Genomic DNA, 227,919 nt, shown 5'->3' on the forward strand with positions numbered 1-227,919 from the left:
CGGCCCCCGCCGCCGGCCACCGCCTTGACGAATACCGGGAACGTCAGCTCGGCCGCCGCCGCTACCAGCTCGTCGGGGTCGGATGACGGCGCCGACCCGGCGAGCACGGCCAGGCCCGCCTCGCGGGCGGCCTGAACCGAGCGCTTCTTGTCGCCGGTGAGGTCGAGCACCGCGGCCGACGGTCCGACGAAGACGAGTCCGTTCTCGTCGCACGCGCGGGCCAGTCCGGCGTTCTCCGAGAGGAAGCCGTAGCCCGGGTACACCGCGTCGGCCCCCGATCTCAGCGCCACACCGATCACCTCGTCGACTGACAGATAGGCCTTGACCGGGTGGCCGGGCGTGCCGATCTGATACGACTCGTCGGCCTTGAATCGGTGGATGCCGCCGCGGTCCTCGTGCGGGAACACGGCCACCGTTCCGAGGCCGAGGTCGCGGGCCGCACGGAAGGCCCGGACCGCGATCTCGCCTCGGTTGGCGACCAGGATCTTCGAGATGCTCACGCCGGAACGGACCTCTGCTGCGGGCCCGAGTACGCGGACAGCGGACGGATCAGGGCGTTCGACTCGGTCTGCTCGATGATGTGGGCCGTCCACCCGGTGATGCGGCTCATCACGAACAGCGGCGTGAACATCGGGATGTCGAAACCCATGAGGAAGTACGCCGGTCCGGTCGGGAAGTCGAGGTTCGGCCGGATCCCGGTCCGCGAGACCATCTCCTCTTCGAGCTCGGCGTAGACGGCGAGCCATCTGGATTGACCGAGGTGTTCGGAGACCTCCCGCAGCGCGCGGTACATGGTGGGCACCCGCGAGTCTCCCCGCTTGTAGACGCGATGGCCGAAACCCATCACCTTCTCTCCGGCGGACAGCTTCGCGTCGAGCCAGGCGCGCGCCCGCTCGGGGCGGTCGATCTCGATCATGTCGTGCATCACGGCCTCGTTGGCGCCGCCGTGCAGCGGTCCCTTCAACGCGCCGATCGCCGCGGTCACCGCGCTGTAGATGTCCGATCCGGTCGAGGTCACGACGCGGGCAGCGAAGGTGGAGGCGTTGAAGCTGTGTTCGGCGTAGAGCACCATCGACTTCTCGAAGGCCCGGACGACCACCGGATCGGGCACCTCTCCGAAGCACATGTTCAGGAAGTTCTCCGCGTAGCCGAGCCCGTGGTGCGGGGCGATCGGGTCCAGTCCCCTCCTGCGTCGCAGGTCGGCGGCGACGATGGTGGGCAGCACCGCGAACATCCGCTGAGCCTTGTCGAGCAGTGACGCGGGCGCGGCGACGTCCTCGTCGGGGTCCTCGGTGCCGAGATAGCTGATCATCGTCCGGACCACGTCCATCGGGTGGCAGGTCTCGGGAGTGCGGGCGAGCACCGCCTGTGCCGATCGGTCCAGACGCCGGGCGGCGCGCTCGCGCTGGGTGAACTGTTGCAGCTGATGATCCCCCGGCAGCTCGCCGTACCAGAGCAGGTACGCGACCTGCTCCATCGAGCACTTCTCCGCGAGTTCCTGCACCGGATAGCCGCGATAGGTGAGCGAGTTGGTCTCCGGGACCACTTTCGAGATCGCGGTGGTGTCCACGACGACACCGGCCAATCCCTTGTATATGGCGTCGGTGTATATGGCGTCAGTCCCGCTCGTCCGTGCGGCCGCGGACTGCGCGGTGGGCGTGTCGGTCATTTCTGAACCCCCGGTCGGGTATAGGTGAACAGCTGGTTGTCGAAGGCGTTGTAGTCGGCGTATCGGAGGAACTCGTAGAGGCGGGCGCGGTGCTGCATGCCGTCGAGGAGCCCCCGCTGCGTGCCGGTCGAGGAGAGTTCGCCGAGACCGGCCTCGACGGCACCCATCGCGATCCGGAGAGTGGTGACCGGATAGATCACCGCGTTGTAGCCGAGATCCCGGAGTTGCTGTGCGGTGAGCAGTTCCGACTTGCCGAACTCGGTCATGTTCGCCAGCAGCGGCGCGTCGACCGCCGCGCGGAAACGCTCGAACTCGGCGGCGGTGGCCAGGGCCTCGGTGAAGATGAGGTCGGCTCCGGCGTCGACGTACGCCTTCGCTCGGTCGATCGCCGCATCGAGGCCCTCGACGCCGCGGGCGTCGGTGCGGGCGCACACGATGAAGTTCTCGTCGCGGCGGGCTCCGACCGCGGCTCCCAGCCTGCGCAGCATGTCGTCGACCGGGACCACCTCCTTGCCGTCGAGGTGTCCGCAGCGTTTGGGGTTCACCTGGTCCTCGAGGTGGCAGCCGGACAGCCCGGCGTCCTCGAGCGTCGCGACGGTCCGGGCCGCACTCATCGGCTCGCCGAACCCGGTGTCGGCGTCGATGAGCGTCGGCAGGTCGGTGGCTCGCGCGATCGCTCCGCCGCGCGCGGCGACCTCGGTGAGGGTGGTGAGGCCGATGTCGGGCAGCCCCAGGTCGGCGGCCAGCGCGGCGCCCGAGACGTACACGCCCTCGAATCCGGCGTCGGCCACCATCTTGGCCACCAACGGTGAGAACGCGCCCGGCCAGCGCTGGAGTTCGCCGGAGTTCAGGGCGTCGCGCAGGCCGCGCCGCTTGTCGGCGTCGCTGCGGCCGGAGGAGAAGACGCTTCCGGAAGTGGCGGTCATCTCAGAGGATTCCCTTCCCCGTCTCCGGCGCGGACGCCAGCACGTCCGGCAGGACGCGGACGTTGAGGGCGTCGAGACCGCCGGCGGGCAGGTCCGCGAGGCCGCTCGCCGCCGCGACAAAGCGTTCCTGCTCGGCGGGGTCGATCACGCCCTCGGCCATGCGCGCGAACTTCGCCAGATACTGGTCGCGGGCGAATGGACGGGCGCCGAGCGGGTGGGCGTCGGCGACGGCCAGTTCGTCCTCGATCACCTCGCCGCTCGCGAGGGTGATGACGGCGCGCGCACCGAAGGCCTTCTCGTTCGGGTCGGTGGAGTGGTAGCGGCGCGTCCACTCCGGGTCCTCGACGGTGGAGATCTTGCGCCACAGTTCCACCGTGTCCGGGCGGGCGGCGCGCTCGGGCGCGTACGAGCGTTCGTGGTCCCATTCACCGTCCTGGAGCGCGACGGCGAAGATGTACATGACCGAGTGATCGAGCGTCTCACGGCTCGCGGTCGGGTCGAACTTCTGCGGGTCGTTCGACCCGGTGCCGATCACGTAATGGGTGTGGTGGCTGGTGTGCAGCACGATCGACGCGATCTGCGAGGGGTCGCCGACCCGGTCGCGCATCCGCCGGGCCAGGTCGATCGGCGCCTGGCTCTGGTACTCGGCCGAGTGCTCCTTGGTGTAGCTGTCGAGGATGGCCCGCTTGGCCTCACCCGGCGCAGGCAGGGGCACCGTGTAGCGCGCCTCGGGCCCACCGAGCATCCAGGCGATCACACCGTCTTCGCCCTCCCAGATCGGCGACGGCGCCCCCTCGCCGCGCATCGCCCGGTCGACTGCCTCGACCGCGATCTTGCCCGCATGGGCCGGGGCGTACGCCTTCCAACTGGAGATGAGTCCCTTGCGGGACTGCCGCGTGGCGGTGGTCAGGTGCAGGGCCTGGCCGACGGCCTGGTAGATCGTCGGCACATCGAGCCGCAGCATGGTGCCGAGACCGGCCGCGACCGACGGACCGAGGTGCGCGACGTGGTCGATCTTGTGCTCGTGCAGGCACATGCCCTTCACGAGATCGATCTGGATCTCGTACGCGGTGGCCAGTCCGCGGATCAGATCGGCGCCGTCGGCGCCCACTCGCTGCCCCACCGCCACCAGGGCGGGGATGTTGTCGCCGGGGTGCGAGTACTCGGCGGCCAGGAAGGTGTCGTGGAAGTCCAGCTCACGCACCGCGACGCCGTTGGCCCAGGCCGCCCACTCCGGTGCGTACGAGCCGTCGACGCCGAAGACCGTGGAGCCGCCGGCGACCGGCCTGGTCTGCGCCTGCCTGCGCGCGCTCACGACCGGTCGCCGCACCACCGACGCGGCGCTCACGGCCGCGTTGTCGATGATGCGGTTGACGATCATCTCGGCGGTCTCGTCGGGCACACCGACGGGGTCGGCGGCCACCTGAGCGATCTTGTACGCGAGATGCTCGCTCAACGGAAACTCTTCGGCGCTGCGGCGGGTGCGGACTTCGTGATTGATCATGTTCGCACCGTACGCAGGCGCTCTCGTCTCGCGAAAGGCCTGGCAAATGCGTATTTCTGCGGATCTTTCAGGACTATGTTGCGAATCTTGCGGATACCGTGCCGGATACAGTTGGCGCATGGCCAAGACCTATGTGGGCGGCCGGCTCCGCCGGCTGCGCGAGGAGCTCGGGCTGTCGCAGGCGGCGCTCGCCCGGCGGCTGGACCTGTCCACCACGTACGTCAATCAGCTCGAGAACGACCAACGCCCGATCACCGTCCCGGTGCTGCTCACCATCACCTCCGCGTTCGACCTCGCGCCGGACTTCTTCTCCGCGTCCGGCGACGCCCGCCTCGCCGCCGACCTGGCCGACGCGATCCTCGAGCAGGGAGAGAAGGTGAGCCGGACCGAGGTGGCTGAGATGGTGGCGCGCATGCCGCAGATCGGCCGCGCCCTGGTCGGCATGCACCGTCGGCTGGCGGCGGCGACCGCCGAGCTGGAGACGCTCCGAGCGCGGACCGGTGACGGCTCCACCGAACCCCACATCACCCCGTTCGAGCAGGTCCGCGACTATTTCTACGACCGCCGCAACTACATCGCCGAGCTCGACCTGGCCGCCGAGCGACTCTTCGCCGACGCCGGCCTGTCCGTCGGCGGGCTGGATCTGCAGCTGGCCGACCTGTTGGAACACCGGTTCGGCGTCCGCGTCACGATCGCGCCCGCCGAGCGCGGCACCGGACCCAAGCGCGTATTCGACGAGGAGTCGGCGACGGTGACGCTCGCGCGGCGACTGTCGGCGGGCCAGCGCGCCTTCCAACTCGCCACGCAGCTCGCACTGCTCTCGCAACGCCCGCAGATCGATCGGCTGGTGGCCTCCGCGGACAGCCTCGACGACGCCTCGATACCCGTGGCGCGCGTGGGCCTCGCGAACTACTTCGCAGGTGCGCTGGTTCTCCCCTACGGCGAATTCGCCGCTGCCGCACGTGAACTCCGCTACGACGTCGACCTCTTGAGTCGGCGGTTCGAGGTCGGCTTCGAGACCGTCTGCCACCGCCTGTCCACCCTGCAACGCCCCGGCGACCGCGGAGTTCCGTTCATCTTCGTCCGTGTCGACAAGGCCGGGAACATCTCCAAGCGTCAGTCGGCGACCGCGTTCCACTTCTCCCGGGTGGGCGGCAGCTGTCCGCTGTGGGTGGTCCACGACGCCTTCGCCACGCCCGGCCGGGTGCGGACCCAGGTGTCGCAGATGCCGGACGGCCGCAGCTACTTCTGGCTGGCGCGGACCATCGACTCGCATTCGGGCGGCCACCTCGCGACGCCGTCCGACTTCGCGATCGGCCTGGGCTGCGATCTCGCGCACGCCGACGAACTGATCTATTCGACCGGAGTCGACCTCACTGAGGACCGCACGATGGTACCGATCGGCGCCGGCTGCAAGGTGTGTCCGCGGCCGGACTGCTCGCAGCGCGCCTTCCCGATGCTGGGCCGCGGCATCCACATCGACGAACGGATCAGCGACTCGATCCCGTACCGCCGGTCGGAGTGAACCGGGGCGGTACGGGACCGCAGCCGTGCGGATCGACCGATGTCGGTGGAGTCGATCAGTCGTGAGCGAAACTCACGGTCGGGAGCACCTTCCGCAGCCAGGCCGGCGTCCACCAGGCCGCCCGTCCGGTCAGCCGCAGCAGCACCGGCAGCAGCACCAGCCGGATCAGGAAGGCGTCCAGCAGCACCGCGACGCCGAGGATCACTCCCATCTCCTTCGGAGGCAGCGGTCCGGACAGGGCGAAGGTGAAGAACACCGCCACCATGACTCCGCCCGCGGCGAAGATCACCCGCCCCGAGTGCGCCACCGCGCCCACCATCGCCGACCTCGCATCGCCGTCACGTTCCCAGTGCTCCTTGGCGGAGGCGAGCAGGAACACCGTGTAGTCCATCGCGATGGCGAAGATCATCGCGAAGAAGAACACCGGCGCCCAGGCGTCCAGGAAGCCCTGCGACTCGAAGCCGAACAGTCCGGCACCGAGTCCGTCCTGGAACACCAACCGCGCCACGCCGAACGCCGCCGCGGTCGAGAGGAGACTGACCAGCGTTCCGAGGAAGGAGATGAGCGGCGCCGCCAGCGCGAACAGCAGTAGCAGGAATCCGAGCGTCAAGACCACCGCGATCACCACCGGAGTGCTCCGGTCGAGTTGCGCCTTCAGGTCCAGATTCTCTACGGCGGCACCGCCCACGAGCACCCCGGCGGGCAGGCCGGCGCGCAACCGGTCGACGGTCTGCGCCAGTTCCGGGTCCGACGGATCGACGGTCGGCACGGCCTGGATCATCCGGTAGTCGACGCCGTCGGACGGTGCGGCCGGCGGGGTCGCGGCCGCGATTCCCGGATCGTCCGCCAGCACCGTGCGCGCCTCGTCGGCGACCGCCGCGGGTGCGATGACGGTCAGCATGCCCGGCGCTCCCGGACCGAAAGCCTCCTGCACGCGGTGGTAGCCGACGCGGGCACTGGCGTCTTCCGGGAGCACCTTGATCGACGGCATGGCGGTGGTCAGGCCCACCAGCGGGATCGCCAGGACCACCAGGATCGCCAGGGCCGCCGCTCCCCACCGCAGCGGGTGCCGCCACAGTCGTTGCGCCCACGCCTCGAACCGCGGCGAACGGTGTTCGCCCGCCTTGACCCACGGCAGCGGCAGTTTGTCGATGCGGTGATCGAGCTTCGAGAGCACCAGTGGCAACAGGGTGAGGGTGGCCGCGAGGATGAACACGACCGAGATCATGATCCCGCCCGCCATCGACCGGAACGACGGTGACGGCACCAGCATCACGGCGGACAGCGACACCAGCACGGTCGCGCCCGAGAGCAGGACCGCCTTGCCCGCCGTATCCATGGTCTGAGCGATCGCGGCCCGCATCGGCAGTCGCTGTCCCATCCGTGCCGCCCGGAACCGGACGACGAGGAACAGCGCGTAGTCGATGCCCAGGGCGAGGGAGAACATCATCGCGAAGTTCATCGCCCAGATCGACACCGGGACAACGGCGTTCACCAGCACCAGAATTCCCGCCGACGCGACGAGACCGGCGATCGTCAGCAGCAGCGGCAGCCCGGCGGCGACGAGCGCACCGAACGCCACCACCAGGATGAAGAGCGTCACCGGGAATGAGATCATCTCGGAGGTCAGCATCGCCTCGAGGTTGGCCTTGTTGAAATCCGACCACATCACCGACGCACCCGTGGGCGCCACCTGAACGCCGTCGCGTGAGAGGGCCTCGAGTGGCGGCGACAGATCGGTCGCCGCGCGCACCATCTCGTTGGTGTCCGCGCCCGCACCGCCGATCACGATCGCCGTCCGGCCGTCGGCGGAGAGGGTGGCCCCCGGCGTCGGCTCGATCACCTGGCTGATCCGTCCGTCGGCGCGCAGGATGTCGCCGACAGCGGCGATCACCTCCGGCCCATCACCCTCGGTGAGGGACCGCTGGCCCGTCACGACCACCTGGATGGCCGACGACGCGTTCCCGCCGAAGTGCGCGACCGCTAGATCGCGGGCCGCGACCGAGTCGGACCCCTGTGCCTGCCAGCCGGCGCCGGAGAGACTCTTCTCCACCGACGGTGCGAAGACGCCGAGCCCGATGACGATCAGGATCCACGCCGCCGCGACCAAGCGGCCGTGGGCACTCACCCAGACGCCGAGCCGACCGAGCGGCCCGGGCCGCGGCTCCACCGCGCCCACGGACGCGGCGGACGCCCGCGTCGGTTCCAGTTCTTCACTTCTCATGTCATTCGTCCTCCTCCATATCCCCCTGGGGGGTTAGTGGGAGACCGTACATCCCCCCAGGGGGTTATGCAATAATCGAGGCGACGAGAGGAGTCGACATGCAACTACCCGACGAGAAGCTCAAACCGGTGCTCACGCGGCTGCGACGCGCCCATGGCCATCTGGCGACCGTGATCCGCATGCTCGAAGAGGGTGCCGAATGCGAGGATGCCCTGACCCAGCTCGCCGCGGTCGACAAGGCGCTGGCGCGCAGCGGCTACGCCCTGGTCTCCACGGGCCTGATCCACTGCATCAGCACCGAGGGCCCGGACAGCGTCGATCAGGCCAAGATGGAGAAGCTGTTCCTGTCGTTCGCCTGAGAGCGGATCAGCGACGGACGGCGGTGCGGAGCAGCGCGAGCTGGATGGTGGTGAGGAGCCGGTCGTCCCGGTCCTCCAGGCGCAGGCCCGAGAGCTGCTGGGCCCGCTCGATCCGATAGCGCAGGGTGTTCGCGTGCACGCCCACCGCGGCGGCCGCATCGCGCACGTTGCCGTGCGCGTCGAGATAGGCCTGGACGGTCGCCACCAGGTCGGCGGAGTGCTTGCGGTCGTAGTCCGCCAGCGCGGCCACCCGCGGGTCCAGGAGGTCCTCGCGCGCGGCGACCACGTCGAGGATCTCGCCGAGCAGAACCGCGGTCCGTGATTCGGCCAGACTCGTCACCCGCGCTGCACCCGGAGCCGATGCGGTGGCCGTGAGCACCCGGTCCACTTCGGCCCGCCCGGCAGGAACGTCGGCCAGCCCGGCGAGCGGGCTGACCACCGCGGCGTGCAGCACCGCGCCCGCCAGGGCCGCGTCCCCGTCGAACTTCGTGACGAGTCCGCCGACCCAACGCATGATCGCGGCCGTGTTGACCGCCGGCAGCAGCAGGTACGCGCGACCGTCGAGCACCGTGGTGACGGCCGCGGCGGCGAAGGCGCTGGCGTGCAGCCGGAGTGCACCGCCGACTGCGGCCATCGCGTCCTCGTAGACGGCCTGGTCGCCGCCGGTGGGCGCGATCCCGATCACCGCGACGGCCTCGTCCACCGGCCACCGCAGGTACGCGCCCGCCGACGAGACGTCGATGCCCCCGTGCGCACCGAACAGACGCTGCACCAACTGGCCCTCCGTGGACGGCGCACGCATCTCCCGGGTCAGGATGCGCGCGGCGATGGCGGCGGCCCCGCGCATCACGTCGGCGGAGTCGTCGGCCAGCGGTCGGGCACCCTCCTGCACCCAGATGGAGCCGAGATGCCTGCCGGATCGGGCGTGGACGCCGACGACGAGGCGGCGGCGCATGGCCTGTTCCGGATGCTCGGGCACGTCGACCACCTCGCCGCCGCGGCGGATCGCGTCGAACACACCCCAGCGACGAAGCAGATCCAAGTACGCGGGCGGCCCGGCCCGACCGAGGATCGTCTGCACCCGCAGGTCGTCGGCCTCGCCCTTCGACGGCGAGTACGCGAGGACCCGCGCACTGGTCGCGTCCTCGATGGACACCAGTCCCCCGGTACCGTTCGCGACCAGCGCCACCAGACCGAAGAGATCGACGTCGACGGGCGGCGTCAGGTCCGCGGGGTCATCGTCCCGGACCCGGTCCAGACATCCCTGCACCGTCGTCAGCACCCGGTCCCACCGCGCCCGGGCATCGACCACCACCACGGCCACCCCCGCCCGCGCGGCGACCTCTGCCAACCCGGACGGATTCGCCTTGGTGAAGACCACACGCGGCCCCTCGACGGGCCTCCCCTCCGTGTGGCGCCCTCGCATCCACTCGAGGACCGCGCCGGTGCCGAGTCCCACCAGAAGCACCGCGTCCGTCGGCGCATCGAGACCGCCGGCCAGATCGTCGGCATCGATCATCGACACCGAGGTGATCCGCCGTTCCGGATCGGCGTCGGCGAGGACGTGTGCCACGGCGGTGTCGAGGGCCGAGACGACGTCTCGGAGGAGCACCGACGGATGCGTCGCCGACACCTCGTCGCTCGTCGCTCCGGAATCCTCGTCACCAGTGGTCATGGCAGTAGAGTCTGTCAGGTCAGCTGGAGAATCGTACAAGAAACCACGTGATCGTTCGTAGTATTGTCCGACGACCGCCGCGGCCCGCCGACGTGTACTGGCATCATGACCACCGCACACGCCGCCGACCCGATTCCGGCGCCCACCGAAGTGTTCACCGAACTGAACGAGCTCGCCGACTCCTCCGAGAAACTCGTCACCGACTGGCTGCGCGCCGCCGCGGCGGCGCAGACCGAGCCGCATGCGTCCGCTCGCCGTCTCGCCTCGGTCCTGTCTGATCCGCGCGGGCTCGACTTCACCGTCGGTTTCGTCGACCGGGTGATCGGCACCGAGGACCAGAAGGCGGCCGCCCAGGCGCTCGCCGAACTCGCGGCGAGCACCCCGGCCACGCTGGGCGCCTGGGACCGCTTGCAGATCAAGGCCGGCGGCGTCCTGGCCGAGAGGCTGCCCGGGGTGGTCATCCCCGCCGCGCGCGCACGGATGCGTTCGATGGTCGGGCACATGATCGTCGACGCCCGTGAGCGGCCCTTCCGCCGGGCGGTCGCCAAGCTCCGCGAGAGCGGCCATCGGCTCAACATCAACCCGCTGGGCGAGGCCGTGCTCGGTGACGCCGAGGCCGACAACCATCTCGCGGACGCGCGGGCATTGCTGCGGCGCGATGACGTCGACTACGTCTCGATCAAGGTCTCCTCCGTCGCCTCCCAGATCTCGATGTGGGCGTTCGAGGAGACGGCGCAGTACATCATCGACCGACTGACGCCGATGTATCTCCAGGCCGCCGCCGCGCCCGCGGGCACCAAGTTCATCAACCTCGACATGGAGGAATACCGCGATCTGGAACTCACCATCGAGGTGTTCACCCGGCTCCTGAGCCTCCCCGAACTCAAGCACTTCGAAGCGGGGATCGTGCTGCAGGCCTACCTGCCGGACGCACTCGGCGCGATGCAGCGCCTGTCGGACTTCGCCGCCGCCCGGGTGGCGGCCGGCGGCGCAGGGATCAAGGTCCGGCTGGTCAAGGGCGCCAACCTCGCCATGGAGTCGGTGCACGCCGAGGTGGCCGGATGGCCCCAGGTGACCTGCTCGTCGAAGACCGCGACCGATGCCAACTACAAACTCGTGCTGCACTGGCTGCTCAACAGGGATCACATGCGGGGCCTGCGCGTCGGTGTGGCCGGGCACAATCTGTTCGACATCGCCTTCGCCCATCTGCTGGCCGATCGCCGCGGTGTGTCCGACCGCGTCGAGTTCGAGATGCTGCAGGGCATGGCGACCGAGCAGGCCGACGTCCTCAGCGCCGACGTCGGCCGGCTGCTGCTGTACGTGCCGACGGTGAAACCGAAGGAATTCGACGTCGCGATCTCGTACCTGGTACGCCGTCTCGAGGAGAACGCCGCGCCCGAGAACTTCATGTCGGGAATCTTCGACCTCGCGCCCGGAAGTGCGATCTATCACCGGGAGTCGGGGCGGTTCCGCGATGCGCTCGCCGAACTCGGCCGCATCCTCACCACCGACGGCTACGCGCCTCCCCTGCCGAACGACCGGCAGGACCGGACACTCGACCAGTCCGCTGAGACGGCCCTCGATCCGGCACTGCCGCTTCCGGCCTTCGCGAACGAACCGGACACCAACGCCGCCCTGCCCGCCAATCAGCGATGGGCGCGCGACGCGCTCGCCACCGCGACACCGCAGTGGCTCGCCTCCCAGCCCGTTCCCGACGCGATCGCCGAGGACGAGGTGGACGCGCTGGTCGAGCGCGCCCGGTCGGCCGCCGCACAGTGGAGCGCACGCCCGGCCGCCGACCGCGCAGCGATCCTCTACCGCACCGCGGACATCCTCTCCCGCCGGCGCGGACACCTCGTCTCACTGGCCGCGGCCGAGGCGGGCAAGACCGTCGCCCAGTCCGATCCCGAGATCTCCGAAGCCATCGACTTCGCCCGCTACTACGCGCATCGAGCACTGGAACTGGACGAGGTCGCCGCGGCCGCCTTCACTCCGGACCGGGTGATCGTGGTGACACCGCCGTGGAACTTCCCGATCGCGATCCCCGCGGGCGGCACCTTCGCCGCCCTGGCCGCCGGCGCAGCGGTGATCCACAAGCCGTCGAAGCCGACACCGCACTGCTCGATGGCCATTCTCGAAGCCCTCTGGGAGGCAGGTGTTCCGCGCGAGGCGTGCCAGGGAGTGTTTCCCGACGAGGGCCCGGCCGGGCGACGATTGATCAGTCATCCCGACGTCGACCGCGTCGTGCTCACCGGTGCCTCCGAGACCGCGGCCCTGTTCGCGTCCTGGCGTCCGGACCTGCGGATCAACGCCGAGACCTCCGGTAAGAACGCGCTGATCATCACCCCGTCCGCCGATCGCGACCTCGCCATCGCCGATCTGGTCCACAGCGCTTTCGGCCACGCGGGCCAGAAGTGCTCGGCGGCGTCGCTGGCGATCCTCGTCGGCAGCACGTACTCCTCGGAGCGGTTCCGCCGTCAGTTGGTGGACGCGGCCGCCTCACTCGTCGTCGACTGGCCCACCAACCTCTCGGCCACCGTCGGACCGCTCACCGAGGATCCGAGCGATAAGCTGCTGCGGGCCCTGACCACCCTCGAGCCGGGCGAACGCTGGCTCCTGAAGCCGCGGCGGATCGACGACCGACTGTGGTCACCGGGAATCAAGGACGGTGTGGCGCCCGGAACGTTCTTCCACCGCACCGAGTGCTTCGGACCGGTTCTCGGACTGATGCGCGCCGAGACGCTCGACGAGGCCATCGAGTTGCAGAATGCCACCGACTTCGGACTCACCGCGGGTCTGCACTCCCTCGAGCCGCGCGAGGTCCGCTCGTGGATCGACCGCGTCGAGGCGGGAAACGTCTACGTCAATCGCGGCATCACCGGCGCGATCGTCCGCAGGCAGCCCTTCGGCGGGTGGAAGCGGTCGTCGGTGGGTCTGGGTTCCAAGGCGGGCGGTCCCAATTACCTGATGCTCATGGGATCGTGGGCCGACCGCGACTGCCTGCCCGACGCCGCACCGGCCGCGCTCGCCGAGGTCGGCGCCTTCATCGACTCGGTCTCGCCGGTGCTCACCGCCGGCGAGACGGCATGGCTGCGAGCGGCGGTGAGCGACGACGACACCGCGTGGGCCGCCGAGTTCGGGACGCCGCGCGACGAGACGGGCCTGGCCGGCGAGGCGAACATCTTCCGCTATCGCCCCGCGGCGGTGGCGCTGCGGGTGACGGCGGAGTCGACGCCCGCCAAGGTGGCACGACTGCTGGCGGCCGCGCACCGGAGCGGTGCGCGCGTGGTGGCGGCACCGGCGCCGGACATCGGCGACGATCTGCGCGCGGTGCTCGACGCCGCGGCGGCGCTGGGCGTGCCGGTCGATCCCGCCCGCGACGACCGGGCCTTCGTCGACCGGATCGGACGGGCCGGCATCGCCCGTGTCCGCCTGGATTCTCCGGCGACACCGGCACTGCGCGATCTCACCCTCGGACGGCCCGAACTCGCGGTGCTCGACGACACCGTCACCGCGTCCGGACGCGTCGAACTGCGGTACTGGCTCGCCGAGCAGTCGGTCTCGATGACCCTGCATCGATTCGGGAACCTCGACCGCGCCTTCGTCGAATTGGCCGAAGACCTCAAGTCTTCATAGATCGCCACAATGTGGGGACGTGCATCTTGTACGTCCCCACATGCTTTGCCGGGCCGGTCACCGGGAAGAATCGTCGTGAGCGGGAGACCTGTGTCACATTTGACGCGTGTGTTGCTTCCGGCTGAACCCACCTCTAGGAGATGACCTATGACCGTCGCGCCCGACGAGAAGACCATCCAGCTGGTCGCGGTCGCGCTGTACTTCGCAGCCATGCTCGGCATCGGCTGGTACGCGTACCGCCGCACGCGGAACAGTCTGGACGATTACATGCTCGCCGGCCGCGGCCTCAAGCCGTGGGTCGCCGCACTCAGCGCGGGTGCGTCGGACATGTCGGGTTGGCTGCTGATGGGCCTGCCGGGCGCGATGTATCTCTCCGGCCTCTCGGCGTCCTGGATCATGATCGGCCTGCTGATCGGCGCGTGGACCAACTGGAAGCTGGTCGCGCCGCGACTGCGCGCATACACGCAGGTGGCAGGTGACTCGATCACGATTCCGAGCTTCTTCGAATCGCGATTGCACGACGACTCGCGCATCCTCCGGATCACCTGCGGCGTCATCATCCTGGTGTTCTTCACGTTCTACGTCTCCAGCGGCATGGTCGCCTCCGGCAAGTTCTTCGACAGCTCCTTCGGGGTCGACTACACCGCGGGCATGCTGATCGTCGCCGGCATCACCATGCTGTACACGCTGTTCGGCGGGTTCCTCGGCGCGTCGCTCACCGACGTGGCGCAGGGGCTGCTGGTGGTGGTCGCGCTTCTGGCGGTTCCGATCATCGGCATCATCGACCTGGGCGGCGTCGGCGCCACCATCGACGGAGTGAACGCCGCCATGGACAACGGTCTGAGCTTCTTCGCCGGGACCACCGTCATCGGCATCATCTCGGCGGCCGCGTGGGGCCTGGGCTACTTCGGGCAGCCGCACATCATCGTGCGTTTCATGGCGCTGCGGTCCCCGTCCGAGGCCGGTGTCGCCCGCCGAATCGGCATCGGCTGGATGCTGCTGTGCGCGCTCGGCGCCGTCGGCACCGCACTGGTCGGCATCGCCTACTTCGCCGAGCACACCGCGCAGGCCCCGAAAGACGCCGAGACCGTGTTCCTGTCGCTGTCGCAGCTGCTGTTCCACCCCTTCATCGCGGGCCTGGTGCTGGCCGCCGTGCTCGCGGCCATCATGTCCACCATCTCGTCCCAGCTCGTCGTCTGCTCGTCGGCTCTGGTGGAGGATCTGTACAAGCTGGTCGCCGAGAAGACCGGCAGGGGCCGTGAACTCACCGACAAGACCTACGTCATGCTCGGCCGTCTCGGCGTTCTGACGATCGCGGTGATCGCCGCGCTGCTGGCGATCTCGCCGTCGAACAGCATCCTGGATCTGGTCGCCTTCGCCTGGGCGGGCTTCGGGTCGGCCTTCGGCCCGGCGGTGATCCTCTGCCTGTACTGGCGCCGGGTCAGCACCGTCGGAGTCCTGTCGGGCATCGTCGCGGGCGCGGTCGTCGCCTACGTGTGGGGTCAGACCTCGCTGAGCGAGGACCTCTACGAGATCATCCCGGGCTTCGCCGCCAGCCTGATCGTCACCGTGGTCGTCAGCCTGCTGACCTTCCGCGCGGACCCGGAGATCGATGCCGAGTTCACCCGCGCGGTGGAGCTGAGCCGGTCCAAGGAGCCGTTCACTCATCAGACGGACGACGTCCTCGCCGACGTCTGACCCGCCGCGCCCCTACTCGCGCCACCGCAGCGCTTCGAGCGCCGCCGCCACGGCGACGGCGTTCGTCTCCAGCGGCCGCGGCAGCAACTCCTGGGCACGCGCCACATGCCGGACCACGGTATTGCGATGCGTGTACAGGCGTGCGGCGGCCGCGCTCGCGTTGCACTGACAGGCGAACCACATCCGAACCGATTCGTGGAGACCGCGGTCGGCGGACGCCAGATCGCCGAGGGTGTGCGCGACGAAGGCGTCCAGCCGTGTCAGATCGCGCGTCATCGCCGCCAGCAACGCGAGATCGTCGTATGCGGCGAACCGCGCCGTCGAGCCGAGCCTGGTCAGCAGTTGCTGTCCTTCGAGTGCTTCGAAGTGGCTGCGGCGGAACCCCTCTCGACCCGCGCCGGGCGAGCCGGCCGTCACCCGTACATGCGGGTGCGCCGCGAGGGCCGCGTCCACCACCAGCCGATCGGTCGGCAGCCACACCCACAGTTCCGAGGCCCCGGCCAGGACGGTGAGACGGCGACCGACGCCGGAGGCGACCATGATCGCCTCGCAGGCGGCCTCCAGATCGTCAGGTGCCAGCCCGGCGTCCCCGGAGATCACCATCGCCGACTGCGGTCCTTCGATCGAATATCGGAGAGCGAGGTCGGCGCGGGCCGGCGCGATCGGCGCACCCTCCAGGATCAGCGCGACCGCAGCACGCCGCTGGGCGTGGTTGTCGCCAGCGAGTTCGGCGCGGGCGACGTCGATCTGGTGCGTCAGTTCGGCCACCGTGTCGTCGATGAAGGTGGCGATCGAGACCGAGGTCACCTCGAGAAGCTCCCGCAGCAGTCTCGCGTCCGAGGTCAGACCGAAGCAGATCTGCATCCAGAGCCGCCAGGCGGTGTTCTGCGCGGTGCGGAACGAGTCGAGCGCACCGGCGTCGAATCCGCGCCTGACCAGATCGCGGACGAAGCCGATCGTCTCCTCGTTGAGGTTGACGCTCACCCGTGCGCCGGGATCGGCCAGGTTGCTTCGAGCCCAGTGGTTGAGATTGCCCTCGTTGATCCGCAGGGCGACCTCTCGCAGATCCGCATCCACGAGGACGCGCTCCATCCCGGCGGGGTGCATCGCGGCGTGGTTCATATCGGCGATCCATTCGGGCGGAGCGTTCAGAACCGTCTCCACCCCGGCCCGGATGAGGTCGGCCACCTCGCGACTGGGCTCGGCCAGTTCTGCCTCGTCAGACGCCATATGGTTGATTATGCACTCCGACTGCGGCCATGCTGGTGCGATTCATCCTTGCTTTTCATCGACGGTTACAACGATCATTGGTATCGAAGGTTCAGCCCTCCTGACGAGAAGGAACACCATGACCACCGAATCGACGGGCACATCGGCCACCGCCGACTCGATTTTGAGCGAGCAGCCGCTCGACGTCGTCGTCCTCGGCGCAGGCATCTCCGGAATCGGCGCCGCGCACTACCTCACCACCGAGCATCCCGGAAAGAGCTTCGTGATCCTCGAATCACGCGACTCCATCGGCGGTACCTGGGATCTGTTCCGGTACCCCGGTATCCGCTCCGACTCCGATCTCAACACATTCGGGTACGAGTTCAAGCCGTGGCGCGATCCCCAGGCCATCGCCGACGCACCCCGCATCCTCGACTACCTGCGTGAGGCCGTCGCCGAGGACCGCCTGGAGTCGAAGATCGCGTTCAACCGCCGCGCGGTGTCGGCCGACTGGTCCGAGGCCGAGCAGTTGTGGACCCTGACCGTCAAGCACAACGACACGGGCGAGACCTCCGAGGTCAAGACCCGCTGGGTGTTCGCGGGCACCGGCTACTACAACTACGACGAGGGCTTCACTCCGGAGTTCGCAGGCAGCGACGACTTCGCGGGGCAGATCGTCCATCCGCAGCACTGGCCCGAGGATCTCGACTACCGGGGCAAGAAGGTCGTCGTCATCGGGTCCGGCGCCACCGCCGTCACCCTGGTCCCCTCGATGGCGGGCGATGCCGCCCACGTCACGATGCTCCAGCGCACGCCGACCTACGTGATCCCGCTTCCCCGCGAGGACGCCATCTCCAACGCGCTCAAGAAGACGCTCGGCGCCGAGCGCGGCTACCGGCTGAGCCGTCAGAAGAACATCTTCCAGCAGAAGCTGGTGTACCAGTTCTGCCAGCGCTACCCGAGCGTCGCGCGCAGGGTCATCCGCGCCTCCAATGCGGCGCTCCTCCCCCGCGACTACGACCTGGACACCCACTTCAACCCGCCGTACAACCCGTGGGACCAGCGGCTGTGCGTGGTCCCGGACGGCGACCTGTTCAAGGCGATCAAGAAGGGCACCGCGTCCATCGAGACCGGCCGGATCAAGCGGTTCGTCGCCGACGGCATCGAACTCGAGTCCGGTCAGGTGCTCGAGGCCGACATCATCGTCACGGCCACCGGTCTCAACCTGCAGTTGTTCGGCGGGATGGAGCTCAGCCGCGACGGCGAGCCGATCGACCTGTCCGAGACCGTCGCCTACCGTGGCGTGATGCTGTCCGGCGTGCCCAACTGGGTGCTGGCGATCGGCTACACGAACTCGTCGTGGACGCTGAAGATCGGCCTGCTGTGCGAGTACTTCTGCCGCATGCTGACCCACATGGACCAGGGCGGCTACAGCTCGGTGCGGCCGGTGGCCGATCCCGGCATGGAGACCCGGCCGCTGCTCGATTTCGGCGCCGGATACGTCAAGCGGGCCCTCGACCGTCTGCCGAAGCAGGGCACACAGAGCCCGTGGACCATGACCATGGCGGTCTCCGCCGACGTCAAGCAGCTTCGCAAGGGCGAGGTCGACGACGCCTTCCTGGACTACCGGAAGGTCGCCGCCACCGTCGACGCCTGAGGCTTCCCCTTCGAGTACGGGTGCCCCGGACCTCATGGTCCGGGGCACTCGTGTCTATCGGTGGTCGGCGTCGCTCAGTTGCTGCTGCCGACCGCGTCGGTGATGCCGCCGAACAGCCCGCCGAGGCTCCCGCCGAACAGGCCACCGAGGCTGCCGCCGCCCAGGCTGCCCGTGCTGCCGCCGTCGCCGCCGGTGCCGGGATCGGGGTCGCCACCGTCACCGGGACCGCCCGGATCGCCTCCGCCGTCACCGGGGTCGCCGCCGCCGGCGGCCTCGACGACCAGGTTCCTTATCGACGACTTCGCGCCCACCACGGCCTTCAACTCCACGGCACCGGCGGTCGTGGGAGTCCACTGACAGGTGGCTTTGCCGTTCGCGAGGACGAGCCCGGAGCAGATCGCGGCACCGTTCGCGGTGAGTGTGACCGCACTGCCCTCGGATGCGTCGGACGTCACCACGACCGGGGTTGCGGTGCCGACCTTGGGCGATCCGTTGACCGCGATCACCGGCGCACCGGGTTCGGGTTCGGGGTCGGCTGCCGCGACGGTGCCCGTGATCGTCGCGTTGGACGCCTCGATGGTCGCGGTTCCCGAATAGACCGCCTTCAGCGAGTAGGCGCCACCCGCGGCGGGCTTCCAGTTCGTCGTCGCGACTCCCGCGGCGACGGTCCCGGTTCCGATCGAGGCGCCGTTGTTGAAGAATTCGACCGTGCCGCCGGTGGCGCCGCTGCCGCCGGCCGTGACCGTCGCCTTCACAGTCGAGGTCTCACCGGCCTTGGGCGCCGGCGTCACCGACACGGCCGTGGCCGACGCGGTCTTGGGGGCGGGTGTTTCCACGGTGATGGTCGGGCCCACGTTCGACTGGTTGTTGTTCTTCTCGAACACGTTGGTGGTGGACCACTGCAGGCCGCCGGTGTTCAGCGTGCCCGGCGCACACTCCACCGTGTAGTCCTGCGTCCAGATCAGCGGCTTGGCCTCCCACGAACCGCCACCGGTCGCATCGATCATCACCCAGCCGTCGCCGGAGGTCACCTCGTTCGGCTTCTTGGTCCCGGGACCGTCCGGATTGTTCGTGTAGGTCCCGCCCGAGACCGTCCACACGGAGGTGTTCGGCACCGCTTTCATGCACGACGGATGATTGTCGCGCACGCTGTACACCAGCCACCCCAACTTGCGGTCGATCCGATTCGTGATGGTGACCGTGTCACCGACCTTCACCTTGCCGTCGACCAAGGCCGCGCTCCCGACCGTCCGCGAGAAGCTGACGGTGTCGTTGCCGCCGGTCACCGGCGTCATCGTCTCCGCGCCCGCGGCCCCGGCCGCCGTGGTCCCTGCGATGATCGCCGCGGACGTCGACAGCAGGGCGACGAGCGCAGGTCTGTTGAGTCTGCTCATCTGATTGCTCCTGATCATCCGAAGAGGTTCGAGAGACTGCCGGACCCGAGGCTTCCGGACCCGGAGCTACCCGACCCCGAACTGCCGCCGGCACCGCCCGTGCCCTCGCCGCCCGAGCCGTCACCGCCGGAACCCGTGCCGCCGCTGCCGGTGTCTCCACCGGAACCGTCCCCGCCACCGGGCGACGACGCCGGGACCACCGTGATGGTCGGACCGACATCGGGCTTGTTGTTGTTCTTCTCGAACGCGTTGGTCGTCGACCATTGCAGACCACCCGTGTTCAGGGTGCCAGGAGCGCAGGTGACCACGTAGTCCTGCGTCCAGATCAGCGGCTTGGCCTCCCACGAACCGCCACCGGTCGCATCGATCATCACCCAGCCGTCGCCGGAGGTCACCTCGTTGGGCTTCTTGGTCCCGGGACCGTCCGGATTGTTCGTGTAGGTCCCGCCCGAGACCGTCCACACGGAGGTGTTCGGCACCGCCTGCAAGCACGACGGATGATTGTCGCGCACGCTGTACACCAGCCACAACATCTTCCGGTCGATCCGATTCGTGATGGTGACCGTGTCACCGACCTTCACCTTGCCGTCGACGAGGGTGGCGCCCTCGACCGATCGTTGGAAACTCACGGTGTCGTTCTCACCGCTGACGGGGCCGACGGTGTCGGCGGCCGCCGCACCGGTGCCGATTCCCGCCAGCGCGGCAGCCGCCGCGCAACTGCCCACGACCGCCACTGTCCGTCTGATTGTCGACATGTTCGTCTGCTTTCTCGAGGTGTTGGTATGCGCGCTCATCCGAGGCTGCCCGTGTAGATGCTTCCGGTGTCCATGCCGGCGCTTCCGCTGCCGAGGCTTCCACCGAGACTGCCGCTCGCCGGGCTGGCCGAGACGTAGACGCTCTCGGTCACGGTGACCGGCTCTGCGCTGGAGATGACGGCGCGCAGCGGGTAGGTCCCGGCCTTCTTCGGCACCCAGGTGCAGCTGACGCGGCGGTCACCGTCGAGCTCGAGGTTGCCGCAACCGTCGAGCGACTTGCCGTCGGCGGTGAGGACCACCTTGTCGCCGGGGCGGCCGTCGGGGTTCTTGACGGTGATCTCGACGTCGTTGTCGGCCATCGCATCCTTCGGGTTCACCGAGATCCCGGGAACGCCGCGCGTCACCTCGATGTTCGGGCCGACGTTCGGATGGTCGCCGTTGTCGCCCACCCAGGTGGTCGAGTACTGCAGTCCGCCGGTGTTCAGCACCCCGACGTCGCACTTGAGCAGGTAGTCCTGCGACCAGGCGATGCTCTCCCAGGAGTTGGCCGCGGGCGCGTCGATCTTCGCCCATCCCGGACCGGAGGAGAACTCGTCGGGCTTCATGGCGCCGGAGACGTTCGGATTGTTCGTGTAGGTCTTGCCGCTCACCTTCCACACCGAGGTGTTGGGCACGGCCTCCATGCACGTCGGGTGCGTGTCCTTGACCCAGTAGATGAGCCATGCGAGTTTGCGGTCGAGCCGGTTGGTGACGGTGATGACCTCTCCGTTGGGCACCTTGCCGTCGACCAGTTTGAGTCCGCTGATCTCGCGGGAGAAGTTCACGGCACTGCTGCTGCCCTTCGCCGGACCGACGGTGTCGGCGTCCGCCGCACCCGATCCGGACATCACGCCGACCGCGCCCAGCGCAGCGATCGCCCCTGCCGCTGCGAGTCGTCGCAGCACGATCTTGGTTTTCAACACAGCCTCCTCGATTCGCGGCGCGGGATCAGGTGGGAGGGCGCCGCGACAGCGTCCGATAAATGTATGGATCCGACGAGGGCGAACGCTTCATCGAGCTGTCGATACGTCCCGAATTGCGTGCTGCCAGCACAAAAACTGCGACATATCGGCCGTTCGTAGGACGGCCGGCACGAAGTGGAGGGCGGCGCACCGCCCGCCGGACACGACGATGCCCGCAGGTTCCCCTGCGGGCATCGGTCGGAGTCGATGTGGTTCGGTCGCGCGCCCTACTGCGCCAGCAGTCCCTTCGCCACGTGGGTCACCTGGATCTCGTTCGACCCGGCGTAGATCATCAGCGACTTCGCATCGCGCGCCAGCTGCTCCACGCGGTACTCGGCCATGTAGCCGTTGCCGCCGAAGAGCTGCACCGCCTCCATCGCGACCTCGGTCGCCGCCCGGGAGGAGTACAGCTTCATCGCGGACGCCTGGGCCAGTGTCGGCGGCTTGCCGGCCTTGGCCGCCTCCATCGCGACGAAGAGCATGTTCTGCACGTTGAGCCGCGCGATCTCCATCTCCGCGAGCTTGAGCTGAATTAGCTGGAACTTTCCGATCTCCTGTCCCCACAGGGTGCGCGTCTTGGCGTAGTCGATGGAGAGCCGCTGGCATTCGTTGATGATGCCCAGGGACAGCGCGGCGATGCCGATCCGCTCGGCGGTGAATCCGGCCTTCGCGCTGTCGCCGCCCCGCTTGTCCGATCCGGTCTCCTCGGTCTCTCCGAGCAAACGATCCCGGCCCACCCGGACGTTGTCGAAGAACAGCTCACCGGTCGGCGAACTCATCATGCCCATCTTCTTGAACGGCTTGCCCTGGGTGAGTCCCTCCATGCCCTTGTCGAGGACGAAGGTGAGCACCTTGCGATCGCGCATCGGCGTGCCGTCGCCCTCGTCGAGCTTGGCGAAGACCACCATGGTGTCGGCGTACGGGCCGTTGGTGATGAAGGTCTTGTTGCCGTTGAGGATGTAGTCGTCGCCGTCGCGGCGCACCGTCGTCTTCATCCCGCCGAGCGCGTCCGAGCCGCTGTCGGGCTCGGTGATGGCCCACGCCCCCACCTTCTCCATCGTCACCAGCTCCGGAAGCCAGCGACGCTTCTGCGCCAGGGTGCCGCGGCTGCGGATCGTCGAGACCGTCAGGCCCAGTGAGACGCCCATCGACGCGATGAGGCCCAGGCTGACCCCCGCCATCTCCATGTTGAGGATCAGGAACATCGAGTTGGCGAGACTGTTCGATCCGCCGCCCGAGGATCGCGGCTCGCCCGCCTCCTCGGCTGCGAGCTCCTTCTCCAGGCTCTCGGCGTTCATCGAGTCCATCCCGAAGGTCGCCAGCATCTTGCGGAGGATGTCGTACGGCGGGAGCGACCCCGACTCCAGACCCTCCAGATTGGGCCGGACCTCCTTGTCGATGAAGCCGCGCACAGCGTCGCGGACCATCACATCTTCCTCAGACCACTCGAACATCAAGCCTCCAAACTGGAACACGTTTCACTTAGGTCTGACGGTAGCGCATCGTGTCACCGACCCGGTAGGTCGACGCCCTCAGTCGACCGGCTCGTCACAGCGCCGATCCGTCCCGTACGGCGGCCTCGGCCAGGCGACTGTGCCACTGCCGATTGAGCCACATCTCGACCAGTTCCGGCGCCACGCCCGCCTGCGCGGCCCAGCGGTAAAGCAGGGAGTTGTACCGCACGTATCTGCGGACGGAGTAGTGCGACACCGACGACGCGACAAGCCAGCCGTTCCACGTGAGACTGCCGGCGCTGGCAGCATCCAGCAGTTGCGGACGGTCGGGTGCCCCGGAGTGGATCGCCCAGCAGTACAGGGACATCAGGACGTGGCCCACACCAGGAGCGACCGGCCATCCCGACCAGTCCCGATACGCCGCGGCGTCGATCAGTGCCGGAGCGCGCCGGCAGGCGACGAGCGCACGCTCGACCGCGGCGAACGGCGTGCCCGCATCCCGCCCGGACCGGACGTCGACGAATCGGCGGACACCGCCGCGCAGCGGGTGCTCGGCCAGCCAGGCGGCACACATGTACAGGCGATCGAGTTCCGGTTCGTCACCGAGGCCCATTCCGTGCACACCCGGCTCGAGATCGCCCCGACGCAGGTACGCGGTGCCCTTCCACACCTGCGTTCCGTCCGCATCGCGCCCGCTGACCTGCGCCGGGATCTCGCACTGAGCCAGGCGCTCGTTCCACCAGTCGAGATCCACTTCGACGACATCCTCGAGAACCGTCTCGGCGTAGGGCTGGTTCCGGCACCAGGCGATGCAGTCCGCCGGAATCACCAGGTGCGCGTCCGCGCCGTCGCCGCTCCAACTCTCGTCCATGCGGCCGATGGTCGCACGGCCCTCTGACATCGACGTCGCACCTGCTCCGCGACGTCAGAGCGTGACCGTGTACAGCCCGCCCGGGCACACGTCGGCCGCAAAGAAGCTCGCGGCGTCCTCGCAGAGCACGGCCTGTGCGACCGGGCCCGCGACCACGAGCGTCGCCGGCCCACCCGCGGCGAGCGCGGCGAGAACGCCGCGAATCCGACCCACGAACGCGCCGACCGACTCACCGCCGTGGCCCGACCACAGGGGATCGCCGAACCAGGCGCCCAACTGCGCCGGGTCGACCGACTCCGGCGCGGTCGACCGCCAGCGGCCGACGTCGAGCGACGCCAGTCGCGGGTCGACGCCGAACAGACCGCACGCCAGGCGTGCGGTCTGCGTCACCGATCTCTCGGGTCCGGCGATCACCCGTCCGGCCCGGGGCAGCCGCGATGCGAGCGCCGCCGCATCCCGGCGGCCACGCGAGTCGAGATCGTCGTGCTCGCCGCCGAACCGGACCGCTCTGTTGGGTGCGGTCCGCGCGGCGACCACCAGATGCACCGACGTCAGGCGCCGACCTCCGCGAGCGTGCGGTCGGAAGTCTTGGACCGGCGCATCATCACGCCGAGCAGCGCGACGAACGCCACGGTCAGGACCGTCCACAGAAGTACCTGGTTCGCGATCGCGTACACCCGGAAGTCGGCCACCACCTGTCCGGGGAATCCGGCGCCGACGATCCGGTCGCCGTCCATCACCGGACCGGGGATCTCCTTGAACTCGGGAAGAAGCGCGGCCGTGATGGTCACACCGACCAGGTACACCACCGCGGAGGTGACACCCGACCACAGTCCGCCGATCCGGTCCGCGAGCCGGCAGCCGAGGATCACCGCGACGACCATCAGCGCCACCGACACCAGCGTCAGCGTCAGGTAGGCGCCCGACCGCGCTCCGATGGTGTCCTCCTCGCCGACCGCGGGCGGGTTGGGCGGGTAGACGAAGTAGGGGACGCCGATCACGGCCACGAAGGCCACGGCACCCAGCCCCGCTGCGACCGCCCGAGGGTCCGCGGCCGGCCACCGACGTCCCACGTAGGCCCACAGAACTGTGAACGCGACGGCGAACAGGGCGCCCATCGCGACGGCGAAGACGACCGTGCCGACTCCCGCACCGATGTTCTCCTGGACGGTTCGGCTGTAGATCTCGTGCTCGTGTGCATGCTCGCCGGACAGCATCGACTCGGCGTGCGACCGCTCCTCCTCGTAGTCGATGGCCAGCCGCACCTGCGGTTCGATGAAGATCCGCGCATAGACGAACGACACCAGTCCGGCGATCAGGCCTGCGAGCACGCCTGCGCCGGTGAATCTGCGCTCCATTGTTCTGTTGTCTCCCCGGCTCAGTGGCAGGGGAAGCCGAGGAAGTGCCGTGCGTCGTGCACGAACTCGTGGACATGGGTGTCGCTGCCGAACACCGACACCGCGCCCTGGTCGTATCCCAGGAAGTAGTAGGCGAGCGCCGCGAGTGCCACGGTGGCGGTGAGCCAGAGGGCCGCGCTCGCGGCGGAGAGGTTCGGCACGGCGAGGGAACGTACGCCCTGCGTTGCGGTGGATGCGGTCATCGTCGACGTCCTGTTCTCCCGGATCACGCGCCCGGGGTCGGCATTGTTCACACCGATGCGACTGTCTGGCTCGCAGTCCGACGGCGTCGTCGGCGGACCGCTCACAGTGGCGCGACCGCCCCGGATTCGCACCGGGTTAACCGCATCGGCCCGCTGAGTGTACCGCCGGCCGCAATCCGCTGAGTGTCACAGGTGTGCGCTTGAATGGGAGTGTGGCATCGGGCAGTCAGATCCTTCGGAGCATGCATCCGGCCACGCAGCGGTGGTTCAGCGACGCGTTCGGCGCGCCGACCCGAGCCCAATCCGGTGCGTGGACGGCGATCGCCCGCGGCGAGAACACCCTCGTCGTGGCTCCGACCGGGTCGGGCAAGACCCTCGCAGCCTTCCTGTGGGCCATCGACTCGCTGTACCGCGAGCGGATCGACGCCGCGACCGGCGGCAGTGCGGGCACCGCTCCGGGTGTCCGGATCCTCTACATCTCACCGCTCAAGGCACTCGCCGTCGACGTGGAGCGGAACCTGTCGGCACCACTGGTGGGCATCGCGCACGCGGCGCAGATCATGGGACTCGACGCACCGTCGATCACGGTCGGAGTCCGGTCCGGGGACACCTCGGCGGCCGACCGCCGACGGCTGCAGACCCATCCGCCCGACATCCTGATCACCACGCCCGAATCGCTCTACCTGATGCTGACCTCCTCGGTGCGCGAGACCCTCGCCACGGTGACGACGGTGATCGTCGACGAGGTGCACGCCGTCGCAGCGACCAAGCGGGGCACGCACCTGGCGCTCTCGCTCGAACGGCTCGATGCGCTGCTCGAGCGGCCCGCGCAGCGCATCGGGCTGTCAGCGACCGTGCGGCCCGAGGAACTCGTCGGCGAGTTCCTGGCGGGCGAGGGCGACTGCACCGTCGTGAAGCCGCCTGCGGCGAAGACCTTCGACCTCTCCGTGGACGTGCCGGTGGAGGACATGACCGCCATCCCGCCGCCGGACACCGGGACGGACGATCTCGACGACGCCTTCTCCCCGACCGCCGGTTCCCTCTGGCCCCACGTGGAGTCGGCGATCGTCGACCGCATCGAGGAGAATCGCTCGACGATCGTCTTCGCGAACTCTCGTCGTCTCGCCGAACGTCTGACCGCCCGGCTGAACGAGATCGCCGCCGAACGCGCGGGCATCGAGTTCGACCCGGACCGACCGAACCCGACAGTGCCCGGCGGGATGCCCGCCTACGTCTCGGCCAGTGGAGACACGGCGGGCGCGCCCGCCGTCCTCGCCCGCGCCCACCACGGCTCGGTGAGCAAAGAGCAGCGTGCACAGATCGAGGACGATCTGAAATCCGGCAGGCTCCGGTGCGTGGTCGCAACGAGCTCACTGGAACTCGGCATCGACATGGGTGCCGTCGACCTCGTGATCCAGGTGGAGGCCCCGCCGTCCGTCGCGGCCGGGCTGCAGCGCATCGGCCGCGCCGGACACCGGGTCGGCGAGGTGAGTCGCGGCGTGCTGTTTCCGAAGCACCGCACCGACCTGATCCACTGCACGGTGGTGGCGCAGCGAATGCTCGCCGGCCGCATCGAGGCGCTCTCGGTACCGGCCAACCCGCTCGACATCCTCGCCCAGCAGACCATCGCGGCGACCGCCGTCGACGATCTCGACGTCGACGACTGGTACGCGACCGTCCGGCGCGCGATGCCGTATCGGACCCTCACCCGCGACGTGTACGACGCCGTCCTCGATCTGATATCCGGCCGGTATCCGTCCGACGAATTCGCCGAACTGCGCCCGAGGGTGGACTACGACCGCGCAGCCGGGCGGCTCACCGCCCGGCGCGGCACCCTGCGTCTGGCGGTCACCTCCGGCGGGACCATCCCCGACCGCGGGCTGTTCGGCGTCTTCCTCGTGGGCGGGACCGACCGCGCAGAAAGCGGCCAACCCCGCCGGGTCGGAGAGCTCGACGAGGAGATGGTCTACGAGTCACGGGTCGGCGACGTGTTCGCCCTCGGCGCGTCGAGCTGGCGAATCGAGGAGATCACACACGATCGGGTGCTGGTCTCGCCCGCGTTCGGCATGCCGGGGAGGCTGCCGTTCTGGATCGGCGACGCCGTCGGTCGTCCGGCCGAGCTCGGTGCGGCGATCGGTGAGTTCATCGGGATCGCGGGCCATGAGGAGAAGCTCGCCGCACTCGCCGCCGAACTCGGGCTCAGTGCCAATGCAGAGCGCAACCTGTCCGCGCTGATCGCCCAGCAGCGCGATGCCACCGGCGTGCTCCCGACCGACCGCACCCTCGTACTGGAACGCTTCCGCGACGAGCTCGGCGACTGGCGGCTGGTGCTGCACTCCCCCTACGGCCTGCGGGTCCACGCACCGTGGGCCGGTGCCGTGGCCGCGCAGCTCTCGGCACGTCTCGGCATCGACGGGGCCACCACTGCCACCGACGACGGCATCATCGTGCGCCTCCCCGACACCGATGACGATCCGCCGGGGGCCGACGTCTTCCTCCTCGACCCCGAGCACATCGAAGCGGACGTCACACGCGCGCTGGCCGATTCGTCACTGTTCGCGTCGCGGTTCCGCGAGTGCGCCGGGCGGGCGCTGCTGCTTCCGCGCCGTGATCCCGGAAAGCGTGCCCCGCTGTGGCAGCAGCGGCAGCGCAGCGCCCAGCTGCTGGCGGTGGCGTCGCGCTTCAGCGATTTCCCGATCATTCTCGAGACGGTCCGCGAATGCCTCTCCGACGTCTACGACCTGCCCTCGCTGGTGGACGTCCTCACCCGCATCATGCAGCGCAAGATCCGGATCACCGAGGTCGAGACGTCCACGCCGTCGCCCTTCGCGGCCTCGATGCTGCTCGGCTACGTCGGCTCGTTCATCTATGACGACGACGCCCCGCTCGCCGAACGCCGGGCGACCGCGCTGTCCCTCGACACCGCGTTGCTCGCCCAGCTCCTCGGCCGCGTCGACCTGCGTGAGTTGCTCGATCCCGCAGTGATCACGGAGGTCGTCGCACGGCTCCAGCGGACGGCTCCGGAACGGCGGGCGCGCGACGATCAAGATGTGGTGGACCTGCTGCGATGGCTGGGACCGTGCACACCCGGACAGATCGCCGAACGCTACCGGGGCGACGACCCACTCGCCGTTCCGCTCGACGAGGTGCTCGAGCGACTCGTCGCCGACGGCCGCCTGATCGAGGTGCCCTTCCGCGGCGCGACCGCTCTGGCCTCGGTCGACGACGCAGCGCGCCTCCGCGACGGCCTCGGCATACCGCTCCCGCTGGGCGTCCCCGCCGCCTACCTCCAGCCTGTCGCCGATCCCCTGGCCGACCTGGTGCACCGTTACGCCCGCACCCACGGACCGTTCACCACCGCCGATGTCGCGGAAGCTCTCGGCATGGCGCCCGCGGTGGTGACCCGGACCCTTGAAGAGCTCGCGGCGCGACGAACGGTGATCGAGGGCGAGTTCATTCCGCTCCCGCCCGAACCGCAGACCGGGCGCACCCCGAGCCAGTGGTGCCATTCCGACGTCCTCACCCAGCTCCGCCGCGGATCGCTGGCGGCCGGGCGCGCCGAAGTGGAGCCGGTCAGCGCCGAGGCGTACAACCGATTCCTGCTCGGCTGGCAGCACGTCACCGGGAAGTCACGGCTGCGCGGCGCCGCCGGCGTCGCGGCCGTCGTCGAGCAACTCGCCGGACAGCCGATACCGGCGTCGGCGTGGGAGACGCTGGTGCTGCCGGCCCGGGTGGAGGACTACCGGCCGTCGATGCTCGATGAGCTGACCGCCTCCGGCGAGGTGATCTGGTCCGGACACGGGGGCATCGGCGGGGCCGACGGCTGGGTGGCCCTGCATCTGGCCGACGCCGCCGCACTCACCCTCCGGCCCGCCGAGGACACCGAACTGACTCCCGCGCAGGACGCGGTCCGGACCGCTCTCGACCGGGGCGGGGCCCTGCGCTTCCGCGAGCTGTCCGACGCGCTGAACAACGCAGAGCACGCGATCCCCGACGGTGAACTGCCGGACCTGCTGTGGGATCTCGTCTGGGCCGGGCTCATCACGAACGACTCGTTCTCGGTGGTCCGCGCCGCGCTGAACCCGCCGCGCAGCGCACGATCGTCGGCCACCTCCGCCCACCGGACTCGCGGTCGGCCGCCGCGTCTGCGCGCCGCGCGGCTGTCGTCGCAGTATCTGGCGGGTGCTGCGGGTGCGGCAGCCACGCCGCCCACGGTCGGGGGGCGGTGGTCGGTGATCCGTCGCATCGCCGTCGATCCGACCACCGCTGCCGCTGCCACCTGCGAGGTGCTTCTCGACCGCTACGGCGTGGTGACGAAGGGAGCCGTGACCGCCGAATCGACCGAGGGCGGGTTCGCGCGAATCTACAAGGCGCTCGGCGTCTTCGAGGACAACGGCCAGGTGCGGCGCGGGTACTACATCGACGGGCTGGGAGGCGCGCAGTTCGCCGCCGGTCACACCGTCGACATCCTGCGCGAGTCGGCTGTCGTCGCACGCCAGGAACGGTGCGCGGCGGTGGTGCTCGCGGCCACCGATCCGGCGAATCCGTACGGTGCGGCCCTCGACTGGCCCGAGCGAGCCGTCGAATCGGGGCATCGGCCCGGCCGGAAGCCGGGAGCGGTCGTGATCCTGGTGGGCGGACGCGCCGCGGTGTTCATCGAGCGCGGCGGAAAGACGGTGCTCACCTTCACCGCCGAGACCGAGATCCTCGAGGCGGCCGCGGCGGCGCTGTCGCACGCGGTCACCACCGGGGCGGTGCCGCGCATCCACATCGATCAGGTCGACGGCGAGCCGGTACGCCGCACACCGCTGGGTGACCGACTGGTCGCCTCCGGCTTCGCGACCACGCCCCGGGGGCTGCGGATGAACTACGACCCGAGGAGCCGGTAGCGGTGCCCGAAGGCGACACCGTGTTCCGTGCGGCGCACCGCCTCCGCACCGCGCTCGTCGGAAAAACCCTGAGCGACAGCGACTTCCGAGTACCTCGCTACGCCACCACCGACCTGTCCGGTGCGCGCGTCGAGTCCGTGCGGTCGGCGGGAAAGCACTTGTTCATCGATCTGCGGCGTCCCTCGGGCACCCCGGTCTCGATCCACTCGCATCTGATGATGGAGGGCCTGTGGGACGTGCACGCCATCGGTGCGAAGTGGCGCAGGCCGTGGCACACCGCACGAGTGGTGCTGCGTGCCGGAGACATCGAGGCCGTCGGCTTCGATCTCGGCGTCCTGGAACTGCTCGCCGATCCCGGCCCCGCGGTCGCCCATCTCGGCCCGGACCTGCTCGGCGACGATTGGGATGCGGCTCGCGCCGTCGAGAATCTGGCCACCGCCCCCGATACCCCGATCGGCATCGCTCTCCTCGACCAGCGCAATCTGGCGGGTGTCGGCAACGTGTATCGCAGCGAACTCTGCTTCATGCGGCGCGTGCACCCGGCCACACCGACGGCCGCGGTCGACCTGCCGCCACTGGTGGACCTCGCGCACCGGTTGTTGACGGCCAACCGGCTGCGCGTCGCCCGCGTCACCACGGGCGCCACCGGCCGCGGCCGGGAACTGTGGGTGTACGGCCGCGACCGCCGCCCGTGCCGCAGATGCGGTACCGCCGTCGAACGCGGGATGCTGGGCGAGCCGCCGGCCGAGCGCAGCATCTATGTGTGTCCGCGATGTCAGACACGGTGACGCGGATGCGCCGAACCCCTAGGGTCGGGCGCAAGACCGGTCGGCCCCAGGCGTCGACCCGCACCGCGACGTCAGGAGGACGAATGGACATCGAACAGCGCGTGGCCGCACTCGAGAAGATCGAAGCGATCAAGGAACTCAAGTACCGCTATTGGCGCGCCTGCGACGCCAAGGATCCCCGCGGATTCCGTGACGCCTTCATCGCCTCCGGCGCCCGGATCGATTACGGCCGCCTCGGCGCGTTCGACGACGTCGAGCCGATGGCGCGGATCTTCACTCAGGTGGCACTGCACAAGGTGGACGGTCGCCACGCCATCCTCGACATGCACCACGGGATGCACCCGGAGATCCGGCTCACCGGTGAGTCGTCTGCGATCGGCCGGTGGACGCTGCGATTCCGACAGCTCAACCTGTCGGACCGTACCGAGACGATCGCCACCGGCGAATACGACGACGAGTACGTCGTCGAGAACGGCGAATGGAAGATGTCGAAGTGCGTCTTCACCGAGACCTGGTCGGTGACACGCCCACTCGACGCCGGGGCGATCATCACCGAGGGCGCCTTCGCCGCAGAGTCGGCCGGGTGAACCGGATCAGCGGATCTCGTGGTCGGGCTCGGGCCCGAAGACGAACCGCCTGCCGGTGATCTCCTCCACGGCGATCTCCACGTACGTCGTCCGCACCGTGGGAATCCAGGGGTTGAGCGGGGTCTGGTCGGCCGCTTCGATCTCCGCGGAGTCTCGGAGGATGCGGGCGCGCCCCTTGGCCACCACGCTCCAGCCGATCCGGCTGGTGAAGGCGTCCACCTCGATCACTGCTCGGTCGTTGACGGCGAGCTCGGCCAGCTTCGTGCCCTCCGCGGTCCGGAACAGGATCTTGCCGTTCGACACGTAGATGTTCACCGGGAAGACGTCCGGCTGCCCGTCGACGCAGACCGCCAGCCTGCCGAGGACGCTGCCCTCCAGCAGTTCCCACGACTGTTCGTTGCTCAGGTTCTCCACCGGCTGCGTACTCATGGCCCCAGTCTGGCCCAGACCGCCCGGGCTGTACAGGGCACTTGGTCTGTGAGCCGGGCGACGTGAGTCGGATTCGCCGCTAGTCCGGAACGGGAACCGGTTCGAGGATCTCGCGGCGCGCCTCCGGTGCCGCGGCGCGCAGCGCATCGGCGGAGGCGTCGTCGGGCTGGCGCTGCGAGGCGATCTCGGCGTCCACCCGCGCCTTGTACGTCGCGACCTCGGTGGCGACCCTCGTCTCGTCCCATCCCAGGACCGGGGCGATCAACTCGGCCACCTCCTGCGCGCAGTCGACCCCGCGGTGGCTGTACTCGATCGCGATCCGCGTGCGACGGGCGAGCACGTCCTCCAGGTGGAGTGCGCCCTCGGCCCACACCGCGTAGACGATCTCGACCCGCAGGTACTGCGGTGCCGCCTGCAGCGGCTGCAGCAGCGACTCGTCGGCGTCGGCGTAGTACAGCACGTCGTCGAGCAGTGAGCCGTAGCGGTTCAGCAGCCGCCGGATCCGGTAGGGATGCAGGCCGAACCGCTGCCCCAGGTGCTCGCACTGGTTGATCAGTGCGAAGTAGCCGTCGGCCCCCACCAGCGGCACCCGCTCGGTGATCGACGGTGCGACACGGGTGGGGATGTAATCGTTGCAGGCGTCCACGGCGTCGGCCCCCATCACCCGGTAGGTGGTGTACTTGCCGCCCGCGATCGACACCAGGCCGGGTGCGACGACGGCCACCGCATGCTCGCGGGAGAGTTTGGAGGTCTCGTCGTCCTCACCGGCGAGCAGCGGCCGCAGCCCGGCGTACACGCCTTCGATGTCGTCGTGCGTCAGCGGGGTCACCAGTTCCTGGTTCACCCGGTCGAGGAGGTAGTCGATGTCTTTACGCGTGGCGGCGGGATGCGCGAGGTCGAGGTTCCAGTCGGTGTCGGTGGTGCCGATGATCCAGTGCGTCTCCCAGGGGATCACGAAGAGCACCGAACTGGCCGTCCGCAGGATGATCGCAGTCTCCGAGACGATCCGGTCGCGCGGGACCACGATGTGCACTCCCTTGGACGCACGCACCTTGAAGTGACCGCGCTGCTTCGAGAGTGCCTGCACCTCGTCGGTCCACACCCCGGCCGCGTTGATGACGCAGTGTCCGCGCACCTCGGTGGTCTCCCCCGTCTCCGAATCGCGGACCTTCACGCCCATCACCCGGTCGGACTCGGTGAGGAAGCCGACGGCCTGCGTCGAGGTCCGGATCACCGCACCGTACTGCGACGCGGTGCGGGCGAGGGTGAGGCTGTGACGGGCGTCGTCGACGACCGTGTCGTAGTACCGGATGCCGCCGATCAGCGAATCGCGCTTGAGGCTCGGCGCCACGCGCAGCGCACCCGACCGCGACACGTGCCGTTGTCCCGGAACCGATTTGGCGCCGCCCATCCGGTCGTAGAGGAACAGTCCGGCGGCCATGTACGGGCGCTCCCAGAAGCGGCGCGTGAGCGGAGCGAGGAAGGGCAGCGGCTTCACCAGGTGCGGAGCGAGCAGACGCAGCGACAGCTCGCGTTCACGCAGCGCCTCCCGCACCAGACCGAACTCGAACTGCTCCAGGTAGCGGAGCCCGCCGTGGAACATCTTCGACGAGCGGCTCGAGGTGCCGGACGCGATGTCGCGGGCCTCCACGAGCGCCACGCGAAGACCGCGAGTGGCCGCGTCGAGCGCCGCGCCGACGCCGACCACTCCGCCGCCGACGACCACGATGTCGAACTGTTCAGAGCCCAGTCTGCGCCAGGCCTCGTCGCGATAGGCGGGGCTGAGGTCGGCGGGCCGATCCGGATTGAACTCGCTCTCCATATTTCGCAAGACTACCCGAGGGTAACCGGCCGTCATGCCAGACTTGACGGCGTGAAATCGGATGCTCAGTACGTCGCCGCAATCGATCAGGGAACCACGTCCACCCGGGCGATGATCTTCGACCGCAAGGGGTCTGTGATGATGAGCGAGCAGGTGGAGCACAGACAGATCTTTCCCCGCGCCGGCTGGGTGGAGCACGACCCGATGGAGATCTGGCGCAACACCCGTCGCGTGGCCGCCGCCGCGCTGGCGGCGGCGCAGCTGCATCCGGGGAACATCGCGGCATGCGGGATCACCAATCAGCGGGAGACCACCGTCGTCTGGGATCGGCACACCGGCACTCCGATCCACAACGCGATCGTCTGGCAGGACACCCGCACCGATGCGCTGTGCGAGGAACTCGCGGGCGAGCACGGCGTCGACCGCTATCGCGAGCGGACCGGGCTGCCGCTGTCGACGTACTTCGCCGGGCCGAAGGTCGCGTGGATCCTCGACAACGTCGAGGGCGCCCGCGATCGCGCCGAGGCCGGCGACCTGCTGTTCGGAACGATGGACAGCTGGCTGGCGTGGAACATGACCGGCGGCGTCGACGGCGGGCTGCACGTCACCGACGTGACGAATGCGTCCCGCACCATGCTGATGGATCTGCATACGCTGCAATGGGATCCGGAGATCTGCGCGGACCTGCGCATCCCGATGTCGATGCTTCCCGAGATCCGGTCGAGCTCCGGTGTGATCGGGAGCCTGCGGACCTCGGGCTCCCTCCCAGATGTGCCGCTGGGCGGCATCCTGGGCGACCAGCAGGCCGCGATGTTCGGCCAGGCCTGCCTGGAACCCGGCGAGGCGAAGAACACCTACGGCACCGGCAACTTCCTGCTGCTCAACACCGGCACCGAGGCAGTGCTCAGCAAACACGGCCTGCTGAGCACCGTCTGCTATCGACTGGGCGATGAGCCGGCACGCTATGCGCTGGAGGGATCGATCGCGGTCACCGGCTCCCTGGTCCAATGGCTGCGCGACAACCTCGGGATCATCGACACGGCCGCCCAGGTGGAGGAGTTGGCCCGCCGAGCCGACGACAACGGGGGCGTCTACTTCGTCCCGGCGTTCTCCGGGCTGTTCGCGCCCCGCTGGCGACCGGATGCGCGCGGCGTGATCGTCGGGCTCACGCGGTTCGCCGACCGCACGCACATCGCACGCGCCGTCCTGGAGGCCTCCGCGTACCAGACGCGCGAGGTGATCGAGGCGATGCAGGCCGACTCGGGCGTGCACCTGCAGACGCTGAAGGTGGACGGCGGCATGGTCGTCAACGAGCTGTTGATGCAGTTCCAGTCGGACATCCTGGATGTCCCCGTGGTGCGGCCGGTGGTGAACGAGACCACCGCGCTGGGCGCCGCATACGCGGCCGGCCTCGCCGTCGGCTATTGGTCGAGCACCGATGAGATCCGCGACAACTGGGCGCGCGGCGGGCGGTGGGAACCGCGGATGTCGGAGTCCGACCGCACACGGCTTTTCGAGGGCTGGAACCGCGCGGTGACGCACAGTTTCGATCTGGCATGAGCCATTGACATACAACCGATTAGTTGTATGTTTGAGAGGTGACCGAGGACGACGAGGACCGCGCTGACGCGCTGTTCCACGCCCTCTCCGACCGCACACGGCGGGACATCCTCCGGCGGGTGCTGGCCGGCGAGCACTCGGTCACCGCGTTGGCGGAGAAGTACGACATGAGCTTCGCCGCGGTACAGAAGCACGTCGCCGTCCTCGAACGGGCCGGTCTGCTGGTGAAACGCCGTGCGGGCCGCCAGCAGATGGCGTCCGGCGACGTGAACGCTGTGCGCTCGGTGTCGGCGATGCTCTCCGACATCGAACAGATCTGGCGGGGCCGCATCGCCCGCGTCGACGACTTGCTCGCCGCATCCCCGGCCCCGACGACCGACACCACCGATCCCTCTGACATCCCACGAGACCATCGACCCTGAGGACCAGCCATGCCTGTCATCGACGTCCAGACCGACACGGACGCTCTCACCCTGACCATCACCGCCGAATTCGCCGCGCCTGTGGAGCGCGTCTGGGAGGTGTACGAGAACCCGCGCCGACTCGAGAAGGTGTGGGGACCGCCCGAGTACCCGGCGACCTTCGTCGAGCACGACTTCACTCCCGGCGGACGCGCCACCTACTACATGACCAGTCCCGAAGGTGAGAAGTTCGGGGGCTGGTGGCGCTTCGAGACAATCGACCCGATGTCGTCGTTCACCTTCGAGGACGGTTTCGCCGATGCCGAACTCAAGCCGCTCGACGGCATGCCGGTGTCGCAGAACCGCTACGTCTTCGAGGCCACCGACAGCGGCACGCGCGCTGTCTTCACCTCCACCTACGAGAGCGCCGAGAACCTCCAGAAGGTCTTGGAGATGGGCATCATCGAGGGAGCCTCGGCGGCGATCAACCAGATCGACGACCTCCTCGCCGCGTAGGCGAATCGGGCTCGCGCATGCGGCGGTCGACGGCGAACTCCCGCAGCGCGACCGCGATGCCGCAGAAGGCCAACGCGGCGAAACCGAAGCTGAGGACCCTGGCCGATCCCACGATGTCGGGGCCGCCCAGAGCCACCAGCAGACCCGCCAGCGCCGAGCCGCAGGCGTTCGCGATCAGCTGGCTGGTGTTCAGTCCCGCCGACGCCTGGGCGGCCTCCGCTTCGTCATCGGTGACCCGCAGACCCGCGGTGAACCAGTGCGCCATCGCCATGCCGATGCCGCAGCCGCCGACGAACAGCACCGCGTACCACGCCACGATCACGCCGGGCGAGGGGTCGCGCATCTGCAGCAGGCCGTACAGGATCAGCCCCGGCCCCAGCAGGAGCGGACCGCAGATCCGGACCGCTCGCCGCCCGCGCTCGCTCTCGATTCCGCTCGCGGAGATCGAGGCGACCGTCCATCCCCAGGACAGTGCCGCTCCGAGGAAACCGGCGGCGAGCGGCCCGAGCCCGCCGATCCGCTGCCCGAACAGCGGCAGGAAGGTCTCCACCGTCGACACCGCGGCGAGAACCAGGATCGCCAGGTAGATCCATCGCAGCGGCGACCGGCCCCGATAGGTCGTCTCCGGCAGCACTCGGGAACTCGCCCGCCGCTCCCAGCCCACGAAGCCCAGGCCCGCCAGCACGGCGAAGGCCAGCAGCGTCCACGTCGCGATCCCGTGCACCAGCGAGGCCACGCTGATCGCTCCGACCGCCGTCGTCAGCAACGCCAGCGACATCCACGGAACCGCGGCGGCCGGTTCACCGGATGTGCGCCGTGCGGGAAGCGCCCGAAGCGTCATCGCGATCAGCGCCAGCGCCAGGAGGGTGAGCAGGCCGAATGCCCCACGCCAGAAGTGGATCTGGGCGAAGAATCCGCCGACCACGGGTCCGACGAAGTTGCCGACTCCCCACATCGCCGACATCAGGGCGATGGACCGCTGCCACAGATGAGGAGCCAGCACCAACCGCACCACCGCGAAGCCCAGGCCGCCGAGGAGACCGGCCCCGAATCCCTGCAGGGCCCGGCCCACCAGCATCACGGTCATGGTCGGCGACGCGCCGGCGACCACCGTGCCCGCAGCGAACAGCGCGAAGGCCCACACGTACGACCGCCTGGCCCCGAGCCCGGCCAGCCAGCGGCTCACCAACATCGACGAGATCACCGAGACCACCAGGAAGACGGTCATCGTCCAGGCGTACAGGTCCTGACCGCCGATGTCGGCGACCGCACTGGGCAGCAGCGAGGTGGTCAGGTAGACGTTGATCGCGAACAGCGCCACGCCGCCCGCCATCACCACCATCGGCGCGCGGTTGTCGCGCCCCAGCAGTTCCCGCCAGGTGCTCAATCCAGATCGTCGTGCCGGACGAGCTGGCGGGCGGCCTCGGTGATCGATCCCGACAGGGACGGGTACACCGAGAACGTCTGTGCGATCTCCGAGACCTGCAACTTGTTCTCCACGGCGATCGCGATCGGCAGAATCAGCTCCGAAGCGTTGGGCGCGACCACCACGCCGCCGATCACCACGCCGGTCGCCGGGCGGCAGAAGATCTTGACGAAGCCGCGGCGCAGACCGCTCATCTTGGCGCGCGGATTGGTCGACAGCGGCAGCATCACGGTGCGCGCCGGGTACTCCCCCGCGTCGATGGCCTTCTGCGAGACACCGACGTTGGCGATCTCGGGCCGGGTGAAGATGGCCGACGCCACCGTCTTGAGCCGGATCGGGCTCACGCCCTCGCCGAGCGCGTGGTACATGGCGATGCGTCCCTGCATGGCGGCCACCGAGGCGAGCGGCAGCACCCCCGTGCAGTCGCCGGCGGCGTACACGCCGGGCGCCGATGTGCGGGAGACCCGGTCGACGGTGATGTACCCGCCCCGATCGGTCACCACGCCCGCCTCCTCCAGGTTCAGCGAACCGGTGTTGGGGACCGAACCGACCGTCATCAGCACGTGGGTGCCCGTCACCTCCTTGCCGTCCGCGAGGTGCACGGTGGCGGAGTCCTCATCGCGCGTCACCCGGTCGGCGCGCGCGTACTTGATGAGGGTCACTCCGCGCTCGGAGAAGGCCTCCTCCAGGACGCGCGCGGCATCCTCGTCCTCGTGCGGAAGCACGCGGTCCCGGCTCGACACCAGCGTCACCTTCACGCCCAGCTCGGTGTACGCGTGAGCGAACTCGGCGCCGGTGACACCCGATCCGACGATCACCAGATGCTCGGGCAGCTCGGCCAGGTCGTAGAGCTGGCGCCAGTTGAGAATCCGCTCCCCGTCCGGCTGCGCCGTCGGCAGGATCCGCGGCGACGCCCCGGTGGCGATGAGCACCACGTCGCTCTCGTAGGTCTCGGTGGTGCCGTCGGCGAGCGTCGCCACCACTTCGTGCGCTCCGATTCCGGTTCCCGTCCGACCGAGCCGTGCGGTTCCATTGACGATCGTCACGCCCTCGCTGATGAGACGCGAACGGATGTCGGCCGACTGCGCGAAGGCCAGATCCTTCACCCGCTGGTGGATCTGCGGCAGGGTCACCATCGCCTGGTCGGTGGCGATGTTGATGCCGAGGTCCACGGCACGGCGCACCTCGGTGCGGATTCCGGTGGACGCGATGAACGTCTTCGACGGAACGCAGTCCCACAGCACGCACGCGCCGCCGATCCCATCCGAATCGATGACCGTGATCTCCGCGCCGTAGGCCGCACCGGTCAGGGCCGCCTCGTAGCCGGCCGGCCCACCACCGATGATCACGATCTTCGCCACTGTGCACACTCCTTAGACACGACTCTGGACTCCGTGAACAAACTTATCCCCTGGCTGCTGCGCGCGCCGCCCGGACCGGCCGGTGTTCCCTCATCGGCCACCGACCGAATAGGCTGGCGACGTGCCGATCTATGCCGCCTACGCGTCGAACATGGACCCTGCCCAGATGCTGGAGCGGGCTCCGCACTCGCCGATGGCCTCGACCGGATGGCTCAACGGCTGGCGGCTGACCTTCGCGGGCGACGACATCGGTTGGGAGGGTTCGCTCGCCACCGTGACCGAGGACCGCGACAATCCCGACGCGCGCGTATTCGTGGTGCTCTACGACGTCACCGCAGAGGACGAGAAGAACCTCGACCGCTGGGAGGGCACCGAACTCGGCGTGCACCGCAAGATCCGCGCGCGAGTCGACACCGCCGACGGACCGGTACTGGCGTGGCTGTACGTCATCGACGGCTACGAGGGCGGTCTGCCGTCCGCGCGGTATCTCGGCGTGATGGCCGATGCGGCCGAGATCGCCGGCGCGCCCGCGGACTACGTCGAGCGGCTGCGCCTGCACGAGGCGCGCAACGTGGGTCCCGGGCCCGCGGAGCCGATGGACAACGAAGGCTGACCGCGGTCGGGAAAAATTTTGGCTCCCGGAGCGGTCTGAGAGGCCGTTGCGGGAGCCAAAATACTTCGGCCGCTCAGTCCAGCTCTCCGGAGAGCACGACTCCCGCGAGCGTCGCGACGCCCACGCCGAGCGCGCGCTCATCGATGTCGAAGTTCGGCTGGTGCAGATCGCACTGCTGGCCGACGCCGGTCCACACTCCGAGCCTGGCCATGGCGCCGGGCACCGACTCCAGGTACCACGCGAAGTCCTCGCCGCCGGGCGACTGCGGCGTGTCGACCGCTGCCGCCGGACCGATGGCCTCCACGCTGCGGCGCAGCATCGCGACACTGTGCGGGTCGTTGACCACCGGCGGAACACCGCGCACATAGGTCAAGTCGTAGGTGACTCCCAGCGGCGACACCAGTTCGCCGATGATGCTCCGCACCAGCGGCTCGAGGTCCTGCCACACGTCGCGGTCGCCGGTCCGGACCGTTCCGCGCAAGCGCCCCTCCTGCGGGATCGCGTTGGGGGCGTCACCGGAATGCGCGGCACCCCATGCCATCACGGTGCCCGAGCGCGGGTCCACCCGGCGCGACAGCAGTCCGGGGAGCCCGGTGATGACGGTGCCCATCGCGTACACGAGGTCGGCGGTCAGATGCGGACGCGAGGTGTGCCCGCCGGGCCCGCGCAGATGCACTTCCACACGATCGGCCGCGGAGGTCAGCGCACCCGCGCGCAGACCGACCGTTCCGGCCGCCAGGTGCGGATCGCAGTGCAGCGCGAAGATCCTGGTGAGCCCGTCGGTGACTCCCGCGTCGATCGCGTCGAGCGCACCGCCGGGCATCACCTCCTCGGCCGCCTGGAACAGGAGCCGGACCCCGAACGGCAGTTCGCCGCCGGTCTCGGCGAACTCGGACAGCAGCAGCCCGGTGCCGAGCAGAATGGCCGCGTGCGCGTCGTGCCCGCAGGAATGCGAGACACCCTCCACCCGCGAGGTGAACGGAAGTCCGGTCTGCTCCGGGATCGGCAGCCCGTCCAGGTCGGCGCGCAGCCCGATGCGCGGCTTGTCGGCCGGCCCCAGATCGCAGACCACCCCGGTGCCCTTCGGCAGGATCTTCGGGGACAGGCCCGCATCGCTCAGGATCTGCACAACCTTCGCCGTGGTCGCGAACTCGGCCATCGACAGCTCGGGTTCGGCGTGGATCTCCCGGCGCCACGCCACCACGCGGCCGAGATTCGATGCGAGCCAGGCGTCGATCACGGGAGAACTCACAGCAGTGTCGCCGGGGTCGGGGCGGTGAGGTCCTCCAACAGCGGCAGTCGCAGCGCGCGCTTGACGGCACCGAGGTTGTCGCCGGCGAAGGACGCGCGCTCGCGGGCGACCTCGCGGGCGCGGTCGAGCAGGCGGTCGGCCTCGACCGCCTCGTCGACGATCCCGCCGGCGACGGCGTCGGCGGCACCGTAGCGGCGGGAGGTCAGCATCGCCTCGGTGAGGGTCGCATCGGGAACACGCGTGCGCAGCAGACCCGCCATCCCGCGCGGGAAGGGCATGTTCAGCGCCGCCTCCGGCAGCGACCAGAACCCGCGGTCGGAGCGCATGATGCGGTAGTCGGCGCAGAGGGCGAGCATCGCTCCGGCGCCGAACGCGTGGCCGTTGATCGCCGCGATCGTCGGCGTCGCGGCCGTCACCACCTTCGCGTACAGGGCGTGGACGGCATCGAGATACGCCGGCAGCGGCTCCGCACCGGAGAAGATGTAATCGGTGTCGAGGCCGTTGGTGAAGAACTTGCCGGTGGCGCTGATGATGAGCGGCTTCTTCGCGGCGACGGCCTCATCGGTCAGCTCCGACACCCGGGCCATCCACTCACGGCCGAAGCGGTTCTCCGGATTCGCCTCGTCCAGTTCCATGCCCTCGGTACCCAGGTACAACTCGGCGGCGTCTTCGGTGAGAGTCAAGTACGGCATGGCAGAAACCTTATCGCCGCACACCTCGGCAGGAGCAGGCACGGGTGAGACACTACGGTTGCCTCATGGATCCAACCGTCGATCATGACGCCGCGGCAGCCGCCGCGGCCGCCGTCATCGCCACCGCTACCGACTGTCCCCGCCACGACGTGGCCGTCGTCCTGGGATCCGGGTGGGCACCGGCTGCGGCGGCGCTCGGCACGCCGGTCGCGCGACTGCCGATGGCTGACATCCCCGGCTTCGGGACCCCGTCCGCGCGGGGACACGCGGGCACCGTCGAGTCGATTCAGCTCGGCGAAACCCGCGTGCTCGTCCTGCTCGGCCGGATCCACGCCTACGAGGGCCATGCCCTGGCGCGCGTGGTGCACCCGGTACGGACCGCGGCCGCCGCCGGCGCGCACACCGTCGTCCTGACGAACGCGGCGGGCGGCATCCGTCCCGGACTCGAGGTGGGCCGACCCGTGCTCATCGCCGACCAGATCAACCTCACCGGCCGGTCCCCGTTGGAGGGCGCGCACTTCGTGAACATGGTCGACGCCTACAGCCCGGCGCTGCGTGCGGCGGCCCGCCGCGTCGACCCCGAACTGGCCGAAGGCGTATACGCGGGACTGCCCGGTCCCCAGTACGAGACGCCCGCCGAGATCCGCATGCTCGGCGTGATGGGGGCCGACCTGGTGGGGATGTCCACCGTGCACGAGACGATCGCGGCCCGGGCGGCCGGCCTCGACGTCCTCGGACTGTCGCTGGTCACCAATCTCGCGGCGGGAATCACCGGGGAGCCGCTCGACCACGCGGAGGTCCTGGCCGTGGGCCGCGAGTCGGCCGAGCGGATGGGCCGGCTGCTCGGCGCGGTCATCGGCGCGCTCGCCGAACGGTGAGCCGATGCTGACCTTCGGAACCGCCGGTCTGCGGGGCCCCGTGGCGCCCGGGCCCGACGGGATGAACGTCGCCACGGTGACCCGCGCGACGGCGGGCCTGGCCGACTGGCTGATCGCGCGCGGACACGCCGGAGCGCCCGTCGTCGTGGGCCGCGACGCCCGCCACGGCTCGGAGGAGTTCGCCGCGGCGACGCGCGAGGTCCTGGCCGCGAGGGGATTCGACGTGATCGCGCTGCCCGGCCCGGCGCCGACGCCGGTGACGGCCTTCGCGACCCGCGTGCACGGCGCCGCCGCCGGCGTGATGATCACCGCCTCACACAATCCGCCGCGTGACAACGGCTACAAGGTGTACCTGGGCGATCCGCCGTGCCCGGGCGCCCAGTTGGTGGGCCCCGCCGATCGGGAGATCGAGGCCGCGATCGCCGCGACCGGACCGGCGGAGACGATTCCCCGGAGACCGGTGGCTCCGGACCGACGAGCCCGCGCCGCGCGCGCCGACTACCTGGCGCGGATCTGCGCACGCTTCGAGGGGGCGATTGCGCGGCCCCTGCGGATCGCGTTGACACCGTTGCACGGCGTCGGCGGCGACCTCGCGGTGGAGGCGCTCGCCCGCTGCGGATTCTCCGACGTGCACGTGGTCGGCGAGCAGTTCGCTCCCGATCCGGACTTCCCCACGGTCGCTTTCCCGAACCCCGAGGAACCCGGCGCCACCGACCTGCTGCTGGCACTGGCCGACGACGTGGACGCCGATCTCGCGGTCGCGCTCGACCCGGACGCCGATCGCTGCGCGGTAGGCATCCGCGACGGCGACCGCTGGCGCATGCTCACCGGCGACGAGACGGGGGCGCTGCTGGGCACCTGGGTCCTCGACGCCGTCGCCGAGTCGGCGGTGCCGCACGGCGACCGCCCGGTGGTCGCCAGCTCGATCGTCTCCGGCACGCTGCTGCACGCCGCGGCGCTGCGTCGCGGCGCCGACGCCCGCCGCACCCTCACCGGGTTCAAATGGCTCGTTCGGGCGGGCGAACCGCTCGTCTACGCCTACGAGGAGGCGCTCGGGCACTGCGTCGACCCGGCTGCCGTCCGCGATAAGGACGGAATCAGCGCGGCGGTGGCCGCCGCCTTCCTCGCGTCGTCCTGGATCGGGCGCGGCGGGCTGGCCGCGGCACTCGGCGCGCTGCACGCTGAGAACGGCGTGCACGTGACGGCACCGCGGTCGCTCCGGCTCGACGATCCGTCCGAGATCGCTGCGATCATGGCCGGTCTGCGCACCGCGCCGCCGGCGGCGCTCGCCGGCATCCCGGTGACGGCCGCCGACTACGCCGAACGCACCGACGGCCTGCGAACCGACGGCGTGGAGCTGACCGGTCGGCGGCCGGACGGCGTCGCTCTGCGCGTCTTCGCCCGTCCGAGCGGAACCGAACCGAAACTCAAGTACTACGGACAGCTGAGCGCGCCGGTCGCGGACGGTAGCGTCAGCACCGTGCACCACGAGCTGTCGCAGCTGTTGGACGACGTCCTGGCCGAGCTTCCGGCCGGTCGTCGCGGGGAGGAGATCCGACGATGAGCTATCCGCAGTATCCGGATCCGGGGTATTCGCAGGGCGGGCCCCCGACCGGTCCTCAGCCACCCCGCAACCAGTCGCCCTGGTCGTCGCCGGCGGTGCTGGTCGCGATCATCGCCGGCGTGGTGCTGCTGATCGGCGGGATCGCCGCCGCCGTCCTGTACTCGCAGGGGAGGAAGTCGGACACCGCGGCCCCGGTCTCGTCGTCGAGTCCACCGACGACCGTCACTCATACCGCGACCGGCACTCCGACGCCGCCCACCGTCACCGCGCAGCCCACCACCACCGCGCCGACGATCCCGACCACCGCGCCGGGCTCAGGTCCGGTCACCGTCCCCGGCGCCGACCGCCAGGGCTTCCTGTCCGGGCCGCGCTGCAACGCCTCGGAGGACGACGCGGTGTTCGTCGGATACACCGAGCGCTCTCGCGTCGTCATCTGCCAGGTGGGCACACAGACCGGCCGCTACTACTACAAGGGCGAGGCCGACGGTGACACGGTCGAGGTGGGGTATCCGACCCGCAGCGGCGACACCTTCGTCGCGACCAACGGCAGCGTCGACTACGTGGTCTCCCCCAGCTCGCTGACGATCCGGGAGAACGGCTCGACGCTCACCGTGGAGCCGATGGTCTCCAGCTGGGTGGATTAGCGGCCCGCTCCTCCGCTCGCGGTCGTGGTGCTCGGAGTCGGACCGGTCGCGAACTGCGTCCGGTAGAGCTCGGCGTAGCGGCCGCCGCGTTCCAGCAGCGATCGGTGGTCGCCGCGCTCGACCACCCGGCCTGATTCGAGCACGATGATCTCGTCGGCCGCCCGGACCGTGGAGAGCCGGTGGGCGATGACCAGCGACGTCCGCCCCGTCAGCGCCTCCGCGAGGGCCGCCGAGACGGCGGCCTCCGACGTCGAGTCCAGGTGCGCGGTGGCCTCGTCGAGGATCACCACCGACGGTCGGGCGAGCAGCAGCCGCGCGATGGTCAGCCGCTGGCGTTCGCCGCCCGAGAGGCGGTAGCCGCGTTCGCCGACCACCGTGTCCAAACCGTTGGGCAGCGAGCGGACCAGATCGTCCAGACGCGCCCGCGCCAACGCCTCCCAGAGTTCGTCGTCGGAGGCGTCCGGCCGGGCCAGCCGCAGATTGGCGCCGACGGTGTCGTGGAAGAGGTGCCCGTCCTGCGTGACCAGGCCGACGGTGCGGTGGATCGCATCCGACCGCAGGTCGCGGAGGTCCACACCGTTGAGCGAGATGCCGCCCTCATCGACGTCGTAGAGCCGGGTGGCCAGCGACGCGACCGTCGACTTGCCCGCGCCCGAACTCCCGACGAGAGCGACCATCGAGCCGGCGGGGACCTCGAAGACGACCTCGTGCAGGACCGTGCCGCCGGTGCGGGAGTCCAGTTGCGCCACATCCTCCAGCGAGGCCAGGGACACCTTGTCCGCGGACGGGTACCCGAATGAGACGTTCTCGAATCGGACCGTGACGCCGTCCGCGGCGTCGGGTACGGTCTCGGCCCCGGGGCGGTCCACGATCAGCGGCCGCAGATCGAGCACCTCGAAGACCCGCTCGAAACTGACGAGCGCGCTCATCACCTCCACGCGCGCATTGGCCAGCGCGGTCAGCGGCGCATACATGCGGGTGAGCAGCAGAGCCAGTGAGACCACCGCTCCGGCGGACAGATGCTGATGCACCGCCAGCCAACCGCCGAGACCGTAGACCAGAGCCAGAGCGAGTGCCGAGACGAGCATCAGCGCGGTGTAGAAGTAACTCTGCAGCATCGCCTGGCGGACTCCGATGTCTCGAACGGCGTCGGCGCGGTCGCCGAACTCCTTCGATTCGATCTCCGGGCGCCCGAAGAGCTTCACGAGCGTGGCGCCCGGAGCGGAGAAGCGCTCGGTCATCTGCGTCGACATCCGCGCGTTGTGATCCGCGCTCTCCCGCGCGAGCCCCGCCATCCGGCTGCCCATGCGTCGCGCCGGCACCACGAACACCGGGAGCAGGATGAGGGCGAGCACGGTGATCTGCCAGCTGATCGCGACCATCACGCCCAGGGTCAGCAGCAGGGTCACCACATTCGACACCACCCCCGAGAGGGTGTCACTGAAGGCGCGCTGCGCGCCGATCACGTCGTTGTTGAGCCGGCTCACGAGCGCACCCGTCCGGGTTCGGGTGAAGAACGCGACCGGCATCTGCTGGACGTGGTCGAACACGGCTCGGCGCAGGTCCAGGATCAGCCCCTCACCGATGTTCGACGACAGCCACCGCGTACCGATGGAGGCCGCAGCCTCCGCGACGGCGATCGCCGCGATCAACAGCGCCAGCACCACGATCTCCTGACCGGCGGCCGAGCCTCCGGATCCGATGAGGTTGACCACCCGGCCGGCAAGGAGTGGCGTGACGACGGTGAGCACCGCGGTCACCACCGAAAGCAGGAGGAAGGTTATGATGCGCCGCCGGTGCGGGCGCGCGAAACCGCTGATCCGGCGCAGTGTCGCCCGCCGGTCCGCCCGCGCCGATTTCGCGTCGGCGGCGTGCATCGACTTGTACATGACGTCCCATGCGACCGATTCCATGCTCATCGCAGATCGCCCCGTTCGGTGCTCATGTCTTACAGTGCACTTCATCAAGTGCACTTGATGTCAAGGAAAGAGCCGATGGCCGAGAGTTCGCCGCGCGGAGCGTGGCTCAGACCGGGACAGGTCGCAGACCGTGCGGGGGTCGCCGTCTCGACGCTGCACTACTACGAGCAGATCGGGCTAATCACCAGCCGCCGCACCCCCGGAAACAGGCGGGAGTACCGCAGAGACACGCTGCGGCTGGTCGCCTTCATCCGCGCCTCGCAGACACTCGGCATTCCACTCGCCCGCATCAAGGCCGCACTGGACGCACTCCCGCATGAGAAGCCGCCGACCAGGCAGGACTGGGCACGGCTGGCTCAGGACTGGCGGGCCGACCTCGACCGCCGCATCGCCGGTCTGGTGGCCCTGCGAGACGATCTGGCCGACTGCATCGGCTGCGGCTGTCTGTCGCTCACCGAGTGTCCGTACGTCAATCCGGGGGATGTCCTGGGCGAACAGGGGCCGGGGCCGCGGCGACTGCCGCCGGCGACCCGGGGATGATCCGGGGTCTCAACGCGGACCGAACTGGCGGTCGCCCGCGTCGCCGAGCCCGGGAACGATGAACTTGGCCTCGTTGAGCCGTTCGTCGACCGCACCTATCACCAGGCGCAGCGATCCGCCCCACGTACGCAGGGCGTCGAGCCCCTCCGGTGCCCCGACCACGCAGATCGCCGTGAGATCGGTGGCGCCGCGGGCGACGAGCAGATCCAGCGTGTGCACCAGCGAGCCGCCGGTCGCCAGCATCGGGTCCAGCACGCACACCGGACGCCCGGTGAGATCCTGCGGCAGCGATGCGAGGTATTCGGTGGGCATGGCCGTGGTCTCGTCGCGGGCCACGCCGACCAGACCGATCCCGGCCTCGGGCACCGCTGCGAGCGCGGCGTCGAGCATGCCGAGACCGGCACGCAGGACCGGAACGAACAGCGGCGTGGACGCGAGCCTGCTGCACGACGCCTCCCCGACGGGAGTCCGCACCTGCAACGGGCGTTCCGGAGCATCCGCGAAGGCCTCGTAGACCAGCATCTGTGACAGTCGAGCGAGTGCGTTCCGGAAGGCCGCGTTGTCGGTGGCCTCGTCGCGCAGAACAGACAGCCACGCGCGGGTCAGCGGGTGATCGACGATGCGGACATGCAGGCCTGACGAGGGGGTGTCGGTCATGCGCTCATCGTAATGTCGGGCAGTCGGTGACACGCCGTGGCCGACGGCGGCGGAACCGTTCGGCGGCCGGGTGCGTCCAATTAGGTATGAACGTCCAATCCGGCACACCGGTCATCGTCGATCCGGCCGCGGTCCACGCCGTCGCCGCCAACCAGTCGGGAGCGGCAGAGGCCGTCCGTGCGCGCACGGCGGCCGAGCGATCCGGCACGAGCACGCTGGTACCGACTTTCGGGCTGATCGGCGTCGAGTTCCTGGCCGCGCTCGAACGGCTGGGCGTGGCGCGGGCCGACCGGCTCGACGCTCTCGCCTCGCGCCACGCATCGGCCGCCGATTGCGCGAGCACCGCCCGCACCGCGTACCAGTGTTGCGACGGCACCAGCGCCAACGCGGTCGCCGGGGTGCCGGCATGAGTGCCGAACTCTTGATCGCGCCACTCAAAGCGCTGGTGGCGACACTAGGCACCGGGGTGCTCCCGCCCGGGGCGACGGCGGTCTACTCCGACACCGGGTCCGCACTGGCCGAGGCCTCGACGCTGTCGGACCGGAGTGTCGCCGCCACCGCAGCGGGCTGGCACGGCGCGGGCGGCGACCGCGCGGGTACCGCATCACGCCGTCTAGCGACTGTCGACGACTCGATCGGCACCGCCGGCAGCGACATCTCGTCCATCATCGAGCACGCGGCCGGGCGGGTGAAGGAGGCGAACACCGAACTGAACGCTCTCGTCGAATCGTTCGTCGCGACTGCCGCGACGGTCCCGGCGATCGCCTCGCCCGCAGGGCTGGCCGCGCTGGTCCCGCTCGCGCTGAGCCATCTGGCTCGCGGGGTCCACGTGGTGCAGCGAGCGCAGGTCGACCTCTCGCGCGACGCCTCCGCCCTGGAGGGGCAGGAGGCGGCCGATCCGAGCGCGGCGCGGGCCGTTTCCGGTGTCCCGTCCGCCGGTATTCCGTCGTCGGGCGGCGGGCGGATCCCGATCACCCTCCCCGACGGCTCCGTGTCCTATGCCGAGAACGAGCGCGCCGCGACCGCCGTCCGCGCTGCGCTCAGCGTCCAGGGCACCCCGTACGTCTGGGGCGGAACCACCACCGACGGCTTCGACTGCAGCGGCTTCACCCAGTGGGCCTACCGGCAGGCGGGAGTGGAGCTGCCTCGGCTCGCCCAGGACCAGGACACCGCGGGGTTCGCCGTGTCACAGGACGACCTGCAGCCGGGAGACCTCGCCGTCTGGTCCGGGCACGTCGCCATGTACATCGGCAACGGCCAGCTCGTGGAGACCGGCGGCGATCCGGTCGGAGTGACGCCGTTGCGCACCTCCAACGCCGACCAGACCTTCGAGGGCTTCTACCGGCCCCGATGACGGTCGAGGCGGGCGGCCGTCGGTCCGGATTCAGCCGAAGGTGAAGCTGTACACCTCGAGTCCGTCGCTCAGATCGATCGTCGTGTCACGGTGGCGGTAACCGTCGTCAGCGAGGTTGTACAGCCGCGGCGGGACCGAGACGTCGATCGTCCGGTCCGGGGCTCCGGGTGTGTGCACGACCGCGCGGCCGGTGCCGCCGAGAACCGCGTTGACTGATGAGGCGGTGCTGTCGAGGCGGATACGGGCGGCGTCGACCGCGCGCACCGATTCGTCGGTCACGTCGAACTCGCCCGCTAGCGCGTATGTGCTGGGCTTCGAGTCGGCGCCGAATGAGAAGGTGCGGCGTCCCACAGTCAGCGCACCGCCCGCGTAGGAGCCCTCCGAGCGCGACGCCGACACGTACATCTCCGGCGAGATCGGTCCGGAGGCCGGTCCGCCGCCGAGGTCGCCGGCACTCACGGTGGCGCCGCTGACCGGTGCCGGCAGCGCACGCTCGGGCGAGGCCTCGTGGAGCAGAGTGCGGATTCGTTGTTCCATCTCCTCGTAGCCGCCCTCACCGTAGGAGACGGCACGCACGGTGCCGTGCGCGTCGATCAGGTACTTCGCCGGCCAGTAGCGGTTGCCGTAGGCGTTCCAGATCGCGTAGTCGTTGTCCTGCACCACCGGATAGCCGATGTGTTCGTCGCCGATCGCGGCGGCCACATTGCCCGAGTCCTTCTCGAACGCGAACTCCGGCGTGTGGACTCCGACGATCTCCAGTCCCGACGTCCGGTACGCGTCCCACCACTGGCGCACGTGCGGGCCGTCGCGCAGGCAGTTGATGCACGAGTAGGTCCAGAAGTCGACGAGGACCACTTTGCCCCGGAGCCCGGCCACCGTCAGCGGGGCGCCGCCGGGCGTGTTGAACCAGCGACCGCCTCCGGTGAAGTCGGCCGCACTGCCGCAGTCGGCGAGCCCGTCGCCGCCCGTGCACGCCGCGGCACCGCCCGTCTGCCGTCCGAGTGCGCGGTTGACCGCGTCCGACTGCGACAGCGCACGGTCGACCGAGGCGGTGTACGAGGGAATCGCCGCCTGCAGCCGGGCCGGGGCGTCGAAGACGAGTGCCACCGCCAGCCCGATGAGGATCACCCCTCCCACCGCGCGGAAGGTGCGCTGCCGCCGCCGGTACGCGGCCAGCCGCTTCGCCAGCGACGCCCCCGCGACCGCGAACACGGCCAGCGGCAGTGCCGCGCCGACGGCGAACGAGACGGTCAGGACCACGGTCCGCCACCCGATGTCGCCGGTCGCGCCGGCCACCGAGATCGCGGCGAGCACCGGGCCGGCGCACGGCACGTACAGGGTGCCCAGTCCCAGGCCCAGAAGGAAGGGCGCGGCCCGCCCGCCTCGGCCCTTCGGCGTCCACCCGGGCAGTCGCGCGAACGGACGCTCCAGCACATGCGCCACCGACGGGATCAGCATGCCCAGTCCGATCAACACCAGCAGGACGATGCCGGTCCATCGCAGCAGTCCGCTCGGCAGTCCCAGCGCGGCGAGCACCAGAGTCCCGAGCAGCGTGATGAGACTGAAGCTGACCACGATTCCGCCGATGATCGCGATCGCCCGGCCCGGTGACGCCGACGTCTCGCGAGTCCCGGTCTGGGCGCCGCCGGTCACGAAGATGATCGGAATCATCGGCAGCACGCACGGCGACACCCCGGTCACCAGACCTCCGGCCAACCCCACCAGAATCATCGTCAGCATCGCGGATCCATTCCTCTCGACCGGTCTGTTCACGATTGATTCGACGCCGAGCGCGGCGGGGATTGGATCGCGGGACAGATCTCAGGGAATCGGGAACTGGACCACCATCGGTGAGGTCGGCTGCGGCGAACCGGTCATCGGCTCCACCGACAGCGAGACGCCGGCCGGCCGGCTCATGTCGGTCATGATGACGCTCGACGTGTCGGCACCGTGCACCATGCCCGCCGACTTCTTCCGCCCGTCGACGGTGATCCACACCTGGTATCCGGTCCGGTGGTCGGTCGGCGGCAGGTTCTCAACACTCACCACGGTGGCGCGCTGCGACGGTGCGTACATCGCCTTGACCGTGCCGTCGCCGACGGCACCGGTGGCCTTCTCCATGTCGGGTGCGGCGAGCACGTCGTCCATCGAGGTCCCCGAGGTCGACGTCGCCGACGGCCGGTGGTCGGCGACGACCCGCCAGGTGACGACGCCGCCCGCGGCCGCGACCGCGATGCACGCCGCTGCCGCCGCGCGCACCCAGCGGCGCGAGCGGCGCGAGCGGCCGGCGGACGGCGCGGCGGACGCCTCACCGTCCACGGCGCGCATGAGCGCGGCCCGCACCGGCGGCGGTACCGGGTCCGCGTCGGTACTCAGATCTGCCGCGGTCTCCTGCCAGGCGGCCCATGCGGCCGCACATTCGGGGCACGTCTGCAGATGCGCCTCCACCCGGCGCCTGTCGAGTTCGTCGAGCGCGTCGAGCGCGTGCAGGGGCAGCAGATCACGCGGGTGGTCGCGGGTGCTTCCAGATCGTGGATCGCTCATGGTCACCGTCCTCCCATGCAGGTCCGGAGCCGTTGCAGCCCGTCACGGATACGTGTCTTGACCGTGGCCGGACTCAGCGCGAGGGCCGCCGCGACCTCCGAGTACGGCAGTCCGCCGAAGTAGGCGCGATCGATCGCCTCGCGCGGTTTGACGGTCAGCGTGTCCAGGCAGGCCCGCACCCGGATCCGTTCGTCACGCGCCACCACGTCGTCGCTGACCGAGTCGAAGTCCGGGACGCGCGCGGCCTCGAACCGCTCGTCACGCCGGTGTTCGGCCACGTCGTGGCGCACGGTGTCGACGGCGCGGCGGTGGACGAGCGTGGTGATCCAGGCCCGCGCGCTGCCGCGGCCGCGGTCGTAGGCGCCTGCGGTGCGCCATACCTGCAGCCACGCGTCCTGCAGCACCTCCTCGCCGCGGGCGCTGCTGCCGACCACGCGTCGAGCCAGCGCCAACGTGCGCGGGCCGAGTTCGTCGAAGAGCACGTCGAAGGCGTCGCGGTCGCCTTCGCCGACCGCTTCGAGGAGGTCGTCGAACGACACCGTGCCGGTCACGACAGACTGATTCGTGTGGTCCACACCAACCATTCGACACCCGATGCGTCACGGATTGGTGTCACTGCCGATTTCGATCGAAACCAATACTCGGCCGTCTCGGCGACGAATCATCAGCGAGGGCGGCCGAGCCGGCCACCCCGTCGACGAAACGAACTCCGATGATCTCCACCTCCACCCGTCGCACCGCCGTGGTCACGCTCGCGGGCGCCGCCGCCCTGGTCGCAGTGCTCTCGGCGTGCGGCGACGACAACGACAAGACTCCGACCAGCCCGTCGACCATGTCCTCGCAGATGTCCCCCGCACCCATGTCTCAGACCCCGATGTCCCCGCCGATGTCCCAGACGCCCATGTCACCGCCGATGTCCTCGCAGATGGCACCCATGTCGCCGACGATGGCGCCGCCGGCCACCAGCGAGATGATGACTCCGCCGGGTGCGATGACGGACGAGAACGGTCCAGCCATGACCGGCCACTGACCCGAATTCACGACGTCGACCGGCCCCGTGCAGCACGCGAACGAGTTCTTGATTAGGCTCAGTGACCATGGCCGGTGACATCGTTCCCATCGAACTCGGACTGACCGAAGGCAACCTCTTCACACTGTGGGCTCCGCGGTGGCGCGAGGGCGATGACGAGTGGGAAGCGTTCCTGGGTCTGGAAGACGACCTGTACGCGTTGCCCGGCGTCGCCGAACTCGTCGCCTTCGTGCGCACAGACGACGACAACGACCTCGTCGATCACCCCGCGTGGGAGACGATCAAGAAGGTGCAGGCGGCCGAGCTGGTCCCCGACGACCGGCACAGCTACGACCTCATCGGCGTCCCCGAGCTGGCCGCCGAGGACCCGCGACCGGAGGTCCTCGGCGAGCTCGAGGACGCGCTGGAGATCGTCCGCATCATCGGCGAGGTCTGCGAACTGGCCCCGGTCACCAAGTTCTTCACGGGCAACCCGATCCTGGGCGCCGTCACGGTCGGCACCAACAACTTCGAGGGCCGCGACGGCGTCGACCTCTGGGTCCGCATCGGGCGTCTCATCGCCAAGCACTGGGACGATGTGATCGACGCTCTCGATGCGGTCATCACCGTGCCGAAGGTCGACGCCGACGCGGTGACGATCGCCGAGGACGAGTTGGCCGCGGCGGCCTCCGCCGAGGACGAGGACGAGCCCGACTTCGATGCCGAAGAAGTGGTCCTCGACGACGCCGACGACGATGACGAGCAGGACGACGACGAGGAAGACGAGATCGACGAGGACGGTTTCTGGGCCGGCGTCGGGATCGATCCCATCCGCATCTACACCGACGCCGGCGAGTTCCTGACCCTGCGCTGCTACCTCGGCGACGATCCGGTGTTCCTGGGCCGTAAGGGCACCATCTACGGTTTCGGATCGCAACGGGCGCTCACTCGCTTCCTGGCCGACAACGACGACCACGATCTGGCGAAGCTGTCGACCTTCAATGACGTGCAGGCCGCCGCCGACACCAACGAGATCGAGTACGACGTCCTCCCCGAGAACGTCTACGCGCTCCAGGGCATCGGCGAGGACATCCTGGACGGCCCGCGCCGGATCGACAGTCGCCAGCTCGATCTGGCCGTCGAACTGCTCACCGACGCCGCCGACTACGCGGGCATCGACACGGTCAACGAGGCGCTGGCCACCACCACGCCGCTCGGCTGGTTCGTCGACTACGCCATCAATCCCGACCCGAAGCGGCTCGCCCCGTCGGGCCCGTTCGACAACGAGGCCGAGGTGTGGCGCGCGCTGGTCCACGACTTCGAGGACCGCCTGGTACGGCGGGGTTAGCCGCCGCCCCGCCCCACGGCCAGTAACGCGAGCACGCCTCTACGCCCGCCTAGGCCAGTTGAGCGAGCCTCCATCCTAGGCCAGTTGAGCGAGCCTCCCTCCTAGGCCAGTTGAGCGAGCCTCCCTCCTAGCCTCCTAGGCCAGTTGAGCGAGCCTCCCCTCCTAATAGGCCAGTTGAGCGAGCCTCCCCTCCTAATAGGCCAGTTGAGCGAGCGAAGCGAGTCGAAACCCACCCCACTCAGCCCATCAGCACCTCGAACCCGGGCTTGATCACGTCGTCGATCAGGCGCAGACGCTGGTCGAACGGGAGGAACGCCGACTTCATCGCGTTGACGGTGAACCGCTCGAAATCGGCCCACCCGTAGCCGAACTGACGATGCAGGACCATGAACTCACGGCTCATGGACGTGTTGCTCATGAGGCGGTTGTCGGTGTTCACCGTCACCCGGAACCGCAGTTTCGCGAGGATGTTGAAAGGGTGATCCGTCAGCGACGCGACGGCACCGGTCTGCACATTGCTGCTCGGGCACAGTTCCAGCGGAATCCGCTTGTCGCGGACGTAGTCGGCGACTTGGCCCAGCTTCGCGCCGTCGAAGGATGAGTCGGTCGGCCGGGAGCCGGGCGGGAGCACCACGTCGTCCATCACCCGCACCCCGTGGCCGAGCCGGTCGGTGCCGCAGAACGCGACCGCCTCGTGGATCGACGGTAGCCCGAACGCCTCGCCGGCGTGGATGGTGAAGTGCGAGCACTCGCCGCGCAGGTACTCGAAGGCGTCGAGATGTCGGCTCGGCGGATTCCCGGCCTCGGCGCCCGCGATGTCGAACCCGACCACACCGCGGCCACGGAAGCGGACCGCGAGTTCGGCGATCTCGCGAGAACGCGCCGCGTGCCGCATCGCCGTCACGAGGCATCGGACGATGATCGGCCGGACTCCTCCCGACGACGCCGCGGCCTCCCCCGCCGCGAAGCCGCGCAGCACCGCCTCCACCACTTCGTCGAGGGACAGTCCCTGCTCCAGATGGAGCTCGGGAGCGAACCGCACTTCGGCGTACACCACACCGTCGGCGTGCAGATCCTCCACGCATTCGCGGGCCACCCGCTCGAGGGCGTCGGCGGTCTGCATCACGGCGACGGTGTGCGCGAACGTCTCCAGGTAGCGCTCCAGCGATCCGCTGTCAGCGGCGGTGGCGAACCACTCCGCCAGCTCGTCGGCGTCATCGGCGGGCAAGCGGTCGTAGCCGCCCCTGCGAGCGAGGTCGACGACGGTGGCCGGGCGCAGTCCCCCGTCCAGGTGATCGTGCAGCAGCACCTTCGGCGCCAACCGGCATTCTTCGACGGTGATCGTGGCGGAAGTGACCATGGCCTCGACGGTAGCGCCGATCCGGCGGCCGCGCGCGATGAGCGCGACCGCTCAGTTCAGCAGCGCCGTCAGCATCGCCCCGGCCTCAGCCACCTTCCCGGGCAGATGCCCGTTCGGGACCATGTTGATCACCAGCCCGTCGATCCCCTGGTCGAGTACCCGCCGCTGCAACTGGTCGGCGACGTCGTCCGGAGTACCGATGAACATCCGGTCGGTGGCGCGCGAGTAGGTCTCGTCGTCGATCACTTCCGGGTCCACGCCAGTCTTGCGGAGGTAGTCGTGCGCCAGGCTCCGGGCACGGTCGCCGTCCACGTCCATGATCACGAAGCTCAGGAAGCTGGTCTCCAGGGTGTCGCGATCGCGTCCGGCCTCCTCGCACCGTGCCGCGAGCGCGTCCATCTTGCGCGGCAGTTCGGAGGCGTTGCAGATGACGTTGAGGTGGTCGGCGTAGCGCGCGGCCAGACCGAAGGTCTTCTTCTCCCCGCCGCCGCCGAGCATGATCGGCAGGTCGTCGCGCAACCGAGGCTGGTTGAGCGTGTCGTGCGCCGAGTACCACTTGCCGGTCAGCTCCGGCCGCCCGCCGCGCAGCATCGGCGAGAGGATCTCGAGCGATTCCGACAGCCGCTCGAACCGATCGGTGAAGGTCCCGAATTCAAAACCCATCTGATCGTGCTCGAGCTGGAACCAACCCGCGCCGATCGCGCACACCGCCCGGCCGCCGCTGACCACGTCGAGGGTGGTGACGGTCTTGGCGAGCATCGCCGGATTGCGATACGTGTTGCCCGTGACGAGCGCCGACAGCTTGATCTCGGATGTCGCGCCCGACAGCGCACCGAGCGTGGTGTACGCCTCCAGCATCGGCTCGCTCGGCGCACCCAGTCCCGGCAGTTGGTAGAAGTGATCCATCACGAAGACGGTGTCGAAGCCGGAGCGCTCGGCCTCCCGCGCCTGCGCCGCAACGGTCGGGAAGATGTCCGCGACCGGTCCGGCGTTCTCCGGCGCGAGCGGGTCGGGGTAGGTGAAGTTGGGAATCTGGTATCCGATGCGAATCCGCTTGTCGACCATGCGATCCAACGTAGCGCCGAAAGCCAGTCCCCGCTCGTCGATTCACCCGGCGGCCGGGACCCGGTCGAGAATGCGCGAAGCGGGCCGGGACACGGGCTCGACGCGCACGTCGACCCCGCCGTCGAGGGCGGCCAGCGCACCCTCGATGCGTGTCTCGTCGTCGGTGTGAAGGGTGAGCAGCGGCTGCCCGCGGCGCACCTGGTCGCCGATGGCGGCGTGCCACACGACGCCGGCGGTCGCCGACACGGCCTGACCGGGCCTGCTGCGCCCGGCACCGAGCAGCCAGGCCGCCTGCCCCACGGCCAGCGCGTCGAGCCTCGCCAACCGGCCGTCGCGGTCGGCGATCACCTCGTGCGTGCAGCGCGGTACGGGCAACGGGGCATCCGGATCTCCGCCCTGCGCCTCGATCATCGAGCGCCAGGTGTCCATCGCCTTGCCGTTCGCCAGGTTGCGGAGCGGATCCACGTCGTGCATCCCGGAGGCGTCGAGCATCTCCGACGCCAGCGCCGCCGTCAGTTCCACCACGTCCGCGGGACCGCCGCCGGCCAGCACTTCCAGGGACTCGGCGACTTCGACGGCGTTGCCCGCGGTGCGGCCCAGCGGCGTCGCCATGTCGGTCAGGAGGGCGCTGGTACGCACGCCCGCGTCCGCACCGAGCGCCACCATCGTCTCGGCGAGCTCCCGCGCGTCGGCCATGTCCTTCATGAACGCGCCGGAGCCCACCTTGACGTCGAGCACCAGCGACTGCGTGCCCTCCGCGATCTTCTTGCTCATGATGCTGCTGGCGATCAGCGGGATCGACGCGACGGTCCCGGTCACGTCGCGCAGTGCGTACAGCTTGCGGTCGGCGGGCGCGAGGTCGGCGGTCGCCGCGCAGATCACCGCACCGACCCTGCCCAGTTGACTGCGCATCGCGTCCACGGACACCTCGGCCCGCCATCCCGGTATGCACTCGAGCTTGTCGAGGGTGCCGCCGGTGTGACCGAGCCCGCGGCCGGACAACTGCGGCACCGCGACTCCGTACGACGCGACCAGCGGCGTGAGCGGCAGCGTGATCTTGTCGCCCACGCCGCCGGTGGAGTGCTTGTCGACGGTCGGCACCCGCCGGCCGCCGCGCCGCAGGTCCGAGAAGTCCATCGTGATGCCGGAGTCGATCATCGCGGCGGTCCAGTCTCCGATCTCGCGACGGGTCATCCCGCGCAGGACGATCGCCATCAGCAGCGCCGACATCTGCTCCGGAGCCACGTCGCCCGCGGTGAATCCGGCGATCATCCCGCGGATCTGCTCACCGGTCAGTTCGCGGCCGTCCTTCTTGGCCAGGATCGCGTCGACCGGCTCGAGCGATGCGGTCACCGGATCGCCTCCAGGTGGCCCGGGCCGAAGGCGTCCGGCAGCAGTTCCCGCAGCGGCCGAGGCCCCCCGGCCGAGTCGACGAGAAGCTCCTCGCCGCCGAACTCCAGGAGCACCTGTCGGCAGCGGCCGCACGGGGTCAGCACGCTGCCGCGCGCGTCACAGACGCTCACCGCTATCAGTCGTTCGCGCGAGGCGCGATCGGCGTCCATACGACCGAGAGAAATGCCCGCCGCGACCATCGACACCTCGGCGCAGAGCCCTAAGCCGTATGAGACATTCTCCACATTGCTTCCGGTGATGATCTGGCCGCTGAGTGTGATTCCCGCCGCACCGACCGCAAAGCCGGAGTAGGGGGCGTATGCCCTGGTCATCGCCGTCGACGCCGCGTTTCGCAATGAATCGAAGTCGATTCCCGCAGTCAATTGATCCCCTCTCCACACAAATCACCGTAGGTAAGGCACACCTAATTAAATCGGTGGACCTTGGTCACATTGCTCCGGCAATTTACGACAACACTCAGCTTAGGTTTAAAGTCAGGAGCATTGGGTCTTGCAGCGACCTACGCGTGCGCTTGCGGTCCCACCCCAAGTCCACGACAACGGAGGCGTAGTTTCGCGATGAGCACCCCCACAGAGGTTGCACCGGCACCGGTGCGCAAGCGCTCTCTCTACAGAGGTGACCCAGGCATGTGGTCGTGGGTGTTGCACCGCATCACCGGCGTGTCCATCTTCTTCTTCCTCTTCGTGCACGTGCTCGACACCGCCGTCATCCGGGTCAACGAGAACACGTACACCGAGATCATCGACACCTACAAGACGCCGATCATCGGCCTCATGGAGATCGGTCTCGTCTTCTGCGTGCTCTACCACGCCCTCAACGGTCTGCGCGTCATCCTCGTCGACTTCTGGTCGAAGGGCGCCAAGTACCAGCGCCAGATGCTGTGGGCCATCCTCACCGTCTTCGCGATCGTGTTCATCGCGGCTGCCGTGCGCATGCTGCAGATCCTGATCACGCACGCGCTTTAAGGGAGCTGAGAAACAATGACTGAAGCAAAGACCCTCGGCACCGCCTACGACCGCCCCGCCAGCCTGGACGCGCCGGGTGCCCCGCGCATCCGCAGCCGCGGCAACTTCGAGAAGAACGCGTGGCTGTTCATGCGTTTCTCGGGCCTGGCCCTCATCGTCCTGACGTTCGGCCACATGTTCATCATGCTCATGTGGGACAGCGGCGTGCACCGCATCGACGCGTCGTTCGTCGCAGACCGCTGGAAGTCGCCGTTCTGGCAGGTCTGGGATCTTTTCATGCTCTGGCTCGCGCAGCTGCACGGCGGCAACGGCGTCCGCACGGTGATCGCCGACTACTCGCGCAAGGACTCCACCCGCTTCTGGCTGAACACCTTGCTCGCCCTGTCGATGATCCTGATCCTCGTGCTGGGCACCTACGCGATCCTCACCTTCGGCAGCGCCAGCTAAGGAGAACTAGAAACCCATGCAGGAACACCGCTATGACGTGGTCATCGTCGGCGCCGGCGGCGCCGGTATGCGCGCTGCCATCGAGGCCGCACCGCGGGCCCGCACCGCAGTCCTGACCAAGCTCTACCCCACCCGCTCGCACACCGGCGCGGCACAGGGCGGCATGTGCGCCGCTCTGGCCAACGTCGAAGAGGACAACTGGGAGTGGCACACCTTCGACACGGTCAAGGGCGGCGACTACATCGTCGACCAGGACGCCGCTGAGATCATGGCCAAGGAGGCCATCGACGCGGTGCTCGACCTGGAGAAGATGGGTCTGCCGTTCAACCGCACCCCCGAGGGCCGCATCGACCAGCGCCGCTTCGGCGGTCACACCCGCGACCACGGCAAGGCGCCGGTCCGCCGCGCCTGCTACGCCGCGGACCGCACCGGTCACATGATCCTTCAGACCCTGTACCAGAACTGCGTCAAGCACGACGTCGAGTTCTTCAACGAGTTCTACGCTCTGGACGTCAACATGACGACCGACGAGAACGGCGAGCCCGTCGCCAACGGTGTCGTCGCGTACGAGTTGGCCACCGGCGAGATCCACGTCTTCCACGCCAAGTCGATCGTCTTCGCCACCGGCGGTTCGGGTCGCATGTACAAGACCACGTCCAATGCGCACACGCTCACCGGCGACGGCATGGGCATCATCTTCCGCAAGGGCCTGCCGCTGGAGGACATGGAGTTCCACCAGTTCCATCCGACGGGTCTGGCCGGTCTGGGCATCCTGATCTCCGAGGCGGTCCGAGGCGAGGGCGGCATCCTCCGCAACGCCGACGGCGAACGCTTCATGGAGCGGTACGCACCCACGATCAAGGACCTCGCCCCGCGTGACATCGTCGCCCGGTCGATGGTGCTCGAGGTGCTCGAAGGCCGCGGCGCCGGACCCAACAAGGACTACGTCTACATCGACGTGCGCCACCTGGGCGAGGACGTGCTCAACGAGAAGCTCCCGGACATCACCGAGTTCTCGCGCACCTACCTGGGCGTGGACCCGGTCACCGAGTTGGTCCCGGTGTACCCCACCTGCCACTACGTGATGGGCGGCATCCCGACCAACGTCCGCGGCCAGGTGCTCGCGAACAACGAGCAGATCGTTCACGGTCTGTTCGCCGCCGGCGAGTGCGCCTGCGTGTCGGTCCACGGCGCGAACCGCCTGGGCACCAACTCGCTCCTCGACATCAACGTCTTCGGTCGCCGCGCCGGAATCGCCGCTGCCGAGTACGCCAACTCCACCGACTTCACCGAGCAGGTGGAGAACCCGACGGCGATGGTCGACGGCTGGCTCGCCGGCCTGCTGTCCGAGCACGGCAACGAGCGCGTGGCCGACATCCGCACCGAACTGCAGCAGACCATGGACAACAACGCGTCCGTGTTCCGCACCGACGAGACCCTGAACAAGGCGCTCGCCGATGTCCGCGCACTCAAGGAGCGGTACAACCACATCCGCGTCCACGACAAGGGCAAGCGCTTCAACAGCGATCTGCTCGAGGCCGTCGAGCTGGGCTTCCTGCTCGAACTGGCCGAGGTCACCGTCGCCGGTGCGCTCAACCGCAAGGAGTCGCGCGGCGGTCACGCCCGCGAGGACTTCCCGAAGCGCGACGACGAGAACTACCTGGTGCACACCATGGCGTACAAGAAGGGCGACGGCCTGCTCGCCGACATCGAGCTCGACTACAAGCCCGTCGTTCAGACCCGCTACGAGCCGATGGAGCGTAAGTACTGATGACTGCCACACTCGAATCCACCCCGGCGACCAATGAGCCCCCGCTGCCTCCGGTTCCGGCCGAGGCGACGATGGTCACGCTGAAGATCTACCGGTTCAACCCGGAGAACCCGGACGCCCAGGGCTTCGAGAGCTTCCGTGTCCCGGCGCTGCCGACCGACCGCCTGCTCAACCTGCTCCTGTACGTCAAGGGTTACCTGGACGGCTCGCTGACCTTCCGCCGCAGCTGCGCCCACGGCGTCTGCGGTTCGGACGCGATGCGGATCAACGGCGTCAACCGGCTGGCCTGCAAGCTCCTCATGAAGGATCTGCTGCCGAAGGACTCGTCCAAGGAGATCACCATCACCATCGAGCCCATCAAGGGCCTCCCGGTGGAGAAGGACCTCGTGGTCGACATGGAGCCGTTCTTCGACGCGTACCGCGCCATCAAGCCGTTCCTGATCACCTCGGGCAACGAGCCGACGTACGAGCGGATCCAGAGCCAGGCCGACCGCGCCCGGTTCGACGACACCACCAAGTGCATCCTGTGTGCGTGCTGCACCACGAGCTGCCCGGTGTTCTGGAACGAGGGATCGTACTTCGGACCGGCCGCGATCGTGAACGCTCACCGGTTCATCTTCGACAGCCGTGACGAGGGCGCCGCCGAGCGTCTCGACATCCTCAACGACGTCGACGGTGTGTGGCGCTGCCGCACCACCTTCAACTGCACCGACGCATGCCCCCGCGGCATCCAGGTGACGCAGGCGATCCAGGAAGTCAAGCGCGCCCTGATGTTCGCCCGCTAGAAGCAGACCTTTCTCTGCAGCCCCGACGAGGCCCCCGGTTACTTCCGGGGGCCTCGTCGTCTGCGCCGCGGGCAGCGCTTGTTTCGACTCGCTTCGCTCGCTCAACTGGCCTGGAGTTCGCTCGCTCAACTGGCCTGGAGTTCGCTCGCTCAACTGGCCTGCAGAAGGCCTGGGACTGTCGAACGCTCCCCCAGGCTGGTTGAGCGAGCGAAGCGAGTCGAAACCACCCGCACCCGGACGCCGAGCGGAGCGAGTCGAAACCACCCGCACCCGGACGCCGAGCGCGGACCGCCCGACGACCGCCCTGTAGGGTGACGCTCGTCATGAGCATGTCCGTCTTGAAGCGCGCCGCGGCGACGGTCGCCGCGTTCGGCGTCGTCGCGGCGCTGTGCGCACCGCCCTCGTCGGCCGATCCGGCCGTGGCGGTCACTCCTCCGGTGCCGATGACCACCCCGAACACCGACGCATGCCCGCATCGCACCGATCCGCCGCCCGCGGTCGACGAATCCGAAGCGGTCGCTCCCGGCGTCCCCTCGCCCTCGCCGCTGCCGGTGCCCCAGCGGCCAGTCGGCGGTGACGCGCTCGGCGGATGCGGCGTAGTCGCCGACCCCGCGGCGGGCCCGCTGCCCGACCGTCTCAACTCCTCCGGCTGGCTGATCGCCGACCTCGACTCGGGTCGAGTGATCGCCGCGAAGGATCCGCACGGCCGGTACCGCCCGGCGTCGACCATCAAGGTCCTGCTCGCGCTCGTCGTCCTCGACGAACTCGACCTCGACTCGTCTGTGGAACCGACGCCCGCGGACTGGTCGATGGAGGGCGACTCCTGCGGGATGGGCCCGGGCGGCCGCTACACGGTGCGCGACCTGCTCACCGGCCTGCTGGTCGTCTCCGGCAACGACTGCGCCTCCGCGCTGGCCGGGCGTCTCGGCGGGCATGACGCGGCGCTGGCGAAGATGAACGCGAAGGCCGCCCGGCTCGGCGCCGACGACACCCGTGCGGCCAGCCCGTCGGGCCTGGACGCACCGGGGATGTCGACCTCGCCGTTCGATCTGGCGGTGATCTTCCGAGAGGCGATGCGGAATCCGGTGTTCCGTCAGATCGTCGCACTGAGGACCTTCACCTTCCCCGGCTATCCGAAACGGCCAGACGTTCCCGGCGACGTCGACCATCCGGCATGGACGATGCACACGTCGAACACCCTGCTCCGCGACGGCTGGCCCGGGATGCTCGGCGGCAAGACCGGGTACACCGACGACGCCCTGAAGACCTTCGTCGGCGCCGCCGAGCGCCACGGCCGCAGGGTGATCGTGACTCAGATGTACGGGCTCAACGAAGCCGACAACATGTACTCACAGCAGGCTGAGCGGATGTTCGACTACGGGTTCGCGGCCCCGTCAGACACCTCCGTCGGAACACTCGACGTCGCCGATCCGCCACCGGCCGCCGCCACGACCGCCGAGCCGGGCCACGACGATCCCTCGCCCGCCTCGGTCTGGACGGCAGGGCTCGTGGCCTTCGCCGCCGTGTGTCTCACCGCCGCGGCAGTCCTGTGGCGGAAGCGATCACGGCGCTGACTCAGCGATCGTGACGGCCGAGCCAGCCGGCCAGCCCCGCCGCCGCGGCGCCGATCCCGGCCGCGGCGATCAGACGGCGCGCCTGCTTCTCCGGCTCCGCCTCATACACCGGCGCCAGGACCACGGGTTCGGCTTCCGGCTCCTCCGGGTGCTCGAGCTCGTCGACGATCAGGAACCGCTCGTTGTTCGGGTCGGCGGCGCTCCAGGCGGCCGCGTAGAGCACGATCCGGGAAGCGAGATAGGCGAAGACCATCACACCGATGATCGGCCCGAACGCGGTGCCCGCCGGGCTCCCCAACACCTTCTGCAGATACAGGCTGCTCACCGATTTCAGGATCTCGAACACGACCGCCGTGCCGAGGGCCGGCCACAGGATCGCGCGTGCCGACACCGTGCAGCGCGGCATCCACGCGAGAACCACGATGAACAGCACCCAGGTGGCGGCCACCCCGACGATCACCGACGCCGCGCGCAGCAGGAAAGTCATGAGCCAGTTGTCGAGCAGACCCAGATAGTCGGTGATCTGCGAGCCCAGCGGCCCGGTGGACACGATGTTCAGTCCGATGGTGACGAGGAACAGCAGTCCGAGCGCCACGAACGTGCCGAGGTCGTACAGTTTGCCGAGAATCGCGTTGTTCTTGACGCGCCCGCCCCACATCTCCGTGAGACCGTTGCGCATCAACGTCATCCAGCCGATACCGGTCAGCGCCGCGGTCACCAGACCGATCACACCGACCGTGCGGCGCGAGGCGATGGCGGAGTCGATCACCGAGTTCAGCTGATCCCCGAGCTCGCCGGGCACGTGTTCGACGATCGCATCGGTGATATCGGTCAGCAGCGCGGGATTCCAGACCAGCACGAAGGCTGCGGTGGCGAACGACACCATCAGGATCGGGACGAGAGCCAGGATGCCGATGAAGCTGATCGCCGCGGCGTAGGCATTTCCGCGACGCTCGTTGTACCGGTCGAGCGTCGCGACGACGTGGCGCAGCAGGCCCCACCGGTCGATCGACGCGTCGTACAGCGCCTTCAGCCGGGCGATGATCTCCTTGATGCGGTCCATGCTCCCCTTCGTCTCGGCCACGTCACTCCCCGCGGCGTCGTCGCTCGGACCCTACCCGGTGATCAGCCGGGCAGCAGGAATCCGACCTTGTCGTAGACGGCGGCGACGGTGTCCGACGCGATCTCCCGAGCGCGTGCGGCTCCGTCGGCGAGGATGCCGTCCAGGTGAGCCCGATCGGCCAGGATCTCTTCGACGCGACCGCGCAACGGCGTGACGAACTCCGTGAGGATGTCGGCGGTATCGACTTTCAGCTCACCGTATCCCTTGCTCTCGTACGACGCGACGATTTCGTCCATCGCACGCCCGGTCAGCGCCGCTTGAATGGTGAGGAGGTTGGAGACGCCCGGTTTGTTCTCGCGGTCGAAGGCGACGACCCTGTCATTGTCGGTGACGGCCGAGCGGATCTTCTTGGCCGACCGCTTCGGTTCATCGAGCAGAGAGATCAGACCCGAGTCGGAGTCGGCCGATTTGCTCATCTTCGCCGTCGGGTTCTGGAGGTCGTAGATCTTGGCGAACTCTTCGACGATGTACGGCTTCGGCACCGTCAGCGTCTTGCCGTATCGCTTGTTGAAGCGCTGGGCGAGGTCGCGCGTCAGTTCCAGATGCTGCCGCTGGTCCTCGCCCACCGGAACGCTGTCGACCTGGAAGGCGAGGATGTCGGCCGCCATCAGGATCGGATAGGTGAACAGGCCTACGCCGGCAGCATCGGTTCCCGACTTCGCCGACTTGTCCTTGAACTGCGTCATCCGGCTGGCCTCGCCGAACCCGGTGAGACACGACAGCACCCAGGTCAGCTGCGCGATCTCCGGAACGTGCGACTGCACGTAGATGGTCGCGCGCTTCGGGTCGACGCCGACCGCCAGCAATTGTGCGACGCTGCGTCGGGTGCGCTCCCGCAGCACCTTCGGGTCCTGCGGAACCGTGATCGCATGCATGTCCGGGATGAAGTAGAAGGCCTCGTCGAACTCGTCCTGAAGCTGCACCCACTGCCGGACCGCGCCGAGGTAGTTCCCGAGGTGGAACGAGTCGCTGGTCGGCTGGATTCCGGACAGGACGCGGCGGCGCGGTGCAGGCCGCGATACAGGCGATGTCATGACCTCAATTGTTTCAGACCCGGACAATCGAGTTTCCGACGGTCGCGGACTGGCTTCCGCGCCGGTCGATCGGCCGACGAAACACCGAAATCGTGTCGCCATGTGTGACATGTCCGGTCATTGGATCGTCACGTGGTCACCACCACTGTTAGCTTCAGGCTTCAACCGGTCACCGCACCGGCCTCTCCCTCCTGGTCAATCCCTTCCGAACAACGGAGCCCCCATGAAGCTGTCCCTCGTCAAGCGCGGCGCGATCGTCGCTGCTGCCGCCGCCGTCGCGGGCGCCGGACTCACCGCTGCCCCCGCGGTCACCGGTGCCGTCGGCGGCGCCTCGGCCGCCACCTGCAAGTCGGAGTCGACCGAGACTGTCAGCGACGCCATCATTCCCAGCATCAAGTACATCTTCCAGAAGTCTGCACCCGCCGAGGTCGGCCAGGGTGCATCGATTACCTATTCGATCTCCGTCAGCACAACCGGCGCAGGTAACCCGTACGTGCAGGGCGTCTGGGACACCCCGCCGGCGGAACTACGTGATGTGAAGCCGACGGTCAAGGTCAAGGCGTTCACCCTGCTCGGCGGCATTCTCGGCGGCGGCGGTGCGTTCGACAAACTCATCCAGGAACGGGCCGTCGCACCCGGCGACGTCACCAAAGACAACGCCAGCTGGCGGATCAGCCACACCGGGTGGGCGATCTTCGCTGGTCAGGCATACACGGCGAGCTTCACTTACCAGCTCCCCAGCAGCGTTCGAGTCGGAAAGCAGCTCACCAGCGGCGGTGCCGCCGTGCGAGGAACGCCGGATTGGTCGATCGGTTCGAAGCAGATGCCGAACCTGACCGCCTGCACCACGGTGCGCGCACCCAACGCCGGCGAGGCGATCACTGGCAGCCTGGACTCGGCGGGCCTGGGCTCCTCGGAGGGGCAGCTCTCGAGCACCGGCTCGCTCACCGACATGATTCCGGCCATCATCGGCGGCGCCGTCGGCGGACAGGACGACTGACCTCCACCGACACCGACACATAGGCGACGGGCCCGCTCCATGGGAGCGGGCCCGTCGTCGGTTTCTCGACATGAGAGGGATGAAGTCCGACCTCGGATTCGTGCCATCGCCCGCGCCGCGAATCGGCTCCTCGGCTGTGTGCGTGCCAGGATCGCACCGAAGCGCCCTTGGCGCAGTCACTGATGATTCTCTCTGAACGGTGGTCCCGCATGAAGCGAATCCCCTTGTCCCGCACGACTTCTCTCGTCACCGCAGCCGCCCTGATCTGCGGTGGCCTCACCGCCGCCTCCGTCGGCGCGGCAGGTGGCGCCGACGCCGCGACCTGCTCGTCGGCCAGCCGCACCACCAAGAAGGCCACCCTAGCGACGCATAACTACTCCAAGTCGGTGACCCAGACCGCCGGTGCGCTCGCGAAGGTGACCTACACGATCGACGTCGGCACCTCCGGTGCCGGCAATCCGTACGTCAACTCGATCACCGACACCCCGCCCGCCGGATTCGGGAAGCCGACGGCGAAGGTGAGGGCGTACCACTTCCTCACCGGCCTCAAAGAAGAGGCGGTTCCGGTGACTGCGTCCGGTACCGGCTGGAAGGTCTCGAACACGGGCTGGTCGGTGACCTCGAGCCATCCCGTCACGGCGTCGTTCACCTACGACATGCCGCTGTCGAAGTTTCCCGGCTTCCCGGTCACCAGCGGCGGCATCGCCGTCACCGGAACTGTCGGGGTCGAAGGCGACTTCCCCGGTCTCACCGCGTGCTTCCTGACTCGCCCGATGTCTCCCGGCGAGGCGATCGGCAGCGTCAGCGGCGATCTGTCCAGTTCCGGGTCCACCCAGGACATCATCAGCGAGGTGGTGGCCGGACTGGTCGGCGGCGTGATCGGCGGCATCGGCAGCGGAAGCAAATCGGCCAGCTGACGGATGCGCCCCGGAGGCCGCGGACCGCTCAGCCGAATACCGCGGTCACCGGGGCGTGATCGGACCACCGAAGGTTGTACGCGCCGGCTCGATCAACCCGCGTCCGTTGCGCTCGTGCAGCCAATGCCGGCGTCGCGAGGTGGTAGTCGATACGCCAGCCGGCGTCGTTGTCGAACGCCTTGCCCCGCCACGACCACCACGCGTACGGCCCAGCGACGTCGCCGTGATGCTCGCGCGCCACGTCCACCCAGCCGGCCTCCAGCAGTCCGGCGACCCATGCCCGCTCGTGCGGGAGGAAACCCGCGTTTTTGAGATTGCCCTTCCAGTTCTTGATGTCGCGCTCGTCGGGCGCGATGTTCCAGTCACCCGCCACCACCGCCAGTCCCCCGGTGCCGAGCAGTTTGTCGAGGTAGGGCCGGAACACTTCGAGGAAGCGCCGCTTCTCCTCGTACTTCTCGATGTCTTTCTCCTGCTCGGTCGGCGCCGCCCCCGTCGGCAGATACAGGCTCGCCGCGGTCACCGTCTCACCGCCGAAGTCGAAATCCGCCTCGATGTACCGTCCCGCCGTGTCGAACTCGTCGCTGCCGAAACCGACCCGCACCTGCGAGGGTGCGCGGCGAGACAGGATCCCGACGCCGGCGCGGCCCTTGACCGACGATTCCGTGTGCACGAAGTGCCACCCGGCATCCAGCGCGGGCTGCAGCGCCTTGCGAGCGATCGCGTCGCCTGCCCTCACCTCTTGCATCAGCACCACGTCGGGTGCGGCGTCCTCGAGCCACGGGAGCATGCCCGGATTGTCGTCCGAGCGCTGCTTCACAGCGGCACGGATCCCGTTGACGTTGATCGTGGTGATGGAGAACGGTGTGGTCACGGGACCACCCTAGCGACCGCTTCGGACATCGCCCACGGGCTCGTCTCCGACCGGAACCGCGACCTCCCGCTGCGGCATCTCCTCGCCGGACCGCCGCGCAGCCGCCACCGCCGCCGCGAGCACCAGCACGCCGCCCACCGCGAGGACCGCACCGACCAGTGACGGTGCCCGGTAACCGAGACCGTGGGCGATCACCAGCCCGCCGACCCATGCGCCGAGAGCGTTGGCGACGTTCAGCGCCGAATGGTTGAGCGCGGCCGCGATCGTCTGCGCATCGTGCGCGACGTCCATCAGTCGCGTCTGCAGCCCGGGGATGGCGGCCGATCCGGAACAGCCGACGAAGAAGGTCATGATCACGGCCGGCCACCCGGTGGACACCAGGAGCGCGAACAGCACCAGCGCCGACGCTGCGCTCGCCATGCCGATGGCGATGGCCTTGTCGCCCAGGCGGTCGGCGAGACGGCCGCCGAGGTAATTGCCGCTCACCATTCCCGCGCCGAACAGCATCAGCGCGATCGGCACCGCGGCCTCCGACAGTCCGCCCAGCGAGGTGAGCGCGGTGTTCAGATACGTGTAGAAGGCGAAGAAGCCGCCGAATCCCACCACGCCGACCAGCAGCGTCAGCCAGATCTGCCCGTGGCGGAGTCCGCCGAGTTCAGTGGCGGGATCGGTGGTGCGCATCGACCGCAGATCGGGCACCACGCGCCACAGCGCGAGCACCGTCACAGCACCGATCACCACGACGAGGGCGAGGGCGGCGCGCCACCCGAGCGCCTGGCCCAGCCAGGTGGCCGCCGGCACCCCGAGGACGTTGGCCACCGACAGTCCCATCATCACCTGCCCCACCGCCTGCGCACGGCGGCCGGGGCCGGCGAGGTGGGCGGCGACCAACGAGGCCACGCCGAAATACGCCCCGTGCGGCAGCCCGGCGACGAAGCGTGCGGCCATCAGCGTCGGATAGTTCTGCGCCACCAGACTCAGCGCATTGCCGAGAGTGAACGCCACCATGAGTGCGATCAACAGCGTCCGTCGCGACACCCGGGCCGCGAGCACCGCGATCAGCGGAGCGCCCACCACCACGCCCAGCGCATAGGCGGAGATCAGGTGCCCGGCGGTCGGCTCACTGACGCCGAGGCTCGACGCGATGTTCGGCAGCAGCCCCATCGCGACGAACTCGGTGGTTCCGATGCCGAACCCGCCGAGCGCGAGTGCTCCGACCACCCAGCCTACCCGCCGAGCCGGATGCTCGCCGTCGCACGATGCCGCCACGTCCTGAGTCTCGGTGTCCACCCGATGCGCAACACCCGCACACCGAGCGCCATTCCACAGACCGCGGTGACCTCCGACACCCGGAGGAGAGGACTACCGCAGCGCGGCCTGCAGATTGTCGTCGAGGGCGCCCAGGAACTCCTCGGTGGTGAGGTACGCCTGGTCGCCGCCGACCAGCAGTGCCAGGTCCTTGGTCATCTTCCCCGACTCGACGGTCTTGATGACGACGTCCTCGAGCTTCTCCGCGAACTCGCGCACCTCGGGGGTGTTGTCGAGCTTGCCGCGGTGGTCCAGACCACGCGTCCAGGCGAAGATCGACGCGATCGGATTGGTCGACGTCGGCTTGCCCTGCTGGTGCTGCCGGTAGTGCCGGGTCACGGTGCCGTGCGCGGCCTCGGCCTCACAGGTCTGGCCGTCGGGTGTCATCAGAACCGAGGTCATCAGTCCGAGCGAGCCGTAGCCCTGGGCCACGGTGTCCGACTGGACGTCGCCGTCGTAGTTCTTGCACGCCCAGACGTAGCCGCCCTCCCACTTGAGCGACGAGGCGACCATGTCGTCGATCAGCCGGTGCTCGTAGTGCAGTCCCGCGGCATCGAACTCGGCCTTGAACTCACGCTCGAAGACGTCGGCGAAGATGTCCTTGAACGCGCCGTCGTAGGCCTTGAGGATGGTGTTCTTGGTGGACAGGTACACCGGATAGTTGCGCTGCAGACCGTAGTTGAACGACGCGCGCGCGAAATCTTCGATCGACTTGTTGAAGTTGTACATGCCCATCACGACGCCGCCCGACTCCGGGATTCGGACGATCTCGTGCTCGATCGGCTCGCTCCCGTCGTCGGGCGTGTACGTGATGGTGACCGTGCCCGCCGAGGGCACCTTGAAGTCGGTGGCGCGGTACTGGTCACCGAAGGCGTGACGCCCGACGACCACCGGCTTGGTCCAGCCGGGCACCAGCCGAGGCACGTTCGAGATCAGGATCGGAGCGCGGAAGATGGTGCCGCCGAGGATGTTCCGAATGGTGCCGTTCGGCGATCGCCACATCTTCTTGAGACCGAATTCCTCGACGCGGGCCTCGTCGGGGGTGATGGTGGCGCACTTGACGCCGACACCGTGCTTCTGAATCGCGTGCGCGGCGTCCACGGTGACCTGATCGTCGGTCGCGTCGCGGTTCTCGATCCCGAGGTCGTAGTAGTCCAGATCGATGTCGAGGTAGGGGTGGATCAGCTTCTCTTTGATGAACTGCCAGATGATTCGCGTCATCTCGTCGCCGTCGAGTTCGACGACGGTGCCCTCGACCTTGATCTTGCCCATATGGCTCTGTGCCCTCCTCAGCAGTAGACCGCCGGCCACTCGTCCTCAAACGTAATACGGACGGTCGTTCGGCGCGGCGGGCTCCAAACAGAACGCGCGTACTGTTTTAACCAGCATATCCCATGAGCAGCTCAGCGACCGAGCGATCGTGCAAGCACCGCCGTGCCACCGCAGATCCGCGCCGAATGCACTGTGCGGCAGCAGTTCTCCTTGTACACAGCGCCGACGCGCCGAGACCGACCGCTCGCACCGGTCGCCGCTTTTGCGCGGTCCTACCACATCGCCCACCGAGTCGACAGATTTACGACCAGGGGCGGTGAAGCCGTTTCAACAGCCGCATCGAGTTGATATATCCTCAGCAACAGGTCATGAGTGTCAGCGCACAGCCCCGGCTTGCTGACCGGCAACCCTCCATCCGCGGTGGGGTGCTCCGGGTGATGACCTGGCTGCGACGGAAGTCGCCGCAGCAAGCGCGGGTCCGAGGGTCGGACCCAACATACGAGGCCCGCCCCGGGCCGCCGACCGAAGAAAGAGAATGACGTCTCATGTCTGACGCCGCGAATTGGAGCTTCGAGACCACCCAGGTGCACGCCGGGCAGGTAGTCGACGCGACCGCCAAGACACGCGCACTGCCGATCTACCAGACCACGTCGTACGTGTTCGACAACACCGACCACGCGGCGAACCTGTTCGCGCTCGCCGAGCCGGGCAACATCTACACCCGGATCATGAATCCGACGCAGGACACCGTCGAGCAGCGCCTCGCGGCTCTCGGCGGCGGCGTCGCGGCCCTCTTGGTGGCCTCCGGCCAGGCCGCCACCACCTACGCGATTCAGAACATCGTCGAGGCCGGCGGGCACGTCGTCTCCAGCCCCCGTATCTACGGCGGCACATACAATCTCTTCCACTACACGCTGCCGAAGTTCGGCATCGAGGTCTCGTTCGTCGACGATCCCGACGATCTCGAGTCGTGGACGTCGGCGATCCGGCCCAACACCCGCGCACTGTTCGGTGAGACCATCGCGAACCCGCACAATCAGGTCCTCGACATCGCCGGAGTGGCGGACGTCGCACACTCGCACAGCCTCCCGCTGATCGTCGACAACACGGTCGCGACGCCGTATCTGCTGAATCCCATCGAGCACGGGGCCGACATCGTCGTGCACTCGGCCACCAAGTACATCGGCGGCCACGGCACCGCGATCGGCGGCGTCATCATCGACGGCGGCACCTTCGACTGGCGCGTCCAGCGCGACGGTGAAGACCTGTTCCCCGGCTTCACCACCCCGGACCCGAGTTACAACGGCGTCGTCTTCGCCGACCTGGGGGCTCCGGCCTACGCGCTCAAGGCGCGGACGCAATTGCTGCGCGACACGGGCGCGGCCATCTCCCCGTTCAACGCCTTCCTGCTGGCTCAGGGCATCGAGACGCTGAGCCTGCGCGTGGAGCGCCACGTCTCCAATGCACAGAAGGTGGCCGAGTTCTTGGAGGCCAACGACCAGGTCACCTCGGTCTCGTACGCCGGTCTCAAGTCGTCGCCGTACTACGAACGGGCGCAGAAGCTGCTGCCGAAGGGCGCCGGCGCGGTCATCGGATTCGAGATCGAGGGCGGCGTCGAGGCGGGCAAGGCCTTCGTGAACGCACTGACCCTGCACAGCCATGTCGCCAACATCGGCGACGTCCGCTCGCTGGTGATCCACCCCGCGTCCACCACGCACAGCCAGCTCTCCCCGGAGGAGCAGCTGGCCGCCGGTGTGACGCCGGGTCTGGTCCGGCTCGCCGTGGGCATCGAGGGCATCGACGACATCCTCGCCGACCTCACCACCGGGTTCGCCGCGGCAGCGCGAGTCAAGTAGCCGTTGTCTCGTCCACTGCCGTTGTCTCGTCCACTGAAGGGAGGCCAGGTGTCGGTCAGTATCGACCCGGCCACGACGGTGAGCGACCCCGACTGGGCCACCCGTCCGGACGGAGCTCAGGTCAGCGTCTCGATCGGCGATCTGACTCTCGATTCGGGGGCCACGCTGGCCGACGTCACCGTCGCCTTCCAGAAGTGGGGCACGCCGACGGCGGCCCGGGACAACATCGTGTTGGCGCTGCACGCGCTCACCGGTAACTCGCACGTCGCCGGCCCGGCCGACGATCAGTTCTCGATGACCGGATGGTGGGACGGACTGATCGGGCCGGGCTGCGCGGTCGACACCGACGAATGGTGCGTGTTGGCGCCGAACGCGATCGGCGGCTGCTTCGGCTCCACCGGTCCCGGCTCCCTCGCTCCCGACGGCAGGCCGTGGGGGTCACGCTTCCCGCGGCTCACCGTTCGCGACCTCGTCCGGTCGGAGTCGCTCGCGCTGGAGGCACTCGGCATCAGCCGGCTGGCCGCCGTCGCGGGCGGCTCGATGGGAGGTGCCCGTGCCCTCGAATGGGCCGTCACCTACCCCGACGCGGTCGGCGCCGCGCTGGTGCTGGCGGTGGGCGCGCGGGCCAGCGCCGATCAGATCGGCACGCAGACCACCCAGATCGAGGCGATCAAGTCCGATCCCGCGTGGCAGGGCGGCGACTACTACGGGACCGGCCGCTCCCCCAGCACCGGAATGGGTATCGCGCGCCGAATCGCGCATCTGAGCTACCGGAGCGACCGCGAGCTCGACCAGCGTTTCGAGAACCGCCCCCAGGGAGAGGAGAACCCGCTGGTCGACGGCCGCTACTCCATCGCCAGCTATCTGGAGCACCAGGCCGAGAAGCTCAAGCGGCGCTTCGATCCGGGCGCCTACGTGGTGCTCTCGGACGTCCTCAACAACCACGACGTCGGCCGCGACCGCGGCGGCGTCGCGGCGGCCCTGGCCGGATGCAGCGTGCCGACCGTCGTCGGCGCGATCGACTCCGACCGGCTGTATCCGCTGTACCAACTCGAGGAGATCGCCCGCGAGCTCGGCGACTGCGTCGGCGGGCTGCACGTGATCCGCTCCGACGCCGGCCACGACGGATTCCTCACCGAGTTCGAGCCGATCCGGGAACTCCTCGCGAAGACGATGGACGTCGCGCGCCTGCGGCGGTCGGCGGACTGAGCCGCACCCCGCAGCGCTCACTCTCACAGTTCCGTCGAGGCCACCCAGTACTCGGTGAACCGTCCGTCGCGGACGCTCAGGATGTCGTTGCCCGTCAGATACGAGATCTGTCCGTCGGACGTCATACCCTGACCTGCCCACCGCCCGGCCACGTAGCCGTCGGCGGCGAACGGCCCGACCTCCACCTCGAAGACCAGGTCCCGGTAGGTGGCTTTCGTGGCGTCGACCAGTGCGGCGAGCTTGCCGGGACCGGCGACCTCCGCGCTCGGCCAGTGTCCGAGGAAGTCCTCGCTCACCAGTTCCTCGGCGACCGCCTTGAGACGTTCACGGTCGGTCGGCCCGTTCCACAATTCATCGATCCAGCGGCGATACAGATCGCATGCGTCGGCAGATTCGGTCATGCCTCAACCGTGACACATCACGGCGCCGACCCGGCGGAGGTGCTAAGCGGTTCCGAGCGAGTCGATCGATGTGGCGAGCCACAGCACGGTGCCGCCGAGCGCCGCCATGGCGCAGATGTCGAAGACGCGGCTGCGCACCTGCAGGAGGCCGACGCGATTCGCCGGAAGGAACGCACGGAACACCGCGCCCAGGAGCATCGCCGAGCCGAAGACGAATGCCCCGCGTCGCCAACGGTCGATCAGCACCAGCAGCGCCGCGACGGCTATCACCGCCAGAACGGTGTAGTAGGGCACGTTGGCGATGAAGCCGTGCAGCTTGCGGGCACGGCGCATCGATTCCACCCGTTCCGAGTCGACCGGGACGGGCCCGTCGTGCGCGGCACCCCCGGACGCCTCGGCCGCCATCACTTGCTCTCGAGGTCCGCCAGCTGAGCTTCGGCGCGCTCGACGACGTTCGCCAGCAGGAACGCGCGCGTCAGCGGACCGACGCCGCCCGGGTTGGGCGACACCGCGCCGGCGACCTCCCAGACGTCGGGGTGCACGTCGCCGGTGAGTCCCGCCTCGGTGCGGCTGACGCCGACGTCGATGACGGCGGCACCCGGCTTCACCATGTCGGCCGTGATCAGGTGCGGCACGCCGGCTGCCGCGACCACGATGTCGGCGCGGCTCACCTCGGCCGCGAGGTCGCGGGTACCGGTGTGGCACAGCGTGACCGTCGCGTTCTCGCTCCGGCGGGTCAGCAGCAGGCCGATCGGCCGGCCGATGGTGACGCCGCGGCCGACCACGGTGACGCGCGCGCCGTCGAGCGGGATGTCGTAGCGGCGCAGCAGGTGGATCACGCCGCGCGGCGTGCACGGCAGGGTCGACTCCTTACCGAGCACGAGGCGGCCGAGGTTGATCGGATGCAGACCGTCGGCGTCCTTCTCCGGTGCGATGCGCTCGAGCGCCGCGTTCTCATCGAGGTGCTTGGGCAGCGGCAGCTGCACGATGTAGCCGGTGCACGCGGGGTCCGCGTTGAGGTCGTCGATCGCGGCGTTCAGCTGCTCGGTGGTCGCGTCGGCCGGGAGATCCTTGCGGATCGACGCGATGCCGACCTTGGCGCAGTCGGAGTGCTTGCCCTTCACGTACGAGTGCGAACCCGGGTCGTCGCCGACGAGCACGGTTCCCAGTCCGGGAGTGATCCCGGCTGCGTTGAGCCGCGCCACGCGGGCGCTCAGATCGGTGAAGATCTCGTCGCGGGTGAGTTTGCCGTCCAGTCGAATCGCCGTCACGGGTCTCTATTGTTCCACTATCCCCGCCGATCGCGCGTACCCCCTAGTCGACGGCGCGCGCAGCGGCCGTGCCGCCGACCAGGGCGACGCACGCCGCCACCGCCGGCTCCTCGAGCGAGCTCAGCGGAAGGCCGCGTTCGATCGTCGATGCCGCGAGTTCCCGAATGCCGCCCCAGACGATCACCGCGGTCTCGCGAGACATCGGCGGGATGCCCGCGGCGTGGAACCGGTCCGTGCCGGTCAGGCGTGCCATCAGAGCCGTGAACGCCTCCAGCGAAGCGAGCTGCACCGCACGGGCCGCGTCACCGAGAGCCGGCAGTTCCCGAATCCAGCTGCGCGTGGTGCCGGGATTCGATTCGCACACCGTGATGTAGGCGTGCACCGCCTGTCGCACCTGCGCCGGCCACGCGGACGCCGGGTCGACGGCCGTCTCGATGGCCGCCAGCAGTTCCACGTTGACGGCGCCCAGCAGTTCTACGTAGCACTCCTGCTTGTCTGCGAACTCGGCGTAGAAGGAACGTTTCGACGTGCGTGCCACACGCACGATGTCGGCGATGGTGGTCGCTTGGTAGCCGCGATCGGTCAGGCACTGGCGCATCGCGTCGAGCAGCCGTCCGCGGACGGTCGGGCTCTCCTGCGCGGTCGTCGGCATCTCCCACCTCACGGGTCCCCTTGGCAAGTTCGGTACTTCATCGTACCGTTGGTACCGACCGGTACCAGGCGGTGACGCGGCCGCGTTCCGCCGGTGCCCGCTCCCGAGAAAGGACGATGTCGTGGATCTCCAAGTCTCCGATCCGGAACGCACACGCGCCGACGGGCCGCACCGTCTTCCACCCGGCCCTCGGCTGCCGCGCGCGGTGCAGGGTGCCGGATTCCTCGTCGACCGACGTCGATCCCTGCGCTGGATCGCGCACCGCTACGGCGACGCCGCCGCGCTGGCCCTTCCGTTCTTCGGCGAGACCGTGCTGATCAGCGATCCGGCGATGGCCAAGCAACTGTGCATGGCGAAGTCGGACACCGTCGTCAACGTCCGGCCCAACCTCGGGCGCACCCTGGGCCGCGGTTCGATGTTCGCACTCGTCGGCGACGAGCACCGGCGCCGGCGGCGTCTGCTCACTCCGCCGCTGCACGGGCGGCGAATCAAGGAGTACGAGGCGATCGTCGCGCAGGAGTTCGCCTCGGAGGCGTCGCGCTGGCCGGTCGGACGTCCCTTCGCGACGCTCGAGCCGATGATGCGGATCACGCTGAATGTCATCCTCCGCGCGGTGTTCGGGGCGCAGGGCAGCGGACTCGACGCGCTTGCCGACCTCATGCCTCCGTTGGTGACGAACGGGTCGCGGCTCGCCACGCTTCCCGAACTGCCGCGGTTGGGAGGAAAGGCCAACCCGCGCAACCGATTCGACGCCGAGCGCGCCGAGTACGACGCAGTCATCTCGCCGTTGATCACTCAGGCCCGCGCTGACGCCCACCTCGCCGAGCGCAACGACATCCTCGCGCTGATGGTGCAGAGCAGCTACGACGACGGCACGGTCATGTCCGACGCGGAGATCCGCGACGAACTGCTGACCCTGCTCGCCGCCGGTCATGAGACCACCGCGACCACGCTCGCGTGGGCGATGGAGCGTCTGAGCCGGCACCCGCGGATTCTCGCCGACCTCGCGGCCGAGGCGCGGTCGGAGGAGAACACACTCCGGATCGCGACGATCCACGAGGTCCAGCGGAGCCGGCCGGTGATCGACCTGTTCGGCAGACACGTCATCGCCGAGGACGGTCTCGAACTCGGCGACTACCGAATCCCCAAGGGATACAACGCGGTGGTGGCCATCTCACTGCTGCACGACGACAGCCGGCAGTTCGCCGACCCGGCACGGTTCGACCCGCAGCGCTTCGTCGACGCGAAGCCCGGGCAGGCGTGGCTGCCCTTCGGCGGCGGCACCCGGCGCTGCATCGGAGCAGCGTTCGCGCACATGGAGATGGATGTGGTGCTCCGAGAACTGCTGCGCACGTTCACCGTCCAGCCGACCGCGGCGAAGGGCGAACGCTCGCACTCCCGAGGCGTCGCGTACGCGCCCGCACGAGGCGGGCGCGTGGTGCTGTCGCGACGAATCTGAGGCGGCGGACGCGGGGTGGTTCCCCGCCGCCGGCCGATATGAGTCGGTATCGTCCCATTCATCAGAACGAGAGGCGCCCCATGTTCCGCTCTGTGACCGGTGTTGTTGCGGCAGTCGTCGCAGCTGGACTGCTCGTCGGCTGTTCCACCGGCGACGTCTCCGCCGGAGGCGCGACGGCGCCGGAGACGACCGAGATGAACACTCAGCACCCTGCGGCACCAGTCAGCTCGGCCGCGAACGCGATCATGCCGAACGTCGTGTGCATGAACCTCCAAGAGGCTCAGAACGAGATCCAGCGCGCCGGTGTCTTCTACTCGCGAAGCAACGACGCCACCGGCAGGGGCCGGCACCAGATCCGCGATCGGAACTGGGTGGTCGTCGCTCAGACTCCGTCCCCCGGGACGCCGATCGGTGAGGGCGACGCCGTTCTGTCGGTCGTCAAGATCGGCGAGCCCAGCCTGTGCTGAACCGCCCGGTCCCTGCCGCGAACAGAGGTCAGGCGGCGGCCATCTGCTGCGACCGCGCGACGGCGAGGAACTCCTCGACCGTCACGTAGAAGCCGGTGGCGTCGTCGATCTGAAACCAGACGGTCTGCTTCGGATCGAGCCCGGCCCGTCCCGCGATCGAGGTGATGGGGGTGTTGTTGTTGTCGATAGTGCTGTTCATGTGATGCCTCCTGGCATTCGGGTAGATGGCAACGGCTCACGCCGTCGCGGGAGATGTCATGGGTCTGGGGCTCCGATATCGGCCCAGTCACGGACTTCATGAGGCTCTCGTGGTTCGGCTGCATCGATGCGCCGATCCTTGACCCAGAGTTCCTCGGGAGATTCGCGGATCGCTTCCGGCGGACCGTGAGAGGGTCTACGCCAGCGAATCGCGGATACAACATCCTCGCACATTCATTCGAGACGCGTCAAGCGCCCGTGCCTCGACTCCGGCTTGCGAGGTGCCGGAGCATAGGATCCTCGTGTGTTCCGAATCGTCTACTACCAGCCCTGCATCCCTCCGAACACCGGCAATGCGATTCGGATCGCGGCCAACACGGGCTGCGAACTGCACCTCATCGAGCCGCTCGGGTTCACCATGACCGATGCCCAGGTGCGCCGTGCCGGTCTCGACTACCACGAGATGGCCAATGTGACCGTCCACCCGGACCTGGACACCGCGTGGGAACGGCTCGCTCCCCGACGGGTGTTCGCCTTCACCGCCCACGCCACCCGCTTCTACACCGACGTCGCCTACGAGACCGGCGATGTGCTGTTGTTCGGACCGGAACCCACGGGACTGCCCGACGAGGTCCTCGCCGATCCGCGGATCACCGACCGGCTGCGCATCCCGATGCTGGAGGGGCGGCGTTCGATGAACCTGGCGAATGCCACCAGCGTCGCGCTGTACGAGGCGTGGCGTCAGCACGGGTTCGACGGCGCGGTGTGACGCCGGTGACGAGGTCGCGTCCGGCACGTCCCACTCGTCACCCCGTCCTGCTGCCTCGCCACCGCAGCGGCGCCTCGCCGTACTCCTCGACCGCGTGCGCGGCCATCCCGACCGTCCGCCCGTACTGAAACAGCACCTCCCCCGACCGCACCGGGAGCCCCAGCTCGTGGGTGACGACAGCACCGGCGAAGTCGATGTTCATCGGCCGCCCCACCCGGCGGGCGATCGACTCGGCCGCAGCCAGGGCCTGCGAGTCGGGCCGGTCGGCCCGGACACGGTCGAGCACGATCCGCGCCCGCGGATCCACCCCGGTGTAGATCACGTGCCCGAACCCCGGCACACGGCCTCCGACCACCGCGTCGGCCAGCGCGCGATCGACTGCCGTCCCGCCGACCACCGCGTCGAGCAGCACCCGGGCAGTGGCCGGCGCCCCACCGTGCAGCGGACCCGACAGCGCCGCGTATCCGGCGAGCAGCGCGTCGAACACCCCGGCGCGTGCCGACGCCGCGACCCGGGCCGCCGTCGTCGACGCGGCGAGCCCGTTGTCGATCAGAACGGTCGCGAGCAGGTCGATCCACGGGTGCGTGAAGTCGATTTCGGGCACTGATGCGGCAAGACGCGGAAGCAGTCCCACGACGCGGTCGCCGATGTCCGACAGATCGGCCCGCAGCGGGTCGGCCGCGGCGATCAACGCCACCGTCAACGGGATGCGGCGCTCGACGGGCACGCCCGACACCACGGAACCGTCGACGTCGGGCGGGGTCACGACCGACGAGGCTCCGAGGACCAACTTCGCCGCCCCCGCGAAATCGGTCTCCGCGCACAGTTCGGCGAGGTCACGGCCCCGCAGGTACAGGCGGTCGTCGCGGATCGCGGACACGCCGCTGGCGACGGCGCGGAACCGCAGCAGTCGGTCGCCCGCCCGGCGTCCGTCGTGCTTGGCGGCGGCCAGGGAGTCGATCTGCGTGCGGTCGAACAGCGATTCCGACTGGCCCGGCATCCGCCGCGAGGACAGGACGCCGCGACTGACGTACGAGTACAGCGTCCCGCGCTTGACTCCGAGCCGGGCCGCCGCCTCCGACGTGGTAATCCACTGGTCCACGGGTTGATTCAATCAACATTGCAGATATTGATCAATGGGCGCAGACTCGGCCGCATGACTCAGAGCACGCCCATCACCGTTCCCCGCGGACTGAAGAATGTGATCGTCACCGACACGGCCATCGGCGACGTGCGCGGCGAGGAGGGCTTCTACCACTACCGGCAGTACGACGCGACGGAGCTGGCGCGCACGGCGCGCTTCGAGGACGTCTGGCATCTGATGATCTACGGCGAGCTTCCCGACGCGGCGGCGTCGGAGCGGTTCGCGCGCCGCATCGGTGAACTCCGCGTCCTCGACGGCACCACCGTCGATCTGCTGCGCAGCGTCGTCACCCCCGATGTGGAGCCGTTGGCGGCATTGCGCGTGGCACTGGCGACGGCGGGGATCACCGAACGCCCGCTGTTCGACCTGCCCGAAGCCGACCGCATCCACGCCGCGCTGCGCTACGCGGCCATCGCTCCCACCGTGATCGCCGCCGCGCACCGGCTCGCGCGCGGACTCGACGTCGTCGACGCCGACCCCGCCGCCGGACACACGGCCGACTACCTGCGGATGGCGACCGGGAACACCGCCGACGACGCCGTCAGCGCCCTGCAGACCTACCTCGTGACCACCATCGACCACGGCTTCAACGCCTCGACGTTCGCCGGGCGCGTGGTCGCCTCATCGGGGTCGGACATGACATCGTCGATCCTGGGCGCGCTCGGTGCGTTTCTCGGCCCGCTGCACGGCGGCGCGCCCGGACGGGCGCTGGCGGCGCTCGAGGAGATCGGCGATCCGTCGAACACCCGGGACTGGGTGCGGGGAAAGGTGGCCGGCGGCGAGGTCATCATGGGCTTCGGTCATGCCGTCTACCGCACGCACGACCCCCGCGCCGAACTGCTGAAAGAGGTGGTCACCACGCGCTACGACTCACCCCTGGTCCGGCAGGCGGCCGCGGTGGAGGCCGAGATCGAAACCGCGATCAACGAATTCAAGCCCGGTCGGCGACTGTACGCGAACGTCGAGTTCTACGCCGGTGTGCTGATGAGCGAGGTCGGTCTGCCGCCGGAGATGTTCACGCCGACCTTCGGCGTCGCGCGAATCGTCGGCTGGACCGCGAACATCCTCGAACAGGCCGCCGAGCGCAAGATCATCCGTCCGGTGGCCCGCTACGTGGGACCGGAGCCGAGCCGCACCGCGAGTTCGCGAACCACTGCGGACGCCTAAGGCTTGTGGGCGTAGACGTACTTGTAGTAGTCGGCGTCGGCCAGCTTGCTCGCGGCCGCGGGATCGATCACCACCGTCGCGTGACGATGCCACTGGAGGATCGATGCCGGGCACGACGCCGACAGCGGTCCCTCCACCGCCGCCGCGATCGCGTCCGCCTTGCCCTCGCCGGTGGCGACCAGCGCGAGCCGTTCGGCATCGCAGATGGTGCCGAGCCCCTGGGTGATCACGTGCATCGGCACTTCGTCGAACGAGTCGAAGAATCGGGCGTTGTCCTGCCTGGTCTTCTCGGTCAGCGTCTTGATCCGGGTGCGTGAGGTCAGTGACGACGACGGTTCGTTGAATCCGATGTGCCCATTGCTGCCGATGCCGAGGATCTGCACGTCCACCGGGCCGAGGCGGCCGATGAGCGCGTCGTAGGCTTCGGCGGCGGCCTTGAAATCGGGAGCCATGCCGTCCGGCGAGTGCACCGTGCCGATGTCGATGTGATCGGTGAAGTTGTCGCGGATGAACCGGGCGTACGACTCCGGGTGCGTGGGCGGAAGCCCGACGTACTCGTCGAGCAGTACCGCGTCGACGCCCGCGAACGACAGCCCGTTCTCGCGGTGCCTGCGGATCAGCTCGGTGTAGGTGGCCAGCGGCGACGATCCGGTCGCGAGGCCGAGCGTCGATGCACCGCCTTCGATACCGCCTTCGATCGCCTCGGCGATGATGTCGGCCATCACCAGCTCCGGACGATCGACGATCACGACCTCCATGCGTCTCCCCGCTCTCTGTGCGCCTCCGTCGTCACCGCGACGATATCCCGATTCGGCCGGTGGTGCGGCGAGTCGTCAGCACCAGTCCCGAGACCGCGTTCCCACTTTCAGATCCAGTCGCTGCAGCCGATCGGCGACGACGGTCACCGCTCCCTCCGCGTTCTGCACCCGGCCCCGGATCAGCAACGCCGACGCCGTCTGCGCCAGTGACCGATAGCGTGCCCACAACCCCACCGAACACACCACGTTCACCATGCCGGTCTCGTCTTCGAGGTTCACGAACGTGACACCCGAAGCGGTGGCCGGCCGCTGCCGATGCGTCACCGCTCCCCCGACCAGCACCCGGCTGCCGTCGGCCACCGACAGCAGCCGGGCGGCCGGGACCACACCCATCGCATCGAGCCGGGGCCGCAGGTATTCGGTGGGATAGGACTTGGGTGAGATGCCGGTGGAGAGCGCGTCGACGGCCGTGAGTTCCACCTCCGACATGCCGGGCAGCGTCGGGGTCGCCCGCGGTGGCGGCACGTCGAGCTGGTCGTCGCGCAGTCCCGAGGCGGCACCGGCCTCCCACAGCGCCTGTCTGCGATCCAGACCGAGGCTCTCGAACGCGCCCGCGGTCGCGAGAGCCTCCAGCTGCGCCGTCGTCGCATTCACACGCCGGGACAGATCCGCCACCGAGACGAACGGACCGCCGGAGGTCCGCTCCTCGACGATCCTCGTCGCGAGGTCGTCGGACAGTCCGCGCACCGCACTCAGGCCGATCCGCACGTCGAGCCCGTCGTTCTCCAGACTCGCGTGGGAGAGCGAGGAGTTCACATCCGGTCGGTGCACCTGGACGCCGTGCCGCCGGGCATCGGCGACCAGCGACTGCGGCGAGTAGAAGCCCATCGGCTGGGCGCGCAGCAGCGCCGCGCAGAACGCCGCCGGGTGATGGAGTTTGAACCACGCGGAGTAGAAGACCAGCGACGCGAAACTCTGCGAATGACTCTCCGGGAAACCGAAATTCGCGAACGCTGCCATCTTCTCGTAGATGCGGTCGGCGAGGTCGCCGGTGATGCCGTGTCTCTCGCGCATCCCGTCGTAGAACCGTGTGCGGAGCCGCTGCATCTTCTCCGGCGACCGTTTGGATCCCATCGCACGACGCAACTGGTCGGCCTCCGCGGCGCCGAAACCCGCGACATCGCGCGCCACCTGCATCAGCTGCTCCTGGAACAGTGGAATGCCGAGGGTGCGCCCGAGTGCGTCCTCCATCGACGGATGATCGCAGTGCGGCTCCTCCAGCCCGTTGCGCCGGCGGATGTACGGATGCACCGAACCGCCCTGGATCGGCCCCGGCCGGATCAACGCCACCTCGACGACGAGGTCGTAGAAGTTCCGCGGCTTCAGCCGCGGCAGGGTCGCCATCTGCGCCCGTGACTCCACCTGGAAGACGCCGACCGAATCGGCGCGGCACAGCATGTCGTAGACGGCCTCCTCGGCCAGGTCGAGCCGTGCCAGATCCACCCGCACGCCCTTGTGCTCGGCGACGAGATCGATCATGTAGTGCAGTGCCGACAGCATGCCCAGGCCCAGCAGATCGAACTTCACCAAGCCGACCGCCGCGCAGTCGTCCTTGTCCCACTGCAGGATGCTGCGATTCTCCATCCGGGCCCATTCGGTGGGGCAGACGTCGGCGATCGGCCTGTCGCAGATCACCATTCCGCCCGAGTGAATCCCCAGATGTCTCGGCAGCGAGGAGATCTGCGCGGCGAGCTCGCGGACGTCGTCGGGCGCGGAGTCGGGGATCTTGCTCCAGGCGTCCTGCTGTCCGGGGGCGTACCCGAGCGCCCGGGCCATATCGCGCACGGCCGACCGCCCGCGGTAGGTGATGACATTGGTGACCTGTGCGCTGTGACTGCGCCCGTGCTTGGCGTAGACGTGCTGGATCGCCTCCTCACGGCGGTCGGACTCGATGTCGACGTCGATGTCCGGCGGACCGTCCCGCTCGGGTGAGAGGAATCGCTCGAACAGCAGATGGTTGGCGACCGGGTCGACGTTGGTGATCCCGAGCGCGTAGCAGACCGCCGAGTTCGCCGCGCTGCCCCGGCCCTGACACAGGATGTCGTTGTCCTTGCAGAACGAGACGATGTCGTGCACCACGAGGAAGTAGCCGGGGAAGGTCAGCGTCTCGATGATCGCCAGCTCGTGGTCGATCTGCCGGTACGCGTCGGGACGCTGCTCCCTGGTGCCGTAACGCTCGCGGGCTCCCCGTTCGGTGAGTGCGCGGAGCCAACTGGCCTCGGTGTGGCCGTCGGGGACGGCGAAGGGCGGCAGGTTCGGGGCGATCAGCCCGAGCGAGAAGGCGCATTCCTCCGCGAAGGCGACGGCGTTGTCGATGGCTTCACGGTGGGCGGGCATCAGCCGGAGCATCTCGTCTCCGCTGCGCAGGTGCGCCCCGCCCACCCCGGGCATCCAGCCGTCGATGGTCGCGATATCGGTCCGGGCGCGCACCGCCGCCATCGCCGTAGCGAGTCGGCCGTTCTCCGGCGCGGCGAAGTGCGCGCCAGTGGTCGCGACTGTCGGCACCCGATGGGATGCGGCCAGTGACGCCAGAATCGCATTGCGTTCGTCGTCGTCCGACCCGGCACCGGGGCTCAGCTCGACGGCGATGTTCCCGGCCCCGAAACGGTCGATCATCGTCCCGAGCGCGGTGTCGGCGGCCCGCCGGCCGCCGCGGTCGAGCGCCCGGCGCACCGCACCCTTGCGGCACCCGGTCAGAACCAGCCAGTCGCCGTCGGCGGCGTACTCGGTGATCGCGTCGGCATCGTAGCGCAACAGCCCCTTCTCGCCACCGCTCATATGCGCGTCGGCGATGACACGGGAGAGCCGGCGGTAGCCCTCGGCGCGGCGTGCGAGGACCAACAGGTGCTCCCCCGGCGGGTCCACCGCACCGGCGCGGGCACTGTCTCGCTGCAGCGAGAGTTCGGCGCCGAACACCGTCGGCATGCCGAACTCGCGGGCCGCTTCGGCGAATCGGACGACACCGTAGAAGCCGTCGTGATCGGTCAGCGCGAGCCCGCGCAGCCCCAGCCGCTGCGCCTCCTCGACCATGGCCTCGGGCATCGACGCGCCGTCGAGGAAGCTGTAGGCACTGTGCGCGTGCAACTCGGCGTACGGCACCGTCGATGCGCCGAACTCGATGTCGGTGGCCTGGTACGGGCCCCGCTTACGCGACCATGCCGGCGAATCGCCGCCGTCCCCCGGCGGCCCCGCGCCGTTGAACGTGGGCGGAAACGTCTCACCGAGCCGGTCGCCGCGCGCAGGCGCACGCCCCGACAGCACTCGCTCCATCTCCGACCAGGTCGGAGGCCCGTTGTTCCATCCCACACACCGATGATAGAACATATGTTCGATATCTGCCTTGCCGTGGCCCGCCCCGGCCACACCCCAGACGCGTGCCAGAGACCGGACCGACGCACGAATTACCGCTGTCAATCATTCACATCGGTATCTCTCTGTGAGACTCTGGGTCGGTGACGAGCTATTTCGTGACCGGCGGCAGCGGCTTCATCGGCCGTCGAGTCGTCGCGCGCCTGCTGGCCCGCGACGAGCAGGCCCGGGTGTACGCGCTCGTGCGCACCGGATCACTGCAGCGATTCGCCGCCGCCATGGAGGGGATCGACGGCGGCGACCGCGTCGTCGCCGTCGCCGGCGACCTCACACACGAAGACCTCGGCCTGCACGGATCCGACGTCGACGAGGTCGACCACGTGATCCACCTGGCCGCACTGCACGACCTCACCGCCGAGGAGGCCGACCTGCGGGCGGTCAACGTCGACGGCACCCGAAGGGTCGCCGAGTTCGCTCTCGCCCGCGGCGCGCTCCTGCACCATCTCTCCTCGATCGCGGTGGCCGGCGACCATCGCGGCGACTTCACCGAGACCGACTTCGACCTCGGCCAAGGCCTGCCGACCGAATGCCACCGCACCGTGTTCGACGCCGAGCGCGTCGTGCGGGAGACCGAGGGCCTGCGCTGGCGGGTGTATCGGCCGTCGGCCGTCGTCGGCGACTCCGTCACCGGACAGGTCGACAGGGCCGACGGCCCCTACTACTTCTTCGGTCACCTCGCCGTGCTCAGTCAGCTGCCCTCGTTCCTGCCGCTGCCGATCCCCGATCCGGGGCCCCTCAACGTCGTCCCCGTCGACTTCGTCGCCGAGGCGATGGTCGCGCTGATCGATGTGCAGGACGGCCGGAGCGGGCTCGTGTTCCATCTCGCCGACCCCGACCCACGCTCGATCACCGACCTGTTCAACGCCCTGTCACCGGCCTTCGACGGACCGTGGGCCTTCACCGCACTGCCTTCGGGGCTGGTGAGGCCGATGCTGGCCGCCAGCGGTCGCGGACTGCTGCGGCCCGGCCGCGACCTGATCGCCGAACAGACCGGCGTCCCACCCGCGATCCTCGACGTCGCCTCCCTTCCCGTGGTGTTCCGCAGCGACGCGACCGCCGCCGAACTCGACACGCTCGGTGTGAGACTGCCCGATCTGGACGAGTACGCACCCCGACTGTGGCGGTACTGGTACGAGAATCTCGATCCGGCCCGTCACCGCCGCAACGATTCGCGGGGCCCGCTGGTCGGCAAGAACATCTTGATCACCGGGGCGTCGTCGGGAATCGGCCGCGCGACCGCCCGCATGTGCGTGCGGCGCGGCGCCAACGTCTTCCTGGTGGCCCGCGACGCCGATCGGCTGATCGAGACCGCCGCCGAACTCGACGCGGAGGTTCCCAAACCCGGGCTGCCCGTCGGACGCGCGTACGCCTATCCCGTCGACATCACCGATGAGGCCGCGGTGCAGACCCTTGTGAAGTCGGTGATCTGCGAGCACGGCCATGTGGACGTGCTGGTCAACAACGCAGGCCGGTCCATCCGACGGGCGACCGCGAACGCGGTGACCAGGTCGCACGACTATCACCGGATGATGGCCGTCAACTACTTCGGCGCCGTCTATCTCACGCTCGCCCTGCTGCCGCACATGATCGAGCGGCAGTCCGGACACATCGTCAACGTGTCCTCGATCGAAGTCCAAAGCCGCGCACCACGATTCGGCGCGTACGCCGCGTCGAAGGCCGCACTGGAGGCGTTCAGCGACGCCACCGGTGCCGAGACCCTCTCCGATCACGTCACGTTCAGCAATGTGCGCATCCCGTTGACCCGAACGCGGATGATCGTTCCGACCAACGCCTACGACAGCGCTCGGGGGATCTGGATCGTCGACAAGGCCGCCCACCGGGTGCTGCACGCGATCGTCGAGCGCCCCAAGCGGGTGAACACGCTACTCGGCGACCTCATCGATTTCGGTCATCACGCCGCACCGCGGCTCACCAACCGACTGCTCCATCAGGACTTCCTTCTGCATGAGGAGTCCGACGCCGCGCTCGGCCGCACCGGCTGACGACGAAAGCCGTCGTCCATGCCACCATCAGGTATGCCCGACACTCCGTTCCTGCACGTCGATCCCGCTCGCCTCGACCGCAATCTCGCCGCGATGGCCGGGTGGGCCGAACGGCACGGCGTGCGCTTGCGACCACATGCCAAGACGCACAAGTGCGTTCGGGTCGCGCAGCGGCAGCTCGCCGCCGGTGCCGTCGGACTCACCGTCGCGACGATCGGCGAGGCGGAGGTCTTCGCCGACGCCGGGTTCGACGATCTGTTCGTCGCCTATCCGCTGTGGTTGTCGGAGGACAAGGCCCGCCGCCTGCGTGCACTCGCCGGTCGGGTGACGCTGACCGTCGGTGCCGATTCCGTCGAGGGCGTGCGCCGTCTCGCCGAAGGACTCGGCGGCGCTCCCGTCGGAGTGCTCGTGGAGATCGATTCGGGCATGCACCGCAGCGGTGTACCCGCCGATAGCGTGGTCTCGGTCGCCGACGCGGCTCGCGACGCGGGACTGACCGTGGCCGGTGTCTTCACCTTCCCCGGCCACGGCTACGGACTCGACACAGCGCGAGCCGACGCCGCGGAGCAGGAGGCCCGATCCCTGGCCGTCGCTGCGAACGCTCTGCGCGACAACGGTATCGACGTCTCCGTGGTGAGCGGAGGGTCGACGCCGACCGCACGACTCGCCGATCCCGGCGTGGTCACCGAGTTGCGTCCGGGCGTTTACGTCTTCAACGACGCCCAGCAGTTGGAACTCGGCAGCTGCGGTATCGACGACATCGCACTGACCGCGGTGTCCACGGTGGTCAGCGCATCCGGCTCCCGGGTGGTGCTCGACGCCGGCAGCAAGATCCTCGGGGCGGACCGCCCCGGCTGGACCACCGGTTTCGGCCGGCTCGCCGATCATCTCGACGCCCGTCTCGTCTCGCTGTCCGAGCATCATGCCGTCGCCGAGTTCCCACCGGCTGCCGTCGTGCCCGAGGTGGGCGACCGGGTGCGGGTGATACCCAACCACGTCTGTACCGCGGTGAACCTGGTCGACGAACTGTTCGCCGGTCCGGACCCGTACGGTGAACTCGAATCGTGGCCGGTCGCGGCGCGTGGCGCGAACAGCTGAGTCCTCCTCCGGGATCGCCGGAACGGGTTCGCCTCACTCATAGACTCCTTCCACAACCCACACCTCCTCCCGGCAGCAGAGCAGCAGTGCGCGGCCGTCTTCCAGCAGTGCCTGTGCCCGAGCCCTCCCCGGACCGAACGGCCACGGTCCCGCCCACCAGTGCAGACGATGCGACCGCGCCCCGAGCCGCACGGTCACCGGCTCCGCACTGAACACACCGCGCGGACTCACGGCGACCGACCGCCCCTCGGCGTCGAGGACCTCCGCTGTGGCCTGCACCAACAGCGAGGGCGTCGGCCGGGCAAGGCGGTCGGGCCAGGCGGCCGCCGGATCGCGCGGCGGTCGCAGTTCGTCGCCGAAGGCCACCAGCGCCACCTGCTCGGCCGGTCCCCGACCACCGCTGCGCACCGGCACCCGCACCGACTCGCCGCCGAGCAGCCCTTGGACCCGGACCAGAGCCCGACGTGCTTGATCGCCGAGACCGCCACCGGTGTCGCCCGGAAGCCCGGCGCCCGTCAGCGCCGACTGCAGCGTTCCCGGATTCACCACCTCGACCGGCTCCAGCACCAGTCGGACGACCGGTGAGTCAGGCGCTTCGACGCTGCCGGCCCGGCCGGTCAGCCACCCCTCCAGCTGCCAGCGCACACGGTCGGCAGTGGCCTCCGGCGTGAGCGGCTCCACGCATCGCCAGGTCCGTGAGTGCCGTTGCCCTCGCTCCGTGAACGCGTGAATCGTCAGTCGCATACAGGCCAGCGAGGCTGCGGACAGTCGCTCGTGCAGCTCCTGCGCCATTCGCCGTCCCAGGAAGGCCGCGGCGTCGATCCGATCGACCGGCGGATCACAGCTGTGCTCCACCGCCAAACCCGGCGGGATCGGTGCCCGGCTGGGCCGCCGGCCCGGCAGACCTCGGGCCAGCCGATGCGCGGTGATCGCATCGCCGGAGAAACGTGATGCGATATCCGCGGGATCCATCGCAGCGAAGGCGCCCAGGGTGCGAATCCCCAAGCGCCACAACAGACTCACCAGATCCTCACGTCCCGGGCCGTTCAGCGCGGGTTCTGCCACCAGGTCGGCGACCGGCCTCGCCGAGAGATAGGCGGCATCCGTCCCCGGCGGGACGGTCTGCCCCGATCTCGCGGCGAGCACCGCGGTGAACAGCTCATCGGCCACCCCGACTCTGGCCGTGACTCCCCCGACCACCGTCCTTCCGAGACCGTCTGCGTCGCGGCCCCTGCCGACCTCGGCCACCGCATCGGTGAGCCGTTCGGCCAATTGCTCCTCCCCGCCGAAGAAGCGCGCCGCACGATCGGCGGCCACCACCAGCAGTCCCGGCCGCAGCACCTCGGTCATCGGGACCACGCCGGTCACCGCCGCCACCACCGGCTCGAACAATCTCCCATCGCGTGCCGGGTCGGCGTCGTACACGGTCAGCCGCGGACACGACGACTGCGCCTGCCGTTTGCGCATCCCCCGTCTCACCCCGTCGACGCGGGCCGCATGCGAACACGCCTCCACTCGTCCCGCCCGCAGCACCGCCACCGGATCGCCCGGAACTCGCCCGGCCGCCGCGGCGGCCGCCGTCGTCGGCCAGTCCGGACACCACAGTGCCAGCACTCGCCTGCCGGGAGAATCGGCGGTCAATTCGCCACCGCCAGCGCCGCCGGCACCCGGGCCCCGTGTTCTGCACCTGACCCCGCCTTCGGCATCGTCGGCCGGACCAGCCGCATCACTCCTTCTTCTCCCAGTCCCGGCACCACGAGGTCGAACACGTCGCTCACTGGGCGAGCCCCCGGCGCCGACACCTGAACTTCCACCCGAAAACCCCCGATGCGGCCGTATCCGCTTCGCCGTACCGGCAGATGCCGGTACTCCCGCACTCGCCCCTGCACACGCGTGGCCGTCCCCGGCCAGTCACCGAGGACCAGCAGCGTGGACGACTGCTTCCTCGCCCGGCCCCCGAGCACCCGGGCTCGGGCCGGTGCCACCGACGACCCCGTCGGACCCAGTCGATCCTCGAATCCCAGCACCACCAGGTCCATTCCGTCCAGCAGCACCCCAGCCACCTCCAGTCGATCGGCTCCCGGCTCGGCGACCACCGCGATCCGGCTCAGATCCGCCCCCATCTCCACCGCCGCGGCCAGATTGAGTCGCGGCAGCCCGACCAGAGCCACCGTGGCCCCCGTCCGACTCGCCTCGGCGATGATCGACATCGGCACCACCGAAGCACCGGACACCGCGGCCACCGAGCCACGCGGGAGCCCGCGCTTCGGAAACAACGACGCCACGGACTCCGGCACGGCGATCACTCCCGACGACACCACTCCCGAGGCCGTTCCCGCACGAGCGCCCGACTGGCCGGACAGCCGGCTCAGCTTGCGACGCAGGTGTTCCAGTTCGGCCTTCTCCGCTGCATTCATGGCGCTTCCCCTCGTCGTTCCGGGCTTGCGCCCGTGTTCTCACCTCTCGTCCGAAGCGGCAGGGAAGATGCCGGTGTTCGAACTTGTGTTCGATATTAAGCCCACCCTCTGACAACCGTCAACGGAGCAGGAAACACCCGCCACACGCGAGAATCTGCGTCCCTTCAGTCGCAACAGCGACCGTCGGTGCACCATGCTCTACCATTCGGATCCATGCAGTCCCGAGCCCTTCCATTCGCCGTCATCGCCGCCGCCGTCACCGGAATCGCGGTCACGGCGCTGCCGTGGTTCGACCTGCGCCGACTGGGCATGGACGCCTCATGGAACGGACTCGGAATCGGCACCGTGAGCCAGAGCGACCTCGGCGTGGCACCGGCCGGCCGCGGCTGGCTGATCGTCGCTGCATGCGCGCTGGCCGCCCTCGCCGGAATCGTCGCACTGCTGCCCGCCGCGAAAGCCCAGAACATCGGCCGAGTCCTGGCCGGAGTCGCCGCCGTCGGATCCACTGCCGCCGCCTTCGTCCCCATAGCGGTGTGGATCTGGCCGTCCTGGTACTTCGCCGGATTCCTCGACGGACTCGGATTGAGTGACGCCCAGGAGCTCGTCACCGTCAGCAAAGCGATCCTCATCGGACTGATCGTGATACTGCTGATCCTGGCCGCACTGTGCGGCGCACTCTTCATCGACCGCAGCGAACAGAACCTGATCGACGACTCCGGCGCCTGACCCGGCCCGCTTCCTGGCGGTACCTCGATTCCGCACGCAGCGACCGCAGCCGCAGACCCGATCCGAACCTGATCAGAACAACGTCAGATCTGGCGAGGGAGCCGTCCCCGCCGGCGGAAGCACCGACGGTTCGGCCGGATTCACACTCTCCGACTCCGGGTCACTGCCCAGATCGTACTTCTCCACGAGCGGCGTCATCCGTGCCCGGAGACCGAGCGCATACTCCGCCGACACGAAGCTCCGTCGGCCGTAGAGGGAGCGGTACCTGCGCACCAGCGCAGGGTGCTCATTTCCCAGCCAGCCGAGGAAGTCAGCACCGTCGTCACCGCCCAACTGCAGCGGAGACACCGACACCCGGGCGGCACCCGCGGCCGACAACGCCGCGAGGAGTTCGTCGAGCTGCGCCGTGCCGTCGGCGAGCAGCGGCGGCAGCGGCGCGATCCGAATATGCGGCGCGAGTCCCGCCTCCGACAGCCGCGCCACCATGTCCAGTCGCGCCCGTGGCGACGACGCCGAAGGATCGACCCGCGCCGACAGTCCCGGATCGAGGGTGGCCAGTGAGATCGACACCGTCACCGGCACCGCCCGCCCGATCAACCGCAGCAACGGCAGATCGCGCAGCAGCAGCGTCGACGCGGTGTAGAGAGCGATCGGCGTCTGCGACTCCGACAGGACCGACAGGACCTGAGGCATCATCCGGTAGTGCTCTTCCACCGGATGGTAGGGATCCTCGACCACTCCGATCGCCACGGTGTCGCGACGCCACGACCGACGCCGCAGCTCCCTCCGGAGCACCGCCGGGGCGTTCATCTTCACCTGCATCGCCTCGCCCGACCGCCGCAGAGCCGAGGCCGCGAAGGAGTGCCGATGACTCCGGTCGCCGGTGACCGATTCCAGCACTGTCCGCGCCAGCACCTCGTGCACCCGGACGCCCGGCGCCTCCGGGATCATGGTCGATCGCATGAAGTCGCCGCACACCAGTTCGGTCAGTGCTGCCATGCCACCTATCCGAACATACGTGCGATGGACTCGTCAAGGGCCGGCGCGCACAGTGAGTGCGGCCCCGATCGCCGTCACCGCCTGCGGCTATCATCGGGCCATGACCTCTCCTGCCACACCCGGCCCGTCGTATCTGGTGGCCGGACGCTACCGGCTGATCCGAAGGATCGGACACGGCGGCATGGGTGCGGTGTGGCTGGCGCACGATCAACTCCTCGACCGCGAGGTGGCGGTGAAACAGGTCCTGACCACCAGCGGGATGGACGAATCAGTCGCCGAGACCTCCCGGGCCCGAGCGCTGCGTGAGGGCCGGTTGGCAGCTCGGCTCTCGCACCGGAACGCCGTTGCGATGCACGACGTCGCGCTCGATCGCAACGAGCCGTGGCTGGTGATGGAGTACCTGCCGAGCCACAGCGTGGCCGATGTCCTGCACGAGAACGGGACGATCGATCCGGTCGAGGCCGCGCAGATCTGCGCGCAGGTGGCCGACGCCATCGCCGAAGCGCACGCCTCCGGCATCGTCCACCGCGACATCAAGCCGGCCAACATCCTGATCGCGAACACCGGCCGCAACGTCGGCCTGGTCAAGATCACCGACTTCGGCATCTCCCGCGCGAAGGACGACGTCTCCATCACTCAGACCGGTGTCGTGACCGGCACGCCCGCGTATTTCGCACCGGAAGTGGCCCGAGGCGATGAACCGGGCGAGGCCTCGGACGTCTACTCGCTGGGGTCCACCCTGTACACGATGATCGAGGGGCGTCCCCCGTTCGGCAGCGAGGACAATTACATCGCCACGCTGCACCGGGTGGCGCTCGGTCAGATCAATCCGATCACCCGGGCGGGCGCGCTCTCGCCGATCCTCCTGCGGCTGCTGGAGCCGAATCCCGCCAATCGGCCGACGATGGCCCAGGCCCGAGATCTGCTCGCCAAGTACGCTGCCGACACCCTCGGCACCACCGACAACGTGCTCACCGGGCTGGTGGCGACCAAACCGCTGTCGGCGCGGAACCGGTCGGCCACACTGCCCCCGATCAGCGGTCAATCCACATCGCAACCGTCCACTCCGCAGACGTCCGCCCCGCAGACGCACTCGGCCCCGGACACGTCGCAGGGCTCGGCGCCCCACAACCCGACTCAGGTCGCCTCCGGTTATTACGCGCCGCGAACCACGCCGGAACCGGTGCCCTACGCTCCCACGCAGTATTCGTCGGCGCCGGGCCTGTACACGCCCCCGCCCACCTACTACCAGCAGCAGGGGCCGAGCAGTCACGCCGGTCTCGCGGCCGCTGTCTTCGCCGTATTCGCACTGCTCACCGCGATCGCCGCGGGCATCATCATCCTGGTGATGTGACCGGCGCCCGCCTCATCCGATCTGGCGGTTCACCGCCCAGCGGGTGAGGGCGTTGCGGTTGGACTGCTGCGTCTTGCGCAGCACGTTCGACGCGTGAGTCTCCACCGTCTTCACCGAGATGAACAGTTCCTCCGCGATCTCCCGGTAGGTGTAGCCGCGCGCGAGCAGGCGCAGCACCTCCATCTCGCGGCGGGTCAGCGAATCGAGTTCGGGATCGAGCTGCGGTTCGGGCACCGGCGACCGCCCGGTGAAGGAGTCGAGGACGAATCCGGCCAGTCGCGGACTGAACACCGCGTCGCCCTCGGCGACGCGACGGACCGCGTCGGCCAGTTCGGTGCCGTCGATGGTCTTGGTGACGTACCCCCGCGCACCGGCGCGGATGGTGGCGATGACATCGGTGGCGGCGTCGGAGACGCTCAGTGCGAGGAACACCGGCGCCTCCGAACCCAGCGCGTCGGTCACCCCGCGGAGCACCGCGACACCTCCGCCGCCCGGCATGTGGACGTCGAGCAGCACCACGTCGGGACGCGCCTGGACGATGCCCGCGACCGCTTCGGGAACGTTGCCCGCGTCGCCGACCACCTCGAGTCCGGCCTCGCCGGCGAGCTCGGTGCGCACCCCCGAGCGGAACACCCCGTGGTCGTCGACCAGGAACACCCGGTAGGTCTTGTCGGCGGTCATGAGAACTCCTGTGTCCGTTGAGTTTCCGAATCGATGGACGCCGACGGCCCGTGCCGCCGGCCACGCGGCAGCATCAGCGCCACATTGGTACCACGGCCCGGTGTCGAGGTGATCCGCACCGACCCTCCCACACGCTCCATGCGCGCGTGGATCGACCGCGCGATGCCCTGGCGGTCCTGGCTCACCGCGTCGGGATCGAACCCCTTGCCGCGGTCGCGGACGAAGACCTCGACGTGGTCGTCGTCCACCTCGCAGTAGACGTCCACCTTGTCGGCGCCGGAGTGCTTGGCGGCGTTCACCAATGCCTCACGAGCGGCCGCGACCACCGCCTGCAATCCGTTGGAGACCGTCTCGTCGCGCAGTTCGTCGGGAGTCACGTCGCCGACCGTCACCGTCTCGATCTCGACACCGTACGCGTCCTCCACCTCCGCCGAGACCGCCGAGACGGCCGCGGCGAGCGACTCGCGCCTGCGCGCCTGGTCGCCGAAGAGCCACTGCCGCAGCTCGCGCTCCTGGCGACGGGCGAGCTGTGCGACGGCGTCGGGCTGGTCGGCGCGCTTCTGGATCAGCGCGAGCGTCTGAAGAACCGAGTCGTGCAGGTGCGAGGCGATCTCCTCGCGTTCCTGGTTCCGGATCCGCGCGGCACGCTCGGCGTTCAGCGTCCGCCACATCCGCATCCACAGGGGGATGGTCAGCAACAGCACGCCGAACAGGGTCCCGAGGACCGCGAGCAGGGTCGGGTTCATTCCGGCCAGCGCGGTGTCCGGGGCGGTCACCAGCACCACCAGTCCTCCGACCACGAGGACGGCGCCGGCGGCCAGTCGGAGCCACGTCACCACGCCCCCGCGCGAGGAGACGCCGGTGACGTCCACCTCGCGCCACACCAGCGCCGCACCGCCGAGTACCACCACCAGTGCCAGCAGCGTGGACGCCGGCGCGCTCGAGGCTGCGAAACCGTTGAGCAGCAAGGCGACCACGCCGATGACGATCAACCCCTGCGCCTGCCGGCGCTCCCGAGGAGCGGGCCGCTCCACGTCGGTGCCCGTCGGACAGAAGAACCACAGCAGTCCGTAGGCGGCCACGCCCGCCCCCGCCAGCGCGGCGAGCACGACGAAGACCACGCGGACGCGGAAGACGTCGACGCCCAGGTGGTCGGCGATGCCGCCGCACACTCCGCCCACGACCTTGCCGCCGTTGCGCCGGCGCACACGGTCGACTTGCGGGGTCTGCGTCACGTGAGTCATTGATTCGATAGTGGCACGAACCGGACCGCGTGCACATCAGGGAGCATCTCAGGGTTTAACCCGATTTGCCTCGCTGATCAGGCGTCCAAGATTGACTGCATGGACACCAAGACTCTGATCGACATCTGGAACACCCGGCCGGTCCGCCGCCGGACCGGAAAGTCCGTCGGCGGCGTCTGCACCGGCATCGGTCTGCGCTACCGGGTCGATCCGACGCTGGTGAAGGTCGCATTCGTCGTCGCGGCGTTGTTCGGGGGCAGCGGAATCCTGCTCTACATCGCCGCGCTGATCGCTCTTCCCGCCGAAGACGAGACGGCACCCCGCAAGATCCATCAGTCGCATCGCGCACATCACCGCGTTCGGCACGACATGCCCTGGTACTGGATCGTGGTCGCCGTCATCGCGGTCATCGTCTTCAGCAACATGGGCTCGTCGCCGTTCTGGGGCACCAGCGGACTGCTCGGACTCGTGCTGATGCTGGGCGGCTGGTGGCTGCTCTATCAGCGCACCCCGACCGCGCCCGCCGGAACCAGCGCGGATCAGCTGAGGCCGTCCGACGGATCGACGACCGCGACGCCCGCGCCGACGCTCATCGCGGACGAGGTGGTCACGCACGACGTTCTCGCCGACACCGCCGTCCGGCCCGCGTCCGAGACGATCCCGTTCGCGGCCGCTGAACCGCCGGCGCCCGCCCCGCCCGACGCACCGCCGTCGTGGGATCCGCTCGGGACCGCGAGGTTCGCCTGGGATCTGCCGGAACCGACACCGCCCGAGCCGCCCGTGGTGAAGCCTCCCCGGTCTCCGTTGACGTCGGTCTTCGCCGGTCTCGCCCTCATCGCCGCGACCGTCGGCACCGCCGCCCGCGTACTCGACGACGTCGAGTGGTTCACCGTGGGCCGGATCGCCGGACTCGCGCTGGCGGTGCTGGGTGTCGGCATGGCGATCGACGCGCTGCAGCGCAGGCAGAGCAATACGCGCGCGGCCGGACTGGTGCCGCTCGCCATCATCGTCGGCGTCGTGGCAGTCACCGCCACCGCGTTCTCCGGCGATCGGCCGGCCTTCGCCTCCGGCGGGATCGGCGACCGGTCGTGGCATCCGCGCAGCGCCGAGCAGCTCAGCGACACCTACCAGCTGACCATCGGCACCACCAGCCTCGACCTCCGCGATCTCGGCGGACTCGACCACGACCGGACCATCGAGATCCACCAGGGCATCGGCGATATGACGGTCTGGCTGCCCGACGACATCCGCGTCAAGACCGAGTGCAGCACAGTGGTCGGTGATCAGACGTGCCCCGACGGGATCGTCAACCCCGACGCCAAGACACCGACGCTGACGGTGAAGGCGAACCTCAACCTCGGAACCGTGGAGATGAAGCAATGATCGACGAGACTCCCGACCAGACCGGCACCGCCGAACCCGAGCGCCACCGCTCAGTGGTGATGGGTCTCTCGGCGCTGGTGACCCTCCTGGTGGCCGCCTGGTGCCTGGCCGACGGCCCCTTCCTCCTCGACACGACCTACCTGCCCTGGGCACTGCTCGCGATCGGAATCGTGGTCGGCGTCGGCCTGATCGCGAGCGGATTCCGAAGAAAGTAGGACCCTCGCCGTCTGCCCAGGCTCGTCGAGCCGCACCGGAGCGCAGCGACGGAGCGAGTCGAGACCACCCACCGCCACCGGCCCAGGCCCGTCGAACCGTCCCTCGCCGTCCACCACAGGCTCGTCGAGCCGCACCGGAACGAAGCGCTACCACAGGCTCGTCGAGCCGCACCGGAGCGCAGCGACGGAGCGAGTCGAGACCACCCACCGCCACACACCACCCGCCCCGAAACCACCGAGTGCCGCCCACATCCAGATGCGGGCGGCACTCGGCGCGGTTCAGTGGGAGGTCACTCCCATTCGATCGTGCCCGGCGGCTTGCTCGTCACGTCGAGCACCACGCGGTTCACGTCCGGGACCTCGTTGGTGATGCGGGTCGAGATTGTCTCCAGGACCTCGTACGGCACGCGCGTCCAGTCGGCGGTCATCGCGTCTTCGCTCGACACCGGGCGCAGCACGATCGGGTGGCCGTACGTACGACCGTCGCCCTGCACCCCGACGCTGCGGACGTCGGCCAGCAGGACCACCGGGCACTGCCAGATCTGGCCGTCGAGGCCGGCGGACGTCAGTTCCTCGCGCGCGATCAGGTCCGCCTTGCGCAGCAGTTCGAGCCGGTCCTTGGTGACCGATCCGACGATGCGGATCGCGAGACCGGGGCCCGGGAACGGCTGTCGTGCGACGATCTCCTCCGGCAGGCCGAGTTCACGGCCGACGGCACGGACCTCGTCCTTGAAGAGCAGGCGCAGCGGTTCGACGAGCTTGAACTCAAGGTCTTCCGGCAGGCCGCCGACGTTGTGGTGACTCTTGATGTTCGCGGTGCCGCTGCCGCCACCGGATTCGACGACGTCCGGGTACAGGGTGCCCTGAACGAGGAACTCGACCTTCTTGCCCGCGGCGGCCTGGTCGCCCAGCACCTCCGACACCGCGCCCTCGAAGGAGCGGATGAACTCGCGGCCGATGATCTTGCGTTTGGTCTCCGGATCGGAGACGCCGTCGAGGTGGCCGAGAAAGACGTCCTCGGCGTCCACCGTCACCAGCCGCGCGCCCGTCGCCGCGACGAAGTCGGTCTGCACCTGCTCGCGTTCACCGGCGCGCAGCAGTCCGTGGTCGACGAAAACACAGGTCAGACGGTCGCCGATCGCGCGCTGCACCAGTGCTGCCGCCACCGCCGAGTCGACGCCGCCGGACAGTCCGCAGATCGCGAGACCCTCGTCGCCGACCTGCTCCCGGATGTCGGCGATGAGCGCCTCGGCGATGTTCGCCGCGGTCCACGTCGGCGTGAGGTTCGCGATCTCGTAGAGGAAGCGGGTCAGCACTTCCTGGCCGTGCGGGCTGTGCAGGACCTCCGGATGGTATTGCACGCCGGCCATCTGCCGCTCCGCGCACTCGAACGCGGCGACCGGCGCGCCCGGCGTGGACGCGGTGACGGTGAAGCCCTCCGGGGCCACCTGCACGGCGTCGTTGTGGCTCATCCACACCGGCTGCGACTCCGGCAGTCCGCGGTGCAGTTTGCCGCCGTCGGCGACCGTGAGCGTTGTCCGGCCGAACTCGCGTCCGCCGGTGTTCGCGACGGTGCCGCCGAGAGCGGCCGTCATCTTCTGGAATCCGTAGCAGATGCCGAATACCGGAACGCCGAGGTCGAAGAGCTTCTCATCGATGGTCGGCGCATCGTCGGCGTACACCGACGCCGGTCCGCCCGACAGGATCAGCGCGGCCGGATTCTTGGCCTTGATCTCTTCCAGCGTCGCGTCGTGCGCGATCACTTCCGAGTAGATGCGGGCCTCGCGAACGCGGCGAGCGATCAGCTGCGCGTACTGGGCTCCGAAGTCGACGACGAGTACGGGACGCGGGTGGTCGGGGGATGTTTCCGTCACGACGTGAAGTCTATCTTGCGCGCGATCGTCGCTGGTGGTCCGGACCAGCGAGGCAGTTCGGGAGCCCTGCGGCGACCGTGGCGGTCGACTAGAATGATCGGATCGCGGTTTCTCGACTGGACGATGGAAGTCCGGAAGCGAGTTCCCCGCGTAGCTAGTTTGGAAGACTAGGACGCTTTGTGTTCCCCGCGAATGTGTTCCCCGCGAGCGGGGATGGCCCATGGTCGAACTCGGGAACGACGGCGTGGGTGCCGTGCTCCCCGCGCGAGCGGGGATGGTCCGTCTGCCACCGAGTACGGATCCACAGCGCCGCTACCCCACCGCTGTGACCCGCACGCGCCCACCCCACCCGTTTTCGTTCCCGCACCACGCTCCCGCCCAGCCCGCAATAGGTATCTGTGCCACCCGCCAAATACCCTTGAGCCTGTGACGCATCTTTCCTCCGACACCGAAGGCCGCCGCTCGCGCTGGTCGCTGACCATCGCCGACCTGGCTCAGGCCGCCGTCTTCGCCGCGCTCATCGCGGTCCTCGGCCTCCCCGGGCAGATCAATCTCGCCGGCGGAGTCCCGATCACCCTGCAGACGCTCGGCGTGATGCTGGCGGGGGCGGTACTCGGACCGAAGAAGGGCACGCTCGCGGTCGTCATCTTCATGGTGCTGGCCATCGCCGGCCTGCCGATCCTGGCGGGCGGACGCACCGGCATGGTGGCGCTCGGCTCCCCGACCGCAGGCTACTTCGTCGGCTTCCTGCCCGCGGTGATCGTGATCGGCCTGCTCACCGCGCTGATGATGCCGAAGTACAACATCGTGGCGGGCATCGTGATCAACCTCTTCGGCGGCGTCCTGATCATCTACGCGTGCGGCATCGTGGGCCTGCTCCTGCGCACCGACATGTCGCTGGGCGCGGCCATCGCCACCAACGGATCCTTCGTCGCCGGCGACGTGCTCAAGGCGCTCGTGACCGCTCTCGTCGCGGCCCCCGTGCATCGCGGCCGTCCCGGTCTCATCGCGCCGCTGCGGCCGTCGTTCCTCCGCCGTGCCTGAGCCCGCCCCGTCGTCGATCGTCTTCGACGGCGTCGAGCACGCCTTCGGCGACCGCGTGGTACTGCGCGGAGTGGACCTGGCCATCTCGCAACGCCGCGTCGGCATCGTCGGCGCCAACGGCAGCGGCAAGTCGACGCTGGCACGGATGATCAACGGGCTCGTCCTCCCCGACCGCGGGACGGTCACGGTCAACGGGCTCGACGTCCGCAAGAACAAGCGCAGGGTCCGGCGCGACGTCGGCTTCATCTTCTCCGATCCGGACCGGCAGATCATCATGCCGACCGTGGCCGAGGACATCGAGCTCTCGCTCTCGCGCATCGTCTCCGACAAGGCCCAGCGTCGCGCCCGGGCGCGCGAGGTACTCGCCGACTTCGGCCTCGACGGCCACGCCGACCAGCCCGCGCATCAGCTCTCCGGCGGCCAGAAGCAACTGCTCGCGCTCGCCGCAGTGATGGTGGTCGGACCGACCATTCTGGTGGCCGACGAGCCCACCACCATGCTCGACCTCCGCAACGCGCTCATGCTCCGGAGAGTGTTCGCCGACCTCGCAGAACAGCTGATCGTACTGACGCACGACCTCGACATGCTCGACGACTTCGACCGCGTGCTCGTCCTCGACGACGGCCGGGTGGTGGCCGACGACGAACCGGCCCCCGCACTCGCCTTCTACCGCGACCTGATGAGCCGATGATCGGCGTCTACGTCCCCGGCCGCTCCCTGCTGCACCGGCTCCCGGCGGGGTTCAAGATCGTCGCGCTGATGGCGTCGATCATCACGCTCGCCGTGGTGGTCCGAACACCGATCGCCGCCGGGATCGCCCTGGCGGTCACCGTCGCGACGTTCGCCCTCGCCTGGATTCCGCCCCGCCACGCCTGGTCGCAGGTCAAGGGCGTGGTCTGGGTACTGGCGGCGCTCTTCGTCTTCCAGTGGATCATCACCGACGCCGCGCGAGCCTTCGTGGTGTGCGCGGTCCTGCTCGCCTCGGTGGGGCTGGCCGCCGTCGTCACACTCACCACCCGGACCACCGACATGCTCGACGCGATCATCACCGGCCTCTCGCCGTTGCGCCGGCTCGGCGTGCGGACCGACCTCATCGCCATGGCGTTCGCGCTCACCATCCGCAGCATCCCACTGATCGCCGAAGTGCTCGCCCAGGTGGACGAGGCGCGTCGCGCCCGCGGACTGCGCGCCGGCCCGCGCGTTCTCCTGGCACCGACGGTGCTCGCCGCCCTGCAGACGGCCGACGGCTTCGCCGAGACCCTCGCCGCACGCGGAATGGACTGACGAGCAGCCCTTCCCCGATCTGTCGGTCACCGCGGTCTGTTAGCCTTCAATCAGACGGCTTGACGACTTCAAGGAGGATGCGGTGGACCCCTTCCCGCACCTGTCGCGCGCCCTCTTCGCCCACTCGGTGTACTTCCTCACCGATCACTGTCAGTAGGGCTCATCGCACCGTGCCGTCCCGTTCTCAGGGTCGGCACCTGAGCACCGGATCCAGGCCATCAGTGTCTGCAAACCGACCCTCACGGACCCATTTCGCAAAGGAAAAGTCATGTCTCCCACCATTTTCGACGACGTCACCGCTCTCATGGGCCGCACCCCGCTGGTGCGCCTCAACCGCATCACCGACGGCGTGGACGCCACGATCCTGGCCAAGCTGGAGTATTACAACCCCACCAACTCCGTGAAAGACCGCATCGGCGTGGCGATCGTCGACGCCGCCGAAGCCTCCGGAGAACTGCCCGCGGGCGGCACGATCATCGAGGCCACCAGCGGCAACACCGGCATCGCACTGGCGATGGTCGGCGCGGCGCGCGGCTACAACGTCGTCCTGACGATGCCCGAGTCGATGTCGAAGGAACGCCGCGCCCTGCTCCGCGCCTTCGGCGCCGAACTCGTCCTGACCCCGGCCGCCGAAGGCATGGCCGGCGCCGTCAACGCCGCGGAGAAGATCGCCGCCGAGCGCCGCGGTTCGGTCCTCGCCCGCCAGTTCGCCAACGAGGCCAACGCCGAGATCCACCGTCGCACCACCGCCGAGGAGATCTGGAACGACACCGACGGCGCGGTCGACGCCGTAGTGGCCGGCATCGGCACCGGCGGCACGATCACCGGTATCGGCCAGGTCATCAAGAAGCGCAAGCCCGAGATCAAGATCTACGCCGTCGAACCCGCCGAGTCGCCGATCCTCAACGGCGGCGCGCCCGGACCGCACAAGATCCAGGGCCTGGGCGCCAACTTCGTCCCCGAGGTACTCGACACCACCGTGTACGACGAGGTCATCGACGTCGACGTCGACACCGCCGTGAAGTGGGCCCGCCGGGCGGCCACCGAGGAGGGCCTGCTCGTCGGCATCTCGTCCGGTGCCGCGCTGGCCGCCGCCGTCGACGTCGCCAAGCGTCCGGAGCTCAAGGGCAAGACCATCGTCGTCGTGCTCCCCGACTTCGGCGAGCGCTACCTGTCGACGCTGCTCTTCGAAGGGCTGGTCGACTGATGTCCGAGCCGGTTCCGCTACTGCGCCTGCTGCGCGAAGATCTGCGCGTCGCGCAGGAGCGGGATCCGGCGGCCCGGTCGATGATCGAGGTCGCACTCGCCTACCCGGGAGTCCATGCACTCTGGTTCCACCGGGTGGCTCACCGACTGTGGAACTCCGGCGGGGCGGCGCGTCTACCCGCGCGCCTGCTCTCGCAGTTGGGCCGGTTCGTCACGGGCATCGAGATCCATCCCGGCGCGAGGCTCGGCCGCCGCATGTTCATCGACCACGGCATGGGTGTGGTGATCGGCGAGACCGCCGAGGTCGGCGAGGACGTCGTGATGTTCCACGGATCCACCCTCGGCGGCGTCAGCATGTCGAAGGGCAAACGTCATCCCACCGTCGGCGACCGCGTGCTGATCGGCGCCGGCGCCAAGGTCCTCGGTCCCATCACGCTCGGTGACGACGCGAAGATCGGCGCCAATGCCGTTGTGGTGCACGATGTTCCGGCCGGATTCGTCGCAGTGGGCGTCGCCGCGACGACACGGGCGGCCGGCGCACCGGTGCACGACCCGTACGCCGACCCGGCGATCTACATCTGATTCTTCCTGCTCAAACGCTTATGCCGTTCTCCGTGACCCGATTCGAGTCACGGAGAACGGCATAAGCGTTCAGATCGGTCAGGCCTTCTCCACCGGGGTGATCGGCAAGCGCAGCGCGCCGGGCGCGTCCGCCGGAACCACCGGCGCCTTCGGCGCCACCGGAGTCAGCCGCCGGTAAACGTCGCCCTGTGCGGGACGCGGGTCGGCCTCACCCTTGTTCGGCCACAGGGAGATCGCACGCTCGGCCTGCGCGCAGATCGACAGCGACGGGTTCACGCCGAGGTTCGCGGTGATCGCCGCGCCGTCGGTGATGTGCAGCGTCGGGTAGTTCCAGACGCGGTGGTAGGGGTCGATGACGCCGGTGGCCGGGTCGTCGGAGATGACGCATCCGCCGAGGTAGTGCGCGGTGAGCGGCATGTTGAAGATGTCGCCCCAGGTGCCGCCCGCCAGTCCGCCGGGCAGCTTGGCCGCGATCCGGCGGGTCGCCTCGTTGCCCTCCGGAATCCAGGTCGGATTCGGCTCGCCGATGCCCTGCTTGCTCGTCACGTACTTGAACGGACCGCGCTTGCGGACGAAGGTCGTCAGCGAGTTGTTGTTGTTCTGCATCACGAGCGCGATCACCGTCCGCTCGCTCCACTTGCGGACGAAGAACAGCCGCAGCAGCATCAGCGGGTTGGTGACGGCGTTCTTGAGGAACTGGCCGAGCCGGTTGGGAACGCTGCCGCCATCGGTGAGCAGCGTCTGCAGGTAGGCCATCGCGTTGCTGCCCTTGCCGTACCGCACCGGCTCGATGTGAGTGTTGGACGTGGGGTGGAACGACGAGGTGATCGCGACGCCCTCGGTGAAGTCGCGGCTCGAATCGTACGACCGCGCCTGCGCCCCGAGGATGGATTCGGAATTGGTGCGTGTCAGCACGCCCATCGCGTCCGAGAGCCTCGGCAGGGTCGAGCCCTTGGCGCGATGCATGATCTTCTGCGTATTGAACGTGCCCGCGGCGACGATCACCTGGTCGGCGGTGAACTGCCGCCGCCGGGCGCCGAACGGGCCCCAGGACGACGACCCGTGCGCCGACACCAGCCATGAGCCGTCGGCCCGCTGCTCCAGGCGATCGACGGTGGTCCGGTCGATGATCGTCGCGCCGTTCCGCTCGGCCAGACCGAGGTAGTTCTTCATCAGCGTGTTCTTGGCGCCGACGCGGCAGCCGGTCATGCACGCGCCGCACTCGGTGCAGGCGGTGCGTTCGGGACCCGCGCCGCCGAAGTAGGGGTCGGGCACCGTCTCACCCGGGGCGCCCTCGCCGCCGGTCTTGGCTCCGAAGAAGACGCCGACCGGGGTGGAGGTGAAGGTGTCGCCGACCCCCATCTCGTCGGCCACCTCCTTCATGATGCGGTCCGAGTTGGTGAACGTCGGGTTGGTCACCACACCGAGCATCCGGCGAGCCTGCTCGTAATGGGGCGTCAGCTCCGATTCCCAGTCAGTGATGTGGTTCCACTGGGGATCGGTGAAGAACGGTGTGGGCGGCTTGTAGAGCGTGTTGGCGTAGTTCAGCGATCCGCCGCCGACGCCGGCGCCGGCGAGAACCATGACGTCCTTGAGCATGTGGACGCGCTGGATGCCCATCAAACCGAACTTCGGCGCCCAGACGAATCGGTTGAGACGCCAACTCGTCTTGGCGAACTGGTCGTCCTCGAAGCGGCGACCGGCTTCGACGATGCCGACGCGATATCCCTTCTCGATGAGGCGGAGCGCACTGACGCTGCCGCCGAATCCGGAACCGATGATGAGGACGTCGAAATCAGTCTGCGCCATAGCCGACCATACTAATGATCATTGTCTCATTATCGAAAGCCAGTGTAGGCTACGCTAACTCCTGGTCTCGGTGAATCCGAGCACGGTCGGCGTGACGAAACGAGCGATCACTGCGCGCTCTCGCTCCGGCGACCCTTCTGGCACCGCGAGCAGCGACACGATCACCCGGACCACCCATCGCGCCGCCTCTCCCCCGTCCTCACCGCCGGCGCCGAGGAAGGCCGTCGCCACCGTCTCGATGAACTCCGACGACAGCGCCAGTTCACCGGCCACCCCCGCACCCGCCGCGGTGAACCAGGCGGCCAGCGCGGGATCCCGGCGGACCTCCGTCAGCGCCACGATGATCGACTCGGTCAGCCGGTCCGCAGGCTCCGGTCGGTCGGAGACGGTCTCGGCCACCACGGCGCCGATACGGCGAGCGACCCGTTCGATGTACGCCAGCTGCAACTGGCGCCGGCCGTCGAAATAGCGGTACAGGGTCGCCCGGGAACACCCCACCGCGGCGGCGATGTCCCCCATCGAGGCGTTGGCCCCCTTCGTGGCGAACACCTCGCCCGCGATCTCGAGGATCGCGTCCTGTACGGCGGGCCGCCGGGTGCCGCGCATCCAATCCGCCCCGCGCACTCGGAGATCCTAATCGTCGGTCATGCCGAGAACGGTACCGAGACCGGTCGCCGCACATAGTTTCCGGACGCCCATTCGATTCCGTCGACGTCGACGTGGAAGTCCGGGCACCGCGCGAGCAGTTCTTCGAGCGCCACCCGCGCCTGCATCCGTGCGGCGGCGGCGCCGAGGCAGTGGTGGGATCCGTGGCTGAAGGCGAGGATGTTCGCGGGGTCGCGGCGGACGTCCAGGTCGGCGGCGTCCTCCCCGTACATGCGTTCGTCACGGTTGGCCGACGCGTAGCAGAGCAGCACCTTGCGGCCCGCCGGGATCGTCACCCCCTCGACCTCGACGTCGCGCGTCGCCGTACGGGCCAGCCCCTGCACCGGCGAGGTCAGCCGCAGCAGTTCGTTGATGGCCGACGGCAGCAGTTCCGGTTCTCGACGAAGAATCGCACGCTGATCCGGATACATGGTCAGCAGCGCCGACGAGCCGCCCAGCATGCCGGTGGTCGTGTCGTTTCCGCCGGCGACCATCGTGAAGGCGAACGCCAGCACCGACAGGACGCCCGACTGGTCCGCCGGGTCGTCGGTCAGGCCGGCGGCCACCAGATGCGACACCGTGTCGTCGCCGGGACTGCGCTTGCGGAATTCGATGAGGTCGGCGAAGTACGCCATCAGTCCCATCACCGCCTCCGACGCCGATTCGACGGCCGAGGCCATGTCGGCGCCCGGGTTGGCCGCGACGATCGCGTCGGTCCACGCGTCGAACTGTCCGCGATCGGACTCCGGCACGCCGAGGTAGTGGGCGACGACCATGCTCGGCAGCGGTTTGAACAGGTCCGCGGCGATGTCTCCGCCGCCGCGGGAGGCAAGGTCGTCGAGCCGCTCGATCACGAACTCGCGAACCTCGGGCTCCAACGTCGTCACCTGTCTCGGCGTGAAGCCGCGCGCCACGAGGCGACGGAAGGCGGTGTGCCGCGGCGGATCCTGCATCACCATCGGCGGGTTGTCCTGCAGGCCGATGCTCTCCAGTTCGCCGTACGCCACGGTCAATCCGCGCGCCGAGGAGAAGGTCTCCCAGTCCCGCGCGGCGGCCATCACGTCGGCATGGCGAGTGAGGACGTAGTAGTCCGCCGCCGGATCCCCCTCGGGCACCACGCGATGGACGGGGTCGCGGTCGCGCAGGAGCGCGTACATCTCGAACGGATCGCGCCAGGACGGACCCGACCGCAAGGTGAACTCCGGAGACAGATCGTTCTTCATGTCCCGACTATGAGACAGTTCTCACATATTGTCAACGACGAACGATGGCCTCCGCCTCCCGCCCGCGTCAGCGTGACGGGTTCGTCGCCGCCCCGTCGAGCCACAGCGTGTCGCCGGCATCGCGGTGCGGGCCGGACGTCCCGACGTGTTTCGCGCTGATCTTCGGCCCCTTGGTGATGACGTGGACCAGCGCCATGCCGTGTCCACGGCCGAGCCCGTACTCGTCCTTCAGCCATTCGAGAATCGGCCCGGCCTTGGTGCCCGGGCCGAAACCGCGTTCGGCTGCCTGCTCGACGAGTTCGCGTGGGGTGTGCCCGGTCTTGATCTCGATGGTGTCGAGGTATGCCTGGAATGACATGACGGTTCTCCTGTCGTCGGATGCTGTCACCAGTATTGACAGCCGCCGGCACCGAAACTGATCGGTATCAGCCCGAAACGACTCAGGACTGTTCACGACCATGTCGCAGACCAAGAGAGCCGAGACCCCGGTACTCCGGGGTCTCGGCTCACCGAGTGGGCGACGCCTGGCGTCGCGAGGTCAGGCTCGGACCGAGAGGCCGACCTTCTGGAACTCCTTGAGATCGGAGTAACCCGCCTTCGCCATGGACCGGCGGAGGCCGCCGACCAGGTTCAGCAGGCCGTCCGGATCGTCGGACGGTCCGTTCAGCACGGTCTCGAGGGAAGGCCGCTCCTCGTCGATCGCCACCTGCAGCAACGCACCGCGCGGAGTGTCGGGGTGCGCCGCAGCCGACGGCCAGAACCAGCCGCGGCCCGGAGCGGTGTCGGCGGCGGCGAGCGGTGTGCCCAGCACCGCGGCGTCGGCACCGCACGCGATCGCCTTGGCGAGGTCGCCCGAAGTGTGGATGTCGCCGTCGGCGATCACGTGCACATAGCGTCCACCGGTCTCGTCGAGGTAGTCGCGACGGGCCGCGGCCGCGTCGGCGATCGCGGTCGCCATCGGGACCCCGATGCCGAGGACCTCACCGGTCGTGGTGGATCCCTCCGTGGAGCCGTATCCGACGATGACGCCCGCGGCGCCGGTACGCATCAGATGCAGTGCCGTGCGGTGGTCGTGCACGCCTCCGGCGATCACCGGGATGTCGAGGTCGGAGATGAAGGTCTTCAGGTTGAGCGGTTCGGCGACGAGTCCGTCCTCGTGGCCGCGGTCGACCAGCACCACGTGCTCGGCGGAGATGATCGTGCCGTGCACCACCAGAATCTCGGCGCCCGCCTTGATCAGCGCGGGTGTCAGTTCGGGGGCGTGCTGGGGGCTCACCCGGACCGCCGTGGTGACACCGGCCTCCCGCACCCGGGCGACAGCCTGCGACAGCAGGTCGAGGTTGATCGGGGCGCGATGGAGCTCCTGCAGGCGACGGATCGCCGCGGACGGGTCCGGATTCTTCTCCGCGATCTCGACCAGCTCGGCGATCTTGTCCTCGACGTGCTCGTGGCGGGCCCAGAGGCCTTCGCCGTTCAGCACGCCGAGCGCACCGAGCTTCCCCATCGCGATGGCCGACTCCGGCGAGCCGAGCGCATCGGTCGGATGGTTCAGGATCGGCGATTCGAAGCGGTATGCATCGATCTGCCATGCGGTCGAGACGTTCTTCGACGACCGCGTCCGCCGGGACGGGATGATCGAGATGTCTTCCAGTTCGTACGTTCGGCGAGCCGTCCGGCCCATGCCGAATTCGACGAGGTCACGCACCATTGCGCCTTTCTAGTGGAAACTCAGGCGAGCGGGGTTGCGGCGGTCGCGCCGCAAACCGGCTCAGCGTGCATAGTAGTTGGGCGCCTCGGCGGTGAGGGTGATGTCATGCGGGTGCGACTCCTTGAGACCCGCCGCGGTGATCTGCACGAACTGCGCGTTCTGCAGGTCGGCGATGGTCTGCGACCCCGTGTAGCCCATGGCCGCGCGGAGGCCGCCGGTGAGCTGATGGATCACCTGCGACAGCGGTCCGCGGAACGGCACCCGACCTTCGATGCCCTCGGGGACCAGCTTGTCCTCGGCGAGCACGTCGTCCTGGAAGTAGCGGTCCTTGGAGTACGACTTGCCCTGGCCACGCCCCTGCATCGCACCCAGCGAGCCCATGCCGCGGTAGCTCTTGAACTGCTTGCCGTTGACGAGGATCAACTCACCCGGCGACTCCTCGGTACCCGCCAACAGCGAGCCGAGCATGGCGGTCGAGGCACCGGCGGCCAGCGCCTTGGCGACATCGCCCGAGTACTGCAGACCGCCGTCGGCGATCACCGGGACATCGGCCGCCTTGCACGCGGCGACGGCCTCGAGGAGCGCGGTGATCTGGGGCGCGCCGACGCCTGCGACGACGCGGGTGGTGCAGATGGAGCCGGGGCCGACGCCGACCTTGACCGCGTCGACGCCCGCGTCGATGAGCGCCTGCGCACCCGACCGAGTCGCGACGTTGCCGCCGATCAGCTGGACGCGGCCGCCGACCTCCGCCTTGAGCTTGGCGATCATCTCGAGCACCCCGCGCGAGTGGCCGTGGGCGCTGTCGACCACGAGCACGTCGACGCCGACCTCGGCGAGGGCGAGCGCGCGATTCCACGCCTCGTCGCCCGCTCCGACGGCCGCGCCGACCAGCAGCCGGCCGTCGGCGTCCTTGGTGGCGTCGGGGTGCTGCTCGGTCTTCACGAAGTCCTTGACCGTGATCAGTCCGGTCAGCTTGCCGTTGCCGTCGACGATCGGCAGTTTCTCGATCTTGTGCCTGCGCAGCAGACCGAGCGCCGCCTCGGCGGAGACGCCCTCGGACGCGGTGATCAGCGGCGCGGGAGTCATCACCTCGGACACCGGCCGCGTCTCGTCGGCCTCGAAGCGCATGTCGCGGTTGGTGATGATGCCGACCAGATCGCCGGAAGCGTCGACGACGGGCAGACCCGAGATCCGGTACCGCGCACACATCGCGTCGACCTCGGCGAGCGTGTTGGTCGGCAGACAGGTGACCGGGTTGGTGACCATGCCCGCTTCCGAGCGCTTCACGGTCTCGACGGCGGCGGCCTGCGCCTCGATCGAGAGGTTGCGGTGCAGCACGCCCATACCGCCGGCGCGCGCCATCGCGATCGCCATCCGGGCCTCGGTGACGGTGTCCATCGCCGAACTGACGAGCGGGACCCGGAGGGTGATCTCCCGGGTCAGCCTGGACGAGGTGTCCACGGCGTTCGGGACGACATCCGACGCCGCCGGGAGCAGCAGTACGTCGTCGAAGGTGAGGCCGAGCATTGCGACCTTGTCGGGATCATCTCCACCAGTGCGAACCTGCGTCATCTGCACATCGTATCCGCTGTGGATTGAGGAAGCCTGTCCGCCCGGTTATCGGCTACGGTGGAGGACGTGCATGACCAGTTCCCCGGACTCCCGCCGGACCCCTTCGCCGATGACCCGAACGACCCTGCGTCGGCCCTGGACGCGCTCGACCCGGGAATCCCTCTTGACGAGGGTGAACGCACCGCGGTGGAAGAGGATCTCGCCGACCTCGATGTATACGAACGCCTCCTCGCGCCGCGCGGTGTGCGGGGCCTGGTAGTGATGTGCGAGGACTGTCGCGAAGATCACTACCACGACTGGGACATGTTGCGCTCCAATCTGCGCCAATTGCTCGTGGACGGCACGGTCCGACCGCACGAGCCCGCAGTGGATCCCGAGCCCGACGACTACGTCACCTGGGATTACTGCCGCGGGTACGCCGACGCCTCACTGCGCTATCACGAACGCTACTGATCCGCAGGGGAACGAACTCCGAACACACGAGAGGGACCGTGATCGTCGATCACGGTCCCTCTCGCTGTTCGGACTACCTCGCGGCCCGTCGGGTCAGCGGATGCTCTCCGACGGCGCGGTGGTCGTCACCGACGCCGACGCCGTCGCCGACGACGTGGTGGTCGTCGGCTTGTCCGTGTCCGTCTTGCTCGTGGACGGTTCCTGCGTGGTCGACGGCGCGGTGCTCGGGCTGCTCGAACCGCTGGAGGAGCCCGGCGGCTTCAGCATCACGGTCGGGTCCGGGACGTCGGGGCTGGTGGCGGAGGTCGGCAACGGCAGCGACGGCAGGGACGACAGCGGCGGAATCAGCGCACTCGGGTCCTGCCTGCGCACGTCCTCGATCAGGCTGCGCAGTTGATCGGCCTCGGACTTGTCCTTGAGCGGGCCGATGTCCTTCTCGGCCTTCGCGATCAATTCGCGGGCCTTGACGGTGTCGCCCGCGGCGAGCGCCTTCTTGGCCTCGGCGATGTTCTGCTCGGCGTTCATCCGCGACTGCGTCTGCTGCGCCTGCTCGGAGAACACCACCTGCTTCACCGACCACAGCGGATCGCCGGGCTGCGATCCCTCCGACAGCACGAGCAGGCCGGCACCGGCGACCGCCAGGATGGCGGCGGCACCCGAGACCACCCGGAGCCTGCGCGCCAGTCCGCCGCGACGCTCCCGCTCGTTGGCCCGAGCGATGGCCGTCTCGATGTCGGCGATCGTCGGCGTGCTCGGAACCGGCCCGGCCAACGACTCCGCGCGCCACTGCGCGAGCAGACCGGCGAGCCGGTACTCGGCGTCGTCGCCGATCCGGGCGGCCCTGCCTGCCGCGAGATCGTCGATGAATTCGTCGTCGTGGTGCACCGCGCCCACGTCGATGGGACCGGTAGGCATTTCGTCCTCCGTCATCGACGTTCACCTCCTGGGGTCATGAGTTTCTTGAGCTTGGTGAGCGCCCGATGCTGTGCCACTCGCACCGCTCCCGGGCTGCTGCCGACCATGTCCGCGGTCTCCTCAGCGGAGAGACCGACGACGAGCCGAAGCACCAGAATCTCGCGTTGCTTCTCGGGAAGGGTGCCGAGAAGATCTCGCATCTGCCTCGAGGCATCTGATTCGAGGGCAGCCTGTTCCGGCCCGTTCGAGAAGTCGAGCGAGTCGGGGACGTCTTCTACCGGATCTGACTTCACGCGGGCCGCCGAACGCATCGCGTCGGCGACCTTGTGCGAGGCGATGCCATATACGAACGCCATGAAGGGACGCCCCTGGTCTTCGTACCGGGGCAACGCCGTCATCACCGCCATCAACACCTCCTGAGCCACGTCGTCAGCGGAGAACAAGTGTCGTTCTCCGGCACCGATTCGTCCTCGGCAGTAGCGCAGGACTGGTTCCCGCACACTGTCGAGCACTGAGGTCAGCGCAGCGCGGTCACCATCGGCCGCCGCACGGACCGCCTGGCCCAACGCATCACCTGTAAGTTTCATCGCCGCTTAGGTGCCCGGGTGTTACGCATTCGGGAGACTACTGACCGCGGTGCGCCGTGTGGTTCGCCTAGATCAGTCATCAATCAAGCGTACCGAGCCGCGTGCGCCGAACCCGCCAAGGGCGCGAAGCCCATGCCCAGGCCGATGAGTTTCTCCTGGATGGCGGCCGCCGCCCGGCTCTGCTCGTTCCGGTCGGCGGCGAACGAGGCGAGCATGCTGCGTGCTGCCCACTCCAGCGGCGCCAGTCCGGCCGCCGCGCAGTCGCCTGCGACGTTCCGTGCAGTCTGCGCCGCCGCCTCGACCCGGCCCGAGGCCGCGTCGGCGGCAGCGGCGATCAGTGCGGTCTTGAGCCGATGGCGCACCGACGGTGCCCCGGCGGACAACTCGAGCGCCCGCGCCGCGAGGTCCGCGGCGTCGGACCGGCCGGTGTACAGGGCCAGTTCGGTACGCACCCACGCCAGGCGCAGTGCCGGACGGCCGTCGAGCACCCAGTTCCCGCGGGCCGCCGTCGATACTGTGCCCGCCGATTCTGCCGCCGCGCGTTCCAGGAGCCGGGCCGAGCCGGCGAAGTCGCCGATCCCCAACCCGTCCGCGGCCAGCCCGACGAGGGCGTCCACTCGAGCGACGGCGGCCCAGCGGCTCTCCTCCGCTCCCGCGCTCACCGCGACGCGCAGTGCCGCACCGTCATCGGCTCGCGCGTACCCGTGACCCCCGGCCTGCCGCGTGAGCGACGCGCGAGTCGCCAGTGCCAGTGCGGTGACCCCGGCGCCGGTGGCCGGATCGGCGAGCAGGTCGGCGATCAGCGCACGCGCCGCGGCGGCCCTGCCGAGCGCTCCGAGCCGAACCGCACGCGCCCAGCGATCGCCCCCCGGCGGACAGTCCGGCGGTGCGTCGACGCCGAATGCGTCGTTCCACTGATCCGACATTCGCAATTCACCTTTCACTACCGGCGCCTGCGCGCAGAATGAAGATTTCATTTCGACTAACAAAAGATGATCACGTGGAAGCAGAATTGCCGCAGTCGACAACTCCCGTTATCTCCGACGTAACCTTCGTACGATTGCAGTCCATCCTCCCACCGAGGCGCCGCGCCGTTCGACCGGCCCAGCGCCTCCGCCCTCGATCAACAAAATCGCAGGTAAAGGGCGACATAGAGTCGGAGTATCCGTCGCCCGCCGAGACCGCCATGGTCCCCGTCACGTCACCGGGCGTTCACTTGTTCGCTTTTAATCGCAGTGATTCGAGACCGGAGAACGAGTTGACTCGCTTTTCCGGACGCACATACCGTGAGCGTCGTAGGTAAGAGCGTTTCTCATTCAGGAGCGAAGATTGACGACCACAATCGACAGACTGCCCGGCCCCAACTCCGACTTCTGGGACTGGCAGATGCAAGGCAGATGCCGAGGGCTCGAATCGTCGGTCTTCTTTCACCCCGAGGGTGAGCGCGGCCAGGCGCGGATGCAGCGCGAACGGCGTGCCAAGCAGGTCTGCGCCGACTGCCCCGTGTTGCAGCAGTGTCGTGCGCACGCCCTGCGTGTGGACGAGCCGTACGGGATCTGGGGCGGCCTCACCGAGTCCGAGCGGAATCTGATGCGGCGACGCAATCCCCGGCGCCTGGCCGGCTGAGCGTCCCGGGGCGCGGTCGCTGTGCGAGAACCCGAACGCCCCGGACATCGAGCCTCAGACAGCGATCAGCCCCGGTTGAGATCGAACTCAACCGGGGCTGATCTGTGTCTGTACGCCGACTGGCGTCAGCCGACCACCGCGAGGATGTCGCGGGCCGACAGGATCAGGTATTCCTGACCTGCGTACTTGATCTCGGTGCCGCCGTACTTGCTGTAGATGACGACGTCGCCTTCCTTGACGTCGACCGGGATACGGTTGCCCTGATCGGTGACGCGGCCTTCGCCGACAGCGATGACCTTGCCCTCCTGCGGCTTCTCCTTGGCCGAATCCGGGATGACCAGGCCGGAAGCAGTGGTGGTCTCAGCCTCGACGGCCTGAACGAGGATCTTGTCCTCAAGCGGCTTGATGTTCACGCTCGCCACGATGTCAGTTCCTTTTCCTTCATGTAACTGATGGGAAGTTCGCGGCACCGGGTCGCTTTGCCACGTCGTCGCGGGTGCCGCGGCGCTGCATTTCGGATGCCAACTAGCACTCTACCCATGAGAGTGCCAGCACATCAAGGGCCCCGGCGTCCGAGCCGGTCGCGGCAGCTCAGAGCTTGCTGATCTGCACGCTCATCCCGGGATCGGTCGCCACGGTGAGAGGCGACGGAGGGGCGCCGCCGCCGATCACGTGGGCTCCCAGGGTGGCGACCATGACGCCGTTGTCGGTGCACAACCTCGGCTTCGGCACGCGCAGTTCGATACCCGCGGCGGCGGTCCGCTCGGCCGCGAGCGACCGGATCCGCGAATTGGCGGTCGCACCGCCGCCCAAGACCAGGGTGTCGACGCCGCGATCACGGCATGCGCGCAGCGCCTTGGCGGTCAGCACATCCGCGACCGCCTCCTGGAACGACGCGGCGACGTCGGGCACCGACACGGGGGCACCCGACCGGACCCGGCCCTCCACGTATCGCGCGACGGCCGTCTTGAGACCGCTGAAGGAGAAGTCGTACGGCGCGTCGCGGGGCCCGGTCATGCCGCGCGGGAACGCGATCGCGGCGGGATCGCCGCCACGGGCGGCCGCGTCGAGTGCGGGACCCCCCGGGTAGCCGAGATCCAGCAGCCGCGCCACCTTGTCGAAGGCCTCCCCCGCGGCGTCGTCGACGGTGGTGCCCATTTCGACGATCGGCTGTGACAGGTTCTGCACGCCGAGCAGATGCGTGTGCCCGCCGGAGACCAGCAGCGCCACCGCGGGCGGCATCGGACCGTGCTCGAGGGTGTCGACCGCGACATGTCCGCCGAGGTGATTGACCGCGTACAGCGGCACATCCCAGGCCAGCGCATACGCCTTGGCCGCGGCGACGCCGACCAGCAGGGCTCCGGCGAGTCCCGGTCCGATCGTCACCGCGATGGCGTCGGGCCGGTCGATCCCGGCCGCCTCACGCGCCCGCTGCATCGTCGGGACCATCGCCTGCAGGTGGGCCCGCGAGGCGACCTCCGGGACCACGCCGCCGTACCGCGCGTGCTCGTCCACCGACGATGCCACTTCATCGGCCAGCAGCGTCGCCGTCTCGCCGTCCCATTCGACGACACCGACTCCGGTCTCGTCGCAGGAGCTCTCGATACCCATCACGATCATGAGGTCGCGTGCCCTTCCGGCCGGTGATTGCCCGGTTCGTCGTTACTGTGTTCGTCGTTGCTGTGTTCGCCGCTGCTGTGTTCGTCGCCGTCCCGGCGCGCGGCGCGCACCATCGTGTACGCGTCCGCGCCGGACGGCTGATAGTAGTTGCGTCGCACTCCCGCCACCTCGAATCCGCTGCGCTCGTACAGCGCGATCGCCGGGACGTTGTCGGTGCGCACTTCCAGGAATACCGGCGCGTGGACGGCGTCGGCAACCCGCAGCAACGCGTCGAGCAGAGCCCGCCCGTAGCCGCGCCCCTGGCAGGCGGCGTCGACCGCGATGGTGTGCACCTCGCACTCGTGGTCGCCGGCACGGCCCAGCACGCTGATACCCGCGTAGCCGGAGACCGGGGCGCCCGGGACGGTGCGCACCGCGAAGTAGGTGTTGTGCGGCGCCCGCAGTTCGGCGACGAAGCCGGTCAGCGGCCACGGCGAATCCGTGGCGAAGAGTTCCCGCTCGATCTCGGCGCATCGGGCCAGGTCGGAGGGAGTCAGTTCGTCGACGACCGGGCCGGGGCCCTCACTCATGTGTCGCCGAGGGCAGCAGCGACTTGCGCTTCCGGTCCTTGAGTTCGACGGCGTCCGGGCGGCGCAGGTACAACGGCGTCAGAGGCTCGGCCGGAGCCCGAGCGGTGAGTCGCTCGGCGGCGACGGCGACCAGCGAGGCCGGGGTCGGTGTGACCAGGTCGGCGCCCGCCGCGCCGAAGCGCTCGGTGAATCTGCTCTCCCCCACCACGTCGGAGAGCGTGCGCCCCGCCAGTTCCGCGACCAGCGTGTCGGGTGAGTCGACGGCCGGTCCCGCGACACGCCGACCGGCCTCGTACAGCGCCCAGTACACCTCGCGGCGACGGGCATCGGTGAGCACCAGTCGCGTCCCCGCCTCCGGCGCAGGCGTGCCGCGGTCGATCGCATCGAGGGTGCACACCCCGTAGGCGGGAAGGCCGAGCGCGTCGGCGTACGCCGCTCCGGTGGCCATTCCGACGCGCAGCCCGGTGAACGGTCCGGGACCGCAACCGACGACCACGGCGTCGAGGGCGTCGCCCGCCACACCCGCCTCGGCGAGCACGTCCCGCATCAGGGTCGTGAGCACTTCGGCGTGACGGCGCTGATCGGTCACGATCCGCTCCGCGAGCGTCACGGGCCCCTCGTCGCGCAGTTCCACCACGCCGGTCACCACGGCGGAAGTCGCGGTGTCCAGCGCCAGAGCCCGAATCGGCGGCTGCGCGGTCATCGGTTCACCCACTCCCAGGTCGCATGTCGTGTCTCGGTGTCGTCGTCGCGGCGCAGCCGGACGATGAGGTATTCGTCGACGAGTCGCTCCACGACGCCTTCGCCCCATTCGACCACGACCACGCTGTCGTCGAGGTCGGTGTCGAGATCGAGGGCGTCCAGATCGTCCAGGCCGCCCAGCCGGTAGGCGTCGACGTGGACCAGGCCGGTGCCGCCGGGCACGCCGGGAGCGTGCTGACGAGCGATGATGAAGGTCGGCGACGAGACACGGCCGGCCACGCCGAGCCCGGCGGCGATACCGCGCGTCAGCGCCGTCTTCCCCGCACCGAGCGGACCGTCGAGGATCACCAGATCCCCCGGGCCGAGGTCGGCGGCGAGCTCGCGGCCGAGGTCTTCGGTGTCGGCCACCTCGGGCAGGTCGCGGGTTCCGGAGGTGCGCTGCGGCGTCATCCCTGTCGCTCCGATCGTGCGTGCTTGTCCGAACGCGCGCGGCCGGAGAGCCGCCACGGCAGCACCGGCCGGCCCAGCGCCAGGCGCGACCGCGAGACCAGGTCGTCGATGGCGTCGGTGACCAGCTCCGGGTCCTCCATGGGGAGCATGTGCCCGCAGCCCTCCGCGATGACCATGCGGGAGTCGTGACCGAGCTGTCCGTACATGCTCAGTGAGTTCGGCAGCGGCGTCAGCCGGTCCTCGTCGCCGCACATCACCACCGTCGGTACCTGAGCGAGCACCGGCAGCGCCGTCGCCTCGTCGTGGCTCTCCAAGACGTGCAGGAAGTTCACCATGGTCGCGATCGACGTGTTCTGAATCATCGACTCGACGGCGTGGCCGGCGCGCGGGCTGTAGTGGTCGTGGCCGAAACTCGCCGCGACGAGCACCGGTTCCACCGCCCGGCGCGTGATCCCCCGGCCGGCCTGCACGGCGCCCGGGATGTAGCGGACCGACAGGCGCAGCGCATCGACGATCGGGTTGTTGAGTCCTTCGCCGAGCCCGGCCTCGGTGATGCCCCTGGCCGCCGTGGAGACCAGTGCGACGCCCGCGATGCGACCGCTGTGAGAGAACATCCGCGAATGACGTCGCGCGAACGACATGATCGACATCCCGCCCATCGAATGGCCCACCAGAACCACCGGTCCGGTCGGCGCCATCGTGCGGATCACCGCGGCGAGGTCGTCGCCGAGCTGCGCCATCGTAGAGCTCTCGGCGGACGCCGGGTCGCTCGCTCCGTGGCCGCGCTGGTCGTAGAAGACCATCTTGATGTGCCGGCCCGCCCAGCGCTCGGCGAGACCGAACCGCTGGAAGTGCCAGGCCGCCATCCGCAGGGTGAACCCGTGCACGAAGACCACGGTCAGCTCGGGCGTCGCGGTGCGCCCCCACTTGCGGTCGCCGCGCACGTCGGGACCGCCGGTGAGCACCGTGCGGACCGCGAGACACACGCCGTCGTCGGCGGTGACCGTCGCAGCTTCGTCGGCGTAGATCGCTTTGAAGTCGACGCCCGCATGCGGATCGATCCGCATGTCGGTCTTGCGGAGCTTGCGGCGGCGGAAGGCGCCGCCCGCCGTCACCGCGCCGAGCGAGCGCGCCTCCGACAATCCCGAGCGCCATGCGGCCTTCCGTCGCGGCTTCGCACGCTCGCGGTCAGGCATCGACGTCTCCCCCGGGACCGCCGACATACCGTCGCACCGCGCGCGAACCGATTCGGGAGATGATCTCGTAATCGATCGTGCCGATGGTGTCGGCCCAGTCGGTCGCGGTCGGCACCGGCGCGCCGCCCGCGGCGCCCGCGGGTCCGAACAGCACGGCCCGGTCGCCCTCGGCGACGCCGCCGCCGTCCGGTCCGAGGTCGATCACCAGCTGATCCATGCAGACCCGCCCGACGTTCGGGAAGATCCGGCCGTTCACGTGCACGCCGAACCGGCCGGACAGCAGGCGCGGAACTCCGTCCGCGTAGCCCGCGGGCACCACGCCGAGAACGGTGTCGGCGGGAGCGACCCACGTGTGGTTGTAGGAGACGCCCTGCCCGGCCGGAATCCTCTTGACCAGCGAGATCCGCGTCTCCAGCGTCATCGCCGGAATCAGCCCGAAGTCGCCGATGTCCGGGACCGGCGAGTAGCCGTAGATCGACAGTCCCGGACGGACCGCGTCGCGCGCCAGGTCGGGCCGGGTGAGCGCCGCCGGAGAGTTCGCGATGTGTACCAGCTGCGGCCGTACGCCGCGCGCACGCAGGTCGGCGACGGCATCGTCGACACGCTGCGCCTGCTGTGAGTTGAGCGGATGGTCGGGCACGTCGCCGAAGGCGAGATGACACATCACACCGTGCAGGCTGATCGCGCCCTCCGCACATGCGGCGGCCACCGCGTCGGCGGTCTGCGCCCATTCCTCCGGGCTGACGCCGCTGCGCGCGAGCCCGGTGTCGAGCTTCACCGTCACCGTGGCGGTCCGGCCGAGTCTGCGCGCCTGCGCCAGCACCAGCTCCAGCTGCCGAGGCGAGGAGACGGCGATGTCGATCCCGTCGGCGATCGCCCCGGCGAAATCGGCCTCCGCGGTGTGCAGCCAGGCGATCAGGTGCCCGTCGATGCCGGCGGCGCGCAGTGCGCGGGCCTCGCTGATCTGCGCCACACCGAGCGCGATGGCACCCGCTCCGAGCGCGGTGCGGCCGACGGCGACCGCCCCGTGCGCGTAGCCATCGGCTTTGACCACCGCGATCACATCGGAGCCCGAGCGCTCCCGCAGGACGCCCACATTGTGGGCGATGGCGTCGAGATCGACAGTGGCGTAGAGGTTAGCGTGCGAGTCCATCGCACCTATTCTCGCAAATCCAGCAGACGGCGGAGCGTCGGCGCGACCGCGTCGCGCAACGCGGCGGCGCTGATCGGCGCTCCTCCGCTCGCGAGCGCGGCGGCGCGCGCGTGCACCCGGGCCGCGCAGACGCCGGCCGAACGAGCGGGGAGTCCCGCCGCCAACAACGATCCGGCGATGCCGGTGAGCACGTCGCCCGCCCCGGCGGTCGCGGCCCAGGACGACTCCGCGTCGTTGCCGCTGACCCGACCGTCCGGGTCGGCCACCAGGGTGATCCGGCCCTTGAGCAGCACCGTCACCCCGAGCCTCTCGGCCAGGCCGCGCACTGCGCTCAGCCGGTCCGGCCCCGGTTCGGCTCCGGCGAGCCGGGCGAACTCCCCGGCGTGCGGCGTCAGCAGCGTCGGTGCGGTCCGATCCGCCAGAAGCTCGGGCGCACGCGCCAGCACGGTGAGCCCGTCGGCGTCGATCAGTGTCGGAAGGTCGGTCCCGAGCACATCTGCCAGTAGATCGTGTGCTTGCTCACCCGTGCCGATTCCGGGGCCGATCGCCCATGCCTGGACTCGCCCGGCATCGGCGACGGTGGACGCCGCGACCACCTCCGGCGACTTCGCCAGCACCTCGTCGACCGCCGGACCGACGTAGCGGGTCATGCCCGATGTGGCGGCCACCGCGGCCGAGGTGGCGAGCACCGCAGCCCCCGGGAACACCGCGGACCCGGCGATCACGCCGACCACGCCCTGCGAGTATTTGTCGTCGCCCGGCCCGGGAAGCGGCCACAGCGCGGCCACCTCCGCATCGCTCGGACTGGTCACCTGTGCAGCCGGTACCGGGATGCCGATGTCGGCCACCACCACCCGGCCGCAGGCCGGCGCGGCGAGCAGGTGGGCGAGCCTCGGCGCCCCGAAGGTCACGCACACGTCGGCCCGCACCGACGGTGTGTTCACCACGCCGGTGTCGGGATCGACGCCGGACGGAAGGTCGACGGAGAGCACCGCCGCGCCCGTGTCCGCGATCCGCGCGAAGACCTCCGCAGCCGGCGGTCGCAGCGGGCCGCGGCCGCCGAGCCCCACCACGGCGTCGACGGCGATGTCGAGTTCGTCCGGCACGGTGGCGCTCACGCGGCCGCCGGCGCTCCGGAACGCCGCCAGGCCCGCACCGTGCGCGTGATCGGGATCGAGCAGGAGTGCGTCGACGCGGACGCCGCGCCGCCGCAGACGAACTCCGGCGTAGAGCGCGTCGCCGCCGTTGTTTCCCGCGCCGACCACCAGCAGCACCCGCCGGCCGTAGACGCCGCCGGTCCGCTCGCGCAGTTCGGCGCTCACCTGCGCCGCCACCGCATTCGCGGCGCGGGCCATCAGCACACCGCCGCTGAGCAGAACGCCGGTCGCGGCTTCGGCGTCCCGGATCTGCGCGGCGGTGTAGTAGCCGGTCACCACAAGGTCCTCATCGCTATTCGACGGTGACGGACTTGGCCAGGTTCCGCGGCTTGTCGACGTCGTAGCCGCGCGCCTGGGCGACGGTGGCTGCGAACACCTGCAACGGGACCGTCGAGACCAGCGGCTGCAGGAGGGTCGCGGTGTGCGGGATCGGGATCAGATGGTCGGCGACCTCCACCGCCGCGGTGTCCGTGGCCTCGGCGATCACGATCGTCCGGGCACCGCGCGCCTGGATCTCGCGGATGTTGCTGATCATCTTGGAGTGCAGCAGGGCCCGGCCCTCGGGGGACGGCATCACCACGATCACCGGCAGCCCGTCTTCGATCAGGGCGATCGGGCCGTGCTTCAGCTCGCCTGCCGCGAAACCCTCGGCGTGGATGTACGCGAGTTCCTTGAGTTTGAGCGCGCCTTCCAGCGCCACCGGGTAGCCGACGTGCCTGCCGAGGAACAGGATCGTGTCAGCCGAGGCGAGGCCGCGGGCGAGCTCTCGGACGGGCTCCATCTGCTCGAGCACCTTCTCGACCGCGGCCGGGATCTGTTCCAATGCCTCGAACTCGCGTGTCACCTCGTCGGCGTACTTGGTACCGACGGCCTGAGCCAGTGCGAGGCCCACCATGTAGGCCGCGGCGATCTGCGCGAGGAAGCACTTGGTGGACGCGACCCCGATCTCGGGGCCGGCGTGGGTGTATAGCACGGCGTCCGATTCGCGCGGGATCTGCGCGCCGTTGGTGTTGCAGATCGCCAGGACGCGGGCCTTCTGGTCCTTGGCGTGGCGTACGGCCTCCAGGGTGTCGGCGGTCTCGCCGGACTGGCTGATCGCCACCACCAGCGTCGACCGGTCGAGCACCGGGTCGCGGTAGCGGAACTCGCTGGCGAGTTCCACCTCGACGGGCAGTCGGGTCCAGTGCTCGATCGCGTACTTGGCGATCAGTCCGGCGTGGTAGGCGGTGCCGCAGGCGACGACGAAGACCTTGTCGACGTCGCGCAGGTCCTGATCGCTCAGGCGCTGTTCGTCGAGCACGATCCGGCCGTTGCGGAGGTGACCGATCAGGGTGTCCGAGAGCGCCGCGGGCTGCTCGGCGATCTCTTTGAGCATGAAGTAGTCGTAGCCGCCCTTCTCCGCGGCGGCCAGGTCCCAGTCGATGTGGAACGGGGTGCCGCCGGTCGGGTTGCCGTCGAAGTCGGTGACCGCATAGGTGTCGGCGGTGATGACCACGACCTCGTCCTGACCGAGTTCGATCGCGTCGCGGGTGTGCTCGATGAACGCCGTCACGTCGGAGGCCACGAACATCTCGCCGTCGCCGACCCCGACGACCAGCGGGGTGGACCGGCGTGCGGCGACGATGGTGTCCGGGTGGTCGGCGTGGGTGAAGACCAGGGTGAAGGCGCCCTCCAGACGCCGCAGCGTGGCGTACGCGGCGGCCACGAAGTCGCCCGCGTGCCGGCCCGACGCGTATTCGCGCTCCATCAGATGCACCGCGGTCTCGGTGTCGGTGTCGGAGGAGAATTCGATGCCGGAGTCTTCGAGCTCGGCACGCAGCGGCGCGTAGTTCTCGATGATCCCGTTGTGCACGACGGCGATCTTGTGGTCGGTGCTGAGGTGCGGGTGCGCGTTGCGATCGGTCGGTTGACCGTGCGTGGCCCAGCGCGTGTGGCCCATACCGGTGTGACCGGTGAGCGCCGCACGGCCGACTTCAGCGATCTGCTTGTCGAGGTTCTCCAGCCGGCCGGCCTTCTTCTCGACCGTCACCGCACCGTTGCCGTCCAGGATCGCCACGCCGGCCGAATCGTAGCCGCGGTACTCCATCCGGCGGAGGGCGTCCACGACGATGTCGAGCGCGTCGCGCTTGCCCACATATCCCACGATTCCACACATGGGTACCAAGAATAGCGTCAGGCGGAGCGTGGTTTAGCGCCGAGCAACTGGGACACGGTGTCCAGTTCGGGACGGTCGGCGGACTCGAGGTCGACGGCGAGCGCGTCGCCCATGGTGAGCTCGGGGTCGGAGAAGGCGGCGTACTTCTCGTCGCCGGTCAGCCGATGCAGGAAGAAGCCGGTCAGCTGCGCCCGAACCGCCTTGTGTACGGCTCGATCGGCGCCGTTGATGCCGATGAGGGACTTGACCGAGGGCGTCTCGACGAGGTCGCCCGCGTCCGCTCCGGGGAGTGTGCGCAACACCACATCGCCTGCGACGTTCTCCGCCAGGTCGAGTGCGTTGCCGGTCATCGACGCCAGGTGTCCGCTGCCTGCCAGCACCAGCGACGGCACCCGGACGGTCGCGGCCGCGGCAGGCAGGTCGGCGGTGGTGGGCGCGGGGAACACGGTCGCCAGCGCCTTGACGTTCATCGGCGGCCTGCCCAGCAGCACGGCGTCGGATGCGGCCCGGACCGCGGCTGCGGCACCGAACCCGTGTCCGGCGAGCCCGATCCGGTTCGGATCGACGCGGACCCGGCCGGTGCCGAGTTGCACGCTGCCGGCGACGGTCGCCGCGGCGCGCAGGTCGGTGCCCAGGGAGATGTCGGACGGGAACGGGCCCCGGCTGCCGTCGGGCGCGGCCGCCACGATGCCCCATGAGGCGAGGTGGAACAGCAGATCCCGGTAGCGGGCACTTCCCATCAGCCAGCCGTGCGCGAACGCCACTGCCGGAAGTTCGCTGCCGGTGCGCGGTGCGAAGATCTGACCGGACATGCCGACTATCCCGAGATCGCCGCGATCGACCTTGTTGGGTCCGCGGCGCGCGAGTTCCTTCATCAGCTTGTCGGGCGGAGGCGCCACGACCTTGTTGTTCCCGAACACGGCTCCCACCCTATGACATCGATCGCGGATAGGGACTCGGTGCCGAGCGATCACCGTCCGCGCGAGCGCGGCCGCGCCGCGTCGAGTCCTGCGGCCAGCATCAGCCGCCCGAGCACGGCGTCGGCCGCATCGGCGTCGGCGCGCAGCCGGGCGCGGAGCCGCTGGACGCGCACCGGATCCTCGCGCGGTGCGGGCGCCGCCGCTGCCAAACGGTCGCGGTAGCGTCGGCCGGCCTGTTCGAACCCGCTCGCGGATTCGGCGGACAATGCCTCGAGTCGGTTCTCCGGGGACGTCACCGCAGATCCGCCAGTACGAGCTCGCCTGCCGAACCGGTGTCGGTCGTCCATGCCGAGGCCACCTCCGCGAGGGCTGCGGCGATGGCGTCGGCGGCCAGTTCCCCCGCGGAGTCCGCGTAGTCAAGACGCGCATGCACTTCGGCTCGCAGTTCGCCTTCGGTGACCGCGCCGGCATTCAGAGCGGCAGGTACCGCGTCGAGGTCCACCCCGCCCAGCCTGCGACGGGACACCGTCTCCAGTACCGCTGCGTGGCGTGCGAGCACCTCTTCGAGGACCCGAGCGGCGTGGGTGGTCACGGCCGCCCCTTGCGTCAGCCGGCTCCGCAGATCGGCGACGTCGCCTGCCACCACCCGTACCGCGCTGCCCGCCGCGTGTCCGGATCTGCCGGACCACTCCCCGACCGTCGTCGCCGTCGCACCCGCTGCTCCCTCCGCGCGGGCGAGGCGGTCGGCCAGGTCGCTCAACCGTTGCGCATCCGCCACGAATGCCGGCATCCGAAACTCGTCCACCGCTGAATGAGGCCGGCGTACGGCCGCCTCGTCCACCGCGGTCAGGCCCAGTTCCCGGCAGACGGCGATCACCGTCGCGAAACCGTCCGCGCACGAGCCCGTCATGCCGGCCGGCCCGTCGCCCACGACGCCGCGGCCGACTCCGCGTCGGCGAACGCCGCACCGGCCCGCCCCAGATCCGCGGCCACCGCGTCCACCGCGACTCCGCAGCCACGGAGCCGGGCGGCGAGATCGAGGAGCCGGTCCAGCGTGGCGTCCGCCGCACGACGCGGCGGACCGTGATCGGCCCAGTCGCACATCCCGCCGCCGTCGAGTTCCGCGGCGCATTCCGCGAGCGTCGTCACGATGTGCTGCTGGGCGGCGGTGAAGTCCGCGAGTTGGTCCAGATCGACGTGGATCGAGTCATTGCTTCCGGCGTCCATGCCTATTGGACGCACGCGCCGCCCGCACGGTTCCGCGACACGCCGAAAACGTCGCATCCCCGACCGGTCGGGCGTGTCTGTCGCGGGGCCTGTTCAGACGCCCGCGACCACAGCGGCCACGCGTTCGGCGATTCCGCGCGCCGACTCGGGGGTCTGCGCCTCCACCATCACCCGGACGAGTTGCTCGGTTCCCGACGGACGCAGCAGGATGCGCCCGCATCCGTCCAGTTCGGACTCGGCGGCCGCTACCGCGCTGAGCACCTCTTCGGCGACCGCGACGGCGTGTTTGTCGGAGACGGGGACGTTGATGAGCTCCTGCGGCAGAACCGTCATCACCCCGGCCAGATCGGCCAAGCGCTGTCCGGTCTGCGCCACCCGCGCGGCGAGCATGAGGCCGGTGAGCACTCCGTCGCCGGTGGTTCCGACGGCCGGGACCACGATGTGGCCGGACTGCTCACCGCCGAGGGCGTAACCGCCCGAGCGCAGTTCCTCGAGGACGTAACGGTCGCCCACGCCCGTCACCTTGAGCTCGATTCCCGCGCTCTTCATCGCCAGGTGCAGGCCGAGGTTGCTCATGACGGTGGCCACGAGGACGCCGTCGGTCAGGTGGCCCGCCTCGTGCATCGCCAGCGCCAGGATCGCCATTATCCGGTCGCCGTCGACCACCGAACCGGTCGAGTCGACCGCCAGGCAGCGGTCGGCGTCACCGTCATGGGCCAGGCCGAGGTCGGCGCCGTACTCCAGGACGGCGGCCTGCAGTTTGTCCATGTGCGTGGAGCCGCACCCGTCGTTGATGTTGAGGCCGTCGGGCTCGGCGTGGATCGCAATCACCTTGGCGCCGGCGGCCTCATACGCGCGGGGAGCCACATGGGACGCCGCACCGTGTGCGCAGTCGACCACGAGCGTCAACCCGTCGAGCGAGGTCGGGACCGACTCGGCCAGATGAGCGAGGTAGCGTTCGGCGGCGTCCTGGGCGTCGCGGATCCGGCCCACACCGGCGCCGGTGGGACGGGGCTGGTCGGCGTGCATCGCCGCCTCGATCTCGTCCTCGACGTCGTCGGGGAGTTTGTGGCCGCCCGCGGCGAAGAACTTGATGCCGTTGTCGGGCATGGGATTGTGCGAGGCGGAGATCATCACTCCGAAATCCGCCCGATAGTCAGCCGTCAGAAAGGCGACGGCCGGGGTGGGGACCACTCCCACCCGGATGGCGTCGGCGCCCGCCGCGGCCAGACCGGCGCACAGCGCGGCCTCCAGGAGTTCGCCGGAGGCGCGGGGGTCACGTCCGACGACGACGCGCGGACGGGAACGAGCGTTTGCACCGAGAACGCGAACGGCGGCCGAGGCCAGGGCCAACGCCAGCTCTGCGGTGAGCTGGTCGTTGGCCCGGCCTCGGACGCCGTCGGTGCCGAAAAGGCGAGCCACAGTAGCCGAAGCGATCAGCGCTTGCTGTACTGCGAGGCCTTGCGGGCCTTCTTCAGGCCGTACTTCTTACGCTCCACAGCACGCGCGTCGCGGGTCAGGAAGCCGGCCTTCTTCAGTGCCGGACGATCCTCGGGGCTGACCTCGATGAGGCCGCGCGCGATGGCCAGACGCAGCGCGCCCGCCTGACCCGACGGGCCGCCGCCGACCAGACGAGCGTGGATGTCGAAGGCGTCGGTGCGCTCGACGGTGACGAGCGGAGCCTTGATGAGCTGCTGGTGCACCTTGTTCGGGAAGTAGTCCTCGAGGGTGCGGCCGTTGAGCGTGAACTCGCCGGTGCCGGGCACCAGGCGGACCCGGACGATGGCCTCCTTGCGGCGGCCCACGGTCTGGATCGGGCGGTCGAGCACGACCGGTCCGCGAGTGGCGGTCTCGGTCTCGACGACCTCGACGGACTCCGTGGTGTAGCTGCCGTCCTCGTTCAGGGTCTCTTCTTCGACGACCTCGACGTCGACGTCGTTCAGGTTCTCGTTGGTCACTGGGCCACCTGCTTGATCTCGTAGTTGACCGGCTTCTGCGCGGTGTGCGGGTGGTTGGGGCCCGCGTAGACCTTGAGCTTGCCTGCGATGGCGTTGCCCAGCTTGTTCTTCGGGAGCATGCCCTTGACGGCGCTCTCGACGACGCGCTCGGGCTTGGTGGCCAGGAGCTCACCGATGCTCTGGGACTTCAGGCCGCCCGGGTGACCCGAGTGGCGGTAGAGACGCTTGTCGGTCAGCTTGTTGCCGCTGACGGCGACCTTCTCCGCGTTGATGATGATGACGTAGTCGCCGCCGTCGACGTGCGGGGCGAACGTGGGCTTGCCCTTGCCGCGGAGCAGGTTGGCGCTCGCGACGGCGAGGCGGCCGAGCACCACGTCGGTGGCGTCGATGACGTACCACTCGCGGGTCACGTCACCGGCCTTCGGGGTGTAGGTAGGCACAGTAGTCCTCTTTTGAACTCGTTTGCTGCTGGTCAGGCACTTCTGCAGAGCGTGCTCCCGGCGACCAGTGGGGACCCGGGCACTCTGTTGACGCAGGGCACCAGCGATCTAGCTTACGCGGGCTCGTCGACGCGGGTCAAAACGCGCGTCCGGCTGGGTCCGTATCGTCGAGAGCATGACTTCAGTGATCAGCATCGGTCCCGGCGACGGCGCCCTCACCCTGCGCACCGGCGTCGCCGGGCGGGCGGCGCGGACCGGCCACAGCTTGACGATCGGGTTCGACGCGTGGCGAGCCGACATCGCCTTCGACGGCGACACTCCGGTCTCCGTGGCGCTGCGGGTGGACGTCGACTCCCTGCAGGTGCTCTCGGGCGAGGGCGGGCTGACTCCGATGACCGGTCCGGAACGGCTGGTCGCGCGCGCCAACGCTCTCAAGTCGCTGAAATCGTCCGCCTTCCCCGAGATCGTCTTCCGGGCCGGCGACGTGTCGGCGAGCGGCGACGGCTACCGGTTGTCGGGCGATCTGACGATCTGTGGAGTCACCGAGCCCCACACCGTCGACGTGGCGGTGGACGGCAGCACCGTCTCCGGGCAGTCCGCGGTGACGCAGACGACGTTCGGGATCAAGCCGTATTCGCTGATGATGGGCGCCCTGAAGGTGGCCGACGAGGTGGTCGTGACGCTGGAGGCGTCGGTCACCGTCTCCTAATCGCTCACCACACGCAGGGAACCCACGGCCCCGCGGCACGGACCGTCCACCGACTCCTCCCCCGTGCCCGTCTGACAACCGATGCTGATCTGCGTGCCGCTCTCGACGGCCACGTACCAGGCCACGGGAGAACCCGACGCCGGCGTCTCGCGATACCCGATCACGCGACGGCCCGCATAGCTCACGTCTGCTGCGAACTCGGCCACCGCGTCGTCCCCGCGCTGCGCGATGCGGTTCCGCAGGCTCTCCGCGACCGTCGCGACGGTGGAACCGCCCCGCAGCCGCGAGACTACGACGATCAGCCGCCTGCCGTCGTCGGGGGCCGCGAACACCGTGCGGCTTCCGGCGGTCGCATCGTCCCCGTCACTGCGCCGCCACTGGCCCGGAACGGCGAGTTCGGCCCGGCCCACCCGGACTGTCTGCTGCGCGGACCGCTCCGGCCGCGGCCAATGCGCCCACCCGGCGGTCGCGGCTGCGGCCAGCACCAGCACCGCGGCGACGACTGCCGGCGCGCGCAGTCCCCGGCGCGACGCGGCGATCGGCGGCGCGGGCAGGCCGGCGAGCAGCTCGGCGGCGCTCACCGGACCGAGCCGACCTCCGTGCCTGGTCAGAACCGTTCTGTCGACGGCCATCGCGCGTACACCGAAGGCTTCGAGCAGCAACCGCTGGGCGGCGGCGACCGATTCCGGATCGGGACCGTCGACGAAGACCGCGTCGGCGGCGCGCAGCGGAGCCGACCACCCGGGTTCGGCCGATATCCGGCGCGGGAGGTCCACCGCGCCCCGCCCCAGCGACCACCGGCCGTCGGTGCGCGTCACCGTGTGCACGCTCCAGTGTCCGCCGGTGGCCGGCAGCATCCGGGTCTCCACCACGGCGCAGCGGTGCACGGTCGCGTCGGCGTGCGAAGCGGCGATCGCCACCGCCCGTGGAACGGGTTCGGCGGCGGCGCCCACGGAGGCGAGTTCGCCGACCAGAGCCTCGGTGCGGACCGGTCCCCACACGGTGGGCAGCAGGATCCGGGAGGCGCCGACGGCCCGCGCCATCACCTCGCGCAGCGCCTGCCGGGCGAGGGCCCGCCGTTCGGCGCAGTCGATGTCCTCCAGCAGCGTCGTCAGATCCACGGTGCTGCCGGGACCGGTCACACGTCCGTAGGCGAGATCGATCACCGGGCCGCTCACGCCCGTTCTCCCAGCGCGACCTGGACGATCTCCGGCGACCGGTTGCGCGACACCAGTTCGCCGCGGCCTGCCGGCAGGCGCTGCAGGCGGTGCCTGCCCACCACGTAGCCCTCGTCGGGGTCGCCGTTCATCAGGAGGACATCGCACGAGAGGTCGCGCAGACAGGCGATCAGCGGATCGAACAGCGCTCGGCCGACACCGCCGGATCGGCGCGTGAGGATCAGCCGGAAACCGATGTCGCGACCGTGCCCGAGCAACTCGATCAATGGCGACAATGGATTCCCGGACGCCGTGGCGACGAGGTCGTAGTCGTCGACCACCAGATAGACGGTGGGCCCCGACCACCAGCTGCGGTCGACGAGTTGTTGCGGTGTCACGTCGTCGCCGGGCAGCCGCGCGGCGAAGTACTCGGCGAGTTGCGCCATCATCGGCCGCGCCGTGCGTTCGGAACTGGCGTAGCCGCCCAGATGCGTCTCCGGCACCTCTCCGAGCAGTCCGCGACGGTAATCGACGAGGACGAGCTTGACCTCGTCCGGATCTCCGCCGGCCACCAGTCCGCGGACCAGCGTGCGAAGCGTCTCGGTCTTGCCCGATTCGACGTCGGCGAACACCAGCAGGTGCGGCTGGGCGTCGAAGTCGAGGACGCACGGCCCCAAGTCGGTCTCCGACAGCCCGAGCGCGACCGTACCGGCCCGCGTCCCGGCTCCCTGCGCGGCAACGGTCTCCGCGAGCACGGAACCGTCCACCACTCGTGCGAGAGTCCGCACCTCCGGAGCCCGGCGATCGCCGTATTCCCGCGCGACGGCCTCGACCAGCTTCGCCGTTCCGGCGGACACATCGGTCGCGTCGGCGACGCCGTCCACCCGCGGCAGCGCCACCAGCAGGTGCTTCTCCTGCGCGGTCAGCCCGCGGCCCGGCCGTCCCTCCGGCACTCCGGCCGCGGCGCGGCGGCTCATCTCGGAATCGAGGGCGTCACCGAGCCGCAGTTCCACGCGACCGGCCATCAGGTCCTTCATGGCGGGCCGGATCTCGCCCCACCGCGACGCGCTGACCACCACGTGCACGCCGTACGCCAGCCCCGTCGAGACGAGGGCGTCGACCTTCTCCTCCAGCGCCTCGAAGTCGGCCCGGAGCACGCCGATCCCGTCGATGACCAGGAAGACGTCGCCGTACCGGTCGTCGGCGAAGCGGCCCGCAGCGCGCGCCGCGCGGTACTCCCGCATCGACTCGATGCCGTGCTCGGCGAAGCACGCCTCCCGGCTCGTCTTCACCGCCAGGATCTCGGCGAGCGTGCGGCGGATCCGGTCGTGCTGGACTCGGGTGGCCACCGAGCCGACGTGCGGCAGACCATCGAGTGCGGCGAGCGTGCCGCCGCCGAAGTCCAGACAGTAGAACTGCACCTGTTCGGGGGTGTGGGTCCTGGCGGCTCCGCAGATCAGGGTGCGCAGCGTGGTGGACTTGCCCGACTGCGGACCGCCCACGACAGCGACGTGCCCGGCCGCACCCGCGACGTCGAGCCATGCGGTGTCGCGCCGCTGCTCGAACGGCAGGTCGATGACCCCGTACGGAAAGGTCAAGGTGCCGGGTGCGGTGTCGCGTGCCAGCGCATCGAGGGTGATCGCCCGCTCCAGCGGCGGCAACCACACCCGATGCGGGGTGCGGCCGTGCCCGGCCAGTGCCGCGACCACCGTCTCGAGCACCGTCGCGGACGGACCCTCGTCGGCCTGGCCGTCCGGCTGCTCCGTGGCCGGTTCGGCGAGCGGGACCTCCGCGGTGGTGAACGCGACCGGCCGGGTCTGCGCACACGACGCGGAACCGGCAGACGGCCCCGCCGGTGGTCGATAGGGGCCGGAGACGAAGCACGTGTTGAAGCGTGTCGGCGCCGACGAATCGCACTTCAGGTAGGCCGCGCCGGGCGCACTCGGCAGGTGATAGGCGTCGGGGACGCCCAGCACAGTCCGGGACTCGTTGGCGGAGAAGGTCTTCAATCCGATCCGGTACGAGAGATGACTGTCGAGCCCGCGCAGCCTGCCCTCCTCGAGACGCTGGGACGCGAGCAGCAGGTGGATGTGCAGGGAGCGCCCCAGCCGGCCGATCGCCACGAACAGGTCCGCGAATTCCGGTTTCTGCGCGAGCAGTTCGGAGAACTCGTCGACGACGATGAAGAGGGCGGGCAGCGGGTCGAGCGGCGCCCCCGCCCGGCGGGCCTGTTCGTAGTCGGTGACATTGGCGAAGTTGCCTGCGGCGCGCAGCAGTTCCTGACGGCGGTTCAGTTCGCCGGAGAGTGCGTCGCCCATCCGGTCCACCATCGCGAGTTCCTGCTCGAGGTTGGTGATCACCGCGGCCGTGTGCTTGGCCTGCTCCAGACCGAGAAAGGTGGCCCCGCCCTTGAAGTCGACCAAGACCAGGTTCAACTCGTCCGGGGAGTGCGTCGCGATCAGCGCGAGGACGAGGGTGCGCAGCAGTTCGCTCTTGCCGCTGCCGGTGGCGCCGATGCACAGCCCGTGCGGCCCCATTCCGCCGTGCGCGCTCTCCTTCAGGTCAAGGTGCACGGGAGCGCCCTCCGGGGTGTAGCCGATCGGCACGCGCAGTCGTTCGGCACCGAGGCGCCCGCGCCAGGCCGACTCCGGGGTCACGCGGCCCGCGTCTCCCAGACCCAGCAGTGCGGGCAGTCCGGGATCGCTCGCGAGAACCGGCGTGTCGAGATCGAGAAGTGCGTCGAGCGACGCCGGGCGGTACCGGGCGAGCCGGCGCGCGACGGCTTCGGCGCACGGCCCGGACAGCCGGTCGGCGACGGCGAACTCCTCCAGTCCGGCGGCGGTGCGGGCGGCGACACGACCGCCGGACACCGTCAGCTGCAGCCCGCGACGCACCGCCAGCGGGCTCGGCGCGGTGCCCAGACTCACCACTGTCACGCCGTCGAGGCCTACGCCGCCGATCAATTCGTCGTCCACATCGACTCGATCGGTGTCGACCACGATCAACAGATGGGACGTCGCCGGAGAGTCGGCCGTCCGGCTGAAACCCGCTCGGGCCGCGAGATCGGCGGCGAGGTCGTCGCCGAGGGCGCCGAGCGTCGGGTACACCATGCGCACGGCACCGAGCCCGTCCCGACGAGCCGGATGGCCGATGTGCGGCAGCCACTTGACCCAATCCCATTCGGCGTCGAGCGGATCGTCGGCGACGACCGCGATCCGCAGGTGGTCCGGACCGTGCAGTACGGCCAACGAGCACAGCATGAACCGCAGCAGGGCGCGCACCTGCACCGGATCCCCGAGCAGGCTGACCGCCGGGAATCCGCGCAGCGCGATCGCCGTCGGCAGCCCGTCGACGGCCGCATGCGCCGCAGCGAAACGTCTCAGCGCCACCGCCGACACCGGCTCCAGGTCGTCGCCCGGCGGCGTCTCCGGCGGCACCAACGCGGTCGCGAGGCGGTGTGTCCCGCGGCCGACGCGGACATGGCCGAAGTCGTCGTCGGTGAATCTGCGCTCCCACATCCGGCGGCCCCCGACCAGGCCGATCAGCGCTCCCGGATCCGGATGCCGCCACTGCGCCGATTCTCGTTGCGCTGCAGCCGTTTCGGCGACATCGTCGCGAAGCTGCCCGAGATGGCGCAGATAGTCCTTGCGGTTCTCATTCACCTCGGCTGCCCGCTCGGGACCGCCTCGCCCGCCGGATGCCAGCATTCCCACCATCGACATCACCATCATCAGCGGGAACATCAGAAACATCGGATTCGCCAGTGCCCCAGCGCCTCCGGTCATCACCATCATGGCGACCATGCCGATGACGGCGACCACCATGACCACCGGCAGAAGCCGCACCAGCAGATTCGGCGGCACTGCGCGCGACAGCTCCGGCGGCGCGGTCAGCTCGATCTCCCCGTCCGGCGGAGCCTCCACGACGATCCGCGGACGACGCGCGAAACCGATTGTTGCACTGCCCATTCGAGCCCCCCAGCTCTGATTCGGCCGCCGCGTGAGGCCGGTTGAGCGATTTCCCCCAATCGCTGACCGCGACGACTCCCGACATGGTTATCTCGACGACGTCCTCGCCTCACGGGCGATGGAAGAGGTTGTATCAGGAACCTTGGGGGAAGGTTTGCCGAATGACCGTGTTGACCGAACCGGACATGATCCGGACATCGATCGTGGGTGGGAGCACTCAACTCGACGCAGGCCTTCCGGCCGGCGTGCCGATCGCGGCGCTGATGCCCGATCTTCTCGACGCTCTGCGGGTCCGGGTGGACGACAGCGCTGAACCCGCGAACTGGACACTCGCCCGCATCGACGGAACCGCCTTGGCCGCCGAGCACACTCTCGCGCAGTGCGGGGTGTGCGACGGCGATCTGCTGGTGATCCGCACTGCGCCGGCCGATGCCGGGACGGTGCTGATCGACGACGTCGCCGACGGTGTGGCGGCGGCTCTGCAGCGGGACCGCTTCGGCTGGTCGTCGGACGCCTCACGCATGGTGAGCTATCTGGTCTTCCTGGTCGCGGTGGTCGGGGCCGTCCCGGCCGGCCGCTGGGCGGCGGCCGCCGGCGACGCTCCGGTGGTCCTCGCGGTCTCGGCCCTGGGTGCGGCGGTCTCACTCGGGGCGGCACTGTCCGGCCGTCGCCTGGAGAGCGACCCGCGGACCTCCGCCGTCCTCAGCATCGCGGGCTGCGTCCTCGGCGCCGTCGCGGCCTCGCTCGTCGTGCCCGGCGCGGCGGGCGGAGTCCAGCTCGCGTTAGCGGGCATCGCTGCCCTGGCCGGTGCGGTGATCGGATACCAGGGCACCGGCCGGGCCGCGGCGGCCCACACCGCGATCGCCGTGGTCGGCGGCGCAACCGCGGCGACCGGGCTGCTCGCCACGGTGTGGGCGCCGTCAGTGCGGGATCTGGCCGCAGTCGTCGCGGCGGCGGGCGTCGGCCTGGTGCTCTGCGCGCCGCGAATCGCGATCGCCGCCGGACGTCTGCCGTTGCCGTCGGTGCCGAACACTGCGCCGGCGGCACCCGACGGGACCGATCCCGCGGTGGTCGACGGCGTGGACGCGGTCCGGCTCTCGACCCGCGATCCGCTCGGCGCAATCGCCGACCTCGCGCTGGGCGACCTCGACGCGCTCGCGCGCCGCGCCGCCGTGACCGCATCGATTCTGACGGGCGCACTCGCCGGTGCCGTCCTGGTCACCGGGGTCGCGACCGCGGCCGTCGCCGCTGCGGCGGGCGGATCGCCGGTGGCGCTGGGCTACTGCGCGTGCATCGTGGTGGCACTCGCCGCCCGCGGCCGGACGCACGCCGACCGGCTGCAGTCGGCTCTGCTGGTCGGGGCGGCCGGGATCATCGGAGTCGTCGCCGCGCTCGCCGCCGTCGCGGGGTCCGGCCCGGAACCGGTCTGGGTGTTCGCGGGGACGATCGGCTGGGCGGTCGGCGCTCTGCTGCTGGGCACGGTCGCATCCGGCCGCGACTACTCTCCGCCCGCCGTGCGCGCCGTCGAGATCGCCGAATACGCCGCGCTGACCGCGGTGATTCCGCTGCTGCTCTGGGTCCTGGACGTCTATCAGGCGGTCCGGACCCTGTGATCCGGCGGATCGGCGCGATCACGGCGGTCGCGGCGGTCGTCTGGTTCTCCGGCGCGGGTGCCGCCGTGGCGGTCCCGGCGCCGGTGATCGCCCGGGCGACGGTCTCGGCCGCACCGCTGGGCCCGCCCGAGCCGACCGAGCAGCGCGCCCGCTGCGCGACCACCGCCGACGCGGACACCGCAGGCGAACCCGCGGGCCACCGACTGCTCGACGTGGCAGCGGCCCATCGGTTCAGTCGCGGCGCCGGCGTGTCCGTGGCGGTCATCGACACGGGTGTGAGCCCGCACACCAGGCTGCCGCGCCTCGTCGCCGGCGGCGACTACGTCGGGACCGGCGACGGACTGTCGGACTGCGACGCCCACGGAACGCTGGTCGCGGGCATCATCGCAGCACAGCCCTCCGCCGACGACGACTTCGTCGGTGTGGCGCCCGAGGCGACCATCATCTCGATTCGGCAGTCGAGCGGAGCGTTCAGCGCCCGGGGCAGCGGAGCCGACGACGCCGTGGTGGGAGCCGGATACGGCCCGCTCACCACTCTCGCGCGGTCGGTGGTACGGGCCGTCGACCTGGGTGCACGGGTGATCAACATCTCAGAGGTGGCATGCGCACCCGCCGCCGGTCCGCTCGATGACGGTCTCGTCGGGACCGCGCTGGCCTACGCGCGTGAGCGGGACGTGGTGGTGGTCGTGGCAGCCGGGAACCTGACCGAGACCACGGCGTGTCGGGAGCAGAACCCGTCGGGTGCGGCCTCGGTCGAGCAGGCGTGGGCGCGACTGCGCACGGCCGTCACCCCGGCGCGATTCGCGCCGCTGGTGCTGACGGTGGGCGCCGTCGCGGCCGCCGACGGCGCAGCGGCGGACTTCAGCCTGCGCGGGCCGTGGGTGAGCGTGGCGGCGCCGGGCACCGATGTGGTCAGCGTGATGCCGGGCTCGGGCGGCCCGCGGCTCGCCGGCGGCCTGCGCACCGGCGACGGGGTGGCCCCGCTCGCCGGCACCAGCTACGCGGCGCCGTACGTGTCGGGCCTGGCGGCGCTGATCCGGTCCCGGTACCCGCGACTGTCGGCCGCTGAGGTGATCGACCGCATCGTCGACACGGCGCACGGCGGCGGCCGGGACGACGCCGTCGGCAGCGGGGTGATCGATCCGCTCGCCGCACTCACCGACGACCCCGAGGTGCGCGCCGCTCCGGGTCTGCGGCCGTTGGCTCTCCCCGACGATGAGCCCGAGTCGGGCTCCGGTGCGGGCGTCATCCTCGCGGGTGCGGGTTTCGCGGCTGTCGCCGTCGTGGGCGGACGCCTGCTGCGCCGCCGCCGATGATCGCTGCCGAGGCGATGGGCGCCGCGGTCAGCGGGGATTGCGGGCGGGCCGCAGTTCGCGCGGCAACGCGAAGGTGAGCGTCTCCTCGGCGGTGGTCACGGTCTCGACGTCCGCGTAACCGTGCTCGGCGAGCAGATCCACCACCCCGCGGACGAGGACCTCCGGGACCGAGGCACCCGAGGTGACGCCGACCGTGGTGACGCCGTCGAGCCAGGCCAGGTCGATGTCGCGGGCGTAGTCCACCAGGTAAGACGCCTCGGCGCCGTTCTGCAGCGCCACCTCCACCAGCCGCTGCGAATTGGACGAGTTCTGCGAACCGACCACGATCACCAGCTCGCACCGCGGCGCCATCGCCTTGACAGCTACCTGGCGGTTCTGGGTGGCGTAGCAGATATCGTCCGACGGCGGGTCGTTCAGCAGCGGGAACCGTTCCCGGAGCCGGGACACCGTCTCCATCGTCTCGTCCACCGACAGCGTGGTCTGCGACAGCCAGATCACCCGCGACTCGTCGCGCACCTGCACGTCGTCGACGGCGTCGGGTCCGTCGACCACCTGGATGTGCTGCGGGGCCTCGCCGGCGGTGCCCTCGACCTCCTCGTGGCCCTCGTGGCCGATCAGCACGATGTCGTAATCGTCGCGCGCGAACCGCTTCGCCTCCTGATGCACCTTGGTGACCAGCGGGCACGTCGCGTCGATGGTCTTGAGGCTGCGCTGCGCAGCGCTCTGGTGCACCTCGGGAGAGACTCCGTGGGCGGAGAAGACCACGATCGCACCCTCGGGCACTTCGTCGGTCTCGTCGACGAAGATCGCGCCACGCTCGGTCAGCGTGTCGACCACATGCCGGTTGTGCACGATCTCCTTGCGGACATACACCGGCGCACCGTGCTTGTCGAGGGTCCGCTCGACAGTCTCCACGGCCCGGTCGACGCCTGCACAATATCCACGGGGCGACGCGAGAAGGACGCGCTTACTATCAGCCATGAACTCCAGGGTACGGCTGTGAGAGAGTTAGTACATGAGTCGTCCTCCATACGCTGCCCGCGTGGTCGCCGGTCTGGTCGCCACCACCATCGAGGAAACCCGCAAACTGCCGACGCGAGTCATCACTCTGCCGATGGGTGCGGTGAGCCGGAGTCTGCAGGCCGGCATGCGACTTCAGCAGAACATCGCCGAGCTCGCCATCAAGGGCGACGAGCTGCTCGCGCCGCTGTGCGACAAGTCTCAGGAACAGCCCGAGTGGGCGCGGTTCGACGAAGACGACGACGCGGAGGCGGCGAGCCGGCCGCTGCGTGCCGACGCGCCGGCCACTGTTCCGCAAGCCCCGGCCCGCGCCCCTGAGATGAACTCCGCGACAAACCACGCTGAGACGAGCGCCGCCGAGGCCCCCGCTGCGAGCCCCGACGAGTCCGCCGCCGACAGCGCCGCGCCCCCGGCCAACGCCGGACGTTTCGCGCTCTACAGCTCGGCTCCGGCCGACGTGGCCGCGGGCCCCACCTCTACGACGCCGGATGCCGCAGCGTCGCCGGAGCATCTCCCGGCCGCCGTCGCCGCCCTCGACTACCCGACGCTGACGCTGGCCCAGCTGCGCGCCAAGGTCCGCGGGCTCGGCACCGAGGAACTCACCGAGATCCTCGAGTTCGAGAAGGCGAACCGCAATCGCACGCCCTTCGTCACGATGCTCGACAACCGCATCGTCAGCCAGCAGAAGAAGGCCGAATCCGCGCAGTGAGCAACCGCGCAGTGACAACCGGCGCAGTGATCGACCCGGCCCGGCTCTGCACCGGGGTTCCGCGATGACGCCCGAGCAGGGGAACACCGCCGAGAATCCGTGGCCGGTGCGCACGCTCAGTTTCAAGATCGCGGACTGGATCCACCGGCTCGGGCAGGTGTGGGTGGAAGGTCAGATCACCCAGCTGAGCCTGCGCCGCGGCACGCGCACCGCTTTTCTGACGTTGCGCGATCCCGCCGCCGACATCTCGATCTCGGTGACCTGCGACCCGGGTCTGCTTCAGCGGAGTCCGGTGCCGCTCACCGAGGGCGCCCGGGTGGTGGTGTACGGCCGGCCCAACTTCTACACCGGCCGGGGCACTCTGTCGCTGCGGATCACCGACATCCGGCCGGTCGGCATCGGCGAACTCCTCGCCCGGATCGAACGCGTCAGGGCCCTGCTCGCCGCCGAGGGGCTCTTCGACGCCCGCCGAAAGAGGCCGCTGCCGTTCCTCCCCCACACGATCGGACTGATCACCGGCCGCGCCAGTGCCGCACAGCGCGATGTGATCGCCGTCGCGACCGCCCGGTGGGACGCGGTGCGGTTCGAGGTCCGGGATTCGCCCGTGCAGGGACCGACCGCGGTGCCTGCGATCGTCGAGCACCTCGCGGCGCTGGACGCCGCACCGCACGTCCAGGTCATCGTCATCGCGCGCGGGGGCGGCAGCGTCGAGGACCTGCTCCCCTTCTCCGACGAGACGCTGCTGCGCGCCGTCTCCGCCTGCCGGACCCCCGTGGTGAGCGCCATCGGCCACGAACCCGACAGTCCGCTGCTCGACCTGGTGGCCGACGTCCGCGCCGCGACGCCGACCGATGCCGCCAAGCGTGTGGTGCCGGACGTCTCGGCCGAACTGCAGGGAATCGCCGAGTTGCGCCGGCGCAGTGCCCACGCGCTGCGCAACTGGGTGCACCGGGAGGAACGGGTGGTCGAGGGGCTCCGGGCCCGGCCCGTGCTCGCGAACCCGCTGCGCATGGTCGACGACCGGCAGGACCGTGTCGACGGCGCAGTGCGCGACATCCGCCGCAGTGTCCGGCACCTGGTGACTGTCGAGGAGCATCGCACCGAACGTCTCGCATCGCAGCTGTCGACCCTCGGACCAGCGCAGACGCTCGCCCGCGGATACGCCGTGGTGCAGCGCACCGACTCCGACCAGCCGCACGCGGTCCGCTCGGTGGACGACCTGCCGGCCGGAGCGGCCGTGCGCATCCGCGTCGCCGACGGATCGGCCGCGGCAGTGATCTCGCCGACCACGAAGGAGAGCCGACAGTGACCGATCCCGGAGCCGATTTCACGCCCGTCGCCGAACTCGACTACGAGCAGGCTCGTGACGAATTGTCGGAGGTGGTCACCGCACTCGAGCGGGGTGGACTGGGTCTCGACGAGTCGCTGGCGCTCTGGGAGCGCGGCGAGGCGCTGGCCAAGCGGTGCACCGAGCATCTCGAGGGAGCTCGATCACGGATCGAGGCCGCACTGAACGACGACGCCGAGACCGACGACGAGGACTGAGGGACGAGGGCTGGCGGACGAGGACTGGAAGATTAACTTCCCCGCAGGCCCGGTGGCCGATCCGGCGACCGGCTCGGGTCAGGGACGCTTGGACGGCAGCGGTTCGGCCTCGGTGACCGCCTTCGCGAGGGTCTGCATGTCGGAGTCCGCGCCGCGGCTCACCACGCCCACTCGCACGTCGCCCATGTCGGCGATCCATGCCTTGCGGTGATCGTCGCCTGAGTAGGTGACCCAGCGCTGGCCCGAGATCTCGCGCACGCCACCGCCACTCGCGCCGTCGCCGAGCAGCTTCGGAACCAGCTGCTCCTCGGTCGCGGCGGTCTGCGTCAGCTGGATGTAGACGCCGTTGGGGGTGATCCAGCCGACGTTGCTGGAGAGAGTGGCGCCGATCTCCTGAGTCGAACCCGAGTTGGCCTTCCAGTTCGCGGGCAGTTTCGGCTCCCGGATCGGGAACGGCATCGACTCCGCATCGGCGTGCAGACCTGCACTGACGTTGAAACTGGGAATCTTCTGCTCGGTCGCCGAGTTGCCGAAGCCCCAGGAGCAACTGCCGCTGACCCCGGCCACGATCAGTGCGATCACCAGCAGCGGGATGAGCGACCAGACGAGGTCTCGTCCGTCTTGCAGGATCCGGGGTTTCTGGGCCATGGCTTCGATTATCGCAGTCGGGCGCCGCCCCCAGCCAATCGCCGGTCCCGGCCATGAAAGAATCGAGGTCTAGACCTCATCAAGGTTCGCAACGAAAGTGGAGTCCGCATGACCAAGCAAGCACCCGACCGCAACCTGGCCATGGAACTGGTCCGTGTCACCGAGGCCGCGGCGCTGGCCGCTGGTCGGTGGGTCGGGCGCGGCGACAAGAACTCCGGCGACGGCGCCGCGGTCGACGCGATGCGCGAACTCCTCTCCACAGTGTCGATGCGCGGAACCGTCGTGATCGGCGAGGGCGAGAAGGATGAGGCCCCGATGCTGTACAACGGCGAGATCGTCGGCAACGGCGAGGGCCCCGAGGTGGACGTCGCCGTCGACCCGATCGACGGCACCACGCTGATGGCCGAGGGACGTCCGAACTCGATCGCCGTCATCGCGGTCTCCGAACGCGGCACCATGTACGACCCGTCGGCGGTGTTCTACATGAACAAGATCGCCGTCGGCCCGGCCGCGAAGGGCGCGATCGACATCAACCAGTCCACCGAGTGGAACATCAATTCGGTCGCCGCGGCCAAGGGCATCGACGTCGCCGACCTGACCGTCGTCGTCCTCGACCGTCCCCGCCACGCCGAGCTGATCCACGAGATCCGTGAGGCCGGCGCCAAGATCCGGCTGATCTCCGACGGCGACGTGGCCGGCGCCATCGCCGCCGCCGGCGATTACAGCACCGTCGACATGCTCATGGGCATCGGCGGCACCCCCGAAGGCATCATCAGTGCCGTCGCGATGAAGTGCATGGGCGGCGAGATCCAGGGCAAGCTGTGGCCCAAGGACGACGCCGAACGCCAGAAGGCCGTCGACGCGGGCCTGGACCCGGACATGGTCCTGACCAACGACATCCTGGTGCGCGGAGAGAACTCCTTCTTCTGCGCGACCGGCGTCACCAACGGCGACATGCTCCGCGGCGTCACCTACCGTCCCAACGGGGCCACCACCCGCTCGCTGGTCATGCGCTCCAAGTCGGGCACCATCCGGACCATCGAGGCGGTCCACCAGACGTCCAAGCTGCGCGAGTACGCGCGCCTGGACATCTGATCCCCGCGATCGACCCCCGCGATCGACTGACCCCGGCCTCGCACCGAGGACCGACGATGCCCCTCGACTCCATGAGTCGAGGGGCATCGGTGCGTTCGGTGGGGAACGGCAGCGGTGTCAGACCCCGACACCGGCCAGCAGGGCGCCGTCCTTCATCTCCAGCACTCCGTCCACCCCGGTCACCGTCTGCAGATCGTGCGTCACCAGCAGGGAGGCGATGACGCGGTCTCGCGCCAGTTCGGTGAGCAGTTCGACGATCTGCGTTCCCCGTGTCGAGTCGAGCGCGGAGGTGGGTTCGTCGATCAGCAGCACCTGCGGTCCGTTCATCAGCGCCCGGGCGATGTTGACCCGCTGCCGCATTCCGCCCGAGAGCTGTCCGGGCCGGCGTCCGAACGCTCCGTCGAGCCCGACGGCCGAGAGGAGTTCGCGGGCCTGGGCGCGGTGCCGCGACGGCCGGCGACCGGCCACATGCGCCGCGAGCAGCAGTTGTTCCTCTGCGGTGAGTCCGGGTACCAGGTTGTCGTTCTGGAAGATCAGTCCGATCCGTTCGCGCCGGACGCGGGCCAGCGCCTCCGCGTCGAGGCCGTCGAGGCATCGGTCGCCGATCCGCACCGTCCCCGAGTCGGGCCGGATCAGTGCGCCGGCCACCGCGAGCACGCTCGACTTCCCGCATCCGGAGGGGCCGGTGAGCGCGACGGTGGTGCCCGGCTCCACGTGCAGGCTCACCCCGCGCACCGCGCGCACCACGCTGTCGCCGTCGGGGTAGGTCAGATCGATGTCGGTGAGTGTCAGTCCCGTGTCAGTTGCAGATCCCATGTCAGTTCCCATCAGTAGTCATCGGTCGGATCGGAGAAGTGTCAGCGGTTGAGGGCGACCAGCGGGTCCACCTTCACCAGGGGCCGCAGCGCCAGCGCCGCGCCCACCAGTCCCAGGACGGCCATGCCTGCGAGGACCGTCGCCCCGGCCGCCGGGTCGACGACCACCGGCGCCTTGCCCGACAGCAGCGAGGCGAAACCGACCGCCAGTGCCGCGCCGAGTGCCAGGCCGACCACCAGGACCGAACCGGCTTGGGCGAGGCCGTCGCGCAGCAGGTACCAGCGTCCCGCGCCCATCGCCCGGACCACCGCGAGCGAGCCGATGCGCTGACCGGTCCACACGGCGAAGAATCCGCAGACGACGACCGCCGAGATCACCACGAGCAGCCCCTGGATCAACAGCAGCGACATGTGTTCGGACGAGAAGCCCGGGACCAGGTCGGGCAGATCGGCGTGCGCCACCCGGACCAGGCCCGCCGGAGCCGCACTATCGGAGTCGACGATCAGTGCGTTCACCGAATCGCGGTGCGTCACCTCGCGCCATTCGCCGACCGGCATGGAGATCACCTGCTGATGGGCGTACTGACCGACGTCGGCCACGCGGTCGACCCGCACCGTCGTGGATCCGAGCTGGATCGAGCCGCCGGGGACCACGCCCAGCGTCTTCGCGATGTCCGGCGACACCGCCACCTCGTGAACGTCGCCGCGGCCGAACACCGCGACCGTGGAGTTGGCTCCGTCATGGCTGGCACGCAGCGTCGCCACCCCCAGTTCGGTGCCCTCACCGGCGGTGCGGGTGATCTCGCTGTCCGACAGCAGCGCGGGCTTGTCGCCGTCCTCCTGCACCAGCAACGCGGCTCCGGGGAGCTTCTCCACGGCCGACACCGACTGCTGGCGGAGCCCCTCGGTCAGCGCCGACAGCGCGACCACCATGAACGCGAGCAGTGTCACCACCCCGACGACGAGCGCGAACCGCCCTGCTGCAGCGCGGAACTCCCGCAATCCCAGATACACGCGTCCTCCTGTGAACAGCGGTGCGAAACCGCTCGACCAACGTGCTTCCAGCCTGTCGGGAATCGGGCGCCGGAACATCGTCTGGGCACCTCAGATCTGCATCCATCCGGCGGCGCGCGGGCATCCATCGAAAGTTGTAGACGCCATGGTCGGTGGCGGCGGGGCGGTGATACTGGAGGCTATGACGCACGATCGACCGGCCGAGCGCTATGCGGAATGGGGCGGCCACATCCTGTTCCTGGCGCTTCTGCTCGCCGGAATGGCTCAAGCTCTGGCCGGCTCGGCGCCCATCGTGTTCGGCGGGGCCGCCGCGGTGATCGCCGGTGTCGCCGTCGTCGGCGGGTGGTACCTGCTCGGCGTGTGGTCGCACACGCGCGGCCGGGGCCTCGACACGGGCATCTGGGTGGTGATCCTCACCCTGCTGTGGGTCGCACTGGTGCTGCTCTCCCCCGGGTTCGTCTGGCTGGCCTTCGTCCTGGCCATGCTGTGCTGGTACTTCCTCGAACCGCCGGTCTCGGTGGTCGCCGAGGTGGTGATCGTGACGACGTCGATCGGCTCCACGCTGCTCCACAGTCCCGAGCTGATGGTCGGCGGCATCATCGGTCCGGCGTTCGGCATCGCCACCGCGGTCGCCGTGACTGAGATCTTCCGTCGGATCATCGCGATGGTGGACGAGCGCGACGAGCTCGTCGCCGATCTCCTCGCAACCCGAGAACTTTTGGCCGCCAAGGAACGTCAGGCCGGGATCCTCGCCGAGCGGGAGCGCCTGGGCGGGGAGATCCACGACGGCACCGGGCAGAGCCTGGCGAGCATCGTGCTGCTGCTGCGCTCGGCCACCAACGATGAGACCCCGGGCGATCAGCGCGACGTCCAGGTCCGCACCGCGCTCGACACCGCACAGAAGGCGCTCACCGAGTCGCGACGCTTCCTTCGCGGGCTCGACGGGCCGGACCTGCGCCCGGACGGCCTCACCGACGCCCTGCGCGAGGAGGTGGATCGGGTCTCCCAGAGCGGGTTGCCGGCTGAACTGCGAGTGCACGGCGACACCGTCGCGCTCCGGCCGGAGACCCGCAACACGCTGCTGAGAACGGCGCAGGAGGCGCTCACCAACGCCGCCCGCCACGCCCACGCGACCCGGGCCACCGTGACCCTGACCTATCTGCCCGACGAGGTGCATCTCGACGTCGTCGACGACGGAGTCGGCTTCCCGGCCGGCCGGCGACCCCCGCGCAGGTCCGACGGCTCGGGCTTCGGCCTGCGCGCCATGCAGAATCGGGTGTCGGAGGCGGGCGGGAGCGTCAGCGTCGAATCGGAGCCCGACGACGGTACCGTGATCCACGCCCGGCTCCCGATCGGAGGGCAACCGTGATCCGCATCATGCTGGTCGACGACCACCCCGTGGTCCGCGCAGGTCTGCGCGCCGTCCTGGGCGCCTCCCCCGATCTCGACGTGGTGGCCGAGGCCGGTACCGCCGACGAGGCGATCGCCCTCGCCGGCGAACTCTCCCTCGACGTCGTCCTGATGGATCTGCGCCTGCACGGGACCGAGACGCACGACGCGGACGGCGTCTACGCCACCCAATCGATCCGCCGGCTGGCCGATCCGCCTCAGGTGCTGATCCTCACCACCTACGAATCCGATGCCGACATCGTCCGATCGGTCAGTGCCGGTGCCGTCGGCTACCTGCTCAAGGACGCCGCGCCCGAGACCCTGATCAGCGCCATCCGGTCGGCTGCCGCCGGCGAGACGGTCCTCGGCCCAGCGGTGGCGGCGCGACTGCTGACCCGCGTCACCGACAGCAGGCCGGCCCTCACGGCACGAGAGCTCGAGATCGTGGAGCATCTCGACCTCGGCCTCAGCAACCGCGAGATCGCCAAGCGTCTGTTCATCTCGGAGGCCACCGTCAAGTCGCATCTGGTGCACATCTTCGACAAGCTCGGCGTCTCGAGCCGCAGCAAGGTGGTTGCCGTCGCACGTCAGCGCGGACTGATCGGCTGAGCGCACCCGCCGGACGGGATCGCCGGTTCCGCGTACCGTGACCCGCATGAGCCTCACCACGTTTCCCACGGACTGGTCCACCGCCCTCGTGCTCGTCGCACATCCCGACGACCCGGAGTACGGGATGGCCGCGGCCGTCGCGCGCTGGACATCCGAAGGCAGACGCGTGGTCTACGGCCTGGCGACCAGCGGAGAGGTCGGCATCGAGGGGATGGCCGCGGCCGAGGCCGGGCCGCTGCGAGAAGGTGAGCAGATCGCCTCGGCCGCCGTGGTCGGCGTCGACGAGGTGAAGTTCTGGGGCTTCCCGGACAGCGAGTTGCACAACACTCCGGAGCTGCGCGCGAAGATCACCGAGGCGATCGAGCGCGTGTCGCCCGACGTCGTCCTGGCGACGTACGGCGGCCCCGAGTGGGCGCCGGGCTTCCCCAATCAGCGCGATCACATGGAGTTCGCGGCGGCGGTGGTCGACGCCTACGACGAGCTCGCCGACCCGCCCGCGGGATTGTTCTGGAACGGCCCGCACCCGACGCACGCGGTGGACGTGACGGGCTTCGTCGAGGCGGCGGTCGAGTCGCTGTCGTGCCACCGCGTGTACCTCGAGGTGCTCGATCCGTCGACACCGGTGGCCGATCAGGCCCGCAATCAGGTGGAGTCGTTCACCGCCGCGATCGACGGGTTCGACGCCGCGCACGCCACGGGTTTCGAACAGGTCCGGCCCCGCTGAACTGGCCTGTGGTGCCCCCGAGACAAGCGCCGGGGCCGCACGCGTCGTCGCATGCGGCCCCGGGTCCAACCGATGTGGCTTGGGTGCGTGTCAGCGCATCGCGCCGCTGAGCAGGTTCGGGATCAGCGTGGCGAGATTGCCCAGGACTCCGCCGATGAGATCGGCACCGGGCATCTTCTGCTCGGCCGGAGCCTCCTTCGGCGCGTTGACGTTGACGCCGATGGTGATCTTCGGGTTCTTGGCCGGGTCGAGCCACTTGAGGATCTCGACCATCTTGTCGCGGTCGATCGCGACGCAGCCCTGCGTCGGTTCGCCGTTGGTCACGTGCAGGAAGATCGCCGACGCGTCGCCCGGTGTGTTGGTCGGGTTGTGGTTGATGTTGACCGCGTAGTCGTACACCGGTCCGCTGTTGTACAGGTTCTCGCTGTCGCCGCCCGGGCTGGTGGCCGACTTGACGTGCGTGTTGTAGGTCGGCGACTTCTCGTTGGAGTCCCACCAGTCCTGCGTGGTCGCCTGGAAGTACGGCATCTTGGTCCCGGGATTCGCCTGGCGACCGAAGGCCTGGTCGAGTCCGAACGTGCCCTCCGGAGTCCGGTGCACGTTGTCCTGCGCCTTGCCCATGCCCTTCTCGCCGAGGAAGGCCTTGGTCGGGCCGATGACCGGCTTCCACTGACCTGCCGCATCCTTCTCGAACGCGGTCAGCGTCGCGGTCTGCGACGACGCCACCGGCGCCGTCACGACGATCATCTGGCTCGTCTCCTGCGCACCGGGCACGGCGGGGGTACCCGGTTCCTTCATCCCCTTGAGCAGGTTGTCGATCAACGTCGTGATGCTGTCGGATCCGGTCTGCGGAGACCCTGTCTGCGGCGCGGTCTGCGGGACCGCGGACGCCTGTCCGGCACCCACGACGAGTGCTCCGAGGAGCGCAGTAAGCGCAAACCCCACTTGCAACATTCGCCTCATCAGTAACTTCAGCACCATGCCAGTGTGCCAGTCGTTCGCTCGTGGCTGCCACACCTGGAGACCATCGTCACCTTTCCGCAACTGTTCTGTGAGCTGCCTGCGGAGGGTTCGCCGACGGCGTCCGCACCGAGGCCCGGCCCCGCACCCATGCCGCTGACCTGTGGCTCCGGCTACGGTGGAGGCCATGACCCCTGCTCCCCGATGGATCACCGACACCGCGCCCGGCCACAGTGAGTGGTACATCCAGCGATTCCGTGAGATGGCGGCGAACGGCGACGATCTGTTCGGGGAGGGTCGACTCATCGATGCGATGGTCGCCCGCTCGGCGCGGGTCCTGGACGCCGGTTGCGGACCCGGCCGGGTCGGCGGCTACCTGCACGGCGTCGGTCACCGGGTCACCGGCGTCGACGTCGATCCGAAGCTCATCGAGGCAGCGCAGACCGACTACCCCGGCCCCCGCTGGCGCGTCGCCGATCTCGCCGAACTCGATCTCCGCCGGCCGGACGGAACGCGCGAGCAGTTCGACGCAATCGTCTGCGCGGGCAATGTGCTGGCCTTCGTGGCGCCGAACACCGAGGCGGTCGTGCTGCAGCGCTTGTCCGACCATCTGCTGCCCGACGGCTTCGTCGCCGTCGGGTTCCATACGGCGAAACTGGCGGTGGAGACCTTCGACGCCGCCCTGACCGAGACCGACCTGTCGCTCGACCTCCGGCTGTCGACCTGGGACGTCCGCCCGTGGCACGACGACGCCGACTTCGCCGTGTCGATTCTGCGGCGCGCATGAGGTTGACGCCTGTAGACGAGGAGCAATCGATCCACACTCGCGCTCCCGCGCGGAGGAAACCCGGAACGCAGTTCCCGAAGTGCGCATCATCTGCGCATGAACGCGATCAGATCCGGGGTGTACCCGTACCGAGAGATCGAACGGATGATCGGCCGCGCCCGCTTGAACGACCTGATCCGGCGCGGCCACGCCGAACAGCTCCGTCGGGGCTGGTACCGAATCGGTGAGGCGCGCAGTGACGACGTCGCCGCGGTCCGCCGCGGCGGTGTAGTGAGTTGCATGTCGGCCCTCAGACGCCACGGCGTCTGGGTTCCCGCCGACGACCGGCTCCACGTCCGCGGCAACTCGTGGGCGGTGCAGCACCTTCGAGGACCGTTCTGCAGGCAGTTCGGGCGGCCCGTTCCGGAGGCCGACGCAGTCGACGACCTCCCGACCGCACTGCGACACGCGGCTCGCTGCCTCGATGCGGAGGGATTTGTGGTCGTTTGCGATTCGGTGCTGAACCTGCGACTGATGCACATCGAGGAGCTCGAGTACCTGTTCCGCGACGCTCCGAAGTCCGTCCGACTGCTGATCGATGAGTGCGATCCGAACGCCGAGTCAGGCCCGGAGTCGATGGCTCGCCGACGACTGCGCACTCACCGCGTCCCCGTGCGAACGCAGGTGAAGATCGACGGAGTCGGCCGGGTCGACCTCCTCATCGGCGACTACCTGATCATCGAGATCGACGGCTGGGAGATCCACGGCGACCGGCCGCACTTCCAGTCCGACCGGACGCGCGACGCGACCGCCTTCGACCTCGGCTATCACACGCTCCGCTTCACCTACGACGACATCGTCTTCCGATGGACGGCAACCCTCGCGAAGATCATCCGGGCCGTCCGCAACGGCACTCACATGCGTCCGGCGCAGCGCGCACAGCATTGACCGCTCACGCGTGTCGCCCGAACTTCTCGGCCGGAAGCCGCCGAATCGGTCAATGCTGTGCGCGAGCCAGGAGTCACACCCCGGCGCCCGGCGCGAACTCCTCCAGCATGTCGGTCACCAGCGCTGCGATCGGCGACCGCTCGCTCCTGGTGAGGGTCACGTGTGCGAACAGCGGATGGCCCTTGAGCTTCTCGATCACCGCGGCGACACCGTCATGGCGGCCGACGCGCAGGTTGTCGCGCTGCGCGACATCGTGCGTCAGCACCACGCGCGACCCCGACCCGAGCCGCGAGAGCACCGTGAGCAGCACGTTGCGCTCGAGCGACTGCGCTTCGTCGACGATCACGAAGGAATCGTGCAGCGACCGTCCGCGGATGTGCGTCAGCGGCAGAACCTCGAGCATGCCCCTCGACAGGACCTCGTCGACCACCTCGGTCGACACCAGTCCCTCCAGCGTGTCGAAGACGGCCTGCGCCCACGGCCCCATCTTCTCGGCCTCGCCTCCGGGCAGGTAGCCCAGTTGCTGACCGCCGACCGCGTACAGCGGGCGAAAGACGACCACTTTGCGCTGAGTGCGACGCTCGAGCACCGCCTCCAGACCCGCGCACAGGGCCAGCGCCGACTTGCCGGTGCCGGCCTTGCCGCCCAGGGAGACGATCCCGACGGATTCGTCGAGCAGCAGGTCGAGCGCCACGCGCTGTTCCGCCGACCGGCCGCGCAGGCCGAACGCCTCGCGGTCGCCGCGGACGAGCTGTACCTGTTTGGTCTCGGTGACGCGGCCCAGCGCACTCTGCCCGTTGCCGACCATCCGCACGCCCGTGTGGCAGGGCAGTTCCCGCGCCTCGTCGAGATCGATCAGCCCGTCGGCGAACAGGGCGTCGATCGCCGTGTCGGCGACGTCGATCTCGTCCATTCCGGTCCATCCCGAGACCACCACGTCCTGGGCGTGGTACTCGTCGGCGGCGAGGCCGACCGCGCCCGCCTTGACGCGCAGCGGGGTGTCCTTCGAGACCAGCGTGACGTCGCGGCCCTCCGCACGCAGATTGAGCGCACAGGCCAGGATCCGCGAGTCGTTCGTGTCGTTGCGGAAACCGGCGGGCAGGACCGTCGGGTCGGTGTGGTTGAGCTCCACCTGCACGGTTCCGCCCTCGTCGCCGATCGAGATCGGCAGATCGAGACGTTCGTGTCTGACTCGCAGGTCGTCGAGCAGGCGAAGTGCCTGACGCGCGAACCAGCCGAGTTCGCTGTGGTGGCGTTTGCCCTCGAGTTCGCTGATGACGACCAGCGGGAGCACTACGTGATGCTCCGCGAAGCGGGTCACCGCCCACGGGTCGGACAGCAGGACGGAGGTATCGAGGACGTAGGTGCGAACGGTCACGTCGGACTCCTAGTCGCCCGTGCAGCCCCGCACGGAACGAGTTTGTCTGAGCAGCCGGTCGGCTCGTGCCTGCTCGATCTCCACCTGCCGGCGGTCAACCGAAGTCGGCGAGAGCCGGGGCCGGCCCTCTCGTGACACCTGTGTCGTTCACGAATCGAACCTCCCGAACGAACCGCTTCCCCGCGGCCCGTTAAGGCCCAACGTACGCTGCGTCACATCTCCGAGTGGCCAAGCGCAGTCGGCGCGTCGGTGAAGGTTGAGTTACCGAACGACGACGCCGAGCGATCTCTCGTCACACCACGGATCAGCGGCAACTTCAGCACCACGACAGCGGTCGACGGGCGTCGCGCCCGTCGACCGGTCACCAATGGTGGATCGACCGCCGCCGGGAGGTGCGGGGCGGTTCGCCGCGCGAAGCCTTACGGACGCGGGTGTCTGTGAATCGGCTCGGGCCGGGAACGACGATCTCCCGGACCCGATTCCGGGGCCTGCAGGGAGTCAGTGCCCGGCAGCCTTCGCGAGAATCCGGGCACGCGCGGACTCGGCCTCGGCGCTGAGCTCCTGAAGGCTCTCCAGCTTGAGCTCCGAGGCCAGCTTCGCCGCGATCGCGGCGTCGGTCGAGACGTCTTCGAAGTCCGAGATGAAATCGCGCTGCGCGTCGAAGTCGGCGATGTCGGAACCGATGTGCTCGATCCCGGCGAGCGCCTTGTCGACGGCCAGGACGGTGGACTCCTGGTCCGCTACCACGCCCGCCATCAGGAAGGCCTGGAACGTCGCGGCCTGCACGGCGTCGTCGGTCTGGATCTTGGTCAGGATCTGAGTCAGGTTCTCGTCGTCGACGTAGCCCAGCAGCTTCTCGATGAACGTGACGCACTGGTTCTCGTGGACCGCGAGCAGGGCCAGGACGTCCATCGGTCCAAGGTTCTCGATGGCCTCGGGCGACTGCCGCCAGCCGGCGACCACATGGATGCGACGACGGTTCTCGGCCTCCACCGGATCCACCGCCCGGGTCACCACCAGGTAGTCGCGCAGGACGATCGAGTGACGATTGTCCTCGGCGGTCCACACGCCGACCAGCTGTCGCCAATCGGAGAACGCGGGGAAGTGCATCGCGAGGACGCGATGGAACGAGGGCAGATTGTCCTTGGTGAGCAGCAGCGCCTGGAGTCCGGCCGCGGCGGTCTCGGGCAGCGTGGAATCGGACGGCACGTAGTCGTCACCGCCCAGGAAGGCGAAGTTGCGGCCCAGGTCCCAGGGGATCCAATCCGACGGCGTCCACGAGATGGCACCTTCGGCGTGCTCCTCCGCGATCTCCGGGAGCGCCTTCTCCAGCGCGTTGATCAACTCGTCATTGCTCAGTACAGCCACGACACCCACCCTAAACGACGGACGGCCCCCACCGAAACCAGGTCGACGCCGGCCGCTACGGGACCGGCGTCGCCTGGATTTCGGCTCGGATCAGGCCTGCGCGCTCATCAGACCCCAGTCCTCGAGGCCCTCGTACAGAGGCAGATCGAGAGCGAGCTTGCTGACGCGTGCACGAAGGGCCGAGACGTCGGCGCCCTTGCCCGCGGCGAGCGCGGTGCCGATGATGTCGGCGACCTCGGTGAACTCGGCGTCGCCGAATCCGCGCGTCGCGAGCGCCGGGGTGCCGATGCGCAGCCCGGAGGTCACCATCGGCGGGCGGGGGTCGAACGGCACGGCATTGCGGTTGACCGTGATGCCGACCTCGTGCAGCAGATCCTCGGCCTGCTGGCCGTCGAGGTCGGAGTTGCGCAGATCCACCAGCACGAGGTGGACGTCGGTGCCGCCGGTCAGGACCGAGACGCCGGCCTTGGTCACGTCGTCGGCCGTCAGGCGCTCGGCGAGGATCTTGGCGCCCGACAGGGTGCGGCGCTGGCGCTCGGCGAACTCCTCGCTCGCGGCGATCTTCAGCGCGACGGCCTTGGCCGCGATGACGTGCATCAGCGGTCCGCCCTGCTGGCCGGGGAACACCGCGGAGTTGAGCTTCTTGGCCCACTCCTGCTTGGCGAGGATCATGCCCGAGCGCGGACCGCCGAGAGTCTTGTGGACGGTGGTGGAGACGACGTCGGCGTGCGGCACCGGGCTCGGGTGCAGCCCGGCCGCGACCAGACCGGCGAAGTGCGCCATGTCGACCCAGAGGTGTGCGCCGACCTCATCCGCGATCTCGCGGAACGCGGCGAAGTCGAGGGTGCGCGGGTACGCCGACCATCCGGCGACGATCACCTTCGGACGGGTGTCGAGCGCGATCTTGCGCACCTCGTCCATGTCGACGCGGAAGTCCTCTTTGCTGACGCCGTAGAAGGCGTTCTCGTAGAGCTTGCCGGAGAAGTTGAGCCGCATGCCGTGGGTCAGGTGGCCGCCGTGCGCCAGATCGAGTCCGAGGAGCGTCTCCCCCGGTTCCATGAGAGCCTGCAGCACCGCGGCATTCGCCTGCGCACCCGCGTGCGGCTGGACGTTGGCGAAATCGGCGCCGAAGAGAGCCTTGGCGCGGTCGCGGGCGATGTCCTCGATCACGTCCACGTGTTCGCAGCCGCCGTAGTAGCGGCGTCCCGGGTAGCCCTCGGCGTACTTGTTGGTCAGCACGCTGCCCTGCGCCTGCAGGACGGCCCGGGGAACGAAGTTCTCCGACGCGATCATCTCCAGGGTGTCGCGCTGACGCGACAACTCGCCGTTCATGGCGGCGGCTACATCGGGATCCAGGTCGGCAAGGGACTGCGAAAACAGGCTCATGGCGCCCGATTCTACCTGCGTGTCTCCGCTCTCCACCGCGTCGGGTTCACGGGCGAACCGGCGGCCCGCTACGCGGCGAGTTCCCTGCGCAGCGACGCCGGGATCAGCGGCTCGTCCAGCAGTCGGCCGAACCGTGCCAGACGTTCCGGACCCGAGGGGCCGGCCCGATCGAGCCAGGTCTCGAGCAAGGCGTAGCCCTCGACGTAGGTGGAGATGTACGCGCGCCAGAGCGGCGAGGTGAGGAACCGGAGCATCTGGCGGGCCCGGTCAGGAGCCACGAGCAGCCAGCGCTGGAGGAAGGCCGCGACATCGTCGATGTCGTCGCCGCGATCGTGCAGCGCCAGGGCCGCGTCCTGACGCACCCGGATCAGACCGGCGGCCGCGGCCCCGACCGCGCGCGCCCGCTCGGGGTCGAAACGCAGCCCGAAGTCGGCGTAGATCTCCGCGGCCCACTCGTGCCACCCGGTGCCCTTGGCCGCCGCGAGCGCGTGGTCGGCGAGCCCCTCGGCCATCAGACACTGGGGCGTGTTGACCAGGAACACGGTGTGTTCGAGTTGTCCCGATCCGACCAGACCCTGTTCCTTGCGGCAGTGCTCGGTGTGGTGTCCCGGGTAGGCCTCGTGAGCGATCAGCCCCGGCAATGAGGACATGTACTGCGGCAGATCGGTGTTCACCGCGACCTTGGAACGGTAACCGCCCAGGTAGTAGTTGAAGCCCGACCACGGTTTGTCGCCGACCACTTCGAACTCGACGGTCTCCGCATCCGGCAGCGGGAAGGCGGTGCGCACCGTCTCGCGCAGACTGCCCGAGAACTCCGCGATCAGTTGCGCCACCGCGGCGGCCGGGATCTCGTCGGCCCGACGGTAGGCGGCGTACGCCTCGCGGAGCCGGTCGCCGGTCGCCCCCGGCACCCCGAGCGCCTCGGCCATCCCGGCGTGGGCCTCGCGGTAGACGGCCTCGTCGCCGGGCTCGATCCGGACGTCGAAGTACGCCTGGACCTCGTCGACGAACCCGACCTCCTCGCCCGCGAACTTGCGGGCCGAGCACTCGAGTGCACGCAAGTGGGCCCCGACGAACTCGGCCCGTTCGGCGGGCAGACCGGCCGGCAACTCGCGCTGCAGCGCGCGGGCGCGGTCCGCCAGCCCGGCCGGGTGCGGCGCGGGCGCGTTCTCGACCTCCACGCGCAATGCGGGATCACCGGTGTAGGCGTCGACGAATCCCTCTTCGAGGCGGTCGAACGCCAGCCCCAGCCGCAGGTACTCGGTCACCGGATCCGCGGACATGCCACCTGTCATGTGACCAACGCTACCGGCGACGCCCGGCTATCGTCTCCGCGACATCGGCGTCCCTGTAGCCTTACCCTCCATGGCGCGTCTATCCCACGACCGCGACCCCGGCCTGTACCTGGAACTCGACCGCAAGCAGTGGCGTGAGCTGCGGCAGTCGATGCCCATGGTGCTGAACGAGTCTGAACTCGACAAACTCGTCGGCCTCGGTGAGCAAGTCGATCTCAACGAGGTCGCTGAGGTCTACCTTCCGCTGTCCCGGTTGATCCACCTGCAGGTGGAGGCCAGACAGCGACTGTTCGCGGCGACGTCGACCTTCCTCGGCGAACGTCAGCGGAATCGACAGGTGCCCTTCGTGATCGGCATCGCCGGTTCGGTGGCCGTCGGCAAGTCGACCACCGCCCGCGTCCTGGCGACGCTGCTGTCGCGGTGGGAGACCCACCCGAAGGTCGACCTCGTCACCACCGACGGATTCCTACTGCCGACGGCGGAGTTGGAGCGGCGGGGCATCATGCACCGCAAGGGCTTTCCCGAGTCGTACGACCGCCGCGCGCTGCTGCGCTTCGTGACCGAGGTGAAGTCGGGCACGCCCGAGGTCACGGCACCGGTCTACGACCACGTCAGTTACGACATCGTGCCCGGCGTGGTGCACTCGGTGCGCCAGCCCGACATCCTGATCGTCGAGGGCCTCAACGTCCTCCAGACCGGTCCCACCCTGACCGTCTCGGATCTGTTCGACTTCTCGATCTACGTCGACGCGAAGACCTCCGACATCGAGAAGTGGTACATCTCCCGATTCCTGCAGATGCGCACCGGTTCGTTCGCCGACCCCGAGTCGCATTTCCACTACTACTCGTCGCTGACCGACGAGCAGGCGACGATCGCGGCGCGCGACATCTGGACCTCCATCAACCGCCCGAACCTGATCGAGAACATCCTGCCGACGCGACCGCGGGCCACCCTCGTGCTGCGCAAAGACGGCAACCACGCGATCAACCGGGTGCGGCTGCGCAAACTCTGACGCCGGCCCGATGCCGACGAGCGCGGCCTCAGGCCGTGATCGGCGCGATCTCCGCGTTCGTCGCGGTCACCAGGTCGGCGGGAGCCAGCCGGATCTCCAGGCCGCGGCGGCCCCCGCTGCACAGCACCGAATCCCATTGCAGCGCAGACTCGTCGACGACGGTCCGCAGCGCGGTCTTCTGGCCCAGCGGCGACACACCGCCGAGGACGTAGCCGGTGGAGCGGGTCACTCTCGCCGCCTGCGCCATCTCCGCCTTCGGCGCTCCGAACGCCTTGGCCACCGCCTTCAACGACAGTTTCTCCGGCACCGGCAGGATCGCCACACCGAGTTCGCCGCCGAGGTCCACCACCAGGGTCTTGAGGATCTGCGCGGCGTCGACGCCGAGGGTCGACACCGTGACGGCGACCGCCTCGTCGCCGTAGTCGCCGCGTCGGCGGTCGTGTTTGTACCGGTGGACCTCGAAGGGCAGGCCCGCGCGCTCCAGCGCCGCGATGGCCGGCGTCGCCGCTGCCATCAGCGCCTCGCCAGCCACTGATCGAAAGTCGTCTCGGTGATCGCATCCGGGTGGTCCGGGACCAGGCCGCCCGAGCGCAGACCGGGTCCGCCGTAGTTGACGCCGAACACGAATCTCGGCGAACCCTTCTGCGCGGCTATCGCTTTGGCGGCGTCGGCCAGATCCATGACGGCCGGTCCGGCCACCGTCACACGGGCCGGTCGCGCAGTGTCCAGCACGACGTCGGCGAACACCTCGGCCACATCCTCGACCGCCGCGGGACGGCTGAGCATCCGGGGTGCTGCACCGATCGGACCGAAGGTGAGCATCGAGAGGAACTTCTGCGCCAGTGAGTACCACTGCGTCGACAGCACCGCGGTGGCCGTGCCGCCGAGGGTCTCGGCGTACACCGTCTCCTGCTCCGCCTTGCCGCGGTAGTGCCCCATCTTCCTGTTGACGACCGGGTCGGACGCACCGTAGATCGACAGGAACACCACTGCCGCGCCCGCAGCCTCCGCGGCGATCGAGATGTTCCGGGCCACGGCACCGAAGAATCGCACGGATTCGTCAGCGCTTCGGGACAGCAGGCTGGTGGCGTCGACCACGACGTCGGCGCCCTCGCACGCCTGCGCCAGGCCCGAACCGGTGACCGCGTCCACGCCGGTCGCCCGATGCGCTCGGGTCACCTGCGCACCGCGGCGTTGCAGTATGTCGCTGAGCACCGAACCGAACTCCCCGCTGGCGCCGACGACGGTGACTCGCATGCTCTCAACCCTCTCGTGGATTCTCGCCGCCGATCGACTTCATTTGCCGAAGCGGCGGTTACGTGCCGTGTAGTCCCGCAAGGCGCGCAGGAAGTCGACGCGCCGGAACTCAGGCCAGTAGGCGTCGGTGAACCAGATCTCCGAGTACGCGGACTGCCAGAGCAGAAATCCGCTGAGGCGCTGCTCGCCCGAAGTCCGGATCACCAGGTCCGGATCGGGCGTCCCACTGGTGTAGAGGTGGGAGTCGATGCCCTCGACGGTCACCGCGTCCACCAGTTCCTCGGAGGACGCGCCCGCCGCCAGGGCCTCGATCAGCAATTGCTGTACCGCGTCGACGATCTCCTGCCGTCCGCCGTAGCCGACGGCCACGTTCACGGTCATGTCGGCCGCGCCCTCGGTGCGATCGGACGCCTCGCGCAGCCGTTGGGCGACCGCGGTCGGGAGCTGATCGAGGTTTCCGACGATCCGGACGCGCCAGTCGGCGTCGACGTCGGAGATCTCGTCCACGATGTCGGGGACTATCTCCATGAGCGCATCGAGCTCGTCCGAGTCGCGCGTGAGGTTCTCGGTCGAGAGCAGGTAGATGGTGACCGCTTCGATGCCCAGTTCCGAGCACCACCCGAGCATGTCGGCGATGCGCTGTGCGCCCACCCGGTGCCCGTGGCTGACGTCCTCGAAGCCGGCTTCCCGCGCCCACCGCCGGTTGCCGTCGCAGATGATCGCCACGTGCCGCGGAATGCGCTCGGGATCCATCAGCTGTACAAGCCGATGCTCGTAGACGCGCAGCATGCCTCCGCGTAGCCGGTCTGGGAGCAGTTTCACAGCCGTGATCCTACTCCGCCGGTAAGTTACCGGAGCGAAACTTACGGTACCGTAGGTTTCATGACGGACTCCTCGACGCCTACCAGGCCCGCAGGCCCCGCCGCCGGGGTCAAGCCCGTGCTGCGCGGAGTCATCCACACGTACGCCGCCTTCGTCGCGGCGGCCGTCGGCGTCGTGCTGATCGTCGGCACGGCGATGCACCGGAGCGCCCCCGCGGTGGTGGCAGTGGTCGTGTACGTGATCACCATCTGCGGGCTGTTCGGCACCAGCAGCGTGTACCACCGGATCGACTGGCGGACCCCCAGGGCGAGGATCGCCATGAAACGCGCCGACCATTCGATGATCTTCGTCTTCATCGCCGGCACCTACAGCCCGTTCTGCGTGATGGGTCTCGATTCGCCGACACGCTGGTGGGTGCTGGGCGTCGTGTGGGCCGGCGCCGTCGTCGGAGTGGCTCTCAAGATGATCTGGCCCGCCTCGCCGCGCTGGCTGGGAGTGGTGCTCTACATCGTGCTCGGGTGGGTGATCATCGCAGTCTCGCCGATGCTGGTCCACAACACCGGCGTCGCGGTCATCGTGCTGCTCGCCGTCGGCGGCGTGTTCTACAGCCTCGGCGGCGTTCTCTACGCCCTGCGCTGGCCCGAACCCTGGCCCGGAGTATTCGGCCATCATGAGGTGTTCCACGCCTGTACCGCCATCGCAGCGACCCTGCACTACATCGCCGTCTGGCTGGTGGTGATCGGCTGAGGCCGCCGGGCTAATCTGAGCGGGTGAACACGCCGATCCGCCTCTCGCGCCTGCGTGGCGCAGTGGTCGGCGGAACGTCCGCCGTCACCGGCGTGCTCGCCCACGCGACCGCGCAGGGCATGCTCCCCGAGACGTCGGTACTTCTGATGGTCGGAGCGGCCGCGGTGGCCGTGGGCATCGGCGTCCGCGCCGCGCCCAGCGTTCGGGCACTGCCCGCACTCGTGGCCGGCCAGGCACTGGTCCACCTGCTGCTCGTGCTCACCTCGGGTCATCACCATGACCTGTTCACCGCGCCGATGGCCGTCATGCACACCGCGGGCACCATAGCCGCACTGCTGCTGCTGTGCGGAGCCGAGATCCTGGTGCGGGCCGTCTCTGCGCTCGCCGTTCGCGCGAGCAGTCTGCGGCTGCGGCCCCGGACCGGCTACGCCGCCGTCGTCGTTCCCGCTCCCCCGCAAGCCGCACCGGCCGCGCTCGTCTTCCTCGGCGCCGTCGGACGCCGAGGCCCGCCCTTTTCGGTCTAGCAACCCACGTCATCACATCGCGTGCCGTCGACGGCGCGCGATGACTTCTGCTTGACCGAAAGGCACACCGTTGTCCACCACTCTGTCTTCGGCGACCCCGGAAACTCCGGACTCGCCGCCGAGACCCGCATCCACCCGCGCGACCCTCATCCGCCTCGTTCAGCGACTGCACTTCTACGCCGGCGTGCTGATCGCTCCGTTCCTGCTCATCGCCGCCGTCACCGGCGCTCTCTACGCCGTCTCCCCGTCGGCCGAGCAGTTGATCTACCGGCACCAACTGCACACGGACTCGTCCGGTCCGGCCAAGTCGGTCGCCGAGCAGGTCCGCGCCGCCCAGGCCGTACGCCCCGATCTCCAGGTCACGGCGGTGCAGCCGGCCACCGAACCCGGTGCCACCACTCGCGTGCTCTTCTCCGACCCGTCGCTCGGCGAGTCGGAGCGACTCGCCGTCTTCATCGACCCGGTGACCGGTGAGTCGCTCGGCCAGCTCGCGTCGTACGGGTCGTCCGGCGCGCTCCCGGTCCGTACGTGGATCGACCAACTCCACCGCAGTCTGCACCTCGGCGAACCGGGCAGGATGTACTCCGAGCTGGCCGCGTCGTGGCTGTGGGTCGTCGCGCTCGGCGGTCTGGTCATGTGGGCGGTCCAGGTCCGCAAGCGCCGCCGTGCGACCGGCAGTGGTTCCATGCTGCGCGGCCTTCCCCGCATGCGCGGCCGAGGCCGAACCATCAGCAGACACGGCGTCATCGGCACCTGGATCGCCGTGGCGCTGCTGTTCCTGTCGGCCACCGGCCTCACCTGGTCGACCTACGCGGGCGAACACGTCACCGAGCTGCGGTCGGCGCTGAATTGGACCACTCCGACCGTCGACTCGTCCCTCACCGGCACACCGCAGGCCGCCGGAGGCGAGCACGCCGATCATCAGATGAGCGGATCGGGCTCCATGTCCGGTGCCATGTCCTCGGCCGACGAGGTCGCGGGAATCGACGGCGCCATCGCTATCGCGCGCGCCAACGGCATCGGCGGGCCGGTGGAGGTGACGATCCCCGACAACGCCTCGACAGCCTTCGTCGTGGCCCAGAATCGCGTCCCGTGGCGGATGTCGACCAGCTCCATCGCCGTCGATCCGTCGCGCGACGCCGTGGTCGACGTCAACGACTTCTCCGACTGGCCGCTGGCCGCCAAGTTGTCCGCGTGGGGCATCCAGCTGCACATGGGGCTGCTGTTCGGCCTGGCCAATCAGCTCCTGCTGTTCGCGGTGATGATCGCGCTCATCGTCGCGATCGTGCTCGGTTACCGGTCGTGGTGGCAGCGGCGGTCGCGCACCCGCCGGATCGGTGCGCCCCCGGCACGTGGCGCGTTGCGGGAGCTCCCGTTGCCCCTCACGCTCGCGATCGCGGTGGCAGCGGTGGCCATCGGTTGGTTCATCCCGCTGCTCGGCTGGCCACTGCTGGCATTCCTGGTGGTCGACACAGTGATCGGCGCCGTCCGCACACGCGGTCTCGAATCAGCCGCATAGCTGATTCTCCGTCTACCCGGAACGGGCGAAAGGCGGCGAGGCATGGCGCGCCCGTACCCCGCTCCGGGTAGTCGCCGCTGAGGGTAGGGGTGCCGCTCGGCACCCCTACCGCGCGGCGCGCGCCAACCGGGCGAGCACTTCGGCCGACGCGTCCCATCCCATGCACTTGTCGGTGACCGACTGCCCGTACACCAGGTCGCCGCCGAGCGACTGCGCTCCCGGCACCAGGAAGCTCTCCAGCATCACACCCGAGAGCACCTGGTCCTCGCCCGCACGACGAGCCGCGGCGAACATCTCCGCGACCTCCACCGCGACCTCCGCCTGCCGCTCGTGATCCTTGCCCGAGTTCGCATGAGAGCAGTCGACCATCACCTTCGGCGACAGACCGGCCTCCGCGAGAGTCTGAACCGCGGAGTCCACCGAAGCCGCGTCGTAATTCGGGCCGGGCGTGCCACCGCGCAGGATGATGTGGCAGTCCTCGTTGCCCGAGGTGTGGACAACGGCGCCGCGACCGAAGTCGTCGACCCCGAAGAAGACGTGTTCGGCCGCCGCGGCCTTGACGCCGTCGATCGCGACCTGGACGTTGCCGTCGGTCCCGTTCTTGAAACCGACCGGCATCGACAGTCCCGACACCAGCTGGCGATGCACCTGCGATTCGGTCGTGCGAGCGCCGATCGCGCCCCAGGCGACGGTGTCCGCGATGTACTGCGGGCTGGTCGGCTCGAGGAATTCGCAGCCCACCGGCAGTCCCAGATCGATGACGTCGAGCAGCAGCGCGCGGGCCGTCCGCAGTCCGCGCTCGACGTCGAACGATCCGTCCATCCCGGGATCGTTGATCAGTCCCTTCCATCCCACGGTGGTGCGCGGCTTCTCGAAGTACACGCGCATCACGATCTTCAGCGCGTCGCGGTACTGCTCGGCGAGCGGCGCGAGGCGACGGGCGTAGTCGAGCGCGGCGACCGGATCGTGGACCGAGCAGGGCCCCACCACCACGATCATCCGATCGTCGTGGCCGGCGAGGATCGCCGCGATCTCCTCCCGATCGCGCTGCACGGCTTCGGCGCGACGCGCGGTCAGCGGAAGCTCACTGCGGAGAGCCTCCGGAGACGGGATCGGCGAGAACGCCGTCACCCGCCGGTCGGAGGTGGACGAACTCTGCCCACTGTCGGTGGTTGCGGCGTCGGTGGTGGTAGTCAAGGAAATGCCTTTCAGGTGTCATCCGCGAATCGGGCTGGTCCGCCGCTTCCGGATTCACGCCTGAGGCGCTCTGAGATACTCCCGAAACGACGAGAGCAGCGACCATCAGGTCACTGCTCAGGCTCCGGGAAGGTTGATGCGTGCGCGCGTTATCGCTTCATCTCGGCCCCACCCGGAGCCTTGATAAAGAAACGCCAATAGCGTGCGGACTGCATCACGCGACCGAGGCTAGCACAACCGCTTCCCCGGCCGCCAAATCGGCGGTCGGGGGTCACGGGATCGCGGCCAGCACGGTCTCCGCGTCGACGGCGGGCAGATCGCAGACGGTTCCGCGGCACACGTAGGCGGCGTCCAACCCGCCGACCGGTCCTCGATCCTCCAACAGCGGCAGCGAATCCCGTTCGCCGGCGACCACCACCACGCCGCCCGGCACGCCGCGCCGGATCTGCGCGGCGAGTTCGCCCGCGCTGTCGGCGGACTGAGCCACCGCCACCTGGACGGGCCCGGCCACTCGCGCGATCGCCACCGAAAGCCAATGCCCGGCCGAGCGCGGCGCCTTGGCGAGAATGAGTCCCGAGCGGCTCAGGGTCGCGTCGAGCAGTTCCCCGTAGCGTGCGGCATCGTCGACGGAGGGGACGAGAGTCGACGCCAGAAGCAACGCCTCGGCGGCCAGCGAGGCACCCGCCGGGGTGGCCCCGTCCACCGGATCGCGCGGACGGAGCAGCAGGCCGGTCGGATGGGCGTCGTACCAGGCGCCGAACGAATCCGGGTCGGCGAAGACCTCGATCATCTTCTCGATGACCGCCGACGCCGTTGTGCGCCAGCCGATCTCACCAGTCACCTGGTGCAGCGTCAGCAGCGCCGTCGCGAAGGCCGCGTAGTCGTCGAGACCGCCGAGGGGCGCCGCCGGCGTCCCGTCGAGCGACGACCGTCGCAACTCGTCCCCGACCAAGTGCACCTCGGCGAGGACCCGCGCGCATTCGGCGGCTCGCGCCACCCACCGCGGTCTTGCCAGCGCGGCGCCGGCCTCGGCCAAAGCCGTCACCGTCATCGCGTTCCACGCGGTCACCACCTTGTCGTCCCGGTCGGGCTGCGGTCGCCGGTCCCGTGCGGCGCGCAGACGCGACCGCACCGAGGCGTAACGGATCCGGTCGCCCGGGTCGCGGAGCAACTGCAGCGTGGAAGCCCCCTGCTCGAACGTCCCCCGATCGGTCACGGTGAACAGCGCCGCGGCCCACGCGCCGTCGTCGGGTCCGAGCACGTCGATGAGTTCGCCGGGGCGCCAGACGTAGGTGAGCCCTTCGACGCCTTCGGTGTCGGCATCGAGCGACGAGGCGAATCCCGACCCGGTCCACAGGTGCTCGTCGAGGAAGTCGGCGGTCTCCTCCGCCACCCGCAGCGCCAGCGCGTCACCGCGCCTCGCTAGATGGGCGTACGCGCGCAACAGCAGAGCGTTGTCGTAGAGCATCTTCTCGAAGTGCGGAACCACCCAGTCTGCGTCGACGGCATAGCGGGCGAAACCGCCCGCTAGCTGGTCGTATATGCCTCCGCGCGCCATCGCGTGGGCGGTGCGCGTGGCCACGGCACCTGCTTCGCCGAGACCCAGCAGTTCATCGGCGCGCAACAGTGCTTCCAGCAGGGCGGTGGGCGGGAACTTCGGCGCAGCGCCGAATCCGGACGAGCGCGGATCCTCGTCGGAACAGATCGCGCGGACCGCGTCGGCGAGCAGTTGTGCGTCCGGCGGCGGCCCGGTCGGCAGTGAGGCCGCGTTGGCGCGCAGGTGTTCTGCGATCTTGGTTCCTGCGACGATCACCTCGTCGCGCCGGTGATCCCAGGTCCGGGTGATCGCGTCCATCACCTCGGAGAATCCGGGCTGCCCGTTGCGGGGCGTGGGCGGAAAGTAGGTGCCGCAGTAGAACGGATCGGCGTCGGGTGTCAGGAAGCAGGTCATCGGCCACCCGCCCTGGCCGGTCATCGCGACCGTCGCGGCCATGTAGATCGCGTCGATGTCGGGACGTTCTTCTCGGTCCACCTTGATGCAGACGAAGTCCCGGTTCATCTGCGCGGCCAGCGTCTCGTTCTCGAAGGTCTCGTGCGCCATCACGTGACACCAGTGGCACGCGGCATACCCCACCGACAGCAGCACCGGGACGTCGCGGCGGCGCGCCTCGTCGAAGGCCTCCTCACCCCACTCCTGCCAGTGAACCGGGTTGGCGGCGTGCTGGCGCAGATAGGGGCTCGACGATTCACCGAGCCGATTACGAGCGCTATCCGCGGTCTGTGGATCCTCCACTGTTCTGGCCTCCATTGTCGTGGCCCGTGTTGTTCCGGTGTCCGTCACCGGCGCCGTTCTCGGCCTCGGCCGGTGTCGTCGACTCGGGTAGCCCGGCCGGGTCGTCGACTCGGTCGGTGCCGTCGTCGAAGGCCTGGTCCGGTGCAGGATTGTCGGCGTCGAAACTCTCGGGCAGCTTCTTGAGCTGCTTGTTCATCGACCGGATCAGCAAGAAGACGGCGATCAGCAGCAGGATGATGATCAGCAGGCCGATCGGCGACGCCTTGCCGAATTCCGGGCCTTTCGCCGGCTCGTCGGCCAGTAGCATCACCGCGTCAGAGGACAGGGACAGGACGTTCATTGCTGCTCAATTCCGGCGAAGAGATCGTTCTCCGGGAGGTCTGTGTGCACCCGGGTCTGCGCCAGCTCGAATTCTTCGGTCGGCCACAGTCGCTGCTGCCATTCCAGCGGGACAGCGAAGAAGAAGCCGTTGGGGTCGATCTGCGTCGCGTGTGCGCGGAGTGCGTCGTCGCGCTGCACGAAGTAGTCGCTGCACTCCACCTGGGTGGTGACGCGGCCCATCATGTCGCCTTGGTTACGGCGCCACTTGCTGAGCCATTCCTTGAACGGGTTCTCCTGACCGGCCTTCTCGAACTCGTCCGAGAACGCGAGGATCCGATCGCGGATGAAACCGTGCGTGTAATAGAGCTTGAGCGGCGTCCACGGATCGCCGGCCTCGGGGAACTGTTCCGGATCACCGGACGAGTCCCACGCCGCCATCGACACCTCGTGGCACTTGATGTGGTCGGGATGCGGGTAGCCGCCGTTCTCGTCGTAGGTGATGATCACGTGCGGACGGAACTCGCGGATCACCTTCACCAGACGCTCGTTGGCCTCCTCGAGCGGTACCAGCGCGAAGCATCCCTCCGGCAGCGGAGGCAGCGGGTCGCCCTCGGGCAGACCCGAGTCGACGAAGCCGAGCCACCGGTGCTGCACGCCGAGCGCCTTGGCCGCGGCAGCCATCTCGTCACGCCGGATCTGTGTGATGTTGTCCATCACTCCCGGGCGGTCCATCGCCGGGTTCAGGATGTCGCCGCGCTCCCCGCCGGTGAGGGTGACGACCATCACCTCGTGCCCCTGCGCTGCGTATTTGGCCAGAGTCGCCGCCGCTTTGCTCGACTCGTCGTCGGGATGTGCGTGCACAGCCATGAGCCGCAGCCCGTTCGCGCGTTCGGTCACGCTTCCTCACCTTCGCTTAGCTCCTACCCAACATGGTAGGTATTGACGCGTGAGCACATCAGACGGGGGCGCCGACCAGCAGAAGCCGCGCAGTGGCCCGCGGGCGACCTATCCGGCAGATCGGTCGCGGAGCAGCAAGCGCCGCTGGTTCTACGGGCTCGCCGTGCTCGTCGTCGTCGCGGGTGTCGGGATCGCATACCTCGGTTTCCGTCAGTTCGGCGATCCGGACGTCTCTGGACAGGCGACGGGTTACGAGCTCCTCTCGTCCGACCGCGTCGCCGTTCAGTACACCGTCAACCGCAACAGCCCGGACGACGCCGTCGTCTGCATCGTCCGCGCGCGCGCCAAGGACGGCGCCGAAGTGGGCCGCCGCGAGGTGCTGGTCCCCGCGGGCACCGAGGTGCAGGTCGGCGCCCGCACCGAGGTCGCGACGTCTCGGCCGCCGGTGATCGGCGAGGTGTTCGGCTGCACGCTCAACGTACCCCCCTACCTCTCCCCGAACGCATGACGCACGCCGGGCAGGCGGTCTTCGCCAAACTCGCCAGTCCGTACTACCCGGCGCTGACGGCGCTGTTCGTCGGCATCATGCTGATCAGCAACATCGCCGCCACCAAGGCCGTCGTCCTGTTCGACGACTGGCTGCACTTCGACCTCGGCCCTCTTCACGTCAACGGCCTGGTGACCGACGGGGCCTTCTTCCTGTTCCCGCTGAGCTACGTCATCGGCGACGTCATCAGCGAGGTCTACGGGTTCCGCGCGATGCGCCGGACCATCGCCTCCGGTTTCGCTGTGATCGTCCTCGCGTCCCTGTGCTTCTGGGTGGCGATCGAACTGCCCGCCGCAGACTTCTACGACGGCCAGTCCGGGTTCGAGTCGGTCCTCGGCACGGTTCCGCGGATCGTCGCCGCCGGGCTCGCCGGTTACGTCGTCGGCGAGCTGCTGAATTCCTTCGTGCTCGTGAAGATGAAGGAGCGGGCCGGGGAGCGGCACCTATGGGCCCGGCTGATCGGGTCCACCGTGGTCGGCGAGTTCTTCGACACGCTCGTGTTCTGTTCCATTGCCGCCACGGCGATCGGAATCAGCACGTGGTCGGACTTCATCAACTACGTCGTCATCGGTTTCGTGTGGAAGACGCTGGTGGAAGTGGTCGTCATGCCGATCACGTACGCCGTGGTCCGCTACCTCAAGCGGGCCGAGCCGAGCTATGCCGAAGCGCTCGCCGATGTTAGCCGAGTCACCTCGGATGTGCCTTAGAACACAGGCGCTGCTATCATTGGCTGTGCACGGCTCCGCGAGGGGCCGTGTTGCTGCATTTAGAGCAGTCCAAGCGGACAGATCGTCCAGTAGCGGACAGCAAAGGAGACCACAATGACCGATGCGGGTGTGACTTGGTTGACGCCGGAGTCGTACGAGCGCTTGAAGGGTGAGCTCGATTCGCTTATTGCGAATCGGCCGGTCATTGCCGCCGAGATCAACGAGCGCCGCGAAGAGGGCGACCTCAAGGAGAACGGCGGCTATCACGCAGCGCGCGAGGAGCAGGGCCAGCAGGAAGCGCGTATTCGCCAGCTGCAGGATCTGCTCAACAAGGCGAAGGTCGGCGAAGCCCCGAAGCAGTCGGGTGTGGCGCTCCCCGGCTCGGTCGTGACCGTCTACTACGACGGCGACGAGTCGGACAAGGAGACTTTCCTCATCGCCACCCGCGAGGAGGGTTCGGGCGACATCGAGATCTACTCGCCGAGCTCGCCGCTGGGCGCGGCTCTCATCGATGCGAAGGTCGGAGAGACTCGGACGTACACGGTCCCCAGCGGCGCCGAGATCAGTGTGACGCTGGTCAGCGCAGAGCCGTACCAGCCGTAAGTTCAGGCCGGAAAGGGCCGATCCGCACAGCGGATCGGCCCTTTCTCATGTCTGGACCCACTCCGAGGGAACGTCAGTACCGCCGGCCCGGAAAGTCGTCTGGGCGGGGCTCATCAGGCCGGTCGGGCGTCGTCTCGTCCGACTGCGCGAACTCATCCGCCAGCAGCCTCAGTAGCTCCGCCTCGACGTCGGAGAGCGCGTGGTTGGTCTCCTGCTCGGCCGCCCGCATCCCCGGCCGCGTATCAGCGCCGGGCATCAGATAGGTCGGTGGAACGTCGAGCGCCCGAGCGAGGCGGTACACCGTCGACATCAGCGGGTCGGCGATCCCCGACGCGCTGTTGCTGGTCGCTCGCTCCAGATTCGATACCGCGTTTCGGTGCAACCCGCACCGCTCCGCGAGCTCTTCCTGGGACAGGCCGCGCGCCTTCCGGACGGTCACCAGACGATGACCGAACGCGAACGCATAGGTATCCCACTCGAGGGATCCACGGTCGGCCGACAGCACAACAACCAATCTGACGACTGCACACCAGAATGTCCGCACACCACCGTGTGCGAGTGCCGTGACCTGCGGCTACGCGGCGAAATTGGTTGTCACAAAGGCATTTTCGAGATCGTCGCGCGAGTGAAGGCCAGTGCACGGTCGCAGATCTCGGAGGGCGGCGGCGGGGTGGGCCCGACGTAAGTGACGAGAGTTGTCACGGCCGCCGCGCGCGACTGAACATATGTGTCGCAGGCGTGGTCTCCGCGCAGCCGATGCACCCCTACGACCCGACCACGAATGACCGCGTCAGGCAGCCAGATATCGATTTCCGCCGACTTTGACTGTTTGTCCGCTTGCAGGCTTATCGAGTTACCTACGAATTGCCCAACCCGCCACTTCTCATTCTGCTGACGGCCCAGATACGTCCATCTGCAACCGCGGAGCGTTTGGCCATCAGTACCCGCAGCGTCCTTAACACTCCCTGCATCGACATTGAGTGTACGGAGATCCCGGCCAGACAATGCCGTGCAGGGCTCGTAATCTGTACCTGAGTTCGCTCGATTCCAGCGATGCGGATGAACGTTCGGGAATGGCAGCTGAGTGCCAACTCTGTTCGTTTGCTGCACATGCCCGTCTACGTCTATACCCTGGGAATCGCGCTGAGGCCAGGCCTGGCAAGCAGAGAGTGCGCACGCCAATCCCAAGAGCACGACGATTGCAGACCTTCTACCCAACATCGTCAGCACTTGAGTCGTCTGCGCTCTCAATTCTGTTCACAGCACTCAGTGCCACTGAGGACACTACACTGGCTCGCTGGCCCAAGCGGGTGAGCTCTGCCGCGCCAGCTGCTACAACGTCGCGCAATCGCCGGTAGAGCTCGGCTCCCTCAACGCAACCACTTCCAAAATAGTTGCGCGATACGACTGAGCCAAGGCTAAACCCCAACTCCCCCAACTCATCGGCGCACTCTTGCGCGACCTCCGCCCGTTTTCGCCAGAGTTCCTGCACGTAGACGAGTTCGCTCACTATGCCCTCCGGTACGCCGACGCGATGGAACGACATTCCGTAGCGGAGACCGTCACCCCCCAAATCGAGACGGTCTCCGCTCCGGAATCCCCTTCGCCATCAAGTCTGTTTTCGTGTTCATGAATTAGACGCACCAAACGCCCGATCGGTTCCACTTTTGCGCGAGAATTCTTTTCCAGCAACCGTTTTCGCTGGTCAAGAGACCAGCCAGAACAGCACCGGCGTGTCGGCGCACGGCTACACTGCGTACCCATGGCCTACGACCTGCAACCGTTCGACGAGTTCTACTTCGACACCGCGCCGATGAAGTACACCATCGATGTGCACATCCCCGTCGCTCCCGAGACCGCGTGGGCCGAGTTCACGCGCCAGAACACCCTGGACTGGTGCCGTGCACTGAACTCGGTCACGTACACATCGCCCGCGCCGTACGGCGTGGGCACCACACGCTCGGTGGCACTCGCCCCGGGCGTCGTGAAGATGGACGAGTACTTCTTCCTGTGGGACGAGGACTCCGAGACGTCGACGTACAAACACGGCTTCCACGGCGTGCGGGCGAACATCCCCGGACTCAGGAAGTTCGGCGAATACACCGAGGTGTCGCCGACCGAGCACGGCTCACGCCTTGTCTGGAAGTTCGCGATGGAACTCGGCGGCACCGGGCTGCCGCCGTTCCTGTCCGGTCCCATCGCCAACGGCGCCTTCGGCACGGTGAAGACCGACACCGTCAAGCATTTCGCGACCTTCAACGGCTGACACCGCGAGCCGTTCGCCACGGCTCACGGCGTCGTCCCCGTTACGCGAGCGCCTGGCGCACGTCCTCGAGAAGATCGTCGGCGTCCTCGATTCCGACCGACAGTCGGACGAGGTTGTCGGGCACCTCGAGCAGAGAGCCGGCGGTGGACGCGTGGGTCATCGCTCCCGGATGCTCGATCAGCGACTCGATGCCGCCGAGCGATTCGGCGAGGGTGAACACCTTCGTCCGCGCACAGAAGTCGAGCGCAGCCTCACGACCACCGGTCAGCTGAACGGAGATCATGCCGCCGAAGCGCCGCATCTGCTTGGCCGCGACCGCATGCCCCGGGTGGTCGGCCAGCCCCGGATAGAGCACCTTCTCGATCTTCGGATGCGCCGAGAAGAACTCGACGAGCTTCTCGGCGTTGTCGCAGTGCCGGTCCATTCGCACGGCGAGTGTCTTGATGCCTCGCATCGTCAGGTAGGCGTCGAAGGGCCCCGGAACTGCGCCCGCGCCGTTCTGGAGGAAGGCGATGTCGGAGTCGAGCTGCTCGTCGTTGGTGACGATCGCTCCGCCGACCACGTCCGAGTGTCCGCCGAGATACTTGGTCGTCGAATGCACGACGGCATCGGCGCCGAGCGTCAGCGGCTGCTGCAGGTACGGAGTCGCGAAGGTGTTGTCCACGACGAGCTTGGCGCCGGCCGCGTGCGCGACCTCGGCGACAGCCGCGATGTCGCCGACGTTGAGAAGCGGATTGGTGGGCGTCTCGACCCAGACGAGCTTGGTCGCGGGGGTGATCGCCGCACGGATCGCCTCGACGTCGACGACCGGCGCCACCGAGTAGGTGATACCCCACTCGGTGAATACCTTGTCGATCAGCCGGAAGGTGCCGCCGTACGCGTCGTTCGGGATCACGAGGTGGTCGCCGGGACGCAGCGTGGCGCGCAGCAGCGCGTCGGTGGCCGCCATGCCCGACGCGAACCCGCGACCGAACCGTCCGGCCTCGATGGCCGCGATATTGGCCTCCAGCACCCGTCGGGTCGGGTTGCCGGTACGCGCGTACTCGAACCCGTCGCGCATCCCGCCGACCCCGTCCTGCGCGAACGTGGAGCTCGCGTAGATCGGCACGTTCACCGCACCGGTGCGCTCATCCGGATCCCAGCCCGCGTGAATTGCCTTGGTCGAAAATCCCTGCTCGGACACTACTTCTCCTCCTGCTGACGGATGGCGATCGGGTGCGTGCTCGCGAAGGCGAGCAGGTCGTGCCGGGTGATGACGCCGACCGGCTTGCCGTCGTCCACCACCATCAACGCGTCGGAGGTGCTGAGAGCTTCCATCGCGGCCGAGACGGGCTCGCCCGCACCGATGAGCGGAAACGCCTCGCCCATGTGCGCCGACACCGGGTCGGCCAGATTGGCGCGCCCCTCGAAGACCGCGCTGAGCAGGTCCCTCTCGGACACCGCGCCTGCGACCTCGCCGGCGGTGATGGGCGGTTCGGCGCCGACAACCGGCATCTGCGAGACGCCGAACTCGCGAAGAATCTCGATCGCGTCGCGGAGCGTCTCCTGGGGATGCGTGTGCACCAGATCAGGCAGCGTGCCGCCCTTTCCTCGGAGCACATCGCCGACACGCGATTCCGTGCGCGGAGTGCCGTCGAGCGGCGTGCGCAGGAACCCGTAGCTGCTCATCCAATCGTCGTTGAAGATCTTCGACATGTAGCCGCGACCGCCGTCCGGAAGCAGCACCACGACCACGGCGTCCGGCCCCTCACGCTCGGCGATCTTCAGCGCGGCCACCACCGCCATACCGCACGAGCCGCCGACCAGCAGGCCCTCTTCACGCGCCAGCCGCCGGGTCATCTCGAACGAGTCGGCGTCGGACACCGCGACGATCTCGTCGGGGACGGTGGGGTCGTAGGCGTCCGGCCAGAAGTCCTCGCCCACGCCCTCGACGAGGTACGGACGCCCCGATCCACCCGAATAGACCGAGCCTTCGGGGTCGACGCCGACCACCTTCACGCGCCCGTCGGAGACCTCCTTGAGGTAGCGGCCGGTTCCGGTGATGGTGCCGCCGGTGCCGACGCCTGCGACGAAATGGGTCACCTTGCCCTCGGTGTCGCGCCAGATCTCCGGACCGGTGGTCTCGTAATGACTCAGCGGGCCGTTCGGATTCGCGTACTGGTTCGGCTTCCACGCTCCCGGGATCTCCCGGGTGAGGCGATCGGAGACGTTGTAGTAGCTGTCGGGGTGCTCCGGCGGGACGGCGGTCGGGCACACGACCACCTCGGCACCGTAGGCGCGCAGCACGTTGCGCTTGTCCTCGGCCACCTTGTCCGGGCAGACGAAGACGCATTTGTAACCGCGCTGCTGCGCGACCAACGCGAGACCCACACCGGTGTTGCCCGACGTCGGCTCGACGATGGTGCCACCGGGCTTGAGCTCGCCGGATTCCTCGGCCGCGTCGATCATGCGGGTGGCGATGCGGTCCTTGGAACTGCCGCCCGGGTTGAGGTACTCGACTTTGGCGGCGACCAGGCCGGACCCCGGCTGCACGACCTTGTTGAGCTTGACGAGCGGAGTGTTCCCGACCAGGTCTACAACGTGATTGGCGATGCGCATACCGTCCATGGTCCCATCTACGACCACGCCCCGCCCGATCGGGCGGTCAATGGATCGTCCGAAATGCGCAGTGACGCCCTGGAGTAACGTGGCGCACATGTCTGAAGCTGTCATCGTCTCCACCGCACGCTCCCCGATCGGCCGCGCCGGCAAGGGCTCTCTGAAGGACGTTCGTCCGGACGAGCTCGCTCGCCAGATGGTCGCCGCCGCACTCGCCAAGGTTCCCGAACTCGACGTCGCCGACATCGAGGACATCCACATGGGCATCGGTCAGCCCGGTGGCCAGGGCGCCTACAACATCGGCCGCGTGGTCGCCGTCGAGCTCGGTCTCGACCACGTCCCCGGCGTCACCGTCAACCGCTACTGCTCGTCGTCGCTGCAGACCACTCGCATGGCGTTCCACGCCATCAAGGCCGGCGAGGGCGACGTCTTCATCTCCGGCGGCGTCGAGAGCGTCTCCAGCTTCGGTGTCTCCGGCGGCGCCGACGGGGCACCCAACTCGAAGAACCCGGTCTTCGACGAGGCCATCGCTCGTACGGCCAAGGCCTCCGAGGGCGGCGCGGGAAAGTGGCACGATCCCCGCGAGGACGGGCTGCTCCCCGACGTCTACATCGCGATGGGCGAGACCGCCGAGAACGTCGCCTCGTACACCGGCATCTCCCGCGAGGATCAGGACCGCTGGGGCGTCCTGAGCCAGAACCGTGCCGAGAAGGCCATCAACGACGGCTTCTTCGCCCGCGAGATCGACCCGGTCACGCTGGCCGACGGCACCCAGGTCACCACTGACGACGGCCCGCGCGCCGGCACCACCTACGAGAAGATCTCGCAGCTCAAGCCGGTCTTCCGTCCGGACGGCACGGTGACGGCGGGCAACGCGTGCCCGCTGAACGACGGCGCCGCCGCGCTGGTCGTCATGAGCGATGACAAAGCGAAGGCGCTCGGTCTCAAGCCGCTGGCCCGCATCGTCGCGACCGCGGCCACCGCCCTGTCGCCCGAGATCATGGGGCTGGGCCCGATCGAGGCCGTGCGCAAGGTTCTCCGCGTCGCAGGCATGTCGATCTCCGACATCGATCTGTTCGAGATCAACGAGGCATTCGCCGTCCAGGTCCTGGGTTCGGCGGCCGAGCTCGGCATCGACCATGACAAGCTGAACGTCTCCGGCGGCGCGATCGCCCTGGGTCACCCGTTCGGCATGACCGGCGCCCGGATCACCACCACCCTGCTGAACAACCTCAACACCTACGACGGTCAGTTCGGCATCGAGACCATGTGCGTCGGCGGTGGCCAGGGCATGGCGATGGTGCTCGAGCGTCTCTGACGGCGAGCCCTCACACGACCGCGAACGGGCGGGTCCGGAGATCTTCTTCGGACCCGCCCGTTCTGCGTCCGCGGGGCCGCTCGCAGTTCAGCGAACGTCGACCGTCGCGAATCCCGGTGTGACGACCCCGCCCGCGGCCATCAGCGTGACGACGATCCGGCCCCGCCCGGTGTGCAGCACCGCCTGCGCCGGGTGGTCGTTGAGCCCGGCCGACATCCGTGCGGCGCCGGTCGCGCCGGTCGCCGTGTTCAGCCACCACACGCGCCCGAACGGCAGACAGCCCCACCGTTCGGAGAGGGTTCCGGTCACGGTCACCTGGCCCGCCCCGGGGCCGCTCTCGAGCCCGCAGTGGATGGGCGGCACATCGAAACTGCCGTTCGGGTTCCCGAAGGATGCCGGCTGGATCGCGAACGGCTGTACCGGCGCCGCCGAGGCGGTCCCCGCGCCCACCGTCGCCGCCACAACCGAGCCCGCGACCGCCGCCGCAAGCGTCAACCGCCGCCGTAGACCTTGTTCGATCATGTCCGACTCCCGTCGTCGCGCCTGTATCCACCGAACAACAAAGAGCCCGGTGATGCAACCGATCTCTCGGTGCACACCGGGCTCTGAGCCGACCAGCCAAGTCTATTGACTAGTCACTGTTGAAGTAGCTCAGCAGTCGCAGGATCTCGACGTAAAGCCAGACCAGGGTGACGGTCAGCCCCAGCGCCACACCCCATGCCGCCTTCGACGGCGCGCCGGCGCGGATGAGCTCGTCGGCCTGGTCGAAATCGAGCAGGAACGAGAAAGCCGCGAGGGCGATGCAGACCAGCGAGAAGATGATCGCGATCGGTCCGCCGCTCCGCAGGCCGCTGTCGACGCCGAACAGTCCGAGGACCAGGTTGCCGAGCATCAGGACGAGCACACCGACCATGCCCGCCATCAGCATGCGGGTGAATCGGGGGGTGACGCGGATGGCGCCCACCTTGTAGACCACCAGCATGCCGACGAACACACCGAGGGTGCCGAGGACCGCCTGCCCGATCAGCGCACCGGCCGAGGTGTCATCGCTGATGACCCAGTTACCGAACACATACGAGATCGAACCGACGAACAGTCCCTCGAATGCCGAGTAGGTGAGGACGATCGCGGGGTTGTCCTGTTTGCGGCCGAAGCTCGCGATGAGGACGAGGATCAGACCGCCGATCGCACCGACAGCCATCAGCGGCGCGGCGAGCGAGGCCTGCTGCGAGATCGCGAAGTAGGCGCCGGCGGCGACGACGATCAGGACGCCGAGCGTCATTGCGGTCTTGGTGACGACGTCGTCGATCGTCATCGGGCGGGTGTCGGCCTGAGGCACGTATCCCTGGGTGTACTGGTCGGTGTACTGCTGCTGGCCGGTCGCCATCGACGCCTGGCCGGCGCCCGCCAGTCCCTGACCGAAGGAGGCGTAACCGCCCGCCTCCTTCTTATTGTCACGGACCACGCCACGCATGATCGGGTTACTGCTCTCTCGCACTGGTGCTCCTTTAGAAAGTTGTGCGCATCAGTTGACTTGGCTGATTCACGGGTTCAACGATCCTCGAGCCGATTCGGTTCCGACTTTACCTATTCTTGACCGAGGCCGTTGCACACGGCGCGCAGCGCCGACTCCGCCAGCTCGTATCCCTCACCCCACGGCAGGCCCGGCTTGGCGATCATCAGCGATGCGAGACCGTGCGCAGTGGCCCAGAGCGTGAGGACCGTCTGCACGGTGTCCGCACGTGGAATCAGTCCCTGGTCCATCATCTCTTCGACGGTGTCGGAGAAGTGCACGAACGCCGACGAGAGCAAGACCTCGTCGGTGAGCGTCGGCTCCCCCGGCGGGGTGACGCGGGCGAAGGTGATGCGGTACATCACGGCACTGTCGATGGCGAACCGGACGTAGGCCAGCCCCTGCGCCAAGCCGCGGTCGAAGAGGTCGTCGATCCCCTCCGACGCCCGCATCATCACCTCGTCGAACTGCTCGAAGAATCGGGCGCATACGGCGTCGAGCAGCGCTTCCTTGTCCTCGAAGTGCAAGTAGATCGACGGAGGCGTCACCCCGACACGGCCCGCGACCGCCCGGATGGACACCTTCTCCTCACTGCCCGACTCGATGAGCAGGTCGGTGGTGGCCGAGATGATCTCCTCGGCGAGCTGATCGCCCGATCCTCGCGGTGAGCGCGGACGGGGCGACACATGATCGTTCATGACCGCAGTTCACTCCTCCTTGAATCCGAACCGGTCGTGCAGCGCACGAAGCGGTGCCGGCGCCCACCAGTTTCCCACTCCCATGATCCGCATGAACGCGGGAACCAGAAGCATGCGGATGAACGACGCGTCCATCAACACTGCGATGGTGAGACCGACTCCGAACATTCTCATGAACGACACCTCCGACGCGGCGATCCCGGCGAAGACGATGCTCATCAGCAGGGCAGCTGCCGTGACCACGCGCCCGGTTCGGGCGATGCCGACGGCGACGGCGTGGTCGTTGGCTGCTCTGGTCCGATCGGATTTGAGCCACTCCTCCCTGATTCTGCCGAGCAGGAACACCTCGTAGTCCATCGAGAGCCCGAAGGCGATGCAGAACATCAGCACGGGCATCGTCGCCACCAGGTAGCCTGTCGACGTGGTGCCGAGGCCCCCGAGGTGACCGTCCTGGAAGATCCAGACCATCGCGCCGAACGTGGCCGACAGCGACAGCACGTTCAGGACGACGGCCTTGAGCGGTAGCACCACGCTCCCGCTGAACAGGAACAGCAGGACATACGTGAGCACGGCGATCACACCGAGCACCCACGGCAGATAGGTGAGCAACGCCGCGACCACATCGTGGTTGAGTGCGGCGAGGCCGGTCACCTGGACCACTGAACCCTGCGGGGCCGGGACCGCGCGCAGCGCCGACACCCGATCCTGCCCTGCCTCGCTCAGCGGATCGACGTCGCTCGACGCCGTCACCACCGAGTACTCGCCCGACCTGGCCGAGGGGTCGCCGGGCGCCACCTGACGTCCTTCCAGGAATACGCCGACCGGAGCGGTGACGGCGCCGACCCCGGTGACTCTCGACAGTGCCGCCGCGTAGTCCGACATCGCGTGGTCGGAGACCGCCCCCTCGACCACCACGGTCGCCGTGCCGCCCGAGTCCTGGTCGTACTCGTCCCGGATCTCCTGCTGCACCGAGTGTGCGGTGGCCGTCGACGGCAGCACGCGGTCGTCGGGGAAGCCGAACTTGATGCCGAGGAAGGGTGCTCCGAGGAGCAGCAGCACTGCGGGAACGATGATCGCGACGGGGACGGCGCGTCGCAGCACCACCGTCGCCATGCGGTACCAGCCCGTCTGCTCGATCGGCTTCGGTTCCGGCTCGGGACGGCCGCGCCGCCGCCGGATCCACGCCCGGACGTCGAGCGCGTCGACACGATCGTCGAGAACCACCAACAGTGCGGGCGTGATGATCAGGGCCGCGGCCACCGCCACGACCACCACACCGACGCCCGCATAGGCGAACGAACGGAGGAAGTACATCGGGAAGATCGCCAGCGCCGCGAGCGACAGTCCGACCGTGATGCCGGAGAAGAAGACCGTGCGCCCGGCGGTGTCCATCGTGCGGAGCACGGCGTCGCGACGGCCCAACCCGCGATCGACCTCCTCGCGGTATCGGGTGACGATCAATAGGGTGTAGTCGATCGCCAGCGCCAGCCCCATCGCGGTGGTGAGGTTGAGCGCGAAGATCGACACGTCGGCGAATCCAGCAATGACCCGCAGTAACGCCATCGTTCCGGCGATCGCCGCCACGCCGACCAGGATCGGCAGTGCCGCGGCCACCGCCCCGCCGAACACCACGATCAGGAGCAGGAAGCTGATCGGGATCGCGATGGCCTCCGCCACCGCGAGATCCTTCGACGTCTGCTGATTCACCTGGCTGTACATCAACCCCTGGCCGCCGACCTTCACCTCGAAGCCGTCGATTTTCCCGGTGAGCCGATCGGACAGTTCGGCCGCGTGCTTCGGAGCCAGTTCGTCACCGCCGTCGAGGCCCGCGATGATCTGCGTGGAGGTCTTGTCCCTGCTGAGGAGTTCTCCGGCCAGCCCCGGATTCGACCAGATCGAGAGGATGGGCTTCTGTACGTAGCCCGCCGCCTCGAGCTCACCGACGATCTTCCGGCCGACCTCCGCGGCCGCGCCGCTCGTCGCCATATCGGTACCCGCGGGCCCGTCGATCTTCACCACCACGTCGGCACCACCCCGATGGAACTCCCGATCGAGGACGTCGCGGGCCTGGGACGACTCCGCATGCGGGTCGTCGTATCCGCCGGCGAGCATCTTGTCCGCGGCACCGAGCCCGTAGAAGCCGCACAGCGCGAGCAGCACCACCGCTACTCCCAGTACCAGTCTGGGCGCGCCGACCACACGTCGTGTCAATCCAGTGAGCATCTCCGAGTCCCCTGATCGCGATCACTTATCAGCGTTAAGTTAGCAACTGGGCGTCCATTCGAGGAAGCCCCGGCTGCCGCCGAGTGATTCACCACACGTTTGAAATAGAACGTGTTTCAATCGACATATGGCGGATGCGATCGATCACGAAGGCAGCGCGCAGGTGGCACGACCGAGCGAATCCCGGCGCGATCCGGACTGGCTCCGCGAACGACTCGGTCACTGGTTGCGTCGGCAGGAGGGTCCCGATGCACGTGTCACGGCCGTGACGGTGCCGGAGTCGAACGGGATGTCGAGCGAGACGCTCCTCGCCGAAGCGTCGTGGGGAGGTCAGGAGCGGTCCCTGGTGATCCGCGTGGCGCCGCAAGCCGAGAGCGATCCGGTCTTCCCCTCCTACGACCTCGACGGGCAGTACCGGCTCATTGATCACGTCCGCACTCATTCCGACATTCCGCTGCCCCGGCTCTGGTGGTCGGAGACGGGATCGGCGGCGCTGGGCGCACCGTTCTTCGTGATGGACCGCGTGGACGGACAGGTGCCGCCGGATGTCATGCCGTACAACTTCGGCTCCTGGGTCACCGAGGCCACGCCCGAACAGCGATCGTCGATGATGTGTGCGACGGTCCGAGTCCTCGCCGAGATCCACCGCGTACCGGTGCCGGACGTGTTCATCGCGCAGCCCGCCGCCGGCGAGTCTCCGCTCGCCGCACACATCCGGCGCCTTCGCGACTTCTACCGCTGGGCCAACGCAGGCCGGGCGGGGTCGCCACTCATCGAACGCGCCTTCGCCTGGGTCGAGCAGAACAGGCCGGAGCCGGCCGAGAACGTGCTCACCTGGGGAGACGCCCGCATCGGCAACATCATGTACCGCGATTTCGAACCGGTGGCCGTTCTCGACTGGGAGATGGCCGCCCTCGGCCCGAGGGAACTCGACATCGGGTGGATGATCTTTCTCCACCGCTTCTTTCAGGACCTCGCGGAGATGGCGGGAATCGAGGGACTGCCCGACTTCCTGCGACGCGAGGACGTCGCCGCCGAATACCGGCGGCAGACCGGACACGCACCCGCCGATCTGGACTTCTACACCACGTACGCGGCCCTGATCCACGCGGTGGTGATGTTCCGAATCCAATGTCGCGCGATCCATTTCGGTCAAGCAGCCGAACCCGCTGATCCCGACGAACTGATCATGCACCGGGCGACGCTCGAAGCGATGCTGGCCGGTACCTACTGGGAACAGGTGAAATGATGCTCTCGGAGATGGACGACTACCCGATTCACCAGGTCGCCGAGGTGATCCGTCACGTCGGCACCTCCGACCGCAACTTCTACGATCGCTACTACTTCAACTGCCATCACGGCGATCCCGACGACCCGTGGCTGATCGTCGGACTCGGCGTGTATCCCAATCTCGGCGTCACCGATTGTTTCGCCGTGGTGCGGTATCGCGACGAGCACATCGTGGTGCGAGGATCACGGGCGCTGGGCGCCAACCGCAACGACCTGCGCGTGGGCCCCTTCCTCGTCGAGGTGGTGGACGGTCTGCAGAAGCTGCACGTGCGACTCGCGCCGGGTCACGGAGACCTCTCCTTCGATCTCGTCTTCGACGCCGACTCTCCTGCTGCTCTGGAGCCGCGCCACTTTCAGCGACAGCTCGAACGCGTCACCTTCGACACCATGCGATTCGTCCAGACCGGCCGATGGACCGGATCGATGACAGTGGACGGCACTCATTTCGCGGTGGAGCCGCACACCTGGCGCGGCAACCGCGACCGGTCGTGGGGTGTGCGCCCGGTCGGCGAAGCGGAGCCGCCGGGGCGACGCGCCGCCGAGACCGATGCCGCGTCGTTCTTCTGGATCTACTCGGTGATGCGGTTCGACGATTACGCGGTCACGGTGATCGTGCAGGAACTGCGCACCGGCGAGCGGGTCATGGGCGATGCGCGACGGATCTGGAACGATCCGGCGCGCGAGCCGGAATGGCTCGGCCGCGTGGAGCACGACGTCACGTTCGTCTCGGGCGGGCGCGAGCCGGCGTCGGCCATCCTGCGGTTCATCCGCCCCGGCGGCGAGGAGATCGTGGTGCGCTGCGCGCCACGGCTGGCGAACTTCATCGGATTCGGCACGGGCTACGGACTGGAACAGGACTGGCGGCACGGCATGTGGCAGGGCGAGGAGAAGGTGGAGTCGCTGCACCTGAAGGTCTCCGCACTCGACGCGACCATGAAGCTATTCTGTCCTGCCGACCATCTCGCGACCTTCGAACTGTCGGAGGGGGATCGCACCGTGCGGGGCGAGGGCTTGTTCGAGTTCTCCGTCATCGGTCCGCACGATCAGTACGGATTCACCGACTACACGGATGTGGCGCCGTAGGCGACGGCACAGACCAGATCTTGTCGAGTTGTGCACCCCACGGGTACACAACTCGACAAGATTCTCAGTCCCATGCCCTGTTGAGGACTTGGGTGAACAATTCCGCCGGCTGCGCCCCGGACACCGCGTACTTGCGGTCGAAGACGTAGAACGGCACTCCGTTGACGCCGAACTCCTGCGCCTGCCGTTCGTCGGCGCGGACCAGGTCTGCGTATCGGTGCTCGTCGGAGAGAACCTCTCGCACACTCGTCTCGTCGAAACCGGCACCGACTGCGACCCGGACGAGGCGCTCGGTGTCGCCGAACAACGGCTCGCTCTCCGCGAAATTGGCCAGGTACAGCGCGTCCAGCATCGCCTCCTGCCGATCCAGTTCCTTCGCCCAGTGAAGGAGCCGGTGCATATCGAAGGAGTTGCCGTAGTCGCGCCCGTCGGTGACGTACTCCAGCCCGGCCTCCTGCGCCGCGTCGCCGAGCCGTCGCTCGCCTTCCGCGGCCTGCTCCAGGGTGCGCCCGTACTTCTCCGCCAGATGCTGCACTACGTCGCCCGAGGTTCCCGCGGGCACCGTCGGGTCCAGTTCGAACGAGCGGTGCACCACCTGCACCTGCTCGGCGTGGTCGAACTCGGCCAACGCGTCGTTGAATCGCTTCTTTCCCAGATAGCAGAAGGGACAGTTGACGTCGGTCCAGATCTCGACCTGCATGAGCGCGCCTCCAAGAATTGATGTCGTCTCGGTCCAACACCAGCGCCGGCGTCGATGTTCCTTCGTGCCTCAGGCCCGGACACCTTCGTGCCGGACAGTGGGCGCCGGCACCGAGGCTCGGCCCGGGAGCAGCAGCGCCAGCACACCGCCCGCGACCGCCAGGCCGGTGGCCCACCAGAACGAGTAGCGGAACCCGATGGTCATGGTGGCGCCGGCGGTCAGGACGACGGCGATCACCGCCGTCCCGAATGAGCCGCCGACCTGCTGGAACGACCGCGTGACGACACTGATGTCGTTGCGTTCCGAACCGTCGGCCCCCACGAAGCCCGCCGCCATCAGCGGACTCAGCAGTGTTCCCAGCCCCAGACCGCGAACGAAGAGCGCGACCATCAGCCACACCAGATTCGTCGAGGCGTCCGCGAGCGCGAACGGGACGGTGGCCACGGCGACGATGCCGAAGCCCGCAACAGCGATCCAGCGAGCCCCGATGCGATCGGTCAGTGCACCGGCGAGGGACCGAGACATCAGGGCACCCACTCCCTGCGGAATGAGGACGAGGGCGGCCATGAGCACCGACTCGTCACGTTCGCTCTGCAGATACAACGGCAGCGCGAGCATCGCACCGAACGAGACCACGCTGAAGAAGAACAGCCCGATCGACGACGCCGACACCGCGCGCCGGGCCAGCACCCGCACGTCGACGAGCGTGGCTCCAGTGGCATTAGCGGAGCGGAACGCGAAGACGGCCAGGAGCACGACACCGGCGAGCATCGGGAGCAGGACGTCGGTTCGCATCACACCGCGGTGGGTGTTCGAGAGACCGAGGAGCACTCCGACCAGACCGGGTGCGAGCAGGCACAGGCCGATCACGTCGAGACGGGCGCGGTCGGAGTCGGGCGCACGGTCGTCCGGGATCCGGTGCGAGAGCGCCAGCGCGACCAGACAGACCGGGACGTTCACCACGAAGAGCCACTGCCAGTCGAGCCAGTGCAGGATCACGCCGCCGATCACCGGACCCAGAATCGGGCCGAGCGCGGTCGGCCAGACTCACCAGTGCCACGAGCCGGCCCATCGCGCGACCACCGCCTGCCGCCACCAGAATCGACGTCATCAGCGGGAACAACAGCCCACCGCCCTCACCGGCTCGCGCACATCCGATCACATTCACGGTAGAGCAGATGCCACCGTGGCAAGCGACGCGAGCCGGTGCGGACCTGTCACCGGTACTTGTAGAAGCCTTCGCCCGCCGCGATCCCCAGCTTGCCCTTGTCGATGTAGTTCTCCTTGAGCCAGGCGGCCAGCTGCTGGGCGTGCTCATCACCGTTGGCCATGATGTTGTACGGCGTGTTGAGACCGATCACGTCGTACATCTGGAACGGCCCGATCGGTGCTCCGGTTGCGATCCGCCAGGTGTTGTCGACGTCCTTGGGTTCGGCGTAGTCGCCCGCAGCCAGTTCGAGCGCCGCGTTGAGGAAGGGAACGAGCAGTGAGTTGAGCACATAGCCGGCCTTCTCCTTGTGGATGGGGATGGCCACCATGCCGATCTCGCCCGCGAACTCGACGATCGTGTCGAAGACAGTCGGCGAGGTCTGTGCGGTGCCCATCACCTCGGCGGTGTTGAACTGCCACACGCGGTTGGCGAAGTGCAATGCCAGGAACCGGTCCGGGCGGTCGGTGGACCCCACGATGTCGCTGGGCAGCAAGGTCGACGAGTTGGTCGCGAAGATGGTCTTCTCCGGCGCCACGGCGGACAGCTTCTGATAGATGTCGCGTTTGAGGTCGAGTACCTCGGGAACGGCTTCGATCACCAGATCGGCGTCGGCGACGGCCTCTGCCAGATCCGAGGAGTACGCCAGCTCGGCCAGGGCGGCCTCGGCCTTCCCGTCCGCGGCGCCCGGCACCTCGTTCTTGTAAGTCTCGACCAGTCCGGCGAACCGCTCCTTCGCCTTGGCGAGGGCGTCGTCGTCGATGTCGTAAGCGGTGACCTCGAACCCGCTGTAGGCCGACTGGAACGCGATCTGCGATCCCAGCACGCCCGTTCCCAGTACCACTACCTTCTTGATGTCGGACATTGTCAGTTCCTCTCATCGTGATCGGCTAAGAATCCATCGACGATCTGCCGGAGTTGTCTGCGCAGATCGGCGGGGTCGGAGGGGGCGTCGGACTCGGGGTCGTCGAGTGTCGCGGCGCTGCGCGCGACGTCGAGGTGGACCGCGGCGAAGACCGAGCGGCCGGCGGCGCGCACCGCGTCCGCGGATGTGACGACGCCCCGTCGGCGCGCCTCCGCGGCGAGCACGTCCGCCAGCGCCACCTCGGTCTGTCGAACCAGGCCGACGCCCTCTGCTCGATATCGTTCGGATCGGGTTCCGAAGACCAACTCCCGCTGGTAAGCGGCCGCGTTCTCCGGCCGCACGGCGGCGCTCCGGAGTATGGGCGCGACCACCGCGAGCAGCGCGTCGACCACGTCGTCCGACTCGGCGGAACGTTCGACGCCGGACTCCAGTGATCGACGGAACTGCTCGTTGTAGACCATCAGCAGCAGTTCGACCTTCGACGACGCGTACCGGAACAGGGTCCCGGCGGCGACGTCGGCACGTTCGGAGATCTCGCGCGTGGTGACGGCGTCGTATCCCTTCTCGGCGAACAGTTCCGTTGCCGCGCGGAAGATGCGGTCGCGCTTCTGACGCATATTGCGGTCGCGGCGCCCGCCGGCAGCCGTCTCGTTCTCGACCACCTGCCACCTCCCGCAATCGTCGATCACGCTTATTAATGAGCGTACTCCGTTTCTGCGGCAGGCGCCATGGTTGAAGTCCGGTTCCACCGGTTCGGCGGAGACCGGCAGACACCCGGCCTCCGGCGGCCTGGCATGCTTGTCACGCGCCCCCATAGCCCAACGGCAGAGGCATCGGACTTAAAATCCGCTCAGTCCGGGTTCGAATCCCGGTGGGGGCACCCCATATTCGCGGTCACATCCGCAGTGGCGGAGATCAGTACGCACACCTCCGGCCGACCGAACGACAACGTCGGCGCAGGCTGTCGCCTGCGCCGACGTCGCGTCCACGGTCCACCGCGACCGTGGTCACCGGCCGGGGGTGACTACCGGCCGGGGGCCATTGTGATGATCTTTCCGTCGGAGATCAGCGTTCCAGTTCGCACATAGGTGGAGCGGTCGTGGCGCAGCGTGCCGTTGGGCATCACGAAGAACCGCTGCATGATGCACTCGTTGCCGCGCGCCATGTCCTGGCCGAGTGTCCACAGCACCTTGCCGCTCGGCGAGAGCGTGGAGGACTCGGGCATCGGCCCGAGCGGGCTGGTGCCGGTCTGCGCATTCGGCAGCGCGCGGAGTGTGCCGTTCGAATTGATCGCGAACACGCTGATGAACGTCGACGCCAGATTCGGGACGTACATGAATCGGCCGTCGGGAGTCACGCTGGCCACATGCGGGAACAGACCCGTCGGCATCGGAGCCTGCCCGGTCGGCACCAGTCGCCCGTCACCCAGGATGTTGTAGCCGGACACGCTGTTGCCGGTCTCGTTCATGATGTACACGTGCCGGCCATTGGGCGTGATGACCGGGAAGATCGGGCCCGACTGCGTCGGCACGCGCTGCCGCACCGGGGTGAGGGTGCGGTCCGCCTTGATGTCGAAGCGGAGCAACTCGTGGCGCAGGTAGCTGCCGACGATGAGATGGCGGGTGTTCGGCGTCACCATCACCGTCGTGAGACCGTCGAGCGGCTGCCCCACCGGAACCCGCCGGCCCAACGGCCGCGCCGAGCCGTCGTCCGTCATGCGGTACGGCTGAATCGTGGCGTTGGCGACGCCCATCGTGAGATAGAAGTTCTTACTGTCCGGAGTGAACTCGAGACCGACCGGAATGTCCGGTAGCGGCGTCTCCTGCCGCAGGTGCAGTCGGCCGACGTTGTCGATGTCGTAGTTGCGCAGGACCGCGGGCACACCGGATGCGACGAGCAGATGCCTGCCGTCGGGCGACGCTGTCTTCGGCCACGAGCCCATTCCCGCGACGGGGTTGCCGCCGATCTTGCGCACCGGCCCGTGGTCGGTGACCCGGTAGCCCACGGTCGGCGAACTCAGGAAGCCGTGCGTGTACAGGTTGTACGGCTTCGACCCGGAGACGCCGCCCGACGGGGGCGGATCGGCCATCCCGCCGCATCATCGGCTCGAGCGTTCGACTAACGTCGAACGGTGTGAATGAGAACGGTCCCGTACGCTCCCCCGCACTGCGTCGCGTGACCCGCGGGTTACTGGGCCTCTTCGCGGTGCAGCACATCCCGGGCACCATCCGGCCGGCACTCGTCAAGGCCGCGATCACCGCGACGACAGTCCTGATCTGCTGTGCGCTCTTCGGCCCTGAACTCGGCATCTTCGGGATGCTCGGCGCCTTCGTCACGTTCTGGGAGACCGATCGCCCGCTGTGGCCCCGGGTGCGCAACACCCTTCTGGTCACGGCGCTGATCGTGGGATCCATGTCCTTCGGTGTGGCGATCGCGCCGCACCGCTGGGCCTTCGTTCCGGCGGCGGTACTCATCGTGGTGGTCTTCTCGATGCTGTACAACACCTTCATGCTCGGCCGGGGGCCGTCACCGGTGCTGCCGATGTACGCGGGCATCGTCGGCGCGTTCTTCGGTGTCGACCAGCACCTCGGCTGGAGTCTGGTCGGTCTCACCGCACTGGCCGGAACCATCACGGCGGCATTGCTCACCGTCCCCCTCCTGTTCGAGCCGCACGGGCCTGAGGAGCGTGCGGTGGCGCGAGCGAAGGCAGCGGTGGCCGCGTACGTCGGTCTGCCCGACGACGTCCCGGACGAGATGCGCCGCCAGATCCGGAACACCGCCTTCGCGGCGTGCGACAGCGCCCTCGTCACTCTCCGATCAGCATGGCCGGCGACCCGCAACGCACGGCACCACGAACTCGCGGACACACCGTACGAGGCGCAGTCAGCGTTGTACTCACAGATGCTGACCCGTCTCGGGGAGGACCCGACGCCGCGCGACGACGTCCCCCGCGCCGCGCTCGTCGAACGCAGGCCCGCCACTGCGTACCTCGCCTCCCACGCGTTGCACTGGACCTCGGTGGAGTGGTTCACGTCATGGCGAATGGGCTTCGTCGCCGCCCTCGGCGGACTGGTAGCGCTCAGCACCGGCGCCGGACACCCGTACTGGGCGATCCTCACCGGCGTCATCATCCTGAACCAGTGGTCCCACCGCGCGACGTCGATCCGGCGAGCCGGTCAACGCACCGTCGGGACGCTGATCGGCGTCGGTGCGACGTACCTGCTCTCGCTGCTGCACCCGAACGAGTGGTGGTCGATCGTGATCGTTCTGGCGTGCATGACCGGCATGTACGCGCTGCTCGCGCTGAACTACGCGATCGCCCTCATCTTCATCACGCCGATGGCACTGGTGATGGTCGAGTCGGTCACCGGTGCCGGAGCCGAACTCGTGTCCGCCGACCGCTTCCTCGACACCATCGTCGGCGCGCTCGCCGCGCTCGCCGTCACCTGGCTCACCTCGTACCGGTTCCCGAGGAAGCTCGCTCTGACCCAGTCGCGGCGAACCGCCCGAGCCATCGACGCCGTCGACGCCGTCAACCGTGCCGGCCGGGCCTTCGAGCCCGACGGCCATCGCGCGCGCGTGGCTCTCCACTACGAGCTGTCTCAGCAGCTCGCCGTCGTCGAACGAGCGGTCAACGACGATCCGCAGCTAGCCGATCTGCGCGCATCGGAACACGCGTTGTCCGAGCGCGGGTACCGCGCGCTCGCGCGGTCGTGGCAACCGACCGTCTGAGATTCGGCGAGCGGCGTCGGCTCCGACGCGCAAGAATGCAGAGATGAGTTCCGTACTGGCCGTCATCTCGGTGATTCTGTGGCTTGCGCGCCTCGGCATGTTCGCCGGGCTGCACATGGTTGCGAGCCCCTACAACGCGATCGAGCACGCGGTCAGCGATTACGCCGTCGGTCCCACCAAGCGACTCTCCGCCGCGATGACCTGGACCACCGCCCTGGGCTGGCTCACTCTCGCAGGCGCGGTGTGGTGGGGCCTGACCGACTGGCCCGACCGCGGTCTGACGGTCGTCCTCCTGCTGATTCTCACGGCGATCTTCACTGTGCTTCCGCTGGTCCCGACCGACGTCGAAGGCCAGACGATCACGCGTATCGGCATCGTCCACTACGTCCTGGCGATCGCCTGGTTCGCCATCGCGTACTCGCTCACCGGGAACTTCTCCCGCTGGATGACCGACGCGGTCGGCGGCAGCCTGGCGGTCGCCGGCCAGGTCCTTCACATCGTCACGCTCGTCGCCCTGATCGCGGCGATCGCGGCGTTGGTCATCACACCCCTGCGCCGCAGACTCTTCGGCACGGCCGAGCGGGTCTTCCTGGTCGCCGTCACGCTGTTCTACCTTCTGGTCGCGATCGCCCTGTTGGGTGCGTGACTGGGCCGGTTCCGGCCGCGGGTCTCGTCGGCGCTACTCGCGCAGTGCGCCGGCCACCATGTGCAGCGCCGCGGAGGTGGCGAGCCGCCGCACCGCACCGCGGTCGCCTGGGAACTTCCGCGTGACGGTGACGGTCGGGCGACCGTCGATCGCCAGGCCGAAGCACACCGTCCCGGCCGGCTTTCCGGGACGTTCTCCGCCGGGCCCGGCGATTCCGGTGGTGGAGACGGCGATGTCGGAGCGCAGGACGCGCCTCGCGCCCTCGGCCATCGCGGCGGCGACGGGTTCGCTCACCGCCCCGAGCTCGGCGATGAGGTCTTCGGGGACGCCGAGCACGCCCGACTTCACGTCGTTCGCGTACGAGACCACGCCGCCGAGCATGTAGGCCGAGGATCCCGCACGGTCGGTGAGCGCCGCCGCCACCATTCCGCCGGTGCACGACTCGGCCGTACCGATGGTGCGTGACCCGAGCAGCCGCGCGAGAACCTCGTTGATCGGCTCGCCGTCGGTCGAGAACACGCGGTCGCCGTGCCTGGTCAGGATGAGTTCTTCCAGATCCCGATACGATTGCGCGGCACTGGATTCGAAGCGGGTGACGATCTCGAGTTCGCCGCCTCGCATGCACGTGGTGATCTCGAGCTCGTCGAAGCCTTCGACCACTCCCTCGGCGCGTCGCAACGACACCGCCAGGTCCGCCTCCGACAGCCCGTACGCGAGGATCGTGTGCTGGTCGTACGAGTCGCGCCCGGCGATCGCGTCCTCGACGGCGGAGGTCGCGAGGGCTGCCGGCCACATCCCGTGCACCTCGTGCGGCGGGCCGGGCAGGACAAGGATCGCCGGAACGTCGTCGGTGGCGGCCACCGCCACACCCGGCGCGGTGCCGACAGGCGCAATCGCCTCCGCGCCCGCCGGGATCAGCGCCTGCTTGTCGATCGCCGCCACCACTGCGTCGGGGAGCACGTCGTCGTACTTGCGCCAGCCGCGGATCACCGACTCGATGGTCTGTCGCATCACCGGATCGGCGACGAGGTCGCGGCCGGTGAAATCCGCGACCGCGGCCACGGTGAGATCGTCGGCGGTGGGTCCGAGCCCGCCGGTGGTGACGATCAGATCGACGCGCTCATCGGAGAGGAATCGGAGTTGCGCGGCGAGATCGCGCGGGCGGTCGCCGCAGACGGTGATGTGCGCGACGTCGACTCCGATCTCCAGGAGTCGCTGCGAGACCCACGGACCGTTCCGGTCGGTGATTCGGCCGCTGAGGACTTCGGTGCCGGTGACGACGATTCCTGCGCGAATGCTCACACAGACGAGGTTACGTCGCGAGTGCACACCCGGCCATGAACCCGGCTTCCCGGACCAGCACGCCGTTGCGATGACTCGGTTCGTCTCGTTTACGGTTGGCACATGCGCGGTTCGACTCTTCTGGGCACCTTCGCGAGGGTTCTCGGCTTCTCCCTCCTCGCCGGCATCGTGTTCCCTGTCTTCATCATCGTCTACCTGGTGGTCCCGAGCCCGCCGCTGTGGATGCTGATCGTCGGCGTCATCGGGCTGGTCGACGTCGTCGTCATCGCGACCTTCATCGCCCTCAAGCTCCACAGGTCGCATCCTCCGGTCCAAGAGCTCGACGAGCCCGGGGTCCCCGGCATCGGCACCATCGCGCACGTCGCCGACACCGCCACCGAGATCGGCGGCCACCGAGTGATGGCCTTTCGACTGGAGATCCGCGGGCCGCGGATCGACGAGTTCACCACCGAACTCAAGACCGTGGTACCGACCGCTTCGGTGGGCTCGCTCGGCCGCGGGCTGGTCGGCGTGACTGTCGGCGCCGACGGCCGGGTCGTGATCGACTGGCACGCCACCGCGCTGTACACGGGTGCGGTGCCGGCCCGGTTCGTCTCGGAGGACGACGGTCGCACCCACGACCTCACGGGACAGGCTGAACCTCTGCTGCGGATCGTCGACGCACTCAGCAGACACGGCGTCGCACTCGGCCCCACGCTCGACATCCGGAGCCATCCCGAGGTCCGCTCCGAGATCCAGACGATTCTCACCGAGCACGAGGCGTCTCGACCCGCGACCGCCGACGGCCGGTCGACTTCGCAGCGACTCGACGAACTCGCCGGGCTGCTCGACGGCGGGCGGATCTCGCGCGAGGAACACGATCGGCTGCGCCTGAAGATCCTCGACGGTCTCTGACGCGGTGAGCGCGGATCGAGCCGCCGGCCTCGGGCGCCACGCGGACGGAGGTCGGAGGCCGCGCCTCTCCGGCCTCGGTGGACTTAGTCTGATTTCATGACTTTCGAGCCAGACGGCAAGGATTGGACCTGGGTGACGAGGCAGCGATGCCCCGCGTGCGGATTCGATCCCGCCACCGTCCGGCGGGAGGACGTCGCCGACCGGATCGCCGCGTCGATCACCGGATGGAACACCGTTCTGGCTCGTGCCGACGTGCGCGTGCGGCCCGACGACCACACGTGGTCGGCGCTCGAGTACGCCTGTCACGTCCGCGACGTCGGAAGCGTGATGACCGAACGCCTCGACGAGATGCTGCGGACGCAGCCGGTCTGCTTCGACGACTGGGATCAGGACGCCGCGGCGGTGGAAGCCGACTACGGGTCGCAGAGTCCCGACGCGGTGAGCAGCCAACTCACCGCGGCGGTGGCGGGCTTCGCCGAGATGTACCGGCTCGTGCGAGAGGACGATTGGTCGCGCGAGGGACTGCGCGGAGACGGCACCGTGTTCACGGTGGAGACCTTCGCGATGTACGTCCTGCACGAACTCGAACACCACCGCACCGACGTCGGGCTTCCCGCGCGCGAGTGATCGCAGCCACTCCCGTGCCGCCCCGACCTATCGTGGAGTCGAGGAGGTGGGGAGATGACCACGGGTTTCGTACTGTCCGGCGGCGCGAACCTCGGGGCGATGCAGATCGGTATGCTCCGCGCTCTCGCCGAACGGGAGGTGCAGCCCGATTTCCTGGTCGGCACCTCGGTGGGTGCGTTGAACGCGGCGTACGTGGCGGGCCGAGGGTTCGGTCCACGCGTCGTCGACGAACTCGGCGACATCTGGCGCGGCTTGCACACGTGGCAACTGTTCCCGCCCAGTCCACGGCACATCGTCAGCGGTCTCCTCGGGCATCAGCCCGCGCTCTTCGGCGACCAGGGACTGCGCAACCTGACCGACCGGTATCTCGACTTCGAGCAGATGGACGACGCGGCCATTCGGCTGACAGTGGTCGCGACCGACCTGCTGACCGGCGACGAGGTGAACATCGATCACGGCCCCGTGGCCGAGGCAGTCCTGGCCAGCACCGCGATCCCAGGACTGCTTCCGCCGGTCGAGTGGAACGGCCGGCTGCTGATCGACGGCGGCGTCGCCGACAACACCGCGATCTCGCAGGCGCTCTCCGCACGGGCGGACACCGTCTACGTCCTTCCCTGCGGGTATCCGTGCGCATTGACCGAACCTCCCACGGGTGTGGCGGGAACGCTGATCCACACGATGACCCTTCTCATCCACAAGCGGCTGATTCGGGACATCCGGGAGTACACCGGCGACGCGGAGCTGATCGTGCTGCCGCCGCCGTGCCCACTCGACATCGGCCCGATGGACTTCTCGCGCGGCGACGAGTTGATCGTCCGCGGCTACGAGTCGGCCGTCGACGCTCTCCGGGTCGACGGCGGCCGCCGCGCGTCTCCCGCGGACCACATCGACATGCATTGGCACTGAACGGACCTCGCGCCTGCACACCGGTCGCCCGGCCCGCCGGCGGCGCCCTCACCCCCGGCGGCGGTCAGCCGCGCACATCGCGCGGGCTACGATGCCAGTCGTGAGTGAATCAGCCTCAGCCCCCGAATTCCTCTACTCCGACCTGCTGCCGATCGGTGCCGACGAGACCCCGTACCGTCTCGTCACCACCGAAGGCGTCTCGACCATCGAGGTCGACGGCCAGACCTTCCTCAAGGTGGCACCCGAAGCGCTCCAGAGACTGACCGCCGAGGCGATGCACGACATCAGCCACTACCTGCGGCCGGCGCACCTGCGGCAGTTGCGGAAGATCATCGACGATCCCGAGGCCTCGGGCAACGATCGCTTCGTGGCCCTCGACCTGCTGAAGAACGTGAACATCTCGGCCGGCGGCGTGCTTCCGATGTGCCAGGACACCGGCACCGCCATCGTGATGGGCAAGAAGTCCGAAGGCGTGCTGACCGGCGTCGACGACGGCGAGTGGATCTCGCGCGGCGTCTACGACGCGTATACCAAGCTGAACCTGCGGTACTCGCAGAACGCTCCGATCACCATGTACGAGGAGCGCAACACCGGCACCAACCTCCCGGCTCAGGTCGAGATCTACGCGACCGAGCAGGGGCCCAAGGGACCGGAGTACAAGTTCCTTTTCATGGCCAAGGGCGGCGGCAGCGCCAATAAGTCGTTCCTGTTCCAGGAGACCAAGGCGATCCTGAATCCCAAGCGGCTGCTGGAGTACCTCGATGAGAAGATCCGCTCGCTCGGCACCGCGGCGTGCCCGCCGTACCACCTCGCGGTGGTCGTCGGCGGCACCTCCGCAGAGTTCGCATTGAAGACCGCGAAGTACGCCTCCGCGCACTACCTCGACACCCTGCCCACCGAGGGCGACCTCTCCGGGCACGCCTTCCGCGACCCGGAACTCGAGGAGGAGGTGTTCAAGCTGACCCAGTCGTTCGGGATCGGCGCGCAGTTCGGCGGCAAGTACTTCTGCCACGACGTCCGGGTGATCCGGCTGCCGCGCCACGGAGCGTCGCTGCCCGTCGCGATCGCCGTCTCGTGCTCCGCCGACCGTCAGGCTCTCGGCAAGATCACCGCCGACGGCGTCTTTCTGGAGCAGTTGGAGACCGATCCCGCGCAGTACATGCCGGACGCCGGCGTCGCCGAGGACATCGCGGGCGGCGAGGTGGTCGAGATCGATCTGAACCAACCGATGGACCAGATCCTGGCCGAGCTCACCAAGCACCCGGTCAAGACACGGCTGTCGCTGACCGGTCCGCTGGTGGTGGCCCGCGACATCGCGCACGCCAAGATCAAGGAACGACTCGACGCGGGCGAGCCGATGCCCGAGTACCTGAAGAACCACCCGGTGTACTACGCCGGTCCGGCCAAGACCCCGGAGGGCATGGCGTCGGGATCGTTCGGTCCCACCACGGCCGGCCGGATGGACAGCTACGTCGAGCAGTTCCAGGCCGCCGGCGGGTCGATGGTGATGCTCGCCAAGGGCAACCGGTCCAAGCAGGTCACCACCGCGTGCGATACGCACGGCGGCTTCTACCTCGGATCGATCGGCGGCCCCGCCGCTCGTCTCGCGCTCGACTGCATCAAGAGTCAAGAGGTCATCGAGTATCCCGAGCTCGGCATGGAAGCCGTGTGGAAGATCGAGGTCGAGAACTTCCCCGCCTTCATCGTCGTCGACGACAAGGGCAACGACTTCTTCACCGATCCGGGCGGCACGGTCAGCGTGCCGCTGAGCGGTGTGCGCATCCGCTCGAAGGAGCGGTAGGTCGCCCAGGTGACGCCGGGAGCGGGGAACGTCTACCGTTCCCGCTCCAGGTTCGCCATCTTGAGGACGTCGAGCCGCCGATCGAGCTCCTCCTCCGACAGCCGGTCGCCGAGGAGCCCGCGATCGATCACCGTCTGCCGGATCGTCTTTCCTTCGCGTAGCGCCTCCTTGGCGACGGCGGCGGCCTCCTCGTACCCGATCGCGGAGTTGAGCGGGGTGACGATCGACGGTGACGATTCGGCGAGCGTCCGCAGGCGGTCCTCATGTGCCACCAGCCCGCTGATGCACCGGTCGGCGAACAGTCGGGAGACGTTGGCGAGCAGAGTCACCGATTCGAGGACATTGCGCGCCATCATCGGGATGTAGACGTTCAACTCGAAGGCGCCATTGCCGCCGCCCCAGGTGACGGCGGCGTCGTTGCCGATCACCTGCGCCGCCACCTGTGTGACGGCTTCGGGAAGCACCGGGTTCACCTTGCCCGGCATGATCGAACTCCCCGGCTGGAGGTCGGGCAGCGCGATCTCGCCGAGCCCCGTGAGCGGCCCCGACCCCATCCAGCGGACGTCGTTGGCGATCTTGGTCAACGACACGGCGATCGTCTTCAGCTGTCCCGACAGTTCCACCAGCCCGTCGCGTGCGGCTTGAGCCTCGAAGTTGTCGCGCGCGAGGCGCAGATCCTCGACACCCGTCAGTCGGACGAGTTCGGCCACCACGAGCGATCCGAACCGGTCGGGCGCGTTGAGCCCGGTCCCGACGGCGGTGCCGCCGATCGGGAGTTCACCCACGCGAGGCAACGTCGATCGGAGGCGTTCGACGCCGGCTTCGACCTGCCGCGCATATCCGCCGAACTCCTGGCCGAGCGTCACCGGGACCGCGTCCATCAGGTGTGTGCGGCCCGACTTGACCACCGACCGCCACTGGTCCGACTTCTCGGCGAGGGCGCCCCGCAGATGCTCCAGCGCCGGAATGAGGGTGCGGACGACGGCCTCGGTGGCCGCCACGTGCGTGGCGGTCGGGAAGGTGTCGTTGGAACTCTGCGACATGTTCACGTCGTCGTTCGGATGCACGGTCACGCCGCCGGCCGCCGCGATCGACGCGATCACCTCGTTGGCGTTCATGTTCGACGACGTCCCCGACCCCGTCTGAAAGACGTCGATCGGGAACTGGTCGTCGTGCAGGCCGTCGGCGATCTCCCGCGCCGCTGCGATGATCGCATCGGCCTTGGCCTCGTCGAGCAGCCCGAGATCACGGTTGACCTGCGCGGTCGCCGCCTTCAACAGTCCGAGCGCACGGATCTGAGTGCGTTCCAGCGGGCGGAAGCTGATCGGGAAGTTCTCGACGGCCCGCTGCGTCTGCGCACGCCACAGCGCATCGGCCGGGACCTTCACCTCGCCCATCGTGTCGTGTTCGATTCGGTACTCACCAGTGTCTTCAGCCATGTTCTGTTCAACCTCTCCGTCTCGACCGATGTTCCGCTGGTCTGTTCCGTCTGTCCGACCATCCGCGGGCGGACCGAGCGGTCCCGCCCGTCATCCCTTCATCGCCACTCCCTCGCGCCAGTACCCCATGAAGGCGACCTGCGCGCGCGGAATCCCCAGGTCTTTGACCAGTCTGCGCCGCAGCGTGGTGACGACGCGACTCTCGCCCGCGATCCAGTAGTACGCCTGCGCCGCCCTCCCGTCACGACCCGTCCCGTCAGTGCCCGAACCGGCATGGATCTCCTCACCGAGTCCGGAGAAGGTCGGCGTCTCCCAGACCAGCGCGTCCGCGTCGGGTGCGTCGACGGCACCGTCCAGGTCGCCCGCGGACTCACCCAGATGACCCAGGACAGCCGCATGCAGCCGCACTCCCTGTCCCGCTCCCTCGCGCGGGAGCCAGTGCACCGCGACGCCCTCGGGCGCATCGATCGGCAGCGCGTCGTCGGGCTCGGGGATCTCGATGTAGGCCGCTCCCGCCAGATCAGCGGGCGCGTCCTCAAGAATGCGGGCGATCGCGGGCGCGGCCGTCTCATCGCCGGCCAGCAGCACACGTTCGGCCGCGCCCGGCATGTACTCCACTCCGCCGCCGTCGAGTCGCCCGCGGCGCGGTCCCACGATCAGCAACTCGTCTCCCACCGCCGCCGCTGCCGCCCACGACGAGGCCGGTCCGGTCTTGTCGGGCGCCAAGTGCAGGACGAAGTCGACGTCGAACTCCGTCGCGCCACCGTCGTCGATCCGGAGGTCACGGATCGAGTACGTGCGCATCGCTCCCCTCCGGTCCTCGGGAATCGCCAGCCAGTCCTGATACCAGGTGTCGGAGTCGGACAACTCCGGGAGCTCACCGGCGACCGGAGGGAAGATCAGCTTCATCCGCTGGTCGAATGTGGCGCCGGGATTGCCGAAACCGGTGAGGCCGGCCCCGGTGAACGTGATACGGACGAAGTTCGGCGACAGCCGCTGCACGGCGCCGACGGCGGCACGCGTGACGCACAGCGGCGGCAGCGGGGTGGTCTCGGTGACAGGCATGGATCTCCAATCGGTGCGGTCGGCTACATCGACGAGCCGGCGCGGTTGACACGGATGAGCAGATAGATGAGGAAGGGCGCACCGAGGACACCGGTCACGACACCGACCGGATAGCGGTGGCCGAGCGCGTATTGGCCAACCAGGTCGCCCGCCAGTACCAGGGTGGACCCCACCAGCGCCGACGGGATCAGCGGTGAGGAACCCGGACCGACGAGCCGGACCGCGATGGGACCGGACATGAACGCGACGAAGGAGATCGGACCGGCCGCCGCGGTTGCGAATGCCAACAGCAGCACGGCTCCGAGGATGAAGACCAGACGCGCGGCATCGACGCGCGTGCCGAGACCTGCGGCGGAATCGTCACCCAGGGTGAGCACCGCCAGGTTCCGCGAGTTGACGACGAGTGCCGGCAGCAGCACCGCCATCGCGGCGGCCAGCGGCACCAGTTGCGGCCAGGAGGCGTCGGCGAGGCTTCCGGTGAGCCACTGCAACGCGGCCGCCACATCCCACTGCGATGCCTTGGCCAGCACGTACGAGACGAGGCTGCTGAGCATCGCCGCCACGCCGATGCCGATGAGGATCAGGCGTGTTCCGGCGAACCCTCCGGCGATCGACAACCCGTACACCGCCCCCACGGTGAGCAGTGCACCGACCAGCGCGGCCACCGACACCGCCGGTCCGGTGAGTCCGAAGACCACGATCGCGCCGACCGCCGACGCCGACGCACCCCAGGAGATCCCGATGATGTCGGGCGAGGCGAGCGGATTGCGCAGCAGAGACTGAAAAGTCACCCCGGCCAGACCGAAGGCGGCGCCGGTGAGCAACGCCGTCGCCGCTCGGGGAAGTCGCAGCTCGCCGACGGTGAACGAGGCGCCCGGAACCGTCTGCCCGCTCAGCACGCGCAGGACGTCGCCGAGCGGATAGAAGGTCTTGCCGACCATCAGACTGACGAACAACAGCCCGATCACAGTAAGAGCCAACACCCCGGTCACGAGCCGGGCGCGCCGAACCCGTGCACGACGGCCGGCGAAGAGGTCGAAGGCGGGAGATTCCGTCGCGGCGGTCACAGCGCACGCACCCGCTGACGACGAACTATCCAGATGAACACGGGCGCTCCGATGAGCGCCGTCACCACGCCGACGTCCACCTCGCTCGGTCGGGCCACGAGCCGGCCGACGACGTCCGACAGCACCAGCAGCCCGGCGCCGGCGAGTGCGGAGAAGGGCAACAGCCATCGGTGGTCGGCGCCGATTGACGCGCGGCATGCGTGAGGCACGAGCAGGCCGACGAATGCGATCGGACCGGCGATGGCGGTGGCCGCACCCGCGAGCACGACCGCCGCGATCCCGGTCACCAGACGAGTGCGGAACACGTTCTCCCCCAACGCTGTCGCGACATCGTCGCCGAGTGACAGAGAATTCATCCCGCGAGCGCATCCGAGCATCACGATCGCCCCCGCCGCGAGGAAGGGCGCGACCACACCGATGCGGTGCCAGTCCGCGCCTCCGACGCCGCCGACCTGCCAGTGCTGGAACTTCTGCATCACGTCGACGCGAGGGAGCAGGACTGCGCTGATGAGGCAGGTCAGCGCGGCGGCGGTGGCCGCGCCGGAGAGGGCGAGCTTCAGCGGCGTCGCACCGCCGAAGCCCATGGAACCGACCGCGTAGACGAAGACCGCGGTGGCGAACGCTCCCGCGATCGCCACGGCGATGTACCAGTAGGGGTCGGACATCCCGAAGGCCACGATGCCGGTGACGACGGCGAGCGAGGCGCCCGTGGAGATCCCGAGGATGCCGGGATCGGCCACCGGATTGCGAGTCACGGCCTGCATACCCGCGCCCGAGAGAGCGAGGGCCGCGCCGACCAGCATCGCCAATACGGTGCGCGGAATCCGTTTGAGCACCGCGGCTTCGGCGATGCCGTCCGATCCGCCGGTGAGCGCGCCCCAGATCTCTGCTGGACTCACCGCGCGTACACCGAAGGCCACCGAGACACCGAACAGGATGACGAGGAGGAGCGCGCCCGCGATCAGACTCCCGATTCGCACCCCGACGCCGCGAGCCGCCGATCGGTCCGGGACAGTGTCCCGTCGGGTGGGCGCGACCGCGGTCACTTGTCGGTCAGTCCCGCGGCCAGAGTGGAGAAGTAGTCGTCGATGCCCCACGGGATCGACAGCGGCGACGGATTCGCCATGGCGGCCAGCGGGGTCGCGTCCTTCAAGATCGCGACGTGCCCGGCAGCGATCGCGGGGATCTTCGACAGCAGCGGGTCGGCCTTCAGCCGCGCGACCGTGGAGTCGTCGCCGTAAGTCACGACCAAATCGACGTCACGGAACCGTTCGGCCTGCTCGGCACTCTCCTCGACGTAGAACTCGTCGGTCCCCGCGCTCTTCGCGGCCACCTCCGCCGGCGGCGCCATTCCGACGCTGTCGAGGAAGCCCTGCCGAGTGTCGTGCGTCGTGTAGAAGCCGATCTTGCTCAGATCGGTCGGGTCGAGGTACGCGAACATCACCTTGCGCCCCTTGAGCTCGGGATGCTTGTCGAGGGAGCCGATCACCTGACCGGTGAGCTTCTCGATCAACCGATCCCCCTCTGCTTGGAGCCCGATCGCTTTGGAGTTCATGCGGACCATGTCCTGCCAGGACGTGCCCCACGCGGTCTTCGGGTAGGCCACCACGGGTGCGATCTTCGAGAGCTTGTCGTACTCCTCCTTCGAGAGCCCCGAGTACGAGGCGAGGATGACGTCGGGCCGCGTGTCGGCGACCGCCTCGTAGTCGATGCCGTCGGTTTCGTCGAACAATTCCGGCGTCGGTGCACCGAGTCGCTTGAGTTCGTCCTCCACCCACGGCAGCACACCGTTGCCGTTATCGTCGCCCCACGCCGCCTTGCTCATGCCTACCGGGACCACGCCCAGCGCCAACGGCACCTCGTGATTGGCCCACGCGACGGTCGCCACACGCTCCGGCTTGCTCTCGATGGTCGTGGTTCCGTACACGTGCTCCACCGTCACCGGGAATCCTGCGCCCCCGGCACCCGATGATCCCGCCCCGTCGCCGGAGGAAGAACAGGCCGCCAGCGAGACGGTGAGGGCGGTCGCGAGAACGAGGCCGAGCAGTCGGCGAGGTGACATCAGCAGCACTTCCGAATTGTCGAATTAGGTCAGCCTATACTTGGATAGGCTTCCCTAATGTAACAGCTCCGGTCGTTGGCTCAGAACAGGCCCGTGGCCCGCGACACTCGGGTTAAGGTCCATCCGAACGCCCCGTCAGTTCGCATGTCTCACGACCGAATGGGAGCCCACCGAGATGATGAAATTCCTGCAGAACCTCGGCAAATCGATCATGCTGCCGGTGGCCGTCCTGCCGGTGGCCGCGATCCTCGTCGGTATCGCCAACTGGATCATCGGCATCAACGACGACAAGCCGAACGTCGTCACCTCGTTCCTGCAGACCGCGGGCCTTGCGGTGCTTTCGAACATGGCTCTGCTGTTCGCGGTCGGCGTGTCGATCGGTATGGCCCGCAAGTCCGACGGCACGTCGGCGCTCGCCGGTCTGGTGTCGTGGCTGGTCGTCACCAGCCTGCTGGCGCCCACGTCGGTGATGACACTCCTCGGCCGCGGGTACACGACGTCGATCGCCAAAGAGGGCGCGACCATCACCGAGGGCCAGAAGCTCGTCATGGACAACGGCCATCTGGCGATCCAGACCCCGGACGTCAACGAGGCCTTCGCACCCGGAGCGTTCCAGAACGCGTTCATCGGCATCCTGTGCGGCATCATCGGTGCGCTCTGTTACAACCGCTTCAAGGACGTCAAGCTGCCCGACGCGCTGTCGTTCTTCTCCGGCCGCCGGTCGGTGGCCATCGTGACGGCGGGAGTCTCCCTGATCGTCGCGCTCATCCTGCTGTTCATCTGGCCGCTCGTCTACAGCGGCCTCGTCTGGTTCGGTGAGCACATCGTCGATCTCGGCGCCGTCGGCACCGGGCTCTACGGCTTCTTCAACCGGTTGCTGATTCCGTTCGGACTGCACCACGCTCTGAACTCGGTGTTCTGGTTCGACGTAGCGGGGATCAACGACCTGAACAACTTCCTCTCGGGTGAGGGCACGTTCGGCGTGACCGGTCAGTACATGACCGGGTTCTTCCCGATCATGATGTTCGGCCTTCCGGGCGCCGCGCTCGCGATGTACACCACCGCGAAGACGACGCGGAAGAAGATCGCCTACGGCATCCTGCTCTCCGGCGCGGTCTCGTCGTTCTTCGTCGGCGTCACCGAACCGCTCGAGTTCGCCTTCATGTTCCTGGCTCCCTTCCTCTTCGTGATCCATGCGGTCTTCATGGGCATCTCGATGGCGATCTGCCAGCTTCTTCCGGTCCGAATGGGCTTCGGCTTCTCCGGCGGCTTCGTCGACTTGGTGCTGAACTGGAAGAACCCGATGGCCGAGAATCCCTGGATCATCATCGTGCTGGGCATCGGTTGGTTCTTCGTCTACTTCCTGGTGTTCCGGTGGGTGATCCTCAAGTTCCAGCTCAAGACGCCTGGGCGCGAGGACGACGAACCCGTCGACGCCGATGACGAGGGAGGCGTCTCAGCCGGGTTCATCGGCACCGCGGCCAAGTTCATCGACGCTCTCGGCGGCAAGGCCAACATCCTCGAACTCGACAACTGCGCCACCCGTCTGCGCATGGAGATCGACGACACGGGCAAGGTCGACGATTCCGCGCTCAAACGGGCCGGAGCTGCCGGCACCATGAAGCCCGGCGGGCATTCGGTGCAGGTCATCTATGGACTCAACGTCCAGTTCGTCAAGGACGCGATGGAGAAGATCATGTCCGGCGAGGTGGATCCGACGGCGGTCGAAGCCGCGGTGGAAGCAGTGGACGAGGCCGAGGCTGCCGTCGCCGAGGCGGAGGCCGAGGAGGGTGCCGCGCACGACGGCTCGACCGCCGTCCTGACGAAACCGGCAGCGAAGGTCATCACTCTGCAGCGCCCGCTCCAGGGGTACGCGGTCGACCTCTCGGAGGTCCCGGACAAGACCTTCTCCAGCGGCATGATGGGGCCGGGTGCGGCCGTCGTCCCCACGTCGGGCGAAGTGGTGGCCCCCGCAGATGCGACCGTCGTGACGGTGTTTCCCACCGGTCATGCCATCGGACTCCGACTAGAGGACGGCACGGAGGTGCTGATTCACGTCGGCCTCGACACCGTGAAACTCAAAGGCGACGGGTTCGAACCACTCGTGAAGGCCGGCGACACGGTCAGCGCCGGACAGCCGATTCTCAACGTCGATCTGGCCAAGATCCAAGCCGCGGGCTTCGCCACCGTGACCCCGGTGGTCGTCATGAACGACAAGTCCGCGACCGTCGAACTGACCTGACGGAGACCGCCGCGCGTGCTGGAATCATGCGCGGCGGCGGGTGCAGGTTCTGAGCTTGTCCGGCGTGGTGGATGGTGTTCAGGCGCCAGGGGTGGTCGGTGGTGGCTGGTCGCCAGGCCATGCGTCCGGCATCGGGCCCGTGGTCAAGCCGTCTTTACCTGACTAACTGAAAGCTATCACCCGGGCGTGACAGAGATCACTGACGGCCGGCACGACTCACCTTCGCGACTTCGCCGCCTCGACGAACCTGCTGATCGCGGCCAGATCCTTGACGCCCGGCGCGGACTCGACGCCACTGGACACATCGACACCCCACGGGTGCGCTTGAGCGATCGCGTCCGCGACGTTGTCCGGAGTGAGTCCGCCCGCGAGCAGCCACTGGCCCGACAGTCCGCGGTCAGTGAGCATCGACAGATCCCAGCGCTCCCCCGACCCCGGCTTCGGCGCATCGAGAAGCAGCCGCTCCTCCCCGTACGCTCCGACCGTCAACGGCGGCTCGTGCACCAGCGATGTCGCGCGCCAGATCCGGCCGATCCCTTCCGCCGCCGCACGAAAGTCCGCTTCTCCGTAGCGACGCCCGTGCAGTTGCAGAACGTCGAAGCCGAGGTCGACGGCCAGGGCCGCGGCATCGACCGCGGGCTTGTCGTTGACGACGAGAACGATGTCCAGGCCGGGCCCTCCCGCGCTTCGTCCAGCGCGCACCACCGCGCGCGCCCGGTCGCGATCGACGGCACGGGGACTCGTCTCGTTCATCACCACACCGATCGCATCGGCTCCGGCCGAGACCGCCGCACCGACAGCATCCTCCGACGTCAGGCCGCACACCTTCACGTACATGCCGTCCATGCTAGCCACCGGGCGATTAGGTGACCGGCCGGTAACCCGTGCTACAGTGCGATAGAAATAAGCGATCGCTTAGAAATTTCCCGGCGGAGCGGAGGTCAACCATGGCGAAGCACTCGGCCGTCGACCCCGACGAACCGACGACCAAGTCCGAGCAGACGCGCAAGCGTCTCCGCGAGGGCGCGATGGCGTCCTTCTCCGAACTCGGTTTCCACGGCACGGGAACCCGGCACATCGCGACTGCCGCGGGAATGAGTCCCGCCGCGGTCTACGTGCACTACAGCTCGAAAGAGGAACTGCTCTTCGAGATCTCGCTCGCCGGCCACGAGGCGATCCTCCGGATAGTGCGCGATGCCGCGGCGGGCACGGACGATCCCGTCGAGCAGTTGCGCCGCTTCATTCGCGAGTTCGCGATGTACCACGCCGACCGGCACGTGAGCGCCCGCGTGGTGAACTACGAGCTCCGCGCACTCGAGCCCGACCACCGTGCGCAGATCGTCGACCTGCGCAAGCAGATCGAAGACGTGCTCGCGGCGATCCTCCACCGCGGCATCGACCAGGGAGTCTTCGACACTCCCGATCCGCGGATGGCGGCAGTTGCGATCGTCGGCAGCAGCGTCGACGTGGCCCGTTGGTTCCGCGACGGCGGCACCTGGTCGACGACCCAGGTGGCCGACTTCTACGCGGACGCCGCACTCCGCATAGCCGGAGCCAAGTCCTGAAACACCCGCAGCCCTACCCGCTGTGACCCATCGAAGAAGGAGGTGGCGCGATGCGCCGCGAAATCTACACCGAGGACCATGAAGCTTTCCGGGAGACGATCCGGGCGTTCATCGAATCCGAGATCGTGCCCGTCTACGACGAGTGGCTCGAGAACGGCATCGTGCCGCGCGACTTCTACCTGAAGATCGGCGAGCTCGGCGTCTTCGGCATCGAGGTGCCCGAGGAGTACGGCGGCGCGGGCGTGGACTCGTACAAGTACGAGGCCGTCCTGACCGAGGAGATGGCCCGCGCCGGCGTCAGCCTCGGCGGCTCCGCGGCACACATCCCGCTGTGTCTCCCTTACCTCCTCAAGCACGCCAACGAGGAGCAGAAGAAGCGCTGGCTGCCCGGCATGGCGTCCGGCGAGACCATGTTCGCCATCGCGATGACCGAGCCCGGCACCGGCTCCGACCTCGCGGGTATGCGCACCACCGCGAAGCTCTCCGAGGACGGCAGCCACTACGTCCTCAACGGCGCCAAGACCTTCATCACCGGCGGCGTCAACGCCGACCGCGTGATCGTCTGCGCACGCACCTCGGCTCCGAGCGAGACCGATCGCCGCTTCGGCATCACCCTCCTGGTCGTCGACACCAAGTCGGAGGGCTACGCCGTCGGACGCAAGCTCGACAAGCTGGGTCTGCGCACCTCCGACACCGCGGAGCTGTCGTTCACCGACGTCAAGGTCCCCGTGGAGGACCTCCTCGGCGAGGAGAACCAGGGCTTCTACTACCTCGGACAGCACCTGCCGCGCGAGCGCCTCTCGATCGCCGTCGGCGCGTACGCGCAGGGTGCGGCGGCGATCCGCTTCGCCAAGGAGTACACGCAGGAGCGTCAGGTGTTCGGCAAGCCCGTCGCCGCGTTCCAGAACACCAAGTTCGAGCTGGCCGCGTGCAAAGCGAAGGTCGACGCGATGGAAGCGGTCGTCGACCGCGCACTCGAGGCCTACGACAAGAACGAGCTGACCGCCGCCGATGCCGCGTCCGCGAAGCTGTTCTGCACCGAAGCCGCGGCCGACGTGATCGACCGCTGCCTGCAGCTGCACGGCGGCTACGGCTACATGAACGAGTACCCGATCGCCCGCCTGTACGCCGACAACCGAGTCAACCGGATCTACGGCGGTACCAGCGAGGTCATGCGCTCGATCATCGCCAAGGACATGGGTCTGTAAGGGGACATCCGACCTCCGACGCTCTAGTCTCGGGCGCGTGAGCCATCGACTGCCCGAGCCGGAGCCGAGAGACGACCCACCGCCGCGTGCGGAGCGACGCCGAAAGGCCGACGTTCCGCACGCGGCGGCGCATTCCGGCCATTCGCACGGCCATCATCACGGCGGCGGCGACCTCCCGGGCCAGCTGACTCGCTACGCGAAACCGGTGGTGATCGGACTGCTGTCCGTCGCCGCACTCGCCGTCGGCATCGGGATGATCGTGCTGTGGCCGGGCCACGCCGACCGCCCGATTCCCATGCAGTTCCGATCCGCCACGGGCGGTCCGATCCAGGTGTCCGATGCCGAGGTGATCTCGCAGATCAAGGCCGACTGCTCGTCACCGGCGACGGGCGTGGCGTCCGCGGAGTTCCCCACCGTCCCGACCACCGGTGGCCCGTGCCGGGCGTCGATCCTCAAGCTGACGTCGGGCCCTGACTCCGGGCGCTACACGGTCCTGATGATCGCGACGAACGCCGCTCAGTCTGCGGACGTCCCCGGTGCGCCGGCGGCCGACCCAGCCACCGCAGACGAACCACAGCCCGGGCAGCCCACGCTTGAGAAGGGCGACGCGATCCGCGTCAGTGCGATGCCTGGCCCGGACGGCCGCGCCCGCTACGGCTTCTACGACTACCAGCGGGGAACCGGCATCATCGTCTGGGCCATCGCCTTCGTGCTCGCGATCATCGCCGTCGCGACGTGGCGCGGCGCCCGCGCGATCGTCGGTCTGATCGTGGCCTTCGTGGTCCTCGGCTTCTTCACTCTGCCATCGATCCTCGACGGGCATTCCGTGGTCGGCGTGGCGGTGGTCTCGGCGGCCGCGATCCTGTTCGCCGTCCTCTATCTCGCGCACGGCTTCAATCTGCGGACCAGTTCGGCTCTGCTCGGCACGCTGGCCTCACTCGTCCTCGCGACCGTCCTGAGCCGTCTGGCGATATCGACGATGAGTCTCACCGGACTGTCTGCCGAATCAACCGCCAATCTGCAGTTCTACCAGGGCACCATCTCCCTCAACGGACTGCTGCTGGCCGGATTCGTGATCGGCACCATCGGAGTCCTCAACGACGTGACGATCACCCAGGCGTCGGCGACCTTCGAGCTCGCCGCGATTCCGGGACAGACCCGCCTCGGCGCATTCCGCTCGGCGATGCGCGTCGGGCGGGACCACATCGCCTCGACGGTGTACACGCTCGTCTTCGCCTATGCGGGCAGCGCCCTGCCCCTGCTCCTGTTGTTCTCGGTGGCGGCTCAGCCCTTCAGCTCACTGATCACCAGCGAGGAAGTCGCGATCGAACTGGCGCGCGCCTTCGTCGGCGGCATCGCTCTCGCGGGCAGCGTGCCGCTCACCACCGCGATCGCCGCCGCACTTGTGAGGCCGGGCGCACAGGCAACGGAGAAGTGAACGAGTTCACCTTGCACGGAAAGTGGTACTGACTAACAATCGTTAGCATGTCATCGATTCTCTACCGCGTCGGACGGTTCTCATTCCGGCACAAATGGTGGGTGCTCGCCACCTGGGTGGCCGCGCTTGTGATCGTCGCGGGAGCCGTCGGCGCACTGCAGCCGAAGTTCGCGCAGGACTTCGACCTGCCGGGCACGGACGGCGGCGTCGCGATGGAGCAGCTTCAGGAGAACTTCCCCGCGCAGAACAAGCAGCAGGAGGAACCGTCGACGATCGTCGTCGTCGCGGCGGACGACGGTCTCGCCCGCCATGCCGACGAGATTCAGTCGCTGGTCGCCGACCTCAAGACGCTCGACGAGGTTGACGCCGGGACGGTCTTCGACCCGCTCGCCGTCGCGGCCGCCAAACCGGAGATGGCCTCCGCCGTCATCGGCGACGGCGGCAAGATCGGGCTGATCAGCGTTCACCAGAAGATCAATCTGATGGACGTGGACGTCGCGACCAAGAATCAGCTGCTCGACGTGCTGGAGAAGCATCGCGGCGACGGCCTGAAGGTCGAGGCCACCGGCGGCGTCATGTCGGCGCAGGAGCCCGCGGGCAAGGCCGAGCTGATCGGCTTCGCCATCGCCTTCGTCATCATGATCATCGCCTTCGGCGCGCTCATCGCGGCCTTCATCCCGTTGGTGACCGGCATCGTCGGCGTCGGACTCACGATGATGCTGGTGACTCTCTCAGCCGAGGTCCTCTCCATCAATCAGGCCGCCACGGCGATCATCACCATGCTCGGAATCGCGGTCTCGATCGACTACGCACTGTTCATCGTCTCGCGCTACCGGTCCGAAGCCGCGCGAGGCGGTGACCGAGCCGACGCCGCGGGCCGCGCCGTCGGCACCGCCGGATCTGCGGTCGTCTTCGCCGGCCTGACGGTGATCATCGCGGTGGCCGCCCTGATGGTCATCGGTATCCCGATCATCACCCAGATGGGCCTCGGCGCGGCCGTGGCCATCCTCGTCGCCGTCCTGGCCGCGCTGACCTTCATTCCGGCGCTGCTGGGCGCCTTCGGTCGCTTCGCCTTCACACCCCGGATTCCGTGGATCAGGCACGCCGAGGAATCGAAGGACTCCGACTCCCTCGGAGTCAAGTTCGGCCGGACTCTGGTCAACAAGCCGATTCCGTTCGTCGTCGCCGGCCTCGCGATTCTGATCGTCGCGGCCATCCCGATCAAGAACATGACCCTCGGTATGGACACCGTCACCGACGACCAGGTGGCCGGACAGGAGTTGATGGCGAAGGGCTTCGGCGCCGGTGTCGCAGGTCCGCTGGTGGTGGTGATGCACACCGACGAGGGCACCATCGACGCGGCGGCGAACACCGCCGTCGCCAAGATCAAGGCGCTGCCCGGCGTCGCGGCGCCGGAAATGGTGTCCTGGACCGGCAATGGCCCGTCCCCGCAGAACCCGAACGCGGGCGCGGATTCGGCGATGATCATCGTCACGCCGCTCAGTTCGCCGTCCTCGCCGCAGACCCACGACCTGGTCGAGGCCATCCGCGACACCTCCGGGGCGGTCGAGGCACAGGGAGCGGAGATTCATGTCGGCGGCCAGACGGCGATCATGTCCGATCTCTCGGCGAAGCTCGACAAGGCACTGATCCCCTACCTCGTCGTCGTGGTGGGTCTGGCCTTCCTGATCATGATCGGGGTCTTCCGCTCCATCTGGGTTCCGCTGATCGGCACCATCGGTTTCGTGTTCTCGATGCTGGCGACGTTCGGCATCACCACGGCCATCTTCACCGACGGCACCTTCGGCCTGATCGACCACACCAAGCCGCTGCTGTCGTTCCTGCCGATCTTCCTGATCGGCGTCGTCTTCGGCCTCGCGATGGACTACCAGGTGTTCCTGGTGACCCGCATGCGTGAAGAGTTCATTCACGGCATGAGCGCGAAGGACGCGATCGTCGCCGGCTACCGCCACGGCGCCCGCGTGGTGGTGTCCGCCGCAGTCATCATGATCAGCGTCTTCGCCGCGTTCATGCTGTCGCCGGACACGACCGCCAAGATGATGGGCTTCGCCCTCGCGATCGCCGTCTTCTTCGACGCCTTCCTCGTCCGAATGGTCATCGTTCCGGGCCTGCTGGCGTTGCTCGGCAACCGCGCGTGGGGTCTGCCCCGCTGGCTCGACAAGCTGGTCCTCAACTTCGACATCGAAGGCGAGAAGGTCCGCGACCGCGGCCTGCCCTCGACCGAGACACCGGTGGCGGTGGGCGGCAACAGCCCCGAGCCGAGCCCGAGCGGGACGGCATAGAGTACGGACATGAACGACAATCCGACCGCCGCGGCCCCGAGGACCTCCTCGGGGCCGCGGCCCGGTTTACGCGAACGCCAGAAGGCCCGGACTCGGGCCGACATCCGGGCGGCAGCACTCGAGCTCTTCGACCGGAACGGCTACGAGGCGACCACCGTCGCGCAGATCGCCGAGGCGGCGAATGTCTCGCACACCACGTTCTTCCGCTACTTCCAGTCGAAGGAACAGGTCATCATCAGCGACGACCTGGATGACGAGCGCGACGCGATCCTCCAGGAGATCCCCGCCGGTCTGAGCCACTTCGGTCTCGTCCGCGAACTCATCACGCGGATGTACCGGATCGCGGAGAAGGACGAGTGGGCGGCCAATCCCGAACGGCTCCGGATTCTGCACAGCGAGCCGAGCCTGCGCGCGACGTACCAGTTCGAGTCCGACCGCGTGATCTCAGCGGCGACCGACTACTTCGCCGACTATCTCGGCGTCGCGCACGACGATTTCCGGCTCCGCGTGTTCGTCTCCGCAGTCTCCGGAGTGATGTTCCATCTCACCGACATCACCCGCACCGGCCTGGCCTCACTCGACGAATGCCTCGCAGCCCTCGACCTGATGGAGCAGGGGCTGCCGGTCTGACGGGTCGGCTGGGGGTCGGCTGATGGGGCTCCGGCTACCCGGTGCGGTCGGCGCCCCGCTCGAGACCGGTATCTCGGCCGCGTCCGCAGTACGCTGAATCCGTGGGTGGCGTGATGGGTGCGATCGGACACTACTGGTGGTTGATCTTCGTCTTCGGCGGAACGATCGGCGGTGCCGTACGTGCGCTCGGGGCATGGAACGAGCGTCGCGCCGAGCGACGGCTCGAGCGCTACCGCCTGCGGCAGGAGGCCAAGGTCGCGCTCGCCCGGGCCCAGAGCCGGGCCCGGGTGGATGCCGAATCGCTCGAGCGCGATCTGCGTCGCGCGGTCACCGAGCACCAGACCACCGACGATCGATGGTTCGGGTACGAGACGGATCTGGCGACCATCCTCGACTACCCGATGCTCGTCGACCTGCGCGAACCGCTGACCGCGGAGTTCCATCGCGCGCGCAGCCGCGCCGAACTGCTGCGTCCGTCTCCCGACGACACCTCACCCGAGGCCGTCGAACGCTATCGCGACGCCGTCCACGATTACGCGACAGCACTCGACGTGGCCGAGAAGGAGGCGCGCAGGCGCAGGCGCGGCGATTTCAATCCGGCCGAGCAGGAACGTCTCGCCCGTGCCCAGCGGCTGCTGAATCTGGCGGGCGACGAGGCTGCGAGTCCGCAGGAACGACAGCAGGCTTATGCTCGGGCGCGGCGGGAACTCGACGGGCTGATCGACCTCCCCGCGGCCGGCGCCGCGGAATTGGAGCAGCGGCTGCGCGTCGCATTGGAGGGACCGGCCCGCCCCGACAGTTGAGGACGCCGATGACCAGTGCTGACCGATCCGATTCGACCATCGGGCCGTATCGGCTCGTCCGACTCCTCGGCCGCGGCGGGATGGGCGAGGTGTACGAGGCGATCGACACTGTCAAGGACCGGACGGTGGCACTCAAACTCCTACCTCCCGGCCTCGCCGGCGACGACGCCTTCCGAGCGCGCTTCATGCGCGAATCACAGACCGTCGCCAGGCTGAACGACCCGCACATCATTCCGATCCACGACTTCGGTGAGATCGACGGTCGGCTCTTCCTCGACATGCGGATCGTGCACGGTCGCCACCTCCGCGCGCGGATCGACGACGGTCTGCGCGATCCCGGCCTGGCCGTCCATGTGATCGAACAGGTCGCTGCGGCGCTCGACGCCGCACACGCCTCCGGTCTGCTGCATCGAGACGTGAAGCCCGAGAACATCCTGCTCGACGGCCGGGACTTCGCGTACCTCGCCGATTTCGGACTCGCCCAAGCCGCCGGTCAGACTCGTCTCACGTCGACGGGAATGGCGATCGGTTCGTTCGCATACATGGCGCCCGAACGGTTCGGCTCCGAGACTCCGGTCAGCCCGCGCAGCGACGTGTACGCCTTGGCATGTGTCCTGTACGAGTGCCTCACCGGTTCCACGCCCTATCCGTCGACGAGCATCGAACAGGTCATCGCCGGCCACCTGAGCCGTCCGGTGCCACCGACGGGCACACCGTTCGACGCCGTCATCGCCGCGGGCACCGCCAAAGACCCGGCCGACCGAATCGCGTCCGCGGGTGCGTTCGCCGCTGCCGCCCGAGCGGCCCTGACCGGGCAGCGCCCCGCGGCGCCGATCCCCGCGGCACCGATTCCCGCGGCACCCATTCCCGCGCACGCGCCGACAATGGTCGCTCCGAAACCGGTGCCGACACCGACGACCGCACCGCGATCGAACCGCGCCCGAAACGGCGTCATCGCCGCCGGCGTGGCCGCCGTGGTCCTCCTCGCCGCTGGGACGATCGCCTGGCTCTACTCGTCTGGAACCGGCGGTCCCGATACGGCCGCGGCGACCAGCACCCTCAAGCCCGCGCCGGTCACCCAGACTGCGACGGTCGGAGGCACGGGGACGGTCGGAGGCACGGGGACGGTCGACGGCACGGGCGATCGATCGGAGTCCACACTGACCGAATCGGCTCACGCGGAGCCGACGCCGGTCGACGAAGTCAGTCCCGTCCCCGGCCTCGGCGCCGGAGATCTGGGCCTGCCGACACCCATCAGCCGGCCGTCGTGCAACGGGCAGGCCGTCACCGTCGTCTACAACGCGGTCACGCCGGGTGCATATGCGGCTGAGATCGCCGCGGCGCTCGCCCGGTACCCGGGTGCCTCCTATCTGCGTACCGATCACTCCTGCGCATCGCTCAAACAGTCAGAGAACGGGAACCCCGTCTACGCCGTCTACTACCCCGGTTCGTCACCGGCCGCCGCATGCGCCACCACCTCGCGCCTCGGCGGCGGAGCATACACGCGACGTCTCGATGACGTGACGCCCGTCGGTACCGACATCTGCTGAGGAGTCAGCGCGTCACCGATTCACCGGAACCCGCCACGACCTGCGGCGATGCACACCGGCCCGACTCGAGTCGCCGACCGGTCGAAGGCGTTCACCTTGAGGCGTTACCATCCTGCTGTGCTGGAAGATCTCAACAAGAAGGCCAAGAAGGCCGGACTCCACGTCGCCGACGCGAAGAAACGTGACCGTTACAGCATCCGAAAGGTCAAGAACGGCAAGCTCGTGGCCAAGAATGTCGACGCCGAGGAAGCTCTCCGAGTCATCAAGCAGTACAAGTGAATCCGATGTTGCACGCCGTCCGTAGCGCCCTGTTGAATCCGCCGCAGACCCTCGATGAACTCCGGCACATGCTCGGTGGGCGGCAGCGCGACCTGCACGGCGCCACCGTCGTCATCACCGGCGCTTCCTCCGGGATCGGTGAATCCGCGGCGCGGCTGTTCGCAGCGCGCGGCGCCACGGTGATCACCGTCGCACGACGGCCCGATGCTCTCGACGCGGTATGCGACTCCATCACCGTCGACGGCGGCACGGCCTTCCCGGTCACCGCGGACCTCTCGGATCCCGACGACGCCAAACGCCTCGCCGACGAGATCCTCGCGCGGTTCGGCGTCCCCGACATCCTCATCAACAACGCGGGGCGCTCCATCCGCCGATCAGCCCTCGACACGGTGGAGCGCTTCCACGACTACCAGCGCACGATGGCCCTCAACTACTTCGGGCCGGTCCAACTCGTTCTCGGTCTGCTGCCCGCGATGGTCGAGGCCGGGCGCGGACACATCATCAACGTCGTCACCTGGGGTGTCAGTGCCGGCGCGATGCCCAAGTTCAGCGCGTACCACGCGTCGAAGGCCGCGCTGGCCGCCTTCGGCCGGTCGCTCGACGCCGAGTGCCGGGGCACCGGAGTGGCTGTCACCAATGCCGGTTTCCCGCTCGTCCGCACTCCGATGATCGCACCGACCGCCGACTACGCCGACGCCCCCGCTCTGACCAGCGATGAGGCAGCGGCCTGGCTGATCCGCGCCGCCGACACCCGGCCCGCGGAACTCTATCCCCGGTACGCCCTGGTGCTGCGCGCCGTGGCCGCCGTGTCACCGCGGCTGGCCGGTCGGCTGACCGCCGGTCTCGGAATCTGACGGCTCGCGCGGCCCGCGTCGGTCAGTCGGGCGGCGTCCGGCCCTCGGGACGGTGCGCTGCGATCCACTCGGTCACATCGCGCAGAACGGCGTCGTGCTCGGGCTCGTTGAAGATCTCGTGTGCGAGTCCGTCGTAGATCTTCACTGTGACGTCGCCGCCGGCGAGCCTCCCGACCATTCGGGTACCCTCCGGATTCGCGAGCCTGTCGCCGCCGCCGTGCAGCGCGAGCGTCGGCGTCGTCAGACTCGGCAACCGATCCGGGAATGTGGCCATCGTCGAGATGAGGGCGCCCCCGAGACCCGCCGGGATCTTCCCGTGCCATACCAGCGGATCGGCCTCATACGCTGCGACCACATTCGGATCGCGGCTGACCGCCGACGCGGGCAGTGCGGTAGCCGGCAGTCGCGGCACCAGCCTGCCGATCACCGGGGCCAGCCTGACCATGAAGCCGGGGAGATCGTCGCCCGGCACGAGTGCGGCCCCCGACAGCACCAGCCCGTCCAGAACGCCGGGATGCTCGAGCGCGTAGTCGAGTGCGATCGCGCCGCCCATGCTGTGCCCGATCAGGAAGGTGGGGCCGTCGCCGCGGTCGGTCTGCTCGATGACCGTGTGCAGGTCGCTGGTGAAGTCGCGGAAGTCCGTCACCCCGAGCCGTCTCCCGCCCGATCTGCCGTGTCCCGCATGATCGGGAGCGACGACCACGTAGCCGAGGTCGGTGAGCCTTTGCGCGACGTGCCGATAACGTCCGGCGTGCTCCCCGAGACCGTGCGAGATGATGACGACGCCCACCGCCCCGGACTCGGGACGATGGACGTCGTAGACGATCGAGACGCCGTGGACGCCTGCCACGGACAGCGTTTGAGATCTCACTCCATCATTCTGCGTTACGCCGAGTGCCGACCGCGAGCTTTCCGTTCTCGAACAGCAGCGGATACAGCACGCCGCCGATCAGGCCGCCGATCAGCGGAAACACGAAGAACGCCCACAGCTGGCCGGGCGCGCCGTCGCCGTTGAAGAACGCCACACCCATCGACCGCGCGGGATTCACCGAGGTATTCGAGATCGGGATCGAGATCAAGTGGATCAGGGTCAGCGTGAGGCCGATCGCCAACGGGCCGAAGCCCTTCGGCGCGCGACCGTCGGTGGCGCCCAGGATGACGATGATGAAGAAGGCGGTGAGCAGCACCTCCGCGATCGCGACCGCGGCCAGAGAGTAGCCGCCGGGAGAGTGATCGCCGAAGCCGTTCGCCGCCATGTTTCCGGTCGCGTCCCAGCCGGGCTTGCCCTGTGCGATACCGAATATCGCGGCACCCGCGATCAGACCGCCGACGAGCTGCGAGATCCAGTATCCGGGGACGTCGCGCCACGGAAGTCGCCCGCCGACTGCGGCCCCGAGAGTGACGGCGGGGTTGAAGTGCCCGCCGGAGATGTGACCCACCGCGTACGCCATGGTGACGACCGTGAGACCGAAGGCCAGTGCGACGCCGAGGAAGCCGACGCCGACCTGGATCTGCATCACGTCGCCGCTGTCGTTGGTGGCGTCCGCGACCTGTTTTGCGGCGAATACCGCGGTACCCGCGCCGCCGAATACGAGCCAGAATGTTCCGAACAGTTCAGCCAGCCATTTGGCCGGAGTGGAGACGGATTCCGTCATAGGGCCCTCCTCGTTCGATGTCCCCTTGTCGGGCGACACTACGAGATCTCGGCCACAATCGGACGAATCGTGTTTCAGCTGAGACCAATTCGCGATGCGATGCCCCGGCCCATCGCCTCGATCGTGTGCCCCGCGTTCTCGATCATCTCGATCGGCCGGAACGCCGGTTCCGCCACGGCGACGATGGTCTCGACACGTCCGACGACCTTCTCCAATCGCACCACCACGGCGGCCATCCGGCCGACGGTCTCGTCGACCTTCGAGAGGGTGGTGTTGAGCTCGTCGAGGGTCACGTTGAGCTTCTCGATCGTGGAGTCCAGACCGTCGATCGTCTTGCCCATCGAGCCGAGCACCGGCCCGACATCGCCGAGGATGCCCTCTACCTGATCCACCGTCTGATCTGCGTTGAGAGCGGCCTGAGCCAACTTCCGCAGACGCTGACGATCTCCGCCGCGGGACGGGCGGTCGACGATCGGATTGATAGCCATGACTGCGAGTATGACGGGTTCTTCGCGGAGATGGAACAAATCTCGGCACGATGGCGTTTCAGATGAGTGAAGTCGTTCAAATCTGAACTACTCATCCGATCAGGAGGACGCCATGCCCGCCGTCACCGCAGACACCTCGACCCTGCCTCGACTCTCGGAGACCACACCGACCAGCACCGACCGCACCGTCACCGGCATCACCACCGGCCCCCGCGGCTACGAGGGCGAGGGCTTCCCGGTGGTCCGCGCCTTCGCCGGAGTGCCCGCGCATCGCCTCGACCCGTTCGTTCACATGGACCAGATGGGCGAGGTGGAGTACGAGCCGGGCGAGCCGCGCGGCACCGACTGGCATCCGCATCGGGGATTCGAGACGGTCACCTACATGATCGACGGCCGTTTCCAGCACCAGGATTCCACCGGCGGCGGCGGGCTGATCGAGAACGGCGCCACCCAGTGGATGACGGCGGGCTCGGGCATCCTTCACATCGAGACCCCACCGGCGGAGCTGGTCGAGTCCGGCGGTGCCTTCCACGGCATCCAGCTCTGGGTGAACCTGCCCGCAGCCGACAAGTTCCTGACCCCGCAATACCAGAACCTCGAGGGCGGACAAGTCGAGTTGCTCGCCTCCTCCGACGGCGGCGCACTGGTGCGCATCATCGCCGGCGAGATCGACGGCCACCACGGTCCCGGGTCCACCCACACACCGATCACCTTCGCCCACGCAACCGTCCAGCCCGGGGCTCGGCTGTCGGTGCCCTGGCGCACCGACTTCAACGCGCTCGTCTATGTTCTCTCCGGGCGCGGTCGGGTCGGCGCCGAACAACGCCCCATCGAGGGCGGACAACTCGCGGTGCTCGGCGCCGGCGATCGGATCGCCGTCTCAGCGGACGCCGCTCAGGACTCGAACCGCCCGGCTCTGGAGGTCCTGCTGCTCGGCGGTCGGCCCATCCGCGAACCCGTCGTCCAATACGGACCGTTCGTCATGAACACCCGGCAGCAACTGATCGAGGCGATGGAGGACTACCGGGCCGGACGATTCGGCCTCATTCCGCCGAACGCCCTGATGCCGCACGTTGCACGATGACCGATCCAGCCGCCCGGGCGGCGTGGCGACTGTTCATCGAGAACTCCGCTCGACTGCAGACCGAACTCGACCGGCGACTGCGATCGTCCGCGGGCATGTGTCTGGCCGACTATCACGTGCTGCTCCTGCTGCACGAATCTCCCGACCGCCGACTGCGGATGAACGAACTCGGTCGGCGCATGGTGTTCTCCGCGTCGCGGCTGTCGTATCAGGTGGACGTCCTCTGCCGTCGCGGCTGGCTGCGCCGGGAGAACGCCGCCGAAGACCGTCGCGGCAGCTATGCGGTCATCACCGAGGACGGTGCCGCGGTATTCGAGGCCGCGGCACTCGTCCACGCGGCCGACGTCGACGAACTGTTCTTCCATGCCATCGGCGACGGCGACGCCGCCGCGCTCGCCGGTGTGATGCGCCGCCTCGCCGACCACCTCGACCGAAATGAGAACCGATGACTGTCACCGTGATTCCCGCCGCCGATCGCCATTTCTGGGCCAACGAATGGCTCAGCTCCCGGCAGTCGTTCCCGGGAACGGGCAACTTCGACATCTTCGCGAACGCACACGGCGTGCTCGCGATGCACAACGACGACGTCGTGGATCCCGGCGAAGGACTCGACGCCCATCACCACCAGAACATGGAGATCGTGACCTGGGTGGTCGAAGGCTCGCTCATCCATCGGGATTCGCACGGTCACACGGTCACTCTCGAAGCGGGTCAGGCCGGAGCCATGACGGCCGGGCGGGGCATCACCCACTCCGAGCGCAACGCCGCCTCGCGCGCGTCGGGGCGACGCCTGCGGGTGATCCAGATGTGGGTGCCACCGCATGCCGATGAACTGGAACCCGACCACGGCTACCGCGACTTCGGCTCCCGGCTTGCCGCGGGCGACCCGGTGGTCGTGGCGTCCGGACGACCGCAGCACGCCGGATCCGACGCGTTGACGATCGCCAACAGGTACGCCGCCCTGCACGTCGCGCGCCCGCGTCCGGGACGGGCGATCACCCTGCCGGCCGCCCCGTTCGCCCACCTGTTCGTCGTGCGCGGCGAGGTCTCCGCGAGCAGCCGCGAGCTCCCCCGGGCCCCGATCGCCGAAGGGGACGCCGTGCGGTTCACCGACGGCGGCGAGGTCACGCTGGAAGCGAGCACCGACGCCGAGATCCTGTACTGGGAGATGCACGCGAGCTTCGACGCGGCTCGTCCGGCGTGAGAACGGCCCGCGTGCCATCCTGGATGACATGAGCCTCGTGGACCTCACCCCGGAAACTCTGGCCTCCCGCGTCGACGACCTGATGGATCGCGCTCGCGCCGACCTGGCGCAACTGGTCGCGTTCCCCTCGATCCACATCGATCCCGCTCGCGCCGATGCGAGCCGGGCCAGCGCCGAATGGGTGGCGCGGGCTTTCTCCGAGCTCGGCTTCGACACCGAGGTCATTGTGACCTCCGACGGCTCGCCCGCCATCGTCGGTCATCGCGCCGGCCCCGCAGGCAGTCCCACGGTAGCCCTCTACAGCCATCACGACGTCCAGCCCGCGGGCGATGAATCCTTGTGGCGGACACCGCCTTTCGAACTCGTCGAGGACGGTGGACGGTGGTACGGGCGCGGCAGCGCCGATTGCAAGGGAAACGTGGTGGCTCACCTCACCGCGCTGCGTGCCCTCGGCGACGGGGCCGCGTGCAACGTGCGGTTGATCATCGAGGGCTCGGAGGAGGCCGGGGGCGAGGGACTCGATGAACTCGTCCGCACCCGCCCGGACCTGTTCGACGCCGACCTGATTCTGATCGGCGACACCGGGAACATCGCGGTCGGTGTCCCGACCCTCACCACCAGCCTGCGCGGCGTCGTGAACGTGAAGGTGACCGTCTCCGCTCTGGAGAACGGCGTCCACTCCGGAGCTGCAGGCGGCCCCGCGCCCGACGCGATGGCGGCGCTCGTCGCCGGACTCGCGTCGCTGCGCAACGCTGCGGGCGACACCACGATCGACGGCCTGCGCAGCGACCAGAAGTGGGAGGGCTTCGCATTCACTCCCGAGCAGTTCCAGGAGACCGTCGGCGCACTGCCCGGCACCGAGGTCCTCGGCAGCGGCACGCCTGCCGACATGGCGTGGGCCCGCCCCGCGGTCACCGTGATCGGGCTCGACGCTCCGAGCACGGACGAGTGCGCTGCGGCGATCATGCCGACCGCCGCGGCGATGCTCAACCTGCGCGTGCCGCCCGGCACCGATCCGCGGGAGTCGTACGAGTTGCTCGTCGCTCATCTGCGCAAGCACATCCCGTGGGGTGTGCGCGTGGAGTTCGAACCGGACGCCTTCGGGGGTCCGTTCTCCGCCGATCCGACCGGTCCGGGCTACCGGCAACTCATCGATGCGATGTCGACCGCGTACGACGGTCTGCCGGTGCAGTTCTCCGGTCAGGGCGGATCGATTCCGCTGTGCACGGTGCTCGCCGAAACGGTGCCGCGCGCAGAGATCGCGCTGCTCGGAGTCGAGGAACCGATGTGTGCGATCCACGCTCCCAACGAGAGTGTCGACCCCGGCGAGATCCGTCGCACGGCCCTCACTGAGGCGATTCTCTTGAGTTCGTTCGGTCGCTGAGCCGCCCGGGGACACGCCGGGGACGCAGCCGGGTTCAGCGCACCGGATTCGCAGCCGGCGGGCACTGCCCGGCCGGCATGTTCTTCAGGTTTCGCTGCACCCAGTCGCCCAGGCGAGTCAGCATGGCGGCACCGTCCTCGAAACGTCCGCTCGCGGGGACGGCCACCAGGCTCACGCCGACCCGGCCACGAGGCGTGGTCGCGACCGCGAGTTGCCGCACGACGTACTTGCCGGTCGCGTCCGACACCGGGCCCCAGCCGCCCTTCACTGCCGTCTGAACGCCCTTCTTCCCGTTCGCCAGCCCCCACCGCTGATTCGGTCCCACCGAACTCATATAGGCGAGGAGCGGATCTGATCCGGCCAGGCAGGGCAGATTCGCCGCGAACACCGATTGATCGGTGGTCGCCCACTGGGTGGCGCCGGGATAGCTCGCGGGGCGGCTCAGCTCGGACGAGATCCGCGTCCGAGAGTCACCGCCCTCGCGCAAGACCGCACTGACGGCGTCGATCGCCTGTCGCGTCGAGCCGAGTGAGTCCCAGATCGCCTCGGCCGAAGCGTTATCCGAGTCTCGGATCGACTTGGTCTCCATCGGCTCGAGGCCGGCGACGTGGGCCCGTTCCGCGGCCACCGCAACCGGCGCCTTCAGCGTCGACCACGCCCGCGCCGTCCGCACCGTTCCGAAGAACAGCGGCTCACCGGTTCCCGTCGCGGTGACGGCGAGACCCACGCGCCCAGGATTCGCCTTGACGATGCTCTTGCTGAGCTTGTCGAAGCTCTTACCCAGGTCGACCGGCGGCGGCGGACTCGGAATCCCCGGAATCGCGGGCAACGGCGGAAGCACATTCGGCAACGGCAGCGGCGGTGCGGCCTGCGCCACCCCGCTACCCGCGGCCGTCACCGCAACCGCCGCGCAGACTGTCGCACACCATCGAACCATTCGCAACACAAGCACCTCTTGCAACATTGACAACTTCAGTCACATTAGTGCAGGGCAATCGCCACCGACAGCGTCGTACCGCAGACGCAATCGCAGCGTTGCGGACGTGTTACCGGGGCGGCGGTGTCAGACGGCGGAAGTCACGAGGGGCACCGTCCACCGGGCAGCGCCCCGAGGTGCTTCGAGAGCCACTGGGCGACACCGTCGAGCACCTGGGTTCCGGGCTCCATCGATCCCGCCGACGTCTGGGTGCTCATCGCGACCCCGACCTGCCGGCCGTCGCGCAGCGTGAGCAGACCGATCTGGCGGACCAGGTAGCCGCCGGAGACACTCGGTCCCCAGCCGCCCTTCACCGCGGTCTGGCGGCCCGGTACGGACTCGAGCCCCCATTGCTGGTTACCGGCGACGTTCCGCATCAACGAGACGATCCGCCCGGTGTCGGGCAGGCACGGCAGATGCGCCGAGAACACCGCCGCATCCGCCAGACGCCACGTGGTCTGCCCGAAGACCGTGAACTCCGGGCGCAACCGGCGCGAGGGCACCGTGGTGTGTTCGTCGCCCCCTTCGCGCAGTACGCGCGTCACGGCCGCCGCGGCCTCCGCCGGCGACCCCAGCGACGCCCACAGGGATTCAGCGGCGGCGTTGTCGGAGGCCACGATCGCGGCCGTCTCGGCGTCACTCGGCCCGTTCTTCCGCTGCGCGGCAACAGCCAGAGGCACCTTGATCGTCGACCACGCGACCTGCGGTGACTGGTCACCGAAGGTCATCGCCGCACCGCCGCCGACCGGAACGAGAGCGAGCCCCACGGGAGCGGCCAGCGTCTTGGCCATCGCGTCGAAGCTCGCGGTCAACGCCGCATCGGTCGTCGCCGCCTCGGTGCGCGACGCCGGGCCGACCGGGTCGGACGACGCAACCGGTGAGCCCGCGGTCTCGGTCACCACGACGGTGGCCACCGCGTGTCCGTCGCCGTCGGACGTCCCGCACGCCGCGGTCGGGACCAGGCACGCCACCGCAGCCGCCACCGCGGCCGCCCGGCGTACCGCGGTCCGCCTCGTCACCGTGATCCGCCGAGTCAGAAGATCACCACCACTGCGTTGTTGCCTCCGCGGCACACCACTACTCCATCCTCTGGATTGCACGACATCGTGTAGCTGCGACCGGTCACCGGGCTGTCCGCCACCACGGTGCGAGCCTGTCCCTTCGGCCCGGCCGCGAGATAGGCCGACTTCACGTTGAACGCGAACTCACAGCTGGTGACGCTCGAGGCGACGCCCACCTCCGAATCGCAGTTCGTGGTACCCGGCGGAGGGGTGGCCGCGACAGTGGTCGGCGGCACGGTGGTGGTGATGGTGGTCGACGACGGTGTCGCGGTCGTGCCGGCGCCGCCGGAGTCACGGAAACCGAACCAGTAGACACCCAGACCGATCAACGCCAGCACCAGCAGACCGATCAGCGCCCCGAGCACGACGGGCAGCGCGCGACCGTCGCCGTTCGGCTGCGGCGGATAGTACTGCTGGGGTTGGGAGAACTGGGGCTGCGCGAACTGGGGCTGGGAGAACTGGGGCTCCGGGTAGGCCTGCGATTCCGGCAGCGGCGCCGTCTGCGGGCGGGCCCCGAGGACCGTCGGATCGTAGGCTCGAGGACCCGTCTGCACGGACGTGGTCGGCGCGGACGCACTGTCCGGCCAATGCCCCTCGAGCGCGGCCCGAGCGGCCGCGGCCATCTGTCCCGCCGAACCGAATCGCGCTGCGGGATCCTTCGCCAGACCCCGAACCACCACGGCGTCGAGCTGCGGCGACACCGAAGGCGCCGACTGCCGGGGCGAGGGCACCTCGTTCATCACGGTGGCCCGCACGATCTGGCTGACCGTGGCCCCCGGGAACGGCGGCTTGCCGGTGAGTGTCTCGAAGAGCACCGCGGCGAGCGAGTACACATCCGACATCGCACCGGACGGAACACCGTCGAGTTGCTCCGGCGCCATGTACGCGAGCGATCCGATCGCGGTCCCGGCCTGAGTGAGCCGCGTGTCCGCCGCCTGATGCGCGATGCCGAAGTCGACGAGGTAGGCGAAGTCGGTGGCCGTGACGAGGATGTTCTCCGGCTTCACATCGCGGTGCACCAGTCCGACCGAGTGAGCGGCGTCGAGCGCCTCGGCGATCTGCGAGATCAGCCCCACCGCGTCGGCGGGCGCCATCGGGCCGGTCCGACGCAGCCGCGACCGCAGATCCTCGCCGTCGACGAGCCGCATGTCCAGGTAGAGGACGCCGTCGATGGCACCGTAGTCGTGAATCGGAATGATGTGCGGCTCGCCGAGCCGTGCGACGGCCTGCGCCTCACGCCGGAAGCGCTCCTCGTACGTCTCGTCGCCCGCGAAACGCTCGTGCAGCAGCTTCACCGCCACCTCGCGGTCACGCACCGTGTCGTACGCCCGGTACACCTCGCCCATGCCGCCGTACCCGAGAAGAGCGTCGAGCCGGTAGGGCCCGAACTGCGTGCCGACCCGAGAACCCTGTTGTGCCATGCGGACCATCCTTCCTCATCCCTCCGACAGGGCGTGCCGGGAAGGTCCGGATCTCAGTGAGAGGGCCTCCACGCCGACATGCCGAGGAAGACCATCACCAGTTGTTTCTCGGCGCGTTCGACCAGCGCGCGCTCGGTGGACTCCCGGCCGTCGCCGTCGAGAAGCTCGGCCACCGTGGTCATCATGATCGTGACGATCAGATCGGCGGCGACTTCGAGATCGTCCACGCCCCAATCGGCGAGCGCGGGAACACGGGCCAGGTCGATCGCCAGTTCACGCGAGAACAAGCGCAGCTCGGTCGCGATCGCCCGGCGCACCTCGGCGACGCCGCCGTGGCGTTCACGCACCAGGAAGCGGAACTGCGCCTCGTCGCCGTGGACCTTCTTCAGCAGGGTCGACAGCGACTCGCGCGCGGTCGGCATGCCTCGCCCGGCCAGATCCCGTCTCGCCTCCCGCAAGGCGCCGCGCAGCACCCGCATGGCGTCTTCGACGAGTGTCACGCCGAGGTCTTCCATCGACGCGAAATGCCGATAGAACGCGGTGGGGACGATGCCCGCCCCGCGCGCCACCTCGCGCAGGCTGATGCTTCCGAAAGAACGGTCGTCCACCAAGTCGATCGTGGTGTCGAGCAGCGCCTGCCTGGTCTGCTCCTTCTTCTCCGCACGACTGCCCCCGGACCCCGGCCGCGACCGCTTCGCGCGCACCTTGCGCGGCGTCGTGCCTGGTGAGTCGGGAGAGGAAGTCACAAACCCGAGTCTAGGCGGTCGGGATCGGCGCCCGGTCCCGCGGTGGGCGAGCGCACGTGACGGCAGACACACCGGCAATGCCTTGACACCCCGGCGCGGTCATATGTCATGCTCGTTTGTGTACAGACGTTCACTGAAAGTGAACGACGATCCTCAAAGGAGGAACGATGGCCAGCAAGATCGCCCGCCTCGTCGAGACGATTGTCGAGGCGACCGCCACCCCGTACCCCGTCGATCGTTACCTGGAACTGATCGATCCGATGATCACCTGGCGCGACACACGCGCCAAGGTCACCGACGTCCGCCTGCAGACCGACCGATCGGTCACCCTCACCCTGCGCCCCACCCGCCAGTGGTCAGGCCATCGCGCAGGGCAGTACATCGAGGTCAGCGGCGTAGTCGACGGCGTCCGCCACCGTCGGTTCTTCTCCCCGGCCAACGCCGAGCAGAAGGCCTCGGAGATCGAGTTGACCGTGACCGCGCACTCCGGCGGCTTCATCTCCCGCTACCTGCGCGAGCAGACCCGCCCCGGGACGGTCCTCACCCTGAGTTCGGCCACCGGAGAGTTCGTCCTCCCCGACGTCCGCCCCGACCGGACCGTGCTCGTCAGCGGCGGCAGCGGGATTACACCTGTCCTCTCAATGCTGCGCACACTGATTGTCGAAGGACACGACCGCCCGGTCACCTTCGTGCACTATGCGCGCACACCGGAGGACGTTCCCTACCGCGCGGAACTCGACGCGCTCGATCGCACCCTGAACCACGTTGACGTGCGACTTCACTACACCCGCACGGATACTCCCGAGCACTTCCACGACGACCACTTGGACGGCGTCGCCGACGTCGACGGTGCACAGGTGTTCCTGTGCGGACCCCCGGCCCTGATGAACGCGGTTCGCGAGTACGCGGACCGGCGCGACCTGGCCGACCGACTGCACACCGAAGCATTCACCGTCGACACCTCGCCGGTGCTCGACCCCGACCAGCCGATCACCGGCGACGTCACTTACACCGCGTCGGACGTCACCACACCGAACGACGGTCGCACGCTGCTCGAACAGGCCGAAGCGGCCGGGCTGCGTCCCGAATACGGATGCCGCATGGGCATCTGCTTCTCCTGCACCAAGGTCCGCAAGACCGGGTGCACCCGAAACATCCTGACCGGAGAGCTCGACTCCGAGCCCGATCAGCACATCCAGATCTGTGTCAACGCCCCCGTCGGCGACGTGGAAATCGAGGTTTAGCAGCAATGGCCATCAATATCAGCGACTACTTCCGCACCGAGACCGCCCCGGCGGCGGGCACCCGAGTCGACCTCAGCTACGAGCAGGTGGAGCAGTTGGGCCGGGAGCTCGACGAACTCCGCGCACGTATCGTGGCCGACCTCGGCGAGTCCGACCGCGAGTACATCTACTCGATCATTCGCGCGCAGCGGAAGCTCGAGTTCGCCGGCCGCGCGGCGATGTTCGTTCCGTTCCTTCCGCCGGTATGGCTCGCCGGCGTCGCGTCGCTCGGGATCGCGAAGATCCTGGACAACATGGAGATCGGCCACAACGTAATGCACGGCCAGTACGACTGGATGCGGGAGGACACCTACAACTCGCGCGAATTCGACTGGGACAACGTCTGCCCCGGTGACCAGTGGAAGCACAGCCACAACTACCTGCACCACACCTTCACCAATGTGCTCGGCGAGGACCGCGACATCGGCTACGGAATCCTCCGCATGGCACGCGACCAGAAGTGGCACCCGTACTTCCTCGGGAACCTCGCCTACGCCACCGCGCTGATGGTGCTGTTCGAGTGGGGTGTGATGCTCCACGATCTCGAGGCCGAGAACGTCATCCAGGGCAAACGCAAGTGGAGCGACGTCAAGGGGCTGCTGGGCGGAATGTGGCGCAAGGCACGCAAGCAGGTCGCCAAGGACTACATTCTCTGGCCCGCGCTCACCGGACCGTTCTTCGTCTCCACCCTGGTCGGCAACGCCGGCGCCAACCTGGTCCGCAACATCTGGGCGTACTCGATCATCTTCTGCGGTCACTTCCCCACCGGCGCTCAGACCTTCACCGCTGAGGAATGCGTCGACGAGACCAAGGGCCAGTGGTACGTGCGGCAGATGCTCGGGTCGGCCAACATCACCGGCGGCCGGCTCTTCCACATCATGAGCGGCAACCTCTCCCACCAGATCGAGCACCACCTGTTCCCCGACGTCCCGGCCAACCGCTACCCGGAGATGGCGGTCGAGGTCCGCGCGATCTGCGAGAAGTACGGTCTGCCGTACAACACCGGTCCGCTCCGCAAGCAGCTCGGCTCCACGTGGATGAAGATCGCGAAGCTGTCGCTGCCGAACTGGATGACCCGCGACGACAACGACATCGTGGTCAACATCGAGCGTTCGAAGGCCGTCGACGCCGCCTGAGGGTCGGACACGCCTGAGATCGTCCCGTCGACGGTGCACCGAGGGCAATATGCCCTCGGTGCACCGTCTGCGGGACGTTTTCGGTCGCCGGCGGATACATTCGGCGCATCCCCACCGGCCGTGACCGGTGTCCTCCGACAGTCAGGACTCTCCCGTCGCACTCACCGAATTGACCTTCACCTCCCACAACGGGCGCGACACCGTGCACGGCTGGATGTACCGGCCCACCAGACCGGCCCGGGCCGTCGTCCAGCTGATCCACGGTCTCGGTGAGCACTCCCGCCGGTATCTGCATCTGATCGGCCGGCTCCTCGATGCCGGATTCGCAGTGGTCGCCGACGACCACGCCGGACACGGCAAGACCGCGATGGAGTCGGGGTTCTGGGTCGACACCGGCGACGACGGGGCCGCGACCGCCGTCGCCGACGAGCTCACGCTCATGGACATCGCACGCGCCGAGTATCCGGACCTGCCGCACGCGGTGTTCGGCCATTCGTGGGGATCGATGATCGCCCGCGGTCTGGCCGCACAGCGCGGCGACGATCTCGACGCCCTGATCCTCTGCGGCATCGCCGCGCAGATCAGGGGTATCGAGACCGTGGTCGATCGCGGGGCGCTCGCCGCCGAGCCCGACCGCAGCGCCGCCGCCTCCCCGGAGATCGTCGGCGCCGTGTTCGACGGATTCGTCTCCCGTTACGGCGACGGAGCCGGTCCCACCGACTGGGTGGCCCGCGACCCCGACGTGGTGCGCGATCACTCGGTGGACCCGTTCAACAATTTCGGCGCGCCCATGAGTGTCCGGTTCCTGCAGGGATTCATCGACCTCTACGACCAGGTGAACAGCGACGAGTGGTATCCGCAGATCCGCCGCGACCTCCCCGTCTTGATCCTCGCGGGCGACCAGGACCCCGTCACCGACTACGGTGAGGGCGCCTATCACGTCGCCAACCGGCTCGTCGCGACCGGCCACGCCGACGTGCGCACCCGCGTCTACACCGGCTTCCGCCACGAGGTGCACAACGAGCCGGAGATCCGCGACGAGGTCGAAGGCGAGATCGTGGCATTCGTCGAGAAGTCGCTTCGGCGGTGAGGCTTACCATTGGTCTTCAGCAGGGCACCGGCAGGAGGGACGAGAAGTGGTCGGACGTGCAGAACGGAACAAGGATCTGATCCAGGAGGTGGTCGAGAGCGCCGCGCATCGGGTCGGCAACATCACGTCGATCATCACCACCGCCGTCGCCGACGTCGCGCGAGAGATCGGCGAGTTGGTCACCGACGGGTTCGAGATGCGCGAGGCGGCCAAAACCGCACGGAACGACTCCGAACCGGAGGCGAAGCCGAAGACCCCACCGGAGGAACTCGACTCGCTGAACGGCTACGACGACGACACGGACGAGGATGCGGACGCCGACGACGGCGGCTCCGGTCGAGAGGACCACTGAGCGACATCGTGCCCGACCAGTATCAAGTCCTCCGGGACGTCTTCGGCTACTCGGAGTTCCGCGGCGACCAGGAGCAGATCGTCTCGCACGTGATCGGCGGAGGCGACGCCGTCGTGCTCATGCCGACCGGCGGCGGCAAGAGCCTCTGCTATCAGGTGCCCGCGCTCGTCCGTGAGGGGTGCGCCGTCGTCGTCTCGCCGCTGATCGCGCTCATGGCCGACCAGGTGGGAGCTCTGCGCCAACTGGGCGTCCGCGCCGCCTACCTGAACTCCACTCAGCTCCCCGAAGAGCGAGCGGAAGTCGAAAGAGCATTCCTCGCAGGCGAACTCGACCTGATCTACGTCGCCCCCGAACGGCTGAGCCAACGGGGGACTCGCGAGTTCCTGGCGCGCGGCACGCTGTCGCTGATCGCGATCGACGAGGCGCACTGCGTCTCGCAGTGGGGCCACGACTTCCGGCCGGACTATCTGGCGCTGGGAGAGCTGGCGGACATCTGGCCGGACGTTCCGCGAATCGCGCTCACCGCGACCGCCACCCGCCGCACGCACGAAGAGCTCACCGCGCGGCTGCACCTGGAGGGCGCACGCCACTTCGTCTCCAGCTTCGACCGGCCCAACATCACCTACCGCATCGAGCCCAAGGCGCAAGCCAACAGGCAACTGCTGGAGTTCATCCGAACGGAAGGCGTCGTCGACGGCGAGCCCGCGACCGGCATCGTCTACGCGCTGAGCCGCAACAGCGTGGAGAACATCGCCGAGTTCCTCCGCGCGAACGGCGTCGACGCGGTGCCGTACCACGCGGGACTCGACCGCCGGGTGCGCGAGGACACGCTGCACCGGTTCCTGCGCGAGGACGGGATCGTGGTGGTCGCGACCATCGCGTTCGGCATGGGCATCGACAAACCCGATGTGCGCTTCGTGGCGCACATCGATCTTCCGAAGAGCATCGAGGGTTACTACCAGGAGACCGGACGCGCCGGCCGCGACGGCCTGCCGTCGGTGGCGTGGATGGCCTACGGGCTCGCCGACGTCATGAACCAGCGGCGCCTGATCGACCAGTCCGACGGCGACGCCGCACGGCGCCGGGTGCAGTCGCAGCTGCTCGACGCGATGCTCGCACTCTGCGAGACGGCGACGTGCCGGAGGCAGCAGTTGCTGGGGTACTTCGACCAGCGGATCGAACCCTGCGGCAACTGCGACACCTGTCTGAACCCGCCGAAGACCTGGGACGGCACGGTGCCGGCGCAGAAGCTCCTGTCGACCATCTTCCGGCTCGACCGCGACTTCAACCGGTCGGCCTATGGCGCCGGTCATCTCATCGACATCCTGCTGGGTGTGGACAACGCTCGTATCCAGCAGCAGGGCCACGATCGCCTCACCACCTACGGCATCGGCACCGAACTCGACGCCGGCGGATGGCGAAGCGTGGTCCGCCAGCTGGTGGCTCTCGGAATCATCGCTCCGCAGGGCGATTACGGAGTGCTGCGCCTCACCGAGAAGGCCGCCCCCGTTCTGCGCGGCGAGACCACGGTGATGCTCCGCGAGGACACGAAGGCTCCGGCCCGCTCCCGGAAAGCCGCACGCTCGAGCGCACCGGACCTGCCGGACGCCGATCGCGGACTCTTCGAGGCACTGCGCCGCTGGCGCTCGTCCGTCGCGAAGGACGCGGGGCTGCCCGCCTACACGGTGCTCGGAAACAAGACCCTCGAAGAGCTCGCACGTGCGAAACCGTCCAATCACGAAGAGCTGCTGGCGATCTCCGGTATCGGGCAGAGCAAGCTCGAGAAGTACGGCGACCAGGTCCTGGAGGTCCTGGTCGATTTCGAGTCCGCGTAGCGGTCAGTCGACCGCAGTGCTGAGATCAGTACCGTCACTGCCGTCCTCCGGCGATGTTCCCTCGCCGGTCGACATACGTACTGATCTTTGCAGCATCGCGCGGTGCTTCGCCGAGCGTGCCCGGTGCCGGTCCCTGGCGGTGACGGCTTTGATGTCGGCGAGGACCGCGTCCCAGCCGTAGAGCACGTCGTCGTAGGTCAGGCGCAGCGTGAGCCACCCGTCCACCAGAGCGCGGCGGTCGCGGCGGCGGTCGTTCGCGTACCCAGTCCGCGTGGTGTGGTGCAACACGCTGTCGCACTCGATCAACAGTCTCCCGATCCGCAGATCCGCCCAACCGACGCTCTCCACGTACGGCTGGACCGTCACATCGAACCCCGCCGACCGCAGCCGGACGCGGGCGATGCTCTCCGTCCCGGACTGCGCCCGCCGATCAGTCTTCGCTATCCGCCGTTCCACCGTCCGCCCGGCTCCGCGCAGCTCGGATCGAAGATCCGCACGCGTCTTACCCGTGAGATTCAGGTACGAGTCACCGACCGCGATCCATTCCTCGTCGGAGAGGCAGCGTGCGGCGTACGCCAACGCGACGGGAACCGGATCGACAGCCCGCGTCGCCGTCCGCAGTGAGCCACCGAAAGGCCGGCAGGCGAGCACTCCACCGTCACGGACCGCCGCAGCCGCCCTCTCGTCGTGAGCCGGGAGCGCGAACCACCCAGCCCGCAGACGCACCAGCGATCCCCCGCGTACCGGTTCCGGCACGCGCCGTCGTCGAGCCACGACCGCGCCGCAGGCCTTCGGCTCACGGTGAGTCAAAATCTTGGATCCGAAGTCCACCGGCCTTATCGTGAAGCGTCATCGCTTGATTGGAGTACCCGTGACCGACTCAGACGTCTTCACCCAGGTCGATTCGTCGATCGCCGTCGCGGAGACGCCGTCGTGGCACCGCGGTGTGTTCGACTTCCCCAACCCGGTCAACGACTACGCGGCACGCTCCACCGCCGGTCTCGTCATCGCGCTCGCGATCGTGGCCATCGCCGTCGATAAGCCGTGGCTGTACGGGCTCCTGGCCCTCGGTTTCGCCCTGCGGGTCGCGGGCGGCCCGCGGTACTCGCCGTTCGGCAGGCTCGCCGTGCATGTCATCGTGCCGCGCGTCTGGAAACGCACGAAGATGGTTCCCGGACCGCCCAAGCGGTTCGCTCAGACCATCGGCCTGGTCTTCTCCGGCTGCGCATTCGTACTGTCAGCGGCCGGTTTCGGTCTCGCGGCACAGATCGTCGTCGGGCTGTTGATCGTGGCGGCGTTCCTCGAGTTCGCCTTCGGTCTCT

Annotated in this window: 216 protein-coding genes, 1 tRNA gene and 2 riboswitches (2 of these 219 only partly in view); of the genes, 95 read left to right on the plus strand and 122 right to left on the minus strand. The window is 68.8% G+C overall.

Going from position 1 to position 227,919, the window contains the following annotated elements; all coding sequences use genetic code 11:
• The 4 genes in view from ACE11G_RS12145 to prpD are tightly spaced (at most 1 nt apart) and all read right to left on the minus strand, a layout consistent with a single transcriptional unit that may run on beyond the window.
• Positions 1-500: the 5' portion of a pyruvate carboxylase gene (locus tag ACE11G_RS12145; RefSeq protein ID WP_375002322.1), read on the minus strand. The gene continues 2,893 nt to the left of window position 1, outside the view; the window shows 500 of its 3,393 coding nt (coding positions 1-500); the start codon lies at positions 498-500; its stop codon lies off the left edge, out of view.
• Entirely contained in the window at positions 497-1,669 is a 1,173-nt protein-coding gene (locus ACE11G_RS12150) for a bifunctional 2-methylcitrate synthase/citrate synthase (RefSeq protein ID WP_260868412.1), read from the minus strand. The genes ACE11G_RS12145 and ACE11G_RS12150 overlap by 4 nt, the downstream gene beginning before the upstream one ends.
• Positions 1,666-2,595, minus strand: coding sequence for a methylisocitrate lyase (gene prpB, locus ACE11G_RS12155; protein ID WP_375002325.1), 930 nt, complete (start codon positions 2,593-2,595; stop codon positions 1,666-1,668). The genes ACE11G_RS12150 and prpB overlap by 4 nt, the downstream gene beginning before the upstream one ends.
• A gap of 1 nt (position 2,596) precedes the next feature.
• On the minus strand, positions 2,597-4,099 hold the full coding sequence (gene prpD / locus ACE11G_RS12160; RefSeq protein WP_375002327.1) for a 2-methylcitrate dehydratase PrpD: 1,503 nt from the start codon (positions 4,097-4,099) through the stop codon (positions 2,597-2,599).
• Positions 4,100-4,217: 118 nt separating this feature from the next.
• On the opposite strand from prpD, the gene ACE11G_RS12165 reads away from it, so the two are divergent.
• The gene (locus ACE11G_RS12165) at positions 4,218-5,624 is read left to right on the plus strand and encodes a short-chain fatty acyl-CoA regulator family protein (protein WP_278126767.1); all 1,407 of its coding nucleotides are present in this window, start codon (positions 4,218-4,220) and stop codon (positions 5,622-5,624) included.
• A gap of 55 nt (positions 5,625-5,679) precedes the next feature.
• Here the strand turns inward: ACE11G_RS12165 and ACE11G_RS12170 are convergent, their stop codons facing one another.
• Positions 5,680-7,848 carry an MMPL family transporter gene (locus ACE11G_RS12170; protein ID WP_006896496.1) on the minus strand — a complete coding sequence of 723 codons (2,169 nt, stop codon included), beginning with the start codon at positions 7,846-7,848 and terminating at the stop codon, positions 5,680-5,682.
• 98 nt (positions 7,849-7,946) lie between these two features.
• Between ACE11G_RS12170 and ACE11G_RS12175 the strand changes: the two genes are divergently transcribed.
• Positions 7,947-8,207 carry a metal-sensitive transcriptional regulator gene (locus ACE11G_RS12175; RefSeq protein ID WP_006896497.1) on the plus strand — a complete coding sequence of 87 codons (261 nt, stop codon included), beginning with the start codon at positions 7,947-7,949 and terminating at the stop codon, positions 8,205-8,207.
• A 7-nt stretch (positions 8,208-8,214) separates the two neighbouring features.
• Here ACE11G_RS12175 and ACE11G_RS12180 read toward each other — a convergent pair whose 3' ends face one another.
• Positions 8,215-9,882 (minus strand): CdaR family transcriptional regulator, encoded by a 1,668-nt coding sequence (locus ACE11G_RS12180; protein ID WP_062367539.1) that lies wholly within the window; start codon positions 9,880-9,882, stop codon positions 8,215-8,217.
• Positions 9,883-9,987: 105 nt separating this feature from the next.
• On the opposite strand from ACE11G_RS12180, the gene ACE11G_RS12185 reads away from it, so the two are divergent.
• Together ACE11G_RS12185 and putP are read left to right on the plus strand one after the other, a co-directional pair.
• Positions 9,988-13,518, plus strand: coding sequence for a bifunctional proline dehydrogenase/L-glutamate gamma-semialdehyde dehydrogenase (locus ACE11G_RS12185; protein WP_062367538.1), 3,531 nt, complete (start codon positions 9,988-9,990; stop codon positions 13,516-13,518).
• Positions 13,519-13,665: 147 nt separating this feature from the next.
• Entirely contained in the window at positions 13,666-15,216 is a 1,551-nt protein-coding gene (gene putP / locus ACE11G_RS12190; RefSeq protein WP_006896500.1) for a sodium/proline symporter PutP, read from the plus strand.
• Between the two features lie 12 nt (positions 15,217-15,228).
• Here putP and ACE11G_RS12195 read toward each other — a convergent pair whose 3' ends face one another.
• Positions 15,229-16,446 carry a CdaR family transcriptional regulator gene (locus tag ACE11G_RS12195; RefSeq protein ID WP_006896501.1) on the minus strand — a complete coding sequence of 406 codons (1,218 nt, stop codon included), beginning with the start codon at positions 16,444-16,446 and terminating at the stop codon, positions 15,229-15,231.
• A 118-nt stretch (positions 16,447-16,564) separates the two neighbouring features.
• Between ACE11G_RS12195 and ACE11G_RS12200 the strand changes: the two genes are divergently transcribed.
• Positions 16,565-18,082: an NAD(P)/FAD-dependent oxidoreductase gene (locus ACE11G_RS12200; RefSeq protein WP_006896502.1), complete on the plus strand. Its 1,518-nt coding sequence runs from the start codon at positions 16,565-16,567 to the stop codon at positions 18,080-18,082.
• Positions 18,083-18,156: 74 nt separating this feature from the next.
• Here ACE11G_RS12200 and ACE11G_RS12205 read toward each other — a convergent pair whose 3' ends face one another.
• From ACE11G_RS12205 to ACE11G_RS12240, 8 genes are all read right to left on the minus strand, one after another.
• A complete protein-coding gene (locus ACE11G_RS12205; protein ID WP_006896503.1) occupies positions 18,157-19,476 on the minus strand; it encodes an Ig-like domain-containing protein in 1,320 nt (439 codons plus the stop codon).
• Positions 19,477-19,490: 14 nt separating this feature from the next.
• Positions 19,491-20,231 (minus strand): hypothetical protein, encoded by a 741-nt coding sequence (locus tag ACE11G_RS12210; RefSeq protein WP_039867447.1) that lies wholly within the window; start codon positions 20,229-20,231, stop codon positions 19,491-19,493.
• A gap of 35 nt (positions 20,232-20,266) precedes the next feature.
• On the minus strand, positions 20,267-21,193 hold the full coding sequence (locus tag ACE11G_RS12215; RefSeq protein WP_006896505.1) for a hypothetical protein: 927 nt from the start codon (positions 21,191-21,193) through the stop codon (positions 20,267-20,269).
• Between the two features lie 266 nt (positions 21,194-21,459).
• Complete coding sequence (locus tag ACE11G_RS12220) at positions 21,460-22,686, minus strand: acyl-CoA dehydrogenase family protein (protein ID WP_006896506.1); 1,227 nt, start codon at positions 22,684-22,686, stop codon at positions 21,460-21,462.
• Positions 22,687-22,780: 94 nt separating this feature from the next.
• The gene (locus tag ACE11G_RS12225; RefSeq protein ID WP_375002334.1) at positions 22,781-23,587 is read right to left on the minus strand and encodes a hypothetical protein; all 807 of its coding nucleotides are present in this window, start codon (positions 23,585-23,587) and stop codon (positions 22,781-22,783) included.
• Between the two features lie 24 nt (positions 23,588-23,611).
• A complete protein-coding gene (locus ACE11G_RS12230) occupies positions 23,612-24,103 on the minus strand; it encodes a histidine phosphatase family protein (RefSeq protein ID WP_006896508.1) in 492 nt (163 codons plus the stop codon).
• A gap of 5 nt (positions 24,104-24,108) precedes the next feature.
• Positions 24,109-24,915 (minus strand): CbtA family protein, encoded by an 807-nt coding sequence (locus ACE11G_RS12235; RefSeq protein WP_006896509.1) that lies wholly within the window; start codon positions 24,913-24,915, stop codon positions 24,109-24,111.
• 20 nt (positions 24,916-24,935) lie between these two features.
• Positions 24,936-25,157 (minus strand): CbtB-domain containing protein, encoded by a 222-nt coding sequence (locus ACE11G_RS12240; protein ID WP_006896510.1) that lies wholly within the window; start codon positions 25,155-25,157, stop codon positions 24,936-24,938.
• 41 nt (positions 25,158-25,198) lie between these two features.
• Positions 25,199-25,346: riboswitch (cobalamin riboswitch) on the minus strand.
• A 53-nt stretch (positions 25,347-25,399) separates the two neighbouring features.
• On the opposite strand from ACE11G_RS12240, the gene ACE11G_RS12245 reads away from it, so the two are divergent.
• From ACE11G_RS12245 to ACE11G_RS12255, 3 genes are all read left to right on the plus strand, one after another.
• Complete coding sequence (locus ACE11G_RS12245; protein ID WP_062367046.1) at positions 25,400-30,046, plus strand: ATP-dependent helicase; 4,647 nt, start codon at positions 25,400-25,402, stop codon at positions 30,044-30,046.
• 2 nt (positions 30,047-30,048) lie between these two features.
• Positions 30,049-30,834: a DNA-formamidopyrimidine glycosylase family protein gene (locus ACE11G_RS12250; protein ID WP_375002337.1), complete on the plus strand. Its 786-nt coding sequence runs from the start codon at positions 30,049-30,051 to the stop codon at positions 30,832-30,834.
• A gap of 83 nt (positions 30,835-30,917) precedes the next feature.
• Positions 30,918-31,421, plus strand: a complete 504-nt coding sequence (locus tag ACE11G_RS12255) for a nuclear transport factor 2 family protein (RefSeq protein WP_045539390.1) — start codon at positions 30,918-30,920, stop codon at positions 31,419-31,421.
• A gap of 6 nt (positions 31,422-31,427) precedes the next feature.
• On the opposite strand, the gene ACE11G_RS12260 is transcribed toward ACE11G_RS12255, so the two are convergent.
• Complete coding sequence (locus ACE11G_RS12260) at positions 31,428-31,850, minus strand: pyridoxamine 5'-phosphate oxidase family protein (protein ID WP_045539388.1); 423 nt, start codon at positions 31,848-31,850, stop codon at positions 31,428-31,430.
• Positions 31,851-31,929: 79 nt separating this feature from the next.
• A complete protein-coding gene (locus tag ACE11G_RS12265) occupies positions 31,930-33,672 on the minus strand; it encodes a glycerol-3-phosphate dehydrogenase/oxidase (protein ID WP_062367050.1) in 1,743 nt (580 codons plus the stop codon).
• A gap of 51 nt (positions 33,673-33,723) precedes the next feature.
• On the opposite strand from ACE11G_RS12265, the gene glpK reads away from it, so the two are divergent.
• The 3 genes from glpK to ACE11G_RS12280 are packed head-to-tail and all read left to right on the plus strand — an operon-like array spanning position 33,724 to position 36,149.
• Complete coding sequence (gene glpK, locus ACE11G_RS12270; RefSeq protein WP_082781277.1) at positions 33,724-35,232, plus strand: glycerol kinase GlpK; 1,509 nt, start codon at positions 33,724-33,726, stop codon at positions 35,230-35,232.
• A 38-nt stretch (positions 35,233-35,270) separates the two neighbouring features.
• Positions 35,271-35,654, plus strand: a complete 384-nt coding sequence (locus tag ACE11G_RS12275) for a helix-turn-helix transcriptional regulator (protein WP_006896517.1) — start codon at positions 35,271-35,273, stop codon at positions 35,652-35,654.
• 9 nt (positions 35,655-35,663) lie between these two features.
• Positions 35,664-36,149, plus strand: a complete 486-nt coding sequence (locus tag ACE11G_RS12280; protein ID WP_346075812.1) for an SRPBCC domain-containing protein — start codon at positions 35,664-35,666, stop codon at positions 36,147-36,149.
• On the opposite strand, the gene ACE11G_RS12285 is transcribed toward ACE11G_RS12280, so the two are convergent.
• Both ACE11G_RS12285 and ACE11G_RS12290 read right to left on the minus strand, forming a co-directional pair.
• Positions 36,118-37,536, minus strand: a complete 1,419-nt coding sequence (locus ACE11G_RS12285; RefSeq protein WP_375002341.1) for an MFS transporter — start codon at positions 37,534-37,536, stop codon at positions 36,118-36,120. The genes ACE11G_RS12280 and ACE11G_RS12285 overlap by 32 nt on opposite strands.
• On the minus strand, positions 37,533-38,936 hold the full coding sequence (locus ACE11G_RS12290) for an NAD(P)H-quinone dehydrogenase (RefSeq protein WP_006896520.1): 1,404 nt from the start codon (positions 38,934-38,936) through the stop codon (positions 37,533-37,535). Before ACE11G_RS12290 ends, ACE11G_RS12285 begins: the two co-directional genes overlap by 4 nt.
• A gap of 121 nt (positions 38,937-39,057) precedes the next feature.
• Between ACE11G_RS12290 and ACE11G_RS12295 the strand changes: the two genes are divergently transcribed.
• Entirely contained in the window at positions 39,058-39,549 is a 492-nt protein-coding gene (locus tag ACE11G_RS12295; RefSeq protein ID WP_006896521.1) for a gamma-glutamylcyclotransferase, read from the plus strand.
• 73 nt (positions 39,550-39,622) lie between these two features.
• On the opposite strand, the gene ACE11G_RS12300 is transcribed toward ACE11G_RS12295, so the two are convergent.
• The gene (locus ACE11G_RS12300) at positions 39,623-40,801 is read right to left on the minus strand and encodes an amidohydrolase (protein WP_039867450.1); all 1,179 of its coding nucleotides are present in this window, start codon (positions 40,799-40,801) and stop codon (positions 39,623-39,625) included.
• Positions 40,798-41,493, minus strand: coding sequence for an enoyl-CoA hydratase/isomerase family protein (locus ACE11G_RS12305; RefSeq protein WP_278126739.1), 696 nt, complete (start codon positions 41,491-41,493; stop codon positions 40,798-40,800). Before ACE11G_RS12305 ends, ACE11G_RS12300 begins: the two co-directional genes overlap by 4 nt.
• A gap of 65 nt (positions 41,494-41,558) precedes the next feature.
• On the opposite strand from ACE11G_RS12305, the gene ACE11G_RS12310 reads away from it, so the two are divergent.
• From ACE11G_RS12310 to ACE11G_RS12320, 3 genes are read left to right on the plus strand one after another with little or no spacing between them, the layout of a single operon-like run.
• The gene (locus tag ACE11G_RS12310) at positions 41,559-42,371 is read left to right on the plus strand and encodes a purine-nucleoside phosphorylase (RefSeq protein ID WP_062367053.1); all 813 of its coding nucleotides are present in this window, start codon (positions 41,559-41,561) and stop codon (positions 42,369-42,371) included.
• Positions 42,372-42,375: 4 nt separating this feature from the next.
• Positions 42,376-43,935, plus strand: coding sequence for a phospho-sugar mutase (locus ACE11G_RS12315; protein WP_062367055.1), 1,560 nt, complete (start codon positions 42,376-42,378; stop codon positions 43,933-43,935).
• On the plus strand, positions 43,932-44,579 hold the full coding sequence (locus tag ACE11G_RS12320) for a hypothetical protein (RefSeq protein ID WP_375002346.1): 648 nt from the start codon (positions 43,932-43,934) through the stop codon (positions 44,577-44,579). Before ACE11G_RS12315 ends, ACE11G_RS12320 begins: the two co-directional genes overlap by 4 nt.
• On the opposite strand, the gene ACE11G_RS12325 is transcribed toward ACE11G_RS12320, so the two are convergent.
• Entirely contained in the window at positions 44,576-46,498 is a 1,923-nt protein-coding gene (locus ACE11G_RS12325) for an ABC transporter ATP-binding protein (RefSeq protein WP_375002348.1), read from the minus strand. The genes ACE11G_RS12320 and ACE11G_RS12325 overlap by 4 nt on opposite strands.
• A 75-nt stretch (positions 46,499-46,573) precedes the next feature.
• Here ACE11G_RS12325 and soxR point away from each other — a divergent pair, with 75 nt between their 5' ends.
• Positions 46,574-47,038 carry a redox-sensitive transcriptional activator SoxR gene (gene soxR, locus ACE11G_RS12330; RefSeq protein WP_375002350.1) on the plus strand — a complete coding sequence of 155 codons (465 nt, stop codon included), beginning with the start codon at positions 46,574-46,576 and terminating at the stop codon, positions 47,036-47,038.
• A gap of 9 nt (positions 47,039-47,047) precedes the next feature.
• Here the strand turns inward: soxR and upp are convergent, their stop codons facing one another.
• Entirely contained in the window at positions 47,048-47,695 is a 648-nt protein-coding gene (upp, locus tag ACE11G_RS12335) for a uracil phosphoribosyltransferase (RefSeq protein WP_375002352.1), read from the minus strand.
• Positions 47,696-47,781: 86 nt separating this feature from the next.
• Between upp and ACE11G_RS12340 the strand changes: the two genes are divergently transcribed.
• Both ACE11G_RS12340 and ACE11G_RS12345 read left to right on the plus strand, forming a co-directional pair.
• Complete coding sequence (locus ACE11G_RS12340) at positions 47,782-48,105, plus strand: type VII secretion target (protein ID WP_375002354.1); 324 nt, start codon at positions 47,782-47,784, stop codon at positions 48,103-48,105.
• Entirely contained in the window at positions 48,102-49,049 is a 948-nt protein-coding gene (locus ACE11G_RS12345; RefSeq protein ID WP_375002357.1) for a C40 family peptidase, read from the plus strand. The genes ACE11G_RS12340 and ACE11G_RS12345 overlap by 4 nt, the downstream gene beginning before the upstream one ends.
• Positions 49,050-49,079: 30 nt before the next feature.
• Here ACE11G_RS12345 and ACE11G_RS12350 read toward each other — a convergent pair whose 3' ends face one another.
• The 5 genes from ACE11G_RS12350 to ACE11G_RS12370 form a co-directional block, all read right to left on the minus strand.
• The gene (locus ACE11G_RS12350) at positions 49,080-50,789 is read right to left on the minus strand and encodes a cytochrome c biogenesis protein CcdA (RefSeq protein WP_375002359.1); all 1,710 of its coding nucleotides are present in this window, start codon (positions 50,787-50,789) and stop codon (positions 49,080-49,082) included.
• A gap of 81 nt (positions 50,790-50,870) precedes the next feature.
• Positions 50,871-51,593, minus strand: a complete 723-nt coding sequence (locus tag ACE11G_RS12355) for an anti-sigma factor domain-containing protein (protein ID WP_062367069.1) — start codon at positions 51,591-51,593, stop codon at positions 50,871-50,873.
• Positions 51,594-51,595: 2 nt separating this feature from the next.
• On the minus strand, positions 51,596-52,144 hold the full coding sequence (locus ACE11G_RS12360) for a sigma-70 family RNA polymerase sigma factor (RefSeq protein ID WP_231875706.1): 549 nt from the start codon (positions 52,142-52,144) through the stop codon (positions 51,596-51,598).
• Between the two features lie 61 nt (positions 52,145-52,205).
• Positions 52,206-52,454, minus strand: coding sequence for a hypothetical protein (locus ACE11G_RS12365; protein ID WP_375002362.1), 249 nt, complete (start codon positions 52,452-52,454; stop codon positions 52,206-52,208).
• Between the two features lie 3 nt (positions 52,455-52,457).
• Positions 52,458-52,610 (minus strand): hypothetical protein, encoded by a 153-nt coding sequence (locus tag ACE11G_RS12370; protein ID WP_156479425.1) that lies wholly within the window; start codon positions 52,608-52,610, stop codon positions 52,458-52,460.
• Between the two features lie 80 nt (positions 52,611-52,690).
• Here ACE11G_RS12370 and ACE11G_RS12375 point away from each other — a divergent pair, with 80 nt between their 5' ends.
• Positions 52,691-53,950, plus strand: a complete 1,260-nt coding sequence (locus ACE11G_RS12375; RefSeq protein ID WP_375002364.1) for a primosomal protein — start codon at positions 52,691-52,693, stop codon at positions 53,948-53,950.
• Between the two features lie 238 nt (positions 53,951-54,188).
• Here ACE11G_RS12375 and ACE11G_RS12380 read toward each other — a convergent pair whose 3' ends face one another.
• From ACE11G_RS12380 to ACE11G_RS12395, 4 genes are read right to left on the minus strand one after another with little or no spacing between them, the layout of a single operon-like run.
• On the minus strand, positions 54,189-55,310 hold the full coding sequence (locus ACE11G_RS12380) for an adenosine deaminase (protein ID WP_375002366.1): 1,122 nt from the start codon (positions 55,308-55,310) through the stop codon (positions 54,189-54,191).
• Between the two features lie 51 nt (positions 55,311-55,361).
• Entirely contained in the window at positions 55,362-56,375 is a 1,014-nt protein-coding gene (locus ACE11G_RS12385; RefSeq protein ID WP_375002368.1) for an LLM class F420-dependent oxidoreductase, read from the minus strand.
• Between the two features lie 42 nt (positions 56,376-56,417).
• A complete protein-coding gene (locus ACE11G_RS12390; protein WP_375002370.1) occupies positions 56,418-57,728 on the minus strand; it encodes a thymidine phosphorylase in 1,311 nt (436 codons plus the stop codon).
• Positions 57,725-58,150, minus strand: coding sequence for a cytidine deaminase (locus tag ACE11G_RS12395; protein ID WP_062367169.1), 426 nt, complete (start codon positions 58,148-58,150; stop codon positions 57,725-57,727). The genes ACE11G_RS12390 and ACE11G_RS12395 overlap by 4 nt, the downstream gene beginning before the upstream one ends.
• A 195-nt stretch (positions 58,151-58,345) precedes the next feature.
• Between ACE11G_RS12395 and sdhC the strand changes: the two genes are divergently transcribed.
• The 5 genes from sdhC to ACE11G_RS12420 all read left to right on the plus strand — a co-directional run bounded on the left by sdhC (position 58,346) and on the right by ACE11G_RS12420 (position 63,330).
• Positions 58,346-58,753, plus strand: a complete 408-nt coding sequence (gene sdhC / locus ACE11G_RS12400) for a succinate dehydrogenase, cytochrome b556 subunit (protein WP_006897243.1) — start codon at positions 58,346-58,348, stop codon at positions 58,751-58,753.
• A 15-nt stretch (positions 58,754-58,768) separates the two neighbouring features.
• The gene (locus tag ACE11G_RS12405) at positions 58,769-59,200 is read left to right on the plus strand and encodes a succinate dehydrogenase hydrophobic membrane anchor subunit (RefSeq protein ID WP_006897242.1); all 432 of its coding nucleotides are present in this window, start codon (positions 58,769-58,771) and stop codon (positions 59,198-59,200) included.
• A gap of 16 nt (positions 59,201-59,216) precedes the next feature.
• Complete coding sequence (gene sdhA / locus ACE11G_RS12410) at positions 59,217-60,971, plus strand: succinate dehydrogenase flavoprotein subunit (RefSeq protein ID WP_006897241.1); 1,755 nt, start codon at positions 59,217-59,219, stop codon at positions 60,969-60,971.
• Positions 60,971-61,756, plus strand: a complete 786-nt coding sequence (locus ACE11G_RS12415) for a succinate dehydrogenase iron-sulfur subunit (RefSeq protein ID WP_006897240.1) — start codon at positions 60,971-60,973, stop codon at positions 61,754-61,756. The genes sdhA and ACE11G_RS12415 overlap by 1 nt, the downstream gene beginning before the upstream one ends.
• Positions 61,757-62,079: 323 nt before the next feature.
• Positions 62,080-63,330, plus strand: coding sequence for a D-alanyl-D-alanine carboxypeptidase family protein (locus ACE11G_RS12420; protein WP_062367171.1), 1,251 nt, complete (start codon positions 62,080-62,082; stop codon positions 63,328-63,330).
• Between the two features lies 1 nt (position 63,331).
• Here ACE11G_RS12420 and ACE11G_RS12425 read toward each other — a convergent pair whose 3' ends face one another.
• Positions 63,332-64,393 carry a YhjD/YihY/BrkB family envelope integrity protein gene (locus tag ACE11G_RS12425; protein ID WP_062367173.1) on the minus strand — a complete coding sequence of 354 codons (1,062 nt, stop codon included), beginning with the start codon at positions 64,391-64,393 and terminating at the stop codon, positions 63,332-63,334.
• A 62-nt stretch (positions 64,394-64,455) separates the two neighbouring features.
• Positions 64,456-65,487, minus strand: a complete 1,032-nt coding sequence (gene trpS / locus ACE11G_RS12430) for a tryptophan--tRNA ligase (RefSeq protein WP_375002374.1) — start codon at positions 65,485-65,487, stop codon at positions 64,456-64,458.
• On the opposite strand from trpS, the gene ACE11G_RS12435 reads away from it, so the two are divergent.
• Both ACE11G_RS12435 and ACE11G_RS12440 read left to right on the plus strand, forming a co-directional pair.
• On the plus strand, positions 65,486-66,487 hold the full coding sequence (locus tag ACE11G_RS12435; protein WP_375002376.1) for a hypothetical protein: 1,002 nt from the start codon (positions 65,486-65,488) through the stop codon (positions 66,485-66,487). The genes trpS and ACE11G_RS12435 overlap by 2 nt on opposite strands.
• A 209-nt stretch (positions 66,488-66,696) precedes the next feature.
• Positions 66,697-67,404, plus strand: a complete 708-nt coding sequence (locus ACE11G_RS12440; RefSeq protein ID WP_006897235.1) for a hypothetical protein — start codon at positions 66,697-66,699, stop codon at positions 67,402-67,404.
• A 28-nt stretch (positions 67,405-67,432) separates the two neighbouring features.
• On the opposite strand, the gene ACE11G_RS12445 is transcribed toward ACE11G_RS12440, so the two are convergent.
• The 3 genes from ACE11G_RS12445 to ACE11G_RS12455 form a co-directional block, all read right to left on the minus strand.
• Complete coding sequence (locus ACE11G_RS12445; RefSeq protein WP_062367076.1) at positions 67,433-68,275, minus strand: exodeoxyribonuclease III; 843 nt, start codon at positions 68,273-68,275, stop codon at positions 67,433-67,435.
• A 9-nt stretch (positions 68,276-68,284) separates the two neighbouring features.
• Entirely contained in the window at positions 68,285-69,544 is a 1,260-nt protein-coding gene (locus ACE11G_RS12450; protein ID WP_231650279.1) for an MFS transporter, read from the minus strand.
• Between the two features lie 93 nt (positions 69,545-69,637).
• Positions 69,638-70,855, minus strand: coding sequence for an NADP-dependent isocitrate dehydrogenase (locus tag ACE11G_RS12455; protein ID WP_006897232.1), 1,218 nt, complete (start codon positions 70,853-70,855; stop codon positions 69,638-69,640).
• Between the two features lie 364 nt (positions 70,856-71,219).
• A riboswitch (SAM riboswitch) is annotated at positions 71,220-71,334 on the plus strand.
• A 66-nt stretch (positions 71,335-71,400) separates the two neighbouring features.
• Here ACE11G_RS12455 and ACE11G_RS12460 point away from each other — a divergent pair.
• The gene (locus tag ACE11G_RS12460; protein ID WP_006897231.1) at positions 71,401-72,711 is read left to right on the plus strand and encodes a bifunctional o-acetylhomoserine/o-acetylserine sulfhydrylase; all 1,311 of its coding nucleotides are present in this window, start codon (positions 71,401-71,403) and stop codon (positions 72,709-72,711) included.
• Between the two features lie 48 nt (positions 72,712-72,759).
• Entirely contained in the window at positions 72,760-73,920 is a 1,161-nt protein-coding gene (locus ACE11G_RS12465) for a homoserine O-acetyltransferase (RefSeq protein ID WP_006897230.1), read from the plus strand.
• A gap of 23 nt (positions 73,921-73,943) precedes the next feature.
• Here the strand turns inward: ACE11G_RS12465 and ACE11G_RS12470 are convergent, their stop codons facing one another.
• From ACE11G_RS12470 to ACE11G_RS12485, 4 genes are read right to left on the minus strand one after another with little or no spacing between them, the layout of a single operon-like run.
• A complete protein-coding gene (locus tag ACE11G_RS12470) occupies positions 73,944-74,321 on the minus strand; it encodes a nuclear transport factor 2 family protein (protein WP_006897229.1) in 378 nt (125 codons plus the stop codon).
• 42 nt (positions 74,322-74,363) lie between these two features.
• Positions 74,364-74,726, minus strand: a complete 363-nt coding sequence (locus ACE11G_RS12475) for a DUF3017 domain-containing protein (RefSeq protein ID WP_006897228.1) — start codon at positions 74,724-74,726, stop codon at positions 74,364-74,366.
• Positions 74,726-75,592 (minus strand): bifunctional methylenetetrahydrofolate dehydrogenase/methenyltetrahydrofolate cyclohydrolase, encoded by an 867-nt coding sequence (locus ACE11G_RS12480; protein ID WP_006897227.1) that lies wholly within the window; start codon positions 75,590-75,592, stop codon positions 74,726-74,728. Before ACE11G_RS12480 ends, ACE11G_RS12475 begins: the two co-directional genes overlap by 1 nt.
• A 43-nt stretch (positions 75,593-75,635) precedes the next feature.
• Positions 75,636-76,244 carry a TetR/AcrR family transcriptional regulator gene (locus tag ACE11G_RS12485; protein ID WP_006897226.1) on the minus strand — a complete coding sequence of 203 codons (609 nt, stop codon included), beginning with the start codon at positions 76,242-76,244 and terminating at the stop codon, positions 75,636-75,638.
• A 121-nt stretch (positions 76,245-76,365) separates the two neighbouring features.
• On the opposite strand from ACE11G_RS12485, the gene ACE11G_RS12490 reads away from it, so the two are divergent.
• Positions 76,366-77,703, plus strand: coding sequence for a cytochrome P450 (locus ACE11G_RS12490; RefSeq protein ID WP_375002382.1), 1,338 nt, complete (start codon positions 76,366-76,368; stop codon positions 77,701-77,703).
• 92 nt (positions 77,704-77,795) lie between these two features.
• Complete coding sequence (locus tag ACE11G_RS12495) at positions 77,796-78,170, plus strand: PASTA domain-containing protein (protein ID WP_375002385.1); 375 nt, start codon at positions 77,796-77,798, stop codon at positions 78,168-78,170.
• A 28-nt stretch (positions 78,171-78,198) separates the two neighbouring features.
• Here the strand turns inward: ACE11G_RS12495 and ACE11G_RS12500 are convergent, their stop codons facing one another.
• On the minus strand, positions 78,199-78,369 hold the full coding sequence (locus ACE11G_RS12500; RefSeq protein WP_375002387.1) for a hypothetical protein: 171 nt from the start codon (positions 78,367-78,369) through the stop codon (positions 78,199-78,201).
• A 303-nt stretch (positions 78,370-78,672) separates the two neighbouring features.
• On the opposite strand from ACE11G_RS12500, the gene ACE11G_RS12505 reads away from it, so the two are divergent.
• On the plus strand, positions 78,673-79,137 hold the full coding sequence (locus tag ACE11G_RS12505) for a tRNA (cytidine(34)-2'-O)-methyltransferase (RefSeq protein ID WP_006897221.1): 465 nt from the start codon (positions 78,673-78,675) through the stop codon (positions 79,135-79,137).
• 37 nt (positions 79,138-79,174) lie between these two features.
• Here the strand turns inward: ACE11G_RS12505 and ACE11G_RS12510 are convergent, their stop codons facing one another.
• Positions 79,175-80,239 carry a citrate synthase gene (locus ACE11G_RS12510; RefSeq protein ID WP_062367089.1) on the minus strand — a complete coding sequence of 355 codons (1,065 nt, stop codon included), beginning with the start codon at positions 80,237-80,239 and terminating at the stop codon, positions 79,175-79,177.
• A 54-nt stretch (positions 80,240-80,293) separates the two neighbouring features.
• Here ACE11G_RS12510 and ACE11G_RS12515 point away from each other — a divergent pair, with 54 nt between their 5' ends.
• Entirely contained in the window at positions 80,294-81,448 is a 1,155-nt protein-coding gene (locus tag ACE11G_RS12515; RefSeq protein WP_375002390.1) for a citrate/2-methylcitrate synthase, read from the plus strand.
• Here the strand turns inward: ACE11G_RS12515 and nagB are convergent.
• Both nagB and ACE11G_RS12525 read right to left on the minus strand, forming a co-directional pair.
• Positions 81,445-82,206: a glucosamine-6-phosphate deaminase gene (nagB, locus tag ACE11G_RS12520; protein ID WP_375002392.1), complete on the minus strand. Its 762-nt coding sequence runs from the start codon at positions 82,204-82,206 to the stop codon at positions 81,445-81,447. The genes ACE11G_RS12515 and nagB overlap by 4 nt on opposite strands.
• 75 nt (positions 82,207-82,281) lie before the next feature.
• Positions 82,282-85,572 carry an error-prone DNA polymerase gene (locus ACE11G_RS12525; RefSeq protein ID WP_045537815.1) on the minus strand — a complete coding sequence of 1,097 codons (3,291 nt, stop codon included), beginning with the start codon at positions 85,570-85,572 and terminating at the stop codon, positions 82,282-82,284.
• 146 nt (positions 85,573-85,718) lie between these two features.
• Between ACE11G_RS12525 and ACE11G_RS12530 the strand changes: the two genes are divergently transcribed.
• On the plus strand, positions 85,719-87,638 hold the full coding sequence (locus ACE11G_RS12530; protein WP_375002394.1) for an SDR family oxidoreductase: 1,920 nt from the start codon (positions 85,719-85,721) through the stop codon (positions 87,636-87,638).
• Between the two features lie 33 nt (positions 87,639-87,671).
• Complete coding sequence (locus ACE11G_RS12535; protein ID WP_006897215.1) at positions 87,672-88,736, plus strand: alanine racemase; 1,065 nt, start codon at positions 87,672-87,674, stop codon at positions 88,734-88,736.
• 33 nt (positions 88,737-88,769) lie between these two features.
• Here ACE11G_RS12535 and ACE11G_RS12540 read toward each other — a convergent pair whose 3' ends face one another.
• Both ACE11G_RS12540 and ACE11G_RS12545 read right to left on the minus strand, forming a co-directional pair.
• Positions 88,770-90,377: a DNA polymerase Y family protein gene (locus ACE11G_RS12540; RefSeq protein ID WP_006897214.1), complete on the minus strand. Its 1,608-nt coding sequence runs from the start codon at positions 90,375-90,377 to the stop codon at positions 88,770-88,772.
• The gene (locus tag ACE11G_RS12545) at positions 90,374-91,153 is read right to left on the minus strand and encodes a hypothetical protein (RefSeq protein ID WP_006897213.1); all 780 of its coding nucleotides are present in this window, start codon (positions 91,151-91,153) and stop codon (positions 90,374-90,376) included. The genes ACE11G_RS12540 and ACE11G_RS12545 overlap by 4 nt, the downstream gene beginning before the upstream one ends.
• Before the next feature lie 213 nt (positions 91,154-91,366).
• Between ACE11G_RS12545 and ACE11G_RS12550 the strand changes: the two genes are divergently transcribed.
• On the plus strand, positions 91,367-91,879 hold the full coding sequence (locus tag ACE11G_RS12550; protein WP_006897212.1) for a hypothetical protein: 513 nt from the start codon (positions 91,367-91,369) through the stop codon (positions 91,877-91,879).
• A 72-nt stretch (positions 91,880-91,951) separates the two neighbouring features.
• Here ACE11G_RS12550 and ACE11G_RS12555 read toward each other — a convergent pair whose 3' ends face one another.
• On the minus strand, positions 91,952-92,878 hold the full coding sequence (locus tag ACE11G_RS12555) for a sam dependent methyltransferase (protein ID WP_222111010.1): 927 nt from the start codon (positions 92,876-92,878) through the stop codon (positions 91,952-91,954).
• Positions 92,879-92,978: 100 nt separating this feature from the next.
• Here ACE11G_RS12555 and ACE11G_RS12560 point away from each other — a divergent pair, with 100 nt between their 5' ends.
• On the plus strand, positions 92,979-94,232 hold the full coding sequence (locus tag ACE11G_RS12560) for a serine/threonine-protein kinase (RefSeq protein WP_039867732.1): 1,254 nt from the start codon (positions 92,979-92,981) through the stop codon (positions 94,230-94,232).
• 12 nt (positions 94,233-94,244) lie between these two features.
• Here the strand turns inward: ACE11G_RS12560 and ACE11G_RS12565 are convergent, their stop codons facing one another.
• Both ACE11G_RS12565 and ACE11G_RS12570 read right to left on the minus strand, forming a co-directional pair.
• Complete coding sequence (locus ACE11G_RS12565; RefSeq protein WP_006897209.1) at positions 94,245-94,913, minus strand: response regulator transcription factor; 669 nt, start codon at positions 94,911-94,913, stop codon at positions 94,245-94,247.
• Positions 94,910-96,157: a sensor histidine kinase gene (locus ACE11G_RS12570; RefSeq protein ID WP_006897208.1), complete on the minus strand. Its 1,248-nt coding sequence runs from the start codon at positions 96,155-96,157 to the stop codon at positions 94,910-94,912. The genes ACE11G_RS12565 and ACE11G_RS12570 overlap by 4 nt, the downstream gene beginning before the upstream one ends.
• A 99-nt stretch (positions 96,158-96,256) precedes the next feature.
• Between ACE11G_RS12570 and ACE11G_RS12575 the strand changes: the two genes are divergently transcribed.
• Both ACE11G_RS12575 and ACE11G_RS12580 read left to right on the plus strand, forming a co-directional pair.
• The gene (locus tag ACE11G_RS12575; protein WP_006897207.1) at positions 96,257-97,540 is read left to right on the plus strand and encodes a PspC domain-containing protein; all 1,284 of its coding nucleotides are present in this window, start codon (positions 96,257-96,259) and stop codon (positions 97,538-97,540) included.
• Positions 97,537-97,755 carry a hypothetical protein gene (locus ACE11G_RS12580; RefSeq protein ID WP_006897206.1) on the plus strand — a complete coding sequence of 73 codons (219 nt, stop codon included), beginning with the start codon at positions 97,537-97,539 and terminating at the stop codon, positions 97,753-97,755. Before ACE11G_RS12575 ends, ACE11G_RS12580 begins: the two co-directional genes overlap by 4 nt.
• Before the next feature lie 290 nt (positions 97,756-98,045).
• On the opposite strand, the gene guaA is transcribed toward ACE11G_RS12580, so the two are convergent.
• Positions 98,046-99,629: a glutamine-hydrolyzing GMP synthase gene (guaA, locus tag ACE11G_RS12585; RefSeq protein WP_062367099.1), complete on the minus strand. Its 1,584-nt coding sequence runs from the start codon at positions 99,627-99,629 to the stop codon at positions 98,046-98,048.
• 426 nt (positions 99,630-100,055) lie between these two features.
• Here guaA and ACE11G_RS12590 point away from each other — a divergent pair, with 426 nt between their 5' ends.
• From ACE11G_RS12590 to cysE, 5 genes are all read left to right on the plus strand, one after another.
• Positions 100,056-100,673, plus strand: a complete 618-nt coding sequence (locus tag ACE11G_RS12590; RefSeq protein ID WP_006897190.1) for a biotin transporter BioY — start codon at positions 100,056-100,058, stop codon at positions 100,671-100,673.
• A complete protein-coding gene (locus ACE11G_RS12595) occupies positions 100,666-101,364 on the plus strand; it encodes an energy-coupling factor ABC transporter ATP-binding protein (protein WP_006897189.1) in 699 nt (232 codons plus the stop codon). Before ACE11G_RS12590 ends, ACE11G_RS12595 begins: the two co-directional genes overlap by 8 nt.
• On the plus strand, positions 101,361-101,957 hold the full coding sequence (locus ACE11G_RS12600) for an energy-coupling factor transporter transmembrane protein EcfT (RefSeq protein WP_006897188.1): 597 nt from the start codon (positions 101,361-101,363) through the stop codon (positions 101,955-101,957). The genes ACE11G_RS12595 and ACE11G_RS12600 overlap by 4 nt, the downstream gene beginning before the upstream one ends.
• 268 nt (positions 101,958-102,225) lie before the next feature.
• Complete coding sequence (gene cysK, locus ACE11G_RS12605; RefSeq protein WP_045537792.1) at positions 102,226-103,164, plus strand: cysteine synthase A; 939 nt, start codon at positions 102,226-102,228, stop codon at positions 103,162-103,164.
• Positions 103,164-103,745 carry a serine O-acetyltransferase gene (gene cysE / locus ACE11G_RS12610; protein WP_006897186.1) on the plus strand — a complete coding sequence of 194 codons (582 nt, stop codon included), beginning with the start codon at positions 103,164-103,166 and terminating at the stop codon, positions 103,743-103,745. The genes cysK and cysE overlap by 1 nt, the downstream gene beginning before the upstream one ends.
• A gap of 78 nt (positions 103,746-103,823) precedes the next feature.
• Here the strand turns inward: cysE and ACE11G_RS12615 are convergent, their stop codons facing one another.
• From ACE11G_RS12615 to guaB, 6 genes are all read right to left on the minus strand, one after another.
• Positions 103,824-105,554 carry a GMC family oxidoreductase N-terminal domain-containing protein gene (locus tag ACE11G_RS12615; RefSeq protein WP_375002403.1) on the minus strand — a complete coding sequence of 577 codons (1,731 nt, stop codon included), beginning with the start codon at positions 105,552-105,554 and terminating at the stop codon, positions 103,824-103,826.
• A gap of 54 nt (positions 105,555-105,608) precedes the next feature.
• Positions 105,609-106,178 carry a TetR/AcrR family transcriptional regulator gene (locus tag ACE11G_RS12620; RefSeq protein ID WP_082781280.1) on the minus strand — a complete coding sequence of 190 codons (570 nt, stop codon included), beginning with the start codon at positions 106,176-106,178 and terminating at the stop codon, positions 105,609-105,611.
• 20 nt (positions 106,179-106,198) lie between these two features.
• Positions 106,199-107,422: a cytochrome P450 gene (locus ACE11G_RS12625; RefSeq protein WP_375002405.1), complete on the minus strand. Its 1,224-nt coding sequence runs from the start codon at positions 107,420-107,422 to the stop codon at positions 106,199-106,201.
• 67 nt (positions 107,423-107,489) lie between these two features.
• Positions 107,490-107,780 carry a DUF4287 domain-containing protein gene (locus ACE11G_RS12630; protein ID WP_006897182.1) on the minus strand — a complete coding sequence of 97 codons (291 nt, stop codon included), beginning with the start codon at positions 107,778-107,780 and terminating at the stop codon, positions 107,490-107,492.
• Positions 107,781-107,960: 180 nt separating this feature from the next.
• Positions 107,961-109,127: a GuaB3 family IMP dehydrogenase-related protein gene (locus ACE11G_RS12635; protein WP_039867727.1), complete on the minus strand. Its 1,167-nt coding sequence runs from the start codon at positions 109,125-109,127 to the stop codon at positions 107,961-107,963.
• 63 nt (positions 109,128-109,190) lie between these two features.
• Positions 109,191-110,702 (minus strand): IMP dehydrogenase, encoded by a 1,512-nt coding sequence (gene guaB / locus ACE11G_RS12640; protein WP_375002408.1) that lies wholly within the window; start codon positions 110,700-110,702, stop codon positions 109,191-109,193.
• A 66-nt stretch (positions 110,703-110,768) separates the two neighbouring features.
• On the opposite strand from guaB, the gene ACE11G_RS12645 reads away from it, so the two are divergent.
• Positions 110,769-111,155 (plus strand): DUF5319 domain-containing protein, encoded by a 387-nt coding sequence (locus ACE11G_RS12645; protein WP_039867726.1) that lies wholly within the window; start codon positions 110,769-110,771, stop codon positions 111,153-111,155.
• 93 nt (positions 111,156-111,248) lie between these two features.
• On the opposite strand, the gene ACE11G_RS12650 is transcribed toward ACE11G_RS12645, so the two are convergent.
• The 3 genes from ACE11G_RS12650 to ACE11G_RS12660 form a co-directional block, all read right to left on the minus strand.
• Positions 111,249-112,085 carry an anti-sigma-D factor RsdA gene (locus ACE11G_RS12650; RefSeq protein ID WP_006897178.1) on the minus strand — a complete coding sequence of 279 codons (837 nt, stop codon included), beginning with the start codon at positions 112,083-112,085 and terminating at the stop codon, positions 111,249-111,251.
• Positions 112,082-112,657, minus strand: coding sequence for a sigma-70 family RNA polymerase sigma factor (locus ACE11G_RS12655; protein ID WP_006897177.1), 576 nt, complete (start codon positions 112,655-112,657; stop codon positions 112,082-112,084). The genes ACE11G_RS12650 and ACE11G_RS12655 overlap by 4 nt, the downstream gene beginning before the upstream one ends.
• Before the next feature lie 83 nt (positions 112,658-112,740).
• Complete coding sequence (locus ACE11G_RS12660) at positions 112,741-113,583, minus strand: hypothetical protein (RefSeq protein ID WP_006897176.1); 843 nt, start codon at positions 113,581-113,583, stop codon at positions 112,741-112,743.
• Positions 113,584-114,043: 460 nt separating this feature from the next.
• Here ACE11G_RS12660 and ACE11G_RS12665 point away from each other — a divergent pair, with 460 nt between their 5' ends.
• Positions 114,044-114,283, plus strand: a complete 240-nt coding sequence (locus ACE11G_RS12665; protein ID WP_045540292.1) for a WhiB family transcriptional regulator — start codon at positions 114,044-114,046, stop codon at positions 114,281-114,283.
• 125 nt (positions 114,284-114,408) lie between these two features.
• Here ACE11G_RS12665 and groES read toward each other — a convergent pair whose 3' ends face one another.
• The 16 genes from groES to rplM all read right to left on the minus strand — a co-directional run bounded on the left by groES (position 114,409) and on the right by rplM (position 127,830).
• Positions 114,409-114,705, minus strand: coding sequence for a co-chaperone GroES (gene groES, locus ACE11G_RS12670; RefSeq protein ID WP_006897174.1), 297 nt, complete (start codon positions 114,703-114,705; stop codon positions 114,409-114,411).
• A 169-nt stretch (positions 114,706-114,874) separates the two neighbouring features.
• Positions 114,875-115,903, minus strand: a complete 1,029-nt coding sequence (gene tsaD / locus ACE11G_RS12675; RefSeq protein WP_045540289.1) for a tRNA (adenosine(37)-N6)-threonylcarbamoyltransferase complex transferase subunit TsaD — start codon at positions 115,901-115,903, stop codon at positions 114,875-114,877.
• Entirely contained in the window at positions 115,900-116,472 is a 573-nt protein-coding gene (rimI, locus tag ACE11G_RS12680) for a ribosomal protein S18-alanine N-acetyltransferase (RefSeq protein ID WP_375002413.1), read from the minus strand. The genes tsaD and rimI overlap by 4 nt, the downstream gene beginning before the upstream one ends.
• A complete protein-coding gene (gene tsaB / locus ACE11G_RS12685; protein ID WP_375002416.1) occupies positions 116,465-117,175 on the minus strand; it encodes a tRNA (adenosine(37)-N6)-threonylcarbamoyltransferase complex dimerization subunit type 1 TsaB in 711 nt (236 codons plus the stop codon). Before tsaB ends, rimI begins: the two co-directional genes overlap by 8 nt.
• On the minus strand, positions 117,172-117,624 hold the full coding sequence (gene tsaE, locus ACE11G_RS12690; protein ID WP_006897170.1) for a tRNA (adenosine(37)-N6)-threonylcarbamoyltransferase complex ATPase subunit type 1 TsaE: 453 nt from the start codon (positions 117,622-117,624) through the stop codon (positions 117,172-117,174). The genes tsaB and tsaE overlap by 4 nt, the downstream gene beginning before the upstream one ends.
• A complete protein-coding gene (locus ACE11G_RS12695; RefSeq protein WP_375002420.1) occupies positions 117,621-118,820 on the minus strand; it encodes an alpha/beta fold hydrolase in 1,200 nt (399 codons plus the stop codon). Before ACE11G_RS12695 ends, tsaE begins: the two co-directional genes overlap by 4 nt.
• Positions 118,813-119,973 (minus strand): alanine racemase, encoded by a 1,161-nt coding sequence (gene alr, locus ACE11G_RS12700; protein WP_006897168.1) that lies wholly within the window; start codon positions 119,971-119,973, stop codon positions 118,813-118,815. Before alr ends, ACE11G_RS12695 begins: the two co-directional genes overlap by 8 nt.
• Before the next feature lie 5 nt (positions 119,974-119,978).
• A complete protein-coding gene (locus ACE11G_RS12705) occupies positions 119,979-121,409 on the minus strand; it encodes an NAD(P)H-hydrate dehydratase (protein ID WP_375002422.1) in 1,431 nt (476 codons plus the stop codon).
• 13 nt (positions 121,410-121,422) lie between these two features.
• A complete protein-coding gene (gene glmS, locus ACE11G_RS12710; protein ID WP_375002424.1) occupies positions 121,423-123,285 on the minus strand; it encodes a glutamine--fructose-6-phosphate transaminase (isomerizing) in 1,863 nt (620 codons plus the stop codon).
• A 17-nt stretch (positions 123,286-123,302) separates the two neighbouring features.
• Entirely contained in the window at positions 123,303-124,205 is a 903-nt protein-coding gene (locus ACE11G_RS12715; RefSeq protein ID WP_375002426.1) for an alpha/beta hydrolase, read from the minus strand.
• A gap of 50 nt (positions 124,206-124,255) precedes the next feature.
• The gene (locus ACE11G_RS12720) at positions 124,256-124,501 is read right to left on the minus strand and encodes a hypothetical protein (RefSeq protein WP_375002428.1); all 246 of its coding nucleotides are present in this window, start codon (positions 124,499-124,501) and stop codon (positions 124,256-124,258) included.
• Complete coding sequence (locus ACE11G_RS12725) at positions 124,498-125,115, minus strand: hypothetical protein (RefSeq protein ID WP_375002431.1); 618 nt, start codon at positions 125,113-125,115, stop codon at positions 124,498-124,500. Before ACE11G_RS12725 ends, ACE11G_RS12720 begins: the two co-directional genes overlap by 4 nt.
• Entirely contained in the window at positions 125,112-125,432 is a 321-nt protein-coding gene (locus ACE11G_RS12730; protein ID WP_006897162.1) for a hypothetical protein, read from the minus strand. The genes ACE11G_RS12725 and ACE11G_RS12730 overlap by 4 nt, the downstream gene beginning before the upstream one ends.
• 93 nt (positions 125,433-125,525) lie before the next feature.
• Positions 125,526-126,854: a phosphoglucosamine mutase gene (gene glmM / locus ACE11G_RS12735; RefSeq protein ID WP_062367114.1), complete on the minus strand. Its 1,329-nt coding sequence runs from the start codon at positions 126,852-126,854 to the stop codon at positions 125,526-125,528.
• A 14-nt stretch (positions 126,855-126,868) separates the two neighbouring features.
• Positions 126,869-127,390, minus strand: a complete 522-nt coding sequence (gene rpsI / locus ACE11G_RS12740; RefSeq protein WP_375002434.1) for a 30S ribosomal protein S9 — start codon at positions 127,388-127,390, stop codon at positions 126,869-126,871.
• Positions 127,387-127,830: a 50S ribosomal protein L13 gene (rplM, locus tag ACE11G_RS12745; protein ID WP_006897159.1), complete on the minus strand. Its 444-nt coding sequence runs from the start codon at positions 127,828-127,830 to the stop codon at positions 127,387-127,389. Before rplM ends, rpsI begins: the two co-directional genes overlap by 4 nt.
• Positions 127,831-128,005: 175 nt before the next feature.
• On the opposite strand from rplM, the gene ACE11G_RS12750 reads away from it, so the two are divergent.
• Positions 128,006-128,539 (plus strand): YceI family protein, encoded by a 534-nt coding sequence (locus ACE11G_RS12750; protein ID WP_039867718.1) that lies wholly within the window; start codon positions 128,006-128,008, stop codon positions 128,537-128,539.
• Here the strand turns inward: ACE11G_RS12750 and ACE11G_RS12755 are convergent.
• Together ACE11G_RS12755 and eccCa are read right to left on the minus strand one after the other, a co-directional pair.
• Complete coding sequence (locus tag ACE11G_RS12755; protein WP_062367116.1) at positions 128,536-129,717, minus strand: type VII secretion-associated protein; 1,182 nt, start codon at positions 129,715-129,717, stop codon at positions 128,536-128,538. The genes ACE11G_RS12750 and ACE11G_RS12755 overlap by 4 nt on opposite strands.
• Positions 129,714-133,664 carry a type VII secretion protein EccCa gene (gene eccCa, locus ACE11G_RS12760; protein ID WP_375002437.1) on the minus strand — a complete coding sequence of 1,317 codons (3,951 nt, stop codon included), beginning with the start codon at positions 133,662-133,664 and terminating at the stop codon, positions 129,714-129,716. Before eccCa ends, ACE11G_RS12755 begins: the two co-directional genes overlap by 4 nt.
• A 161-nt stretch (positions 133,665-133,825) precedes the next feature.
• Between eccCa and eccD the strand changes: the two genes are divergently transcribed.
• Positions 133,826-135,277 carry a type VII secretion integral membrane protein EccD gene (gene eccD / locus ACE11G_RS12765; protein ID WP_062367121.1) on the plus strand — a complete coding sequence of 484 codons (1,452 nt, stop codon included), beginning with the start codon at positions 133,826-133,828 and terminating at the stop codon, positions 135,275-135,277.
• Positions 135,274-136,593 (plus strand): type VII secretion-associated serine protease mycosin, encoded by a 1,320-nt coding sequence (gene mycP / locus ACE11G_RS12770; protein WP_006898019.1) that lies wholly within the window; start codon positions 135,274-135,276, stop codon positions 136,591-136,593. Before eccD ends, mycP begins: the two co-directional genes overlap by 4 nt.
• 27 nt (positions 136,594-136,620) lie before the next feature.
• On the opposite strand, the gene ACE11G_RS12775 is transcribed toward mycP, so the two are convergent.
• Positions 136,621-137,574, minus strand: coding sequence for a 4-hydroxy-3-methylbut-2-enyl diphosphate reductase (locus tag ACE11G_RS12775; protein ID WP_081598154.1), 954 nt, complete (start codon positions 137,572-137,574; stop codon positions 136,621-136,623).
• A 34-nt stretch (positions 137,575-137,608) separates the two neighbouring features.
• Here ACE11G_RS12775 and ACE11G_RS12780 point away from each other — a divergent pair, with 34 nt between their 5' ends.
• The 3 genes from ACE11G_RS12780 to ACE11G_RS12790 all read left to right on the plus strand — a co-directional run bounded on the left by ACE11G_RS12780 (position 137,609) and on the right by ACE11G_RS12790 (position 139,867).
• On the plus strand, positions 137,609-138,322 hold the full coding sequence (locus ACE11G_RS12780; RefSeq protein WP_278126544.1) for a lipid droplet-associated protein: 714 nt from the start codon (positions 137,609-137,611) through the stop codon (positions 138,320-138,322).
• A gap of 64 nt (positions 138,323-138,386) precedes the next feature.
• Positions 138,387-139,631: an exodeoxyribonuclease VII large subunit gene (gene xseA / locus ACE11G_RS12785; protein ID WP_006898022.1), complete on the plus strand. Its 1,245-nt coding sequence runs from the start codon at positions 138,387-138,389 to the stop codon at positions 139,629-139,631.
• Entirely contained in the window at positions 139,628-139,867 is a 240-nt protein-coding gene (locus ACE11G_RS12790) for an exodeoxyribonuclease VII small subunit (protein WP_062367124.1), read from the plus strand. Before xseA ends, ACE11G_RS12790 begins: the two co-directional genes overlap by 4 nt.
• 78 nt (positions 139,868-139,945) lie before the next feature.
• Here ACE11G_RS12790 and ACE11G_RS12795 read toward each other — a convergent pair whose 3' ends face one another.
• Entirely contained in the window at positions 139,946-140,515 is a 570-nt protein-coding gene (locus ACE11G_RS12795) for a DUF4245 domain-containing protein (protein ID WP_006898024.1), read from the minus strand.
• A 108-nt stretch (positions 140,516-140,623) separates the two neighbouring features.
• Here ACE11G_RS12795 and glpX point away from each other — a divergent pair, with 108 nt between their 5' ends.
• The gene (gene glpX / locus ACE11G_RS12800; protein WP_006898025.1) at positions 140,624-141,610 is read left to right on the plus strand and encodes a class II fructose-bisphosphatase; all 987 of its coding nucleotides are present in this window, start codon (positions 140,624-140,626) and stop codon (positions 141,608-141,610) included.
• A gap of 117 nt (positions 141,611-141,727) precedes the next feature.
• Here glpX and ACE11G_RS12805 read toward each other — a convergent pair whose 3' ends face one another.
• On the minus strand, positions 141,728-142,426 hold the full coding sequence (locus tag ACE11G_RS12805) for an ABC transporter ATP-binding protein (RefSeq protein ID WP_062367126.1): 699 nt from the start codon (positions 142,424-142,426) through the stop codon (positions 141,728-141,730).
• 41 nt (positions 142,427-142,467) lie between these two features.
• Positions 142,468-143,439: an ABC transporter permease gene (locus tag ACE11G_RS12810; protein WP_045539652.1), complete on the minus strand. Its 972-nt coding sequence runs from the start codon at positions 143,437-143,439 to the stop codon at positions 142,468-142,470.
• A 181-nt stretch (positions 143,440-143,620) separates the two neighbouring features.
• On the opposite strand from ACE11G_RS12810, the gene ACE11G_RS12815 reads away from it, so the two are divergent.
• The 3 genes from ACE11G_RS12815 to ACE11G_RS12825 are packed head-to-tail and all read left to right on the plus strand — an operon-like array spanning position 143,621 to position 146,161.
• Complete coding sequence (locus ACE11G_RS12815; protein ID WP_039868099.1) at positions 143,621-144,808, plus strand: sensor histidine kinase; 1,188 nt, start codon at positions 143,621-143,623, stop codon at positions 144,806-144,808.
• A complete protein-coding gene (locus ACE11G_RS12820) occupies positions 144,805-145,437 on the plus strand; it encodes a response regulator transcription factor (RefSeq protein ID WP_006898029.1) in 633 nt (210 codons plus the stop codon). The genes ACE11G_RS12815 and ACE11G_RS12820 overlap by 4 nt, the downstream gene beginning before the upstream one ends.
• A gap of 46 nt (positions 145,438-145,483) precedes the next feature.
• The gene (locus ACE11G_RS12825) at positions 145,484-146,161 is read left to right on the plus strand and encodes a PIG-L deacetylase family protein (protein ID WP_375002445.1); all 678 of its coding nucleotides are present in this window, start codon (positions 145,484-145,486) and stop codon (positions 146,159-146,161) included.
• A gap of 90 nt (positions 146,162-146,251) precedes the next feature.
• Here the strand turns inward: ACE11G_RS12825 and ACE11G_RS12830 are convergent, their stop codons facing one another.
• Positions 146,252-147,115, minus strand: coding sequence for a L,D-transpeptidase (locus ACE11G_RS12830; RefSeq protein ID WP_045539659.1), 864 nt, complete (start codon positions 147,113-147,115; stop codon positions 146,252-146,254).
• 193 nt (positions 147,116-147,308) lie between these two features.
• Between ACE11G_RS12830 and ACE11G_RS12835 the strand changes: the two genes are divergently transcribed.
• Both ACE11G_RS12835 and ACE11G_RS12840 read left to right on the plus strand, forming a co-directional pair.
• A complete protein-coding gene (locus ACE11G_RS12835) occupies positions 147,309-147,908 on the plus strand; it encodes a bifunctional 2-polyprenyl-6-hydroxyphenol methylase/3-demethylubiquinol 3-O-methyltransferase UbiG (protein WP_006898032.1) in 600 nt (199 codons plus the stop codon).
• A gap of 96 nt (positions 147,909-148,004) precedes the next feature.
• Positions 148,005-148,835 (plus strand): DUF559 domain-containing protein, encoded by an 831-nt coding sequence (locus ACE11G_RS12840; protein ID WP_039868091.1) that lies wholly within the window; start codon positions 148,005-148,007, stop codon positions 148,833-148,835.
• 73 nt (positions 148,836-148,908) lie between these two features.
• On the opposite strand, the gene ACE11G_RS12845 is transcribed toward ACE11G_RS12840, so the two are convergent.
• The 4 genes from ACE11G_RS12845 to ACE11G_RS12860 all read right to left on the minus strand — a co-directional run bounded on the left by ACE11G_RS12845 (position 148,909) and on the right by ACE11G_RS12860 (position 154,262).
• Positions 148,909-150,213, minus strand: a complete 1,305-nt coding sequence (locus ACE11G_RS12845) for a PhoH family protein (RefSeq protein WP_006898034.1) — start codon at positions 150,211-150,213, stop codon at positions 148,909-148,911.
• A 498-nt stretch (positions 150,214-150,711) separates the two neighbouring features.
• Positions 150,712-151,581 carry an acyl-ACP desaturase gene (locus tag ACE11G_RS12850; protein WP_006898035.1) on the minus strand — a complete coding sequence of 290 codons (870 nt, stop codon included), beginning with the start codon at positions 151,579-151,581 and terminating at the stop codon, positions 150,712-150,714.
• A gap of 90 nt (positions 151,582-151,671) precedes the next feature.
• Entirely contained in the window at positions 151,672-152,967 is a 1,296-nt protein-coding gene (gene glyA / locus ACE11G_RS12855; protein ID WP_006898036.1) for a serine hydroxymethyltransferase, read from the minus strand.
• Between the two features lie 68 nt (positions 152,968-153,035).
• Positions 153,036-154,262, minus strand: coding sequence for a DUF885 domain-containing protein (locus ACE11G_RS12860; protein ID WP_375002449.1), 1,227 nt, complete (start codon positions 154,260-154,262; stop codon positions 153,036-153,038).
• Positions 154,263-154,332: 70 nt separating this feature from the next.
• Between ACE11G_RS12860 and coaA the strand changes: the two genes are divergently transcribed.
• Entirely contained in the window at positions 154,333-155,274 is a 942-nt protein-coding gene (gene coaA, locus ACE11G_RS12865; protein ID WP_006898038.1) for a type I pantothenate kinase, read from the plus strand.
• 28 nt (positions 155,275-155,302) lie between these two features.
• Here the strand turns inward: coaA and ACE11G_RS12870 are convergent, their stop codons facing one another.
• From ACE11G_RS12870 to ACE11G_RS12880, 3 genes are read right to left on the minus strand one after another with little or no spacing between them, the layout of a single operon-like run.
• Positions 155,303-155,788, minus strand: a complete 486-nt coding sequence (locus tag ACE11G_RS12870; protein ID WP_062367179.1) for an aminoacyl-tRNA deacylase — start codon at positions 155,786-155,788, stop codon at positions 155,303-155,305.
• Positions 155,788-156,531, minus strand: coding sequence for an SDR family oxidoreductase (locus ACE11G_RS12875; RefSeq protein WP_375002452.1), 744 nt, complete (start codon positions 156,529-156,531; stop codon positions 155,788-155,790). The genes ACE11G_RS12870 and ACE11G_RS12875 overlap by 1 nt, the downstream gene beginning before the upstream one ends.
• A 39-nt stretch (positions 156,532-156,570) precedes the next feature.
• Positions 156,571-157,353 (minus strand): isoprenyl transferase, encoded by a 783-nt coding sequence (locus ACE11G_RS12880; RefSeq protein WP_006898042.1) that lies wholly within the window; start codon positions 157,351-157,353, stop codon positions 156,571-156,573.
• A gap of 60 nt (positions 157,354-157,413) precedes the next feature.
• Here ACE11G_RS12880 and ACE11G_RS12885 point away from each other — a divergent pair, with 60 nt between their 5' ends.
• The 3 genes from ACE11G_RS12885 to ACE11G_RS12895 all read left to right on the plus strand — a co-directional run bounded on the left by ACE11G_RS12885 (position 157,414) and on the right by ACE11G_RS12895 (position 160,143).
• On the plus strand, positions 157,414-158,100 hold the full coding sequence (locus ACE11G_RS12885; protein WP_062367143.1) for a hemolysin III family protein: 687 nt from the start codon (positions 157,414-157,416) through the stop codon (positions 158,098-158,100).
• Positions 158,101-158,123: 23 nt separating this feature from the next.
• On the plus strand, positions 158,124-158,624 hold the full coding sequence (locus tag ACE11G_RS12890) for a hypothetical protein (protein WP_006898044.1): 501 nt from the start codon (positions 158,124-158,126) through the stop codon (positions 158,622-158,624).
• 70 nt (positions 158,625-158,694) lie between these two features.
• A complete protein-coding gene (locus tag ACE11G_RS12895; protein ID WP_375002455.1) occupies positions 158,695-160,143 on the plus strand; it encodes a PepSY-associated TM helix domain-containing protein in 1,449 nt (482 codons plus the stop codon).
• A 105-nt stretch (positions 160,144-160,248) separates the two neighbouring features.
• Here ACE11G_RS12895 and ACE11G_RS12900 read toward each other — a convergent pair whose 3' ends face one another.
• The 4 genes from ACE11G_RS12900 to mca form a co-directional block, all read right to left on the minus strand.
• A complete protein-coding gene (locus ACE11G_RS12900) occupies positions 160,249-161,340 on the minus strand; it encodes a 3-deoxy-7-phosphoheptulonate synthase (RefSeq protein WP_006898046.1) in 1,092 nt (363 codons plus the stop codon).
• A 271-nt stretch (positions 161,341-161,611) separates the two neighbouring features.
• On the minus strand, positions 161,612-163,648 hold the full coding sequence (locus tag ACE11G_RS12905) for a thioredoxin domain-containing protein (protein WP_375002457.1): 2,037 nt from the start codon (positions 163,646-163,648) through the stop codon (positions 161,612-161,614).
• Positions 163,608-163,973, minus strand: a complete 366-nt coding sequence (locus ACE11G_RS12910; protein ID WP_006898048.1) for a hypothetical protein — start codon at positions 163,971-163,973, stop codon at positions 163,608-163,610. Before ACE11G_RS12910 ends, ACE11G_RS12905 begins: the two co-directional genes overlap by 41 nt.
• Entirely contained in the window at positions 163,970-164,821 is an 852-nt protein-coding gene (mca, locus tag ACE11G_RS12915) for a mycothiol conjugate amidase Mca (RefSeq protein WP_045537340.1), read from the minus strand. The genes ACE11G_RS12910 and mca overlap by 4 nt, the downstream gene beginning before the upstream one ends.
• 79 nt (positions 164,822-164,900) lie before the next feature.
• Here mca and ACE11G_RS12920 point away from each other — a divergent pair, with 79 nt between their 5' ends.
• From ACE11G_RS12920 to greA, 3 genes are all read left to right on the plus strand, one after another.
• Positions 164,901-165,359, plus strand: coding sequence for a DUF4307 domain-containing protein (locus ACE11G_RS12920; protein ID WP_006898050.1), 459 nt, complete (start codon positions 164,901-164,903; stop codon positions 165,357-165,359).
• On the plus strand, positions 165,356-166,105 hold the full coding sequence (locus ACE11G_RS12925) for a queuosine precursor transporter (protein ID WP_375002460.1): 750 nt from the start codon (positions 165,356-165,358) through the stop codon (positions 166,103-166,105). Before ACE11G_RS12920 ends, ACE11G_RS12925 begins: the two co-directional genes overlap by 4 nt.
• Before the next feature lie 114 nt (positions 166,106-166,219).
• Entirely contained in the window at positions 166,220-166,708 is a 489-nt protein-coding gene (gene greA / locus ACE11G_RS12930) for a transcription elongation factor GreA (RefSeq protein ID WP_006898052.1), read from the plus strand.
• Positions 166,709-166,781: 73 nt separating this feature from the next.
• Here greA and ACE11G_RS12935 read toward each other — a convergent pair whose 3' ends face one another.
• A complete protein-coding gene (locus ACE11G_RS12935; RefSeq protein WP_006898053.1) occupies positions 166,782-167,213 on the minus strand; it encodes a helix-turn-helix domain-containing protein in 432 nt (143 codons plus the stop codon).
• Positions 167,214-167,302: 89 nt separating this feature from the next.
• A complete protein-coding gene (locus ACE11G_RS12940; RefSeq protein WP_375004151.1) occupies positions 167,303-167,929 on the minus strand; it encodes a DUF3558 family protein in 627 nt (208 codons plus the stop codon).
• A 541-nt stretch (positions 167,930-168,470) separates the two neighbouring features.
• On the opposite strand from ACE11G_RS12940, the gene ACE11G_RS12945 reads away from it, so the two are divergent.
• The gene (locus ACE11G_RS12945) at positions 168,471-168,974 is read left to right on the plus strand and encodes an SRPBCC family protein (RefSeq protein ID WP_375002462.1); all 504 of its coding nucleotides are present in this window, start codon (positions 168,471-168,473) and stop codon (positions 168,972-168,974) included.
• 40 nt (positions 168,975-169,014) lie between these two features.
• On the opposite strand, the gene ACE11G_RS12950 is transcribed toward ACE11G_RS12945, so the two are convergent.
• Positions 169,015-170,157, minus strand: a complete 1,143-nt coding sequence (locus tag ACE11G_RS12950) for a cystathionine gamma-synthase (RefSeq protein WP_006898057.1) — start codon at positions 170,155-170,157, stop codon at positions 169,015-169,017.
• Positions 170,157-171,572, minus strand: a complete 1,416-nt coding sequence (locus ACE11G_RS12955; RefSeq protein ID WP_006898058.1) for a cystathionine beta-synthase — start codon at positions 171,570-171,572, stop codon at positions 170,157-170,159. Before ACE11G_RS12955 ends, ACE11G_RS12950 begins: the two co-directional genes overlap by 1 nt.
• 97 nt (positions 171,573-171,669) lie before the next feature.
• On the opposite strand from ACE11G_RS12955, the gene ACE11G_RS12960 reads away from it, so the two are divergent.
• Entirely contained in the window at positions 171,670-172,890 is a 1,221-nt protein-coding gene (locus ACE11G_RS12960; RefSeq protein WP_062367153.1) for an acetyl-CoA C-acetyltransferase, read from the plus strand.
• Positions 172,891-172,977: 87 nt separating this feature from the next.
• Here the strand turns inward: ACE11G_RS12960 and ACE11G_RS12965 are convergent, their stop codons facing one another.
• From ACE11G_RS12965 to ACE11G_RS12980, 4 genes are all read right to left on the minus strand, one after another.
• A complete protein-coding gene (locus ACE11G_RS12965) occupies positions 172,978-173,412 on the minus strand; it encodes a hypothetical protein (RefSeq protein WP_006898060.1) in 435 nt (144 codons plus the stop codon).
• 109 nt (positions 173,413-173,521) lie between these two features.
• Positions 173,522-174,388: a Bax inhibitor-1/YccA family protein gene (locus tag ACE11G_RS12970; RefSeq protein WP_006898061.1), complete on the minus strand. Its 867-nt coding sequence runs from the start codon at positions 174,386-174,388 to the stop codon at positions 173,522-173,524.
• Positions 174,389-174,477: 89 nt separating this feature from the next.
• Positions 174,478-175,101, minus strand: a complete 624-nt coding sequence (locus ACE11G_RS12975; RefSeq protein ID WP_006898062.1) for a TetR/AcrR family transcriptional regulator — start codon at positions 175,099-175,101, stop codon at positions 174,478-174,480.
• A 9-nt stretch (positions 175,102-175,110) separates the two neighbouring features.
• On the minus strand, positions 175,111-177,324 hold the full coding sequence (locus tag ACE11G_RS12980) for an MMPL family transporter (protein ID WP_006898063.1): 2,214 nt from the start codon (positions 177,322-177,324) through the stop codon (positions 175,111-175,113).
• A 127-nt stretch (positions 177,325-177,451) separates the two neighbouring features.
• On the opposite strand from ACE11G_RS12980, the gene ACE11G_RS12985 reads away from it, so the two are divergent.
• Positions 177,452-178,573 carry a phosphotransferase family protein gene (locus tag ACE11G_RS12985; RefSeq protein WP_375002467.1) on the plus strand — a complete coding sequence of 374 codons (1,122 nt, stop codon included), beginning with the start codon at positions 177,452-177,454 and terminating at the stop codon, positions 178,571-178,573.
• Complete coding sequence (locus ACE11G_RS12990; protein WP_006898065.1) at positions 178,573-179,697, plus strand: hypothetical protein; 1,125 nt, start codon at positions 178,573-178,575, stop codon at positions 179,695-179,697. Before ACE11G_RS12985 ends, ACE11G_RS12990 begins: the two co-directional genes overlap by 1 nt.
• A 64-nt stretch (positions 179,698-179,761) precedes the next feature.
• Here ACE11G_RS12990 and ACE11G_RS12995 read toward each other — a convergent pair whose 3' ends face one another.
• From ACE11G_RS12995 to ACE11G_RS13010, 4 genes are all read right to left on the minus strand, one after another.
• On the minus strand, positions 179,762-180,397 hold the full coding sequence (locus tag ACE11G_RS12995; RefSeq protein WP_006898066.1) for a DsbA family oxidoreductase: 636 nt from the start codon (positions 180,395-180,397) through the stop codon (positions 179,762-179,764).
• A 69-nt stretch (positions 180,398-180,466) separates the two neighbouring features.
• Complete coding sequence (locus ACE11G_RS13000; protein WP_375002470.1) at positions 180,467-181,408, minus strand: MFS transporter; 942 nt, start codon at positions 181,406-181,408, stop codon at positions 180,467-180,469.
• A 206-nt stretch (positions 181,409-181,614) separates the two neighbouring features.
• Complete coding sequence (locus ACE11G_RS13005; protein ID WP_062367159.1) at positions 181,615-182,469, minus strand: 3-hydroxyacyl-CoA dehydrogenase; 855 nt, start codon at positions 182,467-182,469, stop codon at positions 181,615-181,617.
• A 2-nt stretch (positions 182,470-182,471) separates the two neighbouring features.
• Positions 182,472-183,284, minus strand: a complete 813-nt coding sequence (locus ACE11G_RS13010) for a TetR/AcrR family transcriptional regulator (RefSeq protein WP_375002472.1) — start codon at positions 183,282-183,284, stop codon at positions 182,472-182,474.
• On the opposite strand from ACE11G_RS13010, the gene ACE11G_RS13015 reads away from it, so the two are divergent.
• A tRNA-Leu gene (locus ACE11G_RS13015) sits at positions 183,277-183,349 on the plus strand. The two genes, ACE11G_RS13010 and ACE11G_RS13015, sit on opposite strands and share 8 nt — an antisense overlap.
• 144 nt (positions 183,350-183,493) lie before the next feature.
• On the opposite strand, the gene ACE11G_RS13020 is transcribed toward ACE11G_RS13015, so the two are convergent.
• Positions 183,494-184,558 carry a lactonase family protein gene (locus ACE11G_RS13020; protein WP_375002474.1) on the minus strand — a complete coding sequence of 355 codons (1,065 nt, stop codon included), beginning with the start codon at positions 184,556-184,558 and terminating at the stop codon, positions 183,494-183,496.
• Between the two features lie 44 nt (positions 184,559-184,602).
• Between ACE11G_RS13020 and ACE11G_RS13025 the strand changes: the two genes are divergently transcribed.
• Positions 184,603-186,201 carry an FUSC family protein gene (locus tag ACE11G_RS13025; protein ID WP_222111287.1) on the plus strand — a complete coding sequence of 533 codons (1,599 nt, stop codon included), beginning with the start codon at positions 184,603-184,605 and terminating at the stop codon, positions 186,199-186,201.
• A 43-nt stretch (positions 186,202-186,244) separates the two neighbouring features.
• A complete protein-coding gene (locus ACE11G_RS13030; RefSeq protein WP_222111288.1) occupies positions 186,245-186,847 on the plus strand; it encodes a DUF998 domain-containing protein in 603 nt (200 codons plus the stop codon).
• 33 nt (positions 186,848-186,880) lie between these two features.
• Here ACE11G_RS13030 and ACE11G_RS13035 read toward each other — a convergent pair whose 3' ends face one another.
• Positions 186,881-188,149: a competence/damage-inducible protein A gene (locus tag ACE11G_RS13035; protein ID WP_375002476.1), complete on the minus strand. Its 1,269-nt coding sequence runs from the start codon at positions 188,147-188,149 to the stop codon at positions 186,881-186,883.
• Positions 188,150-188,251: 102 nt separating this feature from the next.
• On the opposite strand from ACE11G_RS13035, the gene ACE11G_RS13040 reads away from it, so the two are divergent.
• The 4 genes from ACE11G_RS13040 (at position 188,252) to ACE11G_RS13055 (ending at position 192,377) form a co-directional block, all read left to right on the plus strand.
• Positions 188,252-189,043, plus strand: coding sequence for a hypothetical protein (locus ACE11G_RS13040; RefSeq protein ID WP_346075898.1), 792 nt, complete (start codon positions 188,252-188,254; stop codon positions 189,041-189,043).
• Between the two features lie 96 nt (positions 189,044-189,139).
• A complete protein-coding gene (locus ACE11G_RS13045) occupies positions 189,140-189,670 on the plus strand; it encodes a DinB family protein (RefSeq protein ID WP_006897535.1) in 531 nt (176 codons plus the stop codon).
• Between the two features lie 54 nt (positions 189,671-189,724).
• Complete coding sequence (locus ACE11G_RS13050) at positions 189,725-190,576, plus strand: patatin-like phospholipase family protein (protein WP_006897536.1); 852 nt, start codon at positions 189,725-189,727, stop codon at positions 190,574-190,576.
• 100 nt (positions 190,577-190,676) lie between these two features.
• Complete coding sequence (locus ACE11G_RS13055) at positions 190,677-192,377, plus strand: fumarate hydratase (RefSeq protein ID WP_006897537.1); 1,701 nt, start codon at positions 190,677-190,679, stop codon at positions 192,375-192,377.
• A 32-nt stretch (positions 192,378-192,409) separates the two neighbouring features.
• On the opposite strand, the gene ACE11G_RS13060 is transcribed toward ACE11G_RS13055, so the two are convergent.
• The 5 genes from ACE11G_RS13060 to ACE11G_RS13080 form a co-directional block, all read right to left on the minus strand.
• Complete coding sequence (locus ACE11G_RS13060; protein WP_006897538.1) at positions 192,410-193,816, minus strand: class II fumarate hydratase; 1,407 nt, start codon at positions 193,814-193,816, stop codon at positions 192,410-192,412.
• 90 nt (positions 193,817-193,906) lie between these two features.
• Positions 193,907-194,881, minus strand: a complete 975-nt coding sequence (locus ACE11G_RS13065) for a siderophore-interacting protein (RefSeq protein WP_375002480.1) — start codon at positions 194,879-194,881, stop codon at positions 193,907-193,909.
• A 23-nt stretch (positions 194,882-194,904) separates the two neighbouring features.
• Positions 194,905-195,948 carry an iron chelate uptake ABC transporter family permease subunit gene (locus ACE11G_RS13070; RefSeq protein ID WP_006897540.1) on the minus strand — a complete coding sequence of 348 codons (1,044 nt, stop codon included), beginning with the start codon at positions 195,946-195,948 and terminating at the stop codon, positions 194,905-194,907.
• Positions 195,945-196,928, minus strand: a complete 984-nt coding sequence (locus ACE11G_RS13075) for an iron ABC transporter permease (protein WP_231650041.1) — start codon at positions 196,926-196,928, stop codon at positions 195,945-195,947. The genes ACE11G_RS13070 and ACE11G_RS13075 overlap by 4 nt, the downstream gene beginning before the upstream one ends.
• Positions 196,929-196,990: 62 nt before the next feature.
• On the minus strand, positions 196,991-198,010 hold the full coding sequence (locus ACE11G_RS13080) for an iron-siderophore ABC transporter substrate-binding protein (RefSeq protein ID WP_039867848.1): 1,020 nt from the start codon (positions 198,008-198,010) through the stop codon (positions 196,991-196,993).
• 175 nt (positions 198,011-198,185) lie between these two features.
• Here ACE11G_RS13080 and nagE point away from each other — a divergent pair, with 175 nt between their 5' ends.
• On the plus strand, positions 198,186-200,252 hold the full coding sequence (gene nagE / locus ACE11G_RS13085; protein WP_062367163.1) for an N-acetylglucosamine-specific PTS transporter subunit IIBC: 2,067 nt from the start codon (positions 198,186-198,188) through the stop codon (positions 200,250-200,252).
• Between the two features lie 216 nt (positions 200,253-200,468).
• Here the strand turns inward: nagE and ACE11G_RS13090 are convergent, their stop codons facing one another.
• Entirely contained in the window at positions 200,469-201,098 is a 630-nt protein-coding gene (locus ACE11G_RS13090; protein ID WP_006897544.1) for a phosphoribosylanthranilate isomerase, read from the minus strand.
• 101 nt (positions 201,099-201,199) lie between these two features.
• Between ACE11G_RS13090 and ACE11G_RS13095 the strand changes: the two genes are divergently transcribed.
• The 9 genes from ACE11G_RS13095 to ACE11G_RS13135 all read left to right on the plus strand — a co-directional run bounded on the left by ACE11G_RS13095 (position 201,200) and on the right by ACE11G_RS13135 (position 210,882).
• Entirely contained in the window at positions 201,200-201,817 is a 618-nt protein-coding gene (locus ACE11G_RS13095) for a TetR/AcrR family transcriptional regulator (RefSeq protein ID WP_006897545.1), read from the plus strand.
• Positions 201,818-201,867: 50 nt separating this feature from the next.
• Entirely contained in the window at positions 201,868-203,025 is a 1,158-nt protein-coding gene (locus ACE11G_RS13100) for an acyl-CoA dehydrogenase family protein (RefSeq protein ID WP_006897546.1), read from the plus strand.
• Between the two features lie 37 nt (positions 203,026-203,062).
• On the plus strand, positions 203,063-204,463 hold the full coding sequence (locus ACE11G_RS13105; protein ID WP_006897547.1) for a YibE/F family protein: 1,401 nt from the start codon (positions 203,063-203,065) through the stop codon (positions 204,461-204,463).
• A gap of 47 nt (positions 204,464-204,510) precedes the next feature.
• Positions 204,511-206,766, plus strand: coding sequence for an MMPL family transporter (locus ACE11G_RS13110; RefSeq protein ID WP_006897548.1), 2,256 nt, complete (start codon positions 204,511-204,513; stop codon positions 206,764-206,766).
• A 9-nt stretch (positions 206,767-206,775) separates the two neighbouring features.
• Positions 206,776-207,396 carry a TetR/AcrR family transcriptional regulator gene (locus ACE11G_RS13115; protein ID WP_045536895.1) on the plus strand — a complete coding sequence of 207 codons (621 nt, stop codon included), beginning with the start codon at positions 206,776-206,778 and terminating at the stop codon, positions 207,394-207,396.
• A 113-nt stretch (positions 207,397-207,509) separates the two neighbouring features.
• Positions 207,510-208,199, plus strand: a complete 690-nt coding sequence (locus tag ACE11G_RS13120) for a hypothetical protein (protein ID WP_006897550.1) — start codon at positions 207,510-207,512, stop codon at positions 208,197-208,199.
• Positions 208,200-208,207: 8 nt separating this feature from the next.
• Positions 208,208-209,749: a serine/threonine-protein kinase gene (locus tag ACE11G_RS13125; RefSeq protein ID WP_006897551.1), complete on the plus strand. Its 1,542-nt coding sequence runs from the start codon at positions 208,208-208,210 to the stop codon at positions 209,747-209,749.
• 117 nt (positions 209,750-209,866) lie between these two features.
• Positions 209,867-210,028: a hypothetical protein gene (locus ACE11G_RS13130; RefSeq protein ID WP_006897552.1), complete on the plus strand. Its 162-nt coding sequence runs from the start codon at positions 209,867-209,869 to the stop codon at positions 210,026-210,028.
• A complete protein-coding gene (locus ACE11G_RS13135) occupies positions 210,025-210,882 on the plus strand; it encodes an SDR family NAD(P)-dependent oxidoreductase (protein WP_082781352.1) in 858 nt (285 codons plus the stop codon). The genes ACE11G_RS13130 and ACE11G_RS13135 overlap by 4 nt, the downstream gene beginning before the upstream one ends.
• Positions 210,883-210,904: 22 nt before the next feature.
• Here ACE11G_RS13135 and ACE11G_RS13140 read toward each other — a convergent pair whose 3' ends face one another.
• From ACE11G_RS13140 to ACE11G_RS13150, 3 genes are all read right to left on the minus strand, one after another.
• Complete coding sequence (locus ACE11G_RS13140) at positions 210,905-211,753, minus strand: alpha/beta hydrolase (RefSeq protein ID WP_006897554.1); 849 nt, start codon at positions 211,751-211,753, stop codon at positions 210,905-210,907.
• Between the two features lie 4 nt (positions 211,754-211,757).
• Positions 211,758-212,537, minus strand: a complete 780-nt coding sequence (aqpZ, locus tag ACE11G_RS13145; RefSeq protein ID WP_006897555.1) for an aquaporin Z — start codon at positions 212,535-212,537, stop codon at positions 211,758-211,760.
• A gap of 74 nt (positions 212,538-212,611) precedes the next feature.
• The gene (locus tag ACE11G_RS13150) at positions 212,612-213,025 is read right to left on the minus strand and encodes a hypothetical protein (protein WP_006897557.1); all 414 of its coding nucleotides are present in this window, start codon (positions 213,023-213,025) and stop codon (positions 212,612-212,614) included.
• Between the two features lie 112 nt (positions 213,026-213,137).
• Here ACE11G_RS13150 and ACE11G_RS13155 point away from each other — a divergent pair, with 112 nt between their 5' ends.
• The 4 genes from ACE11G_RS13155 to ACE11G_RS13170 are packed head-to-tail and all read left to right on the plus strand — an operon-like array spanning position 213,138 to position 216,697.
• Complete coding sequence (locus ACE11G_RS13155) at positions 213,138-214,109, plus strand: pirin family protein (protein ID WP_006897558.1); 972 nt, start codon at positions 213,138-213,140, stop codon at positions 214,107-214,109.
• Positions 214,106-214,558 (plus strand): MarR family winged helix-turn-helix transcriptional regulator, encoded by a 453-nt coding sequence (locus ACE11G_RS13160; protein WP_006897559.1) that lies wholly within the window; start codon positions 214,106-214,108, stop codon positions 214,556-214,558. The genes ACE11G_RS13155 and ACE11G_RS13160 overlap by 4 nt, the downstream gene beginning before the upstream one ends.
• The gene (locus ACE11G_RS13165; protein ID WP_006897560.1) at positions 214,555-215,313 is read left to right on the plus strand and encodes a pirin family protein; all 759 of its coding nucleotides are present in this window, start codon (positions 214,555-214,557) and stop codon (positions 215,311-215,313) included. The genes ACE11G_RS13160 and ACE11G_RS13165 overlap by 4 nt, the downstream gene beginning before the upstream one ends.
• Before the next feature lie 28 nt (positions 215,314-215,341).
• The gene (locus tag ACE11G_RS13170) at positions 215,342-216,697 is read left to right on the plus strand and encodes a dipeptidase (protein ID WP_006897561.1); all 1,356 of its coding nucleotides are present in this window, start codon (positions 215,342-215,344) and stop codon (positions 216,695-216,697) included.
• Positions 216,698-216,731: 34 nt separating this feature from the next.
• On the opposite strand, the gene ACE11G_RS13175 is transcribed toward ACE11G_RS13170, so the two are convergent.
• From ACE11G_RS13175 to ACE11G_RS13190, 4 genes are all read right to left on the minus strand, one after another.
• Positions 216,732-217,595, minus strand: a complete 864-nt coding sequence (locus tag ACE11G_RS13175; RefSeq protein WP_006897562.1) for a hypothetical protein — start codon at positions 217,593-217,595, stop codon at positions 216,732-216,734.
• 179 nt (positions 217,596-217,774) lie between these two features.
• Positions 217,775-218,692: a hypothetical protein gene (locus ACE11G_RS13180; protein WP_222111297.1), complete on the minus strand. Its 918-nt coding sequence runs from the start codon at positions 218,690-218,692 to the stop codon at positions 217,775-217,777.
• A gap of 14 nt (positions 218,693-218,706) precedes the next feature.
• Positions 218,707-220,164, minus strand: a complete 1,458-nt coding sequence (locus tag ACE11G_RS13185; RefSeq protein WP_006897564.1) for a serine/threonine-protein kinase — start codon at positions 220,162-220,164, stop codon at positions 218,707-218,709.
• A 44-nt stretch (positions 220,165-220,208) separates the two neighbouring features.
• Positions 220,209-220,901, minus strand: coding sequence for a TetR family transcriptional regulator (locus ACE11G_RS13190; protein ID WP_006897565.1), 693 nt, complete (start codon positions 220,899-220,901; stop codon positions 220,209-220,211).
• Between the two features lie 167 nt (positions 220,902-221,068).
• Between ACE11G_RS13190 and ACE11G_RS13195 the strand changes: the two genes are divergently transcribed.
• The 5 genes from ACE11G_RS13195 (at position 221,069) to recQ (ending at position 226,597) form a co-directional block, all read left to right on the plus strand.
• Positions 221,069-222,145, plus strand: coding sequence for a ferredoxin reductase (locus ACE11G_RS13195; protein ID WP_375002492.1), 1,077 nt, complete (start codon positions 221,069-221,071; stop codon positions 222,143-222,145).
• Between the two features lie 5 nt (positions 222,146-222,150).
• The gene (locus ACE11G_RS13200; protein ID WP_006897567.1) at positions 222,151-223,320 is read left to right on the plus strand and encodes an acyl-CoA desaturase; all 1,170 of its coding nucleotides are present in this window, start codon (positions 222,151-222,153) and stop codon (positions 223,318-223,320) included.
• Between the two features lie 214 nt (positions 223,321-223,534).
• Positions 223,535-224,410, plus strand: coding sequence for an alpha/beta fold hydrolase (locus ACE11G_RS13205; RefSeq protein WP_375004153.1), 876 nt, complete (start codon positions 223,535-223,537; stop codon positions 224,408-224,410).
• A gap of 46 nt (positions 224,411-224,456) precedes the next feature.
• A complete protein-coding gene (locus tag ACE11G_RS13210; RefSeq protein WP_006897569.1) occupies positions 224,457-224,762 on the plus strand; it encodes a hypothetical protein in 306 nt (101 codons plus the stop codon).
• Between the two features lie 8 nt (positions 224,763-224,770).
• Entirely contained in the window at positions 224,771-226,597 is a 1,827-nt protein-coding gene (gene recQ, locus ACE11G_RS13215; protein WP_375002496.1) for a DNA helicase RecQ, read from the plus strand.
• A gap of 3 nt (positions 226,598-226,600) precedes the next feature.
• Here recQ and ACE11G_RS13220 read toward each other — a convergent pair whose 3' ends face one another.
• Positions 226,601-227,353, minus strand: coding sequence for a hypothetical protein (locus ACE11G_RS13220; protein WP_375002498.1), 753 nt, complete (start codon positions 227,351-227,353; stop codon positions 226,601-226,603).
• Between the two features lie 154 nt (positions 227,354-227,507).
• Between ACE11G_RS13220 and ACE11G_RS13225 the strand changes: the two genes are divergently transcribed.
• A protein-coding gene (locus ACE11G_RS13225; RefSeq protein ID WP_062368032.1) for a DUF4395 domain-containing protein crosses the window boundary here: on the plus strand, positions 227,508-227,919 show its 5' portion. Its footprint extends 98 nt past the window's final position; 412 of the gene's 510 nt are visible here — the first part of the coding sequence; the start codon lies at positions 227,508-227,510; the stop codon falls past the right edge of the window.

The sequence above is a fragment of the Gordonia sp. PS3 genome (genome assembly GCF_041950545.1).
GTDB classification, from domain to species: Bacteria; Actinomycetota; Actinomycetes; order Mycobacteriales; family Mycobacteriaceae; genus Gordonia; species Gordonia sihwensis.

Coding starts and splice junctions, on each gene's coding strand:
- ACE11G_RS12150 (WP_260868412.1), bottom strand. CDS start 1,669: ATGACCGACACGCCCACCGCGCAGTCCGCGGCCGCACGGACGAGCGGG.
- prpB (WP_375002325.1), bottom strand. CDS start 2,595: ATGACCGCCACTTCCGGAAGCGTCTTCTCCTCCGGCCGCAGCGACGCC.
- prpD (WP_375002327.1), bottom strand. CDS start 4,099: ATGATCAATCACGAAGTCCGCACCCGCCGCAGCGCCGAAGAGTTTCCG.
- ACE11G_RS12165 (WP_278126767.1), top strand. CDS start 4,218: ATGGCCAAGACCTATGTGGGCGGCCGGCTCCGCCGGCTGCGCGAGGAG.
- ACE11G_RS12170 (WP_006896496.1), bottom strand. CDS start 7,848: ATGAGAAGTGAAGAACTGGAACCGACGCGGGCGTCCGCCGCGTCCGTG.
- ACE11G_RS12175 (WP_006896497.1), top strand. CDS start 7,947: ATGCAACTACCCGACGAGAAGCTCAAACCGGTGCTCACGCGGCTGCGA.
- ACE11G_RS12180 (WP_062367539.1), bottom strand. CDS start 9,882: ATGACCACTGGTGACGAGGATTCCGGAGCGACGAGCGACGAGGTGTCG.
- ACE11G_RS12185 (WP_062367538.1), top strand. CDS start 9,988: ATGACCACCGCACACGCCGCCGACCCGATTCCGGCGCCCACCGAAGTG.
- putP (WP_006896500.1), top strand. CDS start 13,666: ATGACCGTCGCGCCCGACGAGAAGACCATCCAGCTGGTCGCGGTCGCG.
- ACE11G_RS12195 (WP_006896501.1), bottom strand. CDS start 16,446: ATGGCGTCTGACGAGGCAGAACTGGCCGAGCCCAGTCGCGAGGTGGCC.
- ACE11G_RS12200 (WP_006896502.1), top strand. CDS start 16,565: ATGACCACCGAATCGACGGGCACATCGGCCACCGCCGACTCGATTTTG.
- ACE11G_RS12205 (WP_006896503.1), bottom strand. CDS start 19,476: ATGAGCAGACTCAACAGACCTGCGCTCGTCGCCCTGCTGTCGACGTCC.
- ACE11G_RS12210 (WP_039867447.1), bottom strand. CDS start 20,231: ATGTCGACAATCAGACGGACAGTGGCGGTCGTGGGCAGTTGCGCGGCG.
- ACE11G_RS12220 (WP_006896506.1), bottom strand. CDS start 22,686: ATGTTCGAGTGGTCTGAGGAAGATGTGATGGTCCGCGACGCTGTGCGC.
- ACE11G_RS12225 (WP_375002334.1), bottom strand. CDS start 23,587: ATGTCAGAGGGCCGTGCGACCATCGGCCGCATGGACGAGAGTTGGAGC.
- ACE11G_RS12235 (WP_006896509.1), bottom strand. CDS start 24,915: ATGGAGCGCAGATTCACCGGCGCAGGCGTGCTCGCAGGCCTGATCGCC.
- ACE11G_RS12240 (WP_006896510.1), bottom strand. CDS start 25,157: ATGACCGCATCCACCGCAACGCAGGGCGTACGTTCCCTCGCCGTGCCG.
- ACE11G_RS12245 (WP_062367046.1), top strand. CDS start 25,400: ATGCATCCGGCCACGCAGCGGTGGTTCAGCGACGCGTTCGGCGCGCCG.
- ACE11G_RS12255 (WP_045539390.1), top strand. CDS start 30,918: ATGGACATCGAACAGCGCGTGGCCGCACTCGAGAAGATCGAAGCGATC.
- ACE11G_RS12260 (WP_045539388.1), bottom strand. CDS start 31,850: ATGAGTACGCAGCCGGTGGAGAACCTGAGCAACGAACAGTCGTGGGAA.
- ACE11G_RS12265 (WP_062367050.1), bottom strand. CDS start 33,672: ATGGAGAGCGAGTTCAATCCGGATCGGCCCGCCGACCTCAGCCCCGCC.
- ACE11G_RS12280 (WP_346075812.1), top strand. CDS start 35,664: ATGCCTGTCATCGACGTCCAGACCGACACGGACGCTCTCACCCTGACC.
- ACE11G_RS12305 (WP_278126739.1), bottom strand. CDS start 41,493: ATGCCGTACTTGACTCTCACCGAAGACGCCGCCGAGTTGTACCTGGGT.
- ACE11G_RS12310 (WP_062367053.1), top strand. CDS start 41,559: ATGGATCCAACCGTCGATCATGACGCCGCGGCAGCCGCCGCGGCCGCC.
- ACE11G_RS12315 (WP_062367055.1), top strand. CDS start 42,376: ATGCTGACCTTCGGAACCGCCGGTCTGCGGGGCCCCGTGGCGCCCGGG.
- ACE11G_RS12320 (WP_375002346.1), top strand. CDS start 43,932: ATGAGCTATCCGCAGTATCCGGATCCGGGGTATTCGCAGGGCGGGCCC.
- ACE11G_RS12325 (WP_375002348.1), bottom strand. CDS start 46,498: ATGAGCATGGAATCGGTCGCATGGGACGTCATGTACAAGTCGATGCAC.
- soxR (WP_375002350.1), top strand. CDS start 46,574: ATGGCCGAGAGTTCGCCGCGCGGAGCGTGGCTCAGACCGGGACAGGTC.
- upp (WP_375002352.1), bottom strand. CDS start 47,695: ATGACCGACACCCCCTCGTCAGGCCTGCATGTCCGCATCGTCGATCAC.
- ACE11G_RS12340 (WP_375002354.1), top strand. CDS start 47,782: ATGAACGTCCAATCCGGCACACCGGTCATCGTCGATCCGGCCGCGGTC.
- ACE11G_RS12345 (WP_375002357.1), top strand. CDS start 48,102: ATGAGTGCCGAACTCTTGATCGCGCCACTCAAAGCGCTGGTGGCGACA.
- ACE11G_RS12350 (WP_375002359.1), bottom strand. CDS start 50,789: ATGCTGACGATGATTCTGGTGGGGTTGGCCGGAGGTCTGGTGACCGGG.
- ACE11G_RS12355 (WP_062367069.1), bottom strand. CDS start 51,593: ATGAGCGATCCACGATCTGGAAGCACCCGCGACCACCCGCGTGATCTG.
- ACE11G_RS12365 (WP_375002362.1), bottom strand. CDS start 52,454: ATGGGTGCGGGGGACATCTGCGAGGACATGGTCGACGGGCTGGTCGGA.
- ACE11G_RS12370 (WP_156479425.1), bottom strand. CDS start 52,610: ATGGCTGGACCGTTCTCGTCCGTCATCGCACCCGGCGGAGTCATCATC.
- ACE11G_RS12375 (WP_375002364.1), top strand. CDS start 52,691: ATGGCCGGTGACATCGTTCCCATCGAACTCGGACTGACCGAAGGCAAC.
- ACE11G_RS12380 (WP_375002366.1), bottom strand. CDS start 55,310: ATGGTCACTTCCGCCACGATCACCGTCGAAGAATGCCGGTTGGCGCCG.
- ACE11G_RS12385 (WP_375002368.1), bottom strand. CDS start 56,375: ATGGTCGACAAGCGGATTCGCATCGGATACCAGATTCCCAACTTCACC.
- sdhC (WP_006897243.1), top strand. CDS start 58,346: ATGAGCACCCCCACAGAGGTTGCACCGGCACCGGTGCGCAAGCGCTCT.
- ACE11G_RS12405 (WP_006897242.1), top strand. CDS start 58,769: ATGACTGAAGCAAAGACCCTCGGCACCGCCTACGACCGCCCCGCCAGC.
- sdhA (WP_006897241.1), top strand. CDS start 59,217: ATGCAGGAACACCGCTATGACGTGGTCATCGTCGGCGCCGGCGGCGCC.
- ACE11G_RS12415 (WP_006897240.1), top strand. CDS start 60,971: ATGACTGCCACACTCGAATCCACCCCGGCGACCAATGAGCCCCCGCTG.
- ACE11G_RS12420 (WP_062367171.1), top strand. CDS start 62,080: ATGAGCATGTCCGTCTTGAAGCGCGCCGCGGCGACGGTCGCCGCGTTC.
- ACE11G_RS12425 (WP_062367173.1), bottom strand. CDS start 64,393: ATGGACCGCATCAAGGAGATCATCGCCCGGCTGAAGGCGCTGTACGAC.
- ACE11G_RS12435 (WP_375002376.1), top strand. CDS start 65,486: ATGACCTCAATTGTTTCAGACCCGGACAATCGAGTTTCCGACGGTCGC.
- trpS (WP_375002374.1), bottom strand. CDS start 65,487: ATGACATCGCCTGTATCGCGGCCTGCACCGCGCCGCCGCGTCCTGTCC.
- ACE11G_RS12440 (WP_006897235.1), top strand. CDS start 66,697: ATGAAGCGAATCCCCTTGTCCCGCACGACTTCTCTCGTCACCGCAGCC.
- ACE11G_RS12455 (WP_006897232.1), bottom strand. CDS start 70,855: ATGGGCAAGATCAAGGTCGAGGGCACCGTCGTCGAACTCGACGGCGAC.
- ACE11G_RS12460 (WP_006897231.1), top strand. CDS start 71,401: ATGTCTGACGCCGCGAATTGGAGCTTCGAGACCACCCAGGTGCACGCC.
- ACE11G_RS12470 (WP_006897229.1), bottom strand. CDS start 74,321: ATGACCGAATCTGCCGACGCATGCGATCTGTATCGCCGCTGGATCGAT.
- ACE11G_RS12475 (WP_006897228.1), bottom strand. CDS start 74,726: ATGGCGGCCGAGGCGTCCGGGGGTGCCGCGCACGACGGGCCCGTCCCG.
- ACE11G_RS12485 (WP_006897226.1), bottom strand. CDS start 76,244: ATGCCGACGACCGCGCAGGAGAGCCCGACCGTCCGCGGACGGCTGCTC.
- ACE11G_RS12500 (WP_375002387.1), bottom strand. CDS start 78,369: ATGAACAGCACTATCGACAACAACAACACCCCCATCACCTCGATCGCG.
- ACE11G_RS12515 (WP_375002390.1), top strand. CDS start 80,294: ATGACTCAGAGCACGCCCATCACCGTTCCCCGCGGACTGAAGAATGTG.
- nagB (WP_375002392.1), bottom strand. CDS start 82,206: ATGGAGGTCGTGATCGTCGATCGTCCGGAGCTGGTGATGGCCGACATC.
- ACE11G_RS12535 (WP_006897215.1), top strand. CDS start 87,672: ATGCCCGACACTCCGTTCCTGCACGTCGATCCCGCTCGCCTCGACCGC.
- ACE11G_RS12545 (WP_006897213.1), bottom strand. CDS start 91,153: ATGAATGCAGCGGAGAAGGCCGAACTGGAACACCTGCGTCGCAAGCTG.
- ACE11G_RS12550 (WP_006897212.1), top strand. CDS start 91,367: ATGCAGTCCCGAGCCCTTCCATTCGCCGTCATCGCCGCCGCCGTCACC.
- ACE11G_RS12555 (WP_222111010.1), bottom strand. CDS start 92,878: ATGGCAGCACTGACCGAACTGGTGTGCGGCGACTTCATGCGATCGACC.
- ACE11G_RS12560 (WP_039867732.1), top strand. CDS start 92,979: ATGACCTCTCCTGCCACACCCGGCCCGTCGTATCTGGTGGCCGGACGC.
- ACE11G_RS12565 (WP_006897209.1), bottom strand. CDS start 94,913: ATGACCGCCGACAAGACCTACCGGGTGTTCCTGGTCGACGACCACGGG.
- ACE11G_RS12570 (WP_006897208.1), bottom strand. CDS start 96,157: ATGACTCACGTGACGCAGACCCCGCAAGTCGACCGTGTGCGCCGGCGC.
- ACE11G_RS12575 (WP_006897207.1), top strand. CDS start 96,257: ATGGACACCAAGACTCTGATCGACATCTGGAACACCCGGCCGGTCCGC.
- ACE11G_RS12580 (WP_006897206.1), top strand. CDS start 97,537: ATGATCGACGAGACTCCCGACCAGACCGGCACCGCCGAACCCGAGCGC.
- ACE11G_RS12600 (WP_006897188.1), top strand. CDS start 101,361: ATGATCGGCGTCTACGTCCCCGGCCGCTCCCTGCTGCACCGGCTCCCG.
- cysK (WP_045537792.1), top strand. CDS start 102,226: ATGTCTCCCACCATTTTCGACGACGTCACCGCTCTCATGGGCCGCACC.
- cysE (WP_006897186.1), top strand. CDS start 103,164: ATGTCCGAGCCGGTTCCGCTACTGCGCCTGCTGCGCGAAGATCTGCGC.
- ACE11G_RS12615 (WP_375002403.1), bottom strand. CDS start 105,554: ATGGCGCAGACTGATTTCGACGTCCTCATCATCGGTTCCGGATTCGGC.
- ACE11G_RS12625 (WP_375002405.1), bottom strand. CDS start 107,422: ATGAAGAACGATCTGTCTCCGGAGTTCACCTTGCGGTCGGGTCCGTCC.
- ACE11G_RS12630 (WP_006897182.1), bottom strand. CDS start 107,780: ATGTCATTCCAGGCATACCTCGACACCATCGAGATCAAGACCGGGCAC.
- guaB (WP_375002408.1), bottom strand. CDS start 110,702: ATGACGCAGGTTCGCACTGGTGGAGATGATCCCGACAAGGTCGCAATG.
- ACE11G_RS12650 (WP_006897178.1), bottom strand. CDS start 112,085: ATGACGGAGGACGAAATGCCTACCGGTCCCATCGACGTGGGCGCGGTG.
- ACE11G_RS12655 (WP_006897177.1), bottom strand. CDS start 112,657: ATGAAACTTACAGGTGATGCGTTGGGCCAGGCGGTCCGTGCGGCGGCC.
- ACE11G_RS12660 (WP_006897176.1), bottom strand. CDS start 113,583: ATGTCGGATCAGTGGAACGACGCATTCGGCGTCGACGCACCGCCGGAC.
- ACE11G_RS12665 (WP_045540292.1), top strand. CDS start 114,044: ATGCAAGGCAGATGCCGAGGGCTCGAATCGTCGGTCTTCTTTCACCCC.
- tsaD (WP_045540289.1), bottom strand. CDS start 115,903: ATGATCGTGATGGGTATCGAGAGCTCCTGCGACGAGACCGGAGTCGGT.
- rimI (WP_375002413.1), bottom strand. CDS start 116,472: ATGAGTGAGGGCCCCGGCCCGGTCGTCGACGAACTGACTCCCTCCGAC.
- tsaB (WP_375002416.1), bottom strand. CDS start 117,175: ATGACCGCGCAGCCGCCGATTCGGGCTCTGGCGCTGGACACCGCGACT.
- tsaE (WP_006897170.1), bottom strand. CDS start 117,624: ATGACGCCGCAGCGCACCTCCGGAACCCGCGACCTGCCCGAGGTGGCC.
- ACE11G_RS12695 (WP_375002420.1), bottom strand. CDS start 118,820: ATGCCTGACCGCGAGCGTGCGAAGCCGCGACGGAAGGCCGCATGGCGC.
- alr (WP_006897168.1), bottom strand. CDS start 119,973: ATGGACTCGCACGCTAACCTCTACGCCACTGTCGATCTCGACGCCATC.
- glmS (WP_375002424.1), bottom strand. CDS start 123,285: ATGTGTGGAATCGTGGGATATGTGGGCAAGCGCGACGCGCTCGACATC.
- ACE11G_RS12725 (WP_375002431.1), bottom strand. CDS start 125,115: ATGACGGGCTCGTGCGCGGACGGTTTCGCGACGGTGATCGCCGTCTGC.
- ACE11G_RS12730 (WP_006897162.1), bottom strand. CDS start 125,432: ATGGACGCCGGAAGCAATGACTCGATCCACGTCGATCTGGACCAACTC.
- ACE11G_RS12750 (WP_039867718.1), top strand. CDS start 128,006: ATGACTTCAGTGATCAGCATCGGTCCCGGCGACGGCGCCCTCACCCTG.
- eccCa (WP_375002437.1), bottom strand. CDS start 133,664: ATGGGCAGTGCAACAATCGGTTTCGCGCGTCGTCCGCGGATCGTCGTG.
- eccD (WP_062367121.1), top strand. CDS start 133,826: ATGACCGTGTTGACCGAACCGGACATGATCCGGACATCGATCGTGGGT.
- ACE11G_RS12775 (WP_081598154.1), bottom strand. CDS start 137,574: ATGGCTGATAGTAAGCGCGTCCTTCTCGCGTCGCCCCGTGGATATTGT.
- ACE11G_RS12780 (WP_278126544.1), top strand. CDS start 137,609: ATGAGTCGTCCTCCATACGCTGCCCGCGTGGTCGCCGGTCTGGTCGCC.
- xseA (WP_006898022.1), top strand. CDS start 138,387: ATGACGCCCGAGCAGGGGAACACCGCCGAGAATCCGTGGCCGGTGCGC.
- ACE11G_RS12795 (WP_006898024.1), bottom strand. CDS start 140,515: ATGGCCCAGAAACCCCGGATCCTGCAAGACGGACGAGACCTCGTCTGG.
- glpX (WP_006898025.1), top strand. CDS start 140,624: ATGACCAAGCAAGCACCCGACCGCAACCTGGCCATGGAACTGGTCCGT.
- ACE11G_RS12805 (WP_062367126.1), bottom strand. CDS start 142,426: ATGGGATCTGCAACTGACACGGGACTGACACTCACCGACATCGATCTG.
- ACE11G_RS12815 (WP_039868099.1), top strand. CDS start 143,621: ATGACGCACGATCGACCGGCCGAGCGCTATGCGGAATGGGGCGGCCAC.
- ACE11G_RS12825 (WP_375002445.1), top strand. CDS start 145,484: ATGAGCCTCACCACGTTTCCCACGGACTGGTCCACCGCCCTCGTGCTC.
- ACE11G_RS12830 (WP_045539659.1), bottom strand. CDS start 147,115: ATGTTGCAAGTGGGGTTTGCGCTTACTGCGCTCCTCGGAGCACTCGTC.
- ACE11G_RS12835 (WP_006898032.1), top strand. CDS start 147,309: ATGACCCCTGCTCCCCGATGGATCACCGACACCGCGCCCGGCCACAGT.
- ACE11G_RS12840 (WP_039868091.1), top strand. CDS start 148,005: ATGAACGCGATCAGATCCGGGGTGTACCCGTACCGAGAGATCGAACGG.
- glyA (WP_006898036.1), bottom strand. CDS start 152,967: ATGAGCCTGTTTTCGCAGTCCCTTGCCGACCTGGATCCCGATGTAGCC.
- ACE11G_RS12860 (WP_375002449.1), bottom strand. CDS start 154,262: ATGACAGGTGGCATGTCCGCGGATCCGGTGACCGAGTACCTGCGGCTG.
- coaA (WP_006898038.1), top strand. CDS start 154,333: ATGGCGCGTCTATCCCACGACCGCGACCCCGGCCTGTACCTGGAACTC.
- ACE11G_RS12870 (WP_062367179.1), bottom strand. CDS start 155,788: ATGGCAGCGGCGACGCCGGCCATCGCGGCGCTGGAGCGCGCGGGCCTG.
- ACE11G_RS12875 (WP_375002452.1), bottom strand. CDS start 156,531: ATGCGAGTCACCGTCGTCGGCGCCAGCGGGGAGTTCGGTTCGGTGCTC.
- ACE11G_RS12885 (WP_062367143.1), top strand. CDS start 157,414: ATGACGGACTCCTCGACGCCTACCAGGCCCGCAGGCCCCGCCGCCGGG.
- ACE11G_RS12905 (WP_375002457.1), bottom strand. CDS start 163,648: ATGGAGGCCAGAACAGTGGAGGATCCACAGACCGCGGATAGCGCTCGT.
- ACE11G_RS12910 (WP_006898048.1), bottom strand. CDS start 163,973: ATGAACGTCCTGTCCCTGTCCTCTGACGCGGTGATGCTACTGGCCGAC.
- mca (WP_045537340.1), bottom strand. CDS start 164,821: ATGGCTGTGCACGCACATCCCGACGACGAGTCGAGCAAAGCGGCGGCG.
- ACE11G_RS12925 (WP_375002460.1), top strand. CDS start 165,356: ATGACGCACGCCGGGCAGGCGGTCTTCGCCAAACTCGCCAGTCCGTAC.
- greA (WP_006898052.1), top strand. CDS start 166,220: ATGACCGATGCGGGTGTGACTTGGTTGACGCCGGAGTCGTACGAGCGC.
- ACE11G_RS12940 (WP_375004151.1), bottom strand. CDS start 167,929: ATGTTGGGTAGAAGGTCTGCAATCGTCGTGCTCTTGGGATTGGCGTGC.
- ACE11G_RS12945 (WP_375002462.1), top strand. CDS start 168,471: ATGGCCTACGACCTGCAACCGTTCGACGAGTTCTACTTCGACACCGCG.
- ACE11G_RS12955 (WP_006898058.1), bottom strand. CDS start 171,572: ATGCGCATCGCCAATCACGTTGTAGACCTGGTCGGGAACACTCCGCTC.
- ACE11G_RS12960 (WP_062367153.1), top strand. CDS start 171,670: ATGTCTGAAGCTGTCATCGTCTCCACCGCACGCTCCCCGATCGGCCGC.
- ACE11G_RS12965 (WP_006898060.1), bottom strand. CDS start 173,412: ATGATCGAACAAGGTCTACGGCGGCGGTTGACGCTTGCGGCGGCGGTC.
- ACE11G_RS12975 (WP_006898062.1), bottom strand. CDS start 175,101: ATGAACGATCATGTGTCGCCCCGTCCGCGCTCACCGCGAGGATCGGGC.
- ACE11G_RS12980 (WP_006898063.1), bottom strand. CDS start 177,324: ATGCTCACTGGATTGACACGACGTGTGGTCGGCGCGCCCAGACTGGTA.
- ACE11G_RS12985 (WP_375002467.1), top strand. CDS start 177,452: ATGGCGGATGCGATCGATCACGAAGGCAGCGCGCAGGTGGCACGACCG.
- ACE11G_RS12990 (WP_006898065.1), top strand. CDS start 178,573: ATGCTCTCGGAGATGGACGACTACCCGATTCACCAGGTCGCCGAGGTG.
- ACE11G_RS12995 (WP_006898066.1), bottom strand. CDS start 180,397: ATGCAGGTCGAGATCTGGACCGACGTCAACTGTCCCTTCTGCTATCTG.
- ACE11G_RS13005 (WP_062367159.1), bottom strand. CDS start 182,469: ATGTCCGACATCAAGAAGGTAGTGGTACTGGGAACGGGCGTGCTGGGA.
- ACE11G_RS13010 (WP_375002472.1), bottom strand. CDS start 183,284: ATGGGGGCGCGTGACAAGCATGCCAGGCCGCCGGAGGCCGGGTGTCTG.
- ACE11G_RS13020 (WP_375002474.1), bottom strand. CDS start 184,558: ATGGCCGATCCGCCCCCGTCGGGCGGCGTCTCCGGGTCGAAGCCGTAC.
- ACE11G_RS13030 (WP_222111288.1), top strand. CDS start 186,245: ATGAGTTCCGTACTGGCCGTCATCTCGGTGATTCTGTGGCTTGCGCGC.
- ACE11G_RS13040 (WP_346075898.1), top strand. CDS start 188,252: ATGCGCGGTTCGACTCTTCTGGGCACCTTCGCGAGGGTTCTCGGCTTC.
- ACE11G_RS13045 (WP_006897535.1), top strand. CDS start 189,140: ATGACTTTCGAGCCAGACGGCAAGGATTGGACCTGGGTGACGAGGCAG.
- ACE11G_RS13050 (WP_006897536.1), top strand. CDS start 189,725: ATGACCACGGGTTTCGTACTGTCCGGCGGCGCGAACCTCGGGGCGATG.
- ACE11G_RS13060 (WP_006897538.1), bottom strand. CDS start 193,816: ATGGCTGAAGACACTGGTGAGTACCGAATCGAACACGACACGATGGGC.
- ACE11G_RS13065 (WP_375002480.1), bottom strand. CDS start 194,881: ATGCCTGTCACCGAGACCACCCCGCTGCCGCCGCTGTGCGTCACGCGT.
- ACE11G_RS13080 (WP_039867848.1), bottom strand. CDS start 198,010: ATGTCACCTCGCCGACTGCTCGGCCTCGTTCTCGCGACCGCCCTCACC.
- nagE (WP_062367163.1), top strand. CDS start 198,186: ATGATGAAATTCCTGCAGAACCTCGGCAAATCGATCATGCTGCCGGTG.
- ACE11G_RS13090 (WP_006897544.1), bottom strand. CDS start 201,098: ATGGACGGCATGTACGTGAAGGTGTGCGGCCTGACGTCGGAGGATGCT.
- ACE11G_RS13095 (WP_006897545.1), top strand. CDS start 201,200: ATGGCGAAGCACTCGGCCGTCGACCCCGACGAACCGACGACCAAGTCC.
- ACE11G_RS13100 (WP_006897546.1), top strand. CDS start 201,868: ATGCGCCGCGAAATCTACACCGAGGACCATGAAGCTTTCCGGGAGACG.
- ACE11G_RS13110 (WP_006897548.1), top strand. CDS start 204,511: ATGTCATCGATTCTCTACCGCGTCGGACGGTTCTCATTCCGGCACAAA.
- ACE11G_RS13115 (WP_045536895.1), top strand. CDS start 206,776: ATGAACGACAATCCGACCGCCGCGGCCCCGAGGACCTCCTCGGGGCCG.
- ACE11G_RS13120 (WP_006897550.1), top strand. CDS start 207,510: ATGGGTGCGATCGGACACTACTGGTGGTTGATCTTCGTCTTCGGCGGA.
- ACE11G_RS13125 (WP_006897551.1), top strand. CDS start 208,208: ATGACCAGTGCTGACCGATCCGATTCGACCATCGGGCCGTATCGGCTC.
- aqpZ (WP_006897555.1), bottom strand. CDS start 212,537: ATGACGGAATCCGTCTCCACTCCGGCCAAATGGCTGGCTGAACTGTTC.
- ACE11G_RS13150 (WP_006897557.1), bottom strand. CDS start 213,025: ATGGCTATCAATCCGATCGTCGACCGCCCGTCCCGCGGCGGAGATCGT.
- ACE11G_RS13155 (WP_006897558.1), top strand. CDS start 213,138: ATGCCCGCCGTCACCGCAGACACCTCGACCCTGCCTCGACTCTCGGAG.
- ACE11G_RS13160 (WP_006897559.1), top strand. CDS start 214,106: ATGACCGATCCAGCCGCCCGGGCGGCGTGGCGACTGTTCATCGAGAAC.
- ACE11G_RS13165 (WP_006897560.1), top strand. CDS start 214,555: ATGACTGTCACCGTGATTCCCGCCGCCGATCGCCATTTCTGGGCCAAC.
- ACE11G_RS13170 (WP_006897561.1), top strand. CDS start 215,342: ATGAGCCTCGTGGACCTCACCCCGGAAACTCTGGCCTCCCGCGTCGAC.
- ACE11G_RS13185 (WP_006897564.1), bottom strand. CDS start 220,164: ATGGTCCGCATGGCACAACAGGGTTCTCGGGTCGGCACGCAGTTCGGG.
- ACE11G_RS13195 (WP_375002492.1), top strand. CDS start 221,069: ATGGCCAGCAAGATCGCCCGCCTCGTCGAGACGATTGTCGAGGCGACC.
- ACE11G_RS13200 (WP_006897567.1), top strand. CDS start 222,151: ATGGCCATCAATATCAGCGACTACTTCCGCACCGAGACCGCCCCGGCG.
- ACE11G_RS13205 (WP_375004153.1), top strand. CDS start 223,535: ATGTACCGGCCCACCAGACCGGCCCGGGCCGTCGTCCAGCTGATCCAC.